This window comes from Lysobacter hankyongensis (assembly GCF_039543145.1).
GTDB classification, from domain to species: domain Bacteria; phylum Pseudomonadota; class Gammaproteobacteria; order Xanthomonadales; family Xanthomonadaceae; genus Lysobacter_I; species Lysobacter_I hankyongensis.
Genome location: NZ_BAABJE010000001.1, coordinates 227,651 through 440,142, shown reverse-complemented (window position 1 = coordinate 440,142; position 212,492 = coordinate 227,651). Strand labels below are relative to the sequence as shown.

Sequence of the window (212,492 nt, the reverse complement as noted above, 5' to 3'; positions counted from 1 at the left end):
CCAGGAACCCGTCCACGATGTGGGTCTACGTCTTCGTGCTGATTCTCTCCATCGCCATCAGCATCGCGATGCGGCCCAAGCCACAATCGACCAAGCCGCCGTCGCTCGCCGACTTCTCGGTGCCGACCGCCGAAGAAGGCCGCGAGGTCATGGTGATCTTCGGTGAGGTGTGGGTGGACGATCCCAACGTCCTCGCCTACGGCGACCTGCGCACCACGCCGATCAAGGCGAGTGGCGGGAAGTGAGCATGCCTTCCAATCGCGGCCTGCGCATTCACCTTCGGCATGTGCGCGCGATCGATCCAGCGGGCGGGCCGCTCTGTACGCCGGGCATTCGGGCGTGGTGCCGCCAGCACGCCATCGATCTGCGCGCGCTGTGCGAGGACGGCATCGCCGTCGACGACCACCCCCACCTGCACGACGATCCCTTCGTCGTCCGCGTGATGGCCATCGCGCGCGAAGAGGCGACGCTCGATGCGACGTGAGTCGATCTATCGCGGCTGGGTCGTGTGCGCCTGCGTGGTCTCGATCCTCTCCGGGGTCTGGCTGTGGGTGACGGGCGAACACCCGTTTGGTGCCTTCGGCATCGCGGCGGGCGTCTTCCACGCGCTGTGGGGCCTGGATCTGCGCGCGCTCGTGCGCGGGCGCTGGCGGCGGCGTCCGATCGTGATCCCGACACTGCGCCCGATCGTCGTCTCGCCGCCGCATCGAAGCCTCGCGCAGCGCCTGCGCGCATGGCGTTTGCGACGTGATGCGGTGACACATGGGTAAGTCGAGCAAGCCGACGATCGGCTATCGCCATTTCATGTACCTGTACATGGGCGAGTCGATCGGCCCGAACGATTACCTCGCGGGCGTGAAGGTCGGCGGCCAGACCGTGTTCGAGGGCGAACGCGCCGGCAGCGGCACCCTGGCGATCAACCTGCCGCAACTGTTCGGCGGCGACAAGAAGGAAGGCGGCCTCGTCGGCTCGCTGCAGATCCGCATGGGCGAGCCGGACCAGCTGCCGGTGCCCTACCTGCAGGAGCAGGTGCCGGGGCCGTGGCCCGCCGCGCGCGGCCTATGCACCACGCTGTACCGCGGAATGGTCGGGGCGATGAACCCCTACCTGAAGCTGTGGGCCAAGCGCTGGGGGCGCTTCGTGCAGGGCTGGTCGACCCCGGTGTGGCAGCCGCAGCTCGCGCGCATCGGTCGCGGCATGAACGCGGCGCACATCCACTACCAGTGCCTGACCGACACGGTGTGGGGCTGCGGTCTGGATCCCGCGCTGATCGATGGCGAGAGCTTCCTGCGCGCGGCCGAGCAGTTGCACGACGAGGCGTTCGGCTTGTGCCTCGGTTGGCGACGCGGGGACTCGATCGGGAATTTTCTGCAGACGGTGAACACCCACGTCGGTGGGCTGTGGGCGTTCGATCCGATGCGCGGCCAGTTCGTGTACCGGTTGTTCCGGCCCGACTACGATGTCGCGACGTTGCCGCTGCTCGACGAAACCAGCGTGCTCGCGCTGGAGAGCTGGCAGACGCCGCTGCTCGATGGTTCGGTGAACGAAGTGACGGTGATCGGCCGCGACTGCGTGACGAATCTCGAACTCGCCGCGACCTTCCAGAACATGGCGAACGTCCAGGCGCAGGGCCGCGTCGTCGCCGATCGGCGCACGCTGCCTGGCCTGTGGAATCGCACCCTGTGCGAGCGCGTCGCCGCCCGCGAGACCGCCGCTGCCAGCAGCTTGCTGCAGCGGATCAAGCTCACCGTCGACCGCCGCTGGTGGGGTGTGAAGCGCGGCGACGTGCTCGCGCTGTCGTGGCGGCGCAAGGGCGTGCAGCGCATGCCGGTGCGGGTGCTGGAGGTGGACGAGGGCACGCGCACCGATGGCGCGCTCGCGCTCACGCTGGTGCAGGACATCGACGGCATGGCGGCGACCACATATCTGCGGCCGGTGATCGGGCCGTGGTCGCCGCCGGACACGCGTCCGCAGCCGGTGCCGGCACAGCGCCTCGTCGAAGCGACGTATCGCGATCTGGCCGGTCGGCTGCGCCCCGCGGATCTGGCGCAGGTCGAGGACGATGCCGGGTTCGTGGTCGCGCTCGGATCACGCCCGAACGGGCCTGCCTACGGCTACACGCTCGTCACGCGCAGCGGCGCAGGCGACTTCGTCGAGGTCGCGGGCGGGGACTTCTCGGCCACGGCGACCCTCGCCGGCGCGCTGGGGCCAACCGATACGGTCGCGACGCTGGCGGACACGCGCGATCTGGATCTGGTCGCCGTCGGCAGCGAGGCGTTGATCGACGAGGAACTGGTGCGGATCGATGCCCTCGATCCCATCGCCGGCACGCTCACGCTCGCCCGCGGGTGCGTCGATACCGTGCCGACGCCGCACGCGGCGGGTGCGCGGGTGTGGTTCACGGACACCTATGTCGGCGCCGATCCGACCGAATACCTCGCCGGGGACACCGTTCAGGCCAAACTGCTCACGCGCACGCAACAGGGCACGCTCGATCCCGCGCTCGCACCTGTCGCGCAGGTGCGACTCGACGCGCGCCACGCCCGGCCCTATCCGCCGGGCCGGTTGCGGATCAACGGTGCCGCGTGGCCGCAGGCGGCCTTCGCGCGACTCGACCTCGCCTGGGCGCACCGCGATCGCGTGCTGCAGGGCGATCGCCTGATCGAGCATGAGGCCGGCAGCATCGGCCCGGAGCCGGGCACGACGACGACCGTGCGTGTCCTGCACGCGCTGAGCGGGGCGGTGCTGCATGAGACGACGGGCATCGTCGGGACGAGTCATACGGTCGAGGTGCTGCTGGCCAACGGCGCCACCGTCCGCGTCGAGGTCGACAGTCGCCGCGGCGTACTCGTGTCCCGCCAGCGGCACGTCCGGACTATCGCCTGCGAATGCGGCGAGAAACTTGCGAACGCCGACTTCGACACGCAGGCGGCATGGACGCTGGGCGCCGGCTGGTCCATCGCTGGCAGCGCCGCGGTCAAGGTGGCAGGCATCGCCTCCGATCTCGCGCAGCCCTTCGCGTTCGTCGATGGCGGCGTGTATCGCATCGAGCTGGTGTTGTCCCAGGTCACGGCGGGTTCGGTGCGCGTCGGCCTCGCGGGCGTCGCACCCATCGATGGCGCGACACGCAACGCGAACGGCACCTTCGTCGACACGATCACCGCGAACGCGCACACCGCGCTGCGCATCGCCGCCGACGCCGCGTTCGCCGGCCGCATCGAGCGCGTCAGTCTGCGGCGGTTGGCGTAGTGCCTGCGCGAAGTCAATACGCAGGTTGAACCCTGTACGACGGGTGTCCGGTTGTCGCAGCGCGACATCACTTCGCGCTTGGCTAGTCGCGGCGACAGCGCGTTCATGCGACCACATACCACGGAGACACCCATGAACGATAACAGACCCGCCGCCCAGGATGAAGGCGAGCGCCATCTGCGCGCGCTGATCGATGCACTCGCCGCCACGCGCGCGGACATCGAGCTTCAACTGCAGCGTCTTGAACAGGTCAGTCGCCGGGGGAGCGCGGCGACGTGCTGCGCGATGCCATCGTCGCCGTCGAAGATCGCCTGTGCCCGCAGGAGCGCCTCGCGCAGTTGGCGCGATTGGGCGATGCCTACGACCTCATCGCAGGCAAGCGCCGCTGACGCCGGAGTGTGCCCCGCGCCGCGTGTGGGGCAGCGACGCACCCACCTGTACGGCGACGATCTGCGTGCTCGTGGCGCTTGGCTTCCATCGCACACAGCGCGTTCATGGCCGCGTCGAATTGCCGACGCCCGCACCGAGAACACCCATGCCGACGATGACGCTCGCCACCCCCTACACCATGACCCTCCACATCCCGCGCACACCGCGCACCTTGAAGTTTCGAGGCAGACCGATTCAGGTCGAAGAACTCGGCGCGCGCCTGCCCTTCGCGTGCAAGCCCGACAACCTGCGCGAGATGTGCGCGACCGGCGAGCATCGCATCTACATCACCGAAACGGTCGAAATGACCATCGCGCAGTTCGACGACTTCACGAGGGATTTGACCCGGCCGCAGACGTGGCTCGCCGGCAAGGGCGGCAACGTCGCCGATGGCTGCCTCTGCGTCGAAATCCACGCGCCCGGTCGCCCTTACCTCTACGTCGATCCCTCGGGTTACGACTACGCCCGCTACGTCGCGCGCCTTGGATAACCGAAATCCCTAGAAAAGAAGCCAAGTTTGGCTTGGCTTCTTTCCCGAACAGCGCGTTCATGCAGCACCTCCACACCATCGACGCAATGACATGAGCCCCCTCGACACACTCCTGACCGACATCGCGCAGCGTCACCTGCGGATCGAAACGCTGGAATCCCGTCGTCGCGACAGTCTGGACTTCCACGAAGTCTCGGTGCTGGAACTGCGGGATGCGCTGGAAGCGGCCTACCGCGCCGGCACCGAGCATGGCCGCAAGGGCAAGAAGCGCAATGCTTCCAGCGGCTGAACACGACTCTCGTAACGCGGCAGGACGCGCTTGGCTTCCATCGCGCACAGCGCGTTCATGCCACCCCGACACGGACATCGACCCGCATGAAAACCATTCCCTCCCACAAGCCCAAGCGCGTCAAGGAATTCTTCCTCGCCTCCCTGCTGGTGCGCGTCCCCGGCCAGCGCGGCCGGCACGCATGGCGCCGCGAAGTCCTGCGCGCACGCACGCCGCATGCGCTCATGCGGCGCATCGACGGCCGCAAGCACGTCGCCTACGCCAGCAACGGCATCGACGTCATCCGCATCGAACTGATCGACACCGGCAGCACGCTGCTCGCGCCCATCGCGGAGGGCGCGCAGGTCGAGCCGCTGGTTGACCTACTCGCGCGCATCGCCGCCAACCCCACCAGCATTGTGTGGTGACCGACATGACGCCGCACGCTTTCGAGCACAACGAGGATCCCTACCGCTTCATCGTGCAGGCACGCCACGGCATCGACATCGACGCCGTGGCGGTGTCCGGCGACATCGACCGGATCGCCGACGTCCAACGCCTGCTCGACGGGCTGGCGGAGGTCTACACGATGGGCTTCGAGGACGGTGAGCGCCTCGCCACCATCACGGACTGGCCGGTGAAGGACCTCGTTGCCGAACTGCGCACCGACTTCCTGCTCGCGCTGCATCGTGGCGATGCGGACCTGCGCGAAGTGATCATCGCCGAAATCGCTCGCCGCGCCGGCACCGGCACCGATCCGCTCGTAGCCTTCGCGCCGCCGCTGGCCGAAGAGGAGGGATGAGCGCAGCGGTCGCAGTACCGAAGCTGTCCGTCGCCTGTCTTCGCCCGCAAATCGATGTGCGCGCGCTTGGCTTCACATGGGAACAGCGCGTTCATGGATGCACACCCACACACACAAGGACTTGTCCAATGAGCACTGAATTCGGCGAGCACGCCTTCAACACGCGCCGCGCCATCACGCAGGGCGAGGACGCGCTGATCAATATCCGGCAGGCGCTGGAATATGCCCTGCGTGAGATCGAACGCTGCCAAGCGCGCTATCAGGCGGCTCCGCTGCACGAGAAGCCGCGCGTCTTGAACCACGCCCTGTCCACGGTCTGCACATGGGCCACCGTCAACGCTCGGATCGGGTTGGCGGCGGACGCGCAGGCCGAACTGCACGCCATCGTCAGCCGGATGAGTCCACAGTAACGGTGATCCGATGGCGGGCGGGAAGTGAACCTGCCCGCCACCCTGCATTGCGATTGCGCAAATGGACTTGGCTTTCGGCGCGAACAGCGCGTTCATGTGTCTATGCCAACACGGACACCACGCCATGCAAGATGCACACTCATGCCCAGCGCAGATCGGGACAAAGGTCGTCCACCACAGCATCGGGAGGACTCACCAACACATCTCTAGACACATGGCATGCAAGACCACCAGTGCGTCTTTACCGACATCAAATCCCGGCAGGTGCCGGACAAGCGGACGGCCGAGGTGCGCTAACACCCCGACCGCCCTGACCACTACCGTTCACTATGGAGAACGACAATGGCTGCAAATACTCTATCAGGCCCGAACCGGGTGGAATATCGCCTGTCGCGCGTTGCGGCTACTGCCACTTATGGAGCGCGGGCATGACTGGGACCACGCGCGAGATCCCGTTTCGGGACATTCCTGCCGAGCAGCGCTTCTTGCTACTGGTCGCCTCCGGAGTCGAGACAGCGACTGCCACCCGCGAGGCAGAAGATATGGAGCATGCGGTGCGTCAGTTACTTGCGTTGGGCATTGAGACGGGTATTGATGGCAGCATTGCCTTTCTTTGCGAATTCGTATTGGAAACTGCTTCGGCGTTGAGGCGTTCAACAGCCCCAACCTGAACAGATTTCCCCGTATCGGGCTTGAGCGACTGGGTGTTCGCCACTTGACGCGGCCATCGCGAAGGCGTTCCATAGCTGGCATGACCGCATTGCGATTCAGACGCACCCGTGTCCGTCGAACGATGGCGGCGTGTGCCTTGTTTTGCATGCTGCTCCTGCAAATCGCGGTGGCCGCGTATGCCTGTCCTGTTCAGACGCCGCCATCGGAGCCCGCACCGGTGATGGCTGGATGCGAGGACATGGCGATGCCGGACCCAGAGGCACCGGCGCTGTGTATCACGCACTGCCAAGACGGGCAGATCGCGACCCCCGATGTCAGTCCTCTGCAGGTGCCGCCATCGGCGCTGCCCCCGCTGCACTTCGCCCTGACCGACGCCCTGTTGCCGCCGGTGCAAGCGCAATACTACGAAGACGTGCCAGTCTGCCGGTCGGACCCGCCGCCCGCGCAGCGCTTCTGTAGCCTGCAGATCTAGACCCCGACCACGACCCGCTCCCGCGCTGCCGATTCCGGCGGCGCGCTCGTCGTTGCGTGTTCGGAGGTTCCATGTCTCGTTTTCTTTCGCTGCGCCGCCGGTGCAGTTGTCGTCATTGGGCGATGCTTGCGCTCGCCCTGATCTGCGTCGTCGCACCCGCGTGGTCGGCGGCACCCATTGCGTTCGATGAGGCCGTGCGCCTGGCGGAGGAGCGCGCACCCACGCTTCAGGCGCGGTGGTCGCAGACCGAAGCCGCCCGGGAGGAGGCGGTACGCGCCGACGCGCTCCCCGATCCCAGGCTGACGTTGGGGCTCGCCAATGTTCCGGTCGCCGGTACCGATGCGTTCGACCTGCGCGCCGACGACATGACCATGCAGCAGGTCGGTGTCATGCAGGAATTCCCGGCGCGGGCCAAGCGTCAAGCCCGCCGGGCGGTGGCCGATCGCATGATCGAACAGACGCAGGCGCTGACCCTGACCGAACAGCTGGCCGTTCGCCAGGCCGCTGCCCAAGCCTGGATCGCACTGTGGGCCGCCCGGCGCGAGGTCGAAACACTGCAGGCGCAACGTGAACAATCGGCCCTTGCGATCCGCATCGCCAAGGCGCGGCTGGCCGGGGGGACTGGCACTGCGGTCGATGCCTTGGCAGTCCAGTCGGCGGCATTGGAACTGGACAATCGCATCGATGCGGCCGAGGCGACCGTCGAGGTGGCGCGCAGCACCTTGGCGCGCTGGCTGGGCATCGAACCCGATGCCCTGACCATCGCCGGTTCACCGCCGGACCTGACCGTATTGCCCGTCGATGAGGCCCGCTTGCTGACATCGGTGGACCGCCAGGGCCCGCTGCTGGCGTGGCGGTCGCGCGAGTCGGTGGCCGAGGCCGCGGTGGCCGCCGCCCTGGCCGAAACGCGCCCCGACTGGAGCGTGAGTGCGATGTACGGCCAGCGCGCGCGCGCGCCGGGGCGGATGCCGCGCAGCGACATGCTGACGATCGAGTTCTCCATCGGCCTGCCGCTGTGGACGCGCACTCGTCAGGATCGCGGCGTCGCGGCGCGACGCGCGGAACGGGATGCTGTCGCGGCCGAACACGAGGACGCGCGCCGCCTGCATGTCGAAGCCGTGCGCCGTGCCCTTGCCGAGTGGCATGGCCTGAAGCGTCAGGTCGCACGCAAGGAACAACAGGCGTTGCCGCTGGCGCACGACCGTTCGCAGGTCGCATTGGCGGCCTACCGCGGCGGCGGCCCCTTGCAACCGTGGCTCGATGCCCGCCGCGACGCACTCGAACTGCACATCGAACACGCCCGCCACCTGGGCGAACTCGGGCGCGTCTGGTCCGCGCTCGCCTACCTGCTCGTCGACGAGGAGACGCAGCCATGACCCGCAAGCAAATGTATGTGATTGCGATGTGCGCGGCGGTCGGCCTGCTGGCCGTCGGTCTGTTTGCAGGCCGCTGGTGGGCGCGACACGAGGCTGGGCACGGCGACGGTGTACTCGCCGAAACCGCATCGACCGCTGATGAGCGCAAAGCCCTGTACTGGTACGACCCGATGGTGCCGGACCAGCATTTCGACAAGCCGGGCAAATCGCCGTTCATGGACATGCAACTGGTCCCGAAATACGCCGATGAGACGGTTGGCGGCGGCGTGCGCATTTCGTCGGACATGCAGCAGAACGTGGGCATCCGCACCGCCGTGGTCGCCACCGGAACGCTTGCGTCCGCGACCCGCGTGCCGGGCACGGTGACCTGGGATCTGCGCGAGGAAGTGGTGGTCAGCGCTCGCGTCGAAGGCATCGTGACGCGGGTTGATGTGAAGGCGCCATTCGAGCCGGTCCGGCGCGGTCAGACGCTGGCCACCTTGCTGGCCCCTGAGTGGAGCAGCGCGCTGGCCGAAGCGCAGGCTTTGGGTGATGCGCGTTCGGCAGCCGCACGCGAGTTGCGCGGCGCGGCGCAGCAGCGATTGCGCGTGCTGGGGGTTTCCGGTCGTAGTGGTCATGGCGGTGTGGCGTTGACGGCGCCGGGCGATGGCCTGGTGAGCGAAGTGCTGGTCCGCGAAGGCCAGACGGTGATGCCGGGTACGCCGCTGTTCCGGATCAACGGCACGGCCACGTTATGGCTTGAGGCCGCGATTCCGCAGGCGGGCGTGGCCGGCATCCGGCCCGGCACGCCGGTGGAGGCGACGATCAATGCACTGCCGGGGCAGACGTTCAAGGGCGAGGTGGAGCGCCTGTTGCCGGTGGTCGATGCCGTCAGCCGCACGCAGCGGGCGCGGATCGTGCTGCGCAATCCCGATGGCGTCCTCGCGCCGGGGATGTTCGCCGACGTGGCGCTGCAAGCGGATGCCGGTGCGCCGGTGCCGCTGATCCCGAACGAGGCGCTGATCGCGACCGGCGACGACAGCCGGGTGATCGTGCAGACGGCACAGGGCGAGTTCCGCCCTGTCCGCGTGCGTACCGGCCGCAGCGGCGGTGGGCGCACCGAGATTCTCGCCGGGCTCGATGGTGGTGAGCGCGTGGTGGTTTCCGGCCAGTTCCTGATCGACTCGGAGGCTAGCTTGTCCGGTGCGCTGACGCGCATGGGCGAAGCGCCGGCACCGCCACAGGCCACGATGCCGAAGCGGGAAGACGCCATGCAGGCGTCTCCGCAGCCGCAACCCGAGCCCGAACCGATGCCCATGCGCACGCAGCCGGAGGTGCGCGCCACGACGCCGATGCCTCGCAGCGCACAGCGTGCGCCCAGCACATCGCCGGCACGCACCTGCGCGGTGGCCTACTGGTACGACCCGATGGTGCCGGACCAGCACTTCGACAAGCCGGGTAAATCGCCCTTCATGGACATGCAACTGGTCCCGAAATTCGCGCCCGGAGCGGCGACGGACTGCACCATCCGCGACGTGAAGGCGGATGGCGGGGAGGCGAGGTCATGATCGCCCGCCTCATTCACGCCTGTATCGCCAACCGCGTGCTGGTGCTCATCGCGGCCGCGCTGCTTGCCGTCGCTGGCGTGTGGTCCGTTAGTCGGACGCCGCTGGACGCACTGCCGGACCTGTCCGATACGCAGGTGATCATTCGCACCCAATGGCCTGGGCAGACGCCGCGCATCGTCGAGGATCAGGTGACGTATCCGCTCGCCACGACCATGCTGTCCGTGCCTGGCGTGAAGGCGGTGCGGGGGTTTTCGTTCTTCGGCGATTCCTTCGTCTACATCCTGTTCGACGATGATACCGATCCGTACTGGGCGCGTTCGCGGGTGCTGGAATATCTCAGTCAGGTCCGCGAACGGTTGCCGCAGGGCGTCAACCCGGCGCTGGGGCCGGACGCGACCGGGCTGGGCTGGATTTATCAGTACGCACTGGTCGATCGCACCGGACAACACGATGTCGGCGAACTGCGCGCGCTGCAGGACTGGTTCCTGCGCTACGAACTGAAGACGATCCCCGATGTCGCCGAAGTCGCCAGCGTCGGCGGCGCGGTCCGCGCGTGGCAGATCGTGCCGGACCCGCAGGCGCTTGCGGCCCGTGGCCTGACCGTGGCGCAGCTGATCGAGGCCGTCGATGCTGCCAACGGTGCCACCGGAGGCTCGGTGATCGAACAGGGCGAAGCCGAGCTGATGGTGCGCAGCGAAGGTTATCTGCGCAGCGCGGAGGATTTCGAGCGGGTACCGATCACGGCTGCCGATGGCGTGCCGGTGTTGCTGGGCGAGGTCGCGACCATCTCGCGTGGACCCAGCTTCCGTCGCGGTATCACCGAACTCGACGGCGAAGGGGAAGTGGCCGGCGGCGTGATCGTGCTGCGCACGGGCAAGGATGCGCTCAGCGCCATCGAAAACGTCAAGGCTCGATTACAAGAACTGCAGGCTAGTCTGCCCGAAGGCGTGGAAGTCGTCCCGGTCTACGACCGTTCCGAACTGATCTTGGATGCGGTACGCAACCTCACGCACAAGCTCGGCGAGGAATTTCTGGTCGTGGCGCTGGTGTGCGCGGTGTTCCTGTGGCACCTGCGCTCCGCGCTTGTCGCGGTCATTACCCTGCCGCTCGGCGTGCTGATCGCGTTCATCGTGATGCACGCACAGGGCATCACCGCCAACCTGCTGTCGCTGGGCGGCATCGCCATCGCGATCGGCGCGATGGTCGATGCGGCCATCGTCATGATCGAGAACGCGCACAAGCACCTGGAGCACTGGCGCGAGGAACACGGCGAAGAACCACAGGGCGAAGCGCGCTGGCGGTTGATGGCGGACGCGGCCAGCGAAGTCGGCCCGGCGCTGTTCGCCAGTCTGCTGGTGATCACCCTGTCGTTCGTGCCGGTGTTCGCGCTGCAGGCGCAGGAGGGGCGGTTGTTCTCGCCGCTGGCCTATACCAAGACCTATGCAATGGCGGCGGCAGCCGGTTTGTCGGTCACGCTGATTCCGGTGCTGATGGGCTACCTCATCCGGGGACGTATCCGGCCCGAACGCGACAATCCGATCAACCGCGTGCTGATTGCCATCTATCGGCCAGTCCTGGATGCGGTGCTGCGATATCCGCGTTTGACCCTGGCATCGAGTGGCGTGCTGCTGGCGTTGACCGTCATCCCTTACGTCCGCATCGGCAGCGAGTTCATGCCGCCGATGGAGGAAGGCTCGCTGCTGTACATGCCCACGGCGCTGCCGGGGCTGTCGGCGGACAAGGCGCGGCAATTGCTGCAGCTCTCCGACCGGATGATCAAGACTGTGCCCGAAGTCGCGCACGTGTTCGGCAAGGCGGGTCGCGCCGAGACCGCGACTGACCCAGCGCCGATCGAGATGTTCGAGACGACCGTGACCTTCAAGCCACGTGATCAATGGCGGCCGGGCATGACCCCTCAAAAGCTGCGCGCCGAACTGGATGCCGCAGTGAAGGTGCCCGGGCTCACGAATCTGTGGGTACCGCCGATCCGCAACCGCATCGACATGCTCGCCACCGGCATCAAGAGCCCGATCGGCATCAAGGTGACGGGGCCGCAGATCGAGGGCATCGCACGATTGAGCACCGAGGTCGAGCGTGTCGCCAAGACCGTGCCCGGTGTGAATTCGGCGCTGGCCGAACGTGTAAGCGGCGGTCGCTACGTCGACGTGCGGATTCGTCCCGAGGCCGCTGCACGCTATGGCGTGAATCAGGCCGAGCTGCAGAGGTTGATCGCGACCGTGGTCGGTGGCGATCCCATCGGTGAGACGATCGAAGGTCGCGAACGCTATCCCATCGTCCTGCGCTATCCGCGCGGCGCGCGCGACTCGCTCTCGGCACTGATGCAGTTGCCGGTCGTCGCGCAGGGCGGGGCGCAATTGACCCTGGGACAAGTGGCCGAGATCTCGCTCAGCCCAGGGCCACCGATGCTCAGAAGCGACAACGGCCGTCTGGTCGGTGTCGTCTACGTCGATGTGGCCGGTCGCGATCTGGGCTCGGTCGTCGAAGATCTGCAGCGCGCAGTGGCCGCACAGGTGACATTGCCGCCGGGTTACGGGATCGCCTGGTCGGGGCAGTACGAATATCTGCAGCGCGCGTTGGCCCGGCTGCAGTGGGTCATCCCGGCGGCGCTGGCGATCATCTTCCTGGTGATCTGGCTGGTATTCCGCCGCTTTGGCGAGGTCGCCATCATCCTGCTGAGCCTGCCACTGGCGCTGGTCGGCGGGCTGTGGCTGATCTGGACCCTGGGTCATGCGGTGTCGATCGCGACGATGATCGGCTTCATCGCGCTCGGTGGCGTCGCCGCCGAGTTCGGCGTGATCATGCTGCTGTACCTGCGACATGCCTGGGAACGCCGGCTGGCGGCGGGCGAGCCCGCCAGCCTCGACACGCTGGAGGCCGCGATCCGGGAAGGTGCGGTGCAGCGCGTGCGCCCCAAGGCGATGACCGTCGCCGTGATCCTCGCCGGTCTGTTCCCGCTATTCATCGGTTCCGGCGCCGGCTCGGAAGTCATGCAGCGTATCGCCGCGCCGATGCTCGGCGGCATGGTCACCGCGCCGTTGCTGTCCATGCTGGTAATTCCCGCAGCGTATCGCCTGCTGCGCGGGCGAGCCTTATCCCGCATTGCGTCCGCCGCATCGTCGACGGGCACCGCGACGTGAGCGGCGCGTTGGTCCACTCACCTCAACACAACCCCACACCACACAGGAGACTCCTCATGAAACGCACTTCCCACATCGCGGCCTTGGCGATCCTGATCGGGACACTGAGCGTGTCCGGCACGCTGTCGGCAAAGGAACGGCTCGGCCATGTCGCCGAAGCGTCCGGCGAGTCCTTGCAACTATGCTTCGATCCACAGACCGCACTACCAGCGGCTGGCGAAGCAGTGCGCATTGTCCGCCGCATGCACTCGGGCAGCCAAAAATCCGGCCTGCCGTTTCGCAAGCGCACCGTCGGTGTGGCGCGAATTGGCGACGATCGATCCGGCCCTTGCGTTGCGGCCACGCTGATCAAAGGAAAAGCACGTCGCCAGGACGACGTTCGCAAGTGAAATCGCCGTCTGCCGATGGCGGCAGCGCGGAAGGCGCTGTCGTCATTCCCGTTGTCTCTACTTCAACTCACCCAAGGAAACCCACATGAAACCGACGTTCATTCCCTGCGCTCTTGCCACGCTGCTGCTGGCGGCCTGTTCGCAAACACCTGGCAGCGAGGACGCTGTCGCCAAGGACGCGACCGCCGCCAGCGACATGGCGATGCCTGCTGCCGAACACGCGGCGATGGCGGCAGCGTCCAAAGCGGCTACGGAGGCGATGGCGCAGACCGCCAAAACCGCGTCCGCGTCCGGCACCGTCGAATCCGTCGACGCGGGCGCGGGCAAGATCACGCTCGCGCATGGCCCGGTCGATGCGCTGGGCTGGCCCGCGATGACGATGGGCTTCAAGGCAACGCCCGAGCAGATCGCGTCCGTGCAGCCCGGTCAGTCCGTGCGATTCGAGTTCACGGCAGAAGGAATGACAGCGACGATCACGCGCATCGAACCCAGTCCATAAAAACAACTCGTCACCTACCCCCACGACCATGTGTGAGGCGTGGCGTTGGGGTAGACAATTTCGATATCGCCTGCGCCTGCATGCGTGACGTCAGGCGAGAAGATCAGAAATCCGCACTGTGACCTCGAGCCGGAACGCACTATGTTGGACAACGAAAGCGATTGCTCCCGCAGTGGTTCGTCTCAGGCCTGTGGTTCGCGATACGCCAACAGCCGCAGGGCATTCGCAACCACCAGCAGTGTCGAGCCTTCATGGAATAGCACGGCGACGCCCATCTTCAGTCCGAAAATCGTTGCAGGTATCAGAATCACGACCATGCCCAGACTTGCCCAGAGGTTTTGACGAATGATGCGGCGGGTCTGACGACTCAATCCGATCACGAATGGCAGTTTCGACAGATCGTCGCCCATCAGCGCCACGTCGGCGGTTTCCAGGGCCACGTCGGAGCCCGCCGCGCCCATCGCGATGCCGACCGACGCCATCGCCAAGGCCGGTGCGTCGTTGACGCCATCGCCGATCATCGCGACATCGCCGGCCGCCTGCAATTCCCGGATGGTCGTCACTTTGTCCTCGGGCATAAGATTGCCAAGTGCGCGGTCGATGCCGACACTCTTCGCCACGGCATCAGCGACTTGTTGGTTGTCGCCGGAGAGCATGATCATCTGGCGTATGCCTAACGCCCGCAGTTGCACGATCACGCTCGTCGCGGCGGCGCGCGGTGTGTCCATCAACCCGATCGCACCGAGATAGCGGTCACCGTGTTTGACGGCGAAGGTGGTGCGTCCTTCGGATTCGAGGCTGAGCATGCGCGCGTCGAGATCCGGCGGTAGCCCTGCGGTATCGATCTCGGTGAAGAGCGCTCGTTTGCCGATATGCACAACCTGACCGTCGACCTCCGCGCGCAATCCTTTGCCTGTCAGACTTTGCAGATTGATCGCGACCGGCAAAGCAGTACCACCAAGACGTTCGCTGCCATCGCGGACGACCGCGGCCGCCAACGGGTGATCGCTCAGACGTTCAACCGCGACCGCGACGCCAAGCAGTGTCTCCTCATTGATATTTTCAGCGGCCAGCACATCGGTCACACGCGGCTGGCCTTCGGTCAGGGTGCCGGTTTTATCGAACGCCAGCGCATGCAGCACACCGAGCCGTTCCAGTGGTGCGCCACCTTTGATCAGAACTCCCGCTCGTGCAGCCCTGGCGACGCCGCTGAGTACCGCGCTGGGCGTCGAAATCGCCAGCGCGCAGGGGCTTGCGGCGACCAACACAGCCATCGCCCGATAGAACGACGCGCTGAAGGGTTCATCAATCACCACCCAGGCGAACAGCAGTAAGAACGCCAGAACCAGCACCGCCGGGACGAAATAACGCTGGAAGCGATCGGTGAACAGTTGTGTGGGCGATTTCTGATTCTCGGCCGATTTCACCATCTCTACGACACGCGACAGCGTGCTCTGATCGGCACGCCGGCTGACCTCGATCTCGACGACATGCGCGCGATTGAGCGTGCCGGCGAACACGCGATGCTCGGCACCCACCGTGTCAGGGTTCGCGCGCGCGGCAACGATGTCCGCAACAGGTCGCTTATCGACCGGCACGCTCTCGCCAGTGATCGCGGATTGATCGATGCTGGTGTCGCCGATGACGACAAAACCGTCTGCAGCGATTCGCTCGTCCGGTTTGACCACCACGATGTCACCTACCTGCAGCGATTCGACCTGGGTTTCGACCAGTTCCTGGCCGCGCCGCACCAATGCGGTCTCCGGTCGCAACTGCGCCAACGCCTCGATCGCACGACGGGCACGGCCCATCGCGTAATTTTCGAGCGCATGTCCCAGACTGAACAGGAACAGCAGCAAGCCGGCCTCCCCCCAGTGGCCCAAGGCGATCGCGCCCGCAGCGGCGACGAGCATCAGCGTGTCGATCTGCAAGCGTCGATTGCGGAGGTTTTCGATCGCTTCCCGCACGGTGAACCATGCGCCCGCCAGGCAGGCTGCGGCATACAACCCGCGCGCGATGAGCGCATCTTCGCCCATCGAGCGGCTGACGATCCAACCGGCGAGCAATAGCGCGCCGCTGAGCAGCGAAAACCACAACTCCAGGTTGCCAGTGCCGTGTGCGTGTTTGTCGTGCCCGTGCTCCCCGTGAGGGTCATCCTGGTGTGATGTATGCGTATGTGCTGACATGGTCGTTTCCTCGTGATCGAGTGTCTGTCGTGGGGGGACAATGCCCCTTCGAGATAGGGTCAAGGCAGCAAACGAAAGCAGCAGCGGGTCATGACGGCGCCATCTGCGGCATGTGCGCGTCCGGCTTCGCATCGCCGGGTTTGTGCAGCCAGCGATACAGCGCCGGCAGCACCAGCAGCGTCAACAGCGTCGAGGACACGATGCCGCCGATCACCACCGTCGCCAGCGGTCGCTGCACTTCGGAGCCAGCGCCGACGTTGAGCGCCATCGGCACGAAGCCGAGCGACGCCACCAGCGCCGTCATGAGCACCGGGCGCAGGCGGCCGAGCGCACCGTCGACAATCGCTTCATCAAGCGGATCGCCCTGTTCGCGGAGCTTCTTGATGAAGGCGATCATCACCAAGCCGTTGAGCACGGCCACGCCCGACAGTGCGATGAAGCCGACGCCGGCTGAAATCGACAGGGGAATGCCGCGCAGCGCCAGCGCGATCACGCCGCCGGTCAGCGCGAGCGGCACGCCGCTGAACACGATCGCCGCATCCTTGGCCGAACCGAAGGCCATGAACAGCAGGCCGAAAATCACGATCAGGGTCACTGGCACCACGATCGAGAGGCGCTTGCTGGCCGACACGAGCTGTTCGAACGTGCCGCCGTAGTCGATCCAGTACCCCTCGGGTACTTTGACTTCTGCATCGATCTTCGACTGCAATTCGGCTACGAACCCACCGAGATCGCGATCGCGCACGTTTGCGGTGACCACGATCCGGCGCTTGCCGTTCTCGCGGTTGATCTGGTTCGGACCCAACTGCGTTTCGACGCTCGCCACTTCGCGCAACGGCACGGTGCGCGGCGTGCCGGCCGCCCAGTTGCTGGTGCGGCTGGACTCGTCGGCCTGAGTACCTTCACCCAGGGCAATCGGCAGATCCGCAAGTGCGGCGGGATCCTCGCGCAGCGATTCGGGCAGACGCACGACGAGATCGAACCGGCGGTCGCCCTCGAACAGTTGGCCCGATTCCTCGCCGCCGATGGCCGTGGCGATCGTTTCCTGCACCTGCGACGGGTTCAGGCCATAACTGGCCAAGGCAGCCCGGTTGGGCACCACTGTCAGCAGCGGCAGGCCGGTCACCTGCTCGGTCTTGACGTCGGCGGCACCGGGCACAGCCGACATCACGCGCTGTACCTGGACGGCCGTGCGCACGAGCTGGTCGAGATCATCGCCGTAGATCTTGACCGCCACGTCCGCGCGCACGCCCGAGATCAACTCGTTGGTGCGCATCTGGATGGGCTGTGTGACCTCGTAGTTGTTGCCGGGCAAGGTGGCCAATACCTTCCCGATGTCCTTGAGCAGAACCGCCTTCGGCTTGTCGGGGTCCGGCCAGTCGTCGCGATCCTTGAGCATCACGAACGTATCGGCGATCGAAGGGGGCATCGGATCGCTGGCCACCTCGGCGGTGCCGATCTTGGCGAAGACGCGCTTGACCTCGGGCAGTTGCGCCAGACTCGTTTCGAGCGCCTCTTGCATCTGCACCGACTGGGTCAGGCTGGTGCCGGGGATGCGCAAGGCCTGGACCGTGACGTCGCCCTCGTCGAGGTTGGGAATGAACTCGCTGCCCAGGCGCGTGGCAAGCAGTCCGGACGCGACCACCAGCGCCAGCGCGCCCAGCATCACCGGCATCCGGTGGCGCAGCGTCCACGCCAGCATCGGCGCGTAGCGACGCTTGGTCCATGCCATGAGCTTGTTCTCGTGCTCATCGACCTTGCCGCCGAGGAACATCGCGATCGCGGCGGGCACGAAGGTCAGCGAGAGCAACATCGCGCCGGTCAGTGCGAGCACCACCGTGATCGCCATCGGATGGAACATTTTTCCTTCGATGCCGGACAGCGCAAAGATCGGCAGATAAACCGCTGTGATGATGCCCAGGCCGAACAGGCTGGGGCGGATCACTTCGGCGGTGGCCGAGGCGGTTTCGTCGAATCGTTCTTCCTCGGTCATGACGCGGCCAAGCCGATGCTGCAGCTCGCCGAACCGGCGCAGGCAGTTCTCGATGATGATCACCGCGCCGTCGACGATCAGGCCGAAATCGAGCGCGCCCAGGCTCATGAGGTTGCCCGACACGCCGCCACGCACCATGCCCGTGAGCGTGAACAGCATCGCCAGCGGAATGACCGCCGCGGTGATGAGCGCTGCACGGAAATTGCCGAGCAGCACGAACAGCACCACGATCACCAGCAGTGCGCCTTCGATCAGGTTCTTGCTGACCGTGGCGATGGTGCGGTCGACCAACTCGGTGCGGTCGTAGACCGGAATGGCTTTGACGCCTTTGGGCAGCGACGCATTGGCGGCCTGCAGCTTGGCCGAGGCGGCCTGGCTGACCTCGCGGCTGTTGGCCCCCACCAGCATGACCACGGTACCGACCACGACTTCATGACCGTTCTGCGTGGCTGCACCTGTGCGCAGCTCCTTGCCTTCGCCCACCGTGGCCACGTCGCGCACGCGGATCGCCAAGCCTTCCCGGCGGTCGAGCACGATATCGCGGATCGCATCGAGATCGCTGACCTGACCAGGCACGCGCACCAGGAATTGCTGGCCATTGCGCTCGATGTAGCCCGCGCCGACGTTCTGGTTGTTGGCGGCGATGGCTGCGACGATGTCATGTAGCGTGAAGTTCAGGGCGATGAGCTTGGCCGGGTCCGGTGTGATGTGGATTTGCCGCTCGTAACCGCCGATGGTGTTGACCTCGGTGACGCCCGGCGTGTTACGCAACTGTGGACGGATGACCCAGTCCTGCAGGGTGCGCAGGTCCGTGGGTGAGTAGCTGCTGCCATCGGGTTTGCGCGCCTTGGGGTCCGCTTCCACCGTGTACATGAAGATCTCGCCCATGCCGGTCGCGATCGGGCCCATCGTGGGTTCCAGCCCGGCCGGCAGTTGCGCCTTCGCTTGCTGCAGGCGCTCGGAGACCTGCTGGCGAGCGAAGAAGATGTCGGTGCCGTCCTTGAAGACGACCGTCACCTGCGACAGCCCATAGCGCGAAAGCGATCGCGTGTAGTCGAGACTCGGCAGGCCCGCCAGTGCGGTCTCGATGGGGAAGGTGACGCGCTGTTCGGCCTCCAGCGGCGAATAGCCGGGCGTTTCGGTATTGATCTGCACCTGGACGTTGGTGATGTCTGGTGTCGCGTCGATCGGCAGGCGGGTGAAGCTCCACACACCCAAGCCGATCAGGCCGAGGGTGAAAACGAGCATCAGCCACCGATGCGCGATCGCGAATCGGATGATTTTCTCAAGCATGTCGGCGGCCTCAGTGGTCGTGCTCGGCGGTCGACTTCTCGATATCCGCCTTGATGAGGAAACTCTGCGCGGTGACCACCTCTTCGCCGGCCTTGAGCCCGGAAAGGATCTCCACTTGCCCAGGATCGCGTTTGCCCAGCTTCACCGGGCGCTGGGTGTAGGTCTCTCCCGTGCGCACGAAGACCACGTCCATGTTCTCCATCGTCTGCAGCGCTGTTTGCGGCACCATCAACGCCACCCGTTGCTGGGCCACGGTCACGCGCGCGCGTACCGCCGAGCCGGGGCGCCACATGCCGTCGGTGTTGCGGACACGTGCGCGTGCGATGGTGCTCTGGCTGGCTGTTGCGGTCGAGGGCAGAATGCGTTCGAGCACCGTCTCGGTCGTGACCTGGTCGCCCATGCGCGTGATCAACACTGGGCTGCCCGCGGTGATGTGCTGGGCATCGGCGCCGAACACGTGCAGGTCCACCCACAGTTCGGACAGGTCGCCGATTTCGTAGAGCGCCATGCCTTCGGCGGCAACGCCGCCCACTGACGCATTGCGCTGGAGCACGACACCGGAAATCGGTGCCGTCACCGTATAAGTGGTCAGGCTCAGGTTGCTTTCGATGCTGGCCAGTGCTTGGCCAGCGCGCACCTGATCGCCGATGTTGGCGCGCAGCGAGCGGATCGGACCTGGAAAGCGTGCCATCACCTGCGCGACCCGCCCGTCGATGGGGGTCAGCAGACCTTGTACCTCGTGTTCGTCGGCGATCGTGCCCGGCGCGACCTTCGCGACCTTGATCCCGGACTTGGCCGCGACGGAGGCGGAAAGTTTCGTGCTTGGCGGGCCTTCGGCATGCTCGCCTTCTTCGCCCTCTGCGTGCGCGTCTCCGCCTTCGGCATGTCCATCTTCTTCGGCGTGCTCGCCTTCCTCGGCATGCTTGCTTTCCTCAGTGTGCTCGTCTTCCCCGGCGTGCTCGCCGGACTCGGCATGTGCATCGGCGGTCTTCTTGTCGCCGCAGCCGGACAACGCAAGGGCAAGCAGCAGGGCGGTCCAAAACGGGATGCGATTCATGGGGTGTCCTTCAATACAGGGGTCGTCGATGGCGCGGCGAGCAGTGGTTGGCCAGTCAGGCGTTGGATTTCGATCAGGGCGCGCTGGGCGTCGAGCGCGGTTTCAAGCTGCTGTTTGCGTGCGTTGGTGCGCTCGGATTGCAATTGCGCCCATTCGAGATAGCTGATCGCACCGGAGCGGTACGCGCGTTCGGCGGCGGCTTCGGCTTGTCCCAGTTTCGGCAAGACGTCGCTCCGCAACCGCTGCACTTCGATCTGCGCCACGCGATAGCGGCCGTGCGCTTCGGCCAGCGTCGAATACAGCGCCAGTCCCTTGGCCTCGCGCTCGATCTCCAGCGACGCCAGTTCGGCTTCGGCGATGCGGATCTCGGGCTGCGCGCGCGAACGGCTTCCCAGCGGCATCGACACACTCCCGATGAGGCCGAAGTCGTCAGTCGACTGTAGCCGGCGCACGCCGACTTGCCAGTCCAGATCTGCGGTGCTGCTGCTGCGCGCAAGTTGTAGCCGCGCTTCCCGGATGCGCTGCTCATCGGCAAACTGGGCGAGCTCCGGCGTGTTTCCGATCAGCTCGGACAGGGCTGAGAAATCGCCGATGGCGGGAAGTTGCAACGGATCGCGTGCGACCACATCGAAGTCCGGTTCACGTTGACCCCACAGTGCAGCCAGGTGGTGTCGCGCGGCGATCAGCCGCTGTTCGGCGCGGGCGCGATCCAACTCCGCGCGCGCCAGTGCCGCCTGCGCGGTCAACACCACCGATTCCGGTGACGCGCCGGCCTGCAAGCGGTGGCGCGCGCCAGCGACCGTGCGCTGGCGCTGGGCGATGTCCAGTTGCGCGATCTCGCGCTGCTGCTGCGCCGCCACCGCAGCGAGATACCGCCGCGCGACTTCGGCCAGCAGATCGAGACGCCGGGTTTCGCGCTCGACGGCCAAGGCGTCGATCCGGCTCTGCGCCAACACACGTCGGGCGTCTAGCTTGCCGCCGCGTTCAAGCACCGACGCCAGTGTCAAACTGAGTTCGGCGCCCTGCAGGCCGCTGGCCTCGCCGGAGCCAAAGGCATTTTCGACGGTAGCGCCCGCGACCAGTGCGGGACGCAATGCGGCGCGGTCGCGTTCGGCGGCCAGCACATCGCCGCGAGCACCGAACAGGCGCAATTGAGGGTGGGAATCGGCGACGCGCGCAAACGCATCGTCCAAGGTCAAGGTTGGACGGGGAACAACAGGATCTGCAGCGGTCGCGGGCCAAGCCACGACGAACGCCACGATGCACGCGGCGAACGCCGCGAGTCGCATACGCATGGGAAACACTCCGATGGAAAGGTTGGACGAGCAGCCGGAGTACGGCTGGCGGGTCTCAAGCCTGAATCGGAGGTCGGAAGGGGGTTGCCGCGTGCGCGTCGGCAGTGATGGCGTTGGTAGGCGCCCAAAGCACCCTGGCAACGGGTTTGAAAGCCGGAAGCTGTAACTGTCCGGATAGCGGAAGCTGCGGCTGCGCACAGCAGTGCGCGTGATGCATCAGTTGGTGCGAAGCGCCGGCGTCGCCGTCGCCGTCTGTTTCGGTCGAATCCGTTTGCCACTGGGTGGCATGCAGATCAGCGTGAGTACCCGATGCGCTCGAATGGCCGATCGCCTCGTGCAACGCACCTCGGCCAGCAATCACAGGTTGCACGATCAGGCACAGCATGAGTAGCGCCAGAAAAGACTGGCGGCACAGGGTGCTTATCCGGCGGGCTTGACGACTTTTCACGGCCGCAGAGTGTAGCTCAATCGCGAAAGGTTAGACAATTACAGGAAACGTCAAAAACCTGCATATTTCATTGGCTTGGCTGCCAAAAGACGACTATCTTTCACTCTGCTAAGCCTTTTCCGCATGGGCATCGCGCAAAATTCCAAAGGCTTCCTTGATCACGTACAAGCCGATCAACGTGCCGATGGCAAAATCCGGGTACGGCGAGTGCAGCCAGAACACCAGCACCCCGGCCAGGATGACGCCGAGGTTGGCCACCACATCGGCACGGGTGAACAGCCACGTCGCCCGCAGATGCACTTCACCGGACTTCAAAGGCGCGAGCATGCGCAGGACGGTGACATTGACCGCCAACGACAACAAGGAGATGCCGATCATCCATCCGCTGAGCGGTTCAGCACCGAACATGACGCGGCGGCCGACTTCGACGAGCACACCGACGCCCAGCATCAGCAGCACACCGCCACTGAGCAACGCAGCGTTGGCCTTGAACCGGGTCGTACGACCGATCGCGACCAGACCAATCGCATAGGCAGTCGCGTCGGAAAGCATATCCAGTGCATCGGCTAGCAGACCTGTGGACTGGGCGATCCAACCAGCGAAACCACCGATCACCGCCATGACCGCATTAAGGACCAGTGCAATCCAAAGAACACGACGTTCACGCGCGTTCTTGGCTTCGTGGTGGCAGCCGCATTCGCTCATCGTGAAGTCCTCATGATTTTGCAGGGGCACGCGCGGACCGGGCATTTAAGATGAAACCTGCCACCGCGACCGTTGCGATCGCCAACTGTGCCAGCAATGATTGCCACGACGGATAGACGCCGAGCCAGTCGATGCGTGGCGCAGCAATCAACGCCTGCGACACCCAGCCGGCTTCCTGCAGCGCGGCCACGCCTTTACCGACCAGGACGACCGCAAGCAAGGCGATCAGGACCGAGCTGATCGTGAAGAACTTGCCGATCGGCAAACGCTTGCTGAGACGCAGCATCCAATACGCCACGCCGACCAACACTGCGGTGCCAGTCAACAGACCGGCAACGATAGCGCCGGAGGTCTGCTCGCTCCACATCGCGATGTAGAACAGGATCGTCTCGAACACCTCGCGGTAAACGGCGACGAACGCCAAGGTGAACAGGAAGATCGCTGAGCGCCGCGTCAGGGCCGCCGACATCTTGGCGTGCAGATATTGCTGCCAGCGGCCAGCGAAACTCTTGCCGTGCATCCAGATGCCCACGCTGAGCAGTACGACCGCGGCGAACAGCGCCGAAACGCCTTCGGTCACTTCACGATTGGCGCCGCTGATATCGACAAAGTACGTGGCCACAGCCCAGGTGATGGCTCCTGCCAGTAGCGCCCCGATCCAGCCAGCATGAACGTAAGGCAGCACATCACGGCGTTCGGCTTTGCGCAGAAAAGCGATCATGCCGATGACGATCAGTAGTGCTTCCAGCCCTTCGCGCAGCAGGATGGTGAAGCTGCCGAGAAACGCCGTGGTCGTGTCCGTATGCCGATCCTGCAGCACCGCCTCGGCGCGATCGAACAGCGCCCGGATTCGCGTCGCCTGAACGGTCGCTTCCGCAGGCATCGCACCGTGTCCAAGCTTTGCGCGAAACTGGGCCATCGCGGCTTCGAGTTCGCGCATCAGCGCCGCGTCGCGCGTGGCCAATGTCGGTTCGATCGGCTCCACGCCGTCGAGGTAGGCGGACAGAGCCAAGGCCTTGGCGCGCGTCGTGTCCCCGGTGCGGTAGGCGCGCTCGCTCTGGGCCAGCCGTTGCCGGGCCAGCGCCAGTGGTCCGGTGGCAGCACCAGCCGCCGCCTCATTCACGGCTTGCGGGTGCGCACGCAGATACGCCACGACTTCGGCCGCCTGCACCGGCTCCAACGTCTTGGCGAGTTCAGCCTCGCTGGCGCGGGTGAGCGCTTCAAGGTCGGGGAACTTCGAGTGCAGTTCGAGACGCTCGTGCCACAGCGTTTCGCCGCGCGTTTGAGCCTGCGGTGAATACGCCATGCCGCCGACGTAAAACGCCAAGTCCCAGCGATCAGCGTCAGATAGGCTGGAAAACGCCGCCATCCCCGTACCGGGGACGCCCTGCGAAATTACCTCGTACAGCGCGAACGGCGTGCGTTGCGCTGCGCGGGTGGCATCGCTGAAGGCGATCGGCGGCGGATCCAGCGCGGCCGCAGTCGGGCCGTCACCGCGACCGGCCGAACCGTGACAGGCTGCACATTGCTGGGCGTAGAGCGCCGCAGCCCGGCTCGGCACCGGCGGTGAAGTCGGCACCGCCCCGATGGAGTAGCTGGCCAGCAGGTCATCGGCCAGCCCACGGGCGAGCGTCGCCACGTGCAGGGGCTCGGCCTTGGTGGTCACCGCCACCACCAGTTGGTCGGCTTGGGCCAGCAGGGCCGGCTTTTTTGATGACTTTGGCAGGCTCGCCAGTTGCGTGCGGACGGCCCCGGCGAACTCCTGCATCTCGGCGTACTCGCCCGGCGACACGATATGACCGCCTTGAACGGCGCCGGCGTAGTCCACGGCGATGTAGTCGAGCATCTGCCAGGTCTGGCGCGGGTTCGCTCCAGGCTGTTCGGCACGAACCGGCAGCAACGTGGCCCCCAGCATCAGAAGGGCCAGGAGGCTGGACTGGATCAGGACAATCGGTTGGGGCATGGTTCGACCATGGTTGGGCACCGCCAGGGTGGCAGCGGAAACGTGCCCAGCGTAAAGTCTGTAGTCACTACAGGGTCAAGCGGAATGCGAATGAAAATCAGTGACGCCGCCGCCGCCAGTGGCTGTCATCTGGAGACCATTCGCTACTACGAGCGTGTGGGCCTGATGCCATCACCGATGCGAACCGGGAGCGGTTACCGCGCCTACGCGCCGGCCGATGTCGAACGGCTGCGCTTCATCAGCCGGGGGCGCGAGTTGGGGTTCAGTCTGGAGGAGATTCGCAGTCTGCTGCGCTTGAACGACGATCCGCAGTTGTCGTGTGGCGATGTTGATGTGCTGGCTCGTGCGCACTTGACCGACATCCATCAACGCATAGATGCGCTCAGTCGCATGGCGGAGGAACTGGAACGAGTCACCGCCCAGTGCTCCGGCGGCGAGCGTGTCAAGTGCACCATTCTGGAAGCGCTACGTCGCGCCGATGGCGCTTCTACCGAGAACAAAGGATCGAAGACATGACGATGGTTGTGCGCTGAAGGATAACGCAACCTGAGTGGTGCGCTCACGGTGCTCAAGTACTCGCGCAGGAAGTCCGCAACGTAGGTCTTGCCGACCGACCATCCCTGTTCGACGTGGTCGCGGTTGAACCGATCCGCGATCGTGCGGCAACTGGCGTCGGGCGATTCCATCGCAATCCGGAACAGTCTTTCACGTACTACGATGGGCTTGGCCCGGTAATGACGCATGCCGTTGGCGCTTGTTGATGCGGGTTGCATTTCACATTTTGTATGCCTGCGAATTCCGGATCGCTGCGGAAGCGGTCGTTGATGGCGGATGCGAGCAATCAACATTGCGACAAGCGCGAGCAGCAGTGCAAGAATCATCCGATTCAACCGTCATGGCCCGGCGGTCGACGCCGTTTGGGTCGCGCAGACTACGCTACGCTGCGATACAGCATTGCGATTGCACTGGGACACTGCCTGCTGGTTTGACGAGCAGGCAGGACCACCGTGACATCCCTCCAAACTTTCGACCCGGCGCGCATGACGCCGGCACAGCGGCGCACGGAGGCCGCCGCACTGCTGGCCCAGGGCCTGCACCGCCTGCGCGGCGGCGACGCGCACACGGCCGCAGACGGCGCGCCCTCTCCGGTTGGTCTTGGCTTTGGCGGCCACCCACGCGTACATGCCAACCCCGCTCACCGGAGTCCACAGGCATGACGCAACAATCCCCTCCGGCGGCTGCGCCCGCATCGATGGCCGCGCGCATCGCGCACCTGGCCGATTGGTCGTGGCCGGATATCAAGAAGGAATGGCAGCGCCTCTTCGGCGGCGAACCGCCCATCGCCAATCGCCGCTTCGTCGAGAAGCGTATCGCCTATCGCTGGCAGGAGATCGAGTTCGCCAAGGCCGACCGTGGTTTGCTCGAACGCAACCAGCAGCGCATTGACGAACTGGTCGCGACCGGTACGTTGAAGCGCCAGAAGGCCGGCGCGATGCCGATCGCGGGCACGGAGCTGATTCGCGTCTATGCCGGCGTCGAACATCGGGTCCGGGTCCTGCCCGATGATGAATTCGAGTACGCAGGCAAGCGCTATCCCAGCCTGTCGATGATCGCTCGCGAGATCACCGGCACACGATGGTCCGGACCCGCGTTTTTCGGCCTGCGCAAGGCGGGTGGCCGATGAGTGTCGTTCTGCCGAAACGCATGCGGTGCGCGGTTTACACCCGCAAGTCCACAGACGAGGGGCTTGATGCGGAATACACTTCGATCGACGCCCAGCGCGATGCCGGCGCGGCGTTCATCGCCAGTCGGCGGATGGAAGGCTGGATCCCGGTCGCAGGTGATTACGATGACGGCGGCTTCTCCGGCGGCACGCTGCTACGTCCAGCACTGCAGCGCCTCATGGACGACATCCGCGCAGGCCAGATCGACATCGTCGTGGTCTACAAGATCGACCGCCTGACGCGATCGCTGTTCGACTTCGCCGAGCTGATCAAGGTCTTCGAGGAATACGGCACGACCTTCGTGTCGGTCACGCAGCAGATCAACACCACGGACGCGATGGGGCGGATGATGCTGAACATCCTCCTCGCGTTCGCGCAGTTCGAGCGCGAGTTGACCGCCGAGCGCATCCGCGACAAGTTCGCCGCCAGCAAGAAGAAGGGCCTGTGGATGCACGGCATCTGTCCACTGGGGTACGACGTCGTGGATCGTCGGCTGGTGGTGAACACAGTGGAGGCCGAACAGGTGCGAACCATCTTCCGCCGCTTCGTCGAGTTGGGCTCGATCCTGAAGGTCGTGCAGGAGGCGAGGGCGCGAGGTTGGTGCAACAAGACGTGGACGACGAAGGCGGGCACCGTGCGGCCCGGTAAGCTCCACGACAAAAGCTCCATCCACGGCATGCTGCATTGCCGCACTTATCTGGGCGAACTCAAGCATCGCGGCGAGTATGTCGAGAGCACCCATGCCGCGATCATCGACAAAGCCCTGTGGGATGAGGCACATGCGCTGCTGCAGATCAACGGTCGGGTCCGCTCCTCCGCCTCACGCGGCAAGGTGGATTTCCTGCTGAAGGGCCTGTTGACCGGCCCCGACGGCCGCGCCCTGTCGCCGTGGCACACGACCAAGGCCAACGGGCGCACCTACCGCTACTACTTGAGCACGCGCGACATCCACGAAGGGCGGGGCACATCGGGCCTGCCGCGCCTGCCAGCGGCCGAACTGGAGGTTGCGGTGGTCGGGCAACTGCGCCAACTGCTGCGCGCGCCGGAGATGATCGAAGCGATGATCCCGCAGGCGCTCGCCCTCGACCCCACGCTGGATGAAGCGCAGGTCACGGTCGCGATGACGCAGGTCGACCGGGTGTGGGAGCAACTGTTCCCCACCGAACAGCAGCGGCTGGTCCGGCTGTTGGTGGAGCGGGTCATCGTGACGCCGACGAACCTGGAACTCCGCTTGCGCCCCGGTGGCGTCGGCAGCCTCGCCGCCGACGCCCGGCAGGTCGCCGAGGCCGTCGCATGAGCCGTCCGACCCTGGCGGTGGCAGGGCAGGCCAGCGAGGTGGTCGCCAGCGACGGGAGCGTCGTGCTGAACGTCCCGATCACCCTGCGGCAGCGGAGCGGTCGACGGATGGTCGCCGTCGGCGGTCTCCGGTGCGAATCCGGCGAACGGACTCGAACCGGCGCCACGCCGCTACAATTGGCGCTGGCCCGAGGCCACCGCTGGCTGCGGATGATCGAGGCGGGCGAGGTCTCGTCGCTTCGTGAGATCGCGCAGCGCGACGGGGCCGATCACAGCTACGTCGCCAAACACCTTAACTTGACTCTGCTGGCGCCGGACATTGTGACCGCGATCCTGGAGGACACCCTGCCGGACGGGGTCCGCCTCAGCGCGTTGCTGATCAACCCGCCGGTGCTGTGGGAGGACCAGCGAGCGGCGCTCGGCACGACGCCTGCGCCGCCTCGGATGAGGAAGGGCGGCCGGAAGTAGGGCAGGGGCAACAGGCGGCTTTCGCTGGATAACAGCCGCGCCGGCGTACGCTACGCTGCGATCCCGCATGAGAGCGAGTTTGGATGCCGGTTGCTCAGGCACGACCAATTTTTGTCCGGCAACGCCCCAATTGCCGTCGAGAACCCCGAAGCGATTCGGGGTTTTTTGTTGCCCGTCGTCCGCACATTCGTATCGGCGTAGTGTCCACGAACCGCCCGTCGGCACGGCCCGCCGATCGCATGCAGTCGATGCACAATCGATCGTGAGTGGCTACAGGGGGCGACGACGGTGTGCTATTCGGCCAAGGTCTGGCAGGCCTATCAGGACTACGTCCGTCGCTTCGGTGCGGTCATCGGCATCCGCGAGTTCGCGCAGCTGTATGCGGACCGGCAGAAGGGCGCGAAGGTAAAGACCACGAAAGCGATGGACGACGCCTTTCTGCGCGCCGGCACGTCCGAGACGCGCGGGATCGCGCAGGCCATCGAAGCCTGGAACGCAGAACAGATCGCCGAACTCGAACGATTGCTGTTCCGCCAACGCAGACGCCTAGTCGACGCCGAACGCACGCTGCGCACGAAGTCCACGAAGAAGGCGCTCGACGATCAGCGCATCGCCTCGAACAGGATCGAGTGGGCCAAGGGCAAACTCGCCGACCTGCATCGCACCGTACCCGTAGAACGGGACAGCCGCATCTTCCCCGGCATGTATGCGCCGGTGATGGTGATCGAGCAGGGCCGGCGGGTGATCAAGCCGATGCGCTACCAGTGCCGCCCCGCCGGCAAACCCGCGGTCTACGACACGAAGTATCCCGGCACCTACAACGCCCGGCGCGACAACCTCGAAGGTTTCTGGAAGGGACAGTTCGGCCACACCCACGGCGTCATCGTCTGCGATGCCTTCTACGAGAACGTGAGCCGGCACAAGGTCGAGGGCTGCGCGCTCGCCGACGGCGAGGCCGAAGAAAACATGGTGCTGGAGTTCAAACCGCAACCGCAGCAGGACATGTTGATTGCATGCCTCTACTCGCACTGGCAGGGCGATGGCGAGGAGTTGTGGTCATTCGCTGCGATCACTGACGAACCGCCGCCGGAAGTTGCCGCGGCTGGGCACGATCGCTGCATCATTCCGATCAGGGAGGAGCATTTGGATACGTGGCTCAACCCGGACCCGAACAACCTCGCAGATCTCTATGCGATTCTGGATGATCGGCAGCGGCCATATTACGAGCATCGGATGGCGGCGTGACAGATGGTTGGGATGGCTGCTATCGACCAAAGTGGTCATCGGAAAATGAATCTGCCCCCGTTCTTGTGGGAACTGCTGGGTCATTACACGAGCGTGCAGTCCTTGTGGTTTGCGGGCAATGTCTGCCCGACGGGCGCCTTGGGGCGCGAGCCAACGCGAGGGTCGCCATGTCCTCGTTAGAACAGTCGTCCACGACGTCTCCTGCCCACGGCGCGAAGTCGGGAATCCCGAGGCATTACACCCTTGGCCCTCTGGACGGACCATCTGGCGTCGGAGTGTCCTGTGTCGGCGGTGGCTGCTGTTGCGCCAGTTGCTGGTTCACGGCGTCGAGCTTCTGCTGCGACTGTTCCAGTGGACGTTCGACAGCCTGCGCCACGTCGGTCACGGATCGGCGCGCCGCCGGGTCGGAAGGGTCTTGTCCCTGCACGACGAACAGCAGCGTCCCGCCTGAAACCCCTGAACCGTCCTGCTGTGGCTTGCCGGCGGTGTTGAGGACGATATGGTCGGCCGAGGTGATGCCTGCGATTTTTGCGTCGGCATGCGTGCTCATCGCCAACCGTTCGCTGGTCGCATCGAACGTGCGACCGGCGGAGGCGTCGATGCGGGCGACGCCGGCTTCGATCTGTTTGTAGAGGCGGTGATCGGCGTGATCCGAGTCGCGCGGGTCGGGAAGTCGGGCAGATAACGCCGGTGTCGAAACCGCAACCGACTCGACGCGATCATTGAGCGATGGCGCGTTCTGTTTGTCGTCCTGCCGCGCATCCGGCTCCTGAGCGCCATCGTCGCGGCGACCGGAGCTGGTCATGCGCATGCTGGCCGCGACCGCTTGGACGCCTCCGTCCTGCGAAAGGCCATGCAGGTTCGCTTCGCGTTGCGCCTGCGTGCGGGCGTCGCGGTCCTGTTCCGATGGGCTTTCGATCGCGTGCGGTGCGATGTCCACGCGCGTCCGCGCGCGCTCGATCTCCTCGGGCGTGGTCACCGCCGCGATCGCATAGGTCTTGCCGTCCGACTCCAGGCGCAGGCTGGCAAGCTCGTATCGACCATCGGCCTGTGGGCGCGCCTGCAATGCCACTGTGGCAGGGTCCAACCCATTCGCATCCAGTGTCGCGCGCACGGCGACTGCCGCAGCGGCGATCTGCTCGGCGCTCGCATCGACGCCCGCATTGCGATACGCACCCGCGACCGTATCGCGCAAGCGCGCATCGGCGTCCATCGGCGGCACGGCCGGAATCTCGCGCGGAGGCGGCAAGCGCGCCTGCAGCACCTCGCGGGTCGCCTCGAGTTCGTCGTGCAGTCGGCCACTTGCGGTGCTGTCGTAGACCATGCCGTCGCTGACCCAGCGGCCGTTGGCCTGGCGTTCGTAGAGATCCCCTTCGGAGGAAACCAGCCTGTCGATGTTCGTGCGCGCGCTGCGCACGGCCTCCGGCATCTCGCCGTAGGCCTGCCAGCCGTTGCGGATATACGTGTCCTCGTAGCGCGCGGCGATCGACGCCGGACTGTTCGCCGCGTTTTCGACCACGATGGCGGCGGCCTGCCGATCGAGCCGTGCCGCACGCTCGTCATCGGCGGTCTCGGTGTGGTGCGGGGTCATGCCACGCTCCACGAACGGGCCGTAGACCTCGCGCTGCCACGTGCCGGTCTCCGGATCGCGCTCCCAGTTCGTTGGTCGGCTGCTCGGTGGGTCGCCCGCTTCCGCCGGCAACGAGAAGGGATTGCGCTGTGCCGGTGGTCCGCCGAGGACCAGTTCCACCGACACGCTGGTCGCCTGATAGTTGAGCTGGTTTTCGGTCGCGGGCGAGGCGCGCAGATCGCCACGCCGCGCATTGTCGATACTGTCGTTGGTGCTGTCGATCGGCGCCTGGCGTCGCCAGCCCAGCGCGGCATTTTCCGGGTCGTAGGTCCAAGTGTTGCCGCCGAGTTCCTGATTGTAGATCCGACGGTTGTCGGTCCACTCGGCGAACTTGTCGCCCGCGAACACACCTGCGACACCGCCGATGGCGCCGGTGATCAACAAGCCTGGCCCGGTTTCCACGCCGAGCGCTGCACCGCCGGCCATGCCGATGCCGGCACCGGCCCAGCCACCGACGCTGCGCGCGCCGAAGTGGATCAACTCCGACTCGGCAGCCGTGCGATTGCCTTCACCAGCCAATCGATGCGCAGTGCGGACGCTGTCGGCACCGTCATAGACTTCCAGCGCGAGACCGGCGATGCCGAGGGCGCGCCCAGCTTGAACGTGTGCAGGGCGAACGCGATGGGGCGCGTCGATCTCCGGGGATAGCAGGTCATATCGGAATGTATTCAGGCGCGGGCTTTCGCCGGGTCGGAATTCGGCCTGCGCCTCGTAGCCGTCGCGAAAGGCTCTGTAGTCGCTGTTGCCGATGTACCTATGCTCGTAGGCTTCATCAAGCAAGTCCGCGCTCATCGAGCGATGGACTTCGGGGTGATTTCGCATGATCTGGGGGGAGTCGAAGTACTTGTCGTCCGACCAGATGCGGGTGATGCGACCGGCCTCTCGTTCTCTGGTAGCGACTTCCAGCATGGAGACTTCACCAGCGCTTTTTGGCGAAAGCGTGCCTGCTCGGAGGCGTTGTTCCGTATCTGGCGCAGACACGATCGGAATGTTTCTGTCGGCGATATACTGGCCAAGCTCAGCCCTCAGCGGGCCGTCCTCGATTTCGTCCAATACGGTTCTTGTGATGGCGAATTCACGTTGCTGCCCATCCGCAACCTTGATGTATTCATCCAGTAGTTCAGGGCCGCCCGCACGGTAGGCATAGATGAGGCTGTTGGTGTCGGCGAGGAGGTATCCGTTACTCATGGGCTTTCCTCTCGCATTTCACGCAACTGTGTTTGCAGATGGTGGCGGACTTTACTAACTAAATTTCCGTTATCCGCATACGTCAATTCAGGAATCCATTTATCGACAAGACGACGAACTCTCCATGAGAGATCGCTATCGATTTCGTTGTTCTCCCGCTCTTGTCTGAGATACTCGACATAGTCCTCTGGCAATTCTTGTTTGAAGTATTCGACGAAGGCCATCACTTCGTCATCGCGCCATTGACGCCATTGCGCACGTTGAGACTGGGCCTGCGCAACAGATTTCATGATGGTCTCGAATATGACTTCGTTGCTGGCTGTGCGCGTCCCTGGTCCGGTGAGCGCGCGAATGATTCTTTCCTTGACACTGCCTTCCGGCAGCGCGTCGATCTTGGCCTGCAGCTCCGGACTGATGGGTTCTTGCGTCGTCATGGTTCTTTTCTCCGGCGTGGGGTCGCCTGCACTTCAGGCATAGACGAGATTGAGCGTGTCTGCGAGAAAGAATTTCGATTGAATTCTGGCGGTGGTAATGAAGTCATGTCTGTCATCGTTCGATCGTTTGAAGATTTGTAGGCGAATGAAACGCATGGGTTGAGTATGGCGAAAAGAAGTCAGGGTCGCGTCTTCTCGCTTGGTTCGCCTTGCAGTGGCGAAACGAAGCCTCGTCCCATGCCGGTCTCGCTGTGGATCAAATGGATGGAGCTGCTCTCCATCGTGTTCTCTCATTAATTTCTGCGGCACGATCCGATATTGCAATAGTCATGGATCCCCGATGTCGGGCCGTCCCTTCGACAAGGTGATAGGGACCGGTGGTTGGCCATCGACCTTGAACGCGATTCCATCTTCCGAAAGCACCAGCGGTGTGCAGTTGCTGGTCTGGTATCGGATGTCAGCGCCACCCCGGCGCGCAGTGAAAGTACATAGCCACCTCAGATCCGGGCGAAACATCCAGTAGACGCGGTCTTTGCGGACCCAGCGCCCGGCCTTTCGTTCGAGTTTTTCACCCTTACCGTCTTGGCCAAGATACAGCGCGGCCTGACGTTCTACGGCATGGCGCGTTGTAAATGACAGAGTAGTGCCCGTGATTGATGCCAAGAGGCGATTGGAGTCGCGTCTTCCTTTTGGTGACAAGTGCCGGACATCTCCCTGTTCGAGAATGCCCATGTGCTTGGCCTCGAGATGATCACGAAGCACGACGAGACTGTCCGTGATCGACAAGTCAAAGCACGTCTCTTCTGCATTGAACGCAAGACATAGTCGCCCATCGGGTTGAGCGCGCCATCGGCCGGCGCTCAGTTTGATCTCACCGACGTAATCGCTCCCGATTTTGTATTCGTCCAGCAGCTGCAGCGAGCCATTGGGCATCATGTATAAGGCACCGCCGCTCGGCTTGTGTCCGCCGGTCGGTGTCAAGAGCAGCGTATTGCCTACCAGCATCGGTAGCGCCTTGGTGCCCACGAAGCGCTGCGGGGAGCGACCCGTGGCACGGACTTCCAGGCCCAACGGATCGTCTTCCTGGATTTCGGCAACGAGAACACGACCGTCCGCGCCCAGAAACGTGACGCGGGTATCCGATACGGTGACGGTAGCGCACTCACCGGGATCCGGAATGCCACGGAAGATCCTTGTGATGCAGAACTGTTCGTTCGACTGTTTGAACCAACGAATGGGAACGGGCTGCGTATCGCGGGTCGTATCAAAGGCCCAACCCTTTCCATCTGCACGCAGGTAGGTATCCGACAGTAAGGTGCCTGTAGGCCTGTCGGGAAATACCAGCGTATTCCCCGCCAAACGAAACACGGGCGAGCTGGCCCAGGAGTAGGTTTCGGCGGACGCCACCCCCGACCAGCCGAATATCACGAGGCCGCTCAGCACAAGCGCACGACCTAACCATCCCTTACGCATCATGACTCCTCAGCTTGGGTGCCCGATAGTTGCAAATTCATTTTATGAGGCAAATCGCTCAGATCTTGACTGGCCGGCGATGTGCGAACACAGCGAGGTGGTGGACCAGCAGATGCGGCACTTTCGCTTTGCTGAAGGCAGCAATCGCAAATCATGCCGCCCGTCGTTCCGGTCCGGGTGTTGGCCCCTTGCGGGGTGTCGGCGTCATTGTCCTGTGGCGCATCGGCGAGTCCCTCGTCTTGCGCAACAGTGTACCCAGCGAGGGGACGGGAAGCCTTGAAGGTGGTTTCCATGGTCGTAGCCGATGCTTGGGCATCCGTACACCATCAAAAAGTCCATATAGAACAATGGCTTGACGGGAAGAAAAATAAAAAGTCCGTTTTCTTCCCGATTTTCTGTCTGCTTTCTTCCAGTCCGATGCATAACTTGTGCGTCGCCCGCTGCAACTGGAGCAAGCCGGTGACTGGCTCAAGCAGGTCAAGGTCCGTTTCGACGCCGCGTTGGAGCAGACCTGCGGCGATCGCATCCGCACCGCGCGCAGCGATGGCGGCAAGGACTTCGGCGTCGTCCACGTCGCCGACGGCGAGGTGCGTCTGACCGTGGACGTGTTCAAGCGCGTGACCTGGGACCAGGCGCAACTGGCGACGATCGCCAAGCGCATCGACGCCGCAGGAGAGTCCGTCGAGGAATGCATCGACATCGCGTACAGCATCTCCGAATCGCGCTTCCAGAACTGGCCGTCGACGCTGCGCACGCAGTTCGAGGCCGCGCGCACCGTCAAGCCCGGCAAGCCGACGTACCGGCTGACCCCGAGCGAGGAGGTATGACGTGACGCTACCCACCATCGGCGCCGACCAGCGCATGTCCGAACGCGGTGGCGAGAAGGGTGCGCTCAGCGGCAAATCCGGCATCGGCAAGACCTCGCAAATGTGGACTCTCGATGCGGGCCCGACCCTGTTCCTCAATCTGGAGGCGGGCGACCTCGCGGTCGAGGACTGGGCCGGCGACAGCCTGCGCCCGAGGACCTGGAGCGAGTGCCGCGACCTGGCCGTGTACATCGGCGGCCCGAACCCGGCGCTGCGCGACGACCAGGCCTACAGCCAGGCGCATTACGACGCCGCCTGCGCACGCTACGGCGATCCGGCGCAGTTGGCGAAGTACCACACGTTAGTCGAGCGGGTCTCATCTCATCCGGTCCATCGGCCTCATTGAAGAGGAACCGAGAGGTGACGCCTCTCTTCGTCCGTAGCCACACTATTCTTCGTTATCCGGGCGATCGATTCTCAACAAGCCACCGGAATCGGACGTATGCGGTTTCGACAACGCAGGCGTCTGGCGGATGCCGAATGCGCGCTGTGCATGCCGTAGACCAGGAGTGCGCTCGACGACCGGCGCCTCGCCATCGATGCGACCCGGGATGAGGGGATGATGATGCCGAGCCAGGGGGAACGGGCTGAGGTCGGGCTCGATCTTGAATTGTCTTCGTTGTGTGCTAGGATTCGGAAAGGACTCATCCAAAAACTCAGAAGCAAAGGAAAATGCTTGAAAACAGCGGAATAATGAGATTTTGCGATTGGCGTCGAGATTTGTTCAGACATCGTCTTCCGTGAGAAGAGATCGCCTCCGAACGGTCTGGACGCAATGGCCGGGCGGCTGCGTTCTCAGAAACAGCGAAGCCTGTCCTGCCTGGATAGAAGCGCAGGCGAAGGCGATCGAATCGCCGGTATCCATGTACGAACAATGTCCCGTGTCTGCGTAGGTCTCCGTTGTATTTTCTTGCGCCTCGGGCGATTCTGAGATGGGTTCTCGCGTGTGATGGGCCAATGCGACATGTGCGACATGCGTTGCATTTGCCCAGTGGTAACCGATGTGACGGCAATGTGAATCACAGGAATTTCATCCATACACTGTAAGGAGAGCAAGATGCCGAAATTCGAGTCGAACAGCGAAGTGGCCCAGATCCTGACGGAAATTTCGCAAAGCGTAACGCCGGAAGAGATTTCCCAGGCGAAGGAAGCCAGTCAGCGCGTCGGCGATGCCTATGCGTCCTGCAATCGCGGTCTCGTGGTCTATCACGAAGACTCCTGCACGAAAGACGAGTACTGACGCCAGCCAGGGACAGGGAATGTTCTATCTTCAAGGCGAAACGGAATGTGTCCGTACCTTGGCGGTGCTCGCTTCGCGCGAAGGGCGCGTGGCGAGCACCGCATCCGAGTTGCATGATGCCTACATCGACTTCGTCGTGGGTATCGGCGGAGAAGAGTTGCGACCCTCCGTTCGCGGCGAGAAGTTCTGTTTCGACGGTTCCCGGGTCGAAAGACTGATCGCCAAGCATCAGCGGGAGGCAGCGCCCAACGACTTGCCGGTCACGTTCAGGCAAACGCCGGTCTCCGCCGGCGAAGAGGTGCTGGCCAAGATCAGGGTGGCGATGGATCGACTGGCTCAGGTCGATCCCGGGCTGTATCGCATCTTCGATCTCGTCATCCATACGGTCTTTTACCATCGCTCGCAGAATTCGGGCGGTGGTTCCATTTCGTCCGCGCCGGGAGTGATCTGGTGCGCGGCCAAGCGGACCTGGTCGAAGATCGACCTCGAAGAATTCCTCGTTCACGAACTCACGCATAACCTCCTGTTCTTGGACGAACGGCGTTACGAGCATTACCGCGATCCCGAAGCGCTGATGGCGCCAGAGAATTTCCCGGTGTCCGCCGTCCTCGGCATTCCCCGACCGCTCGACCGCGCTTTCCACAGCCTCGTGGTCGCGACCGAAGTACTGTGCTTCCGCCTGCGCAATGGCGTATCGGATACGCCCGTGGTGCATCCGACGACGCCGGTCCTGCTCGAATCCTGTTTCCGTACCGCACGCAGTATTCGCGAGGTGATCGAACGGGTGGATATCGTCAAGCCGCGATTCCTCGATGTGATGGATCTCGCCGAGGTTCGTTTGCGCGATCTGCGCGCGGCGCAGGGCGCGGAAAGACGGCGCACGGAGACGGCGGCCGCGCCAGCGCCGGGCGAAGCGCTTCCGGTTTAGGCGACGGCGATGCCCCGGCTGATTTTTCGCAGGGCGGTTCCCGCCGATGTGCCGGCCATGTCGGCGCTGCGTTTGTCGGTCAAGGAAAATAAACTCAGCGATCCACTGAAAGTCACTCCGCAGATGTATCTCGACTTTCTCGAGCGCGACGGCTGCGGCTGGGTGTGCGAAGACGGGATCGGTCTGGCGGGCTTCGCCTATGCCAACCGATTGGATGCTTCGGTCTGGGCGCTCTTCGTCGATCCGCGCTGCGAGGGGCTTGGAATCGGCACTCGTTTGCTTGCGTCGGTGACCGACTGGCTATTCGAACTGGGCAACGATCGCATCACCCTGACCACGTCGGCGGAAACGCGGGCCGATGCGTTCTACCGTGCCCGTGGCTGGCATCGTGAAGGGCCGGATGTCTCGGGTGATGTCACGTTCACCCTCGTACGCAGGTCTTGACTTCCGCAACGACATTGCGGCATCGATCGGCAAGACGGCCACCGCGGCGATCGGTCGATGGCGGCCATGATGCGATGTGCGCCGCATCGATGCGGTTCAGGCGCATGGTCGTGTCGTCGGCAAACCGCTTTCTGTTAAAATTTTCCTCGGCGGCAATGCGCGGTTGTGCACGTGCGCTGCCGGCGTCGCGGCGGCCCCGGAATCGCCGTTTGCGGGCATGCCGCCTTGGTGGATGGTGCGACTGCCGCGAGAGTGGACTCGTTTCCAATCCGCTGCGGTCGGACCTCGCCTGGAGTCGCGTCCGGCCCTGTCGCCATGCAGGGCTGACGATGATCGACATGCCGCGGCATCGGGGGCGCTGTTCGCGCATCGATCGCGGAAGCGATCCATGCGTCGAAAGCGGGTTCGGCTTCGGTCCGAACTCGTCATCACCGGACACGCCCATGAGGGGTTGGTCCTGTGTCGTCATGAATCCAGGGTGCGGCCGATTTTCGGTATCGGGCCACTCTGGCGCTTGATTCCAGTAAACACGGCATGGTTTCCGGATGGCGACTATGGTGTAGTCAAGATCGATGGAGCGATGTTCGTATGGTGTCAATTCGTGAGCTGTTGTCTTCCGCAGAAAAGCAGGGCGCCCGGTTCTGGTTGAGTGAAGGCGTTCTTTATTACAAGTCGCCTGCGGACGGCCGCGTGCCGGCAGAACTCGATGCCATACGAAGCCGGAAGAACGAGGTCGTGGCCTTCCTGTCCGCACTCGGCGCCCCCGAAACGCCGCCGCCCTTGGCCTCGATCCCGCGACCCGCAACGCTGCCCTTGTCGTTCGCGCAAGAGCGCATGTGGTTCCTGTCGCAGCTGCAGGGATTCAAATCCGCCTACACGATGGCCGTGGCCTGGCGGCTGCAAGGCGCGCTCGACCGGTCCGCGCTCGAACTCGCGCTGCAGCGCCTTGTCCAGCGTCACGAGAGCCTGCGGACCCGGTTCGCGACGATCGATGGTCAGCCTTGTCAATGCATCGATGACGCGCCGGATTTCGCGCTGCGCGTGCGCGACATCGGCGCTACGACGTCCGGCGCGTTCGGCGGCGCGGATCCGGAATTGCGGCTTCGGCGCGGGTTCGCGGACGCGATCGCCGAGCCGTTCGACATCGAGTCCGATCTGCTGTTCCGTGCGACCTTGTTCGTGGAGCATGCGCAGTCCCACGTCCTGCTGCTGACCCTGCACCACATCATCGGCGATGGGTGGTCCCTGGGCATCCTCGCCGGCGAACTCGGGGCGCTCTATGCCTGTGCGCTCGACCCCGCGGTGCCGCCGCCGGCACCGCCTGTATTGCAGTACGCCGATCACACGCTGCAGCAGCGCGAGCGGCTGCAGGGCGAAACGCTCGAAAAGCAGCTCAGCTACTGGAAAACCCATCTGGCGAATCCACCCGAACCGCTCGAATTGCCGACCTTGCGTCAGCGGCCGGCGACTCCGGATTTCGTCGGCGCCGTGCACAGGTTCTCCTTCGATCGGCCGATGGCCGATGCGATCAGGGAGTTCTGCCGGCGCGAGAAAGTCACGCTGTTCATGTTCATGCTCACGGCGTTCAAATGCGTCCTGTCGCGCTGGAGCGGGCAAACGGATCTCTGCGTCGGCACGCCGATCGCCAGCCGCACCGATCCGGCGCTGGAATCGGTCGTCGGATTCTTCGTGAGTACGGTCGCCCTGCGCACCGATCTGTCGGCCTGCGATTCCTTCCGCGCTGCGCTGCGCAGCGTGAAAAGCAATTCGATCGAGGCCTTCCGCAATCAGGACGTGCCTTTCGATCTGATCGTGAAGACCCTGCAGCCGGGGCGCGATCTGTACAAAACCCCGTATTTCCAGACGATGTTCACGATGGAGATCGGCGCGGATGCCTCGCCGGAAATGCCGGGGCTGCATGCGACCAGCGTGTCGGTGGAAACCGGCACCGCCGCGTTCGATCTGAGTCTGGCCATCAGGCAGCTCGAGTCCGGCCTAGAGGGCGTGATCGAGTACGCCACCGCATTGTTCGATGACGCCGACATCGGCCGTTTCGCCGGGCATCTGCGGACATTCGTCGCCGAGGCCATCGCGACGCCGGAGGCGCCGATCGCGGCCCTGCCGATCCTGGCCGAAGGGGAGGGCGAGGCGCTGCTCGGAAGACCGCTGCCGGTCGTCGCACCGGCCCCCGCCTGCAACGTGCTGTCGATGTTCGACGCGCAGGTGCGCGTGCGGCCGGATGCGGTCGCGGTGGTGTGCGAGTCGGAAACGTTGACCTACCGCGAACTGGACCAGCGCGCCAATCGCCTTGCCCACCACCTGCGGGAATTCGGCGTCGGGCCCGAATCGATCGTCGGCATTTTCCTGGAGCGTTCGACCAGCGTCGTGATCGCCACGCTCGCCGTTCTCAAGGCCGGCGCCGCGTATCTGCCGCTCGATCCGATGTATCCGGCCGAGCGGCTCGAATACATCCTGGGCGATGCCAAGGCGCAGGTGTTGATCACCCAGACGTCGCTGATCGGAGCGTTGCCGCCGGTGGCGTGCCCGATCCTGACGATCGATGATGTGGTGCAGCGCCTCGCGGATCGACCGGATACTGCACCGATCGTTCCGTTCTCGATCGACCAGCTGGCGTACGTCATCTACACCTCCGGATCGACCGGGCGCCCGAAAGGCACGCTGATCACCCACCGCAATCTGGTGCGCCTCTTCACCGCGACCGAATCCTGCTTCCGTTTCGACGAACACGATGTCTGGACGCTGTTCCATTCCCACGCGTTCGATTTCTCGGTGTGGGAAATCTTCGGGCCGCTGGTCTACGGCGGCCGGATCGTCGTCGTTCCCTATCTGGTCACCCGTTCGCCCGAGCGGTTCCACGATCTGCTCGAAGAACAGGGCGTGACCGTGCTCAACCAGACGCCATCGGCGTTCCGCATGCTCATGCGCGCGGCGGAACAGAAACCAGCGTCTTCGCGTCTGCATCGACTCAAGCACGTGATTTTCGGCGGCGAGGCGCTCGACCCGCGGAGCATCGCGGCCTGGTACGCGATGTACCCGGACGATGCACCGCGCCTGGTCAACATGTACGGCATCACCGAGACCACCGTGCACGTGACCTTCCGCGCGTTGACGCGCGAAGACACCCTGCGTGCGGGCAGCTGCATCGGCCTGCCGATGGACGATCTGCGCATCTATGTGCTCGACGAATATCGCAGGCCATGCCCCATGGGCGTGTACGGAGAACTGTATGTCGCCGGCCCCGGACTCGCGCGCGGTTATCTCAATCGCCCGGAATTGACCGCGGAACGCTTCGTGCGCAATCCGTTCGCCGCCGACGGCAACGAGCGGATGTACAAGACCGGCGATGTCGGCCGCTGGGTCGCGCCGGATGAGATCGAATATCTCGGACGCAATGATTCGCAGGTCAAACTGCGCGGTTTCCGCATCGAATTGGGCGAGATCGACGCGAGTTTGCTCAAAGTGCCGGGTGTGAGCGAAGCGGTGACCCGCGTGGTGACGCTGGACGCGGACGACCAGCGACTCGTCGCCTGGGTCGTCGGCAAGGCAGGGTTCGATCTCGATGGCCGCGCCGTCGCCGCGCAGTTGCGCGAGCTGCTGCCGGCGTACATGGTGCCGTCCGCGATCGTGACGCTCGAGCGCATGCCGCTGACGGTCAACGGGAAGATCGATCTGCGCGCGCTGCCGTTGCCCAGGCATCAGGAGCCGGCGGGGACGGTCGAAGCCGTCGCCCCGCGTACCGCGACCGAACGGGCGCTGGCCGCGATCTGGAGCGAAGTGCTGGACGTTCCGGTGAGCGTGCGCGACAACTTCTTCGCCATCGGCGGCGATTCCATCCGCGCGGTTCAAGTGGTGCGGGCCGCGCGGGCGCAGAACCTGGACTGCTCCGTCGAACTCCTGTTCCAGGCGCAGACCGTCGAAGACATGGCCAAGGCGATGCTCGACGCCGCACCGGCGTTGCGCGCGCCGCCCGTGGAATCGCTGCCGGGCACGACGCTCGCGGCGCAGGATCTGCGTGCGGGCATCGTCGATGTCTATCCGGCGACCGACATGCAGAGGATCATGATCGAGGCGAACACGGCCGGCGCCGCGGCGGGCCTCGCCTATTACCATGTGCAGCAATCGTTCCGCTTCGTCGACGACCAACCGTCTCCCGAAGCGATGCGTTGCGCGGTCGCGGCGATGGTCGCGGCACAGCCGGTCCTGCGAACGATGTTCGTTCGCGACGCCGAAGGCCGATTGTTCCAGGCGATCCGCTCCGACGCCGCGGTTCCGTTCTTCGTCCACGATCTGTCCCCGCTGGACGATGCCGGACGCGAAGAGGCGGTGCGAGGATTGATCCTCGCCGATCGTGCGTCATCCTTCGATGCGTTCGGCGCGCGCGCGGAGCTGCTGCGTTTCCACTGGATTCGGTTGGCCGCGGATCGTTTCGAACTGCTGATGTCGATCCACCACGCGATCGACGACGGCTGGGGCAACGGATATTTTCTGCAATCCCTCTTCGATCTTTACCGCCGGATCAAGACGGGCGAGGTGGTGCGGATCGTGCCCGCCGCGAACGTGTTCAAGGAGCATGTCGCGATTCTGCACGACGCCTCCCGCTCGGAGCGCGACGGACGATTCTGGAGCACCCTTGACCTGCCGGTCTCGCGTTGGCCGCGCGATCCGGGCGCATGCCCTGCGCCACAGCCGCGCTGCGCTTCGCGTCGGCTTTCCGCGGAGCGCATGCACGCGCTCCGCGTACGCGCCCGCAATGCCGGCGTCTCGCTCAAGGCGCTGTTCCTGCGCCATTACGCGAGGGCGATCGGAACGGTCCTCTCGCTCGACGCGCCGACGATCGGCGTCGTCGCCAACGGCCGCACCGATCGATTGTCGGATCCGCTCAATTCGCTCGGACTGTTCTGGAACCTCGTTCCGTTCGCGACGCCGGCAACGGCCGGGAGCGACGACGAAGACCTGCGTGCCGTGCAGCGTCGCCTCATCGAGATCGAGCCGCATGCGAATCATCCGCTCGGCGAGATCGAAAGCTCGCACCGGACGGCGTCGCTGTTCGACGCGACGTTCAATTTCGTCAACTTCCACAACCTCGTGCGATTCGACGAGGATGGACGCCTTTCGCTGCTGCGGGAAACGAGCCTCGATCGTTTCCACTACCCGATGAATCTGTTCGTTTCGGCCGGAGCGGACGAGCAGGGAGGCACGCTCCATGTCGAGTACGAAGGCAGGATCCTCGACAGTGCCTGGATGGAGGCCTGGCTCGATGCTTACGTGGAGCGATTGACGAAGTGATGCGGTCGGCGACGGCCGCGATGCGTTATCATCTTGATCTCGCGGCCACGATGCGGTCGCGATGTTTTTCTGTTCCCGGTTGATCGTTCCCGATCGACTGTTCTCGGTGGATCTTCATTCGATTCGGGCGGCGATCGCGATGGCGAGCTTGTTTGGTGGTTTGTTCCGGAATTTCGATTTTCTCCGGCTATGGACGGCGCAGGGACTGTCTGTCCTCGGTTCGAAGCTTTCGGAACTGGCGATCCCCTTGATCGCGGTCACGATGCTCGATGCCACGCCGGTGCAGATGGGCTTGCTGCTGGCGGCCGAAAACCTGCCGTTCCTGCTGATCGGCTTGCCGGCGGGCGTGTGGGTCGATCGCATGCGCAAGCGGCCGATCATGGTCTCCGCCGATGCGGTGCGCGCCGTGTGCCTGATCGCGATTCCGATCTGCGCGTATTTCGAAGTGCTGTCGCTGCCCGTGCTGTTCGCGGTGGCTTTCGGCGTCGGCTTCATGAACGTATGGTTCGATCTGGCCTACGGATCGTACGTGCCGGCGTTGGTGCCGCGCGACCGCCTGATCGAAGCGAACAGCAAGCTTTCGATCAGCCTGTCGGCCGCAGAGACTTGCGGTCCCGCGGTGGGAGGCGGATTGATCCAGCTGTTCGGCGCGCCTGCGGCGATCCTGTTCAATGCGCTGACGTTCGTGTTTTCCGGGCTGCTGCTGGGCGGCATCAAGCGCAAGGAAGATGCGCCGCCGCCGCCAGAACCCGGCGAAAGCCTGCGCAAGACCATCGGCCAGGGCCTTCGCTTCATCTGGAACGATCTGCTGATGCGCGCGCTCACCGCGCGACTCGCCGGTTGGCATTTCGTCGTCGCCGCGATGGAAGCCCTGCTGATCATCTATCTCACCAGGACGCTGGAGATCACGCCGAGCGTGATCGGCATCCTGTTCTCGGTCGCCGGTATCGGCGTGCTGATCGGAGCCGCACTTGGCGAACGCATTCCGCAGCGGGTCGGAACCGGCAATACCGTCAGCCTGTCCCATCTGGTGCTGGCGCTCGTCGCGCTGCTGATTCCGCTCGCGCAAGGGCCGAAATGGGTCCAGCTCGCGATGGTCGGCTTTGCGATGTTCACCTGGGGCTTCTGCGCGGTGACGTACCAGATCACCAACGTGTCGCTGCGACAGGCGTTGGCGCCGGAAGGCATGCTCGCCCGGATCAATGCGGCGACTCGGTTCGCCAGTCTCGGCATCCGTCCGGTCAGCGCGATCATCGGCGGCTACCTCGGTGCCTATCTCGGCCTGCGCAACGCCATCTGGATCATCCTGTCGATAGGACTCGTGCTCGCGATTCGAGGGTTGATGTCCAGGCGCGTGCGCGAACTCGTCGATCTTCCCGAACAGCGCACCGCACAAGTCGATGCGCCGGTCGCGGAAACGGCGAGCTGATCGTCGCGCGACGACTCCCGTGCCTTGGCCGTGCCGAGGCTCCATTCGCAGGGTCGATGCGAGCGCCGAAGGGCGCTGAACGAAATCTCGAAACAAGGGCCAGTGGGACATGACCCGGGAACGGTGCGTTGTTACCGCGCGCCGCGTCGTGAAGTGCGGACAGGCGGAAGGCGCGCGACGTGCAGATCGTGTCCGTGCGGACTTCGATCAAGCGGGGGCGGTCGTCGCCAATTCGATCCGATCCTTCTTCGCGTTGCGCGCATAGCGCCAACGCTGTCTGATCGCGCGCAGGGTCCGGGATTCCCATTCGGGCGATTCGCCTGCGCGGACGTAGACCAGATCTTCCCATCGCCGCGCATCGTCGTTGACGGTGTCGGCGACGATCCGGCTGCACAGCGTGGAAAGCGCCAGTCCGAGCCCGGAATATCCGTGGGCGTAAACGATTCTGCGGTCGGATCCCAATCGGCCGATGACCGGAATATCGTCCGGCGTCAGCGCGATCGGACCGAACCAGGCGTGGTCGGTCGCGAACGCCGCCAGTTCCGGGAAGGAATGCGCGAGGTCGGCGCGAATGCGATGCAGCGCCGCATCGAGATCCGCGGACGCGGCCAGGCCCTGCGCGAAACGCATGCGTCCACCCACGAACAGCCGGTCGTGCACGCGGCGCGCGTAGATGCCGATGTTGCGCATGTCGGACACGCACTGATGTCCACGCCAACCGATCGAATCGAACACCGCATCGGGGATCGGGGCCGTCACCATCGCGAAGGATTTCTGCACCAGCGGCTGCGGCAGTCCGGGTCCGGGTACGCCATCGATCGTGTACTCGGGCGCACCGGCGAATGCATTGGTCGCCAGCACCAGCCAACGCGCGACGATTTCGCCTTGTGGCGCGCGCGCGCGGATACGGCCACCGCTTTCTTCGATCGACAGCACCCGGGTGTTTTCGTGGACCGCGACACCCGCATCAACCAGCGCGCGCTTGAGGCCTTCGACCAGCCGCGCGGGATTCATGGTCGCGACGCCATGTTGTTCCAGTCCGCCGATGAAGTCGCGGCCGGCCACGATCGCGCGGATGGCGTCGCGATCGTGCAATTCGCAGCGCATGCCGTAATGACCGTAGGCGCGTTCGATCTCGCGAAGGCGATCAAGATGCGCGGGGGCGATCGCCACGGAAAGGAAACTGGTGTCGCGCAGTTCGCAGTCGATGCCCGCATCCGCGGCGATCGCGGCGATTTCGTCGCGGGCCCTGCGCGCATGCTCGTAACTGGCGCGCACTCTGGCCTCGCCGAAACGCGGGACGAGCGCATGATGCGGCCTCGGCAGCAGCATGCCCGCGCTTCTCGCCGATGCGCCAGCGCCGATGGGACCGTCGGCTTCGAGCACCACCACGCGAGGCGGCGAGGGCAGGCGGCTGAGCCGATACGCCGTGAGCAGCCCGGTCAAACCGCCGCCGACGATCGCGACATCCGCATCCACGGACGCGTCGAGACAGTGCAGCGGCTGTCGTTCGCCCGTGGCGAGCGCTTGCCAGTAACTGGCCGTCGGATTGGTCGGCGGATGCGGAGACATGCGGGCTCGATTCCGGTTCTCGCGTGTGCGATGCGATCTCAGGCCGCGCGCGGAGGCAGCGCGTCCGGAATCGCGGCGAAACGCTCGCGTCCCAGATCGCCGATCGCGCGACCTTCGGGGAAGAGGGTCGTGGCGTCGCGCCAGGCCTGCTGCTGCAGGATGTCGGCGCAGCCGAGGTCCGCGAGCAGCGCTTCGGCAAAGTCGGGCATGATCGGTGCGACGAGCACGGCGAGCGCCTTCGCGGCGGTCAGCTGCAGCACGATGCCGGTGCGAAGATCGGCCTCGCGTTGCGGCAGACCGTGCCAGTGCGCATCGGCGTCCAGGGCCTGACTCGCGATCCGGACCAGTTCGCACAACGCGCGGGTGACCGCGCGAGGCGAGAAGGTCGGCGCTTCGTAGGCCACGGCGACTTCATTGGCGAGGCGTCCGAGTCTCGCCTGCAGTTCGACCTGACGGACGTTCCACAGGCCCGGCTTCGGCGCGCGTCCCGCGTGATCGCGGGCAACCGCTTCGGCCACGCGCTGCAGCCACGAGTGCCAATGGCCTTGCAGTTCGGCGCGTACGAACGCGACCAGCTCGGCGTAGGTGAAATTGGTCTGACTGCATTCCGGGCCGCTGTAAGCCAGATAGAACCTGGCGACATCGCGCGGCACGCTGGCAAGCAGTTCCTGGCCCCAGATGGCGTGATTGCGGCTGGTGGAGAATTTCAGTCCATCGAGGCGGTAGAACTCGTTGGTGACGAAGGTGCGTGGAGGCAGGATCCCGGCGTCGTAGGCGTGGAACAGCGCCGGGAACAGCACCGCGTGGAAATAGCCGTTGTCGAAGCCGAAGAACTGGACGATCGACACGTCCGGGTTCTTCCAGACGGACGCCCAGTCCCTGCCGTGGTTCTGCATCAGTTCCTGGGTGGCGGCGAGATAACCGCCAGCCATTTCGAACCACACGTAGATGCGGTGATCCTCGTATCCGGGGACCGGCACCGGCACGCCCCAGTCGGAGCGGTGGCTGATCGCGATTTCCGGCAGACCGTCGGCGAGCATCTTTTCGCAGAGGCTGGTCAGATGCGGGCCCATGTCGACGTTCGACCAATAGCGCTTGAGGAAATCCGCGTGCGGCGCCAAGGGAAAGTACAGGCGCGGGTAGCGGCGGATTTCGGCGGCGTTTCCGCATCGATTGCAGCGGACATCGCGCAGGTCGGCGCAATCGTTGGGGCGACCGCAGACTTCGCAGGCGTTGCCGCCCGATCCTGCGTCGCAGTGCGGACATCCGCCGGAGACGTAGGCCTCGAACACGAAGGTGTCGCAGCAGGTGCAGAAGGGCGCCGGGGTATCGCGGACCACGATGTGGCCCTGTTCGAACAGACGCTCGAACATGTCCTGCACCAGCGCGTCGTGGTGTTTGGACTGGCGGGGCTGTCCGATGTGATCGGGATGGATTCCCGCGGCCTCCCAGGTCGCGGCCATCGCGCGACCGAACCGGTCGGCGGTCTCGACCGAGGTCGAGCCGATCCGTTCCGCCTTCAGCGCGACATAGCTCTGGTTGTCGTCGATGCCGGTCAGATAGTGGGTCTCGACGCCGCGCAGGCGCAGATAACGCGTGTGGATGTCCGCGGCGAGATAGGGGCCGGAGAGATGTCCGACGTGCAGATCGCCGTTGGGCGTCGGCGGCGTTGCGGTGACCAGCACGTAGCCGCGAGTGGACGCGGTGTCGCCGGCGTCGGTCTCCGACGTTCCGGCCGTCATCGCGACATCGGTCGCGGCTTCGCTCCACCAGAACTTCAGGACGCGCAGCATCTCGGTGGCCGAGGTGTTGACGATGTGGTGGCCACGCAGCGGCGGCACATGCACGCTGTCATCGGCGCGCAGTGCATGTGTGACGCCATCGACGACGATTCGGCCTTCGCCCGAGACGACGACGAACAGTTCGTGGTCGTCGTGACGATGGCGATGGCTGGTCTCGCCGGGTGCGATCAGGCCCCAGGCCATGTGCACGTCCCGACCGGGGGAGGCCTCGCCGGGAAAGACGATCTGACTCGATGCGCCGTTGGACGGTACGAGACGTTCGGCATCGAAACGCTGCAGAAGCATGAGGGAGCCTGTTCGCGGATGGGGAAGAGGGATATGGACGCCCGGGTGCTTCAGGCGTCCGCGGCGCAGGCCAGATCCAGCGCGCGTCGCGCGATGGCCGGAGCGAGGCGGAAACCGAAGCCCGAGCAGGCGCCGGCGACGCTGGCGCGCTGCATTCCGGGCAATGGCGCGATCACCGGCAGCCGGCTCTGGGTGTACGCGTCGCAGAACACGCGTCCGTTGGTGCACATGTCGACCAGCTTGCTGGAGTACTTCGCAAGGATGCCGCGCGCGCGTTCGCGGTCGTCGGGCGCGATCGTCAGCGCGTCGATCGTCGGGATGCAGTCCCAGTGCGTGGACGGGAAGCTGAAGATCCAGTGCCCGCGATGCACGACCGGCAAAAGATAGGAATCGTCGTCGAGAAAGAACAGGATCGGCGACTCGAGGGTCGGCGTCATCTCGATATGCATCGCCACGATCTTCTTGATCCGGACATCGTGCGCGCGCATCGCTTCCATTCCCGGCCCATCAAGCATCCAGGGGCCGGTGGCGATCACCAGTCGACGGCTGCGGAACTCGCGCCCGTCCGCGGCCGAAAGCAGATGATCCTCGTCTTCGGAACGGATCGACTCGACCTTCGTGCCTTCGACGACGCGAATCCGCTCGTTCTGGCGCAGGCGGCGAACGATGGCGTTGCACACGCCGCCGGGATCGCCGTATCCGCCACGACAGCCGGTGATCGCGATGCGATCGTCCCCGATCTCCAGGTCGGTGTAGGTATCGGTGAGCCGGCGCAGTTCGTCCGCGTCCGCGCGGTGCGCGCCGGGTTTGGTGAACCGGGACAGCATCAACGCGCTGTTCTCTGCGCGGGTGATGCCGTACAGCGGCAGATCGAAGAAAGGCGCCTCGGGAATGTCGCGCTTCAGCCGGGTATACAGCTCCAGGCTTTCGCTGGCGAGGATCTTCTGTTCCGGCGACCAGCCGAAGGGATGATCGAGGCCGCCGGAATAATGGCTGACGCCGCCGCCGACGAGCGATCGATCGATGAGCAGCACCCGCCAGTCGGGGTGGCGTTGATGCGCCTGATACGCGACCTGCGCGCCGACGATGCCGGCGCCGACGATCGCGATGTCGAACGCCTGGTTCAAGGCTGCCACCAGATCGAGAAGACCATCATCGGCGTCGCGCCCGTGTTGTGCAGGGAATGCGACTCGAAGGGGGCGAAATGCACGACCTGTCCGGCCGCGAGCGCGACCACACGCCCGTCGTAATCCAGTTCGCCCGCGCCTTCGGCGACCATCCAGATCTCGGCGACCGCATGTCGGTCGACCGGCGTGCGCGCGCCGGGTTCGACGCTGAAGCGCGATCCGGAAAAGCCGGGGCGCTCGGCCAATGCCGCGAGCATGAATTCGTTGACGACGCTGCCGTGGCCCATGGCTTCGGCGGGATGGAATCGCAGGTAGGGCGGGTCCTGCGGGACGCCATCGGTGTGCGAACTCATGCGTGTTCGATCTCGGCGATCCTTGCCGCGGTATGCGCATGCCAATCGAACACGCTGCTCATGTGATCGATATCGTAGACGGTCCTGCCGGCGATGCTGTTGGCGATCTTGCCGCCGCGCCAGGCCATCACGCTGAGGTTGGGCTCGGCGATGCCGTGGGTATGACGCGCGGCGTTCTGGACGTAGAACTGCAGATGATCCGGACCGTCCCATTCCAGCGAAAAGTCCGGGCGCACGGCGAACATGCCGGCGCCGCGATCGATGCGCGACGCGAGCGGCGAGAGACAGGCGGGCAGCGAATATTCCCAGCCGGTGCACAGTATCACCGCATCGACTTCCAGCTTCTGCAGGCCCTGGCCGTGCAGGTTGGACATGGTCTGCGTCGTAAGCACGTAGGATTCGCGATCCGCGCCTCGCTCCATCCCGGTCAGGGTCGTGCCCGGCAGAAGGTTGCACGGGCGCTTGCGGCCGTGCAGGAATTCAAGTTCGTACATCCTGCGATAAAGCGAAAGCAGCAGCGCGGGTGAAATGCCGTTGCCCGCGAGATACTGTTCCTCCAGCAGGCGCGAACGTTCCTGCGCCGGCAGCGTGTAGAAGTGCTCGCAGTACGCCGGCGTGAAGAATTCGTTGGTGAACGCCGATTCGTCGAGCGGGAGGTAGTTAGAACGGCGCGAGATCCAATGCAGCTCGTGCGGCATGGCGTCGGCATCGAGCATCAGCTGGCTGATGATTTCGGCGCTGGTCTGTCCCCCGCCGATCACCGCGATGCGCTTGCCGCGCGGATCGAATCGCATGTGCAGGTAATTCGAGGCATGGAACACGTTCGGGCCGAGGAACACTTCCGCACAGGCCGGAATGAACGGGGTCAGGCCGGTGCCGAGCACGACTCTGCGCGTCCGATATTCGCCGCGGCTGGTTTCGATCTTCAGCGTCTCGCCGTCGAGCGAAATCGCTTCGACCTTGGTGTCGAAGCGGATGCTGGGCAGGGATTCGCTCACCCAGCGGAAGTACTGGTTGAATTCGCGCCTGGACGCGCGCGGGAAGTCCGCGTAGATGAATCGATACAGGCGCTTGGTCTTCGCCAGGAAGGCGATGAAGGAGAACGGGCTGGTCGGATCGGCCAAGGTGACCAGATCCTTCATGTGAGACACTTGCAGCGTCGAATCGTCGAACAGCAGGCCATCGTGCCAGCGGAAGTCCGGTTTCGAATCGGCGAAGACCTGACGGAGTTCCTGCAGAGGATGCAGCAGTGCGGCGACGCTGAGGTTGAAGGGGCCGATGCCGACGCCAAATACGTCCAACGTAGACGTGTCCTTGTCATTCATTCAAAGAATCTCATTTGAATTTTGGTTCCGATCCATCGCGAAATCGCAGCGCGGGTTCGGTTTGCGTCATTGCAGTCGGCCTTGGCGGCGCCTCGGCAGGTGGGCGATTATCCGTCCTTTGGGTCGAAAGTCAAGGCGCTGCATCGAGGAGTCGCGGTGCGATATTGCATGTACATTCGCGGCTGATTCGTGCGCGTTGTCATCATGACGAAACAATGATGCTCGCCGACATCTTCGTCGATCCTGAGCGAGTTTGATTTATAAAACGCGACGGGTCACAATGCCTCGGAGTCATCGCCGACCGTTGATGCTGAAAGGGTCCGTGAGCCGTTTCCGCGCCGAAGGATGGCGTTTCTGGTGAGCAACGAAATTGTTCAAGGACGATCCATGGGCGTAATCAGCTCCGTATCCGATTTTCTTGACGCCCATGGCTTCGACGAATCCCCGGCGCTCCTCGCGCCCGATACGGCACCCTGCTCATACGCATCCCTGGTTCGCGCAGTCGATCGCGTCGGCGCGGTGCTCGCCGACCTCGGATACGGCCGTGGCGATCGGATCGCATTCGCGCTCGATTCCTCCGCGGATACCGCGATCGTTCTGCTCGGCATCGCCGCCCATGCGACCGCCGCACCCCTGAATCCGCTGTATCGCAGCGCGGAATTCGAATTCTATCTGTCCGATCTCGACGTCGCGGCGATCGTTCTGCCGGAAGGCGAGGGCGATGAGGCGCGCATCGCCGCGGCCGCGCTGGGGGTCGAGGTGATCGATCTCGTGCGCGATCCGCGCGGCGCGATCGGGGGATTCAGTCTTCGCGCGTCGACCCCCGCGCTCGATTCCGGCGCCAGACGCGTTCCCGTTCCCGAGCGTGCGCGACCGGAAGACATCGCGCTCGTCCTGCATACCTCCGGCACGACCGCGAAACCGAAGATCGTGCCCCTGACGCATGCCGCGATCTGCATCACCAGCGCGAACATCGCGCGGACGCTGCATCTGGCCCCCGGCGATCGTTGCCTCAACGTAATGCCGCTTTTCCATGTGCACGGCATTCTCAACGTGCTCTGGTCGTCGTTGTTGTCGGGCGCGGCGATCTGCTGTCTCCCGGCCTTCGATCCGCATCGGTTCTGGCGTTGGTACGACGCGATCCGGCCCAGTTGGTATTCGGCGGTTCCGACCATCCACCAGACGGTGCTGATGCACCGTTCCGGGTCGGCGCTCGCCGCATCGCGCGGCAATCAATCGCTCCGCTTCGTGCGTTCCTCCTCGGCGCCCTTGGCGCCCGCGGTCTTCGAAGAACTGGAGAGCGTCTTCGGCGTGCCGGTGATCGAGTCGTACGGCATGAGCGAGGTCGATCAGATCGCGAGCAATCCGCTCCCGCCCGCACGACGCAAGCCGGGTTCGGTCGGCCTGCCCGGTGGGCCTGAAGTCGCGGTGATGGACGATCGCGGCGAGCGACTGCCCGCAGGTCATGTCGGCGAAGTCTGCGTTCGCGGCGCGAATGTGCTGACGCGCTACGAAGCGAGCGATGAGGTGAACGCCGACAGCTTCCGCGATGGCTTCTTCCGTACCGGCGATCTGGGGTACTTCGATGCGGACGGCTATCTGTACCTGGTCGGCAGGCTCAAGGAAATCATCAATCGCGGCGGCGAGAAGATCGCGCCGCGAGAAATCGACGATGTCGCGTTGACGCATCCGGCGGTGGCCGAGGCGGCGGCGTTCGCGTTGCCGCATCCGCAACTGGGCGAGGAGCCGGCGCTCGCGGTCGTCCTGCGCACGGGCGCCGACGCCTCGCCGCTGGATATCCGCGTGCACATTTCGCACAGATTGGCCGAGTTCAAGATTCCACGTGTCGTGTTTTTCCTCGATCGGCTTCCGAAAGGACCGACCGGAAAACTCAAGCGCAACGAACTCGGACGGCAGTGTTCGGTGTCCTTGCCGGCGACGGCCGCCACGAAGTCTTCCGGGCCCGATGCCGGCGCGAGCGGCTCCGGCGCGCCGAATTCCGTGCATGCGCTCGAACAGGCCCTGATCCCGCTGTGGGAAGAGGTGCTGGGCGTGAAGCCGATCGCGGTCGACGACGATTTTCTCGCGATCGGCGGCACTTCCCTGCTCGCGACGCAGTTGTTCGCGAAGATCGAACGCCACTTCGGGCGGCATCTGCCGATCGAGGCCGTGCTCGGATCGTCGACCATCGCCGAGCTCGCGGCAGCGCTCGATGCCGATGGCTGGAACGCGCCGGTCGTCGCCTTGACGCAGGCTCGCGAATCGTTCGCCGACGCCTGACCGCGTCGGCCACACCACTCGTTCGCGCCGTGCGCAGCCCCGTGCGCGCGGCCGGTCTTACGGAAACAGAGGGATATGAGCGTTTTTTCCAATCGTGGTGCATCCGATGTGCGTGCCGAAACGGTGGCCGTGGTGTCCATGTCCGGGCGATATCCCGGCGCGGAACAAACGGCGGATGGCCTGTGGGATCTGCTGAAAGCGGGCCAGAGCCGGGTCGGCCGCGTACCGCGCGATCGCTGGGATGTGGAGGCCGCGCTCGGACCGGATACGGTGGACGCCTGTCGTCACGGTTCGTTCCTCGCCGATGTCGCGGGATTCGATCCCGACTTTTTCGGCATGAGCCGGGAAGCGGCCGCGCTGCTCGATCCGCAGGTGCGCCTGTTTCTCGAGGTCGCCTGGGAAGCGCTCGAAATCGCGGGTTACGCGGGGGATCGGCAGGTCGGGCGCCGCGCGGGCGTCTGGGTCGGTTACGGACACGATCACTATCGCGATCTGGCGGCCTCCGCTGGGCAGCGCATTCCCGGCTTCCCGGCTTCGATCGGTCTCGCTGGAAAATTCTCCGGCTTCGCCGACTGGCGGGGGCCGAGCGTGGTGGTCAATGCGCTGTGCGCATCGTCGCTGGTGGCCCTGCATCAGGCGGTCGCGAGCCTGCGCGCGCGCGAGTGCGACATGGCGCTGGTCGGCGGCGTCAGCGCCGCGCTCAGCCCGGACTACTACCGCGAGATGAACGCGCTCGGCGTGCTCTCTCCGACCGGCGAGTCCAAGCCCTTCGATGCCGGCGCCAACGGTTTCGTGCCGGGCGAGGGCGTCGGTGCGGTCGTCCTCAAGCGCTTCGACGATGCGCGCCGCGATGGCGACGACGTGATCGCGGTGATTCGCGGAACCGCCGTGAACCACGGCGGGCAGTCCAGCAGGCTGTTCGCGATGAATCTCGATTCGCAAGTGGCGCTGCTGGGCGATCTGTTCGAACGCAGCGGCATCCCGGCCGATTCGATCGGTTATGTCGAAGCGCATGCGGTCGGAACGCGACTCGGCGATGCGGTCGAGGCGGCCGCGCTGTCCAGGGTGTTCGCATCCGCCGCCCGTCCGCCGGGCTATTGCGTCGTCGGGTCGCTGAAATCGGTGCTCGGCCACATGGAGGCCGCCTCCGGGATCGCCGCGCTGCAGAAGGCCCTGCTCAGTCTGCAGCGTCGCGAATTGTTGCCGACGACCGGTGTCGCCAGACCCAATTCGGCGCTGAAACCCGGCGTGTCGCCGCTGCGCCTGCTCGACGCGGCGGTCGAATGGCCGGCGGGCGAATGCGCGCGGAGGGCCTGCGTCATGTCGATGAGCATGCATGGCGTCAATGCCGCCGTCGTGCTCGAAGAAGCGCCAGCGCCGCCGCCGAAAATGCTCGATTCGCGCGAAAGTCCCGTGCATGCGCTGTTGCTGTCGGCGGCCGGGCCGGAGGCGCTCGCGGCGCTCGCCGTGCGCTACCGCGAAGCCCTGGCCGCGAACCGGTCATCGCTCGGCGATGTGTGCTTCACCGCGGCCGTCGGTCGCGCCGAATTGCCCTATCGCGCGTTCGCGGCCGGAGATTCGGTGGAGGCGGTTCGCGAAGCGCTGTGGAACCTGGCGGTTAGCGGCGCGGTTCCGGCCAGTCAGGCGAAATTCGCGCTGCACTACCGCGCGATCGCCGAAGCGGATGTGCCCGGGCAGGCGAAGATCGCGCGCGAACAGACGCCGGCATTGAAGCGCGAACTCGCCGCGCGCGGCATGGATCGCGAACTGCAGGGCCTGGAAGCGCTCGAAACCGGTGCGGACGATCCGCTGTCGTTGCGGCTGGCGATCGTCGCGCGCGACGTCGCGCGCGCGACGTTCTGGCGCGCCCTGGGCGTGGTGCCCGAGTGCGTGTCCGGTCGCGGCGTCGGCGCGATCAGCGCCGCCTGCGTCGCGGGGCGGCTGCCGCTGGATCGGGTCGCCGCCGCGATCGAGGCGATCGTCGGCGGCCGTGCGATCGATCTGCCCATCGATCTGCAGGTTCCAGGCGAAGCGTCGACGGCACCGGCGTCCTCCGGCGATGGCGAGGGACGTCGCCCCACGCTGTTGTCCGCGGTCACGGGTCAAGCGGTCGCGCACCTGGGCGACCGCGACTGGACCGGAATGCACGAGGCCGGCGCCGAGCGGAGCGATGGCGCGCGCGCCGGCGATGCCGCGCTGCTCGAACGGCTCGCGGCGCAAGGCGTGACGATCATGCTGAACGCGACTGCACGCGGCGTGTTGCCCGCGAAGACCGCACTCAGCGGGCTTTCTCTGATCGAAGAGGGCAACGATGCCATGGGGCGGCGCGCGCTCGGCGCGCTGTGGTCGATGGGCGTCGCGGTGCGTTGGCGCGAAGTCTATCGCGGCGGACGCCACGGACGCGTGCGGTTGCCGACGTATCCGTTCCAGCGCGCACGCCATTGGTTCAGGACCGATGGCGCGGCCGCCGAATCGATATCGGCGCCTGCTCGGACGCAGACGATCCCGAAGGTCGCTGCGGCGAATGCGGCGCCGGAACCGCCCCGACCCGCATCTGCGGCGGCCGTCGTGCACGAAAGCGCAGCGGTCGCGGCCACGCCGCGCGAACGCATCGCCATGCTGCTGGGCGATTGCATCGGCGAAGTCCGCCGCGAATGCGCCGGACTGGCCCACGATCGCAATCTGCTCGAAGCGGGGCTCGATTCCGCCGACCTGACCGCGACGACCCAGCTCGTCTCGCAAAAACTCGGGGTCGAGTTGTCGACGATCTTCCTGTTCGAGCATTCGTCGATCCATCGGGCAACGACGTTCCTGCTGGAGGCCTTCCCGACGCAGTGCGCGTCGTCGACCCACGTCGCGGTCGCCCAGGTCGTGTCTGCGGCGCCCGAATCGGCGGTCCCCGCGCCCGCCCATTCCTCCGGAGACGCCATGCACGCGATGTTGATGCGCATGGAAGCGCGCATCCGCGCATTGGAAGAGGGTAGCGCCGTGAATTAGTCGCGAGACGCTCGCGCACGGATCTCCGGTTTCCGGTCTTTTCGTTCCCCCCCTTCCGTCAGCCCTGCCGTCGCCCATGTCGCCGCGGCCGCCAAGCGATCTCTGGAGTTCCACCTAGATGCAGCGAAACATCGACGATTCCCAGCGCAATGCCCACCGGGACGCAGCGGCGACGCCCGCGGCCGGTGAGGGTGGCGCGGTGCGCATGGATCCCGCCTGCCGCAACCAGGAGCGCTTCTGGTGGATCGAGATGGTGGGTCGCAACGTGCCGGTCTACAACTGTCCGATGGGTTTGCGGATCCGTGGCGAACTCGACGCCGAGACGTTGCGCGTCGCGGCGGATCTGCTGGCCGACAGACACCCCATGCTGCGCGCATCGGTGGACATGATCGACGGCGTCCTGCAGCAGGCGGTGATGCCGCCGGGTGCGCTGCGCCAGACGCTGCGCCTGGTCGATCTGTCGGAATACCCGGCGGATCGCCGCGAGAGCGCGCTGGGCGATCTGATTCGCCACGATCTCGCCAGTTTCTTCGATTTGTCGCGGGCGCCGCTGTGGCGCCTGACCTTGTTCCGGCTCGGGCCGGCGGAACATCATCTCCATCTCAATATCCACCACGTCATCCACGATGCCTGGAGCATCGGCGTGCTGTTCCGCGATCTCTCGCAGATCTACGTCGCCCTCGATCGCGGCGAAATCCCCGATCTGCCGGTCCTGTCCGCGGGGAGCGCGCAGCCCGAGCCCTTGTCCGCGCCCCAGCGCGAAGCTTCGGAAGCCTATTGGATCGAAAAAATGCGCGGTCGCCTGCCGACGCTGGAATTGCCGCAGGACCGTGCGCGCGGCCGCGAGGCGACGTTCGCCGGCGGCAACTGGCAATGGCGGATCGCGCCGCCGTTGCTCGAATCGTTCAAGCGCGGCGCCACCGAACGCGGAGCGACCCTGTACATGGGGATCCTCGCTGCGTATTCGGTCTTTCTGCACAAACTCTCCGGCCAGACCGATCTGATCGTCGGCACCATGTTCTCGGGACGGCGGACGCCGGCCGAGTGGCCGCAGATCGGTTGTTTCTCGAATACGGTCGCGCTGCGGCTGGCGGTCGATCCGGACGCCGATCACGAAGCGCTGCTGGCGCACGTGCGCGGTGAAGTGCTGGCCGCGCACGTGCACCAGTACTACCCGCTCCAGGATTTGGTCAAGGCGGTCTCGCCGGAACGCGAAGTCGGCCGCAGCGTGCTGTTCTCGACCCTGCTCATCTTCCAGAACACGATGGGCGACTTCGAGCGTCTGTTCCCCGGGCTCGAAGTCACCGCCGATTACGAAGAGCAGTATCGCTCCGCGGCGGAGTGCGATCTGTTCCTGCAGGTTCGCGAGCGCGACGGCGGTCTGCAGCTGAATCTGGAATACAACGCCGAATTGTTCGAGCGCGAGACCGTGGCCCGTTTCGCCGATGTGTTCGACGCGGTGGTCGAAGCGATGGCGCGGGACTGGCGTTCGCCGGTCCGCGCGGGCGATGCCTTGCCCGCAACGCAGAAGACCTTGCTGCTGGAGACCTGGAACGACACCGCGGTCGCGCTTCCGCTGGAGCGCAACATCGTGCAGCGTTTCGCCGCACAGGTGGCGCAGCGCCCCGATGCCGTGGCCCTGGCGTTCGAAGGCCGCGAATGGCGGTATGCCGAGCTGGATGCGCATGCGCGCGCGATCGCTTCCGCGATCGTCGCCGCGGGTTTCGGGCCGGGCGATATCGTCGGCGTCCATCACCGGCGCAACCCCGGCCTGGTCGCGTCGCTGCTCGGCGCGATGATGGCCGGTTGCGCTTATCTGCCGCTGGATCCGAAACATCCGGAGTCCCGCGTCGGGCTGATGATCGGCGAGGCGCGCTGCCGCCTGATCGTCGCCGAGCGCGCCTGCGAGTCCAGGATCCGCGACATCGCGCCCGAGGCGCGCCTGCTGCTCTCCGATGCCCTCGGGAACAGCGGGCCGGCGGTCGCGCTTCCAGACCCGGCGACGTTCGCGCCGGAGAGTCTCGCCTATGTGATCTTCACCTCCGGTTCGACCGGCGTTCCCAAAGGCGCCGCGATCGAGCATCGCAGCCTCGCGAACCTGCTGTCGTGGGCGGAAGGCCTGCTCGGCCACGATCGCCTGGCGCAGGTGATGGCGACCAGCTCGGTCTGCTTCGACTCCTCGGTGTTCGAGATTTTCACGCCGCTGTCGATCGGCGGGACGGTGTCGCTGATGGAGAGCGCCCTGCACATCGCGAGCGTTCGCGCATCGGATGTGCTGCTGTCCTGCGCGCCGAGCGTCGCGTCGGGCCTGTTGCAGTCGGGCAGCATCCCCGACACGGTTCGGACGGTGGTGCTGGCCGGCGAACCGGTGGCGGAGTCGCTGGTGCGCAAGCTGTATGCGCTCCCGGGCGTCGATGCGGTCTTCAATTTCTACGGGCTCAGCGAGTGCGCGGTCTATTCGACCTGGGCCCTGCTCGACCCGGACGGCCCGCTGCCTCCGCCCATCGGCGTACCGATCGCCAACACGACGATCTACGTGCTCGATGCCGACCGCAAACCGGTGCCGATCGGCGCGATGGGCGAGATCTACATCGGTGGCGTCGGCATCGGTCGCGAATATCTCAATCGTCCCGATCTGACCGCGGAGCGCTTCATTCCTTCGCCGTTCCGCGCCGACGACAGGCTCTGCAGAACCGGCGATCTCGGACGGTACGGCGCCGACGGCAGACTGATCTGCCTCGGCCGCATCGATCACCAGGTGAAGATCCGCGGCTATCGCATCGAATTGGGCGATGTCGAGGAGGCCATCTGCCGGCATCCCGATGTCCGGTCCTCGATCGTGGTGGCGATCGACGTCCCCGGTACCGGTCGTTGTCTCGTCGGCTACTACGTCGCCGGGACCGATGCGCCGACCGTCGATGCTCTGCGCAAGCATCTGTACGGCATGCTTCCGGACTACATGGTGCCGTCGTATCTCGTACCGCTGGCTGCGATTCCGCTGAACAGCAGCGGCAAGGTCGACCGCGGCGCGCTGCCGCCGCCGGTCGTCGAGTCCTCGACGCCGGGCGCCGGAATCGCGGCCCCGCCGACCGTGGCCGATGCCGCGCGCCTGCCGACGCCGGTCGTGTCGCCGCCGGCCGTGCCGCCGTCGCCCACGGACGACCTCCGATCCAGAGTCGAACGAACCCTGCACCGGATCTGGGCGCAGGCGCTGCAGCGCGAACAGGTCGATGCCGACGCGAAACTCTTCGAGATCGGCGGCCATTCCCTGCTGCTGCCGCTGCTTCGCCGCGAGATCAAGACGCATCTGGACGTCGATCTGCCGCTGACCCAGTTCTTCGTCAGTCCGACGATCCGCGACATGGCCGATGTGCTGACCACGGCGCTGGCCGACAGGCCGGCGTCGTCGGAAGCGGTCGCCGGCGAGGCACCGCGGAATGAGACGCCGGATTCGGGGATCGCGATCATCGGATTCGCCTGCCGTGTCCCCGGCGCGTCGACGCCGGAAGCGCTCTGGCGGAATCTTTGCGAAGGCATCGGTGCGATTTCCGAAGTGCCCGCCACGCGCTGGAACTGGCGCGCCGGCGAAGGCGCGGAGAACGACGGCCGGGGTTGGCCGCATGCGCGCTGGGGCGGTTGGATCGATGGCGTCCACGAATTCGAGCCCGAGTTCTTCCGGCTCTCGGCGCGCGAAGCGCGCTGGATGGATCCGCAGCAGCGCCTGCTGCTGGAAACGGCGTGGGAAGCCTGCGAACGCGCCGGTTATCGTGCGAACGAATTCGGCGACGGCCGGGTCGGCCTCTATGTCGGCGCGTCCGCGCAGGACTACATGCGCACGCTCGAACACGCGGGCGTTCTCGGCGACACCTATGCCGGTTCGGGCAATGCCCTGTCCCTGCTGTCGAATCGCCTGTCCTATCTGTTCGGATATTCCGGTCCCAGCGTCACCATCGACACCGCCTGTTCGTCGTCGCTGGTGGCTTTGCATCTGGCCCGCCAGGCGCTGCTGAACGGCGAGATCGACGCGGCCCTGGTCGCCGGCACCAGCCTGATGCTGGAGCCGGAGAACATGACCATCTGGGGCGAGAGCGGCATGCTGTCCGCGGACGGGCGCTGCCTGCCATTCGATGCGGGCGCCAACGGATTCGTGGCCGGCGAAGGCGTGATCGCGATGACGATCAAGCCGCTGGAGGCCGCGCGACGCGACGGCGACCAGATCTGGGCCATCCTGCGCGGCAGCGCGGTCAATCACGACGGCAGCGCGAAAGTCGGCCTGACCGCACCGAATCCGAAAGCGCAGCGCGATGTGGTGCGCGCGTCGTTGCGCAGCGCCGGCGTCCATGCCGGCGACATTTCGCTGGTCGAAGCGCACGGAACCGGAACGGTGCTGGGCGATCCGGTCGAAGTGCAGGGGCTGACCGAGGCGTTCGCGGTCGATACCGATCGTCGCGGCTTCTGCGCGCTGACGTCGATGAAGGGGGCCATCGGCCATCTCGGGCCGGCCGCGGGCCTGGCCTCGGTGCTGAAGGTCGCGCTGGCGTTGCACCATCGCCGGATACCGGCGAATTCCCATCTGGAGCGCCCGAACCCCGAGCTGAGGATCGAGGATTCGCCTTTCCATCTCAATCCGCAGGCGCGTCCCTGGCCGAGCGATGTCGCCCGTCCGCTCGCCGGCGTGAGTTCGTTCGGATTCGGCGGCGTCAATGCGCATGTCGTGATCGAGGCGGCGGATGCCCCGACCGACCCCGCGCGGGACGACGGGTCCGACGGTCCGCAGTTGTTCACGCTGTCGGCGCGTACGCCGTCGGCGCTGCGCGCGTACGTCGATGCCTTTTGCGCACTGTTGGCGCAGGGCACGCCGGCGTCGATGGCGGACGTGTGCTTCACCGTCAATCGCGGGCGACAGTCCTGGCCGCGGCGTCTGGCGGTCGTGGCCGATCGCAAGGAAACGCTGCTGTGCCTGCTGGGCGATTGGCTCGCGGGCGCGCGCGCCTCCGGCGTCGATGCCGCCGTGTTCTGCGAGGACGCGCCGGGCGATCGCTCGCTCGTCGATATGCTGGATTCCTCCGCGCGCGATGGCGTGGGAGCCCTGTGCGGCGGTGCGGTCGCCGATCGCATCTTCGGCTCGCGCCGTGTCGATACCGCGTCGAGCGAGACGGTCGCCGCCATCGCATCGCGCCGCGAATGCCTGCGCGCGCTCGCTTCGCTGTACGTTCAGGGCGTCGAAATCCACTGGTCGAAGTGGTATGCCTCGGCGAACCGCCGCCGGGTGCTGCTGCCGACCTATCCCTTCGAGCGTCGCGATTGTTCCGTTCCTCGCGTGGCCGCGAGCGGACGGCCTCCGGCGCCGGCGCGCGCGCAGGTCGCCGCGGCGAGCGTGCCCGCATCGCCGGACGCCTGGATGCGGCGCATCGATTGGGCCGAATGCGAGCGCATGCCGGATTCCGCCGTGAGGATGCGCCGTCCTGCGGTCTGGCTGGTGTTCGCCGATGACGATCGATCCGTGCGGGGTCTGGCCGATGCGGCGCGCACCGAAGGGACGCGCTTCGTGCTGGTGACCCGCGGCGCCGCCTGGGCGCGGGTCGCTTCCGATCATTTCCGCCTGGATCCCTGCGCGGCCCGCGATTACGACCAGTTGTTCGAAACCCTCGAACGCGAGGGGATCCGGCCGACCGATGTCGTGCAGGCGTGGCATGGCCGACCCTCGGCGATGGCCGAGGATGCGTCCGGACTCGATTCGACGCTCGACGCCGAAGACGATGGCGGCGCACGTCCTCTGCTGCTGCTCTGCCAGGGCATCCTGCGCCACTGGCCGCAGCACGATCTCAATCTGCGCCTGGTCACGCGCGGCGCGATGTATTCGCAGGCGCGCCTCGGTGACGTCGCGCCTGCACAGGCGATCGCCTGGGGACTGGCGCGCACGATCGCGCGCGAGTGCCACCGCCTGCGCATGCAGGCGATCGATCTGGATCGCTTCCGCACCGACGATGCGGCGATCACGGCGCTGGCGCGCGAATTGCGCGCGCCGGTGCGGGAGAGCGAGATCGCCCTGCACGGCGGTCGTCGTCTCGTACCCTCGATCCGCCCCGTCGATGGGGCGGAGATCGCAGCCGTCCCGCCGTTGCGCGAGGGCGGGGTGTATCTGATCGCCGGGGGCGTCGGCGGCATCGGGCGCGTGCTCGCCCGCTTCCTGGGCCAACGATACCGCGCGCGCGTGGTGCTGGTGTCGCGTCGCGCCAGCGACGGCTTCGATCCGGGATCCGAAGACGGCGAGGCCATCCGTCGTGTCGGCGGCACGATCGATTGCATCGATGCGGACATCGCCGATCTCCGGCAATGCCGCGATGCGGTCGAACGGATCGTGGCTCGGCACGGCGCGCTTCACGGCGTGTTCCATCTCGCCGGTGTGCTCGATCGCACGCGCGTCGCCGACTACGACTGGGGCGCGTTCGAGAACGTCCTGCGGGCGAAGACCCGCGGCGCGTCGAATCTGGATCTCGCGACGCGGCATCTGCGGCTCGACTGCATGGTGTTGTTCTCGTCGCTGGCGGGTCTCGCCGGCAATGTCTTCCAGGCCGGCTATTCCGCGGCGAATCGGTTCCTCGATGCATTCGCGTTCTGGCGTACGCGGCAGGGACGTCCGACGATGAGCATCGACTGGGGCGGTTGGTCGGGGGTCGGCATGGGCCTGACCCTGGCCGGCGGCGCGGCTGCGGGGACGGATGCGGCGGATTCGATGATCGCGCCGGACCGGGGCATGGCCCTGCTCGAACGAGCGATGCGCAGCGATCTGGTCCAGATCGCGATCGCGGCGCCGGAGCAGCTCGACGCGCTGTTGCCGGTCGCGCCGCTTCCGGGCGCGGCCGCGAGCGCGAGCGCGAGCGGTCACGATGCGGCGCTGTCGTTCCTGCGACGCACGCTGGCCGATGTGCTGGAAGTCCAGGAAGCCTCGCTCGACGGGCAGACGCCGTTCCTCGACCTCGGCGTCGATTCGATCAATTCCGCCTGGCTGGTCGCGGCGATCGATGCCGCCACCGGCACCCGCCAACGGCGGACGCTGTTCTTCGAATATCCGACGCTCGACAAGCTGGCGACTGCGCTTTCGGGGCTGACGTTCCGGTCCCCGCAAGACGCCGCGCCGCACGCTTCGTCCGGGGAACGGCCGGCGCAACCGCGCATCGCGGCCGACGCCACGATCGCCGCGCCTCTCCGTCCTGCCGTTCGTGCGGCCGCATCCGCGCCGGGCACCGCGAGCGTCGGCGAGGTCAGGACTCGCGATGTCGATGCGGACGGAGATGCGATCGCCATCGTCGGCGTCGCCGGGCGATTCCCGCGCGCCCCGAATCTGGAGGCGCTGTGGTCGTTGCTGCGCGACGGCCGCGATGTCATCGGTCCCGCGCCCTTGCAGCGCTGGTCGGACGCCGCGACCAGGGACCGCCTGTCCGCGATGCGCGGCGGCTTCTTCGAGGACATCGACGGTTTCGACGCGAAGTCGTTCAACATTTCGCCTGTCGAAGCCGAGTCCATGGACCCGCAACAGCGGATGCTGCTGGAAGAAGTCTGGTGCGCGCTGGAAAACGCCGCCATCGCTCCGGGCGATCTGGTCGGCAGCGACACCGGCGTGTTCGTCGGCGCGAGCGCGTCGCCGGTCGCCGATCGCGATGCCGAACCGGCATTGGGTCCGCATACGCTGGTGGGCTCGAGCGTGGCGATCCTCGCGAATCGCCTGTCGTACTTCCTCGATCTGAACGGCCCGAGCGTCACCGTCGACACCCTGTGCTCCTCCTCGCTCGCGGCCGTGCACATGGCGGTGCAAAGCCTGCTGCGCGGCGAGTGCGGATTGGCGATCGTCGGCGGCGTTCGCGTCGGCATGCCCGCGCGGTACTACGAAGCGGCCTGGCGAATCGGCGCGCTGTCGACCACCGGCGTGTGCCGCGCATTCGGTCGAGACGCCGACGGCATGGTGCCGGGCGAAGGTCTGGGCGTCGTCGTGCTGAAGCCCCTGTCGCGGGCCCGCGCCGACGGCGATCACATCCACGCGGTGATTCGCGGCAGCGCGATGAACCACGGTGGACGCAGCAGCGGCCTGGCCGCGCCCAACCCGCAGGCGCAGTCGCGCGTGGTGCGTGCCGCGCTCGATCGCGCCGGCATCGATGCCGGCACGATCAGCCTGATCGAAGCGCACGGCACCGGCACCGAACTCGGTGACCCGATCGAATTCGATGGCCTGTGCAAGGCGTTCCAACAGGACGCGCCTTCGCGCCAGTCCTGTGCGATCGGATCGATCAAGACCAACCTGGGCCATCTCGAACCGGCCGCCGGCATCGCCGGTCTGCTCAAGCTCGTGCTGGCGTTGAAGCATCGGCAGATTCCGCCCACCCTCAACGCCGAACAGACGAATCCGAACATCGATTTCGGCGCGTCGCCGTTCCGTCTCAATCGCGAACTGACGCCCTGGGACAGCCCGGCGGGCGTGCCCCGACGCGCGGGCGTGAGCGCCTTCGGCATCGGGGGCGTGAATGTCCATGTCGTGATCGAAGAGCATGCGGAAGGCGGCGACGCGCGGGATACCGCCGACATCGATGCCGACATCGACGCCGGTCGCGGCGCAGGGCCCGGCACGCACGGCGCCGCGTCCGCGGATCGCCGCGACCGATTGATCGTGCTCTCCGCGCGCTCCGAGGACGGGTTGTCCGTGCTGGCGCGCGAACTGCGCGACACGCTCGTCGCCGAGCGGCGCTTCGGGATTGACGATATCGCCCATACCCTGGCGCGCGGACGCGTGCACTGGCCGCATCGTCGGGCCTTCGTGTGTGCCGATCGCGGCCAGCTGGTCGATGTTCTCGCCAGGATCGGTTCCGGCGAATCGGTGCGCGGCGTCGCGCGCGGTCACGCGCCGCGCAATCGTGTGCCGAAAATCGCCTTCCTGTTCCCCGGCCAGTCCTCGGAACTGTACCGGGCCGGCGACGATCTGTTCCGGTCCGAGCCGGTGTTCCGCGAGTGCATGCATCGCTGCGATGCTCACCTCCGTCTGCGTTTCGGCATTTCGGTGGTGGATGCCCTGTATTCGGACGCTGCCGATCGTCCGGCGCTGACCGAAGCGCGTCATGCGCAGCCGGCCCTGTTCGCATTGGCGTATTCGACCGCGAAATGGTGGCAGTCGCTCGGCATCGCGCCCACGGCGGTGCTCGGGCACAGCCTCGGCGAATTCGTCGCAGCGACGATCGCCGGCGCCCTGACGCTCGACGATGCGCTCGATCTCGTCGCGAGCCGTGCGGTCGCGATGCAGACGCTGAGCCCGCAAGGCGGCATGATCGCCGTCGGTGCGGAGGCACGGGCCCTGCGTGAGGCGCTCGATGCCCTCGACGACGGATTCGCCGACGCGCTGGAAATCGCGGTCTACAACGCGCCGTCGAACACCGTGCTGTCGGGGCCGCTCGATGCCCTGCAGGCGGCCACCCGCCGCTTCGAGGACCTCGGCTGGAGCGTCCATCCGCTTTCCGTCACCCACGCCTTCCATTCGCGCGCGATGGTGCCGGCGCTGGACCGTCTCCCGGCGGTGGATGCGGGCGTGCCACGGATCGCCTACGCCTCGAGTCTCCACGGCGCGATGCTCGATCCGGAGGCGACGCTCGACCGCGATTACTGGCGAGCGCACATGCGCGAACCGGTTCGTTATTTCGAAGCGCTGCGCGCGTTGATCGCGGAAGGCTACGACTGCTTCTTCGAGTTCGGCGCCGCCGACGTGCTGAGCAGGCTCGGGCCGCAGATCGCCGACGATCCGGCGATCGCGTGGTGCCCCGCGCTCAAGCGCGGTCGAGCCGCACGCGATCTGCTGCTGGACGCCGCCGCGGCGATGTTCGTCCGTGGTGCCGATCGCATCGTGCGCGATGCGGTGCCCGGCGACGCGGGTTGCCGCATTCCCCTGCCGGGCTCGCCTTTCGAGCGCCGCCAATTCTCACGGCCCATCACGATACCGGCGTCGCCGGTCATCGGGGAGCACTCTACGACCATGCACATCGATCCCTCCGCAGCCTCCCACCATGCCGCTCCCGCGCGTCGCGAGCGTTCGCGCGTCGAGCGACTGACCGACGCGCTGATCCTGATTTTCGCGGAAGCCCTGCACGCCGCGCCCGATGAACTCGATGCCAACCTGGCGCTGCTCGAGTTGGGGGCGGATTCTCTCGCGCTGGGCAACGTCACCCGCGTGCTGCGCCAGCGTTACGGCGTGCGCATCGCGACGCGCCAGCTGTTCATGGAAATGACCAGCATCGCCGACGTCGCGCGGGTGCTCGATCGCGAACTTCCGCCGGACTTCGCTCTGGACGATGGTGCCGAGCCTCTCCGCGAAGCCCCGATCCACGCCGGCGTTCCGGCGATGGCCGCTCCGATGTCGGCGCACGCGCAGACCGTGATCGCCCAGACCGTCATCGCTCATGACGCGCCCGCATCGGTTGCACCCGCGGCGCGGGCGCCGGGCGTGCCCGGCGCCGCCGCGGCGATGACATCGATCGAGGAAGCGGCTTCGCGGCCCTATATCCCGTTCCAGCCGTTCAAACCCTCCAGCGCCGATCAGCCGGCCGCCCAGGTCGCGGATACCGAGTATCTGCGGGGATTCGTCGACGCCTTCACGGCGAAGACGCGCCGATCGAAAGAATACGCGGCGCAGTATCGCCCGGTCCTGGCCGACAGCCGCGCCACCACCGGTTTCCGCCTTGCGGTGAAGGAAATGCTGTATCCGGTCGTCGGTCAGCGCTCGCGCGGCGCGCGGGTCTGGGATCTCGACGGCAACGAATACGTCGACATCACCATGGGTTACGGCGTGCATCTGTTCGGCCACGGCGCTCCGTTCCTGCAGGAAGCGATCGCGCGGCAGCTCGAACACGGCGTGCAGGTCGGTCCGCAGTCCGAACACGCGGGCCAGGCGGCCGCGTTGTTGTGCGAGATCACCGGCAACGAACGGGTCGCCTTCTGCAATTCGGGTACCGAAGCGAACATGCTCGCGATCCGCCTGGCGCGCAACGCCACCGGACGGCCGAAAATCGCGATCTTCGAAGGTTGTTATCACGGGTTCTACGACGCCACGCTGATCGTGGCCGGGCGTCGCGCCGACGGCGGCCTGAGCGCGTCGCCCATGGCGCCGGGGCTGCCGCGCGCGGTCGCCGACGATGTCATCGTCCTGCCCTATGGCGCCGACGAGGCGCTGGACATCGTCCGCGCCCACGCGCACGAACTCGCCGGCATCCTGGTCGAGCCTGTGCAAAGCCGCCGTCCTTCGGTGCAACCGGTCGACTTCCTGCACAAGCTGCGCGCCCTGACCAGCGAGGCGGGCATCGCGCTGATCTTCGACGAAGTCATCACCGGTTTCCGCGTGCATCCGGGCGGCGCGCAGGCGGCGTTCGGCATCCGCGCCGACATGGCGGTATACGGCAAGGTGGTCGGCGGCGGCATGCCCATCGGCGCGGTCGGCGGCAAAGCCTGGCTGCTCGATGGCGTGGATGGCGGCACCTGGCGCTACGGCGACGCGACCTATCCGGAAGCCGATCAGACCTTCTTCGCGACCACGTTCGGCAAGCATCCGCTGGTGATGGCGACGACCCTCGCCGCACTGCGCGAAATCAAGCGGTGCGGGCCGGAGCTGCACGCGCAGCTGACCCGCACGACCGACGCCTTCGTCGCGAAAGCGAATGCGCTGTTCGAACGCCATGGCGTCAATATCCGCGCGCAGAACTTCTCGTCGCAGTTCCGCTTCATTTCGCCGGGCAACATCGATATTTTCTATTACCACCTTTCGATGCACGGCGTGTTCGTCTGGGAAGGACGCAACTTCTTCCTGTCCACGGCGCATACCCAGGAGGATATCGATACGATTCTCGCCGCGGTGGAGCGCAGTCTTTCGGAACTGGTCCCCCATGGCCTGTTGCCGGTCGTCCGCACCGCTGCCGCCGCCATTCCGGGGCCCGTCGGCGCGACGCCCGCGGCCCCCGTCGTCGCGAGGAAAGCGCTGGAAACGCGCGAGTTCCCGCTGTCCGACGCCCAGCGCGAAATCCTGGTTTCGACCCGGCTCGGCGGCACGCACTCGGCGTCCTACAACGAACCGCTGGCGATCGTGCTCAAGGGCGCCCTCGATCCGATGGCGCTGCGCGATGCGTTCCAGACCCTGGTCGATCGCCACGACGTGCTCCGCTCGTCCGTCGACGCCGATCTGCGGACGCAACGCAGCGGCGATCTCCTGGTCGATGTGCCGTTCGTCGACCTCGCCGCATGTCCGCGCGAGATGTTGGCGGCGACCCTGTCCGGACAGCTGCATGCCGCGGCCGCGCAGCCGTTCGATTTCTCGAGCGGGCCGATGATCCGCGCGCAGCTCTGGCGCTGCGCCGCCACCCATCACGTCCTGCTGCTGACCGTGCATCACTCCGCGGCCGATGCCACCAGCTTCAACGTGCTGCTGGGCGAGCTGTGCGCGTTGTACGCGCGTTCGGCGGGCATGTCGCGGCCGGCGCTCGCGCCGGCGATGCAGTACGAATCGATGGTCGAGACCTGGGCTTCGCCGGTGCGCCTTCGCGACCGCGAGGACGCGGCCGGATATTGGATGGCCCAGTACGCCGATGCGGTGCCGGTGGTGCGATTGCCGCGCGATCGCAACCCCGGCTCCGCCGCCTCCGATCGCGGTGCCCGGCAACGGATCGCCATGAGCGGCCATCTTGCGCGCGCGGTGACGCGCAGGGCGAACGAGATGGGCGCCACCCCGTTCGTCGTGCTGTTCGCGGCGTTCAACGCCTGGTTGCATCGCTTGACCGATCAGGACGATCTGGTGGTCGGCGTTCCGGCGTCGCTGCATCCGGGAGAAGCGACCGGTCTGGTGGGGCACTGCATCAATCTGGTGCCGGTGCGCATGCGCGCCGCCGCCGGGCTTTCCCTGCGCGATCTCGTCGAGAGCGCGAGGGAACGCATCCTCGACGCCTACGACCACGCGGAATATCCGTTCGCGGATCTGGTCCGTCGTCTCGATCTGGGGAAGGAGGCGCGCCGGTCGCCCCTGGTCCAGGTCCAATTCAACATGGACCCTGCCGCCGAGGCGCCCGCGTTCGCGGATCTGAAGATGGATCTGGTGAGCCTGAACGAACCGATGACCCCGCTGGACCTGAGCGACCTCGGCGCGGGCGAGATCGAATTCGATTCGGGAATCGCCAAGTTCGATCTGTCGATCAATCTGCAATTGGGCGACGACCATCTGCGCGCGGTGCTCGAATACCGCACCGACCAGTTCGACGACGCCACGATCGCCGCGTGGTCCGAATCGCTGCAGATCATGCTCGAAGACATGATCGACATGCCGGAGGCGCCGATCTCCTCGCACCGCCTCGTCGGTCCGCAGCAGCGGCGGCGCCTCAGGGGGCCGCAGCCTGTGGCGCTCGCCGATCCCGCGCAGCCCGCGCTGCTCCACGCCAGGCTGCGTGCACAGGCCGAGCGCACGCCCCGCGCCATCGCGATCACCGACGGCGCCGGCAGCATCGCCTACGCGGACCTGGCGCAGCGCGCATTCCGCATCGCGCATCGACTCCGTGCATCCGGCGTGGGCGAGGGCGAGGTCGTCGGCGTCTGCGCCAGCTCCGACATCGATCGCGTGGCGGTCGCGTGGGCCGCGCTGGAGATCGGTGCCGCCTACGCATGGCTGGCGCCCGAAGCCATCGGCGAATCCGCCAAGGCGCTGCGCGTCCTCGTCGTCCGCGACGACGTGTCCGCTTCCACCGCCATCGATGCCGGTGCGCTCGACGTCATCGATCTGGATCGCGAGGCGGATTCCATCGCCGCGCTGCCGGCGACCTCGCCGGCGGCGATGCCGGACGACCCGGAGCGCGCGGCGGTGTCGCTGCCGGGCGGCGGCACGGGTCGCGTGCGACTCTCGCATCGCAGCCTCTGCGGCGCCGTCGATGCGGTTCGCGACGATGTCGATCTCGACGGTTCCGATACCTGCGCGGTCCTGTGCGCTCCCGCTTCCGATCCGATGTCCGAACGCCACTGGATGTTCTGGAACGCGCTCACGCGCGGCGCGCACCTGATCGCACCGCCGGCTTCGGTCCTGTCTTCGGCCTCGGCGGCGTATGCCTGGCTGTGCTCGCAGGAGATCTCCGCAGTCTGTTTCTCGCCGGCGATGTTCTCGCAGGTGGCGACCATCGTGCTGGCCTCGCGCCGATCCGCGCTGCGTCTGGCGATCGTGCTCGGCGCCTGCGAATCGTCGGCGGCGAAGGCGTGGATCTCGCGCTTCGGCGAGAACGATCCCAAGGTCGTCGCGCTCCATGGTCCGGTCGAAGCCGGATGGACGTCGCTGCGTCGCGTGCTGCAGGCGCGCGACGCCGAGAACGACGGCGCTTGCCTGATCGGCGCGCCGCTGGCGGATACCGAAGCCTTCGTCCTCGATGCCGGCGGGCGTCTGTTGCCGACCGGCGTCGTCGGTGAGCTGCATCTCGCCAGTCTTCGTCCGTTCGCCGAACACGGCGTTGGCCCCGTGCACCCGTTCGCGCCCGGCGTGATCCTGTCGCCCACTGGATTGCGCGCACGCCGCCGCGCCGACGGTCGCCTCGAATCGGTCGACGCCATGGCCGCGCACGCGATGGCCGCGGACGCGGCGACGGCGGACGCGGGAATCGCCGGCGATGCCGCTGCCGATGCCGTCGCGTCCGCGGCTGCGTCCGGCGCGGAGAAGGGCGCTGCGCCCACGACCGAAACCGAACGTCTGGTCGCCGCGGTCTGGTCGCAGATCCTGTTGACCGAGGTCGTCTCGGTGGACGACGACTTCTTCGCGCTGGGCGGCGATTCGCTGCTCGCGATCCGCGTGGTTTCGCTGTTGTCGAAACAGCATGGCGTGAACGCCAACGTGCACGATCTGTTCGACACCTCGACCCTCGGCGAATTCGCGATGCTGATCGATGCCGCCGACGGTCGCCTGCGACCGATGGCCGCAGGCGTCGAAGTGCTCTGAATCCGGGTCGAGTGAACCGAACCGCAATCCAACCCTGCGATCGCGATGCCTGGTGCCGACGCCGCCGCCCTGCGGCGCGGTCGGTCCATCGCCGCGACGCCTGATCGAATCCGCATGTCTTCATTCTCAGACTGGTTTCCGTACACCACGAAATCCGACGACGGTCGGCGGTTGTTCTGCATCCCGTATGCCGGCGCGGGCGCATCGGTGTTCCGGCCCTGGACCCAGCGCAGGATCGGCGACTATCGCGCGCATCCCGTGCAACTGCCGGGCCGCGAGCGTCGCGCCGCCGAAGCGGCCGTGGACGATCTGCCGCGGCTGGTCGAAGCGCTGTCGCAGGCGATCGATCCGTTGCTGGATGCGCCGTTCGCGCTGTTCGGCCACAGCAACGGTGCGCTGATCGCATTCGAACTCGCGCGCGCGCTGCGACGTGCGGGACGGCCGACGCCGGTGCATCTGTTCGCCTCCGGCCGGGTGGCGCCGCAGGTCGATATCGGCCGCCACCAGCGGCACACGCTTCCGGACGATGCGTTCACCGAACTCCTGCGTCGCTTCAACGGGACGCCGCAGGAGATCCTGCGCGATCCGGACATGATGGATTTCCTGCGGCCGATGCTGCGGGCCGATTTCGCGCTCAACGACCGCTATCGCTATCTCGAGGAGACGCCGCTGTCCTGCCCGATCACGGTCTACGGCGGAATCGACGACGATCTGGTCGAGGCGGTCGGTCTCGCCGCATGGGGCGCACAGACGACCGCGGCCTTCGAATTGCACATGCTGCCGGGCGGCCACTTCTTCCTCAACGAAGAGCGGGAGCGGCTGATGGCCCATCTCGACAAGCGGCTGGCCTCGCCAGGCCCGGTATTCGCATGACCCGTTCCGCGACCCCGATGGCTGCCCAACCGCCCTCCGCCGATCCGCGGGCGGACGACGCGATTCCGCACCGTGCGATCTCCGGATCGCGGTGCACGGACGCCATCGACCGTTCGCTCTCCCAGCACAACCAGGACCTTCGTTCCGATCATGGATGACTCCAGTCGAGATCTTCACATCGCCGCGCCCGCGTTCGCGGGCGCGGGCACCGAGCCGGCCGTGCTGGTCGTCGGCGATTATCGATACGAGGACACTTTCGTCTCCAAGGCATGGGAACGAATCTGTTTCGCCTATCGGCAGCAGCCGGAAGAAACGCGTTATGGCGAGGTGCCCGCGCCGTCGCGGAAGATGACCCCGCATCCGCGCGAATTGTCGCCGCTGCGCCGGATTGCGCGCGACGCCGCGCCCAATCTCTATCCGGTGCCGTTCTCCGATCTGGGCGATTGCTCGCGTCCGGACGTGGCCGAGCGTCTCTATCAGTATCTGTCGCATTTCGACGTGTGGGCGGTGATCGCCTGCGGTACCGCGAGCAGCACCCAGGGCCTGCTGCGCACCCTGCAGCCATCCTCGCTGCCCGTCTTCGTCACCGTGGACAGCACCGCGGAGATGCCGGTGACGAACGGGGAGCGGCCGTCCTCGTACCGCAACGCCCTGCGGTTGATGCCCAACAACGATCTGCAGGCGCAGGCGATCCTGTCCAAATTGACGAGCCTGGTGGAGCAGGGCGCCGATGTCGACGTGCAGGTGCTGTGCCACGGCGAAAACGAAGAGGCCGAGTACGTGCGCGATCTGCGCAAGGCGCTGGAATCCCACGCCAGCAAGGGGCCGGGCAGACCGCAGTTGAGGTTCTGCTCCGAGGTCGACCAATTGCGCCCGATCGAAGAGAACGGGATTCTGGTCTGCGTGGGATACTTCGAAGCGGTCAGGCTGATCGCCCGGGTCCAGCATCGCTGGCGCCACATCATCCTCTCCGACGGTTGTTACGAAGAACGCGTGCGGGCGTATATCGTCGGCATCGAGGACGGCGCCGATTTCCACTGGACCAGGCCGGCCTTCGACCATAGCGAGTACGCGCACGACGCCTACCTCGCGATCAACAAGATCTGGCGCAGGATCCGCGCCGACAGGCACGCAGGCGTCTCCGAACGCTCCCTGATTCCCTTCGAACGTCGCGTTCGCAGCGTGCTCCAGCGCGATCGTCCGACGCACTACCGCTTCCGCGGCACCGACAATCAACACGGCGGCTACCTGATCGAGAAAGTCCGCTCGGCGCAGCGCCTGGCGATTCGCATCTACGACGCGCGGCTGCAGCGCAGCAAGCACGAACAGCACGAACAACCCGTCCATGAACTCTGAATTGCAGTCCATCTCCCGGCAGCAGCGCGCCAACGCGGCTTCCTTCTTCAATTCGGCGGGCGTCGGATTGCCGTCGGAAGAGTCGCGGCTCGCGAGCCAGCAACCCGCCGGCGACTGGGACGCGGTGCTGACCGAAGTGCGCAGTCACTTCAGTCACCTGCTCGGCATGCCGGAGGAACACGTCACGCTGTTCCACAACACGACGGCCGGCATCCAGCGCGTTTTCCTGCGCATCAGCCAGATGCTGCGCTCGCGCAATGCGGTGCTGCTGACGACGGATCTGGAGTACCCCGGTACGGTCGCGATGGTCGACGAGTGCTGGCAGGGTCCGATGATCATGGCCGAAGTGGCGCATCTGCTCTGGGAGGGACGCAGCGCGGAGATGGCCGATGCCCTGAAGGCGGCCTTCCTGCGCACGCGGCCGGCGGTGATCTACATCAGCCACGTCTCGCGCGCGTTCGGGCACCCGATCGACATCGAGTTCCTGCGTTTCGCGAAGGAGATCAATCCGGGCGTGCTGATCGTCGCCGACGGCGCCCAGGCGATCGGCAATATCCCGGTGGGGCGCGACATGCTGGGGCTGGTCGATTTCTACGTGACCAGCGGACACAAATGGCTGTGCGGAAAACCGACCCTGGGCCTGGTCTGCGCCGATCCGCGCTGGCACATCCCCGATCAGGCGCAGGCGTACTCGAGGCTGAGCGGTTCGGGCGGCACCGGGAATCTGGAAACCCTCTGCGCGACCGCGGTCGCGCTGCGCGACTTCCACGATGTGGAATCGGGTGCGCCCTGGCGCTCCAACCGGATTCACGCGCACAACGCCGCATTGGCCACGCTGTTCTGCGACCTGCTCGAAGAAGCGGCACTGCCGCTGACGCCGCTGCGATGCCTGCCCGGAAACCGCACGGCATGGCCGGCCAACGGGATCGTCGCGGTGCAGGGCGACATCGCCAGATTCTCGCCTGTGATCGACACGAGCGGCGACCTGCGGCGATTGGGACAAACGGCCAGCGAAGGCCGGGTGCTCGCGGCGCATGTGCGGCGCGAGCCCTGGGTCGTTTCGCGCAGCCCCGGACGCCGCGCGCCGCGCGCACTGGCGGTGTACCGGCAGGATCACGTCGCGCTGCGGACGATCTGCCTGCGCGACGACGCGCTTTCGGTCCCGATCCCCGACGGCGGCCTGCTCCGCTTCTGTTTCCATTATTTCCATGCATCGAAAGACGTGATCGGACTCGTCCGGCTGCTGAAGTCGGTGGCGTAGGCCGCATGCGCCCGGGCGCAGCCGCCGGGCATCGATGCACAACCTTTTCCGAAGAGACGACGAAACACATGAAGCATCCCAATTCGGTCATCCTGTCGCTGGCGATCGCGGCGCTCCTGCCGGCGGCCGACGCCGGTGCCGCGACCAGACTTCTGCGATTCCCGGATGTCTGCGGCGACAACATCGTGTTCACCTATGCCGGCGATTTGTGGACCGCATCCACCTCGGGCGGCAGGGCGCAACGGCTCACCGCCGCCGCGGGTCTGGAGCAGAGCGCGAAGTATTCGCCCGACTGCAGCAGGATCGCATTCACCGGCCAGTACGGCGGCGGCGATCAGGTCTATGTGGTCGACGCGCAGGGCGGCGAGCCCAGACAGTTGACCTTCTATCCCAGCACCGGGCCCCTGCCGCAGCGCTGGGGATTCGATCATCACGTCAACGACTGGACGCCGGATGGCAAGGCGGTGCTGTATCGCTCGTGGCAGCAGTCGTCGGCCTTGCAGAAGCCGCATCTGTACACGGTGCCGGTGTCGGGCGGACTGCCGACACGGCTTCCGATGGACCAGGCCGGCTCGGGACGATTCTCTCCGGATGGAACGAAGCTGGTCTACAGCCCGAAGTATCACGACTTCCGCACCTGGAACCGATACTCGGCCGGCTGGGCGCAGGATCTGTACCTCTACGACATCGCCTCGAAAACCGCACGCAACATCACCGGGCATGCGTTCAGCGATCGCGATCCGATCTGGAACAGGAACGGCATCTATTTCCTGTCCGATCGCGACAACTACATGAACCTGTACCGCTACGATATCGCGGACGGAACGACGACGCAGCTGACCCGCCGCAAAGGCGCCGATGCGCGCTGGGCCAGCGGCGACATCGAAGGTCGCATCGTGTACGAGGTCGACGGCGAGATCCATCTCTACGATACCGCACGAGGGACCGAGCGCCGCGTCGCGATCGACGTGCCGGCCGAGCTGGTGCGCGCGCGCGCCGAAGAGCGCAGCGTCGCCGATCGCATCGAAAGCTCGGCGATCTCCGGCGATGGCAGGCGCGTGCTGTACGTCGCGCGTGGCGAGATCTTCAGCGTTTCCGCGACCGATGGATTCGCGCGCAATCTGACCCATACCCCGGGCGTCCATGAGCGCGAGGCCTCCTGGTCCAAGGACGGCCGCCACGTGGTGTATGTCTCCGACCAGGGCGGCGAGGAAGCCGTGTGGATCAGCGATGCCGCCGGCGGCAACCGCAGGCAGATCACGACCGCCAACCACGGACGCCTCTACGCGCCGAAATTGTCGCCCGACGGCAAGCGCATCGCATTCGCCGACAGCGGCCTGCGCCTGCAGATCGTCGACGTGGCCAGCGGCCGCGTCCAGACCGTGGCCCGGGACGCGACATTCCCGCGCCAGGACTACGCCTGGTCGCCCGGTGGCCGTTACCTCGCGTACGCGACGCTCAGCGAAGACGGCCAGCGACCGCAGTTGCGCGTGCACGATACGGTCGATCAACGCAGTCGAACCCTCGTTTCGGAATTCGTGGACGGCTTTCTGCCGGCGTTCTCCCCCGACGGCGAATACCTGTATTTCGTCGGGAATCGCGAGTGGGTTCCGCAGTTGTCGTCGATCGAGTGGAATTACGCCACCGATCGCACTTCCGGCATTTTCGGCATCGCGTTGCGCGCGAACGCCGCGAATCCGGTCGGCCCGCGGGATGTCGCCGCCGAACCCGCAGAATCCGGCGACACCCAGACCGCGAAGCATGCGTCCGATTCGATCGATTTCGCCGGCATCGCCGACCGCGTGTTCCGGGTGCCGGTCGAGAACGCCAACATCGATCGCCTGTTCGTCAACGAGCGAGGGCTGGTCTACGTGGTTTCCGGTTCGAAGTACTACGGCCGCGACCCTTCGCATCCGAATCGACTGATGGCGTATGCCTTGTCGGAAGGCAAGGAGACCATGCTCCGCGAGGGCGTCGACAACGTCAGCGTCTCCGCCGATGGCAAGTGGCTGCACGGCGGTTCCGGCAGCGACTACAAGCGGATCGATCTGATGTCGGGCGGCGAGCCGCTGGCGGTTTCGACCGCCGGATTGCAGGCGCTGGTCGATCCCAGGGCCGAGTACGTCGAAGTCTTCAACGAATCCTGGCGACGCATGCGCGATCACTTCTACGCCGCGAACATGCACGGTTACGATTGGAACGCGCTGCGCAGGAAGTACGAAGCGCTGCTGCCGCACGTCGGAGATCGCAGCGATCTGAATTATCTGCTCGGGCAGATGGCGGCCGAACTGTCCGCTTCGCACACCTACGCCAGCGGCGGCGATCTGGGCATTCCGGATGCGCCGAACGTGGCCCTGCTCGGCGCGGAATTCGAGCTCGACGCCGCCAGGGGTGCGTATCGGATCGCCAGGATCCTGCGCGGCCGCAACGACGAGGAAAAATACCGTTCGCCGCTGACCGAGGTCGGCGTGAACGTGCGCGAGGGCGACTATCTGCTGGCGATCAACGGCCGGAAGCTCACCGCCGACGACAATCCCTACAGGCTGCTGCGCGCGCCGGCCGGCCAGCCGGTCGAGCTGACCGTCAATCGCACGGCGAGCGACGTCGGCGCGCGGAAAGTGCTGGTGCGGCCGATCGCGTCCGAGCAGGCGCTGTATTACCACCAGATGGTCGAAAGCAAACGCGCGATCGTCGACCAGGCCAGCGGTGGCAGGATCGGGTATCTCCATCTGCCCGACATGGAAGATGGCGGCATCCGCGAATTCATCAAATGGTTCTATCCGCAGATGCGCAAGCAGGGGCTGATCGTCGATGTCCGCGACAACATGGGCGGAAACGTTTCGCCGATGGTCCTGGAGCGATTGATGCGCAAGCCGCTGGCGGTGCAGTACGAGCGCGGATCGACCCACGTCGGCACTTATCCCGCACAGTCGTTCGTCGGCCACACCGCTGCCCTGATCAATGGCACCACGGCGTCCGACGGCGATCAGTTCGCCTATGCCTACAAGGTGTCCGGGCTCGGGCCGATGATCGGAACCAAGACCTGGGGCGGCGTCGTCGGCTTCAACGACTGGGGGCCGGTGATCGACGGCGGCGACGTGAAAGTGCCGCAATTCGCGCCCGGCGACCTCGCCGGCGCCTACGTGGTCGAAGGCGAGGGCGTCTCGCCGGACATCGTGCTCGAAGCGGACGTCGGCGACTTGATCTCGGGTCGCGATACCCAGTTGCTGCGCGCGATCGCGGAGTTGGAGACGACGCTGGCGCGCGAGCCGGTGCGGCTTCCGCCGATGCCCGCCGACCCGATCAAGGCACCCGAGGAGATGCGCGCCGTGCCTGCCGAACCGCGATAGACACGGCCAGCGCAGGCGACGACGCATCGGCCCGTCGAAGGTTTCCAACGCGCGACATCCCACCACCCTCTGCATCCCACGCGCCGGCCAGTCGAATCGCGCCGGCGCCGAAGATGACAGCCCTCTGGTACGCCAGTCCCGAGTAGCGAGGTTCCGATCCATGCTCTTCACACTTCAGGCCATCGCCAGCAGCCAGACGCGGCCGCTTCCGATCGACACCCTGTCCACCGATCCCGCACGGGCATCCACGGTCGAATTCATGGCCGATGGCGGCTATCAGCATTACGTCGCCTCCGATGCGGATATCCGGCAGATGATGCGACAGGCGATCGATGCGTCGCTCGCCAGGTCGAGCATCCGTCCCGATCGGATCCAGGCCATTCTCCTGAGCACCGAGAGTTTCTGGGACAGCGGTCTGGGCGAGACCTCGCATCGCGCGATTCCGCCCAGCGAACGCCTGCGCGAAATGCTCTGCGAAGAGATCGCGCACGCCGGTCTGGTCAATGCCATGCCGTTCGGCAACTGGATGTCGGCCTGTTCGAATTTCGGCTCGACCCTCGCGCTGGGTTCGGCGCTGCTCGAATCGGGACGTTATCGCCGGGTCATGGCCGTATTCGCCGATCGCACCCCGGCGACCGAATCGCGATTCGTCCGCGACGGCAGCGCGCTCTACAGCGACGTGGCGGCGGCCTGCATTCTGGCCCCGGACGCATTCGGCTACCGCATCAGGCATATCGTCAGTCATTCCGGCCTGGCGATGCTGCGGCTGCCGGAGGGCATGAACGCGCGCGAAAGGAATCAGCACTTCCGCACGCAGATGTCCGAGTTCAAGCTGAAGATCACGGTCAGCACCGGGCGCGAGATCGCCGACTATCCCTTGCTTGTCACCGACAATCTGCATCCGATGTTCACGGACCTGATGTGCCGGCAGCTGGGAATCGATCCGGGCGTTCTCGTGACCCCGACGCGCGGCACCCTGGGGCATGCCTATGCGGCCGACTGCCTGCTGGCTCTGGGCGAGTTGGAAACCTCCGGTCGTCTCAAGCCTGGCGAAGTGGTCGGCGTGCTCAATTTCGGCACATCGACCTTCAGCTTCCTGGAGCTCGAACTCGTCTCGTCCTGATCCCGGTGATTGCGGCGTGCGCGCGATGACGATCGCGGCACAACGATATCGTTCGGGGATCTCGGTCCGGTGGTCTCGGTCCTGAGGTATCCCCACGAATTTTCCATGAGACGCAGTAATTTCTCAGTTCCGACGGCATTCGTGAGCCGGCTTTGGTCTTGATCTACCGGGGCCCCTGGTCGCGACGGGTTTCGCGGATCAGGCCCGACGGGCGCGCGGCAGGACGCCGCGCGTTTTTCGACAGGACATGGACGTCCTGTCGAAAAACCCCGCGAAACCCGTGGACCCGGCGCAACGCGCCGGGCGCGACCGACGGGGGCGAAGACACCCGCTTGCGCGCCATCGGCGCGCGGGTGGCTGAGCGCCCATGCGCTGCGCGCATGGGCCGGCAATGCTTTCTTTGGGTTACCTTTTCTTGACTCGCGCTGCGCGCTCGCCCTTCGGGCCGGCTTCGCCGTTCGCGCCGCTGCGCGGCGCAGTGGCACAAGCAAAGAAAAGTGACTCGCTCACGGCAGCGAGCGAAACCAAGGCCATGCGGCAGATCGTTCCGTTAGCCTGCGTAGCGAGTTGGATTCGAATCGATCACAAACAGGTCCCTCGCCTGCGGCTCGGGATGACAGTCGTATCCAGAATGATCGTAACCCGATGATCTACTGAGCGAAAAAGTGGGGATACTTCAGTCTCGGTCCCGGGATCGCGGGCGGGACGCTGCGCATGGGCTCGCAACGTCCCGCCCGCGCCGTCACATCCGCGATGCCCAATGCGGCGGATAGAACTCTTCCACCACGGCATCCGCCGAGGTGCCGATCTCGTCGAGCACCATGTCCGCCAGCGCCATGTCGAGCACGCCCAGCCCGAACGGACTGAAGATGGTCGGCGCCTGCCGCTTGCGGTACGACCCGGGATCCTCGATGGCGTCGACCAGGCCGACGATGAAGTCGGTGTTTCCGACCCGATCGAAAGCCAGATGTACCGACGTCCTCGCCCTGCAGACATGATCGACATCGTCGGCGACGTTGTTGCAGGCGAGGATGATCTCGGGCGCGAGATCGCGCAGCGACAGATGCAGGATCACGGCATCGTCGGAGACGCCTTCGAGGCTTTCGATGTGCGGCGTTTTCGCGGTCGTGGCGAGGATGCCCAGGGTCGACGCGGACAAGGCATCGATCGCGCGCTCGGCGAAGATCACTTCGATCCCGGGCCACAGGCGTCGGCAGGTATCGGCGAAACGGTCGAATCGCGACCGGTCGATGTCGTGCGCATGGATGCGGCCGATCGACGGAAACTCTTCGCGGAGGAAGCGCACGGTCTCCAGACCGATCAAGCCGAGGCCGACCAATCCGACCCCGCTCACGCCCTTGTCGCGGTGCAGGTGGGATGCCGCCAGCGCCGCGCTGGCCGCGGTCCGCTTGGCGCTGATGATCGATCCTTCCATGACCGCCTTGACTCGGCCGGTCACGCGGTCGTTGATCGCGATGATCGCGGAAGCGCGGTCGAGTCCGCGGGCGTCGTTCGACGGAATCGACGAAATCCATTTGATTCCCGCGACTTCGCGATCTCCGCCGAGATAGGCGGGCAGCGCGATGATGCGATCCGGCGAGGACTCCTCGAAGGTCACGAACGTCGAATGCGGCAGGCAGCTCTTTCCGCGCGCGAACGCGAGGTAAGCGTCGCGGATGCGATCGATGATCGCGCGCTGTTTTCCGTCGAGGGCGCGATCGATCGATTCTCCGGTAATGAGGCTGATGCGATTGTCATGCATAGTGCAGATCCGGCTTGGTTTCGGTGGTGGAGCGGAGTGTCGGACTGCCGAGGTTCCTTTCGACCCAGACGTCGCAGTAGATCGAATCGAGGTAACGGTCGCCGCGATCGGGCAGCAGGAGCACGACGTCGGCGCCTGCGGGGATCTCGCCGGAGATTTTTTCCAGCGCGGACACGATCGCGCCGGACGATCCGCCGGCGAGCAGCGCCTCGCGTTCGAGCAGGTTGTGGCAGCCGATGACGCATTCCATGTCGGTGACGCGGACGACCTGCGAGACCAGCGAAGGATCCAGCAGCTTGGGCACGAGCGCCGCGCCGTGGCCCGGGATCAGGCGTTTGCGCGGCTGGTCGCCGAAGATCACGCTGCCGACCGCATCGACCGCGACGACTTTCGTCGCAGCGCCGATCTCGCGCAGGTACTCGGCACAGCCGCGCAGCGATCCGGTGGTTCCCGTGGCGCACAGCAGGTAATCCGGGGCTTTGCCCAGCTGTTCGACGATTTCGCGCATCGTCGCCCGGTGCGCGGCCGGATTGTCGAGGTTCGCGTACTGGTTCGGCCAGAAGCTGTCGGGAATCGAATCGCACAGTTCGCGGACGCGCTTGAGCCGCGCCGGCAGGAATTCGTTGCTGGCCGGATCGGGCGCGGTGACGATATCCAGTTCCGCACGATACGCGCGGAGGATATTCGCGTTCTGCGGGGTGATCTTCGGATCGACCACGCAGATGAACCTCAGTCCGTGGTAAAGGCAGACCTGGGCCAGACCGATGCCGAAATTCCCGGAGCTGGACTCGACGACCGTCGTCTGCGGTCCGATCTGGCCGCATGCGATGCTCGCTTCGATGATCTGCAGCGAAGTCCGATCCTTGATGCTGCCGCTGGGGTTGAAGGATTCGAGCTTGCCGTGGATCCGGAACGCCTCTCCCGGCCTGAGTCTGTCGAATGTGACCAGGGGCGTGTCGCCGATGGTGTGAAGTACTCCTGAAAGCATAGTCTCCTTTGGGATCAGCGATCGATCCCGGTGCCGATTTCGCGTTCGGCGGTGAGTGTGGTTTCGGATGCGTGGCGAGCCCATGCGTTGCCGGGGCTCGGCGGGGTTCGGGTCAGGCGCGGAAAGGTCAGATTTCGAATCGGTAGACGAGCTTGATCAGGAGTTGTTCGCTGTCGCGCAGCGAGAACGCGTCGAGGAATTCCTCGCCGGCGCCGCGGACGCCGCCCAGGGATTCGTTCGCGAAGGAACCGCCACGGACGTAGGCGATGTAGAGATGCGAAAGCGGAGCCAGTTCGTAGCGATAGCGGATCTGGAAGCCCAGCGTGCGCAGCGCGAAGTCCGCCACTGGTCCGGCGATCGGCACGAGCGTCGCGTCGGCGCGCGCGCGCAGGCCGCGCCGGGCATCCGCATCCAGACCGAGCGCTTCCAGACGTACCCGCAGTTCCTGCCGCGAACCGATCATCCAGACGCTGCTCAGATTGAGCTGGACCAGGTCGGAGGCATAGGTCGCCAGACGATCCCCGTCGAGCCACAGCAGCCAGTCCGGGTTGCGCTGCACCAGCAGGCCCGCGGATACGTTGAGGTGATCGCTGAAATGGTATTTGGGCTCGACGTAGAGTTCGACGCCTCCGCTGTCGACGCCGTCCGGCCCTTCGGCGAAGTAGCGCGCGTACCAGAACCAGTCCACGGACCGGTTTTCCTGTTTGGGACTGAATCGCTCGTAGTAAACGGAGAGTTTCGGCGGAAGCCTGACCGAACCGTTGCCGCGGGTGATCAGATCGTCGATGTACGAACCGGAGCCACTGAGGCTCAGGTAATCCTGGCCGCCGTTGAGCAGATTGCCGGCGCGATTCACCTTCGCCTGGGTGACGAGCGCATTGCCGCGATCGTCCCTCAGATGGGCCATTTCCAGCTCCCAGTCGATCGCGGCATAACCGGCCGTGCGCGGCGCGGTGAAGCGACGCGATACCGAGTAACGCGCCTCGTTGAGATTGTTCCGCGCGAGGTAGCCGAAATCGTTCAGCGACAAGTCGGCACCGAGGTGGAGCAGGTAAAGCTGTTGTCGCCAATCGTTGCCGTTGTCCACGTTCACGCGCAGCTGCGCGCCGCTGTCGTGCATGCGGGCGCCGTCGGCTTCGATCCGCGAGCCGACCACGGCGCTGCGAATCGACCAGCCTTGGGCCAGGGTCCACCGGTGATCGAGCGCGTACACGTCGGCGCGACGGTCGATCCCGGAATTGTCGACCCGGGTCCAGAGCATGCCCAGGCCCTGGGCGGCGAAATCGCGGGTCGCGCGCAGCGCGTAGAAAGCGCGCCCCGCGGCGCCATCCTCGTCGGCCGCGAAGATGCCGTAGTTCAGGCGACCGATGTTTCCGTTGAATTTGACCGCAGCGCCCACGTCGGTCGAGCCGCCGCCATCGGCGGTGAGACTGCCGATCCGGCGGGTATGGATCAGCCGATTGCTCGAGTCCAACGACCCGAACGATACGTCGAAAGGGCGCTGGTTCTCGGTGAAGAACGGGCGCTTTTCGTCGTAGAAGGTTTCGATCGCGCCGAAATTCACGGTCAGGCGGTCGCTTTCGACCTGGCCGAAGTCGGGATTGATCGTGGCCCCGAGCTGGAAGCGACCGCTCGGCTTCCAGTACAGATCCAGACCGGTGCTGACGTCGGAACTGCCGTCGACATTGTCGTAGAGACCGACCGCGTACGGCGTCAGCGCGAGCAGCGACTGGCTGTAGGCGGGGACTTCGACCTTGTTGAAGCCGGAAATGAAACGCGGGCCCAGGAATTCGATCGCCGGCCAGGCCATGCGTTCGCCGGTCGCGCCGACCACGCGGTCCAGCATGATGCCGAGTCTGCGCTTGCCGTTTTCGCCCTCGCGCATCGGCGCGATATGCCAGGGAATCAGCAGCTCGGCCGACCAGTCGGATTCGGTTTCGCTGGTGGCGTGCAGCCAGTGGCCGTCCCAGTCGCCGGAGATCTCGTTCTCGTTGGCGATGGTGGCGTCGCCGATGCCGTCCGAAAGCGATACGCGCAGGTGATAGCCGATCCGGCCGTCGCCGTCGAAATCGAGGTAGACATTGACGCGATCGTGCGGCGCGAACTCGTCGCGTTGCGTGCGTTGGCGGGTTCGTGCGATCGAGGCCGGCTGCGTGCAGCGAAACGCGACCGCCAGCCCTTTCGGCGTGGCCATCAACCAGGCTTCGGTCGGATACGGCGCGGGCGCCAGCGACATCGGCTGATTGAGGCGGAAATCGGTGATGCGTTCCGCATCGCGCCATTCCGTGGGATCGATTTTTCCGTCTATTTCGATGGACTTCGCCGGTGTCGCCGCCATCAACAGGAACAGCAGCAATGCCGCACGCTTCCATGGAAACATATCCAAACTCCGTTTATTTCCCTATGGACGTACTTTATCACACGGCATTATCGTGTCGTGGTCGTTACCGTGCGGTCGATCCACCATGCCTTGACGTCGCTATTGCATTGTGCGAGTCGCCGGTCGAATCGTGATTCGCGCGAACAGCTCCGGTGCGCGCTGTCGACAGGCTTGACGCGCGTCGATTGCGTTGATCCGGATCCGGCCGATCCTGCGACCCCCGCGTCGATATCGACCGCGTCCGTCAAGGCGCTGCTGCAGCCATCCATCCCGGGCTCGCGTCGAGACCGCGAATCGGCTGCGGACGCATGCGGCGCATCGGAGCATCGGAGCATCGGAGCATCGGAGCATCGGAGCATCGTGGCGATCGCCGCGCATCGCCCTGCTAGACTATCGGCATCACCGGCGGCGTGGTCCGGCGACGTGGTCCGACGACGTGGTCCGACGACGATCAGCCCATGCGCTCGGATGTCGCTGCGATCGAGCTCTGATCGCCGGCGAAGCGCGTCCGATGCGATCGCATCCTGGTGATTTCGGCAGCGGCAGGAGAAACCAAACGAATGGGAATCGAGCAAGTGAGCAGTGATTTCGTGTCGGAATTCGAGCGATGCGTCCGGGAATATTCCGATTCGGTCGCGGTGGTGGATGACGATCGCCGCCGCACGTATCGCGAACTCAACGCCGCCGCCAATCGTTTGGCGAGGCGCCTGTCCGCCGAGGGCGTCCGTACCGACGCCATCGTGCCGATCCACGCAGAGCGCAGCCTCGAATTCCTGATCGGCATTCTCGCGGTGTTCAAGGCAGGAGGCGCGTATCTGCCGATCGATCCGAACTGGCCTGTCGGGCGCGTGTCCGAGGTGCTGTCCGAATCCGGAAGCGGCACCGCGCTGGTATCGGGCGCGGCCTCGGCCACGCTGCGCGAAGCGGCGGCGCTCGCTTCAAATCCGAACCTGCGCATCGTCGATCTGGAAGAGGATGTCTCCGCCCATGTCGACGACGATCTTCCGATCGCCATCCGGCCCGGCGATCTCGCCTACGTCATCTTCACCTCCGGCTCGACCGGTCGGCCCAAGGGGGCGATGGTCGAGCATCGGGGAATGTTCAATCATCTGCAGTGCAAGCTGGACGAACTGCGGATGGACGATCGCGATCGATTGGTCCAGAACGCGCCGCAATGTTTCGATATTTCCGTATGGCAATTCCTCTGCCCGCTGCTCGTCGGTGGCGAGGTGCATATCGTGCGCGACGCGATCGCGCACGATCCCGTCGCGCTGTTCGGCTACGCTTCCGCCCACGGCATCACCCTGCTGGAAGCGGTGCCGTCGCTGATCAAGTCGGCGCTCGCGATGTTCGACGGCGGCGAGTCGCCGCGGGAAGGCGCCCTGGACCGGCTTCGCGTGCTCATGCTCACCGGCGAAGCGCTCGAACCGAGCGTGTGCCGCGGTTGGCTGGCGCGGTTTCCAGCCGTGCCGATCGTGAATGCCTACGGGCCGACCGAGTGTTCCGACGATGTCACCCATTTCTGGATGCGCACGCCTCCCGACGAAAGCGACATCCGTGTTCCGATCGGACATTCGATCGCCAACATCCGCCTGTACGTGGTCGAAGAGGGCGTGTCGCCGCTGCGCCTGTGCGAACCGGGCGAACCGGGCGAACTGTGCGTCGCCGGCATCGCGGTCGGACGCGGCTATGTCAACAACCCCGAGGCGACCCGCAAGGCGTTCATGGACGATCCGTTCGCCGAAAGCGCGCCTCCGGATCGGCTGTACCGCACCGGCGATCTGGTCCGCCAGCGCGAGGATGGCGCGTTCGATTATCTCGGGCGCATCGACCGGCAGGTCAAGATTCGCGGACGCCGGATCGAACTGGAAGAGATCGAACAGGTCCTGCTGCGCTCCGGAATGGTCCGCGACTGCGCCGTGGTCGCGCGCAGTCTGCGCCCGGGGGCCGGCGCGACCGGCGAAATGCTGGTCGCCTACGTGGTTGCCAGGGCCGAATTCGATCCCGCGGCGTTGGAGCGTACGCTGTGCGAGCGGTTGCCGGCGTACATGGTGCCCGCGCACATCGTTCGCCTGCAATCGATGCCGCTGACCCCGAACGGCAAGATCGACGTGTCCGATCTGATGTCGCGCGAGCTCGCCACCGGGACCGACGATGTCGAGATCGGGTACGCGACCGAATGCCAGGCGTGGCTGGCCGGGATCTGGTCATCGGTACTCCAGGCCGAGCGCATTCCGCCGCAAGCCGATTTCTTCGATCTGGGCGGAAGTTCCCTCGACGGCATCAAGTTGCTTTATGCGATCAGGAAAGCGTCGGGCATCGCGCTGACTTACGACAGCATCGAAGCGCACCCGACGCTGGCAGGGATGGCCGAGGTGCTCGCGCCAATGCGCGAAGCGGCGTCCGCGCCGGCGACGCCGTCCTGACGCCTTGCGGCGGCAGGACATCGGCCGCTCATCCTCCGGAATCCACGCCGTTCAACACCCCTTCGCTCATCGGGTCGATGCCCGATCCGGACGCATCGCCCCTGACAGGACGTGGCGACTTCAATGGTGGGCGTGTCCACCATCGGCGACCGTGCCGCTCGCATCCAACGGGCGCGCATCGAACGCCACGTCGAGGCTGCCCGCCGTCTCGAACACGAGCGTTGCGTCGACCGTTCCGCGCGCCACGAACCCGTCCCGCGGGGTGATGAACATCAAGTGGTAGTCGCCGGGTTTGAGGACCACGGTTTCGCCCGCCGGCAACGGCAGGCCGTCCTTCAACGGGCGCATGCGGGCCATGCCGTTTTCGTGTCGGACCTCGTGGATTTCCACGCGGTCCGCGGCGTCGCTACGGATGGCGACCAGCCTGTCGTCGGCATCGCCGGTATTGCGGATGGTCAGGAATCCCGCCGCGACCGGTGCGCCCGGCGGGATCGCGCGCGACCAGGGCACCGAAGATCTCCAGCGCACCTGCCTTCTGGCGGTGCGCCACTTGTTCGCAGCCCGCCAGCGCCAAAGCCAGCAGCAGAGCGGTGCAGATCCGGATCGTCGATGTCATGGCTGTGTCCTGTCCCTGGCGAAAAATGGGGTCAGGTTCAACTTCCAATTTCCGATCCTGGCTGCATGCCGCTCCAAGCAGGTCCCCACTCCCGAACCAAAGAAAGAGTTCAATCTATCCCGCAACGTCCCACGGTCTCCCCTACAAGCCAGCCCATCCCGGGCAGTACTGGGGGCAACTGAAGTCCGACTTTCGCGCACTGATTCCCACAATCAATGACTTGGGCGGCTCATATGGTTGAGGCTACCCCGGCCGCATAAGATTCTGTTGAGTTATGAGCCACAGTAGGCTTCTGGCTGAATAATTGATGCCGCGGCCGGCTCGATCACGCTGTGCGGAACTGATGGTGAAACCCAGAAGCCGCGCGTCGATGCGCGCGGCTTCTGGTGTCGTCCGGCATCAGGAAAGCGTGGATTTCAATGCGCTCATCTCGTTGTGGCAGGCGGCGATCCTGGGCAGGTGCGACTGCAGTATCGCGAGGATTCCCGGGTCTTCGATTTCCTCGATGGCGTCCTCGAGATTTTCCAGCAGCTTGTCTTCCATCTCTTCGAGTTGACCCACGTAGACCTTGTCGTCGTCGGGGGACACCAGGGCGAGGAGATCGGCATAGGCGCGGCGCATGGCGCCGGACAGGGTGCCGTTCGGGTCGGCGGTCGCGTCGTCGATCTGCAGCGCCTGGCGCAGCGAGACGGCCACGTCGCGCTTGTGCTGTCCCATGTCGGTGAGGATGCGCCGCACATTGGGATCCTCCACCTTTTCCAGTGCGCGCGAATAGAACGTCGCACTGTCCGTTGCGATCTGGATCAGTTCCTTCACTCGGGCTTCGTCTTTCATGATCATCTCCTGCGGGGGTTGAAGAGGCGATATCGGCGGCGGAAACGGCTGCAGGGCGATCGTGAGCGATCGTCTGCGCGCGCCGTCGTTCAAGAAGACAACCAAGAATCGTGCCACACGGTTGCACGGTCGTGTATCGATGCATCGCGTTGTGCGCGGTTGCGCAACGCCCGAATCGCTTCATGTCCATCGTGCGCGATGCACGCAGAAAACGTCCATCGATCGTCGATTCGCGGTTCACGCGAACATGTTCGAGAGCGAAGGAAATGGTTGCGATACGCATGCCATGGGTGAAGCAGGAATGCGCCGCGCGTCGGGCGGAATCCGCTGCGTCTTCGGCGTTCTCACCTGGACGGATGAATCAATGCGCACCGACTGGAATCGTGTTGCATGTCCCCCATCGTCGACGTCGGAAATGTGCGTCGGCGGTGTTGGCATGCGTCTTGCGCCGTAATTCGGAGCATTCCGCAACGCGGTGCGGGAATCGCGCGCGAACGCGTGCGGCCCGGCCCATACCGAGGAGCATTCCGATGAACGAAAACCAGAACGCGCAGGGGCAGGGCGAACAGAAGCAGCCGCCGCAGACCCAATCGCGTCAGCCCGGCGAACAGACGCAGATGCATCCGCAGCCGAAGTCGATCCGCGAAGGATATCGGGGCACCGGGAAGCTCGAAGGGCGCGTCGCGATCGTGACCGGCGGCGACAGCGGCATCGGTCGCGCGGTCGCGCTGCATTTCGCTCGTGAAGGTGCCGATGTGGTCGTCGCCTTCCTCGACGAAACCCGCGACGCCGAGCAGACGCGCCGTCTGATCGAAGAAGAGGGCGTGCAATGTCTGTTGTTCGCCGGCGACCTCGGCGATCATGGTACGGCGGAGGCGCTGGTCGAGAAGACGCTTTCCCGGTTCGGCAGGATCGACATTCTCGTCAACAACGCCGGCGAACAACACCCGGTGGACGCGCCCGAGGATCTCGATGCCGCGACCATCGAGAAAACGTTCCGGACCAACGTCTTCTCCTATCTGTTCGTCACCATGATCGCGCTGCCGCACATGTCCGAGGGCGCGTCGATCATCAATACGACTTCCGTGACCGCCGCCCGCGGCCACAAGAAGCTGCTCGACTATTCCGCGACCAAGGGCGCCGTCCAGACCCTCACGCTGTCGCTGGCGCAGGCCGTCGCGGAGCGCGGCATCCGGGTCAACGCGGTCGCGCCGGGACCGATCTGGACGCCGCTGATCCCGGCGAGCTTCGATGCGGACGAGGTTGCCGAATTCGGGACGAAGACGCTGATGAAGCGCGCCGGCCAGCCCTCCGAAGTCGCGCCGGCCTACGTGTTCCTGGCGTCGGAGGACGGTTCGTACATCACCGGGCAGACCATCCACGTCAATGGTGGCGGTCACATCAGCACCTGACCGCGCCGCCGCGGGGCGAACGGGAGCGCTTCCACTCGCGGTGGGCGACGGATTTCATTTGGCGCGGTGCGCGGCTCGGGTTCGCGTCGCCGTGGTTTTCCGAAAGGTCGCTGCGCCGCCCCATGGCGTGGGGCGACGCAGCGCACCGTCGGCGTACTGCCTCGCCTGGCGCTTTACTTGGCCCTGCCGCGCGTGAACAGGTTGACGATCGCGAGCAGGATGATCGCGCCGAGCAGGGAAACCAGGAAGCTCGAGACGCTCAGGCCTTCATTGATGGTGGCGGTCCCGAACAGCGGTGCGATGAACCAGCCCGCGAGGAAAGCGCCCACGATGCCGACGACGATGTTGAGCAGGATGCCCTGCTGCGCATCCCGTTTCATGATGATGCTGGCCAGCCAGCCGACGATGCCGCCGATGATGAGCCAAACGATGATGCCCATGGAAGTTCTCCGTAAATAAGTGGACGGCAGTGCGGATCGCATCGCCGGTGTTTCGTGATGTGGAAAGCCGCGCATCGTGCGATGCGCGGCGCGTGAGTCGATCGAGGACCTTCGCCGTGCGACGGCCGCGATTCCGGGGCGTCAGGGCGTATTGCGCGTCTTGTCCGCCTGGAGGTCCGCTGCATCTTCCGCGCGCTGCGCCGCGGTCTTGGCCTTGTCGTAATCGGCGTCGGCGGCATTCTTGCACGCATCCTGACGATCCGACGGCAGCGATTCGCATTTTTCCTTCGCGATTTCGCGAGCCGCTTCCGCCTTCTCCATGCGCACCTCGTAGCTGGCGTCGCCTGCGGCTTCCTGTGCGTCCGCAACCGCCTCATGGCGATCGGACGCGCCATCGGCCTCGGCGATATCGTGCGCATTCTCTGCCGCCGATTCGTTCGCCGCACGCGCGGCATCCGCGATTTCTTCTTGGCCTTCGGCCTTCGCGGCGGCCACGTCTTCAGCGGTCTCTTCCGGTTTTTCCTGGCGATCGCAGGCGCTGAGGAGAAGCGCGCCCGCGATGAGCAATGCCTTGCCGGCACGCGTGCATGAATTTTTCATGTCGTTTCCGATGAAGTCGAGCAATATCGCTCAACGGATGACATCCAAGAATCGTGCCATGCCCGGAAACGAGGCCAGCCATCGGCGCGACGGCCGTGGATCGTGGGATTCGCATCGCGCGCATCGCTGCCGCGTGCAGCCCGCACGATACATGCCCTTGATTCTCATCGTACGCGACGGGATCTTCCCTTGAGTGAAGAAAATCGAATTCGCGTTGCGCACGATCTCGTGCGACGCGACATGGAAAACGCATGATTCGAAGCGGATCGCGGCGATCGCGAAGCGTCGACGCAGGACATCGCGACTCAACAACCCGGTTCCCGTTCATCGCCGAGCAACGCCAGTTCGAGCGCGGGACCGATCGGCCATGCGTGTGAGGAGACGGCCGTTCAACCCGTGTCGCCGTGCTTCGCGCCGGCACGACGGTTGCGCAGATACACGATTTCGCCGGCGATGGCGGTCGCGAGGATGCAGGCGTTGGTGAAGACGAACACCCGATCGCCGACGAGCAGGCTGTATGACAGAAAGCCGACGCTCGATGCGATCTGTCCGACGAACAGCCGCCGCGAGACGCCCTGCGTGGCGCCTGAGCGATACTGCGATCGCACCTGCGCGATCAGCGTGAGCAACAGGATGGCCGATGCCGCCCAGCCGAGCGTTAGTTTCAGGATGTCGGTCACGTCTGCGATTCCAGTGTCGATCGGAAAATATGCAGCAACATGCATGCCTGCCCAAGCAGAACTGCTGACGCGGGCTTCGCGAGGATCGCTCCCGTCACCGCAGCATCAAGCCGGCGCATTGCCGCTCGCGTGTTTCCGCAGGGAGGCATCGAACAGGGTGGGCAGGACATGAAACGCCTGGCAGTGATCGCAGTGGAAGCTGCGTCGCCTGCGCTTGCCGAGCTGCGCGATGCGCGCGAGGGCCCGGTGGCAGAGCGGACAAGTCCGCTGTTCATGCACTTGCCAGTGCCTTTTCAACACGTTCTGCCGTTTCCACGCGAGGAAGTCGAAGCCGTAGATCCGGGTCTCGTCGATCATCCGCGCGAGCAGCGGATCGGGCAGGGCGCCGAGGCGACTGAGCGGATGGATCCGCACGCGGAAGAGCACCTCGTTCTTGATGATGTTGCCCACGCCGGCGAAGATCGCCTGATCGAGCAGCGCGTCGCAGACCAGGGTGTGAGGTGTGGTCCTCAACTTGCCGTGTGCGGCCTCCGCATCCCATGCGGGCGACAGGATGTCCGCGGATCCGTCGTAATGCGCATCGAGGTTGCCTTCGACCCACTTCGCGGACACCGAGTGAAAATCGAGCCGCGTACCGTCATCGAATTGCAGCGACACCGCAGGCGCCCCTGTCGATGGCGTCGTCGCATCGCCAATGCGGCAGGATCCGAGCAACAGCAGGTGCAAGCGCAGACTGAAGCCGTCGAACTCGAGCAGCAGGTGCTTGCCCCAGCTGCGCACCGCCAGGAGGCGCCGATGCCGCAGGCGCGTCAGATCCAGCGCGACGCGCCCACCGGCCTCGCGAACGACCGCGCCGGTGAAGCGGGCCAGCGTCTCCCGGAGAATCAGGATCGAGGGTCCTTCCGGCATCGTCCAGCCCGCCCGGTCATGCGCCGCGGCGTCGTCTGTGGGTCATCAACCGACGATGGATTTGATCGCGGCCTTGACCCCGATCTTTCCCTTCTCGCCGGCGACGACCATCGCTGCCGTGTTCGACCGCTTCCATTCCTCGTACTGTTCGTCGAACGACGACAGTTCCTCGGCGCTGAACAACTTGCGCGCCATCTTGAAGAGCGTGGTTTCCTCTTCGCGCGCGTGATGGTCGATCAACTCGCCGAACACCTTGACGCGTCCCGCGAACTCGGGGGTCTGGACGTCGGCGGCATGCACTTCGGGAATCACGACCTGTTCGACCGCATGGTGCTCGAGCACGGCTTCGGCATGCGTCTTCAGACCCTCGCGGTCGGCGCGTTCCGCGAACGCGGGATAGAACACGATCTCCTCCCACTTCGCATGCGGCATCAGGTTGCTCTCGATCGCTTCGAGCAGCTTCGCGCGTCCCTTTTCGGCGCGGTCGGTGGTGTCGTTGATCTCCGCGAACAGGCCGCGCAGCGCATCGTGTTCTTTCTTCAGGGTCTTCAGGATGTCTCTTCGCATGTTTCGTCTCCGGTCGTTGTCGTTGTCGTTGTCGGTATGGCATCGCCACGTGAGTCGCGGTCGGACGTCGGGCGCCGATATGGCGTCCGTTGCCGCTGCGCGCGATGCATGAATCGTTCCTCGTGGATGAAGAGCGCGTGGCCCGAGATACATCACGCAAGATACGTGCCCGTCCGGAAACACTGGAAAACGTGGAGTTCCGCGTGACATCGCCGTCTTTCGGCATGCGCTTTGCATGCATCGTCACGCGACCTGCATGCCGCAGAAAGCCGAGGCGGGCGACAACGACACCTGCGACAACGACGACCACGAGCCCCAATCGGCGCATGTCGAACAGGGCGAACGCGGGGCGGGCCGCAGCGTGAAAGACGCCGCACAACCGCCGGGCCATCGTCGACAGACCGGAAAGGCGTCAGCGTGATGCGGAACACCTCCGGCGGAAAAGGCCGGAAGACCGCGTGCGGATCGCGACGCGCCCGGTCCGGATGGTCTGGCTCACATCCAGCGCAGGCGTCTGGCCACGAACAACGCGACCAGCGTCGAGCCGATCATCAGCGCGATGGTGAACCAGAAGCCCGCTTCTGATGCGAAGAACGCCGTTTCGAAATTCATGCCCAGCACGCCGGCCGCGACCGCCATCACGCCGATGAGGACGGTCAGGAAGGTGAGGGTGCGCATGGTCTCGTTGGTGTCGAGCGCGGTCCGGCTGCTGAACAACTCGAAGCAGCCGATGACCAGGTCGCGGCTGTTCTCGACGACGTCCATGGCGCGTTCGTACTTGTCGTCGAGCGCGGCCAAGTGCCGCCGCGCTTCGTCGCCGTCGGCGGGCCGGAAATCCGGCCTCGACAGCGCGGTGAACAGGGTGCGGTGCGCTGCCGATCGGAGCGGAGGCGGCGTGACCGGATCGCACGTCGCCATCGGCGACCCCACGTTAGCTCTCGCCCGGCTGAACGCCATGCAGAATGCCCGACCACGCCGGGCACTTTTGTTGGACACTGCGCCGCCCCCTCACGCACGGATGACCGCATGTCGCGCCGCATCTTGTTTTCCGGACTGTTGATCATCGGATGTTCCCTGTCCGCCGCCGCGTTCGCCCAGAGCGCTCCGCCCGCCGGCGCCCCGCCTGCCGAAGACCTCGGCGAAGTCGCGCAGCCGGACGGGTTGCGGGACATCGATGCCATCCTGGTGGCCGGTCGTCAGCCCGGACCGGGGCTGTGGAAGGTGCGCAGCGGCGAACGCACGATGTGGATTCTCGGGACCCAGAGTCCGCTGCCCAAGCGGATGGAATGGGACTCGGCGAACGTGCAGCGCCGGGTCGGCGAAGCGCAGGAACTGCTGATGCCGCCGACGGTGAAGCTCGATGCCGATGTCGGCTTTTTCCGTGGCCTCACCCTGCTGCCATCGGTGCTGCGGGCACGCAAGAATCCCGACGGCAAGACGCTCGGCGACCTGCTGCCGGCCGATGAGTACGCGCGCTGGACCATGCTCAAGCAGCGCTATATCGGCGGCGATCGCGATATCGAGGAGTGGCGGCCGCTGTTCGCCGCGGTGGCGCTCTACGAAAAAGCGATCGCGCGCCGCGGCATGGCCGAGCAGACGCCGATCGCCGACACCGTGCGCAAGGCGGCGAAGCGCAGCAAGGTGAAGATCACCGAGCCGGCGCTGAAGATCAAGATCACCGACGTGAAGGCGACCCTGCGCGATTTCTCGCGCGAAACGCTGAACGATCAGGAATGCTTCCGTCGTACGCTCGACCGCATCGAAACCGATCTGGACACCATGGTCCTGCGCGCCAATGCCTGGGCCGAAGGCGATATCGAAGCCCTGCGCAATCTGCCGTACCGGAACCAGTTCATCGCCTGCACCGAAGCGTTCACCGACACCGCGATCGCCCGCAAGCAGGGCATGCAGGATCTCCAGGCGCGGATCGAGAACGAATGGATGGCGGTCGCGGAGCGCGCGCTGCGCGAGAACGACACGACCTTCGCGGTGCTGCCGATGAGCCAACTGCTGCAGCCCAATGGCCTGCTGCAGCGGCTGGTGGCGAAGGGTTACATGGTCGAGGAGCCGTAAGCGGTCGTCGAAAATCGCGCATCGTGCGCGGTTTTCGAGTCGCAGTAATCCATGGCGGCGCCTGCAGCCTGTTGTTCGACAGGCTGACGAAACCCTTCAGCCGCCCTCGTACGGTCCGGTGCCCGGCAGCGCCCAGCGCAATCCGTGGGTGATCGTGCGCGGCAGGACGGTGAGGTGATCCTCGTCGGGAAGCACCTCGCTGTCGACGCGCAGTGCCGGGTAGCCGCGGCTTTCGAGCACGCGTTCGAAGCGATGCATGTCGCCCACCATGTCGGTACCGAGGTAACGCGGACCGTTGCCGGTGGTTTCGTAGGCGCCGATCGAAAGCAGCACGTCAGCGGACAGATCGCGATGCGCTGCGGCGTACTCCGCTTCCAGATCGAAGATCGTGCGCCGGTCGAACCACAGCGACGGACTGCCGAGGATGTAGTGGCGGAACATCGCCGGTTTCGTCAGCAGCACATAGGTGCCGAACAGGCCGCCGAGCGAGTGGCCGATGTAGATCTTGCGCTGCATGTCGACGCGATATTCGCGGGCGATCAGCGGAAACACGTCGCGTTCGATGTAGTCGCGGTACGCCGCGGCCTGGCCATAGGTGCTGGCGCGGTCGTAGTCGCCGGCGGCGACATCGCCGCGCGCGAACGGATCGGTCGGCGTGTAGTCGCGGCGCTTGCTCGGCATCGATTGTTCGCCGATGCCGTACGACAGCCCGACGAGCACGAAATCCTCGACGTTGCGCCCCTTGGCGCCGATGCGTCGCCGCAGGCTGCGGATCAGCGGAAAACCATAGTCGGCGTCGGTGGTGAAGACGACGGGATAGGGTCTGTCGTTCTCGAAATACGAGGGCGGCAGATCGACCCAGACTTCGTATTTGCGCCCGGTCGCGGCGTTGGGCAGCGGATGCACGCGGGTATTGGGCAGCGTGTAGCCGATCGCGACATCGTTCGCTGCCGCAGGCGCTGCCTGCGGGCGAGCCGTCGTCGCATGCGTGGCGACGATCCGGGCGGATGGCTCCGCATATCGCCCGGCGACGAAACCGGCGCCGCAGAGCGCGAGCCCGACGAGCGCAGCCGCTCCCGGGCCGATGCGCGCTTTCGTGATCAACCCGTGGCGCGCGCGGCCGGGGCGTCGGCCTGCGGCTGCGGCATCAGCTCCGGCCAGCGCGCGAGCACCGCGGCGCGGATGCCGTCCGCGTCGAGCCCCGCTTCGGCGAGCAGATCCTCGCGGCTGGCATGGTGCTGGAAGGCGTCCGGCAGGCCGAGATGCAGGATCGACAACCGCACGTCGGTCTCGGCGAGCAGTTCGGCCACGCCGGAACCGGCGCCGCCGGCGACGACGTTGTCTTCGAGGGTGACGAAGCCGTCGTGGGTCTTCGCCAGTTCGAGGATCAGCGCGCGGTCCAGCGGCTTCACGAAGCGCATGTTGACCACGGTGAGATCGAGCGCGTCGCCGACCTTCTCCGCCGCCGGCACGATCGCGCCGAACGCCAGCAGCGCGACGCGCGCGCCGCGGCGACGCACCTCGGCCTTGCCGATGGGCAGCGTGTCGAGCGTGGGCTGCAGTGCGGTTCCCGGGCCGGTGCCCCGCGGATAACGCACCGCCGCCGGGCCTTGGTAACGGTGGCCGGTGGTGAGCATCTGCCGGCATTCGTTCTCGTCGGCCGGCGCCATCACCACCATGTTCGGCACGCAGCGCAGATAGCTCAGATCGAGATTGCCGGCATGGGTGGCGCCGTCCGGCCCGACCACGCCGCCGCGGTCGATGGCGAACAGCACGTCGAGGTTCTGGATCGCGACGTCGTGGACCAGTTGATCGTAGCCGCGCTGCAGGAATGTGGAGTAGATCGCGACCACGGGCTTCGCGCCTTCGCAGGCCATGCCCGCGGCCAGCGTCACCGCGTGCTGCTCGGCGATGGCCACGTCGAAATAGCGATCCGGATATTCCCTGCTGAAGCGCACGAGGCCGGAGCCTTCGCGCATCGCGGGGGTGATGCCGAGCAGTTTCTCGTCCGCGGCGGCCATGTCGCAGAGCCAGTCGCTGAAGACATCGGTGTAGGTCGGTTTCTTCGCGCCCGGTTTCGCGACGAGCCCCTTCTCGGGGTCGAACGGCGAGACCGCGTGATAGCCGATCTGGTCGCCCTCGGCGAGGTCGTAGCCCTTGCCCTTGGTGGTCATCACGTGCAGCAGCTGCGGGCCCTTCATCGTCTTCAGGGTCTTCAGCGCCGCGATCAGCGACTTGATGTCGTGGCCGTCGATCGGGCCGGTGTAGTGCAGGCCCATTTCCTCGAACAGCGTCGAGGGCACGAACATGCCTTTCCAGTGTTCTTCCCAGCGGCGCACGAAACGCGCCGACTTGCTGGTGCGTTTGTCGCCCAGCAGTTTCTTGCCGCTTTCGCGCAGCGCGTTGAGCGTGCGGCTGCCGGTCATCCGGCCGAGCATCTTGGTCAGCCCGCCGACGTTCTCGCTGATCGACATCTGGTTGTCGTTGAGGATCACCAGGAGATTCGGTTCTTCGTCCATGCCGCCGGCGTGGTTCAGGGCCTCGTAGGCCATGCCCGCGGTCATCGCACCGTCGCCGATCACCGCGACCATGCGGCGGTCGCTGCCCGCGCGCGCGGCGGCGATGGCCATGCCCAGCGCGGCGGAGATCGAGGTGGACGAGTGGCCGACGCCGAAGGTGTCGTATTCGCTTTCCTCGCGCTTCGGGAACGGCGCGACGCCGTCCTTCTGCTTCACCGTGTGGATGGTGTCGCGGCGGCCGGTGAGGATCTTGTGCGGATAGGTCTGGTGGCCGACGTCCCAGACGATGCGGTCGTCGGGGGTGTCGTAGAGATAGTGCAGCGCCACGGTGAGCTCGATCACGCCGAGGCCGGCGCCGAAGTGGCCGCCGCTCTTGCCGACCGATTCGATCAGATAGGCGCGAAGTTCGTCGCAGACGGCCCCGAGTTCGTCCTCGGGGAACTGGCGCAGATCGGCAGGGATGGCGATGCGCGAAAGGCGCGGGTAGCGCGCGGAGTCGATCACGATGGCGTCGGCGGGTTCGGAGGACAACGCGCTATTGTCCTCCCTCGCGACACATAGCGGCAACAAACCTCGTGCGGGTCGCGTTCAGCCCCCGGCGCGATGCCTCCTCAGCGACCGCGCAGGCGGTCGAAGAGACCGCCGGACCGGGTGTCGCCGCCGGTGGGCGCGCCTTCGCCCGGCTGTTCGGCGAAGCCGGTGGCGAGGTTGGCGTTGATGAAGTCGACCACGTCCGCCGCCGGCACATTGCTGGCCGCGGCGATCTCGGCCACGGTCTGCGGGCCCTTCATCATCGCGGTGGCGATGCGGAAGTGGCGGGGGAATTCGCGCTCGGTTTCAGGCCATTTGCCGAGGATGAAGCGGCCCTCGGGGTTGTAGCCCGGCAGCAGCTTGCCTTCGCCCGCCAGCAGCCCGCCGAACCACTGCAGGCGGTTCAGCGGCAGCGGCGCGCCCAGCGTCGCGATGGCGCTCTGCCAGGCGCGGTCGTCCAACTGCTCGAAATCGCGGAGGCCGACGGTGGCGACGAAATACTCGGCCAGCGGCTTCAGCGTGGCCGGGCCGTAGTACTGGCGCTGGGAGAAATCGATGAGCAGCTCGGGCGCCTTGCCGCTCTGGTAGCGGGCGCGGCCGGTCAAGGCGCCGGGGCGCAGCCAATGCGCGAAGGCGGTGCTGCGGGTGTTCGGCACCGGGGGCTCGATCTCGGCGTCGGCTGCGGCGGCTGCAACCGGTGCCGCTGCGACCGGTGCGGGCGCTTCGGGCGCCGCTGCCGGAGGGGCCGGTACCGGAGCAGGAGCGGGCGGTGCAGGTGCAGGTGCCGGAGCGGGCGGTGCCGGGGCCGGTGCCGGGGGCGCCGGAGAGGCGGCGACAGGCGCGGGCGGTGCGGGTGCGGGAGGCGGTGCGGGTTGGGCCGCGGGTGCGGGTACCGCGGCGACCGGTGCGGGCGGGGCGGGGGCCGGCGCGGGTTCCGGTTCCGGTGCGGCCGGCACGCCGCCGATTTCACCCAGCACCAGCGCCAGCGCATGACCATCGAACGGTCGGGGCAGACGGAAATCGGCCTGGGTCCGCGGTGCCGAGGTCAGGCCGATCACGCGTTTGCCGGCGGCGTGCAGACGCAGCCAGCTCATCGGACCGTACATGCTGTCCATGTCGACGATGACGAAATCGGCATCGGCCTCCGCCACCATCGACCAGCCGCGGACGCGGATGCTCGCGTCGCTGAAGGCGTCCTTCAGCGCGAGCTCGGTGGGTTGATCCATCCCGGTCAGGCCCAGTGTCAACGACATTGATGTCAACCCGCTTTGCGTGAACACCGAAGTGTCGCCAAGTGGGTTTTTCCCGTCAACGCGCGCGCTGCGGCGGTTTCTTACCTTCTGCGTCAGTTTGGGGTTCGCGGGCACGAAGAGTGCGACCGGTGCCGCGGATTGTGCGGAAGTCCTTCACATCGGCCGTCGACCGTCGCGGCCGGGTCCGCGCGCTTCGCGAGCATTACTCGCGGCACGGCGGCATGCCCGGCCATGGGAGGCCTGGCCGGAGCATGGTGGAGATGGGATATCGCGCCAGGGATGGCGGCGATCAACTGATGATGAGGGTGCCGCGTGGGTGAGTCCGCGCGCTTCGCGAGCATCGCTCGCGGCGCGGAGGAACGCCCGGCCATGGAAGGCCGGGCCGGAGCATGGCGGAGATGCGATATCGCGCCAGGGATGGCGGCGATCAACTGATGATGAGGGTGCCGCGTGGATTCTTCGGCAGATGCGTCTTCAGGAACGCCATCTGGTCGGCCAGGATGTTCCTGTTCGACATGATCAGGTGCTCGATCCAGCTCGGCCGGTAGGGCACGGCCAGCAGCGGCATGGACGCCTGCTGCGGCGTGCGCCCGCCCTTGCGCGAATTGCAGTGGAAGCATGCGGACACCACGTTCTCCCACACGTCGCGACCGCCGCGCGACAGCGGCATGACGTGGTCGCGGGTGAGCAGCTGGCGGCTGAAATGCTTGCCGCAGTACAGGCACAGATGCTGGTCGCGCGCGAACAGCGCGGGATTGCTCAGCGCCGGCGTCGGGTCGAGCGCATGCGCGCGGGCGTGGCCGCGGGCGGCGACGATGGGATGCAATTCGAGGACGCTGCGTTCGCCGGTGAGGCGACTGATGCCGCCGTGGATGCTGAGGCAGGGCTCGCCGAGGGTCCAGGCCACCGCGCCGCGGGCGTAGAGACAGGCGGCGTCCTGCCAGCTGATCCAGTCGAGGACGCGGCCATGGGCATCGAGCGAGAGCAGGCGGACGGCATCGAGTCGTGCGGCGACCGCGCCGGTGACGTGCGCGAAAGCGGTGTGTCGGGGGGCGTCGGTGTCGACGACATCGCGCCGGGCGTCATCGGCCGCCCGGTGGGGGATCTGCCCAGGCTGCGGAGCCCCGGGGATCAGGCGCAACGTTGGTGTGTCGGCCTCCATATGGACGCCGAGCATATACCCATTTCGTTGCGATTGTGTCGCTGCACCGCGGCACGATCCGTCGCGGCTGCTGCGGTGGTCGCCATCGCCGGCCGCGGGGCCGGCGATGGCCTGCGGGTCACTCGCCGAAGGCGTCCGCGTTCAGGGTCATCAGCGGCGCGGCGCCGCTGGCGATCGCGGCGGCGTGGGTGCGCGTGCGCGGCAGGATGCGGGCGAAGAAGAACCGTGCGGTCTCGCGCTTGGCGTTTTTGAACGCCTGCGGATGCGCGGAGGCTTCGGCGGCGGCGACGCTGCGCGCCCACCAGTAGGCGAGGGCGGCATAACCCGAATAGAACAGGTAGTCCCAGGCCGCGGCGCCGATCTCGTCGGCGTCGGCCATCGCGTTCTGGCCGATGCGCATCGTCAGTTGCTGCCATTCCTGCGCCACTTCGCGCAGCGGGCCGATGAATTCGGCGACCGCGGCGTTGTCGGCCTCGGCCTTGCAGAAGTCCTCGATCATGCCGAGGAACACGCGCAGGCCGGCGCCCTTGAGCTGCATCACCTTGCGACCCATCAGGTCGAGCGCCTGGATGCCGGTGGTGCCTTCGTAGATCGTGGTGATGCGGGCATCGCGCGCCAACTGCTCCATGCCCCATTCCTGGATGTAGCCGTGGCCGCCGAAGCATTGCTGCGCGTGATACGTGCACTCGATCGACCATTCGGTGAGGCAGGCCTTCACGATCGGGGTCAGGAAGCCGAGCAGCGCGTCGGCGCGCTCGCGATCCGCCGCATCCTCCGCGTGCATGAGCTCGTCGACCAGCGAGGCGCCGTGATAGCCGAGCAGGCGGCCGCCTTCGATCAGCGCCTTCTGGGTCAGCAGCATGCGCCGCACGTCCGGATGCACGATGATGGGATCGGCCGCTTTTTCCGGGAATTTCGCGCCGGAGAGCGAACGCATCTGGAGGCGGTCGCGGCTGTAGCGCAGCGCGTTCTGGTAGGCGCGATCCGACAGGCCGAGGCCCTGCAGGCCGACCGCGAGGCGTGCGGTGTTCATCATGGTGAACATCGCCATCAGGCCCTTGTGCGGCTCGCCGATCAGCCAGCCTTCGGCGTCGTCGAAATTCATCACGCAGGTGGCCGAGGCGTGGATGCCCATCTTGTGTTCCAGCGCGCCGCAGCGCACCGCGTTGGCGTCGCCGAGGTTGCCGTCGCGGTCCACCTTGATCTTGGGCACGATGAACAGCGAGATGCCCTTGCTGCCGGCCGGCGCGTCCGGCAGGCGGGCCAGCACGAGGTGGACGATGTTGTCGGTGAAATCGTGATCGCCGGCGGTGATGAAGATCTTGGTGCCGGTGATCGCGTAGGCCCCGTTCGCTGCGGGTACGGCGCGGGTCTTGAGCAGGCCGAGATCGCTGCCGCAGTGCGGCTCGGTGAGGCACATGGTGCCGGTCCAGCGGCCTTCGACGATGGGCTTGAGGAACACCTCTTTCTGCCAGTCCTCGCCGTGATGCATCAGCGCTTCGGTCGCGCCATGCGAGAGCAGGGGGAAGTTGCCCCAGGCCAGGTTGGCGGCGTCGATCATTTCCTTCACCGGCACGCCGACCGCATGCGGCATGCCCTGTCCGCCGAAGTCCGCGGGCGAGGTGAGTCCGGCCCAGCCGTTTTCGGCGAACTGCAGATAAGCCTCGCGGAAGCCCGGCGGCGTGGTCACCTTGCCGGTGTCCTTGTCGAGGCTGCAGCCGTGCTGGTCGCCGATGTGGTTGAGCGGCGCGATCACGGTTTCGGTGAAGCGCGCGCCTTCCTCGAGGATGGCGTCGACCAGTTCGCGGTTGATCTCGCCGAAACCGAGGCGGGCGAAGGTCTGTTCGCTGTCGAGCACGTCGAACAGCGCGAATCGGATATCGGCGAGCGGGGCTTTGTAGGCGTTCATGGGCGATCGGTCGTGAGGAAAAGGAAGAAAGGAAGTCGCGCGGTGCGCATCGAGCGCGCGGTCGAGCGGTCGATCAGCGCATCACGCCGGGCAGGCCGGGGACCGGGCTGAGCGCGCTGTTGCGCCGGATCTCGAAGTCGCGCGCCTTGCGATCCTGCGGCGAGGCGACGAGCGTGCCTTCGAGGCCGTAATCGAGGCTGCGACGATCGGCGAGCGCGTCCGCGATGGTCAGCCGCGCGGCGGCGCTGGGGACGAGTTTGACCACGGCGGTATCGGCGGCTTCGGGGCCGATGGTCAGGCCGGGCTCGGCGCGCAGCGTGCCGGCGGATTCCTTGCCGGCGCGCAGGTCGAGCGCGATGCGCTCGAAGCGCATCGGCACGCTGCTGAAGTTCTGCAGGCGCAGCTCGACGGTCCACTGCCCGTCGGCGCCGACGGTGAGCTGCTGGATGCTCGCGGTGGGTTCGGACACCCGCTTCACCGGGCCGGTGGAACAGGCGGCGACCGCCAGCACGCACATGGCGAGGGCCATCGCCCTGATCGCCGTCGATCGGAACTGCCAACGCTGCATCGCGCGCTCCACGAAATCTGCCGGGCCGCAATACTAGCGCGAGCCGCCGCGGACCGTACGCCCCGGTAGGTCGGGGCGGCGGGACGGGTCATCGGGCGTTCCGGCACCCGGCCGGCGCGGGTCAGCGCAGCGGCGCGCTGACGATCAGCGGTGCGAGGTCGTAGCCCATGGCGGTCGCCTGCGCCTTCAGCGCATCGAACTGCGATTGGCGCATGTCCGGGGTGCGCGACAGGATCCAGAGATATTCGCGGCCGGGTTCGCCGACCATCGCCCACTGGTAGTCCGGGTCGATCGCGATCACCCAGTAGTCGGCCCAGGTCAGCGGTAGCCAGGACAACCAGTCGGGCGCGAAACGCACTTCCAGCCGGCCGGGGTGCTCCGGATCGCGGCGCGCGATGCCGTCGACCTCGTCGATTTCGTCGTCCCCGGTGCGGCAGCGATTGCGGACACCGATCATGCCGTCTTCGCGCAGCATGTACTGAGCGGTGATCGTGTCCTTGCACTTGCGCTGGAAGAACATCGGCAGGCGCGCGATCTCGTGCCATTCCCCGGCATAGCGGGTGATGTCGAGCGCCTCGACCGAGGTCACTTCGGCCGCGGCGGCCGGCCGCATGGGTGCGATGGACACACAGAGCATGGACAGGAGCAGGGCGAACCGGCGCATGCGACCCCCCGTATGCCGCCCGCGGATCCGGGCGGCCCGATCATAGCCGGGAAACCGCGGGCCCGTCGGCCTGCATGCCGGGCGCGGCCGGTTCAGCGCCCCGCCACCGGAATCCGGTCCGGGCTGCGTTCCGGCCAGCCACCGGCGGTGGCGCGATAGACCGCCACCGCGCTGACCACGCTGCGGGTGCGGGCCTCGGCCAGTGCGTCCTCGGCCTGCAGCCGCGTGCGCTCCGCGTCGAGCACGTCGAGCAGGCCGGCGGCGCCGGCGTCGTAGCGCAGCCGGGCGAGGCGGGCGGCTTCGGCGCTGTCGCCGGCGGCGGCGGCCAGGTGGATGTCCTCCTGTCGGGAGCGGGCGTGGCGGACCAGCGCGTTTTCGGCGTCTTCCAGCGCGCGCAGGACGGTCTGCTCGTAGCCCGCCAGCGCGCCGCGGGCGTCGGCGTCGGCCGCGGCGATCCGCGCGCGGACCCGACCGACATCCAGGAACGACCAGTCGATGCCCAGCGCGACCAGGCGGGTGCCGCTGCCGCTGTCGCCCAGCGCGTCGGCGTCGAACGACTGCACGCCGAGCAGGCCGGACAACGTGAGTCGCGGGAACAGCTCGGCGCTGGCGACCCCGATCCGCGCGGTCGCCGCATGCAGTCGCTGCTCGGCCGCGGCGATGTCCGGCCGTCGGCGCAGCACCTCGGCGGGTGTGTCCGCCGCGAGCGTCGCCGGCAGCGGCGGCAGTGCCTGCGGCGTCGACAGCGTGGCGACCAGTGCGTCCGGCGTGCGCCCGGTCAGCACCGCGATGCGGTGCGTCGCCGTCGCCACCGACGCCTGCAGCGCCGGCACCCGCGCCAGCGTCGCTTCGAGCTGCGCGCGGGCGCGGGCGGTGTCGAATTCGGTGCCGCTGCCGGCGGAGAGCCGCGCTTCGACCAGTCGCAGCGTTTCCCGCTGCAGCCCGGCGTTGGCTTCGGCCACGCGCAGTCGCTCCTGCTGGCCGCGCAGCTCGGCGTAGGTGCCGATGACGTCGGCGACCACCGCGACCTGCATCGCCGCGAGATCGGCGCGGGTGGCCTCGGTTTCGGCGCGCTGCGCTTCCACGCCGCGACGCACGCGACCGAACAGATCGAGTTCCCAGGCGAGACGCGCGCCGCCTTCATACGTTTCGTAATCGCGCGGCCCGCCTGCGGCCCGATCGACGCTCTGGCGGCCATCGCTCGCGGTGGCGTCGGCGGTGATCGTCGGCAGCCGGTCGAACTTCGCACCGCGCGACAGCGCGTCGGCGCGGTCGAGGCGGGCGAGCGCGATGCGCAGATCGTGATTCGCGCGCAGCGCATCGTCGACCAGCGCGTCGAGTTGCGGATCGCCGAAACCGCGCCAGAACGCGGCGCCGTCTGTCGCGGCGGGCGCGGCTTCGGCGGCGTACAACGCCGACGCCGCGAAGCGATCGGGTGCGGGCGCATCGGGGCGGACGAAGTCCGGTCCCGCGGCGCAGGCGCTCAGCGCGAGGGTGAGCGCCGCGGTTTTCAACAGCACGACCGCGGTCGCGGGTGACGGATGAGGCATGGGAGTTCTCCGGAATGGGGCGTTCGCGCTTCCGTGCGCGGTCGTCCGTCGTGGCTTACCAGGGCAGCGACTGGTCCTGGTGGAAATAGCCGCCGTTCGGGCCGGCGTCGTCGATCAGCGCCAGGCGCACGCTGGTGCGCGCGCCGGCGGGCGCGTCGATCTCGCCTTCGCCGCCGTTCATGTCGGTCTTCACGTAGCCGGGGTGGATGGTGTTGATCTTGATGCGGCTGTCGCGCAGCTCGTAGGCCAGCTGCACGGTCCACGCGTTCACCGCGCTCTTCGACACGTTGTAGGCCGGTACCTTGAAGTCGTAGATCGGCGAGGCGGGATCGCTGTGCAGCGCCATCGAGCCGAGCAGGCTGGAGACGTTGACGATGCGGCCGGCGTCGGACTTGTGCAGCAGCGGGAGGAACGCCTGGGTCGTGGCGATCAGGCCGAAGACGTTGGTGTCGAAGGTCTTGCGCCAGACGTCGATGCCCTGCTCGGACACCTTGCGGCCGAATTCATCGACGAGGATGCCGGCGTTGTTGACGAGGATGTCGAGCCGGCCGTGCCGCTGTTCGACCTCGCGCACCGCGGCGGCGATGCTGTCGGCGTCGGTGACATCGAGGGCGATGGCCTCCACCGGCAGGCCCTGCGTCTGCAGGGTCAGCGCGGCCGCGACCGCTTTCTGCCGGTCGCGGCCGGCGAGCAGGGTGTGGACGCCGGCTTCGGCGAGCTGGCGGACGGTTTCGAGGCCGATGCCGCGGGTGGCGCCGGTGACGAGAGCGATCTTGGATGTGGCGTTCATGGCGAAAACTCCTGGGATGTGAGTGTGCGAAAGGATTCGGAAGGGATCAGGCGTGCAGCGGTGCGGCGGTTTCGGCAGGCGCATGCGACACGAGCGGACGGCGCGACAGCTTGCGCAGCGCGACGTAGAACACGGGGGTGAGGAACAGGCCGAACAGGGTCACGCCGAGCATGCCGGCGAACACGGTGATGCCGGTGACCGAGCGCACTTCGGCGCCCGCGCCCTGCGACAGCACCAGCGGCACGGTGCCGGCGATGAACGCGACCGAGGTCATCACGATCGGACGCAGGCGCAAACGGCAGGCTTCCAGCGCGGATTCGACGATGCCCTTGCCGTGCAGTTCGAGTTCGCGCGCGAATTCGACGATCAGGATCGCGTTCTTGCACGCCAGCCCCATCAGCACCACCAGACCGACCTGCACGAACACGTTGTTGTCGCCGCCGGTGAGCTTCACGCCGATCAGCGCGGACAGCAGGGTCATCGGCACGATCAGGATCACCGCCAGCGGCAGGGTCCAGCTTTCGTACAGCGCGGCCAGCACCAGGAACGCGAGCAGGATCGCCAGCGGGAACACGATCAGCGCGGCCTGGCCCTGGGTCGCTTCCTGGTAGCTCAGATCGGTCCATTCGAAGGTCATGCCGTTGGGCAGCACCTGCGCCGCGATCTCGTCGATCTTCGCCATCGCCTGCGCCGACGACAGCATCGCCGGATCGGCTTCGCCGAGCAGATCGGCCGCGGGATAACCGTTGTAGCGCAGCACCGGGTCGGGGCCGTAGCTTTGTTTGATGGTGACCATCGAACCGATCGGCACCATTTCGCCGCGGTCGTTGCGGGTGCGCAGGTTGGCGATGTCCTCGACGCTGTCGCGGAACCGGCCGTCGGCCTGCGCGATCACCTGCCAGGTACGGCCGAACTGGTTGAAGTCGTTGACGTAGGCCGAACCGAGATAGGTCTGCAGGGTGTCGAACAGTTCGGTCAGCGGCACGCCCTGGGCCTTCGCCTTCACCCGGTCCACTTCGGCGTCGTACTGCGGCATGTTGGCCTGGTAGGTGGTGATCGGGAAGCCCATGCCCGGGGTCTGCGACACCGCGCCCTGGAACGCGCCGACCGCGTTCTGCAGCGCGCCGTAGCCGAGGTTGCCGCGGTCCTCGATGAACATCGAATAGCCCGAACCGTTGCCGAGGCCGAGGATCGGCGGCGGCATCAGCGCGAAGGTGAAACCTTCCTGGATGCCGGCGATCTTCTGGTTGATGGCATCGTTGATTTCCTTGGCGCTGCGCGTGCGCTGATCGAAGGGCTTCAGCGGGAAGAACACCAGGCCGGTATTCGGCGTGTTGCTGAACTGCAGCGCGTTGAGGCCCGGGAACGCGCCGGAACTGTCGACGCCTTCCTCGGCCAGGCCGATCTCGACGACTTTGCTCAGCACGCGGTCGGTGCGTTCGATCGACGAACCTTCCGGCAGTTTCACGCCCGCCATCAGGTACATCTTGTCCTGCACCGGAATGAAGCCGCGCGGTACCCACTGGAACACCAGTCCGGTCGCCACCAGCAGCACCGCATACACCGCGAACACCGCGCCGCGCCGGCCCAGCGTGCGCGACACCGCGCCCTGATAGCGGTCGGAGCTGGCCTTGAAGAAGCGGTTGAACGGACGGAACACCCAACCGAACAGGCGATCGATCAGGCGCGACGGCGCATCCTTCGCCGCGTCGTGAGGTTTCAGCAGCAGCGCCGCCAACGCCGGCGACAGGGTCAGCGAATTGATCGCCGAGATCACCGTGGAGATCGCGATGGTGACCGCGAACTGCTTGTAGAACTGGCCGGTGACGCCGGTGAGGAAGGCCATCGGCACGAACACCGCGCACAGCACCAGCGCGATCGCGATGATCGGGCCGGAGACTTCCTTCATCGCCTGATGCGCCGCCGCCAGCGGCGCCAGCCCCTGCTCGATATAGCGTTCGACGTTCTCCACCACCACGATCGCGTCGTCGACCACGATGCCGATCGCCAGCACCAGACCGAACAGGGTCAGCGTGTTGATCGAGAAACCGAGCAGGTAGAGCGCGGCGAACGTGCCCACCACCGACACCGGCACCGCGATCAGCGGAATGATCGACGCGCGCCAGGTCTGCAGGAACAGGATCACCACCAGCACCACCAGCAGGGTCGCTTCCAGCAGCGTGCTGATCACCGCCTTGATCGAGTCGCGCACGAAGATGGTGGTGTCGTACGGCGCGGCGTATTCGACGCCGGGCGGGAAGCGCTTCGACAGCTCGTCCATCTTCGCCATCACCTGGTCGCGGATCTCCAGCGCGTTGGCGCCCGGCGCCTGGAAGATGCCGATGCCGACCGCGTTGCGGCCTTCCATCTCCGCGCGCAGGGTGTAGTCGCTGGCGCCGAGTTCCAGCCGGGCGACGTCGGCCAGGCGCACGATCTCGCCGCCGGTGCCGCTCTTGATGACGATGTCGCCGAATTCCTCGGCCGTGCGCAGGCGGCCCTGGGCGTTGATCGGGATCAGGAAATCGCTGCCGCCGGGAATGGGCTCGGCGCCGACCTGGCCGGCCGAGACCTGCACGTTCTGCTCGCGGATCGCGCGCACCACGTCGCCGGCCGTCAGGCCGCGCGACGCGATCTTGTCCGGATCCATCCAGATGCGCATCGCGTAATCGCCGCCGCCGAAGATCTGGGCGTCGCCGACGCCGGGCAATCGGGCCAGTTCGTCCTTGACGTTGAGCACCGCATGGTTGCGCAGGTACAGCGTGTCGTACTTGCCGTTCTTCGAGGTGAGGAACACCACCATGAGGAAGGTCGGCGACTGTTTCTGCACGGTCACGCCCTGTCGGCGCACGTCTTCGGGCAGGCGCGCCTGCGCCTGGCTCACGCGGTTCTGCACGCGCACCGCGGCCTCGTCGGCATCGGTGCCGGGACGGAAGGTCACCGTCAGCTGCAGCACGCCATCGGAACCCGCCACCGACTTGGTGTACATCAGGTTCTCGACGCCGTTGATCGCCGCCTCCAGCGGCTGCGCCACGGTTTCGGCGATGACCTTGGGGTTGGCGCCCGGGTAGACGGTGCGCACCACCACGGAGGGCGGCACCACTTCGGGATATTCGCTGATCGGCAGCAGCGGAATCGCGATCAGGCCAGCGGCGAAGATCACGATCGACAGCACCGCGGCGAAGATCGGGCGATCGATGAAGAATCGGGAAAAGTCCATGGGAAATCCTGTGTTGCGGCAAGACCGCAGCGGTCCGGCCCCGGAGAGGGCCAGTGGAAGGGCGAATGCAGTGAAGCCGATGCGATGCGCGGAACGGACGGTGACGCCGTCCCTTCGCCGCCGGGGGAGTCGGACGAAGGGACGGCGGCCGTTTCAACAACCCATCGGGGGGAGGGGCGGGGTGGAACTCATTGCGTCCGGGCTGCGGTCGGTTCCGCGGCGGGTGCCGCGTTCTTCGCGACGGCGACCGCGGGTTTCGTCGCGGTGCCGGTCATCGCGACCATCTGCGGCTTCACCGGCATGCCGGGGAAGAACACTTTCTGGACGCCGTTGACGATCACCTTGTCCTGCGCCGTCAGCCCGGACTGGACCACGCGCAGCGCCTGCCCCGGACCCGAGCCCGGGATCTCGATCGTGCGGCCCAGCACCACGTCACGACGCACCGCGGTATTGCCCGGACCGAGCACGTAGACGTACTTGCGATCCTGGTCGGTGAGCACCGCCTTGTCGTCGATCAGCAGCGCCTTGAACTCGGCGCTGCCTTCCAGCTGCACGCGCGCGAACAGGCCCGGGGTGAACACGCGATCCGGGTTCGGCAGCACCGCTCGGGCGCGGATCGTGCCGGTCGCGGGATCGACCTGGTTGTCGATGAAATCGACGGTACCTGCGTGCGGATAGCCGGTTTCGTCGGCCAGGCCCACGCGCACCGGATTGCGGGTGGCGTCGCGCTGACCCGTGCGCGCGAGGCCGGCGTAACGCAGGAACGCCTGTTCGTCGCTTTCGAAGTAGACGTGGACCGGATCGAGCGACACCACGGTGGTGAGCATGGTGGCGTCGGCCTGGGCGAGATTGCCGACGGTGGCCAGCGCGCGACCGGCGCGGCCGTCGATCGGCGAGCGCACTTCGGTGAACTGCAGGTCGAGGCGCGCAGCGGCGACCGCGGCCTCGGCCGCGCGCACCACCGCGTCGCTCTGCGCGGTCGCGGCCTTGCGGGTGTCGAACTCCTCGCGCGAGATCGCCTTGGCGTCGATCAGCGTCTGCGCGCGCACGTCCTGCGAACGCGCGAGTCGCGCTTCGCTGCGCGCGCGTTCGAGCTGCGCCTCGGCCTGCGCCAGCGCCGCGCGATACGGCCGCTGATCGATCAGGAACAGCAACTGGCCCTTGCGCACTTCGTCGCCTTCCCGGTACGCCACGCGCTCGACGTAACCGCTGACGCGCGGCCGCAGTTGCACGGTTTCCACCGCGGAGACGCGGCCGGTGAAATCGTCCCACTGCTTGACGTTCCGGCTGATGACCTGGGCGACGCTGACATCCGGTGGCGGCGGCATGTCCGCGCCGGGCGAGGCCTGTGAACCGCTGCAGGCGGAGACCACCGCTGCGACCAGCAGCGATACGGTGAGGGGAAGCAGGGGAAGACCGCCGTGCATGCGGCGTTGGGAGCGGGCGGACATCATGGCGTCGGATCCTTGCTGGGGGAGGAGGTGCCTGGGGAGGTGCTTGAGGAGACGTTCGGAGAGGAGAGGCGGCGGAGCAGCGCACGGGCGTCGGCCAGCGCGCGATGGGCGGAAGGCGGTGACGTGCAGGTCGGTGCCTGCGCGCGGAAATCGACCACCGCACGGGTGGCTTCGGTGCAGCGCTCGCACAGCGCGAGCGACAGCGCCTTGCTGCCGATGGCGCGGGCGGTGAGCGGAGACGCTTCGTCGTCGAGCGGGTCCTCGACGCACAGCAGTTGCAGGCGCAGCGACAGCGTCCTCGCTTCGTTGTGCAGGACCTCCGCGAGCATGCGCAACGCCGCGGCGGCGACCGAGCGATGCCCGTAACCGGCCCATGGCGCGCGGCTGCCGGGACCGCCCAGCATCACGTAGGCGCCGCCGCGGTCGCAGCGTTTCAGCAGCGGCAACAGATGGCGCGCAGCGGCGGCATGCGCGATCAGGGTCCGGTCGAGCGCCTCGTGCAGAGTCTCCGCCGGTTGATCCAGCACGCGGCCGCGCAGCGAAGGCGGCTCGATCGCGGCGACCACCGCGCCCAGCGGACGATCGAGCGCCGCGACCGCCGACGCCAGTCTCGCGGCGTGGGCGTCGTCGCGGCTGTCGCCGGCGATCAGGGTGAGGGCGGCCTCGGGGTGCAGACGCCGCAGCCCCGCCAGCGCCTCCTTGTCGGTGCCGGTCGCGATGATCGGCCGACCGATCGCCGCCGCGGCAGCGACCACGCCGCGCCCCGGCTCGCGATCCGCGCCGAGGACCAGTACGGGTGTCAGGAACTGTTGGGTGATTGTCCCGCTCACGGGATTTTCACTCCCTCATTCGGGAGAATCGACCGGCGCGGGTGGTGCGCCGACCAGGCGCCCGCTGCCGCCAGCGCCAGCGTGGCGACGGGCAGGCCGACCACGAACGCCAACACCCACGCCATCATCAGCGCCTCGCTGCGGCCCTGGTGCGCGGCCTGGCCGAACAGCAAAATGCCAAGGCAGACCAAGGCGATCACGCCAAGGGCGAGGGCGGGGACAAGGATCAGGCGAAGGCGGGGAGAGCGGGACATGGCGGCGGGCTGCGTTCCAGATGCCGCGCAAGATAGTCCTGCGAATGCGACTTGATTAGCCGCTCATTCGGGGAATAATTATCCCGTAAACGGGCCAATCGGTCCGTGTCCCCTGGAGTACCCCATGGCGCGCGATCTCAACGACACCCTCATCTTCGTCCGGGTGGTCGAACACGGCAGCTTCATTTCCGCTGCGCGGACCCTCGGTCTGCCCAAGACCACCGTCAGCCGGAAGGTCCAGGATCTCGAAACCCGGCTCGGCGCGCAGCTGCTGCACCGGACCACGCGCAAGCTCGGCTTGACCGAAGCCGGCAACATCTACTTCGAGATGTGCCAGCGCATCGCCCGCGAACTCGACGAAGCCGAGAGCGCGGTCGGCCAGTTGCAGGGCGGCCCGCGCGGCTGGCTGCGCTTCACCGCGCCGTATTCCATCGGCACCACCTGGATCGCGCCGCTGCTGGGCGAATTCCACGCGCGCTATCCCGAGGTGCGCATCGACATGGTGCTGAACAACGAACCGCTCGATTTCATCGATCAGTCCATCGATGTCGCCCTCCGCGTCGGCCATCTGCCGGATTCCAACCTCGTCGCGCGGCGACTCGCGGTGTTCCGCACCCAGGTCTACGCGAGCCCCGCCTACATCGCGCGCTATGGCGAACCGCTGCATCCCGACGACCTCCAGCACCATCGCACCCTGGCGATGTCGAAGCATCGCCGCAACGGGGCGTGGTTCTGGCCGCTGTCCGACGGCGACAGGCTCCATGACGTGCGCGTCGAACCCGTGCTGGTCGCGAACGATCCCGCGGCGCTCAAGGGCGCGCTGATCTGCGGCGAAGGCCTGATGATGAGCGGCGACGTGATGATGAAACCCTACGCCGAGCAGAACCTCGTGCGCCGCGTGCTGCCCGGCTGGACCGGGCCCGAGTACGAATTCAACGCGGTGTTTCCGCGCGGCCAGCAGTCGCCCAAGGTCCGCGCCTTCGTCGACTTCCTGGTCGAACGGCTCAATTTCGATGTCGACTACATGCACGAACTCTGCGATGGCGCCGGCGCGCGCTGCCCGGATGCGGTGGCCGCCGCGGCGATCGCGCAGGTGATGCACGGACGCGCGCGTGCGGACGAGGAGACGGTCGAAGGCGACGCGCACGATGCGGTGGCGCTGGTCTGATCGCCCGGGAAATCCTCGCGAAATCCCTACGAAAACACGCCCAAAGAAAAAGGCCGCGATGCGATCGCGGCCTTTCGATTTCTTCAACGCTGTGGTGGCCGGGGAGGGAATCGAACCCCCGACACGGGGATTTTCAATCCCCTGCTCTACCAACTGAGCTACCCGGCCATCGGGCGAGCGCGCAATGATACGGGGCCGGCGGCGACAGGGCAAGCCGGCCGGGCGCTGAATGTGCCGGTGCGGGGAACTTGCGTCTGCCGGGCGGTGGCGCATGATCCCGGGCATGGTCCCCCTGCCGCCGCATCGGCGGCCGACCCTCACACGACAGACGCCCGCACGGAGGTTCCCCATGCGCACACCGTTCCGATTCTTCGCCGTCCTCGCCGCGTCCGCGCTCCTCGCCTCCGGCTGTGCCGCCAACGGCGCCCAGCGCGACGCCGACCGTCTCGCCCTCTATCGCAGCCATGCCGGCGAGCCGGTCGACAGCATCCAGTATCTCGGGCGCTACAACGGCTGGACGCCCTTGGATGATGGCGCGTTCGCGCTGTGGACCCGCCCCAACGAAGCGTGGCTGATCGAAGTGCACGCGCCCTGCAACGACATCGAGTACGCCGACACGATCGGCTTCCGCGATCTCGGCGGCCGCATCAGCGCGCGTTTCGACCAGGTCTACATCGGCAGCCACAGCATGATTCCGATCTCCTGCACGATCAGGGAGATCCGGCCGCTGGACGTGAAGGCGATCCGTGCCGACGAGAAGAAGCTGCGCGAGGTGCGGCAGCAGGACGCGACGGCCCAGGCTCAGCCTTCGGGCGCACCGCCTTCAGGGACATAACCGGCGGGCGCTTCGGCACCGCCGCCGAACAGGAATTTCTCCATCTCGCCCTGCAGGAACTTCCGGTGTTCGGGGTTCATGGGCGAAAGACGGTTTTCGTTGATCAACATGGTCTGGTGCGCCAGCCACTTCGCCCATGCGGATTTGCCGATGCGGGCGAAGACGCGCTGGCCGGCTTCGCCGGGCCAGGGCGCGAAGTCCAGGCCTTCGGTCTCGCGCTGTTCGTATTCGCAGAAAACGGTGCGGGCCATCGTGCGGTGTCCGTCAGGAGTGTGAAGTGATCAGGGTGCGTACCGGCGCGGGAATGCCGAGCGCATCGAATTCGCGGCGCGCAACCCAGCGCAGCGCGTCATTGTCGCGGATGTGCTGCCGCAGCGCGACGCCGCGCCAGGCCAGCGGATGCATCAGCAGCCGGTAGTGGGTGAAACCGTGGTGGATCTCGTCCAGCGCGGCGCCGTCGTCGTAATCGCCGTCGACATGCTGTTCGAACCACGCGCGCGCGGTTTCGTGATCGGCGGCTTCCGGCAGCGACCACAGCGAGGCCCAGATGCCGCTCGGCGGACGTCGTTGCAGCAGGACGCGGCCTTCGGCATCGCGCACCATCAACACCACGGCCCAGCGTTCCGGCATCGGCTTCCCGGGTTTCGGCGTGGGCAATTCCGCGGTGCGACCGTCGCGCAGCGCGATGCAGTCGCGCTGCAGCGGACACAGCACGCACGCCGGATCGTGACGGGTGCAGAGGGTCGCACCGAAATCCATCTGCGCCTGGGTGTAATCGGCCAGGCGCGTGGTCGGCAGCAGCGACTGCGCGATCGCCCACAGCGTCTTTTCGTTCGCCGGCGTGCCCGGCCAGCCTTCGATGCCGAACACGCGGCTCAGCACGCGCTTGACGTTGCCATCGAGGATCGGCTGCGGATCGCCCCAGGCCTGCGACAGGATCGCGCCGGCGGTGCTGCGGCCGATGCCCGGCAGCGCCATCAACGCATCGAGGTCGCGCGGCAGCTCGCCATCGTGCTGGTCCACGCAGCGCTTCGCCGCGGCGTGCAGATTGCGGGCCCGGGCGTAATAGCCCAGCCCCGACCACAGCGCCATCACCTCGTCCTCGGGCGCCGCCGCCAATGCGCGCAGATCGGGCAGGGCGGCGACGAAGCGCTCGAAGTACGGGATCACCACCCGCACCTGCGTCTGCTGCAGCATGATTTCCGACAACCACACGCGATACGGCGTGCGCGGATGCTGCCACGGCAGGTCGTGACGACCGGACACGTCGAACCACGACAGCAGCGTCGATGCGTATCGCGTGCGGTCGATCACGGTGTCTCTTCCTTCATTTCGGCAATGCCTTCATCGTCCAGCACGATCCGCACGCCTTCCAGCGTCGCGCCTGAGATCTCCAGCTTCGGCGAGCGCAGGGTGCCGTCGAGCGGCGGCAGCGGCGCGCCGCCCGCCTGATCGATCCAGCCGAGCACGTCGTAAAGCCGGAATCGGCCGTCGAATGCGGTGGCGTCGCGTCGCAGCGATAGGCCGGCGATGTCCGACAGATCGGGTTGGCCGGTGTAGCGCAACGCGAACGGCAGCGGCGAGGTCGAATTCGAGACCGGCGCCGGCAGTGCGGGCCACGAGGACGGCCACACCGGCAATGCGCCGTCGAGTCGGATCGCCAGCCGTCGCCCCAGCGCGAGCGCGCCGTGGGCGTCGAACGCGGGAATGGGGTCCTCGCCGCGCAGCGCCACGCCGACCGGCGCCAGCACCCAGGTCGCCGTATCGAACCGCAGCGGACCGTGCAGGCCGAGCGAGAACGGCAGCGTCGTATCGCCGGAGACGTATCGCGCCGAGACGCCGAACTTCGCCGGGGTCATCGCGATCCCGCCGTCGCCGAGATGCAGCGGGCCGGACAGCGTCAGCGTCGCCGGAATGCGCCAGTCGCCGCGTGCGAGCGTCAGCGGGCCGACCACGGCGACGCCCGCGTCGTTCGCGGGTCTCGTCATCGCCACCGCCAGGTCGAAGACGATCGATGTCGGCGCATCGAGATAGCGGCCACGGATGCGCGCGTGCGCCGGTCGCCCCGGGTGCAGCGCGGGCAGATCGACGGCGACGCCTTCGACCCGCCAGTCGCCGTTGTCGATGCGGCCGTCGGCAACCCGCAGGCCATCGGTGAGCGTCGGAATCTTCGGCGGTTCGCCCGGCGGCCGCTGCGCCAGCCAGGCCTGCAGTGCGGGTACATCGAGCACGGGGGCGTCGAGTTCCAGGCGTTCGACGGTCGGATCTTCGCCGCCGCTGCGAACGCTGGACCACGGCAGCGAGATCAGCAGGCGATCGGCGCGCAGCATCGCGGTCTTCGCGCCGGGTGCGCGCACGACCAGATTGCGCACCACCAGTTGCGGCCGGTCGCGCAGTCGCGCGGTCGCGCCGGCGTCGGCGGTGATCTCCAGCGACAGCGCCTTGCCGGTGCGGTCGAGAATCAGCGGCACCAGTTGTTCCGGCTGCAGCAGCCAGCCGCCGAACAGCGCCAGCGCCAGCAGCGCCGTGGTCGCGATCAGGAAAAAGCGGCGCCAGCGTCTGCGGCGCGGCGGTGCGGCGGCGTCGCCGTCGATGGTCACGCCCTGCGTACCTGCCCGCGGCTCATGCGCCGAGCGCTTCCGGCAGCAGGGCGTCGACGAAGGCTTCCGCGTCGAACACGCGCAGGTCCTCCGGACGCTCGCCGATGCCGGCAAAGCGGATCGGAATACCGAATTCGCGGGCCAGCGCGAACACCACGCCGCCCTTCGCGGTGCCGTCGAGCTTGGTCACCACCAGGCCGGTCACGCCGGATGCGGCGTGGAACTGGCGCAGCTGCGACAGCGCGTTCTGGCCGGTGGTGCCGTCGATCACCATCAGCACTTCCTGCGGCGCGCTTTCGTCGATCTTGCCGAGCACGCGCTTGATCTTGCCCAGTTCGGCCATCAGGCCCTGCTGGGTGTGCAGGCGACCGGCGGTGTCGGCGATCAGCACTTCGGTGCCGCGCGCCTTCGCCGCCTGCAGCGCGTCGAACGCCACCGAGGCGGCGTCGGCGTTCTGGCCCTGCGCGACCACCGCGACCCCGTTGCGTTCGCCCCAGGCCTGCAACTGCGCGACCGCGGCGGCGCGGAAGGTGTCGCCCGCGGCGAGCATCAGCGTGCGGCCCTCGGCCTTGAAGCGATGCGCGAGCTTGCCGATGGTGGTGGTCTTGCCGACGCCGTTGACGCCGACGGTGAGGATCACGAAAGGTTTCGCCTCTGCATCGATGACCAGCGGTTTCGCCACCGGCGCGAGCATCGCGATCAGGTCGGCACGCAGTGCGGCGAGCAGGGCGTTGGCATCGACGAATTCGCGCGCCTTCATCCGCTTGCGCAGCGATTCGACCAGCTGCGTGGTCGCGCCGACGCCGACATCGGCGGTGAGCAGGGCGGTCTCGATCTCGTCGAGCAGGTCGTCGTCGAGCTTGGGGTTGCGCGAGAACAGGCCGCCGAAGCTGCGGGCGAAGGCGCTGTTCCGCAGTCGCTCGCGCCAGCCCGGTTTGCCAGGCGCGGCGGCGGGCGCGGCTTCATGGTCCTGCACCTGCTCCGGCATGGGTTCGGGCGCGGAGAAGACCGGTTGCGGTTCGATCGACTGCGTCCCGGTATTCGCGGCAGCGACGGCATCGATCCCGGAGGCATCCGCATCGACGCCGGGCGTCGCGGGCGCCGTATCGGCGGGGGTGCCGGTCTGGGTGGCGGCATCCCCTGCCGTGGCGGGTGATTTCTTGCGGCGGAAGAAGGGGATCATCGCGTGGGGAGGAAAGGGCGATCCGAATCGCGGAGAATGGCCGGCATGTTAACACCCGCCCTCCCGCACTCCCGATGAATCGCGGCCCCGCGAAACCCGCCGCGAGACCGCCCGCATCCCGGCCGCCCGGGGCGATCCGCATCATCGGCGGCGACTGGCGCGGCACGAAGCTGTCGGTGCCCGATCGCGATGGCCTGCGTCCCACCGCGGACCGGGTGCGCGAAACCCTGTTCAACTGGCTGCAGCCGATGCTGCCCGGCGCGCGCGTGGTCGATCTGTTCGCGGGGACCGGCGCGCTGGGGCTGGAAGCGGTGTCGCGCGGCGCGCGCGAAGCGGTGCTGGTCGAGCGCGATCCGGCCCTGGCCGAGGAGCTGCGCCGGATCGCGTCGAAGTTGCCGGGCGGGGACAGGGTGCAGGTGGTGCGCGCCGACGCGCTGGCCTGGCTGCAGAGCGCGCCGGGCGGTTTCGATCTGGTCTTCGTCGATCCGCCGTTCGCCGGTGATCTCTGGCGGACGGCGTTGGCGGCGCTGGAGGCCCGCTGCGCCGACGACGCCTGGCTCTACGTCGAATCCGCGCACGACAGCGAAGCGGTGCCCGGCGCCGCGTGGCGACTGCACCGCGAGGGCCGCACCCGCGAGGTGCGCTACGCGCTCTATCGTCGTCAGCGCCCGTCGGCCACCTGATGCGGGTCTCGCCGATCCAGTCCGGCCGTCTCGCCGGCCTGCCTTGGTCGACCCGGTTCCCGATGGGCGGCTGTTACACTTGGGTCGTCTCCGAGAACGGTGATCCTTCGACGCCATGACCACGGCCATGTCCCCACACGCCGCCCGGATTGCGGTCTATCCGGGCACCTTCGATCCGATCACCAACGGTCATCTCGATCTGGTGGAGCGCGCCGCGCCGCTGTTCGAGCGGCTCGTGGTCGGCGTGGCCGAGAGCCCCGGCAAGCGGCCGGCGCTGCCGCTGGCGCTGCGGGTCGACCTGGCCCGCGACTCGCTGTCGCGCTATCCCAACGTCGAAGTCCGCGGATTCGATTCGCTGCTCGCGCATTTCGTCCACGATGTCGGCGCCGGCGTGCTGCTGCGCGGCCTGCGCGCGGTCTCCGACTTCGAATACGAGTTCCAGCTGGCCAGCATGAACCGGCATCTGATTCCGGATGTGGAAACGCTGTTCCTGACGCCGGCCGAGCAATACGGTTTCATTTCCTCGTCGCTGGTACGCGAGGTGTCCCGTCTCGGCGGCGACGTCTCCGGTTTCGTGCCGCCGGCGGTGAATCTCGCGTTGCAGGCCGAATGGCGGCGCAGCCGCTGACGCATCCGCGGCTGCCGCTCCACCTGCCGCTCCATCCGTTCCTTTCGCATCCAACCCGTTCGTATCCACATCAGGGATTTCCGACCATGAATACCATCGTCCGTCTGCTGCTCGTCGCCGTCTTCGCCGTGTCCCTTCCGGCCTGCAGCAAGAAAGAAGACGAAACCAAGCAGGTCCAGCAGGCCCCGCTGGTCGCGCCGACCAACGAAGATCCCGCCGCGTGGCGGGCCTACGTGTCCGAAGTCGTCAACCGCAACATGGACGGTGTGACCAACCAGCCCTTCGTCTATCTGTTGCCGGCCGAGAGCGCCGAAGACTTCCAGGGCCTGTACGACCGCCAGCTCGAAAAGGTGAAGTCGGACATCTCCCGCGGCATCCTGCCGGGCAACATGCTGGCCTACGCCGCCGCCTCGCTGTCGTCGGCGAAATGCGCCGACATGGTCGTCGCCGCGTTCGCCGATGCGAAGCCGGACAAGCTCAAGGGCGTGAAGCTGCTCTTCATCGGCAAGGCCGAGGACAGCGAGCGCGTCAAGGCCGCGGTGACCCCGTCGGGCGTGAACTACGTCTTCGTCGAGACGAAGTGATCCGCACCGCGAGACCGCTCTATTCGCGTCATCCGTCGTCGCGGCGCCAGCGCCGCGACGACGCTGCGGGTTCCGCATGTCGCTGATCATCAACGCGCTCTGCATCAATTGCGACGTCTGCGAGCCGGCCTGTCCGAACCGCGCGATCTCGCAGGGCGAAACCATCTACGTGATCGATCCGGCGCGCTGCACCGAATGCGTCGGCCATTACGACGAACCGCAGTGCGTGGTGGTCTGCCCGGTCGAATGCATCGACCCGGATCCCGCGTTCCCGGAATCGCACGACGCCCTGCTGGCGAAGCTGGCACGGCTGCAGGAGCAAGACGCATGACGATCCGACATCGCTTCGCACTGATTTTCATCGCCGTGTTGGCCAGCGCCACGACGGCACTTGGCGCGGACGCACCGCGGCCGGCGCATCCGCCCGGCGCCGCCGTCGCCAGCGCGCATGCGCTCGCCAGCGAGGCCGGGCTGGAGATCCTGCGCCAGGGCGGCAACGCCTTCGACGCCGCGGTCGCGGTGTCGTCGGTGCTTTCGGTGGTCGAACCGATTTCCTCCGGCATCGGCGGCGGCGGTTTTTTCCTGCTGCACGATGCGAAGAGCGGCAGGGACATCTTCATCGACGCGCGCGAGACCGCGCCGGCCGCGGCCACGCCCGCGGCCTATCTCGACGAGAAGGGCGAGTTCAACCGCGACCGCGCCACCAACGGCCCGTGGTCCGCGGGCATTCCCGGCCTGCCGGCCGGGCTGGTGCACATGGCCACGCAGTACGGGCGGTTGCCGCTGAAGACCTCGCTGGCGCCGGCGATCCGCATCGCTCGCGAAGGGTTTCCGGTCTACGCGCGACTGGCGAAGGGCTACGAGAGCCGTCGCGACGTGATGGAGCGCTACACGGGCACCCGCGGCGTGTTCCTCGCCGATGGCGATGCCCCGGAAGAAGGCGAACGGCTGGTGCAGCCGGATCTGGCGCGGACGCTGGAACTGCTGGCGGACAAGGGTTTCGACGGTTTCTACCGCGGCCCGGTCGCGAAGAAACTGCTGGCCGGCGTGCGCGCCGAGGGCGGGCAGTGGACCGCCGACGAACTGGCCGGTTATCGCATCCGCGAGCGCGAACCGATCCGTTTCGAATACGACGGCTGGCAGGTGATCACCGCGCCACCGCCGTCCTCCGGCGGCGTGGCGCTGGCACAGATGCTGCAGATGCTGGAACCCTGGGATCTGGCGAAGCTGCCGCAGGCCGAGCGCGTGCATCTGACCGTCGAAGCGATGCGTCGCGCGTTCCGCGATCGCACCTTCTATCTCGGCGATCCCGACTTCGTGAAGGTGCCGGTGCGCGCGCTGACCAGCGCCGACTATGCCGCCGGCCAGCGTTCCACCATCCATCCGCGCAAGGCCACGCCCAGCGATCTGCTGTCGGGCGAAGCGACGCCGCTGGAAGACGACGAGACCACGCATTTCTCGATCATCGATACCGAGGGCAACCTGGTCGCCGGCACCCAGACCGTGAACCTGCTGTTCGGTTCCGGCCTGATTCCGCCCGGCACCGGCGTGCTGCTCAACAACGAGATGGACGATTTCGCGCTGAAGCCGGGCACCCCGAACGCGTTCGGGGTGATGGGCTACGACGCCAATGCGCCGAAACCGGGCAAGCGCATGCTCAGCTCGATGACGCCGACCTTCATGATCTCGCCGGATCGCGTCGCGGTGCTGGGCACGCCCGGCGGCAGCCGCATCATCACCATGGTCCTGCTGGGGGCGCTGGGCTATGCCGATGGCCTCGATGCGCAGGCGGTCGCGGCGCTGCCGCGCTATCACCACCAGTGGATGCCCGACGCCATCGGCACCGAGCGCGACGCGCTGCCGGACGACGTGATCGCCGCGTTGCGCGCGATGGGCCACACCGTGATCACGCCGAAGGACGCCGCCGACGGCCGTCGTTCCAGCGACAGTTGGGGCAATTTGCAGACGGTGGAATGGAACCGTCGCGACAACACCCTCCACGGCGGCAGCGACCCCCGCAATCCGGTGGGCAAGGCGCTGATCGAGCCTGCCGCCGGGACGCCGTCGCCGTCGCCGTGAACGCCGCGGCCGTCCGGCTGCCGCTGTGCGTGGGCGAGGTTCGCCTGCGCGCGCTGCGCGACGACGACCTCGCGCGCTTCCTCGCCTATCGCAGCGACCCGCAGGTCGCGCGCTACCAGGGCTGGTGGCCGATGGACGAGGCGCGGGCGCGGGCCTTTCTCCACGAACACGCCGCGAAGGGCGATCCCGACGCCGCGGGCGTGTGGTTCCAGCTCGCGATCGCCGATGTGACGACCGACGCCCTGCTGGGCGATCTGGGCGTGTGGCGGTCGCCCGACCGCACCGAAGCGGAACTGGGCATCAGCGTCACGCCGGCATCGCAGGGACGCGGTATCGGCCGCAACGCCATGCGCGCCGCGCTGGCCATGCTGTTCGCCGATCCCGCGGTGGCTCGCGTCCATGCCAACGCCGATGCGCGCAACCTGCCGTGCAGGCGCATGCTGGTGGCGGCGGGCTTCCGGGAAACCGGCACGGCCCGGGTGTTCGTGAAGGAAGAAGCCTGCATCGAACACCGGTACCTCGCAGAGCGCGGCCATTCCGCGCAGACATCACGGGAAGAAGACGCATGAAACTCTGGTCCATCCTCGGCAATTCGCAGAAGCTCGACGGCGGCGCGATGTTCGGCAACGCGCCGCGCGCTGTCTGGGAGAAGTGGTCGCCGCCCGACGCCCACAATCGCATCGCGCTGGCCTGCCGCGCGCTGCTCGCGAGTCCGCTCAACGGCAAGACCGTGCTGTTCGAGACCGGCATCGGCGCGTTCTTCGAGCCGAAGCTGCGCGAGCGCTACGGCGTGGTCGAAGATCGGCACGTGCTGCTCGATTCGCTGGCCGCCGCCGGTTTCGCCCACGAGGACGTCGATGTCGTGGTGCTGTCGCATCTGCATTTCGATCATGCCGGCGGCCTGCTCGCGCCGTGGCGCGAAGGCCATCCGCCCGAACTGCTGTTTCCGAACGCGACCTTCGTGGTCAGCGCGGCTTGCTGGGATCGCGCGCGCGACCCGCATCCGCGCGATCGCGCCAGCTTCATCCCGGAATTGCCGGCGCTGCTCGAAGCCAGCGGCCGGCTGGAGATCGTCGACGGCGCGCACAGCGCGGTGCTCGGCGACAGCGTGCGTTTCGAGTTCAGTGATGGCCACACGCCGGGGCTGATGCTGGCGGAAATCGTCGGACCCGAACGCGTCGGCGGCGAGGCGCACGGCGGCGTGGTGTTCTGCGCCGACCTGATTCCGGGCCGGCCGTGGGTGCACGTGCCGATCACCATGGGCTACGACCGCAACGCCGAACTGCTGATCGACGAGAAGCGCGAATTCCTCGAAGACAAGCTCGCGCGCAACGTGCATCTGTTCTTCACTCACGACCCCGGCTGCGCGCTCGCGCAGGTGGTGCGCGACGACAAGGGCCGTTTCGGCACCGCCCACGAAACCCCGGCGCTGCTGGCGCGGACGCTGGCGGCGTGAGCGCGGAGGCCGCGGCCTCTTCCGCGGCCCTGTCGGCAGCCGAACGCTGGTTCGGCGACGCCTTCGCGCGGCTGCATCCCCGATTGCAGGCGCTGCACCGCGAAGGCGGGCGGCTGAGCGGCCCGGTCGCGTTCGAGACCGGTCGCGGCCTCGGCGGCCTGCTCGGGCGGTTCGTGCTGCGCCGGCTGGGCATCGATCCCGCGAAGCGCACGCATATGCTCATCGTCGACATCAGCCATGTCGCCGACGGCCTGCGCTGGTCGCGTCGCTTCGACGACGGGCCGGAGGTGGTGTCGCTGTTCCGGCCGGTGGGCCATTGGCCCGACGGTCACTGGTGCGAATCCTCCGGCGCGCTCGCGCTGGAGCTCGGCGTCGATCCCGTCGACGGCGGCTGGCGCTGGCGGCAGCGCGCATGTCGATGGCGGGGCATGACCGTGCCGGCATGGCTGGCACCGCATGTCGATGCCGGCAAGCGCGTCGACGGCGACGCGTATCGTTTCGATGTCGCCGTCCGCCTGCCGCTGATCGGGCGGGTCCTGGCTTGGGACGGCGCGCTGCGCATGGCATCCTGAGCGCCGCTTCCCACGTCCGCGGATCCCCATGCCCAGAATCGCCCTGCTGTTCGCGTCGCTGCACGTGCTGATGATGCTGTTGCTCGCGGCGCGCGTGGTGTTCCACCGGCGTTCGCACAAGATCGGCATCGGCGATGGCGGAGACAAACATCTGCTGCGCAAGATGCGCGCGCACGGCAATTTCGTCGAATACGTCCCGGTGGCGCTGTTGATGCTGGCGCTGCTGGAACTCGCCGGTCTCGGCGCGATCTGGCTGTGGACGTTCGGCGCGACCCTGCTGCTCGCGCGCGGACTGCATGCCTTCGGCTTGTCGCAGCGCTCGGGCGTGTCCTTCGGCCGGTTCTGGGGCACGGTCCTGACCTGGCTGGTGCTGGCCGGCATGGCCGGCGCCGGCGTTCTCCTCGTCGCGACGACCTGACACCCCGATCGTCGGTGATCGCCCGCTGACGGACGCTGCGCCAGAACGTCAGGCCGGCGTGCCGAAGATCCGGTCGCCGGCGTCGCCCAGGCCGGGCAGGATGTAGCCGTGGTCGTTGAGGCGTTCGTCGATGGCCGCGGTCCACACCTCGGTGTCGGGATGTCTCGCTTCCAGCGCGCGCAGGCCTTCCGGCGCGGAGACCAGAAAGATCGCCTTCACCCGGGTCACGCCCGCGGCCTTCAGCGCGTCGATCGCGGCGATGGCGCTGCCGGCGGTGGCCAGCATCGGGTCGATCAACAGCGCGGTGCGGCCGGCGATGTCTTCGACGAAACGCTGGTAATACGCGTGCGGCTGCAGGGTCCGTTCGTCGCGGCGCAGGCCGATGACGCTCACCGGCGCCGATGGCAGCAGCACCTGCACGCCGGGCAGGAAGCCGAGGCCCGCGCGCAGGATCGGCACCAGCGTGATCCGCGACTGATCGCAGCGGCCGACCGTCAGCGGCCCGGCCCAGGTCTCGATGCCGGTGTCGTCCAGCGGCAGATCGGCGGTGGCTTCGTAGGCGAGCAGGGTGGCGATCTCGCCGACCACCTGCCGGAACAGTGCCGGTGCGGTCGACGCCTCGCGCAGCAGACCGAGTTTGTGACGGACCAGCGGGTGATGGACTTCGACGATCTTCATGGGCGTGCGTGACGACGGGTGATGCCGTCAGTACAGGGCATCGCGCGCCCGCGCGCAAGCCGGTCTGCGCTACAGTGCGTCACCGTCATCGCAGGGGAGGGACCGCCGCATGAACGACACCGCATCGCCCGCCGTCATCGGCGTGGATCTGTCGAAATGGCAAGGGGCCGTGGATTTCGCGAAGATCAAGGCTGCCGGCAACACCTACGTCTTCGTCAAGGTCAGCCAGGGCGCCACCGGCGTCGATCCGGATTACGCGCGCAACATCGCCGGCGCGCGCGCCGCGGGGCTGTACGCCGGCAGCTATCACTTCTACGCCACCGATCACGACGCGCAGTCGCAGTTCGACAATCTGTCGGGGCATCTCGATCTGAAGCCGGGCGATCTGCCGCCGGTGGTCGACATCGAAGTGCTGGCGCAGAACAGCCTGCCCGGCATGGATCAGCAGTTGCAGCAGTTCCTGTCGCTGATCGAAGGCCGTTACGCGGTCAAGCCGATCCTGTATTCCGGCCAGAATTTCGCCAGCCAATATCTGAAGGGGTTTTCCGCGTATCCGCTGTGGCTGGCCGAGTACACCTCGGCACCGGCGCCGCGGATGCCACCCGACTGGAGCGCGTGGACGTTCTGGCAGTACTCGCAGAGCGGCAGTGTCGCCGGCGTGAGCGGTGCGGTGGATCTGGATCGCTTCAACGGCGGTCTGGACGACCTCAGGAAGCTGCTGGTGGTTTGAAATTCCGAGTGCGTATCTGCGTTGATTGCAGGGAAAACAGCGTCATCCTCGCGCAAGCGAGGATCCATGTGTGAGCGCGACTGTCGCTTGGGTCCTCGCTTGCGCGAGGATGACAGCGTTTCCGCTTCTTGAATGTCGAAAAGTGCGGAACGTCGGGATATCCGCTCCGGGAATCGCAAAAAAAGCCGGGCAAGCCCGGCTTTTTTGCATGCTACCGTCGAGGCGCCTCAGGCCGCCGCGGCCTGCGCCACGCGCGGGCCTTCCAGCAGCGCGCGCTTGACCATGCCGATCAGCAGATCGAGTTCGTCCGACCGGATGTTGAAGCCCGGGGTGAAACGCAGCGAATTCTCGCCGCCGTGGATCACGCCGATGCCGTGTTCGCGCAGCCATTCCTCGGTGGAACCGGTGCCGTAGCCCTTGAATTCGGGCGAGAGTTCGCAGGAGAACAGCAGACCGGTGCCCTGGACCTTGGTGATCAGGCCCGACAGCTCGGCCTTCAGCGCTTCGAGCTTCGAGACCGCTTCGCGACCCTTGTCGCGGATGTTCGCGCGCAGCGCGGGCGTGAGCTGGCCCAGCACCGCGCAGGCCACGTCCAGCGCGCGCGGGTTGGTGGTCATGGTGTTGCCGTAGGTGCCCTTGCGATACAGGCCCGCGGCGCGCTCGTTCACGGCCAGCACCGACAGCGGGTACTGCGCGGCGTTGAGCGCCTTCGAATAGGTTTCCATGTCCGGCGCTTCGATGCCTTCGAAGCCGGGATAGTCGACGATCGACAGCACGCCGTGGGCGCGCAGGCCGGCCTGGATCGAATCGACCAGCAGCAGCGTGCCGTGGGCCTTGGTCAGGCGACGGGCGGCGTCGTAGAACGCGCGCGGCACGGCGCGACCGGGGTCGCCTTCGCCCATCACCGGCTCCAGGAACATCGCTTCGATGTGCCAGCCTTCGCGCTCGGCGTCGGCGAACGCCTGTTCCAGCTGTTCGATGCTGTAGGGGTCGATGGTGATGGCCTGGGCGGCGTGGTGCTGATAGCTGCCGAGGTGCGCGGCATAGGTCTTGCGCGAGGAATCCGAGTACAGCGCGGGCAGCTCGGTGCGGCCGTGGAAGCTGCCCTTCACCGAGATGCGTTTGATCTTGCGGCCGGCGTGCGGCGCGTCCGGGTCGGTCATCAGTTTGGTGTTGACGTCGGCGATGCGTCCGGCCAGCGAGACCGATTCCGAGCCCGAGTTCAGGCACAGGAATTTCGAATACGGGCAGCCGCCGATGCTGTGGCCGACCTCGGCGCGCATCGCGCGGTCGAAGCGCAACTGCGAGAGGTTCGGGGTCATGATGTTGGCCATCGCCTGCGGCTTGGCCATGGCGTCGATGACCGCCTGCGGGGCGTGGCCGAAACCGAGCATGCCGTAGCCGCCGGAGTCGTGCAGGACCGCGCCCTTGAGGGTGACGATCCACGGACCGCGGGCGGCGAGGGCCACGTACGGGTTCACGGTGTCGTTGGAATAGAAATTGACGAAGCCGGCCTGCACGGCGAGGGTCTGCGCGGTTTCGTCCAGGTCCAGCAGCTCGGCGAATTCTTCGCGGATCGCCGCGTATTCGGCGCCGGCGGCCTGGATGGCCTCGACCAGATCGGGATGAGTGGCCGCGAACTTGAGGATCGTGGCGTCGTCCAGACCCTGGGTCCGGCGGGCGCCGGCGTGGGCGCGGAGGGGGGCGAGGGTGTCGAGCAAAGCCATGGCAGGCCTCCGGCAGGAAACGTCGAAAGGCCTATTATCGCGATTCACCTGTCGTTTGACAGTTGTGATCTGTGCGAATTTCATGGATATTTCGTCGATTCGACGAATCCGGACGCCGCAGTGAAGCTCACCGAGACCGACCAGCAGTTGCTCTCACTGTTGCGCGAGAACGCCCGCGCCTCGACCGCGCTGATCGCGCGCCGGCTGGGCCTGTCGCGGACCACGGTGCAGAGCCGGATCGAGCGGCTGGAACGGGAAGGGGTGATCAGCGGCTACACCGTCCGCGTTCACGACGACTACGAACGCGGGCATGTCCGCGCCCACATCATGGTCGCGGTGCATCCCAAGCAGATGACCTCGGTGGTCGCCGCGCTGCGGGCGATGCCGGAACTGCGTTCCCTGCATTCGATCAGCGGCTCTCACGATCTGATCGCGATCGGCGCGGTGCCGGCGGTCAGCGACATGGACGTGCTGACCGACCGCATCGGTGCGATCGACGGCGTGGAGCGCACCACCTCCTCGATCGTGCTGTCGACCAAGTTCGAACGCTGACGCCGGCCATGGCCCACGACGCGCTGCCGGTCATCGACATCGCCCCGCTGCGCGATCCCGGGGATGGCGAGGGCCGTCGGCGCGTGGCCGAGCGGATCGGCGAAGCCTGCCGCGGGCACGGGTTCTTCTACATCGCGGGCCACGGCATCGATCCGGCGCTGCAGGCGGCGCTGCGGGACGCCAGTCGTACATTCTTCGCGCAGCCCGACGAAGCGAAGATGCGGATCGCGATGTCGCGGGGCGGGCGCGCCTGGCGCGGCTATTTCCCGGTCGGGGCCGAACTCACCAGCGGCCGGCCCGATCTGAAGGAAGGGCTGTATCTGGGCACCGAACTGCCCCCGGACGACCCGCGGGTAAGGGCCGGCTGGCCGCTGCACGGGGCCAATCTGTGGCCGGAACATCCCGCCGGGCTGCGCCGCACGGTGCTGGATTACATGACCGCCGCCTGTGCCGCGGCGCAGGCCGTGCTGGAGGGGATCGCCCTGAGCCTGGGGCTGGAGGCGGACTGGTTCCGCCGGCATTACACCGCCGACCCGACCGTGCTGTTCCGGATCTTCCGCTATCCGCCGCAACCGGGCGGCGAGGACGGCTGGGGCGTGGGCGAGCACACCGACTACGGCCTGCTGACCCTGCTGCTGCAGGACGACGTGCCGGGCCTGCAGGTGCGCACGCAGGGCGGCTGGATCGAGGCGCCGCCGCTGCCCGACACCCTGGTCTGCAACCTCGGCGACATGCTCGACCGCCTGACCGGCGGCCAATACCGGTCCACCCCGCATCGGGTGCGGAACGCCGGCGGGCGCGAGCGGTTCTCCTTTCCGCTGTTCTTCGACCCGGATTTCACCGCGCGGGTCACGCCGTTGCCGCAGCACGCGCGGATCGATCCCGCCCGGGTCGCGGCGGATCGCGCGGACCGCTGGGACGGCAGCAGCGTGCTGGCGCCGTTCGACGGCAGCTACGGCGACTACCTGCTGGGCAAGGTGGGCAAGGTCTTCCCGCAGTTGCTGGGGCAGGTGCTCTGAGCGGTGCGATGCCCGGCGGCGGCTACAATGCGCGCCCCACCGGTTCTCCGCGATGAAGAAATCAGACTTCCATTTCGAGCTGCCGACCGCGCTGATCGCGCAGACCCCGCTGCCCGAGCGCTCCGCCAGCCGCCTGCTGGTGGTGCCGCCGGCGCCCGTGGCGCTGGACGACCGCGCGATGCGCGATCTGCCGTCGCTGCTGCAGCCCGGCGACCTGCTGATCTTCAACGACACCCGGGTGATTCCGGCGCGCTTGTTCGGCCAGAAGGCCACCGGCGGCCGGGTCGAGATCCTGATCGAGCGCCTGCTGCCGGGCAATGAAGCGCGGGCCCAGGTCGGCGCCAGCAAATCGCCGAAGGCCGGCAGCCGGATCGCCCTCGATGCCGGCGGCGAAGCCGAGGTGCTCGGCCGCGAGGGCGAGTTCTATCACCTGCGTTTCCATCTCGACGACAACCTCGAAAGTTGGCTGTTGCACGCCGGTCGCTTGCCGTTGCCGCCGTACATCCAACGCGAACCCGGCGCCGACGATGCCGAGCGCTACCAGACCGTGTTCGCGAAGGAAGTCGGCGCGGTCGCGGCGCCGACCGCCGGGCTGCATTTCGACGAAGCGCTGCTCGACGCGCTGCGCGCCCGCGGCGTCGAGTTCGGCCACATCACCCTGCACGTCGGCGCAGGCACCTTCCAGCCGATGCGCGCCGAGGACGTGCGCGAACACCGCATGCACAGCGAATGGCTGAACGTCGGCGCCGAACTGATCGCGCAGGTGCGGCGCACGCGCGAGCGCGGCGGGCGTGTGATCGCGGTCGGCACCACGGTGGTGCGCGCGCTCGAAAGCGCGATGCGCCGGCTCGACGACGGCAGCAGCGAGCTGCAGCCATTCTCGGGCGAAACCCGGATCTTCATTTTCCCGGGCTACCGCATCCGCAGCGTCGACGCGATGGTCACCAACTTCCATCTGCCGGAAAGCACCCTGTTGATGCTGGTGTCGGCCTTCGCCGGCAGGGATCGGGTGTTCGAGGCCTACGCGCACGCGGTGCGCGAACGCTACCGTTTCTTCAGCTACGGCGATGCGATGCTGCTGTGGCCGCAGGTCGACGCGCATGCGTCTTGATTTCGCGGCGCTCGGCGCGGCCGAGGCCTATCGCTGGATGACCGCGACGGTGACGCCGCGACCGATCGCGTGGGTGTCCACGCGTTCCGCCGATGGCGTCGATAACCTCGCGCCCTTCAGCTTCTTCCAGGTCGTCTGCGACGCTCCGCCGACGCTGATGCTGAGCATCGGCGCGCGCGCCGACGGCGGCGAGAAGGACACCCTGCGCAATCTGCGCGAACGCGGCGAACTGGTGATCCAGCTGGTGTCGATGGCGCAGGCCGATGCGATGAACGCCACCGCCGCGGGTTTCCCGCATGGCGTGAGCGAGTTCGAACGCTGCGGCGTGGCGGCGATGCCCTCCGAACGGGTGGCGCCGCCACGGGTCGCCGGCGCAGCGGTCGCGTTCGAATGCGCGCTCGCGTCGATCCAGCCGTATCCGGAAGAACGTCCCAGCCACCATCTGGTGTTCGCCGAAGCGCTGCTCGCGCATATCGATGATGCGGCGCTGGGCGATGCGCGGCACATCGATCCGGCGAAACTCGATCTGATCGGGCGTCTCGGCGGCAGTGCCTATGCGACCACCCGCGATGTCTTCCATCTCAAGCGCCCGGGCTGAGTCTCCGGTGCGCTTCGTCCACAGGAGTTCCGCATGTCGCGGATGAGTTTCGAACTGCTCGGCAGCGATGGCGTGCCGCGTCGCGGCCGCCTCACGTTCCCGCGCGGCACCGTGGAAACGCCGGCGTTCATGCCGGTTGGCACCTACGGCTCGGTGAAGGGCATCTTTCCGGAACAGATCCGCGCGCTCGGCGCCGAGATCATCCTCGGCAATACCTTTCATCTTTATCTGCGCCCGGGCCTGGACGTGATCGCCGACAACGGCGGCCTGCATGGCTTCGCGCGCTGGAATGGCCCGATCCTCACCGATTCCGGCGGCTTCCAGGTGTTCTCGCTCGCGCACAAACGCAAGATCACCGAAGCCGGCGTCACCTTCGCCGCGCCCACCGACGGCCGCAAGGTCTTCCTCGGCCCGGAGGAAAGCATGCGCATCCAGAAGGTGCTGGACTCGGACATCGTCATGATCTTCGACGAGTGCACGCCATATCCCGCGACCGAGGACGTCGCGCGCAGGTCGATGGAACTGTCGCTGCGCTGGGCCGAGCGTTCGCGCAAGGCACACGAAGGCAACGATGCGGCGCTGTTCGGGATCGTGCAGGGCGGGGTGCATCACGGCCTGCGTACGCGCTCGGCCGAGGGCCTGAAGCAGATCGGCTTCGACGGTTATGCGGTCGGCGGTCTGGCCGTGGGCGAGCCCGAGCACGAGCGCAACCTGATGCTGGAACACACCTGCCCGCAACTGCCGGCCGATCGGCCGCGCTATCTGATGGGCGTGGGCCGGCCGGAGGACATCGTCGAAGCGGTGGCCCGCGGCATCGACATGTTCGATTGCGTGATGCCGACCCGCAACGCGCGCAACGGGCACTACTTCACGGGGTTCGGCACCGTGCGCATCCGCAACAGCAAATACGAGCGCGACCTGCGCCCGATCGAGGAGGGCTGCGGCTGCTATGCCTGCAGCAACGGCTTCACCCGGTCCTACCTCCGCCACCTCGACCGCTGCAACGAAATGCTCGCTCCGATGCTGGGCACCCTGCACAACCTCTGGTACTACCAGAAACTGATGGCCGATATCCGCGCGGCCATCGAAGCCGGCCGGTTCGCCGACTTCCGGGCCGGGTTCCACGCCGCGCGGGCGGGCGCAAGCGCTTCATCCGCCTGAACTTTTCGCTGATTTGGCGGTCAGGATCGAGGGTCGGGCGGCGTCCTCGTGCCGTCCTGGTGGCGCCGGGGCCGGGTTGAAAGCCAGCCGGCCGGCCCGCATGGCATAATCCCCCGCTATTTTGCGATACGGACCCGCGATGAACCTGCTCGATCTGCTGATTTCCCCCGCGTACGCCCAAGCCGCTCCGGCCGCAGCGCCCAATCCGTGGCAGTTCCCGATCATGATGGTCGTGCTGTTCGCGGTGATGTACTTCATCATGATCCGCCCGCAGATGAAGCGCGCCAAGGAACACCGCGCCATGCTGGACAAGTTGTCCAAGGGCGACGAGGTGATCACCAGCGGCGGCATCGCCGGCGTGGTCCGCGACATCGGCGACAACTTCGTGACCGTCGAAGTTTCCGACAACGTGCAATTGCGGGTGCAGCGTGGCGCCATCGGCCACGTGCTGCCCAAGGGCACGCTGAAATCCCTGTGATGATCCGGCTCGATGATCACACTGTCGATGATCATGCCGTCGGCGACCATGCTGTCGACCGTCGCGTCGCCGGCGATCCGGCTTCGATGATCTGATTTCCCGTCCACCTCGATGCGGACGGTCCCAGGACCGGACGCGGTGCTCGTCATGCTCGAATATTCCCGCTGGAAATATCTCACCATCCTGATCGTCGTTCTGATCAGTGCGTTCTATGCGCTGCCGAACGTCTTTCCGCAGGATCCCTCCGTGCAGATCTCTGCCAACCGCGGCGCGAAGGTCGACGACGCGCTGAAGCAGCAGGTCACGCAGGCACTGACCAAGGCCGGTCTGAAGTCGAAGACGATCGAGGTCCAGGGCGAGAATCTGCTGGTCCGCACCGCCGACGACGACACCCAGAACAAGGTCGCCGACGCCCTTCGCGATACGCTCGGCAACCGTTACACGGTGGCGATGAACCGGGCATCGACGGTCCCCGCCTGGTTCGCGAAGGTCGGCGCCAAGCCGATGGCCCTCGGTCTCGACCTGCAGGGCGGCGTGCACTTCCTGATGGAAGTGGACAAGAAGGCGGCCGTCGACAAGCGCTTCGAAGCCTATCTCTCCGACATCCGCGGCACCCTGCGCGAAGAAGGCATTCCCTACGAATCGGTCGAACGCGACGGCGACAAGGCGCTGGAGATCATTCTGGCCAAGACGAGCGACCTCGCCGAAGCGCAGACCCTGGTGCAGAAGGGGCTGGCCGCGGCGGCGGCGGATACCGGTGCGGCGACCGCGGGACGTGCGTTTTCCTTCGAAAGCTCGGGCAACACCATCCGCGTCGCCGTGTCCGATGAAATGATCCGGCAGATGACGCTCAACGCGATCGAGCAGAACCTGGGCACGCTGCGCAACCGCATCAACTCGCTGGGCGTGGCCGAGCCGGTGATCCAGCGCCAGGGCGCCGACCGCGTGCTCGTGCAGCTGCCCGGCGTACAGGACACCGCCGCCGCCAAACGCATCCTCGGCGCCACCGCGACCCTCGAATACCGCGGCGTGTACGAAGGCAATCCCATCGACGCCCGCGAGACCGGCAACGTGCCGCCCGGCGCGCGCCTGTACGAAAGCCGCAGGCTCGGCCCGGACGGCAAGCCGGTCCCGGTGCTGTTGAACAAGCGCATCATCGTGTCCGGCGCCGACATGGTCGACGCGCGCAGTACCGTCGACAACGACGGCCTGCCTGCGGTATCGGTCACGCTGAACACCGCCGGTGGCCAGCGCATGCTGCAGTTCACCACCGAGAACGTCGGCAAGCCGATGGCAGTGGTGTTCATCGAGCGCATTCCGCAGGTGCGCATCGTCGACGGCAAGGAAGTGCGCACCTCGCTGCTGCGCGAGGAAGTGATTTCGGTCGCGACCATCCAGGGCGTCTTCAGCAAGCAGTTCCAGACCACCGGTCTGGAGCGCAAGGAAGCCGACGAACTGTCCAAGCTGCTCAAGGCCGGTGCGCTGGCCGCGCCGATGGACTTCGTCGAAGAACGCACGGTCGGCCCGAGCCTCGGCAAGGAGAACGTGGAGCGCGGCCTGAAGGCCGTGGCCTTCTCCTTCCTGTTCGCACTCGCGTTCTTCCTGATTTATTACCGCATGTTCGGCGTCGTCACCTGCGTGGCGCTGCTGCTCAATCTGCTGATGGTGTTCGCGCTGATGTCGCTGTTCGGTGCGACCATGAGCCTGCCTGGCCTCGCCGGCATCGCGCTGACGGTCGGCATGTCGGTGGACGCCAACGTGCTGATCAACGAACGCATACGCGAGGAGTTGCGGGCGGGATTGCCTCCGCAGGCGGCGATCGCCGCCGGCTACGACCGCGCCTCCGGCACGATCCTGGACGCCAACATCACCGCCTTCCTCGCCGGTCTGGCCATGTTCGCCTTCGGTACCGGCCCGCTGAAGGGCTTCGGCGTCACCACCATGCTCGGTATCGCGACGTCGGCCTACACCGCAGTGTCGGTGTCGCGCGGCATCGCCACGCTGATCTACGGCCGTCGCCGCAAGCTGCAGTCCATCGCGATCTGAGGGAGCCCCATCCATGAAGCCTTTCAACGTGTTCCCTTACGACAGCAACATCGACTTCATGCGCCTGCGCATGATTTCGCTGATCGTGGCCGCCGTCATCATGTTCGTCGCCATCGGCGCGATGGTCACCCGCGGGTTCAATTTCGCCCTCGACTTCACCGGCGGCGTCGGCATCGAACTGGTCTACGAGAAGCCGGTCGATGTCGACGGCGTGCGCGAGCGTCTCGAAGCCGCCGGTTTCGAGAGCGCGCAGGTCCAGACCTTCGGCGGCGGCAACGAAGTGCTGGTCCGCCTGCAGGCGGGCGCCGCCTCGAAGAACGGGGCCGGCAAGTCCGATGACCCGACCGCAAGCATCGCCGAGGAGGTCCGCAAGGCGGCCTCCGAACCCGGCAACCCTGCGCGCAAGCTCAAGAGCGCGGACATCAGCCCGCAGGTCGGCCGCGAGCTCGCCGAAAACGGTCTCTACGCGCTGCTGTTCGTGGTCCTGGGGTTCCTGATCTACATTTCGTTCCGCTTCGAATGGAAGTTCGCGGTGGCGGCGATCATCACCACCCTGCACGACGTGGTGGTGGTGGCGGGTTGGTTCGCGCTGAGCGGCCACGAGTTCGATCTCACCGTACTCGCAGGCATCCTGTCGGTGATGGGATATTCGATCAACGACACCATCGTGGTGTTCGACCGCGTCCGCGAGAATTTCCGCGGCATGCGCGCCTCGCCCCAGGAAGTGTTGAACCGCTCGGTCAATCAGACGCTGTCGCGTACGGTGATCACCTCGTTCGTGGCCTTCCTCACCGTGCTGGCGCTGTATCTGTACGGCGGCGGTTCGCTGAAGGGCATGGCCGAATCGCAGATCATCGGCATCCTGATCGGTACGCTGTCCTCGATCTTCGTCGCCTGCCCGCTGTTGCTGTGGCTCGGTGCGACGAAACAGGACCTCATGCCGAAGGCGCGCGACGAAGCCGAACTGGCCCGTCGCCCCTGAGTGCCCGAGGGTCGTTCCCGAAAAAGGCCGCGCATCGCGCGGCCTTTTTCACAACCCAAATACCAAGGCCGCACATCGCCTGGCTTTTTCACAACCCAAATACCAAGGCCGCGCATCGCGCGGCCTTTTTCTTTCGGTCAAGCGGCCTTCAGGCCGCTGCCGCGTTCCCGGGTCGGATCAGCGGCCTGAAGGCCGCTCTACCAGGATACGTTGCGTGTCGGGGACTGCGCCCGGACCGACTCAGTCGAACGCCTTGGCGTAGCCGGTGTTGACGATGGTCTGCTGCAGCGGTTCGATCATGCGCACGTTGGCGGCCACGATCTGCCGGCCGCCGGTGGCGATGTGCATCGGAGCGAGCGCCGCGCCGCGGTAATCGGAGACCCGGCCGCCGGCTTCGCGCACCATCAGCACGCCTGCGGCGATGTCCCATGCCATGACGCCGGCCTCGAAATAACCGTCGACGCGACCCGCGGCGACGTACGCGAGATCCAGCGCGGCCGAGCCGCCGCGACGGATGTCTTCGGCATGCACCAGCAGCGATTTGATGCAGTCCAGCTGCGCGTCGGCGCGCTTGCGCTCGCGCGGCGCGAAACCGGTCGCGAGCATCGCGCCCGTCAATTCGCGGCGTTCGGACACGCGGATGCGGCGGCCGTTGAGTTGGGCGCCGCTGCCGCGGCTGGCGGTGAACAACTCGTTGCGCAGCGGATCGAAGATCACCGCGTGCAGCGGCTCGGGACCTTCGCACAGCGCGATGGAGACGCACCAGTGCGGCAGGCCGCGGAGGTAATTGCTGGTGCCGTCGAGGGGATCGATCACCCAGGTGTAGCGACTGGGGCCGCGGTTGCCCTTCTGCTGTCCGCCTTCCTCGCCGAGGATCGTGTAGTCCGGCTGTGCGCGGCGCAGTTCCTTGACGATTTCCACTTCGGCCAGACGGTCGACTTCGCTGGCGAAGTCCATCCGGTCCTTCTCGACCACGTCGATCGCATCCAGTCGGGCCATGTGCCGCAGGAGGATGTTGCCGCCGGCGCGAGCCGCCTTGACCATGACATTGACAGCGGGCTGTTGCATCGAGAACGACTCCGGGCGCGACCTCGCGGTCGCGGAAAAGAAGGGCAGGGGAAAAGAGCGATCCGGCTCGGGGCCGGCGTGGGAGTTTAACATTGGCGCCATGTCTTCCGCCTCCACGCCCCCGTCCTCCGCCGTCGACCGCCTGCGCATCGTGCTGGTCGGCACCCAGCATCCCGGCAACATCGGCTCGGCCGCCCGCGCGATGAAGACCATGGGGCTCTCGCGGCTGGTGCTGGTCGCGCCGGAGCGCTTCCCCCATCCGGACGCCATCGCGCTGGCCGCAGGCGCCGTCGACGTGCTCGAGGCTGCCGTGCGGGTCGACACGCTGGCCGAAGCCGTGGCCGATTGCCGGCTGGTGCTGGGCTGCACCGCGCGCAGCCGTCGAATCGCCCTGGAAGAGCTGCATCCGCGGGTGGCGGCGCTGCGCGGCATCGAGGCGGCCGAAGCCGGCGGCGAAGTGGCGCTGGTGTTCGGCCGCGAGCGGACCGGGCTGGAGAACGAGGAACTGCAGTTGTGCCACGCGGCCGTGCATATCCCGGCCAATCCCGAATACAGTTCGCTGAATCTGGCCGCAGCCGTCCAGGTCTTGGCATACGAATTGCGTGTTGGGCTGCTGAAGGATGCGGCGACGCCTGCGGAAGCGCCCCCCGGGGGGCTCCGGCAACGCGAGGTTCGCAGCGAACCTCCGGCGACCCACACCGAACTCGAAGGTTTCTTCTCGCAATTGGCGGATACCCTGGATGCGATCGATTTCCACAAGGGCCGGACTCCGGCAGCGGCGATGCGCAAGTTCCGGCGCCTGTTCCTGCGCGCCGACCTCGATGCCCGCGATGTCCGGCTTTTGCGGGGGTTGCTGGCCGATGCCAAGCGCATGGCGGACATCGCCGAGGGCCGGATTTCGCCGCCGCCGAGGGTTTGACCGGCGCATGCCGTTCGAGGGCTCCGCGGATGTTGCCGGCCTGCGCCCGGCGTCCGTGAAGGGCTGATCGTGTCCCGCCCGAATGCTTCCCTGATCGCGCTCCTGGCGATTCTCTGCGGTCTGGCTGCGCTGGTCGGACGCGTGCCGACCGCGGCAGCCGCTGACGGTCAGCGTCACATTCTTGTCCTGGGGCGCATCAGCGACGACCCGAAGATCCACTACGAACAGCTCAAGCCGCTGCTCGATTACGTGGTGCCGCGGATGGCCGACGTGGGGATCCGCGAAGGCCGGGTGCTGATGGCCCGCGACGCCCAGCAGATGGCCAGCTACCTCCGCCGCGGCCAGGTCGACTGGGTCACCGAGACCGCCGGTACCGCCATGCTGCTGCAGCAGCGCGGCGGCGCTCAGCCGATGCTGCTGACCGAGCGCGACGGGGTCAGCAGCTACCGCACGGTGTTCTTCGTGCGTCGCGACAGCGGGCTCAAGGCGCTCGAAGATCTGCGCGGACGCAGCGTCGCCTTCCAGAACAACGCCTCGACCAGCGCCTATTTCGTGCCGGCGATCGAACTGCTGCGCCGGCGGATGTCGCTCAGCCTGCTGCTGTCGCCGATGGACAAACCATCGGGCGGCACCGTGGGCTACGTGTTCGCGCGCTCCGAACTGAACATCGGCGCCTGGGTCCACAAGCGTCTGGTGGATGCCGGCACGATGAGCGCGCTGGACTGGAATAATCCCGCCCGGCTGCCGGTGTCCTATCGCAAGGACCTGGAGATCATCCACACCACCGAACCGGTGCCGCGCGCGTTGGAGATGGTGCGCGGCGATCTCGATCCGAAGGTCCAGGCGCGGCTGCGCGAAGTGCTGATGCAGGCCGCCGGAGATCCGCAGGCGGCCGAAGCCTTGCGGTATTTCTTCCGGACCACCCGCTTCATGCCGATCGACGCCGACACCCGCGGAGTGCTGGATCGCCTCCGCAGCGGCGTGGCCGAAGTGAGGGCGGACGTCGAATGAAATTCTTCGAGGGCCTGCAGGCCAAGTTCATGGTGCTGATCGGGCTGACCCTGGTGGTCATGCTCGGCGTCATCGCCATGATCTGGCAGCGACAGACCGCCACCCAGGCCGAAGTGCTGAAGCTCAGTCAGGATGCGACCCGGGTGCTGGTCTACGACCGCCTGCGTCAGCGCGGCGAATCGCAGGTCTCGCAGGCGGCGGACCTGCTGGTGAATCCGGTCTACTACTTCGACCTCGACGCCATCGGCGCCACCACCCGCAGCATCCTGCGCCAGCCGGACGTGAGTTACGTGCTGGTCTACGATGCCAAGGGCAGCATCCTCCACGACGGGTCCGGCGACATTCCGACCTTCGGCCAGCGCATGGCCGATCCGCTGGCGCAGCGCATCGTCTCCGCCGACGGCCCGCGCGTGCTGAGCACCGACGAGGTCATCGATGTCTCGAACCCGATCCTGATCGGCGACCAGCGGCTCGGCGGCGTGCGCGTCGGGTATTCGCTGGGCAAGATCCGCACCGAAGAAGCGCACGTCAATCACGAGATCGCCGAACGCCTGCGCGAACTGGGCAACCGTCATCTCGCATGGATCGGTCTGCTGCTGCTGATGCTGGTGTCGCTGGCGGTGCTGGTGGCGATGCTGCTGCAGCGCGCGCTGGTGCGCCCGATCCGTCAGTTGTCGCAGGCCGCGCGCGAGATCGAGGCCGGCAATTTCTCGACCGAGCTGCCCGTGAACGGCCGCAGGGACGAAGTCGGTACGCTGGTCCGCGCCTTCGCGCGCATGGCCGACAGCATCGAGCGCCACGATCGCGACATGCGCCGAATGGCCTACACCGATTCCCTGACCGGGCTCGCGAATCGGCTGGCGTTCCGCGAAACGCTCGATCATCGTCTGATGCAGTTGCGCGGCGCGGGCCGCCAGCTCGCGCTGCTGTTCGCCGACATCGACGATTTCAAGCGGGTGAACGACACCCTCGGCCACGACGTCGGCGACGAAGTGCTGATCCAGTTCGCCAACCGCATCCGCGAGGCGGTGCAGCGCGCCGGCGGCGACGCCAGCGAACTCGCGCGCTTCGGCGGCGACGAATTCGTGATCCTGCTGTACGCCGAGGGCGATCATGTCGATGTGCGCGCCAGCGCCGCGCATCTGGCCGAAACCCTGGTCGCCGAGCTGAGCCGGCCGATCGTGGTCCAGGACCGTCAGGTCTTCCTCGGCACCTCCATCGGCGTGACCCTGTTCCCGGAAGACGCGTCCGGCGCGACCATGTTGATGAAGAACGGCGACATCGCGATGTATCAGGCGAAGGTCGCGGGCAAGAATTGCTACCGTTTCTACAGCCGGGCGATGGATCAGGCGGTCAGCCGCCGCGTGCGCATCGAACAGGATCTGCGTGGCGCCTGGGAGCGCGGCGAACTCACGCTCGCCTACCAGCCGATCTACCGCGTGTCCGACAAGACCCTGCTCGGCGCCGAAGCGCTGCTGCGCTGGCAGCATCCGGTGCACGGCCAGGTCGCGCCGTCGGTGTTCATCGATGTCGCCGAGCAGAGCGGGCTGATCGAGACGATCGGTCCGGCCGTGATCCGGGCCGCCTGCAAGGATGCCATGCGCTGGCGTCACGACGGCGCCGACGAGCTGTTCGTGTCGGTCAACATCTCCGCGCGCCAGTTGCGCAGCGGCGATTTCCGCGAGCAGGTGATGGCGGCGCTGGCCGACAGCGGCCTGCCGCCGCACTTGATGCATGTCGAATTGACCGAGACCGCGGTGCTCGGCGACGAGGAGCAGGCGCGCCGGATCCTGTCGAGCCTGCGCGAAGTCGGCATCAAGGTCTGGCTGGACGATTTCGGCACCGGATTCTCCGGTCTCAGCCATCTGCGCCGGGTGCCGGTGGATGGCGTGAAGATCGACCGCAGTTTCATCGCCGACGTGCTGCGCGATCCGGACGATCTGGCGCTCACCACCGCGATCATCGCGATGGCGCATTCGCTGGGCATGACCGTCGTCGCCGAGGGCGTGGAGAAGGAAGGGCAGTGCGATCTGTTGCGCACGCGCGGCTGCGATCTCGCCCAGGGCTATTGGCTGGGCCATCCGATGAACATGCGCGATTTCACTGCGCTGGTCGGCTGAAGCCGACCGCGCGACGTGGCCTCATCCCAGGCTCGCGATCCAGGCCCACAGCATCGCGACCAGATTGCCCGACACCGCGCCGAAGACATAGATCGCGATGATGCCGGCGGCCCAGGCGATCAGCATCAACACGCCGTCGCGTTCCAGCAGCGCCAGCGCGTACACCAGCAGCAGCCCTGCGAACAGATAGTTCGTGAACGGGATCGGCAGCGCCAGCAGGATGCCCAGCAACACCAGCTGCAGCCCGGTGAAGACGGTGGCGGCAGGGTGATCGGTGATCGCGGTCAGCCGCGGGCGGATCAGTTTCTCCAGCCAGCGCAGCCAGCGGTCGGCATTGCGGTCGAAACGGATCAGGGTGCTGCGCTGCGGCCCGCGGCGCGCGACGAAATCCGGCAGCCAGGGCTTGCGCAGCAGGATCAGCAGATGCAGGCCGACCAGCACCACCAGCGGCCCGCTGAGCGCGCCGGCCACGCCGGGAATCGGAATCAGCGCCGGCAGCGTCGCGATGAACAGCAGCACGCCGAAGGTGCTGCGCCCCAGATCGCCCACCAGCTCGCGCAGTTGCAGACGTTCGTCCGGATCGCCGTCGCACAGCGCGTCGATCACCGCGCGCATGCCCTGCGGTTCGATGCGGCCCTCCGATGGCGGCTCGTCGACGTTCCGCTCCGCCGGATCTCGCGGCGAGGGGTCGGTCTCAGGCGTCATCGTCCGCATCCGTGCGTTCCACTCTGCTCATCAGGAGTTTGTCGATCCGCGGCCCGTCAAGATCGACCACTTCGATCCGCCAGCCCGCCCATTCGAAGACTTCGCCGGTATTGGGAATGCGCCCGTAGTAGGCGATCACCATGCCGGCGGCGGTGTGGTAATCGTGGTCGTCGACATTCGGCAGACGCTGGCCGATGATCTCGCGCAGTTCGTCCACCGGCAGCGAGCCGTCCACCAGCAGCGAGCCGTCGGCCCGCTCCAGCACCAGCGCTTCCGCATCCGGGGTCTCGCCCGACTGCAGGCGGCCGACGACCGCGCCCATCAGGTCGTTCACCGTGACCATGCCGGTGATTTCGCCGTATTCGTCCACCACCAGCGCCAGCGACTGCTGCTCTTCGCGGAAGATCTCCAGCAATTTCAGCGCATGCGTGGACTCGGAGACGAACAGCGCCGGACGCAGGGTCTTGAACAGGTCGGGCGCGCGTTCTTCCAGACGATCGAGCAGCGATTTGACTTCCAGCAGGCCGAGCACGTCGGCATCGCTGCCGCGGTACACCGGATAGCGCGAATACGGCGTCTCGCGCATCTCGGACAGGTTCTCTTGGAACGAAGCGTTGGCGTCCAGCCAGACGATGCGCGTGCGCGGGGTCATGATGCTCTCGACCGTGCGGTCGCCCAGGCGCATCACCCGCTGCATCATGTTGCGTTCGTCGTCGTCGATCAGGCCCTGCTCGTGGCTTTCGCTCACCAGCAGCTGGATTTCCTCTTCGGTGATCGCGTTGCGGGCGTCGTCGCGGATGCCGAGCATCCGCAGCACGCCGCGATTGATCGCGCCCAGCGCGGCGACCGCGGGTTTCGCCGCGCGGGACAGCAGGTCCAGCGGGATCGCGACCCGGCTGGCGATGCCTTCCGCATTGGTCAGCGCCAGCCGCTTGGGCACCAGTTCGCCGAAGATCACCGAACCGGCCGTGATCAGGGTGACCGCGGTCCCGATGCCGACCGCGCGGGCGTATTCGTGGAGAGCCGGGACCATGTCGCCGAACCACGCGGCGATCGCCAGTCCGATGGCTTCGCCGCCGAAGACGCCGTTGAGCACGCCGATCAGGGTGATCCCGATCTGGACCGTCGACAGCAGGCTGTCCGGGTGTTCCGCCAGGGCCAGCGCCTTGCGCGCCCCCCGGCTGTGCTCGCCCATCTGCTTCAGTCGCATCTTGCGCGAGGTCATCAGCGCCATTTCCGACAGCGCGAAGAACCCGTTCAGCAGGATCAGGGCGACGACGACCGCCAACTCAAGCACGGCGGTGGTCTCCCTGGCAGCGTCGGCGGCGGCAAGCAGGGGGCGCCGGCATCGGGCGGGGCATCGGGGGGACGGTCACGGGGAAGGACATGGGGGGGAGTCCGGATCATAACAGGCGGCCATGACCGCTCCCCGGCGGGGCGGGCGAATTCCGTTCAGGTTGGAGGCGAGGCTGTCCGTGACAACGGCATGTCATTGAAATGACGATTCCAGTCGACTTGTCATGTTCAAGTCACAATTCGGACTTACGCTGTTCACATCATTGTCATCGAGGCGTTCGCCCATGTTCTCCCTGCAAACCATCTTCGGCTCCGGCCAGCAGTTCTACAGCCTGCTCGACGAAGCCGCCGCGGCCGCCCACGAGAGCGCCAAGGCCCTCCATTCGATGATGAAGGCGCCCGACCGCCAGCCGGCCTTGGACGCCTTCAAGCTGGCCCGCACCCGCGAACGGGCGGCCTCGGACAAGATCGGCAAGGCCCTGGTCGACAGCTTCATCACCCCGATAGAACGCGAGGACATCGAGGCCCTGGGCTCGGCGCTGTACAAGATTCCGAAGCAGATCGAGAAGTTCGCCGATCGCTATTCGCTGGCGATCCAGCATCTGGACGGCATCGATTTCGCGCCGCGCGCGGCGATGCTGGAACAGGCCGCCGGCGTCGTGGTCGAGATGGTCCACGAACTGAAGCACCTGAACATCGATCGGATGACCGTGCTCAACGACAAACTCCGTGCGCTGGAGAACGAAGCCGACCGGCTGATGCTCGAACTCTATCGCGATATCTATTCCGGCAAGCTCGATGGCCAGCAGATGTTCCTGCTCAAGGAGTTCTTCGAGATCCTGGAGAAGGCGATCGACCGCTGCCGCGAAGCCGGGGTCGTCGCCTATCAGATCGTGTTGAAGAACAGCTGACGGAGTCGACATGCTCACTCTCGTCCTGGTCGTGATTCTGGCCGCGCTGATCTTCGAGTTCATCAACGGCTTCCACGACACCGCAAACTCGATCGCCACGGTGGTCGCCACCAAGGTGCTCAGCCCCGGCAAGGCGGTCATGCTGGCCGCCGGCATGAACCTGATCGGCGCGTTCTGGGGCACCGCGGTCGCCAAGACCATCGCGTCGGGCCTGATCGACACCGAAGTGGTGATGGTGACTTCGCAGGTGATCCTGTGCGCGCTGGCCGGCGGCATCACCTGGAATCTGATCACCTGGTATTGGGGACTGCCGTCCTCGTCCTCGCACGCCCTCATCGGCGGGCTGTGCGGCGCGGCGCTGTCCGCGGCCCACAACGACTGGGCCGCGTTGATCTGGTCGAAGATCGGCGACGGCGGCTGGACCAGCAACAAGGGCCTGCTGTGGAAAGTGGTGGTGCCGATGATCAGTTCGCCGATCGCGGGCTTCACGCTCGGCGTGTTGATCCTCGGACTGTTGTACGCGTTGATCTGGGGTCTGGGCCGGATCGGCGGCAAGCTGGGACGCCTCGCGCGTCCGCGCTGGGTCAATGCGATCTTCGGCAAGGCGCAGCTCGCGTCGGCGGCCTACATGGGGTTCGCGCACGGCAGCAACGATGCGCAGAAGACCATGGGCATCATCGCGCTGACGATCTTCGGTGCGCAGGCCGCGGGCACGCTGGACAATCTGCCTGCCTGGGCCGCGTTCCTGCATCCGGACGGCGGCGAGCAGGACATCGACAAGTGGATCGTGTTCACCTGCGCGATCGTCATGGCCGCCGGTACCGCCGCGGGCGGTTGGAAGATCATCAAGACGCTCGGTCACAAGATGGTGAAGCTGCAGCCGATCGACGGCTTCGCCGCGGAAACCGCGTCGGCCACGATCCTCGTCACCGCGGCGCATTTCGGCATGCCGGTCTCGACCACGCACAGCATCTCCACCGCGATCATGGGCGTGGGCTTCGGCAAGAATCCGCGCGCGCTGAAGATCACCGTGATCGAGCGGATCATCTGGGCCTGGATCCTGACCATCCCGGCCGCCGGCGGCATCGCCTACCTGCTGTTCAGGCTGATGGAGGCGTTCGGCTGGACCTGATGCGGGCCGCGATCGCGCAACGAAAAAGCCCCGGCATGCCGGGGCTTTTTCTTGTTTCGAGGTAGAGCGGGCTTCAGCCCGCTCATCGCGTTGATCGAGATGCGCAGCGGGCTGAAGCCCGCTCTACCGCGCGCGCCATCTGGACAGTGTTCGACGTTACAGCAGATCGCCGCCGGCGGAGAGCGCCCGCTCCAACTGGTCGCCCATGCCGCCGATCTCCAGGATCAGACGATCGACTTCCGACGGGTTGAGACTGTCGTACGGGCGGTTTTCGCACAATTGCAGGTACGGGACGCGGTCGAGTTCGCCGATGGCGAGATAGCCGACGCGGCTTTCCCAGTTGAAGGCCAGCGCGCGGCGGCAGTCGATGCCGGTGGTCGGTGCGATCACCGTGCTGACGCGCAGATAGGTCCGGCCGTCGTCGTCTTCCAGTTCCGAGAGGAAGATCGCCTGATGGCGACGGCCCTGATCGAGCGAGAGTTCGACGCAGAGCACGTAGGGCTCCTGCATCGTGATCCGGAAGTCGCCGGAAGCGAGGTGGCTGCGGATCTGTTCGAAATTCTGCATGGTGCCGGACTCGGGGGAATTGCGTTGCATTATGCTACCGATCCATGACCGACCTGTCTGCCGCCGATCGCATCCTCGCCGCGATCCGCGCGATTCCGCGCGGCGAAACCGCGGCCTACGGGGTCGTCGCGCAGCGCGCGGGCCTGCCCGGGCGGGCCCGCATGGTCGCGCGCCTGCTGTCGCAGAACGACGATCCGGCGCTGCCGTGGCATCGCGTGTTGCGTTCCGATGGCCAGAGCGCGTTTCCGCAGGGGTCGACCCAGCGCGAGGAACAGTTGAAACGTTTGCGCCGAGAGGGCGTGAAGATCGACGAACGCGGCCGAGTGCGGGCGAAACGTCGTACGAAATCGGTGGACGAAGAGGTCTGGGGCGGCGCCTGATCGCCCGCGTTCTGCATCGTCAGGACGGATCGCGTTCGCGTCGCCGCATCCAGCAGGCGATGCTCAGCCGCTCGCGCATCGACGGCAGCACTTCGTGTTCGAGTTCGCTCATGAAACAGATGCTGCCTCCGGCCGGCGACACATCCCCCGCGCCATCGTGCAGATGCAATCGCAGCGCCCCGCCGTCGTCGTCGTGCCAATCGTCGTCGTTGAGATAGCTGACCCAGGAGACTACGCGCGCATCGCTGTCGCGGAAACGGTCGCGATGCCGCGCATAGCCGCCGCCGGGCGGGTAGGCGGCGTAGTGCGCCTCGCATTCCGACAGGCCGAGGTACAGCGTGCGATTGAGCGCGATGCGGACTTCGTCCATTCGCGCGAGGAATGCCCGTGCCGGTGCCCCGCAGCGCGGATCGTCCAGCCACAGGGTCGCGTCGCCGCGGATGTCGTCGCGCAGCGCGCGTCCGTCGCTGCGGCCCACCGCCGCTCGCGACAGTGCGCCTGCGGCCTGCAGCCGTTTCAGGTCGCCGCGCAGCTCGCAGCGCAGCGATGGATCGGGCCAGCCCAGAATGCGACAGGCGCCGCATCCGCTCAGCGCGTCGGCGAGCGCGTCGGGGGCGCGCGAAAAATCGTCGGCGGACAGGACGGGCAGTGCGATCATCCCGGTATCATAGTCGTTGCGTCCTGGACGCGATTCTTCCCCCCGAGGATCAAGGATGCTCTCCCGATTGCCCCCCGTCACCAAGGCATTGCTGCTGGCGAACGTGCTGGTGTACGTGCTGCAGCTGCTTCTGCCGAACGACTATCTCGCGCCGCTCAAGCTCTGGCCGATCGCGCTGGACGACGATCCGTTCTCGCCGACGGCCTCGTTCATGCCGTGGCAGTTGGTGACCTATGCCTTCATGCATGGCGATCCGCTGCACATCGCGATGAACCTCATCTGCCTGCTGATGTTCGGAGCGGAACTCGAATCGTTCTGGGGCAGCCGCCGCTTTCTCGTTTTCTACACTGTCTGCGTGGTCGGCGCCGGCCTGTGTCAGGTGGCCGTGGCCACGCTGATGCTGGCCCAGAACGGCTGGCTGTACACCTCGCTGGGCGCTTCGGGCGGCGTTTTCGGCCTGCTCGCCGGCTATGCGATGGAATTCCCGAACCACCGCGTCGGCCTGCTGTTCCTGCCGGTGATGATCAAGGCGCGGACGCTGGTCGCGATTTTCGCGGTGGCGCAGTTGCTGCTGGCCTTCAGCGGGCTGGACACCGGCGAGGCGCATTTCGCGCATCTCGGCGGGATGTTGTTCGGCTGGTTGATGATCCGGCGCTGGCGCCGCCCGCGGCCACCGGACGCGCCCACGCCGAAGCCCGGGCCGAAGAAGCGTCCCTCGCATCTGCGTGTCGTGAAATGAGCGCCCGGACGCGTTTCGCGACCTCTGGGGCGGGCGACAGCCCCCGAACCGATGCGGGCGCTGTGGTATGTTCCCGCCGGTGTGCTGCGAACCGAGGACAGCGCGTGGCGAGTCGAGCATGAAGTGGGACCCCTTCACCGTCATCGAGCAGGTGCTGATCCTGCTGGTCATCACCAGCCAGATCTGGATCTCGATCAAGGTGATCATGAATTCGGAGGGCGCCGAGCAGTACGTGCGGATCATGTCGTTCTGCACGGGATTCCTGGCCTTCCTCATCACTCGGGCGCTGGGCGTGACCTTCGCCGACCTGATGCTGGTGACCCATTCCCAGGACAGCCCGCTGGGCATGATCCTGATCGGCGCGATCTTCCCGTTCCTGGTCGGCATCCTGATCTCCGAGGGCACGATCATCGCGCTCAAGCTCGGCATGCCGGTGCCGATCCGCATGGTCCTGCTGATCGCGGCGTTCACCCTGTCGCAGGCCGCCTACACCAACTATGTCGCGCTGGCCTCGAAGATCACCACGCTGGACAAGGCGTTCATCCCGAATCTGTCGTACTCGATCGCGGTCGGCCTCTGGCTGACGTTCCGCTATCGCGACAAGCACACGCCGAGCGGGGCCAAGTAGCGCCCGTTTGCCACGACGGCGCAAAAGCAGAACGGCGGCCTGAGGCCGCCGTTCGCATATCCATGCCGCAGTCGCGCCGCGGTTCACCACCAGCCCCACCACGGCCACGGCGACGGCCGTGCGATCACTTCCACGCGCTCGCGCACCGGCCACAGGTAGACCACGTCGGCATCCACGCGCGGGAATCGGTAGTCGTACTCACCGACCTTGCGGTTCTCGTAACCGCCGATGCGACCGGTGATCGTGAGTTCGCGCTTGTCGGTGAACAGGGCCGGATCGTAGAAGCCTGCGCGGCAGGCGATGAAGCGGCCGCGGGTGTCGTCGCCGGCCCAGTACGGCCGCCCCGAGGCGTCGAGACGGGTGGAGAGCACTTCGAAGCAGGTGCGGTCTGCCAGCGGTTCGGTGCGGACGATGCGGCCGCCCCAGCGCACCACGCTGCCGGTGCTGTCCTGCTCGATCGCCTGATGCGGGGAAATGGCGGCGAACTCGCCGCGCAGCGGAACGGCCTGGGTGACGCAGCCGGCGAGGGCGGCAGCCAATGCGGCGACGATGAGGGTGCGTGTGTGCATGCGGGTCTCCAGGGGATTCAGGGGCGGTGCCTGCGCAGGTCGCGGATGAGTCCATCCGCGTCGGTGACACCGCCATGGTCGCGAGCGTACCGCCAATCGGCGAAACGCGCGCTGAGCTTGCGCAATTCTTGCGCATCCGGGCGCGCCACAGCCACCCGCGCCGACCAGATGCCGGCCGGCTCGTGCGGTTCGCGGCCCAGCCCGAGCCGCCGATAGCGACGCTCCAGCCGTCGCCAGGCGCGCAGCACCGGATCTTTCTCGCGCTCCTGGCGGGTGGTGAGCCAGAGCATGCCGGCCAGCGCGAGGACGGTCGCGATCACGAACAGCTGGATCAGCCGCGCCGAATCCAGGTCGGGCACGCCGAAGGCTTCCAGCAGCTTGCGCTGACGGGCGGCGTTGTAGCCGAGCACGAAGTCGTTCCAGCCCCGACGCAGCCAGTCGCCGACATCGAACACCGGGGCGAGGCCGGAAAAGCCGCCCAGCGCGCCTGGACGCCGATCGTCGATGGTGTCGTAGATGCGCTCGGGCGCCACCGCGGCGGTGGGGTCCACGCGAACCCAGCCGCGACCCTCCAGCCAGACCTCGGCCCAGGCGTGGGCATCGGAACGGCGCACCAGCCAGTAGCCGCCGACCGGATTGCGATAGCCGCCGACGTAGCCGGTCACCACCCGCGCGGGAATGCCGGAGGCCCGCATCAGCACCACGAACGCGCTGCTGAAGTGTTCGCAGAAGCCGGCCTGCTGGTCGAAGAGGAATTCGTCGACGCTGTGCCGGCCCAGCAGCGGCGTATCGAGGGTGTAGGCGAAATCGGTGCGCACCCAGTCCAGCGCGCGCTTGACGATGGCGGTGTCGTTCGTGCGGTTCGATGGCCCCGCTTCCTGGCGCCAGCGCTGCGCCAATGACAGCGTGCGCGGGTTGTAGCCCGGCGGCAGGCGCAGGGCGAGCTTGCGCAGCGACGGATGCAGATCGCGTTCGAGGCGGGTCTGCGGCGCGGAGGTCATCCTCCAGCGGGTGACCGCGGTCAGCGGTTGCCGGCTGCGCAGGCTGAAATCCTTGTGGAGGCGCGCGCCCGGCGGTGCGGCGAGCGGCAATTCCAGCGCTACCAGCTGATTGCGGTCGGTGGGTTCGATCTCGAGTTCGTAGGCGTAGCGTTTCGGCCCGGGCACGGCTTCGCCGTCGCCGATGCCCCACGACCACTCCACCGCGGTCCAGCTGCGGCCGTCGAAATCCCACAGCACGGGGCCGCGCCAGTACATCTGCGACTGCGGCGGCGCCTCGCCGAAGAAGGTCGCGCGCAGTGCCGGGCTGTCGTCGGCGACCAGGTCGATCCAGTCGCCCGGCGACATCCGGTCCGACAACCCGGGCCGGGTGAGCGCACGCTCGGGCACGCCCCACAGCGGCGACGAAAACCGCGGGAACAGCCAGAACACGCCCATCGCCAGCGGCAGGCCGATCGCGATCATCCTCGCGACCGCGACGAACCGCCGCCACGGCCGCCCACCCGGCGCGACATCGCCGACCTCGACTTCCGACAGCTTCAGCAGCGTCGCCAGCACCGCCAGCGCGGCGAGCAGGCCGAGCACCAGCGTGCGCGGCCCCTGGTCCAGCAGGAAGGTCGCGAACGGCGCGAACAGCGCGAATCCCAGCAGGCTGCGGGCATCGCGCAGGGTGCGCATCTCCACGGGCTTGAGCGCGAGCATGGTCGCCAGCAGCGCACAGCCGGTGTCGCGGCCGAAGCGGAAGCCGTAGAGGGTCATCACCGTGCCCAGCAGTGCGAGGATCAGCACCAGCCGCAGCCAGCCGGGGGCGCGGCCTTCGCGGGCGAGCAGCGGAATGGCGATGGCGACCGCAGCGATGCCCAGCGCCAGGGTGCCGGGCACCTGCAGCAGCAACGGCAGCAGGCAGGTCGCCGCCGCGGCCAGGGACCAGCGGCGCGCGACCGGTTCCAGCGGCAGGGCGTCTTCAGCCATGGCCGCGCGCCTCCGGCATCAGCGCCAGCGCCTTCAGGCAGGCGTGGCGGTGGGCCGCACCCTGCGCCGGCCCCAGCGCCGGTTGTCCGGGCAGGATCAGGCGGTAACGGCGGCCGTCGCGTTCGGCCTCGTCGACCCAGCGCGCCAGCCGGCGGATGCGGGCCTCGTAGGGCAGGGCGGCGAGCGCGCGCCAGTCCAGATCGATGTCCGCGCCCAGCGGTTGCTCGTATTCGCGCACCAGCAATTCGTCGCGACGCGCGGAGGGTTTCCACGCGATGGCGCGGCGCGAATCGCCGCGGCGGTAGCTGCGCAGGTGATGCACGTCGTCGCCCGCGGGATGCATGCGCGCGATCGCGCGATCGCCGCCGCCTTCGGGCAGCGGCGGCCCTTGCGTTTCCGGCGCTGGATAGACCAGCAGCGGCCGCTCGGGCCAGACATAGCTCCACGCCACCACCAGGCCGAGCGGTCGCGTGGTTGAGATGCGCAGACGTTCCGGTTCCAGCCAGCCGCGGCGCTCGGTGGGCAGTTCGATCGTCGCTTCGCCCGAGCCCTGCTGCAGCGAAAAGAAGGTGGCGTGTCCGCCACAGGCGATGCGCAGGCCGCGGCGCTCACGGCCGGGGTCGGCGCGAACGTGGATGCGCAATTGCAGCGGCCTGCCCGCGCCGACCGGATCGGCGCCGATCGACACGACCCGCAGCCCCGACAACTGCAGATGCGCCGCGAACAGCCCGGTGTGCGCGGCGCCGGCCAGCAGCAGCGCCAGCATCAGCGCCGGATTGTTGTTGTAGTTCAGCGCGCCCAGCAGCATCGCCGCGATCAGCGCGGCGAAGAACAGACCGAAGCCGGTCGGCAGCACGTAGATGCGCCGACGGTCGAACTGCACCGGCAGCGGTTCCGGCGCGCGCGGCCGGACCCATCGCGCGACGCGACGTTCGATCCTGCCGCCCAGCGCGCCTCCGGCGTCGCTCATCGTGCGCGTCAGTCCACGGGAACCGCGTGGAGGATCGACTTCGCCAGCGTCGCGCCGTCGCCGCTGTCGGCATCGGGCACCAGGCGATGCGCCGCGACCGAAATGAACAGCGTCTGCACGTCTTCGGGCAGCGCATGCGCGCGACCGAGCAGCAGCGCATGCGCGCGCGCCGCGCGCAGCAGCGCCAGCCCCGCGCGCGGCGACAGGCCCACGCGCACGCCCGGATGGTGGCGGCTGCGCGCGAGCAGGGTCTGCACATAGGCCACCAGCGCGTCGCTGGCGTGCACTTCGCTCACGGCCTTGCGCAGTGCGCGCACGTCGTCGGCGCTCAGCACCGCTTCGCTGCGCGCGATCAGGTCCCGGCGATCGCTGCCGGCGAGCAGCGCGCGTTCGGCATCCTCGGGCGGATAGCCCAGGTGCAGGCGCAGCAGGAAGCGGTCGAGCTGCGAGTCGGGCAGGGGATAGGTGCCGGACAGATCCACCGGGTTCTGGGTGGCGATGACGAAGAACGGGTCCGGCAGCGGATGGGTGACCCCGTCGACGGTGACCTGGTGTTCGGCCATCGCTTCCAGCAGCGCGCTCTGGGTGCGCGGCGGCGCGCGGTTGATCTCGTCCGCCAGCAGCACCTGCGCGAAGACCGGGCCGGGATGGAACTGGAAACTGCGGGCCTGGGCGTCGAAGACCGAGACGCCGACGATGTCCGAGGGCAGCAGGTCGGAGGTGAACTGCACGCGCTGGAAGCCGAGGCCCAGGGTCGCCGCCAGCGCATGCGCCAGCGTGGTCTTGCCCAGCCCCGGCAGATCTTCGATCAGCACGTGTCCGTCCGAAAGCAGTCCGACGAAGGCCAGGCGCACCTCGTGCGGCTTGCCCAGCACCAACTGGTTGACCTGCGCCTGGGCGCGTTTGAGGGCGTCGTGCAGTCGGTCGTTTAGCATGTGCGGGACTCGCGGTGGGGCGTCAAGGGATTCTCCGGAGCGGTCAGGGTTCGAACGGGCATGCACCCGGCAGGGATGCATCCGACAGGCATGCATCCGAAAGGCATGGATCGAATGATCATCACGGCAGTGTAGCGAGAGTACGGATTGAAACAGCAGGCGGATTCGGCGAAGCGGACCTTCATCGCGCTCTGGGCGGCGGCGACACTGTGCAAATGCGTCCTCGCATGGCAGGTGCCGCTGTTCGTGGACGAAGCGTTCTACTGGCAGGAAGGTCGCCATCCGGCCTGGGCGTATTCGGATCTGCCCGGGCTCACCGCATGGCTCACGCGGTTGGGCGTCGAACTCGGCGGCCACGATCTGTTCGGACTGCGCTGGCCGTTCCTGGCGATCGCCGCGCTGCTGCCGTGGTGGATCGTCGCCATCGCGCGACGCGAGGCCGGTGCGGCGCAGGCCTGGACGGCAGGTTCGCTGACGGTGCTGTTGCCGCTGTTGGGCACGCTGGGCGTCCTCGCGCTGCCGGACGTGCCGCTGGCCCTGGCCACGGTGCTGTGCCTCGATGCCGGCACCCGGCTGCTGCGTGGCGTGGGATGGGGCGCGGCCGCGCTGCTCGCCGCGGGGCTGGCGATCGGCGGGCTGACGCATTACCGCTTCATCGCGGTGATCGGCGTCGGGGTCGTCGCATTGCTGATGCTGCCCGAAGGGCGGCGCGCGCTGCGCGATGCGCGGGTCTGGGGGGCGATCCTGATCGGCGCGCTCGCCTGGCTGCCGCTGCTGTCGTGGAATCTCGACAATGCCGACGCCGGCCTGCGCTTCCAGCTCGTCGACCGCCATCCATGGGCGTTTCATCCCGATGGCATCGCGTTCGTTGCGGTGCAGGCCGCGTTCGTCACCCCGTTGCTGCTGTGGGCGCTGGTGCGCGCGGGATTCGCGCAGCGTGCGCCGATGTCATCGCCGGGACGGCGCTATCTCGCATCGGCGGGACTGCTGGTGCTGTCGGGTTTTTTCCTGCTCGGATTTTTCGCCGACAGCGAGCGCGTGAGTTTCCACTGGCCGCTGCCGGCCTATCTCGCGCTGTTGCCGCTGGCGCCGCTGGCGATCGAACGCTGGCCCGCCTTCATGCGTCGCGCGATGTGGGCGCTGGCGGCGCTGGGCCTGTTCGTCGGACTGGGGTATTACGCCGCGGTATCGTCGCCCGCGTTGCGCGCGCGCATGGCCGACAGCAAATGGTATCCGTCGAATTTCGCGGGCTGGGACATGCTGGCGCGCGAAGTCGCGAAGATGCGCGCGACGATGCCCGTCGGGACGACGCTGTTGGCCGACAACTTCAAGATCGGCGCGGAGCTGGGGTTCGCGCTGGACGACCCGCGCATCGCGGTGCTCGATCATCCGCTCAACGCGCATCACGGCCGCGCGCCGCAATTGCGCCTGTGGGGGCTGCACAGCGACGGCCGCTCCGGCGCCGCGGCGCCGCAACTGCTGGTCGTCGGTGCGGGCGATGTCGACTACAAACATCAGCTCCAGCGCTGGCACGATCTCTGCGCGATGGTCGGGCCGCTGCCGCCGCCGAAGGTGCTCGACATTGATCGCGGTCGTCAGCGGTTCCTGCTGTTCGCGCTGACCGGCCCGCGCGTCGATGGCCCCTGCGTCGCGCCGGCGATGGCCTGGATCGATGCGCCGGAGACGGGCGCGGTCGTGCCGCGCCGTTTCGTGCTGCAGGGGTGGGCGTTCAAGGACGGCGCAGGCCTGTCGAAGGTCGACGTGATGATCGATGGCGAGGTCGCGACCGCGGCGGACTACGGCCTGCCGCGTCCCGAGGTGGTCGGTTTCTGGCGCAAATGGCGCGACGGCGGTTCCACCGACCCGCAGCAGCCGCGCGTCGGTTTCCGTGCACAGGTCGATCTGGGCGCCCGCGCGCCCGGAAAGTATCGAATCGGTCTGCGCCTGCACGGCCGCGATGGCAGCGTCGAGGATTGGCCGGCGCGAACGGTCGAATTGCGTTGACGCGGCCTGCGGACCGACTCAGGGCACCGCGAACCCGGCTTCCCGCAGCAACCGTGCCGTGGCGATCATCGGCAGACCGATCAGCGCGGTCGGGTCGCGATTCTCGATCGCCTCGAACAGCGCGATGCCGAGGCCCTCGGACTTGAAGCTGCCGGCGCAGTCGAGCGGCCGTTCGCGCTCGACGTAGCGCGCGATTTCGTCCTCGCCCAGCGCGCGGAAGCGAACGGTGGTGATGTCGAGCGCCTCGAATCGCCGGCCGTCCGGGCCCGCGAGACACAGCGCCGTCAGGAATCGAACCTCGCGGGCGGCCATCGACCGGAGTTGCTCGACGGCGTTCTCGACGGTCCCGGGTTTGCCCAGCGGCCGGCCGTCGAGTTCCGCGACCTGATCCGAGCCGATGACCCACGCCGCCGGGGCCGTCGCGGCGACCGCTTCGGCCTTGGCCCTGGCCAGGCGCACCGCGAGCGCCTGCGGCGCCTCGTCCGGCCGGGCGGATTCGTCGACCTCCGGTCGGGCGGTGGCGAAAGGCAGGCCGAGCCGTTCGAGCAGGTCCCGGCGATAGATCGAGGTCGAGGCGAGGATCAGCTCGGGCATCGTGGTCTCAGGGCGGGGCGGCGCGAGCGCGCTCGACCAGCCGCAGCTGCTGGTCGATCCGGTCCCGCGCCCGATCGATGGAGGCCCGCATCTCTTCGAGTTTCTCCACCGGCGCGGTGTCGCCATGCTGCTGCAGCCACAGCCGCTGGCGCAGCATTTCCTGGAGCGCGGTGCGGACGGTCTCGTCCTCGTCGCCGGTGATCGCCTCGATTTCGGTCTTCGCGGTGCGCAGGCGGGATTCCAGCGCATCCGCAGCGTCAAGCAGGCGGGTGAAGGCGCGCTGGCGTGGCAGGTCCCGGCGCGAGAACCACCAGGCGCCGGCCAGCGCGAGAACGACGATGACCGCGAAGACGACGGTCGCCATGGGAAAAGAGAAGACGGTCACACGACTGGCCCGGACGCGGGTGGACAGTCTGACGCGGCCCGTGCCGGGGGGCAAATCGTTGGCCCCGCAAGGGTTTGGGTTTGACAGCATCGGACTCGGCCCCTACCATTCCGCGTCTTATGTCCGCTGAAGTGCCCGAAGTTCTGGACGCTTGGCGTATGGTGGCAGCCCGGCGCAGTTTCGATGGCCGTCTGCCGCTGGCCGCGATGGCCCGCCTCCGCGATCTGCTGGCCGATACCGAGGGAGAAGCGCGCTTCTCCCTGGAGTTCGGTCACGACGCGTTGCAGGTGCCGTTCGTGGAGTTGCGCATCGATGCCGATCTGCCGCTGGTCTGCCAGCGCAGTCTGCAACGGTTCCTGCAGCCGGTGTCGTTGACCCAGCGTCTCGCCCTCGTGCGCGGCGAAGCGGGCAGCGACGAGGACGTCGAAGCCGCTCTGCCGCCGGATTACGAGGCGCTGTGGGTGGATGACGACGGCATGCTCAGGCCCGCAGCGCTGGTCGAGGACGAGTTGATCCTTGCCGTGCCGCTGGTTCCTGCGATGCCGGGCAGCGAATCGGTCGAGCGGGACTGGCCGGTGCCGGAGGACGAAGAAACGCGCGCCAATCCGTTCGCGGCCTTGGCGGCGCTGAAGAAACCCTGAGGCGCGCGCATCCCGGCGCGGACCTCTCAGATCCATCACTTTCAATCACCGAAATCCACGTTTCGAGCTGGAGCAATCCCATGGCTGTGCAGAAATCCCGAGTCACTCCGTCCCGTCGCGGCCAGCGCCGTTCGCACGATGCCCTGACCGCCAAGCAGCTGGCGACCGACCCGACCTCGGGCGAAGTTCATCTGCGGCATCACGTCACCAAGGACGGCTACTACCGCGGCCGTCAGGTGATCGCTCCGAAGACCAAGATCGTCGATCAGGAGTGACCCGCGCGGCGCCTCCGGCGCCCGCGAGCGCAACAGTGCCGGCAGCGCCGGCACGCCACAGGGATGCGGCCGAAAGGCCGCGTCCTTATTTCTGGCCCCGTTCCGGCATTCCGGGCATGGGCCGCACCGCGATCCGGCCAGCGACGTCGGCCTCGCGTCGGGACCGGTTCGAGGCCGTCATGGCCGCAGGATCCGCGTCGCGGCACGGTCCACGTCCGCGTCGCACCGGATCCGGTCACCGCAAGAAGGGGGATGGGCGGGCATGAGCAAACAGGTTTTCTCGCGCGTCGCAGGCACCGGCAGTTATCTGCCGGCGAAGGTCGTCACCAACGATGATCTGTCGAAGATCGTCGATACCAGCGACGAATGGATCACCTCCCGCAGCGGCATCCGCCAGCGCCATGTCGCGGCCGATGACGAGACCAGCGGCGATCTCGGCTATCACGCCGCGGTGCGCGCGCTCGAAGCCGCCGGCGTCGCCGCCGAAGAGCTCGATCTGATCGTGGTCGGCACTACCACGCCCGACCTGATCTTCCCGTCCACCGCCTGCCTCATCCAGCATCGCCTTGGCGCCAACGGCTGCCCTGCGTTCGATGTCAACGCTGCCTGTTCGGGCTTCATTTACGCGCTGACCGTCGCCGACAAGTTCATCCGTTCCGGCGCCGCGAAGACCGCGCTGGTGATCGGTACGGAAACGCTCACCCGGATGATCGACTGGAGCGACCGCACGACCTGCGTCCTGTTCGGCGACGGCGCCGGCGCGATCGTGCTGAAGGCCGACGACGAGACCGGCATCATCAGCACCCATCTGCACGCCGATGGCGGCAAGAAGGAACTGCTGTGGAATCCGGTCGGCGTTTCGGTCGGTTTCAAGCCGGAGGAGAAGAACGCCGGCGTGCGCATCCGGATGACCGGCAACGAAGTGTTCAAGCATGCGGTGAAGGCGCTCGATTCCGTGGTCGAGGAAACCCTCGAAGCCAACGGCCTCGATCGCCACGATATCGATTGGCTGATTCCGCACCAGGCCAATCTGCGCATCATCGACGCCACCGCCCAGCGTCTGGACATGCCGATGGAGCGCGTGATCGTCACCGTCGACCGTCACGGCAACACGTCTTCGGCCTCGGTGCCGCTGGCGCTGGACGAAGCGGTGCGTTCGGGCAGGGTTCAGCGCGGTCAGCTGGTGCTCTTGGAGGCCTTCGGCGGCGGTTTCACCTGGGGTGCGGCGCTGCTTCGCTACTGATCCCAGCCGTTTCGCGCGCAGCAGCCGTCGCGACCCCGGTCGCGGCGGTTTCGCGTATCTGAGACACCTTTCTCGTCTTCGCACATACGCCTTCGTACAGACAGAAGCGCGGTTTCGCCCGTATGATCGCCGACCTGTCGCCACCGTCTTTCCCAGTGGGTTCCGCCACCGCCACGGCGTTTCCCGCGTCCAACCCCACGACGCCCATGACCACCGACTCCAACCCGTACCGACCGCTGCAGGGCGATATCGCGCTCGTGACCGGCGCCAGCCGTGGCATCGGCGCCGCGATCGCCGACACGCTCGCCGCCCAGGGCGCGACCGTGATCGGTACGGCCACCTCCGATGCCGGTGCCGAGGCCATCGGCGCGCGACTGGCGCCGCTCGGCGGCCACGGACGCAGGCTCGACGTGGTCGATGCCGCCGCGATCGACGCACTCATCGACGACATCGCGAAGCAGTACGGAACGATCTCGATCCTCGTCAACAACGCCGGCATCACTCGCGACAACCTGCTGATGCGGATGAAGGACGAGGAATGGCAGTCGATTCTCGACACCAACCTCACCAGCGTCTTCCGCACCAGCAAGGCGGTGATGCGCGGCATGATGAAGGCGCGCAAGGGCCGCATTGTCAACATCGCATCGGTCATCGGCGTGACCGGCAACGCCGGTCAGACCAACTATGCCGCCGCCAAGGCCGGCATCATCGCCTTCAGCAAATCGCTCGCGAAGGAAATCGGTTCGCGCGGCATCACCGTCAATGTCGTCGCGCCCGGTTTCATCGATACCGACATGACCCGTGCGATGCCCGACGCCGCGAAGGAAGGCCTGCTCGGCCAGATCGCCCTGGGCCGTCTCGGCGAAGCCCAAAACATCGCCGACGCCGTGGCCTTCCTCGCCGGCCCCGGCGGCGCCTACATCACCGGCGAAACCCTGCACGTCAACGGCGGCATGTACATGCCCTGATCCGGGTCCGCATGGTTGCGGAAACAGACGTTTTCAGTAAGTCATTGAATCGAAAAGACCTGCGTGGCCCTACTTCGGCCTCGGCTTTCCCTTAAACTATCCACCGCATCAAATTCCTTCCGGAGCAAAACACCCATGAGCAACATCGAAGAACGCGTCAAGAAAATCGTGGTCGAACAGCTTGGCGTCAAGGAAGAGGAAGTCACCAACAGCGCATCGTTCGTCGACGACCTCGGCGCCGACTCGCTCGATACCGTCGAGCTGGTGATGGCGCTCGAAGAAGAATTCGAATGCGAGATCCCGGACGAAGAAGCCGAGAAAATCACTTCGGTGCAACAGGCCATCGATTACATCAAGTCGCACGTCAAGTAATCGACGCGGGGCTCGATCCACGCCCGGACGCGCCGTCCGGGCGAACGCCGGGGCCGCATCGCGGCCCTCTGCGTTTTGGTCATCGTCGTTACATCCGCGCGGCGTGCGGCATCGATACGCCTCCGCGGGCAAGAGTCGGGAGTTGAATCATGTCGAAGCGTCGTGTCGTCGTCACCGGCCTGGGAACCGTGTCTCCCCTGGGCAACGATCTCGCCAGTACCTGGGACGGTATCGTCAATGGCCGCAGCGGTATCGGCCCGATCACGCATTTCGATACCACGGGTTTCTCCACCCGCATCGGCGGGATGGTCAAGGATTTCGACCCGTTGCAATGGATCACGCCCAAAGACGCCAAGAAGATGGATCCGTTCATCCACTACGGCGTGGCCGCCAGCTTCATGGCGATGCGCGACGCCGGGCTGGAGGTGACCGACGCCAACGCCGAGCGCATCGGTACGATCATCGGCTCGGGCATCGGCGGGCTGCACGGAATCGAAGAGCAGACCATCAAATTCCATGAGAACGGCCCGCGCAAGATTTCGCCGTTCTACGTGCCCAGCACCATCATCAACATGCTGCCGGGCCAGATCACCCTGCTGACCGGCATCAAGGGCCCGAGTTTTTCCGCGGTCTCCGCCTGCGCCAGTTCCAATCATTCGATCGGCATGGCGATGCGCCTGATCCAGCATGGCGACGTCGACGTGATGATCGCCGGCGGCGCCGAGCGCGGCTCCACGCCGACCGCGGTCGGCGGCTTCTGCGCGATGAAGGCGATGAGCACGCGCAACGACGATCCCACCCGCGCTTCGCGTCCGTGGGACAAGGATCGCGACGGCTTCGTGCTCGGCGACGGCGCCGGCATCCTCGTGATCGAGGAATACGAACACGCCAAGGCGCGCGGCGCCCGCATCTACTGCGAACTGCTCGGCTCCGGCGCCAGCTCCGACGCCTTCCACATGACCGCGCCGAGCGAAAACGGCGAAGGCCCGGCGCGCAGCATGATCGCCGCACTGAAGGACGCGGGCCTGAATCCGGAACAGATCGGCTACCTCAACGCGCACGGCACCTCGACGCCGTCCGGCGATCTGGCCGAGACGCTCGCGATCAAGCGTGCCTTCGGCGATCACGCCCACAAGATGATGGTCAGCTCCACCAAATCGATGACCGGCCATCTGCTCGGTGCCGCAGGCGGCGTGGAAGCCGTGTTCACGATCCTGGCGCTGCACACCGGCGTGATTCCGCCGACCATCAATCTCGACGAACCCGGCGAGGGCTGCGATCTAGACTACGTGCCCAACGTCGCGCGCGAGAAACGGATCGATTACGCGGCCTCGAACGGTTTCGGTTTCGGCGGCACCAATGGCACGCTGGTCTTCGGCAGGCTGTGATCGGCGGGTCCCGATGGCGTGCGCGCTGACCGATACGCCCTGATCGCGAATCCGTCCGCATGATCGTCACCCGTGCGCTTCCGGCGGACAGCGATCCGCTGCGCCTGCACCGCGTGTCGCCGGCGCGCTATCCGTTGTTGCTCCAGTCCACGTCGTCGTCGCTGCATGCGGGCCATGCGCTGGGGCGTTGGGATCTGCTGCTCGTCGCCGACGGCGAGTCCCTGCGTCTCGATCGCGACGGCGTCGTCCGCGATGCGTGCGGCCTGGAGGTCGAAGGCGATTTTCTCGATCTGCTCGACGAACGCTGGCAGGCGCTGCGCCTGCCGCGCGAAGAACCGCGCTGGCCGTTCCGCGGCGGCTGGGCGCTGTTCCTGGCCTACGAACTCGCGGCGCAGGTGGAACCGGTGCTGCGTCTGCCGCAGGCCGAAGGCGGGTTGCCGGTGGCGCTGGCGCTGCGCTGCCCGGCGGCGGTATTGCGCGATCACGCCACCGGCGAATGCTTCGCGGTGGCCGAGGCCGGCGCCGAGCGCTTGCTCGATGCGATCGTGGCCGACCTCGATGCCGCGTGCGCATTGCCAGCGACGCGATGGCGTGCGCCAGGCACCCTGTCCGACGATGCGCCGGAGGCCTTCGTCGACGGCGTGCGCCGCATTCTCGATTACCTCGCCGCGGGCGATGTGTTCCAGGTGAATCTCTCCCGTGCGTGGCGCGCGCGCTGCGCGGTTTACGACCCTCCGGCGCTGTACGCCCGTCTGCGCGAAGTCAGTCCGGCGCCGTTCGCGGGGCTGTTCGCGGGCGACAGCGACGGCCGGCCCTGGGCGGTGGCGAGCTCGTCGCCGGAGCGGCTGGTGTCGGTGTGCGGCGATGTGGTCGAGACCCGGCCGATCGCGGGCACCCGGCCGCGCTTCGAGGGCGACGACGATGCGGCGCGCATCCGCGAACTGGTGGGACATCCGAAGGAACGCGCCGAACACGTGATGCTGATCGATCTGGAGCGCAACGACCTCGGCCGCGTCTGCGCGCCGGGCAGCGTCGAGGTCGACGAGCTGATGTCGGTGGAAAGCTATTCGCACGTGCATCACATCGTCAGCAACGTGCGCGGCCGGCTGCGCGAGGATGCGACGCCCGGTGCGACGATCCGCGCGGTGTTTCCGGGCGGCACCATCACCGGCTGCCCGAAGGTACGCTGCATGCAGATCATCGCGGAGCTGGAAGCGACCGGTCGCGGCGCCTACACCGGTGCGTTCGGCTGGCTCAACCGCGACGGCGATCTCGACCTGAACATCCTGATCCGCAGCGCGGAGATCGAAGCCGATGCGGCCGGCGGCGCGACGCTGCGCTTCCGCACCGGCGCCGGCATCGTCGCCGACTCCGATCCGCAGCGCGAGCTCGACGAAACCCGCGCCAAGGCCCGCGGCCTGCTCAAGGCGCTGGGAGCCGTGCCGTGAGCGCGCGGCTGTTCGTCGGCGACGCGCGCGTCGAGGACGCCGCGACCGACGCGGCGCTGGTCGAAGGCCGCGGCTTCGCCTACGGCGACGGCGTGTTCGAAACCATGCGCGCCATCGGCGGCTCGATTCCGTGGTGGCCCGGTCATCGCGCACGACTGGCGCTCGGCGCCGCGCGTCTGCGCATTCCGCTGCCCGCGTCCGAACGCATGGAGACCGAACTGCACGATTGGCTGTCGCTGCACCGCGACGGCGTGATCAAACTCATCGTCGCCCGCGGCGGCGGCGGGCGCGGTTACAGGCCCGCGTTCGACGCGCCGCCGGTGTGGGCGCTGCTTGCGTCCGCGGCGCCGTTGCCGCGGCGTCCGGGCGGGCTGGTGCTGCGCTGGTGCGAGACGCGCCTTGCGCACCAGCCGCTGCTTGCCGGGATCAAGCACGGCAACCGGCTCGAACAGATCTTGGCGCGCGCGGAATGGAGCGATCCGGGCATCGACGAGGGGCTGATGCGCGACACCGACGACCATGTCGTCGCCGCCACCGCGGCCAATCTTTTCGTGCGCACCGAGGGCCGCTGGTGGACGCCGCCGGTGGATCGCTGCGGCATCGCCGGGGTCTGCCGCAGCTGGACGCTGCGCGCCTTCGCCGCGGGCGAGCGCAGGCTGACGGTGGCAGCGGTCGAATCCGCCGAAGCCCTGGTCCTGTGCAACGCCGTGCGCGGTATCCTGCCCGTGGCCCGGCTCGGCGACCGCACCTGGGCGCCGCATCCGGCCGTGGCCGATGCGCGCCGTCGTCTCGCCGCCGCGCACCCGGCTTTCGCCATCGATCCGAACGAGGACCTTCCGTGAGTTCTGCCCGCAAGAAATCGTCGCGTCTCGGCACGCTCGCGTTGCTGTTCCTCATTCTGCTCGTGGTCGTCGCGGGCGCGTTGGGCGTGGTCGCCTACCGGCACTATGCCGGTTTCGCCGATGCGCCCATCGATGGCATCGAAGCCGGCGACACCCTGGTGGTGGAGCCCGGCGATTCGTTGCCGAAGGTGTTGCGCAGGCTCGATGCCATGGGCATCGCCAGCCGCGGTTTCGAATGGCGCGCGCTGGCGAAGCAGATGGGTGCGGCCGGCAGGATCCAGGTCGGCGAATACGCGCTGGAACCCGGCATGACCCCGCGCGATCTGCTCGTTGCGATGCGCGACGGCAAGGTGGTGAGCTATCGCTTCACGATCGTCGAAGGCTGGAACATCCGCGACCTGCGCGCGGCGCTGGCGAAGGCCTCGCCGCTGAAGCAGGAAGGCGCGCAGCTCGATGACGCGGCGCTGATGCGCGCCCTTGGCCTCGGTGCGCAGCATCCGGAAGGCCGCTTCCTGCCCGAGACCTATCTCTACACCCGCAACGACAGCGATCTCGATGTGCTCAAGCGTGCCGCCGCCGCGATGGAAAAGGCGCTGGCCGAGGCCTGGAGCGGCCGCGATCAGGGGTTGCCGCTGGACACGCCCTACCAGCTGCTGACGCTGGCCTCGATCGTGGAGAAGGAAACCGGCATCGCCGAGGAACGCCCGCAGATCGCCGGCGTGTTCGTGCGCCGTTTGAAGGTGCCGATGCGGCTGGAAACCGATCCGACCGTGATCTACGGCATGGGCAGCGCGTACAGCGGCAACATCCGCCGTCGCGATCTCGATACCGATACGCCGTACAACACCTACACCCGCGACGGTCTGCCGCCGACGCCGATCGCCATGCCCGGCCGCGATGCGCTGCAGGCCACCGCGCATCCGGCCCCCGGCGACGCGCTGTTCTTCGTCGCCGTCGGCGACGGCAGCGGTCGTCACGTGTTCACCCGGACGTACGCCGAGCACCAGAGCGCGGTCGCCGAGTATCTCAAGCGTTACCGTGCGCAGCGCACGCCGCAGGCGACGACGCAATGACCGGATTGCCGAGACATCCGCGCTTCGTGTCGCTGGAGGGCGGCGAGGGCGCCGGCAAGACCACCGTGCTCAATGCGCTGCGCGAGGCGCTGCTGCAGGACGGGCGCGAAGTGGTGTCGACGCGCGAACCCGGCGGCACGCCGCTGGCCGAACAGATCCGCGAACTGCTGCTCAACGTGCCCGTCGGCGGCCCCGGCCAGGAGCGCCCCGCGCACGAGAAGCCTGCGGCCGAAACCGAGCTGCTGCTGATGTTCGCCGCGCGCGCGCAGCACGTGCGCGAGACCATCCTGCCGGCGCTGGAGCGCGGGGCCTGGGTGATCAGCGACCGCTTCACCGATTCCAGCTATGCGTATCAGGGCGGCGGGCGCGGGCTCGACATCGCATTCATCGCCGAACTCGAACGTCGCGTGGTCGGCCTGCAGCCCGGGCTGACCCTGCTGCTCGATCTCGGCGTCGCCCAGGGCCGCGAGCGCACCCGCGGCCGCGATCTGGCGTTCGGCAACGGCCCCGATCGCATCGAGCGCGAGCGCGACGATTTCTTCGAGAACGTGCGTCGCGCCTTCCTCGCCCGCGCGCGCGCCGAACCCGAGCGCGTGCGCGTGGTCGACGCCTCGCAGCCGGCGCGGGAGGTCGCCGCCGATGCGGTCGCCATCCTGCGCATGTTCATCGCCCGCGCCGCGGCGGAGACGGCGTGAGCGCACTCGACCTGCCCGCGATGTCGCCCTGGCAGCAGCGCATGTACGCGCAGGCCACCGCCGCGCTCGACAGCGGGCGTCTCGGCCACGGCCTCCTGCTCTGCGGCCCGTCGCAATTGGGCAAGCGCGCGCTGGCGGAGCGGCTGGCCCGGCGCATGCTCTGCACCGATCGCGATGCCGCCGGCGAAGCCTGCGGCCGCTGCCGCAGTTGCCAGCTGTTCGCCAACCGCCACCAGCGCGATCCGCTGGAAGTGCGGCCGGACGGCAGACCCTCGCATCCGTTCGGCCATGCCAGCCATCCGGATCTGCTGTTCGTCGGCTACGAGGTCAACGACAAGACCGGCAAGCCGCGCGCGGAGATCGTGATCGAACAGATCCGGCGGTTGTCGGAGAAACTCGCGCTCACGCCGCAGTACGGCGGCGCGCAGATCGCGGTGCTCGATCCCGCCGACGCCATCAACCACGCCGCCTGCAACGCGCTGCTGAAGACCCTGGAAGAGCCGCAGGCCGGCCGCTATCTGTGGCTGATCAGCGCCAACCCCGCGCGGCTGCCGGCCACCATCCGCAGCCGCTGCCAGCGGCTCGAATTCCGCCTGCCGCCTGCCGACGAGTCGCGGGCCTGGCTGCGCGCGCAGGGCCATGCCGATGCGGCCGCGCACGAGGCCCTGGAGGCCGCCCGCGGCCATCCCGGCTTGGCCGATGCCTGGCTGCGCGACGGTGGCCTCGCGCTGCGCCGCGAGATCGCCGCCGACCTGCAGGCGCTGCGTCGCGGCGAGCGCTCGGCGCTGGAGACCGCGAAGCGCTGGGCCGATGCCGCCGATCTCGACCAGCGTCTCCGTCATGCCGCCGATCTGGCCCTGGCCGAGGCCGGCCGCTTGACCGATCCGCTCGGAATCCGCACCCTCGGCACTTGGTTCGATGCGGCCAACCGCACCCGCGACCTGTTGCGGACCACGGTCCGCGCGGACCTCGCGCTGGTCGAACTGTTGTCGCAATGGAGCGGACCCGTGAACAAGGCTGGGAACATGGCTTCAGGAGCCAGACGATGAACGTGAAAGCGGCCGGCGGCGCCCGGCAAGGCATCCTCTCCCTCGCGGTGAAGGACAAGCACGCCTTGTTCCAGGCCTACATGCCGTATCTCAAGCAGGGCGGGGTGTTCGTGCCCACCGCCAAGCGCTATTTCATCGGCGACGAAGTGTTCCTGCTGATGACCCTGCCCGAATCGCCCGAGCGCCTGCCGGTGGCCGGCAAGGTCGCCTGGGTCACGCCCGCGGGCGCGCAGGGCAACCGCGTCGCCGGCATCGGCGTGCAGTTCGCCGATACGCCCGAAGGCGAAGCGGTGAAGAACAAGATCGAAGCGATCCTCGCCGGCATCCTGACCTCGGACAAGGCGACGCATACGATGTAAGACCGCGCGCCGCCCCGGGGAGGGCGCGGCGCGACGGATGGATCCCACGAAGCCAGGGGGGATGGCCATGAGCAAGCTCACGACGCTGTATTGGCATCTCGCGGTCAGCGGGATCGTCGCGTTCGGCGGTTGCGTCGCGGCGATCATCGCGGCGCGCACCGGCCTCTACAGCGACATCCTGCTGCTGGTGTTCTGCGCCGGTTCGGTGGGCGCGGTCATCAACAACTACTACCGCCTCGCCAAACTCTCCGAAGTGGACAAGGTGGCGCTGGAAGCGCTCGATGGCGCGGTGTTCACCATGCAGATCTACGTCTCGGTGCTGATCTCGGGCGTGCTCGCGCTGGTCATGTACGGTCTGTTCCTCAGCGGTCTGCTGCAGGGCGACCTGTTCCCGAAATTCAAGAACACCGCGCAGGACTTCGAGAGCATCTTCCAGCTGCTGCGAAGCGTCATTCCCAATCAGAACATCGATAGCGCCAAGGCCATCGTCTGGGCGTTCATCGCCGGATTCTCGGAGCGTCTGGTGCCCAACGTGCTCGATCGCCTGATCAACCAGGCCGAGGCGCTGCGCGATCCGAACGTCGTGCAGATCGCGCAGGTTGCTCAGGTCGCCACGCCGGCGCCGCCGCCCGACAAGGTCGATTGACCGCGCGGGCGCACCGCGCCCATGACTTCTGTCCGCGCCCGCGCATGACTTCCGCCCCATGGGATCGGTCGTCGCGCGGCGTAGCGTGATCGCATCGATCACGTGGATGGAGACGGGCATGGCGAGGCTGCAGCGGCGCGGTTGGGTGATGGTCGGCATCGTCGCCGCAACGATCTCCGCGGCCGCGATGTCGCCGCTGCATGCGGCCGAGCCGTTGCCGCGCCGTGCGGCGCTGGGCGTGCAGCTCGCGAACGTGCCGGAAAACGATGGTGTGCTGGTGCAGGCGGTGTTGCCCGGGACCACCGCGCAGGCGCTGGGCGTGCAGGTGGGCGACCGTTTGCTGGCGTTGAACGACGCGCCGGTGAAGACCGTGACCGAAGTGTTGGCCTGGCTGGCGAACAGCCGCAGCGGCGCGACCGTGGCGCTCAAGCTGCGCCGCGATGGACAGGAGATCGTGCTGCGCGGCACCGCCGGCGAGCGCATGCGCGACCCGGGCAACGCGGCCTATCGCGTCGAATACGGCGAGGTCGCGATCGACGGCGCGCGGCTGCGCACCCTCACGTCGGTGCCGACCACGCCCGCGCCGGGCGGTCGTCATCCGGTGCTGTTCTACGTGCAGGGTGTCGCATTGGGCACGGTGGACACGGTTCTCGCCGACGGCAATCCCTATTCGCGTTTCCTGCAGCCCTTCGCGCAGGCCGGTTACATCACCTATCGCGTGGAAAAGCCGGGCGTGGGCGACAGCGAAGGCGGGCCGGGCACGGCGGTGGATTTCGAACGCGAGCTCGACGGCTATCGCGCCGGCCTGAAGGCGCTGCTCGCGCGCGACGATGTCGACCCGCGGCGTGTGTTCGTGTTCGGGCACAGCATGGGCGGCGTGTGGGGCCCGATCCTGGCCGACGAATTCCGGCTGCGCGGTCTTGCGGTGTACGGCACCGCGTATCGCGGCTGGTACGACTACGAACTGGAGAACGCGCGCCGGCAATACGCGCTGGCCGGCATGCAGGGCGCGATGCTGGACGCCGCGATGGCGCAGAAGACGCGGATCTCGCAGTTGTTCCTGCAGCAGCGGCGCACGCCGGAGCGGATCGCTGCGGAACACCCCGAGCTGCGGCCGGCGATGGCGGAGATGTTCCAGGGCGGCGTGTACTTGGGCCGCGCGCTGCCGTTCTGGCATCAGTTGAACGCCATCGACATGCCGGCGATGTGGGGCAGGGCGGACACCGCGGTGCTCGCGATGCACGGCGCGGGCGACTACGTCTCCAGCGCCGAGGATCATCGTGCGATCGCCGAACGGGTGAACGCGCTGCGTCCCGGGACCGCAAAGCATGTCGAAGTGCCGAACGCCGATCACGGCATGATGGGTTTCGCCAGCGAGCGCGCCGCGTACGCCGGCTTCGGCCAGCCGGGCGCGATCTACAGCGAAACGGTGGCGGTGGCGCTGGACGATTGGCTGGCGCCGCTGTCGGGCCTGCGCGCGTTCCCACCGCAGAACGCCAGCCTGCGCCTGCTGCCCGACGGCGCGGGGCAGGGACGCACGATGGACGTGGGCCAGGGCGATGCCGACGGCGACGGCGATCTGGATCTGTTCCTCGCCAAGGAATTCGCGCCGAACGTGCTGCTGCGCAACGACGACGGTCGTTATCGGCTGGTCGAAGGCGCGCTGCCGGCGGCAGCGGAAGATTCGGAGGATGCGGTGCTCGCCGATTTCGATGGTGACGGCGACCTCGATGCGGTGTTTCCCAGCGAAGACACCGCGAACAACGAATACCTGCTCAACGACGGCAAGGGCGCGTTCGCCGCCAGTCCGCATCCGCTGCCGACTGCCACGCAGTCGAACGCGGGCGTGGCCGGGGACATCGACGGCGACGGCGATGTCGATCTGATCCTCTCGCGCAACGCCGCGCGCGAACTGGTGCTGCGCAACGATGGCCGCGGTCGCTTCGAGGACGTCAGCGCGACGTGGATGCCCGACGTGATCGACGTGACCCAGGATCTGGCCCTGGTCGATATCGACGGCGATCGCGATCTGGATCTCATCGCCGGCAACGAACCCGCGAACGGCGGCCGCAATCGCGTCTACGTCAACCGCGGGCGCGCGTTCGTCGACGAGACCGATGCGCGCCTGCCGGCGCCGTCCGCGCCCGAGGAAACCCGCAAGATCGCGATGGGCGACATCGACGGCGACGGTGATGCCGACCTGCTGTTCGCGAACGTGGATTTCCGGATGCCCGCGGCCGCGCGCAGCCGCCTGCTGATCAACGACGGCGGCCGATTCCGCGACGAGACCGCCGCGCGCCTGCCCGAGCGCGCGCAATCGACGCTCGATGCGCTGTTCGAGGACCTCGACGGCGATCGCGATGTCGATCTTCTGCTCGGTACGATCGGCGCCGGTTCGCAACGGCTGCAGAACGATGGTCGCGGCCGGTTTTCTGCGGTCGACGACGCATTCGGCGAAGCGGACCCGCAGCGCGTCGGCATCGCCATCGCCCTGCTGCGCACGCCACAGGGGCTGCGCCTGTACGAATCCGGTTTCGACCGCGGCGATCGTGTGCTGGAGGCCGGCGGCTGAGTCATCGCATTCCCGGTGCCGGTGGCGCGCGTCGCGGCGGCGAAATGCCGCTCCGACCGCGCCACCGGCCCCAGGGGTCATTCGCAAGAGTCGTTGCCGAAGCGCATTGCAACATGTGCCGATTGGAGCAGAAGCCGACATGAAGCCGTATTCGCCGAGCTGCGAGCGCAACCGCGATCCGATCCTCGCCGTGCTGCGCGCGCATTTCGCCGATGTCCGGCGCGTGCTGGAGATCGGCAGCGGCACCGGCCAGCACGCGGTGCATTTCGCGGCGGCGATGCCGTGGCTGATCTGGCAGTGCACCGATGCCGACGCCCATCTCGACGGTATCCGCATGTGGCTGGACGAAGCAGGGCTGGCCAACACGCCGGCGCCGTTTTCGCTGCAGGCCGCGACCGCGCCTGCGCCCGGATTCTCGCCGCCGCCGATGGCGCGTTACGACGCGGTGTTCAGCGCGAACACCCTGCACATCATGGGCTGGACGGAAGTGCAGGCGCTGTTCGCGGCCTTGCCGACGGTGCTGGCCGACGAGGCGACGGTCGTCGTCTACGGCCCGTTCAATCGTGGCGGTGCGTACACCAGCGACAGCAACCGCGACTTCGATGGATCATTGAAGGCACGCGATCCCCGTTCCGGCATCCGCGATTTCGAAGCCGTGAACGCGCTGGCCGCCGCTGCCGGCCTGCGCCTGATCGCCGATGTGGCGATGCCCGCGAACAACGCCATGCTGGTGTGGCGAAGGGCTCGATCGAATTCCGGATGAAGCCCGCGACGGCGCCGTGATCGCAAAAAAACAGGCCCCGGTGTCCGGGGCCTGCGATGCGGTGCCGCGATGTCGCTCGATGTGGGCAGGCGGACGCCCGCGACCGTTACCAGAACCGGTATTCGACCAGCAGGGTATAGGCGCGCCCGCGCGGATCGGCGATGCGCGGTTCCCAGGCGGCGCCCGCGGCGAAGTCGTTCATGTGCGCGGTGAACGGCGGATCCTTGTCGAGCAGATTCTTGATGCCGAAGGCCAGCTTCAGATCCTTGATCCCGGTCCAGGTCACGCTGTAGTTGTAGGTGGTGTAGCTGTCCACGCGCGGTTCCCAGCCGGCGGGAATGAAGCTGCCGTTGGCCACGCTCGCCGGCGGTTCGTCGTAATACCCGTCGCGATGGATCTGGCTGAGGCTGTGCGACCAGTCGCCGCGGGTGTAGCCGAGATTGAGCGTGTGCTTCCAGGAGATCGGCAGGTTGAAGTAACGCACGTAGCGATCGACCAGATTGGTCGAATACGGCAGGGATTCCAGCGCCTTCGTGCGGAACTCGTGGATGTAGCTGCCGTTGAGGTTGATGTTCCAGCGGCCACCGGCCAGCTCGCCGCTGAGGTTGGCGTCGAGTTCCACGCCGCGCATCAGGCTGCCGCCGGAGTTGATGTAGCGGCGATCGATCGCGACCACTTCGCCCGAGGCATCGCGGATCCAGTTGTCCTGGAACAGGTCGTAATAGCGGATGAGCACGTCGCGCGGCGCCGAGCGGATCGTGTTCTCGCGCTCGATTTCCCACGCGTCCAGCGCGATGTTGAAGCGATCGTTCGGCGAGTACACCAGACCCAGACTTTTCTGGGTCGACTCTTCCGGCGTGAGGTCGGGCTTGCCGCCGAAGATCTCGACCGGGCGGATGGTTTCGCAGCCGGGCACGTTCGCCCGTGCGACGCCGTCGGGGCAGGTGCGCGGGTCGGCCAGATCCTGGCCGGTGTACTGCACTTCGCTGACGCCGTTGAAGAGCTGGTTGAAGCTCGGCACCTTGAAGCCGGTGCTGTAGGCGCCGCGGAACAGCAGCGAATCGAACGGCCGGTAGCGGAACGAGACCTTCGGGTTGGTGGTGCCGCCGAAGCCGCTGTAGTGGTCGTAGCGGCCGGCGAGGTTGAGGTCGAAGTTGCTGAAGATCGGCAGCTGGAATTCGACGTAGGCGGCGCGGATGTCGCGGCGGACGTTGCCCAGCGCGTTGGCGTCGTCGAACGGCGCGTTGAACACGGCGCGCCGGTTGGTGCGCTGGTCGCCGTCGAAATGGAATTCCTCGCGACGCAGGTCGATGCCGGCGGCCATCGCGATGTCGCCGCCCGGCAGTTTGAAGAAGCCCAGGTCGCCCGAGATCGATGCGTCCACCGAGGTCAGGACCGATTCGCCGCCGTACAGCTTCACGCCGCGGGCCGAGGCCGCCGCGAGTGCGGCCATGGCTTCCGGAGACTGGCTCTGTCCCGGTGCGAGGAACGGGTTGATCAGGCCGCTGCCGAGGATCTGTTTCAGCGCGTCGGTGTAATGGAAGCCGCTGCCGAGGATGGATTCGGATTCGCTGCTGGCGCGGGTCAGGCCGACGTCGTAGCTCCAGTCGTTCAACGGGCCGCCGTCGATCATGCCGCCGATGCCGGCGACGAATCGGTAGGCATCGGTGGTGGTTTCGATCTGGCGCGGACCGCAGGGCAGACAGCGCCAGCGATACGCGATCGGCGCGCCGTAGTTGAGCTGTCCGGCGCCGAAATAGCCGGAGAGCGCGTTGTAGACGGCGTCGTAGGTGGACTGGGTCAGCGGATTCAGCGGATACCAGGTCGTGGGGCCCAGCGCGGTGGCGGCGGTGGAGGTGCTGGACGAGATCTGGTTGGGTTCGAAGGTCTTGGCGACCTCGACCCGCGATGCGGTCAGTTCGACGTAGGCTTCGTGCGCGCTGCCGATGCGGAACGTGGCACGGCCGATGAAGTCCACGCTGTCCTGCGGCTGCTGGATGACGGCGGCCGCAGGATAATCCCAGGCACAGGCATAGCGCGATGCCGGCGAATTCCACAGGCGGTAGCCGTAGGGGCCCATGTTCGGACCGGCCGCTTCGCAGCCTGCCGCGCCCGGCAGGTTGAAGATGTTGACGGCGGTCAGGCGGGTGGCGCCGCCGGCCGGGTCCAGCACGCCGTTGCGCAGCAGGCTGCTGGCGCCGACGCCGGTGCTGCCGAGGCTGAAGACGGTGGCGAACGGCGTGCCGCGGGTATCCGGCGACAGGCCGCGCTCGGGCTGGAAAGTGTTGGAGAAATCGCGATCGCTGCCGCGCAGGATGGTGTTGCGCTTGACGCTGAGCGTGCCGAACGCGTTCCAGCCGTCGCTGTCGAGGTCGCCGTGGCCGAACAGCAGGCTGGTGCGGTAGGCGTCGCCGCCGCCCGCTTCGGTGACATCGACGAATGCCGATGCCTGGGCGCCGCGGAAATCGCGCTTGGTGATGAAGTTGATGACGCCGCCGATGGCGTCGGTGCCGTAGATCGCGGAAGCGCCGTCGCGCAGCACTTCGACGCGCTCGATGGCGGCGAACGGGATCGAGTTCAGATCGACCGCGCGGCCTTTCAGACCATGGGTCGCGACGCGCCGGCCGTTGAGCAGCACCAGGGTGGCGTCCGCGCCCTGGCCGCGCAGATTGGCGCCGGACACGCCGTTGTTGCCGCGCTGTTCCTCGTTGACGATGCCGGCGTTGCTGGCCAGATTGTCCGAGCCGTTGCCGGAGATGTTCAGCGTCATCAGCAGTTGTTCCGCCGACGTGATGCCGAGCTGGTCGATCTTCTCGCGGGTGATGGCGGTGATCGGCAGCGATTCCTCGGCTTCTGAGCGCTTGATGCGCGTCCCGGTGACCGCGATGCGGTCCAGGGTGTCGACCCCGTCCGCGGTCTGGTTGGCGGTGGCGGTGTCCTGTGCGACGGCGGGCAGCGCCATGACGGCGAACAGGGCGGCACAAAGACGGTTGGCGCGGAGCGTCGCGCTTGCGGGCATGCTGGTCTCTCCCCCGAGAGTCTGGATGTGAACGTGCGATCCCTGCCGGCGGATGCCATCCGGTCCGGTGCATCGCCCGGGCCGTGCATGATCGCTGTCACGTAATCTAGCAGGTTGTTGAAACAAGATCGTCATCATCGCTGTCCGGGCCGCAGGCCCGTGCGCGGCACGAATCCGCCCGTGACGAATCAATCGTTTACATGCCGGGCTGGCGGTATCGCCGCGCCGGCGCGATTCTGCTTGCAGGCAGGATGCCGGCCCGCGCGTCGTGGGCCGGGCAGGAGGGGAGATGCGTGCGGGATCGACCTCGGACGCGTCGATCGCAGGCACCGGCGCGGCGCATGGCGCGCCGGCCGGTCCGATCATTCGCGGCGGCTCAGGCGTCCGCCGGTTCCCGGTACGCATCCACCGGGATGCAGGCGCACATGACGTTCTTGTCGCCGTAGACGTTGTCGACGCGCGCCACCGGCGGCCAGTACTTCTGCAGCTTCAGCGACGGCAGCGGGAACGCGGCCAGCTCGCGCGGGTAGGCGTGGGTCCACTCGCTGCCGGCGACGGCGGTCGCGGTGTGCGGCGCATGCTTCAGCGGATTGTCCTCGCGGTCGAGGCGGCCGTCCTCGATCGCGCGGATCTCGTCGCGGATCTGGATCATCGCGTCGATGAAGCGGTCGAGTTCGTGCTGCGATTCGCTTTCGGTCGGTTCCACCATCAGCGTGCCGGCGACCGGGAAGCTCAGCGTCGGCGCATGGAAGCCGAAGTCGATCAGGCGCTTGGCCACGTCTTCGGCGCTGATGCCGGTGCTGTCCTTCAGCGGACGCAGGTCGAGGATGCATTCGTGCGCGACCAGACCGTTGCGGCCGGTGTACAGCGTGTCGTAGTGCGGCGCCAGACGCTTCGCGATGTAGTTGGCGTTGAGCAGCGCGACCTGGGTTGCGCGACGCAGGCCGGCGCTGCCCATCATCGTGATGTACATCCAGCTGATCGGCAGGATCGAGGCCGAGCCGAACGAGGCCGCGGACACCATGCCCACGCCACCTTCGCCGCCGAGGGTTTTCGGCAGGAACGGCGCGAGGTGCGCCTTCACCGCGCAGGGGCCGACGCCCGGGCCGCCGCCGCCGTGCGGGATGCAGAAGGTCTTGTGCAGGTTGAGATGCGAGACGTCCGAGCCCCACTTGCCGGGCTTGGCCACGCCGACCAGCGCGTTCATGTTCGCGCCGTCGGTGTAGACCTGGCCGCCGTGCTGGTGGATGGTCTCGCAGATCGCGACCACGTCTTCCTCGAACACGCCGTGCGTGGAAGGGTAGGTGATCATCAGCGCCGCGAGGCGGTCGCTGTATTTCTCGGCGTTGCGGCGGATGTCGTCGAGATCGACGTTGCCGTTGCCGTCGCACTTGGTGACCACGACGGTCATGCCGCACATCTGCGCCGAGGCCGGATTGGTGCCGTGCGCGGATTCCGGAATCAGGCAGATGTCGCGATGGCCTTCGCCGCGCGAGCGGTGGTAGGCGCGGATCGCGAGCAGGCCGGCGTATTCGCCCTGCGCGCCGGAGTTCGGCTGCAGGCTCACCGCATCGTAGCCGGTGCATTCGGCCAGCATCGCTTCCAGCTGGTCGATCAGCTGCGCGTAACCCGCGGCCTGATCGGCGGGAGCCAGCGGATGCAGGTTGGCGAACTCGGGCCAAGTCACCGGGATCATCTCGGCGGTGGCGTTGAGCTTCATCGTGCAGCTGCCCAGCGGGATCATGGTGCGATCCATCGCCAGATCCTTGTCGGACAGCGCGCGCATGTAGCGCAACAGTTCGTGTTCGCTGTGGTGGGTGTTGAACACCGGATGGGTCAGGAACGCGCTGCTGCGCAGCAGCGCTTCCGGCAGCGCGTCGCGGGTGTCGAGGTCGAGGCCGTCGATATCGCTGGCGTCGGCGCCGAACAGCGCGGCGAGCGCGGCCACGTCGTCGCGCGTGGTGGTTTCGTCGAGACTGATGCCGAGGCTGCGCGCGTCGATCCGGCGCAGGTTGATGCCCTCGGCGCGCGCGCGCGCATGCACGACTTCGGCATCGACGCCGGTGATGTGCAGGGTGTCGAAGAAATCGGTGCCGATGTGCACGCCTTCCTTGCGCAGCGCCGCGGCGAGGATGGTCGCGAGGCGATGCGTGCGGTGGGCGATGCGGGTCAGGCCTTCGGCGCCATGATACACGGCGTACATGCTCGCCATCACCGCGAGCAGCACCTGCGCGGTGCAGATGTTCGAGGTGGCCTTCTCGCGGCGGATGTGCTGCTCGCGGGTCTGCAGGGTGAGCCGGTAGGCCGGCTTGCCTTCGGCATCGACGGACACGCCGATCAGGCGCCCCGGCATGCTGCGCTTGTAGGCGTCGCGGCAGGCCATGAACGCGGCGTGCGGACCGCCGAAACCGAACGGCACGCCGAAACGCTGCGAGTTGCCGACGACGATGTCGGCGCCCCATTCGCCCGGGGCCGCGATCAGCGTCAGCGCGAGCAGATCGGTCGCGACCGCGACCAGACCGTTGCGCGCGTGGACGGCATCGGCGAGCGCGCGGTAGTCGCGGATGCGGCCGAAGGTGTCCGGGTACTGCAGCAGCACGCCGAAGCAGTCGGTGGCGGCCGCGTCGGCATCGTCGCCGAAGACCAGTTCGATACCCATCGGTTCGGCGCGCGTGCGCAGTACTTCGACGGTCTGCGGGTGCACGCCGCGGGACACGAAGAACACGTTCGACTTCGATTTCGCCGAGCGCTTGGCCAGGGTCATGGCTTCCGCCGCGGCGGTGCTCTCGTCCAGCAGCGATGCGTTGGCGATCTCCATGCCGGTCAGATCGGCGCACATGGTCTGGAAGTTGATCAGCGCTTCCATCCGGCCCTGCGAGATCTCGGCTTGGTACGGCGTGTAGGCGGTGTACCACGCCGGATTTTCGAGGATGTTGCGGAGGATGACGTTCGGCGTGTGGGTGCCGTAATAGCCCTGGCCGATGAAACTGCGGAAGACCTGGTTGCGACCGGCGATCGCGCGAATTTCGGCCAGCGCCTCGACTTCGCTGACGGCGTCGGGCAGCGCCAGCGGCGCGGTCGATTTGATGCTCGCGGGCACGATGGCCTCGGTCAGCGCCTCCAGCGAATCGTGTCCGACCGCGCGCAGCATGTGCGCGATCTCGACGTCGTTGGGGCCGATGTGGCGTTCGAGGAACGCGGCGTGGTGTTCGAGATCGCGTAGGGTCGCGCGGGAAACCGGAATCGAGGACATGGGCAGGCGTCGTCTGGCGCGGTCGAAGCCGCGGGGAGGGGGCGTTCGGGCCCGCCGTCCTCACGGCCAGCGGGCGCTCGCGGGCTCGCGGCAATGCCGCTCAAGCCCCGCTCGCCCGTCTGTCCTTTTGCCTGAGAGTTTGAACGACGGGGCAGGAATCCCCCGTGTTTTGCCCCTTCGGCGCCGGCGCTGCCGTCGCCGGCGGCCGATCTCTCCAGAGTGCTGAATACATGGCGGTACCGGGCCTGAGCGATTCCGGGCGAATTGCGCCTTCGGCAGCGGCCCGATCCTTCCGGCCCGCTTCTCCCACCGTGTCGGCGGAGTATACCGGCCGGGGCTCCGCCGCGTCAGCAGGACGGAAGGCCGGGGAGGGCGCGGCCTGCGCCGCGTTACCATGCCCCGATGAGTGCATCGCGCGGCCCGAAAAAACGACCCGGACCCTCCTCCGGGCCCCGGAAGACGCCTCCCGCGGCTTCGGCCGCGCGTGCCGCGCCCGCAACCGGTGCGTCCGCCGACGATCCGTCCGGGCAAGAAGACTACGCCAATCGTTTCGTGTGGTTCCCGAGCGCGCTCGCGCTGCTGCGACGCGAGCCGGCGCTGTCGATCACGCTGGGCTATCTGCTGCTTTCGTTGATCGGCCTGTGGTCGAGTTATTGCTTCTACCGGGTGTTCCGCATCCCGATCCTCGAATACATGCAGCCGGGCGACTTCCTGGTCGCGGGCGTGCGTCAGCCGATGAATCTGCTCTGGCTGTTGGTGATGATCCTGATCGCGGTGCCGGCCTACTGGCCGACCTATTACCGCCTGCGCCATCCGGAGCGCGCCGAGCGTTTCCGCCGGCACGGGTTCGGCCGCCTGATCTTCAGCCGTTACGTCGATCCCTTCCGTCCCCGCCGCTGGTACGACCTGTCTCCCGAGGCCACGATCCTGTTGGCCCTGCTGTTCGGTGGCGGTTCGTTGATCATGGCGTACTCGGGCGATCGTGCGAAAGCATTGCTGGACGGCGGCGGGCAGGCGGTTCGGGTGACGCTGTCCGATGCCGGTGCGCCCCTGCGGGGCGGCGCCCGATTGCTCGGCACCACCAGCGGTTATGTTTACCTCTACTGGCCCGACAACGGCCGCACCGAAGTCCTGGTGCAGGAGAACGTGAGTCGGATCGAAGTGCTGCCGCGGCGCGGGCCGCAGGGCGGGTCGTCGGCGATGACATCGGCAACGGCGCCATGACCGCAACGCCCACCCGCAGGCGGCTCGCCCTGATCCTCGGCGGCCTGGCGATGATCGGGCCGTTCTCGATCGACACCATGTTCCCCGCGTTTCCGCAGATCGGCGCGCAGTTCGGCGCCGACAAGGTCGCGCTGCAGCAGACGATCAGCGCCTACCTGCTCGCGTATGCGCTGATGAGTCTGGTCCATGGCCCGCTGTCGGACGCCATCGGCCGCCGCCGGGTGATTCTCGGCGGCCTGTGCGTGTTCGCGCTGGCATCGGTCGGCTGCGCGCTGGCGACCAGTCTGCCGATGCTGCTGACGTTTCGCGCGCTGCAGGGCATGTCCGCGGGCGTGGGCCTGATCGTCGGCCGCGCGGTGATCCGCGACGTGTTCCAGGGGCAGTACGCGCAGAAACTGATGAGCCAGGTGTCGATGATCTTCGGCATCGCTCCGGCGCTGGCGCCGATCCTCGGCGGCTGGATCCTCGGCTGGGAGCGCTGGCCCGCGATCTTCTGGTTCCTGGTGCTGTTCGCGCTGGCGCTGCTGGCGATGACCTGGTTCGGATTGCCGGAAACGCATCCGCCCGAGGCGCGCTTCCGTCCGCGGCCGAAGGAACTGCTGCGCAACCACGCCTACATTTTCCTCAACCGCCGCTTCCAGCGCTTCGCGGCCGCGGGCGCGTTCAACTTCGCGGCGCTGTTCCTCTACATCGCGTCGGCGCCGGCGTTCGTGCTCGATCACCTCGGCCTCAAGGAAGATCAGTTCGGCTGGTTCTTCGTGCCGACGATCGCCGGCATGGTGTTCGGTTCGTTCCTGTCCGGGCGCGCCGCGGGCCGGGTCAGCGGCACCCGTCTGGCCGGGATGGGATTCGCGCTCTGCGGTGCCGCCGCGGCGCTGAACATCGGCTACAACCTGTTGGTCCCGTCGCCGTCGATGCCCTGGGCGGTCGTGCCGATGGCGATCAACGCGCTCGGCATCTCGCTGGTGTTTCCGATCCTCACGCTCGCGATCCTCGACATGTATCCGCGCCAGCGCGGCGCGGCGTCGTCGCTGCAGGCCTTCACCAGCCTGATCCTGCAATCGACGGTGGCCGGCGTGTTCTCGCCCATGCTCAGTCATGCGCCACTGCATCTGGCGCTCGGCGCAGCGGCCTTCACCCTGATCGGTTTCCTGTTCTGGTGGTGGGAGATCACGCGCACGCGGCTGCCGCCGGAAGGCGAGCCGGTGGCTGCCGAGCCGCCGGCGCTGTGATGCGTGCGACTGCGCGCCGTGCCATTGATCTCGGTGCCATCGATCGCCGAGCTGTCGATCGGCGTGGTGTCGATCGGCGTGGTGGCGTGGATCAGTTCCGCTTCCAGAGCCAGCGCAGCGGCAGGCCCACGATCACCAGCACCGCGCCCCACGCGAGCGCGTTGGCGCCGGTGCCGATCAGTGCGTAGAGGCTGTAGAGCAGCGCGAGCGCCGCGACGATGCGGCCGCGCCTGCCGAGCTTCAGCCACGCCGCGCTGCTGAGGACATAGGGCAGCAGGGTCGCGGCGGTGGAGAGCAGGATCGAGAACGTGAACACCTTGACCAGCGAATCGGTGTAGTTCGCGATCACCAGAAAACTCGCGAGTGCGGTGCTCGCCAGCACGCCGACGCGCGGCGTGCCGTTGCCGTCCAGTGTCGCGAACGCCGCCGGGAACAGCCCGTCGTGCGCCGCGGCCATCGGCAGTTGTGCCGACAGCAGCACCCAGCCGTTGAGTGCGCCGAAGCACGAGATCGCGGCGACGATGGCGATGCCGGTGGCCGCGGCCGGGCCCCACAGCGTGCCGGCGGCGTCGGCCATCGGCGCGGTCGAGATTTTTGCCGCGTCCGCCGGCAGCAATCCCAGCACCGCGGTGCAGGCGAGGATGGTTGCGACGCCCGCGAGCAGGGTGCCGATCAATGTCGCGCGCGGAATCGTGCGCTCGGCGTCGTGGATCGCGCCCGAGGGAATGGTCGCCGCTTCCAGGCCGAGAAACGCCCACAGGGTCAGCGCGACGGTGGCGTGGATCGCTGCGGCCATCGACATCGGCGCATCGCTCGCGATCGAGTCGCCGGCAGGCCGCAGATGCTGCGGTTCGATCAGCCAGATCGCGATGCCGCCGAACAACAGCAGCGGCACCAGTTTCAGCACGGTGGTGACGATCTGCAGCCGCCCGGCTTCGCGCACGCCGGCGAGGTTGATTGCCGCGCACAGCCACAGCGCGCCCAGCGCGAGCGCCGCACCGCGCAGCGGCGTCGCCACCAGCGGCGGGAACAGACTGCCGAGACTGCCGGCGAAGGCCACCGCGATCGCGGCGTTCGCGCACCAGATCGAGATCCAGTAGCTCCAGGCGATGATGAAACCGGTGGTGTCGCCGAACGCTTCGCGCGCATAGGCGTAGGGTCCGCCGGCATGCGCGCCGCGTGCGGCCAGGCGCGAGAAGGTCAACGCCAACAGCAGTGCGCCGCCGAGGGTGATGGCCCAGCCGTACAGGCTGATCGCACCATAGGGCGCGAGCGACGCGGGCAGCAGGAAGACGCCGCTGCCGATCATGTTGCCCGCGACCAGCGCGATCGCGGACCACAGGCCCAACGGGCGCGGGGCGATGCTCACCCCGCGATGCGCTCGACGCGGGACACGCAGGCGGTGTCCCGCGATGCGCTCACTTCCTGTGCTGCGACGCGTTCGGTGCGATGCCGCGCATGCGCGCGGCCGGCGCCGACGCGGCCGGGCGGCTCGCGGCCGTGCTTCTGGCCCGGATCAGCGGCTTGGAACCGTTCGCCCCCGCCGCCTGCGGTTCGAGCCAGGTCTTGGTGGTCGCGAAATCGACGTCGAAGCGCGAGTAGTAGTCGCGGTTCGACGCGGTCGCCAGCGAGCCGGAGTTCGAGCACGAGGCGCTGCCGCCGTAGAGGCCACCGCGCAGCACGTAGCCGCGCGGGCCCAGCGTGAACAGGCCCGAACCGCTGCTGCCGCCCTCGGTGGTCCCGCTGGTCCAGCCGACCGTCGTCTCGGTGCCGTCGATCGAGATCGCCTGGCCGAGTGAAGCCATCTTCGCGTCGCCCGACGGGTGATGCAGCGCCAGCACGGCGGTGCCGCCAGTCAGGGGCGTGGCATTCCAGCCGGCGAAATACGCGAACGACGGCGCGGCGCTGTTGAGGCGCAGCAGCATGCCGTCGGTGTTGTTGGTCGAATACAGGTAGGTGGCGCCACCGCTGAGCTGGGTCTGCGGCGTCGACGTCAGGCCGCCGCAGGTGGTCGCTTCGTAGTTCCAGAAGGTGTTCAGCGTGTTCGCCACCGTCTGCATCTGGCTCGTCACCGGCGGCACGCTGGTGTTGCTGCTGAAGCAGTGATTCGCGGAATGGAAATAGGGAATCTGGGTCTGCGGCACGGTGTCCGCCAGCAGCGTGCCGCTGCAGATGAAGGTGCTGCTGCCGACCACGAAGCGCATGTGCGCGACCGCGTTCTTGGCGTTGACGAAGGGCTGGCCCAGCGCGTTGACGCGGCAGATGGTGTCGACGTTGCAGCTGCCGGACTCGCCGATCTTCTCGATCAGCTGGAACGAATTGCGGCTGTCGACGATGAGATGCGACAGTACCGGCGCATCCAGACGCACCGCGAACGCCGGCACGCCCTTCGGCCGGAAGATCTCGATGATCTGGGTTTCGCCATCGGTGTTGGGGCTCCAGAACAGGCCCTGCGGGCCGGGCAGGCGCTTCATCTCGGCACCGGTCATCGTCGCCACCACTTCGTCGGGACGCGCCGAGCCGCCGAACCGCAGTTCGGCGCGATCGTGCAGGCCGCTGACATCCAGGCCGACGCGCAGCGCCATCGCGTCCATCGAACGGATCTCGACCTTCGCCACGAAACCGCCGGCGACCGGCTGCCACTGCAGCGCCGGCAGACCCGACTGCGCGCTCTCGTGCGCGGCGTCGCGGCCGATGCCGATCTGCGTGGGCTTCAGCCCGCCGCCGCGGTTCTTGCGCTGCAGGTCGAGCAGGCGGGAGACGGCCATCTCGCCGTACTGCATCCGCGCCACGTTCGCGGCCGGAACGCCCGGGGCGCGCCAGTGCATGGCCGGCGCGGGAGCGGTCTTGCTGTATTCGCCGTCGGCCTGCGCGACGGGAGCGGCCGCCTGGGCCGGAAGTGCGGCTGCGAGGGCGAACGCGAGGGCGGTCAGCGCGATGGGGCGTCGGATGGTCTGCATGGGCTTGGCTTCTGGTCGGTCGGTGAAGGCGGGATGGCCGGATGGCCAGCTCAGGAAACGGGAGGGAACGCCGCGTCGCGATAGACCCGGCGCAGCAGTTCGTGGAAATGATGCACCGCATTCTCGCGCAGCGGGTTAAGACGACCCGCGGTGTACGAGCCGGAGGCGAGGCCGCGCTGCACGTCTTCGCAGATGCCGATGTCCTCGTCCTGCACCACATCGCTGAAGGCCAGGTCGGCGTCGCGGCGGGCGCGACCGGCGTCGGAGTCGTCCGGTGCGTAATAGAAGTCGAATTCCACCCGACAGCGATCGACGCCCTTCGGGATGATCCGGTTGGTCTGCAGCCGGCCGGGCAGGATGTTCAGCATCGTGTTCGGCCACAGCCAGTAATACAGCGCGTCGCCGCTGCCGTAGAGGCCCTCGCCGCTTTCCAGCGGGCTGAACTGGAACGAATACCACTCGGCGGTCTCGGTCACGTAGCTGCGGTAATCCAGCAGCCGGTTCAGTTCGGGATGCACGTGCGGGACGTGGTAACCCTCGAGATAGTTGTCGACGTAGACCTTCCAGTTGCAGGCGATGTCGTAGCCGACGCGGTGATGATGGCCGTAAGTGTCCAGTGCCCGGTCTTCGCCGATGCGCGCATCGATGCCGGCGACGAAGGCCTCGAACGGCGGCGCCATCGCTGCGTCCACCGCCGCGAACACCATGCCCTGCCACACCCGCACCGCCAGCTGCGGCAGACGGATGTCGCCGACGTCGAAATCGGCCGCGCCAGCCATTTCGGTGGCCGTCCGCAACTGGCCGTCGAGGGTGTAGGTCCACCCGTGGTAACGACAGCGCAGCGATTTCGCGCCCAGTCCGTCGCACTGCGCCAGCGGCCCGGCGCGATGGCGGCAGACGTTGTGCATCACCCGCACCACGCCGTCGGCGCCGCGCACCGCGATCACCGGCAGCCCGCCCAGATCGGCGATGGCGTGATCGCCCGGCGCGCGCAACTGGCAGACATGCGCCACCAGTTGCCAGCCGCGATCGAAGATCCACCGCCGGTCCACCGCGACCATCGCCGGGTCGGTGTAGCACTGCGCATGCAGGGCGAGCGCGTGCGCCAGCGGCTGGGCGGCGAGGTCGGCGGAGCGGGCAGGCACGGTCATCCTGCGAGTATCGCGCAGGCGGCGGGGCGCTGCCAGCCGTGGCGGCCGGATTGCCCGGCCGCCGGCTTGCCCCCGTCGCCGCGTCAGCTGGCGTCTGAGCCGACCGTGCCTCGTAGTCCTGCCTGCGCCAAGACGAACAGCGCCGCGACCTCCGGCGCGCTCAGCATCCGCCCAAGCGCGCGCTGCACGGTCAGCCCGAACACGTCGCCGACCGCGAGGTCGAACAACTCGTCGGCGTCGATCCGGGTGATGCCGTGGTCCTCGCGCATGCGATCGCCCAGCTTGCGCTGGCTACCGGCAAGCACTTCCAGATCGACATCGTCCAGACCCAGATCCGCGTTCAGGGATTGTCCCGGACGCAGTCGTTTGGCCACAGCACCCGAAACGCCCGCGATATGCAGCAAGGTCTCGCGCAGGGCTTCGGTCAGACGTTTCTCATCGTCCATGGCGCATTCCTCCGGCGCGACCATCAGCGTTTCAACAACGTTTCGACCGGAACCCCGAAGAAGCGCGCGAATTCGCGGGCGATCCGATAACGTACGGTGTGCCTGGTCTCCGCGCGCTTGATCGTCGCGATCGAGATCCGGACATTGCGGACAACGAACAGATTGGCCAGTTCCTCCTGACTGAGCATCCGCGACTCGCGGAGCCCACGCAGCGCGTCGGCGTCGAGAAGCACGCTGCCCTTCCTCTTGGGGGTTCCGTCGTCCGGCGGCGAGGCCGACGAGGGCAGAAGCGAAGGAGCGGGCAACCCATGGCCCGGTATCGCCCCCTCCAACGCCGGCCAGGCCAGGGGGGCGGATGCGCCGGCGTCGGCCGGTGAGAGGGGGGCGGAAGCGGCGCGGCTGCCGTCGAAAACGCCATAGACGACGGACGAGCTGGACGGGGTGGTATCGGTCATGACAGAACTCCCTGATCTCGATGGAGAAGGCCACTTGGGTGGCCGCCGGCCCCGCAGCGGGCTGCTGCGGGGCGGGTGGGAGGCTGTGGGGAATCGATGCGTGGCGGGTTTACGGTGTGCTTACGGTTGGTAAGCAATTGATTCGAAAGGGCTGCGATTCTTTCGCAAAGCACGCGAACAGTATCAGGGAGGCTATTAGGGAGGATCGTTGCCAACCAACGGATCGCAATCCACCCGCTTGTTGGTCACGGTGTCCCAGATCCCGATATTGAGCTTGTAGCGTTTGCCTGCGATCTGTTCCATGCCGAACCGGACACGCGCACGGTCGGTGTCGGCAGGGAATACTGAAAACCGGGTGAGCGGATTCCACTTGCCGTTCGAAGAATGCTCCACGGAGAGAATAGGCGCCTCCGAGGACAGATCGTAGATATGGAAACGGGGAGACGTGGTGCCGATCTTGTCGTCATAACAGATCAGTGGGAGGTAGAGCGATTGTGGGTTGAGTGTATGGAATGCGATTTCGAAAGGAAGAAAATCGTATTTTGTTTCTTCAGGAAGCTTCGTCTCGTCGACATCGACGATGAGGACCGTAGTCGCATTGTCGATGATTTTTGGAGGGCTCGAAAGCGAGAATTGGATGAGCGATTTTTCGGATGCAGAGACGCTCTTGTATTTCGCGTCCACCAGACTGAAAGTCACGAGTGCCATGATGCTGTCCCCCTGTGGGTCTGCGACGATATACCGATCGCCGTCGGCGGACCATCCATGATGGAAGGCATTGACACCTTAGCCGCGGCAGTCGTCCGAGCGGGTATCTGCAAAGGCTGCTTTTGGGATCACCTGCGCGCGCCAGATGGTTGCGACGAGCGCCGGGTGCTGCCTGCAGAGCCGGCGAGTCAAAAAAATCCCGACACTTATTGGGCATGCTCGCCTGCGGCTCCGATTCGGATTCAGGGATTTTCATCTTCGTTCGGCGGGTCGTTGCCGACGAGCGGATCGCAGTTGACCTCTTTGTTGCTGAAATCGCGATCCCTGGCGTATAGGTTCAATTTGAATTTTGCCCCTTCGCCGACTGCGGGCAGATTCAGTCGAAGGCGAACGAAGCGGGTATGCGCAGGAACGGCATCGGTGATCTTGTTCAGGTTTTTCCAGTCGGCGGATTCGTGCAGCCTGTGGTCCACATGACGAATCCACTCCGGCTCGTTGGAGTCGACGCGATGAATGTGAAATCTTGGCCGATTGTCGGACATGGACTGCGGTGAACGAATGGCGATGATGAGGGTCTGCTCTTGATTGTTGGTATGGAACCATACCTCGCGGTGTTGCCACCTGTAGCGCGAGATGTGAGTGCCGGGAGGATGCCAGACTACGATGCTGGTGCTCACGTGGTCTACTTTATTTTTCTCGAGTTCGGAAGTGAATCTTGTGCGGAAAGTTCTCTCGGAGTTGGTGTCGGTGTACGCGATTTCGTCGAATGAGAATTCATTGATTTCACGGGAAGACATGGCGAGGATCTCCGGCAGTGATGCGGTTGTGCGGATCTTTCGATATCATCGTTGCAAGATGGTGCCTCTGGTTCGATTTTCGAGATCCATGAATTCAGGATGCGCGTAGCCGGAATCAATCAACGCCAGAACCAAGGTCTCGACATCCTGTCTGCGTTCCAGCAAAAGATGCGCGTTCACCCAAGGGGCGAGCACATCGGGATCTTTGCTGTCCTTCGCGATCTTGGCCATGATCGCTCTCGTCCGTTCCCAGTCCCGCCTGGCTTCTTCGCTTCTTCCCCTTTCCTGCAACCAGGTTCCGCGAGACACGAGCGCGTTGCCAAGTGCTGTCCTGGTGTGCTGGTCTTCTGAGTCTTCCGCCATCAGCGCGTTGAGCGATGCTATCGCATCGGACATGGATCTCTCGCTGTCTGGATTTGCCAGATATCTTCCAGTCTTGAACAGGATGGTCGCGCTGAGTCGCCGCCATTTGTCTGCTTCTTTCCCTGCCAAGCCTTTCTCGGCGAGAGAGGTCGCGATGCGAAGTCGAGACGTCGCGGCATCGATATCGCGGCGGAGATATGCGAGGTCTGCTGCTTTGCTCAGTGCGTTCGCGAGATTGCGCTTCCAGCGTGGATCTTTCGGTTGTAATTTCGTAATCGTCTTCAGTCGGTCTGCAGCTTCAAGAAACTGTCTTTCTCCCGCATTGATGTCGCCAAGGTTCGTCGATACTCCTGCGTTGAAGTGCAGCAGACTGGACAACTGCTGTTCCCAGTCGATGGCATCCGGATGATTTTCGATTATTGCCGTGAGTTCTGCGATCAGTTGTGTGTATTCCGTTGATGCTTGCTTGATTTGACCGGCTTCTGCTTTGCAGCGGCTGATCATTGATCCGGCGACTATGGAGTTGTATTTCCACCATTCGTTACCGGGTTTCCTTCTTTTCGCAAGCGCCATTAGTTCGGTGGCGGGAATGAGTTTTTTCATTGCGGACGCGCAATCGCCGCGTCGTTGATCGAGATATCCGAGGTTCGCGATCGCATAGGCGTTCTCCTGCCACCAGTCGGGGTTGTCGGCATCAAGTGAACGCAAGCGTTCGCTGTATCTGAGGTATCTTGTCCACTCCGATACCGAATTCTCTAGCTTCCCCGATTCGTAAGCTTGGTTTCCGAGCCAGAAAGCCGTTTGGCCTGCTTCGGCGGTTGCCTGGGGCGATTCCGGTTCCATTTGAATGGCGCGGCGTGCCATCGCATCGGCGCGTAGAAACAATGCGTTTGCTTCATCGTATTTTTCTTCGATCGAAAGAACTTCTCCTCTCGTGCGTAGCGCGCGGGAGTAATTGATCAGTTCGTCGGGCCCCATTTTATCGATGGGTTGCTCTTCCAGAAACTCGAGCACATGCGTGCTAATGCTGCTCATCGCGGTGGTGCTGGCCGTCGGGCGCAACTGATCGGAAAGTTCGACGAGCATGTAGCCGATTAGGCTGAGAGCCTTGAGACGGTTTTGCTCGGCAACGATGTTCGCGCTTATGGCCGTGATCGCCAGGGCGCTGGAGACGATGGTGAGCATTGCCAGCGCGCCGATGGCGATTCGTGCGATCATGCGTCTTCGATTGCGCATTCGTTCCGAAGCGCGCAACAGGGAAATTTCGTCTTCGCCGATCTCGTCCGGGAATCGGCGCTGTGCCTCTCGCGCTTCGATCAACGGCCCCCCCGGATTCAACAAGTGATCGTCACGCCGACCTTCCTCAACCCATCGCTTCGCCGCCCGCTGCAGCCTTGCCTTCGCCATCAACAGCCGCCGGTTTTCCTGTGTCCACTCGACCGCGCGCGGCCATTGCCGAAGCAGGGCTTCATGGACAACGCCGACATGCGGTTTGCCGTCGTGTAGCGCGCTTACGAACAGGCGGCCGGCGACGAATGCATCGATCAATGCGCGGGCAGTGTCCGGAAGCGCATCGAGCCGCGTACGTCTGGCGGTGACGGCGTCGCTGTCGGAGTGGATCACGATGAGTTTGGCGAGCACTGCATCCAGTGCGGCCTGTGCGTCGGCGGGCAGGGCTGCGAAGACTTCTTCGGCGCGGTGGGCGATGGCGCCTTCGAGGCCCCCGATTTCGCGATAGGCCTCCCAAGTGAGGGTCCCGTTCTCGGTGCGGCGTTCGTAGAGCAGCTGCAGCGTGTGTTGGAGTAGAGGCAATGCGTCAGACTGGCCGTTCGCGGCGTCTCGCAAGGCGTCGTCGAGCAGTTGACTCTGGGCGTCCACATCGAATTCGAGACTGGACTGACGGGCCGGTCCACGGATGATTTCGGCGATTTCCCCGTGCTTCGGGGGGAGCAGGTCGAGATGCCCGCCGCCGGCCTTGTGTTCATTGAGCAGTGGCAGGGCCTGTGCCAGATCGGGGGCGTAGTCGCTGCGTACGATCATCGCCACCAACGTTCGCGGGGCATCGCAGAGAGCGCACAGTGTGCGCTCGAAGGCGCTTCTCGCCTGCGGATCGTGCAGTCTCGTGACCAGCACCTCGGCGTGATCGATCACGAGCAGAAGGTGCGCGTGCGGCTGCGCGCCGAGCCCGCGCTCGGGGAAGCGACGAAAGGCTTCCGCAATGGTTGCCGCGATGGTTTCGGGCGTGTCGGTCAGCTGGTTTTTCAGTGATTCGACCGTTTGCGGCGCAAAGACGGGCCGTGCCTCCAGAGTCCACAGGGACAACGCATCGGCGAGCGGGAGCATGATATCTCCGCCGTGCGAGGCAGCGAGGTCACAGATCGCGACATCGAGTGCGCGAAGACCGCCGAAGCCGCCTTCCGCAGCCAACAATGGCAGCGCACCTGCGCGCAGCAACGAAGTCTTGCCGCAGCCGCTGGGACCGGCGATCAAAACGAAACGGCGGCCATTGTCGATCTGCCCGCGCATGGCGTCCAGTAATTCTGCGGTCGCTTGGGTGCGGCCGGTGAAGACAGGCGCGTGTTCGGCGTCGAAAGCGGCGAGGCCGACGAAGGGGCTGCCGTGGATCCATTTCTCGGAGGTTTTGTACAGGCGCCGATATCCGATCGGGAATTCGACTGGTGGCTTCAGTCGATAGCCGCGCCCCGGCAGAGTTTCGATGTAGCGCGATGACTGGGTTTCCTCCAAGGTTTTTCGCAGCACGGACAGCGTTTTGCTGACTGCATTTTCACCGTCGATCGGATTCTTGCCATGGCGATCGGTTTTCCAGACTGCCAATTGCAGTTGCGAAGAGGTCATGGCTTCGCCGGACTTTTCGGCGAGCGCCACCAGCACTTCCATCGCTCGCGGCTCCAGCGGGATGTCCTGCCCGTTACGGACGACGACTCGGCGATCCGGGTGCACCTGAAGATCGCCTACGATGAAGCGCGAGCGCGCCGCCAGGGCTTTGACTCGATCCTTGCGATTGGGCATGAGCCACCTATCGGGCGAAGTCGGAAGAACGATGCGCCTGTGCTCGCCAGCGGGCGTGGGCCGGCGATGGAAGTGGTAAAGGTGGTCGTGGATGTGGGCGGATTGTCGGGGCGCGAGTTGCTACGCCCCATGGGTGCATCGGATCAACTCGTTCCATGTCCGCCCCTGGCAGTAGGCGCTCCTGCGCCCAACTCGAGTGTTTGATCGTCGCGGGTTTCGGTGCTGTGAAGCGTTTGCATGGAAAACCGCCTTTACGGTTCTGTTGTCGCTCCATCGCCGGCGCTTGTCAATAAAGACTGATGGCATCCTCGGTCGACGCTGCGACGCTGGCCATGGCGGAATGATTGACAGCATCAATCTTTTCCCTGGTTGAATTCAACAAGGTCAATGGTTCTGGTCTTCGGTGGTTCGGCCTGGAACGCCGCATCGTCATTTGTCGCCGGTGGAAATTGGGCGTCGTTCGATGCCGATCGTGATGCGCGTGGTCCCGGTGCGATCTGCATTTGCGGGCATCACGACTGCGGTCGGGTGCCGGGGTATGCGGCACGGAGTGCGGGCATTTGTCGAAAAACACGAAGGCCCACCGATGAGGTGGGCCTTCGTGTGCGGCGGTCGATGGCCTGGCGATCGCCGGTGCGAACGGGACGGTGCCCGTCGATGTTCGTACCTGCGGATTCGGGAGATCGCGACCGCCGGACATCACTGGGCGTTGACGGTCGGATCCCAGTAGACGTAGCCGAGCAGGTTCTGCGTTTCGCCGTCGCTGCCGGTCTGGTACACGGCCACCCAGATCCAGAAGTTCTGGGCGGTGCCGTGCTGGGAGACCTTGACGTCGCACGAGACGAAGGACTGCGGGACGTTCTTCGCCGGGGCGCCGGTCGGTGCCTGGCCCTGCGCTGCGCCGGTCAGCGTCACCACGTTGACGTCGGACGGGTTCAGCACCGGGCCGCCGCCGGTCAGCTTGTAGACGAACACGGAGTAATCCGAGTTGTCCGACGTGCTGGACGCGTAGAAGGAGATGTTGTCCCCGGGCTGGGCGTTGAGGGTGATGTTGCCGTAGTCGTTGTTCGGCCAGGACCAGCCGCGCGGGTCGTCGGAGACCATCCAGATGTTGCCGTGCCCGATCGGCGTGGGATTGTTCTGGTCCTTGCTGAGGGTGAGGCCGTTGACGATCGCGCCGACGTTCATCACGGTCATGACGTTGTAGTTGATGCCAGCCATGTTCTGCTCCTTGAAATTTGGTTGGGAAACGCGGGGTCGTGTTGTCCCGCAGGAATATCGTGATCGGTCGCGCTGGCGGAGACGGGACCTTCGCGGATCGCGCGCGGTGCCACTTCGATGCGCCTCAGTGGTTGGATGCCGGATCTTCGGTGCGCAGGATCCGCGTCACCTGCACGTCGAAGCAGCGCGCGAATTCGCGGGCGATGCGGAAGCGCACCGCGCGACCGGCTTCGGCGCGTTTGATCGTGGTGAGCGAGAGCTGGATGTTGCGTCGCCAGCAGTCGTCGGCGAGATCCTGCTGGCTCATCAGCTTGTCCTGGCGCAGCCGGCGGAGCAGGGCGCTGTCGAGCAACACGTGACCGCGATGCAGACGTTCGGCAGCGGAGAGCGGTGAGGCCGATCCGCCTGCGCTGTCGGTGCGCTCACGGGGGAGGGCGGCCGGCAGCGGCTCGCCATCGAAGCCGTGAGGCAGCGTGACGTCGTTACCGAGGTGGATATGAGCGTGCTGGGCGTGTGCGATGTCCATGGACGTTTCCCTGGTCTGGAAGGCGGGATGCCACCGCGATCGATGGCGGCCGGGATGCCGCGGCTTCGATGCGACGGAAGCGAGGCGACGGAGCACAGCCTGCGCAGGCGGGCGTCTTCGCGCCTTCCTGGAACCTTCCGGATTCAAGTCGTTGATTGGCATGCCCAGGCGGAATGCGGGTCCTGCCGGAGGTGGCGGGACCGACGCGGCGCAGCCCAACCTTCCGGGAACCTTCCGATCCGCAAGTGATTGATCGGCAAGTGATTGATCGGCAAGCCTTCAAGCGTCCGGCACGTTGCCGGACGCGCGCCATGCGTCACGGACCGATCGGCACGATCCGGTAGGGGTAGGGCCTGCCGTCCGATGGCTGATAGAGATAGACCTTCACCGCATTGCCGTCCGGGAACGCGGCCGGGTACTGCACATCGCAGAGAAAACAGTAGTCGAGGCCGCCCGCGCTCCGGCTGGCGAACGCGAGCGGGGTGTACTTCGCCTCGAACAGCGGCTGCATCGCGGTTTCGAAGGCGTCCTTCGCCTGGGGCGTGAGCGTGAAATCGAAGTGCGACCAATCGCCGGCGACAACGGGGTTCGGCATGACGTGCTCCTTGCTTGGGTTGCAGCGGCAGGGGGCCGGAAACGCCGGCCGTGCGGCCGCGGGAGCGCCGCTGCTCTGCCGGGGGCGGACGAGCGACCGTCGCGACCGGGGGCCGTGGCCTACCGCGGCGATCTGTCGAGCGCCGGAGCGCGCGTCTTGATCGGGTCGTTGCTGGCCTGCGGGTCGCAGAAGATCGTGCGGTCGATGTTGTCGCCGACGATGCTGACGAAGACGCCGAAATCGATCAGCTGGTTCGGAAGCAGGCTGATCGGGAACACGGCCGATTGTCCATCGGGGCCCGCCTCGAATTTTCCGATCGGCGAGTGATCCCGGGAGACGCCGGTGGATGCGTAATCGATGATCGCCGCTTTCGCGGCGGTGCGGTTGATCAGCGCGATCCTGATGTAGGTGTTCGGAGCGTTGATGGTGATGATGCTCTCGGAATAGAACCACATGAGAACGCCATCCGCTTCGAAGATCGTGAGGAAGATGGTTTCGTTCTGCGGCATGTTCCGCTGGTTTCCATGTGCGATGCGTGTCATGGGAAGCGCTCCTTCATTGCGATGGGGGATTGCGGTATCGGCATTCGTCGGGACGATGGCGCCGTCGCGAGCGCCGGTCGCGACGCGGCTTCGGTTTCGCGATGCGAGTATTCCCGAAGCCATGGCCGGATCGAGTGTCTTTGCGGGTTCTCCGTGGCGCTCATCTGGCGCGCGATGACTGCTGCGGGGCATCGCCGGCGCCGGCGATGTCGACGAAGTCCGGAGCGCGGTATCCGATCCGCGACAGCCAGGCGCGCTGCGTCTCGACCCGTTCGCGCTCGCCGAGAAGAAGGTGGGCGCCGACCAAGGCCGCGATGACATGCGGATCCTTCGAGGTTTTCGCGGTGCTGCCGAGCAGCGCGGTCGCGCGCGTCCAATCCTCGCGGGCTTCGAGCGTCGATCCGTGCCGGGAGTGATACGCGCCGCGGGAAATCAGGGCTTTCGCGAGCAGGAACGTTTCGTGGATGCCGCCATTGGACGCATCGGCGATGCGCTGCAGATCCGAGATCGCCGCGTCGTGCATCGCATCGGCGATCGCGGCGTCGGGTTGGGATCTTGCCATCAGCAGCCGGGAAGCGGCGTCCAGGCGTCGCAGCGCCGTCGACGCATCGCCCGAGGCCTGCATGTCGCGGATCATGCGCTCGGCGAACGATGCATGCGCGGCCCGGCTGCGGGCATCGCCGCGGCCATCGGCGATTTCGCCCGCTTCGATGTGCGCGAGGATCAGGTCGCGCGCCCAGACCTTGTTGTCGGGTTCGTTGCGGGTCAATTCCGACAGTTTGGCGATGCTTTCTTCGATCCGCGCGCGCGCTTCGTCCGGATCTCCTCGGGACGACGCGAGTTGACCGGCGCTGAGCAGGGATGTCGCGAGCCGGCGTTTCCAGACCAGCGCATCCGGCTTTTTCCCGACCAGTCTGCGGAGCATGGCGATCTGCTCGGCATATCCGGACGCGGCTTCCGACAGGCGTCCTTCGGAGACGTCGCCGCTGCTGATCCAGGAGAGCGTATCGACCAGATCGTATCGCAGCGCATCGTCGTCGGGCCGTGTCGACAGCACCGCGGCCTTGAGCCTGGCCGAACGCCTGAAGTACGCGAGCGCTTCGCCGATCTGTCCCTGATCGCGGGCCACGGCGCCGAGGTTGTTGAGGGCATACGACAGTTCGATCTGCCACTCCGGACGTTCGGGCTGCAGACGGATCAACTGTTCGCTGGTCCGCAGATACGTGCTCCAGTGTCTGCGCGCCTCGTCCAGACTGCCTTGCCGATAGTGGTGGTAGCCCAGCCAATACGCCGCGACGCCCAGCTCGGCGATGGCGTCCGTGGATTCCGGTGCGCGTTCGACCGCGGCGCGCGCGGCCGCGCTGGCGCGCTCGAAGGCGGACTTCGCTTCATCGAGCTTCGCTTTTTCCGTCATCACTTCGCCCGCCGTGCGCAGGGCACGAGATCGATTGATGAGGTCCTCGGTGCGGGTCTGCGCCTCGGGCCGACGCTCCAGCTGTGCGAGCGCCTTGGCGCTGATGCTGTCGAGCAGTCCGAGGTTGCCGAGCGGACGCAGTTTGTCGGCCAGATCCACCAGCATGAAATCCGCCAGTTGCAGGGCTTCTTCGCGACGACGCTCCGCTTCGTCGCGGGCCTGGGTCGCGAGCAGGGCGAGGGCTGCGGAGATCACCGCGAAAATCGCCAGACCCGCGATCGCGGTGGCGCGCAGCCGACGCTTCCGGCGGTCGAGTTTCGCCGAGGCCTGCAGGAAGGCGTGTTCCTCGTCGCTCAGATCGTCCGGCAGTTGTCTTGCGGCTTCCAGTGCGTCCTGCAGGGGACGACCCGGATTCAGCAACTGGTCCGCGCTGCGGCCTTCTTCGATCCAGCGCGCAGCGGCGCGACGCATGCGCGCCTTCGCCTGCAGCAGGCGGCGATTGTCCTGGATCCAGTCGCGCGCGCGCGGCCATTGCCGCAGCAGCGCTTCGTGCACGACCCGGACGCCGGCCAGACCGTCGCTCAATTCGGCGACGAACAGGCGGGCGCGGACGAAGGCTTCGGCGAGCGCGCGCGCGTTGTCGTCCAGGGCGGACCAGGCGACGCGGTGTGCGCTGATGCTGTCGTTGTCCTGCTGCATCACGATCGACTGCGAGAAGAGGCTGTCGAGGCCGCGCCGTGCGGCCTCGGGCAGGGCGGCGAAGACTTCTTCGGCGCGATGCGCGAGCGCGCCTTCGAGGCCGCCGATCGCGCGATAGGCATCGAAGCGCAGTTCGCCGTCGTCGCTTCGGCGCTCGTAGAGCGCCTGGAGCGTGTGCTGCAGCAGCGGCAGCGCATCGGCGTGCGCGTTCGCGGCATCGCGAAGCACGTCGTCGAGATGCTCCGCGGTCTGCGCATCTTCCTCGAAGGTCAGACCCGCCAGCGCGGCGGGCGTGCGGATGATCTGGGCGATCTCGCCGGGCCGAGGCGTCAGCACGTCGAAATGGCCCTCGCCGAGTTTCCGGTCCGCGATCTCCGGATAGGCTTCGACGAGTGCGAGATAGAAGTCGCCGCGCACGATCATCGCCACCATCACCCGCGGCGATTCGCAGAGAAAGTGAAGCGCGCGCGAAAACGCGGCGTCCCGCTGCGGGTCGTGCCGTTCCGGGTCGCGGGCCCGGTTCGCCACCAGCGCCTCGGCGTGATCGATCGTCAGCAGCAGGTGCGCATAGCGTTGATCCGCGAATTCGCGCGAAGGATGACGGCGGAACGCGTCCTCGATGGTGGCGACGATCGATTCCGGCGACTGTCGGATCGCTGCGGCGAGATCGCTGGCCGGTCCTGGCGAGAACACCGGTCGTCCGCCGAGCGTCCACTGTGCCAGCGACGCGGCGAGATGAAGCAACGCGTCGCCGGTGTCGATGCCGGCCAGATCGCAGCGTGCGACCGACAGTGCGCGCAGGCCGTCGAAACCGCCGTCCTGGCGCAGCAGCGGCAGCGCGCCGGCATTCAGCAGCGAGGTCTTGCCGCAGCCGCTGGCGCCGACGATGAGCAGGAACCGCCGCTGATTGTCGATCTGCTGGCGCATCGCGGCGAGCAGTTCCGCGGTGACCCGGCTGCGGCCGAAAAAGACGCCGGCATGTTCGTCGTCGAACGCGCTGAGGCCGACATAGGGATTGGCGCCGTTCCAGGCCGAGGTCTGCAGCGCGACGCGGCGGTAATCGTCGGGATAGGAGACCTTGGCGATCAGCCGATAGCCGCGCTTGCGGATGGTTTCGATGTAGCGCGGCGATTTCAGATCGTCGCCGAAGACCTTGCGCAGATACGCGATGGCCTTGTGCACCGGATTGTCGCCGTAGAAAGTGCCGCGCCAGACTTCGATCAGCAGTTGTTCCGAGCTGACCACTTCACCGGCATGCTCGGCCAGTGCGACCAGCACCTCCATCATCCTCGGTTCGAGCTCGGTGTCCGTGCCGTCGACGGACACGATCAGGCGATCGGGCTGAACCAGCATGGCACCGACGCGGAAGCGCGAGTGCGTTGCGAGGGCTCTGCTCCGATCCGTCTGCGGGGGCATGGGGGTTCCGTCCGGTGGAAGAGCGCCGACGGTGTGTCTCGGCGGTCGCATCATAGCCATCGCGGCCTGCGCTTTGCAGCGATATCCGCCTCAAAACCGGAGGCCGGCTTGCGCCGGCCTCCGATGCGGTGGGTTCGCCGCGACGTCGACCGCGACCGGGTTCAGCGCTGCGCCGTCGATACAGGCGCCTGCCAGCCGCAGCTCTGGCCTTCGTTCTGCTCCTTCAGCCAGGCCTGCAGCGGAGCGAAGTATTCGAGCACCGCGGAGGCGTCCATCTTCTCGCCGCCGGTGAGCTCCTTCATCGTCTTCTGCCAGGGCTGGCTCGATCCCTTGCTCAGCATGGCCCAGTACTTCTGCCCGGCTTCCTTGTTGTTGTAGAAGCTGCATTCGTACAGCGGGCCCTTGTGGCCGGAGGCGTCGCACAGCGACTTGTAAAACTGGAACTGCAGGATGTGCGAGAGGAAATAGCGGGTGTACGGGGTGTTGCCGGGTACGTGGTACTTCGCGCCGGCATCGAAGAACTCCTCGCCGCGCGGAGCGACTGGGGCGACACCCTGGTACTTGGCCTTCAGTTCCCACCAGGCCTTGTTGTATTCGCCCGGCTGGATCGAGCCGTCGAACACGCCCCAACGCCAGCGATCGATCATCAGCCCGAACGGCATGAACGAGACCTTGGCCAAGGCCATGCGCATCTGCGCGTTGATCAGCGCCTCTTTGCTCTGGTCCTGCGCGTTCACCAGACCGATCGACTGCAGGTAGTTCGGGGTCATGCCGAGCACGATGGTGTCGCCGATGGCTTCGTGGAAGCCGTCGTGCGCGCCGGTCTGGAACAGCGGCGGCTGCTTGTTGTAGGCGAGGTAGTAATAGACGTGGCCGAGCTCGTGGTAGATCGTGGTGAACTCTTCCTCGTTCGGTTTGATGCACATCTTGGTGCGCACGTCGCCGGCCATGTTCATGTCCCAGGCGCTGGCGTGGCAGACCACGTCGCGGTCCCGCGGCTGGATGAACTGGGTCTTCTGCCAGTAGCTCGCCGGCAGTTTGGGCATGCCCAGCGACACGTAGAATTCTTCGGCGCGCTGGGTCATTTCCTCCGCGGTCTTGAGCTGCGCCTCGCGGTCGGCCTCGACCAGCGCGGCGCTGTCCGCACGCGGGCCGGCCTTGGTCACGGCCTGCGCGTAGTGGAAGTCGTAGCGTTTCTGCAGCGCGGAATTGATGTCGAGGCTGCCTGCGCCCTTGTAGGGTTCCAGCACGTCCCAGAGATTGCCCCAGTCCTGCTGCCACATGTTGCCCATCAGATGCGCGGGCAGCATGCCGCCGGCGACGGCGCCCTTGCCGGGACCGTACTTCGTTTCCAGTTTGGTGCGGGTGTAGCAGTGCAACTGCTCGTAGAGCGGTTTGACCTGGCCCCACAGGCGATCGGTTTCGGCGGCGATTTCCGCCGGCGTCATGTCGTAGCCGGAGCGCCACATTTCGCCGGCGTCGGCGAAGCCCATTTCCTTCGCGCCTTCGTTCACCAGTTCGACGAAACGCACGTAGTCCTTGCGCATCGGCTGCGAAATCGTGTGCCAGCCCTGCCAGGCGTCGAGCTGCGCCTGATAGTCGCGGCTGCTGGCGAGGACGCCGCTGAGTTCGCCGAGGTCGCGGCAGACCTTCGCTTCGCCGGTGCCGGTGCAATATTTGCCGGCGCCGTAGTCGCCTTCCATCTTGGTGGCGATGCGGGTGAGTTCACCGAGCTTCGCGGGATCGTTCGGCGGCGGCATCGAGGTGGAGAGTTTGAGCAGCAGGATCGCGCGCGCGCTTTCGGGCGACATCGTCTGGCCTTCGAACGGCTTCGCGGCCTTGATCCAGCCGTTCAGCCGGGTGAGGAAGCGTTCGTTGGCCTTCGCGGCGACGGTCTGGCTGTCGTCGTTGATATAGGTGGAAGAGATCCACTGCGCCGCGGTCAGTTCGGGATAGATCTCCTTGAATTCCCGGTTGACGCGCGCGACGAGCGCGTCGGCGTTCGCATCGGCCTTGGCGTCGGACCCGCTGCCCGCGGCCGCATCGTCCTTCGGCGCGTCTTTCTGGCAGGCGGTGAGAGCGAGCAGGCCGGCGCCGATGGCGAGGGCCAGAAGGGTGTTGCGATGGTTCACGTCGGATCTCCGGTGGCCGGACGGTTCAGCCCCGGAGGCTAGTGCGCCGGCTCCGGCGGCGCAAGGCCGGAGGCGGGTTTTTCATCCGTCCCTGCAGGCGTACAGGCTGTCGATCACTGAATTGCCGAAGCATCCCAGCTGTCGGGAACAGCATCCGCTTCCCACGCCACGAAATCCGGATCGGACAGCAGGGTGTCGCGGTAGGCGGTGGCGATCGCCGACACCGGCACGGCATAGGTGCGCAGCCGGGTCGCGACCGGCGTGAAGAAGGCGTCGGCGATGCTGCGTCGGCCGAACAGCCAGGGCCCCAGATGCCCGTGGCGTTCGCGCAGGCCTCGCCAGAGTTCGTCGATGCGCGCCAGCGCGCGGCGGGTGTCGTCCGGCCAGTCGGGCTGCGCATCGAGACGACGATGGAGGTTCATCGACAGATCGCGACGCACCGCGGCGAAGCCGGCATGCATCTCGCATGTGGCCGAGCGCGCCTGCGCGCGGAGGGCGGAATCCTCAGGCCACAGCACGCCCGGCGCGACCTGTTCCGCGGCCCATTCGGCGATCGCCAGACTGTCCCAGATGGTCGTGCCGTCCGCGTCCAGCGCGGGCACGGTGCCGTTCGGCGACACCGCCTTGACCTCGGCGATCTCCTGCCGGCCGTAGCCGGGCTGATCGAGCCGCAGCACGCGCTCTTCGAACGGGATGCCGCCCCAGCGCAGCACCAGCCACGGACGCAGCGACCACGAGGAGTAGTTCTTGTAGCCGATGAAAAGCACGTTGCTCATGGCGTCCTCTGCGGCAGGGGGCGGTGGTGCGTCCGGTCGGCTGCGTGTTCGCGCTCAGCCCGCGTGCAGCGGCAACGGCAACAGGCCTTCCAGGTGCGGCAACTCATGCAGGAATTCGGCCGCGTCGTCCGCGTCCCGTTCGAACCAGGCCTTCGCCGAGCCCTGGCGGAAGGTGTAGCCCCAGGCATCCATGTCGGCGAAGGCGCGCTCGATGCCGAAACCGGGCAGTTCGCGGGCCAGCAGCAGTTGCAGGTAGCAGGTCGCGTCTTCCTCGAACTGCGAATCGCTGGCGTCGGTGTGCACGCGGAAGCGCAGCGCCGGGGGAATCACGATCAGATGGCAGGTTTCGTGCAGCAGCGAGTGCAGCGGCGTATCGCGGCGGACATACACCGTGTGACCGATCACGCCGGCCTCGCGTTCGCCCCAGAAGCTGCCGGGAATCGGCGCATCGTCCGCGACCAGGGCCAGCCGCAGGCCGAAGCGCGCGAGCAGCGTTTCGGCATCGGCGAACGCGATGTCGTCGAGAGTGAGGACGTCCGGGTCGACTGGAGCGGCGAGCGCCGCGATCGTCTGGTTGGGCATGGCCTGTCGCGGCGGAAAGCCGCGCCTGCGATGAACGGATCAGGGCGACGCGGCGCGGTCGTCGGGCAGCGCCACGGAGATGTCGAGCACGTCGTGATCGCCGTCCTTCGCCATTTCGACCTTGACCGCGTCCACGTCGACGCTGACGTATTTGCGGATCACTTCCAGCAGTTCGCGCTGCAGCAGCGGCAGGTAATCCGGCGCGCCGCGATGGGTGCGCTCCTGCGCGACGATGATGCGCAGGCGCTCCTTGGCGATGGAGGCGGTGTTCTTCTTGGGCTTGAGGAAATCGAAGAGGGACATGGCCTCAGCCTCCGAACAGCTTGCTGAAGAAACCCTTCTTCTCGAACTGGGTGAAGCGCATCGGCCGGTCCTCGCCGAGCAGTCGGGCGACCGCGTCGTCGTAGGCCTGGCCGGCGTTGGACTCCATGTCCAGGATCACCGGTTCGCCCTTGTTCGAGGCGTTGAGCACGTCCGGGGATTCCGGGATCACGCCGACGGTCTTCAGGCCGAGCACTTCCTCGACGTCCTTGATGCTCAGCATCTCGCCGGTTTCGACGCGGGCGGGGCTGTAGCGGGTGAGCAGGAGGTGTTCCTTCACGCGCTCGCCGTTCTCGGCGCGCTTCGTCTTCGAGGCGAGCAGGCCGAGGATGCGGTCGGAGTCGCGCACGCTGGAGACTTCCGGATTCACCACCACCACAGCCTGGTCGGCGTAGTACATGGCGAGGAACGCGCCCTTCTCGATGCCGGCGGGCGAATCGCAGAGAATGATGTCGAAGCCGTCGTCCGCGAGTTCCTTCAGCACCTTCTCGACGCCTTCCTTCGTCAGCGCGTCCTTGTCGCGGGTCTGCGACGCGGCCAGCACGTGCAGGTTCTCGAAGCGTTTGTCCTTGATCAGCGCCTGCTTCAGCGAAGCCTCGCCGTGGATGACGTTGACGAAGTCGTACACGACCCGGCGTTCGCAGCCCATGATCAGGTCCAGGTTGCGCAGACCGACGTCGAAGTCGATGACCGCGACCTTCTTGCCGCGGCGCGCGAACCCGCAGGCGAGGCTGGCGCTGCTGGTGGTCTTGCCGACGCCGCCCTTGCCCGATGTGACTACGATGATTTCAGCCAAAGTCGTTCTCCCGTTTCTGGCGATACGTTCTGATGGCCGCGGCTCACGCGAGCGCGGCGATGTGGATTTGCCCGTTGTCCAGCCAGATCTGCACGGCCTTGCCGCGCAGTTCCGCCGGAATGTCCTCCATGACTTTGTAGTGTCCAGCGATCGCGACGAGTTCGGCATGGAACTCGCGGCAGAAAATGCGCGCCTTGTCGTTGTCGCGGGCGCCGGCGAGGGCGCGTCCGCGCAGGGCGCCGTAGATGTGGATGCTGCCGTCGGCGATGACTTCCGCGCCGGCGCCGACGGCGCTCAGGATGGTGAGATCGCGCTGTTCGGCGTAGATCTGCTGGCCGGAACGGATGGGCGCGGTCTGGATCATGCCGGGCTCGCCGGAGGCGGCCGGGGCTTTCGCGGCGGTCGGCGCGGCCGCTTTCGCGGGCGCCGTGTCCGCGACCGCCTTCGGTGCCGGCGCGTTCGCGGCGGCATCGGGCGATTCGTACTGGGCGCGGAATTTGGCCAGCAGCGGCAGGCCGAGTTCGACCGCGAGCCGCTCATTGTCGCTGCTGCCGTAGGCCAGCGCCACCGGGATCACGCCCGCGGCGCGCAGGGCGTCCAGCAGGGCCAGGGCGCTGGCGGCGTCCGGGGTGCCGGGCAGGGCGCCGAAATCGACGATCACCGCGGCGCGTTCGAACAGTTTCGGCGCGCGCGCCACGCGATCGCGCATTTCAGCGCCCAGCCGCTCGACGTCGAGCGTGCGGATGCGCAGATTGGCGATGCCGACCTGACCGATCTTCAGGTCGCCCGCCAGTTCGTAATTCATCGCGCTGGCGCCCGCGCTCATGCGCCGGTGCCCGTGGCGCGCTGCGGCGTCCGTGCGGTGCGCGGCACGATCAGCCAGGGCTCCGCCGGCAAGGCCTCGCCGTAGGTGTCGCGCACCCACGGATAGCTGCAGAGATCCTTCATGAGCATGGCTGCGCGCAGCCCGGTTTCCGGCATCAACTGCTGGCCGACTTCGCGGAAGCCGAAACTGCCGTGAAAGAGCAGGGCAGGGTCGGGCAGGGTGGGGTCGGCGGCCGCATCGAGGAACACCTCGCAGGCGAGCTGCGGATAGCGCAGTTCGGCATAACTCTGGGCGTCGGCGTAGAAGGCGCGACCGACACCGCCCCCGCGGCGCCGGCTGGCGACCACGATGCGGTCGATGTAGAAGAAATGGGGATAGCGTTCGCGGAACCAGCGGTAGTTGCTGGAATCGTGCGCGGCATCGCTGCCGACGCCGATCATGAAGCCGGCGAGCGTGCCGTCGCGCTCGGCGACGCGGAAATACTCCGCAGTCTCGAAGAAATGACGCAGGCGCGCCTGGTCGAAGGGCAGGATCGTGGGGCCGGCGGCATTGTTCAGGGCAAGAACGGAATCCAGCTCGTGCTCACGCACGTCGCGGAAAACAATCGACATTCCTCGTGACTCCGGCTGTGGCGTGCGCGGGCGGGGGTCCGGCAGCGCTGGGCGCGCAATTATCGCATGCCGACCGTTCCCGGGCGAAATCCGCCGACCCGCGGCCCGTGCGCGGTCCGGCACGGTTTCGTGCGATGCATGACTTCCGGTGGGGTCCAGGCGGCGGGAGACCGCCTACACTCCCCGGATGTTCACGCGTCTCGACCATGGCCGGTTGCTGCGTTACTCGGGGTTGTTCACCTGGGCCGTGGTCGTGCTGCCGATCCTCTATTCCGGCATGCGGGCCTGGCAGGGCTGGCTGGCCTACGCCGCTTTCGGGTTCACGTACGCGTGGCTGGCGCGCGGCCTCGGGGTGCGCCGCCGGCATCCGGTGGATTATCTGTTCCTGGTGATGATGACCCTGTGCGCGATCGGGGTCAGCTACCACACCGAAACCGGTCTCGGCAGCATCCTGCTGATGGTGGCGGCCTGCATTCTGCCATGGATGCTCTCGCTGTCGATGAGCATCGTCTGGCTGATCCTCAGCCAGATGGTGATGCTGCCGGTCTTCGTGCATTTGATGGGATTTCCCCTGTTCGAAGGGGTGATGCAGTCGCTGCTGTACGTCGGATTCGCCGGCTTCGTGTACGTGACCAGCCTCATAGGCCGCCAGCAGGCGATGGCCCGCGAAGAGCAGCGCCGCCTGAATTCCGAGCTGCGCGCCACCCGCGCGCTGCTGGCCGAAAGCGTGCGGGTGAACGAGCGCACCCGCATTTCCCGCGAACTGCACGATCTGCTCGGTCACCACTTGACCGCGCTGAGCCTGAATCTGGAAGTCGCGAACCATCTGGCCGAGGGCAAGGTCCAGGAGCACGTTTCCCAGGCCCACACCCTCGCCAAACTGCTGCTGAGCGATGTGCGCGAGGCGGTCAGTCTGATCCGCGACAGCGACGACATCGACATGGCGGCGACCCTGTTGCCGCTGGCCGACAACGTGCCGGGATTGCATATCGATATGCGATTGCCGCAGCCGTTCCTGCTCGACGATCCCGAGCGCGCGCATGTTTTGCTGCGCTGCACACAGGAAATCGTGACCAATGTCGTGCGCCATGCGCAGGCGACGACCTTGGTGCTGGAATACCAATGGCGGGACGAAGGCGTGCAGCTTCAGGCCCGGGACGATGGGCGCGGCGCGGAAATTCCGGTCGCGGGCAACGGTCTGCGCGGCATGCGCGAACGCCTGGCGGCCTATGGCGGCAGCGTCGAGATCGAGACCCGGCCGGGCCAGGGCTTTTCCCTGTCCCTGTATCTGCCGGTGGTCCGCGGGATCGAACGACAGGGCCTGTCGCCGGCGTTGCGGGCGGGCTCCGGTGCGGTCGCGGTCGGCGGAGTGGCTGCATGACGTCCAACGGTCGGCGGCCGGCGCCGCGCATGTGCCTCCGGGCCGCCTTCGTTCGCGTATCCGCATACATGTTCACAACGGGGCGCTCCGTCGCCCTCCACGCGCGACCGGTCCGGACGGCCGGTGCGCCCACCGCATCATGACGAAGACACAGGAGGCGACATGATTCGCGTATGTCTGGTCGACGATCAGACCCTGGTACGCCAGGGCATCCGCTCCCTGCTGGCGCTGGCCGAGGGCATCGAAGTCGTGGCCGAAGCCGCCGATGGCCGCCAGGCGGTCGAGCTCATTCCGCAAATCCGGCCCGATGTGGTGCTGATGGACATGCGGATGCCGGCGATGTCGGGGCTGGAGGCGCTGCAGGCCCTGGCCCGGATCGACCAGTTGCCGCCGACCATCATCCTGACCACCTTCGACGACGATCAGCTGGTGCTGGCCGGGATGAAGGCCGGCGCCAAGGGTTATCTGCTGAAGGATGTGTCGCTGGAGCAACTGGTCGGAGCGATCCAGGCCGTGGCCGACGGCGGTTCGCTGGTCCAGCCGGCCGTGACCCAGCGCCTGCTTTCGGGCCTGGAGCACATGCGCAACGATTTCGTCAGCCTCGATCGCCCGGACCCGCTGACCGACCGCGAGACCGAAATCCTGCGGCTGATGGCCTCCGGCTTCTCGAACAAGGAAATCGCCAATTCGCTGGGCGTGGCCGAGGGCACGATCAAGAACCACGTCTCCAACATCCTGTCCAAGCTCGGCGTGCGCGACCGCACCCGCGCGGTGCTGAAGGCCTTCGAGCTGCAGCTGATCTGATCGACAGGATGCCCTGCCCGGCGCAGCGCGCCGGGCGTTCGCGTCGCCACATCCACCGGTGTGCGACAGGTGGCATCCGGATCCGGCCCGGGCGCGTCCGACCGTACCCTGCCGTGTCGAAACCGTGCCGAAGCATTCGGAGCGGGCGGTCCTGCCTCGTCTCCGGCATCGGCATCCGATTGTTTTCCATCCGCCCGTTTCCGGCCCTCGCCGCGCACCGGCCTTCCCTGTTACGATTCGGGTCTTGCCTGCCACCAGCCGGCATTGGTCCCGGAGAGCCCCTGAATGACCCGTCTGCTCGAGATCCTGATTTCCCTGGCGATCGTCGCCGCGCTGTTCCTTATCGTCGGCCTCGTGCTGCCGTCCAGTCGTTATCTGGTCGAGCGGGTCGAAACGAACCGCAAGCTGACCATCGTCTATGAGACCCTGAACAACTTCAGCCGTTTCAAGGATTGGAACGCGATCCCGCTGCGCGACCCCAAGATGAAGACCCGGATCTCCGGCCCCGAAGCGGGCGTCGGCGCCGAGTTCCACTACGACTCCGAGAAGTCCGAAGTCGGCAGCGGCACCTGGAAGATCGTCGAGAGCGTGCCGAACGAACTGGTCGCGATCCAGATCGACAACGACCGCCAGGGCCACGACAAGCGCACCGAGTTCAAGCTGAAGCCGACCGGCAAGAACAACCGCAACGTCGAAATCGCCCAGACCTACAAGGTCGACTACGGCTGGAACCTGATCGGTCGCTACGCCGGTCTCTACGTCCGCAGCCATGTCGGCGACGACATGAAGTTCGGTCTCGCCAAGCTCAGCAACATGCTGGCCTCGATCCCGAACATCGATCACACCGTGTATGGCGACAAGCTGACCGGCCTGTCGATCGCCGATATTCCCGCCGAACATCTGCTGTACGTGCCGTCCGGCAGCGTGAAGTTCGACGACGTCGAGATCGAGAAGTCGATGCGCGCCAATCTGGAATGGATCAACCGCACCATCGCCGCCAACGGCCTGGTCGCCACCGGTCCCATGCGCATCGTCACCAACGAGCAGGGTCGCGACACCTACAGCTTCGATGTCGTCCTGCCGGTACGCAAGGCCGACACCGCCGAGGCCGCCGCCACCGCGACCACCGAACTGGCCGGCCTCTCGCTGCAGGGCCCGGTGAAGTACAAGCTGGTGCCCGCGCATCGCGCCGTCAGCGCCAAGTTCATCGGCTACATCCGCGAGCTGGAGAACGTGCGCAACGCCCTGCGTGCCTGGACGGCGCCGCGCGGTTACGAAATCACCGAGCGCCCGTACGAGGTTTACGACAGCGGCATCGAAGGCGCGTTCAAGGAAGACGGCAAGTTCACCGCCTACTGGGCGATCAAGTAAGGCGACCGGGCCATCCGCCCGGTCATCCGTCCGATGCCGGATCGCACCACCGAAGCGCCGCTCGATGCGGCGCTTCGCTTTTTGGGCGACACGCATCGAGACGCGACATCCGGAGTCGACGCATGATGACGTCCCACATGAGCCATCGAACGATCCAGCGCACGTTCGCCGCGACCGGTGCGGTGCTGGCCGCGGCCGGCGTCGCCCTGTCCGCCTACGCCGCGCACGCGGCCGAAGGTGCCGCACGCGCGAGCCTGCAGTCGGCCGCGCTGTTCGCGCTGGTGCACGGCATCGCGCTCGCCGCGCTCTCTAGGCAGACGCCGCGCCGGATCGGCATCGTCGCGCTGGCGGCACTGCTGCTGGGCACGCTGCTGTTCTCGGGGTCGCTGGTCGGCGCGCAAGTCTGGTCGCTGCCGACGCGGCTCGCGCCGGTGGGCGGCATGCTGATGATCGGCGGTTGGCTGCTGTACGCTCTGGACGCCTTCCGTCGCTGAGGTTCCGCAGATGCCGCGATACGCCCGTGGATTCGATACCGAGGCCGCATACGCGCATCTCGCGAAGCGCGATCGCAGGCTCGGTACGTGGATGAAACGGATCGGCCCGCTCGATCCCGATCCGCGCTGGCGCAAGCCCTTCGATCCGGTCGACGCGCTGGCGCGCGCGATCCTCTACCAGCAGCTCAGCGGCAAGGCCGCGGCGACGATCGTGGGCCGGGTGGAAGCCGCGATCGGCAGCGATCGTTTCCATTGCGACACGCTCGCCCGCTGCGACGACGCCGCCATCCGCGCCTGCGGCGTGTCCGGCAACAAACTGCTGGCCCTGCGGGATCTTGCCCTGCGCGAATCGCGCGGCGAGATTCCCGATCTGCGGCGCATGTCGACGATGGACGACGACGCCATCGTCGCCGCGCTGGTGCCGGTGCGCGGGATCGGCCGCTGGACCGTGGAGATGATGCTGATGTTCCGCCTCGGCCGCCCCGACGTGCTGCCGATCGACGACCTCGGCATCCGCAAGGGCGCGCAGCGCGTGGACAAGGCGGACGAGATGCCGACGCCGAAGGCGCTGGCCGAACGCGGCGAACGCTGGGGGCCGTATCGCAGCTACGCCAGCGTCTATCTGTGGCGGATCGCGGACTTCGCGGTGCAGGCGAAGACGCCGACCAAACGTTCCCAGGACTGAGTTCCGCGGTCGCGCTCAGCGCGGCAGATAGGTGTCCCACAACCGGTTGCGGAAGCGTCGCTGCGGATCGATCGTCGCCTTCAGCGTCGCGAACGCGTCGGCTTCCGGATACGCGCGCAGGAATTGCGCGGGCGTCGCGTGCAAGCGGTAGGGCAGGTAGTAGCGGCCGCCGTTCGCCAGCGCGGCGTCGATCAACTGCCGGGTCCACACCGCCGACGCGTTGTCCGCCCACCGCGCGGCGCGCTGCTTGTAATACAGCACGAACGAAAACACCTCGCGCTTGGCCCAGCCGAGCAGCGTGCCGGGTTCCGCGGGCGAATGCCGGATCGAGACGTTGAGCGCGTTGACGTCGTGGGCGATCAAGATCCTGCGCAGCTCGGCCGCGAATGCGGCGAAGCGTTCGATCGGAATGAAGTACTCCTGCAGCAGATAGGTCGATAGGCTGCGCGTCCGCGGTTCCAGCGCATCGGCATCGAGGCTGGCCTCGCGATTGCGCCAGACCACCGGCCGTTCCTCCAGCTGGCGCCGGGTGAGCTTGCGATCGCGCACCGCGTCGCCGAACGGCAGTTCCGACGCCGCCCAGATCAGGTTCTGGTCGCGGCTGTAGTCGAGATCTTCAGGAATCAGCCGTTCGTCGCGCGTCAGCGGCGCGTCGGTGGCGCGCCAGGTGATCGCCAGCGGGCGGTCGAAATGCGGTGGCGCCAGGTCGGCGTTGTGCAGCACCGCCTCGCCGTCTGCGGTATGCGCTTGTACGCGTTCGCGGAACCATGCGGGATAGTCTTCGAGCGCGACGAATTCGGCTTCGCGCGCGATCCGCTGGTTGCGGTCGAGCTGCAGTTCCAGTTCGGTGATGACGCCCAGGCCGCCGTAACCGCCGATCGCGGCATGGAACAGCGCCGGTTCGGTGGCGCGGTCGAGCGCATGCACGCGACCGTCGGCGGCGACCATGCGCAGGCCGAGGATGCTGTTGGCCATCGGGCCCTTGCCGACGTAACGGCCGTGGCAGTTCACCGAGGCCGAGCCGCCGATGGTGAAGTTGCTGAAGCTCTGCATGATCGCGACCGACAGGTCGTGCGGGTCGATCAGCCGCTGCAGATCGCGCCAGCGCATGCCGGCCTGCACCCGCACGCGCCTGCGCTCGATGTCCAGGTGCAGCAGCCGGTTCATGCCGCGCATGTCCAGATGCAGCGAGCCGGGCGACGCCGTCTGCCCGCCCATGCTGTAGCGGCCGCCGCCGATGGAGATCGGCGAGCGGTCGCGCGCGAGCGCCGCGGACACCGCTTCGGTCGATGTCGGTCGCAGGATCCCGTCGACCTCGATGCGGTCCAGTCGGCTCACGTCTTCGACGGTGTGTTCCGGATCGCGGTCGCAGCCGGCGAGCCCCGCGACCATCGGTGTCGCGAACAGTGCGCCGCTCAGGCGGCGGCGGTCGCGATCGCAGGTCATGCCGGATTGGATTCCATCGCCGGACGCCGCACGAGCAGGCGACGTTTCCAGCCCAGGGCGGGGCGTTCGACCACGAACCACGACAACGCCGCGCAGCCGAAGGCGAGCGCGCTGGCGGCGAGCGTGTTCGTCAGCACCGTGGTCGCGCCGAGCAGCATCGCCACCTGCTGCATCGGCCAGCCGTAGAGATACAGACCGTAGGACAGGTCGGTGCGCTCGATCCGCGGCAACCGCGGCAGGAATGCGAGACAGAAGGTGCCGAGGACGACCAGCGCGAAATACACCGGGACGAACCACACGCTGCCGCGGCTCAACGCGGCCAGACCCAGCAGCGGCAGCAGCGGCCACCACGACAGCCGCACGCGTGCGCGCCAGGTCCACAGCAGCGTGCCGGTGATGAAGAATGCGGTCACCCAGAGCAGATAGGCGAGATGTTCCTGCAGCGGCGCGCGCAGCCACGCGAACGCGGCGGCGCCGGCGATCGCCAGCGCCCACGCCGGCAGATAACGCCATGGGCGCAGCATGCCCAGCGCGCTGGCCGCGAGCAGCAGCAGATACAGCCGGCCTTCGATCGGCAGTGTCCACAACGAGCCGTTCGCCGCGGTGCGCGGCAGCGTCTCGAACACGCCGGGCAGCCAGAATTCCGCGCGCCACAGCGTCGCGTTCGCCCACAGATAGCGCCATGTCGTGCCATCGCGCCAGTAGTCGGCGGCGGTGGTCAGCAGCGGGCCGAGTACGCAGACGGTCAGGATCACGCAGACGATCAGCGCGGGGTAGATGCGCAGCGCGCGCGCGAGCAGGAATGCGCGCCAGCCGTTGCGTTCGCAGCTGGCCGCGACCAGGAAGCCGCTGATCGCGAAGAACACGTCCACCGCGAACGCGCCGGCCGATTTCGACAGCGTCAGCCGCGCGAAGTGATCGTTGCCGGCGGTGCCGGTGATCGCCCAGGCATGGCTCCAGATCACCAGCCAGGCCGCGGCCAGGCGGATCAGATTGAAATGATTCCGCCCCGTGCTCCAGAGGTCGGCCAGCGTGGGCGATGCGCGCATCCGCTCAGCGGTCGTGTTGGCCGTCATGCATCCAGTACCAGTGCCACGGTTCGTAAATGATCCCGTGCGGATTGTCGCGCGGATAACTCATGCGGAAACCGTGCGCGCCGGCGTTCGCCCGCAGCCAGGCGAAGGCGTCGGTGGCTTCGAACGACTCCTCCGCCGGCGGTTCGCCGGGCGTGCCGATGTCGAGCGCGCGGCCGTCGTGGTGTTCGCTGAAGCCGGGCGCCGCGTTGACGGTGAGGATCTCGGCGACGGTCAGTCCGCGCGCGCGTTTGCGTTCGAAAATGCCCAACTGGTAATCGTGGCTGCGATAGCCGGAGATCGCTTCGAGCATGACGCCGTCGCGCTGCGCGGCGGCGCGCAGTCGGTCCCATGCGCGGGCGGCCCCGGGATGCAGCCACAGCGGGCGACGATAGCGATCGAAGCCCGCGTGCGCCAGCCATCGCGGTTCCGCGACCAGCGTCAGGGCGGTGCGTGCGGCGTAATCGTCGGCATCCAGCCCGAGCGCGTCCAGCCGTTCGCGCAACGCGTGCAGGGGCAGTGCGGCGGGGGCGCGCGCGCCGGCATGCGGCAGCGGCGCTTCCACCGCATCGAGAGCGGTATCCAGCCCGGATTCGCGGGTCCAGTGCGGATCCAGACCGAACCAGCCTTCGGGTAGCGATGCCGCCAGATAGCGTCCGTCGCGCTTGCGCCGCAGCACCCAGCGCGCGCGCGCCAGACTGCGCGCATCGCGATTGCTGCGCGCGTCCAGCAGCCAGGCCGGCCAGGCTTCGAGCGTGGCGGTGTTCAGCAGGATGCGGGGCAGGGGACGCATCCGCACAGATTAGCGTCGGCCCCCGTCTCCCGTCACGGCTTTCAGCGCATCCAGCAGCGCCTGCGGTTTCTCCAGACTCAGCAGCAATCGGCGTCCGCCGCGTTCGGGCAGCATCAGCACTTTCGAACGACCGGTGATCAGCACGAACGCCTGCGAGCGGTCGCGCAGCCGGAAATGTCCGGCGTGGAAACCGGGCATCGACGTGCCGAAGGTCTTGAACCGCGGGCGCAGGGCGGTGGCTTCGGCGAGATCGACGATGCGTGCGGCGGCGAGATCCAGCTCGGCCACGCGCACGGTCCTGCCGTGCATGCTGCCGGCGATCTGCAGGCGGTCGTCTTCCAGTGCCACCCGCCGTCGCCGGACCAGCAGGCTCATCAGCAGCACCGCGAGCGTCATCGGGATCGCCATCAACCACAGTCGCGGTTCTTCGCGGGCGCCGAACGCGATGCCGACCAGACCGGCGATCAGACCCAGCGCCGGCATCAGGATCAGCCAGCGCAGGTCGGGCGGCGGCACCGCGAATTCGCGGCGCATGTCAGCGCGCCTTGCCGGTGCCCTGCGCCGCGATCCACGCGGCGACATCGGCGATCAGTTCCGGGGCGACATGCCCGGCCGTCGCGTAATCCTGCAGCGTGCCTTCGCCAGGAATCGCGAGGTGATTCAGGGTCTCGTAGAGCTTGAACGTGGTCTGCGGATCGCCGCCGAAGGCGCTGCGCCAGCGCTGCCAGTCGGCGTCGACCACCTGCAGATCGCGCCCACCCTGCAGGAACAGCAGCGGCTGCTTCGTCGCGCGCGCTTCGGCGATCGGATCGACCGCTTCGATGCTGCGCCAGTAACCCGTGGGCAGGCCCAGCGGCGCATCGGCGCCGGAGACCTCTTCGCCGCGGCGCACCGACGCGATGCGCGCCGTGAGCCTGGCGATCTCCGCGCTCTCGGCATCGTCGGTCTTGCCGTCGTTGAGCACCGCCATCCGCCGGTTCTGTTCGAGCAGGATGTCGAGCAGCGGCCGCGACGGCGCCGCCAGCAGGATCAGCCCGGCGATCCGCGGATCGCGCGTACCGATCCGGGGCGCCAGCATCCCGCCGAGGCTGTGACCGAGCACGAACACGCGTTCGGGATCGATGCGTGCCTGCGTGCGCAGCAGCGCGACGGCAGCGAGCGCGTCGTTGGTGGTTTCCCGATCGATGGTGCCGCCATCGGCGAACTCCTGCGGTCGCGCGCGCGTGCGCTTCTCGTAGCGGAGGACGGCGATGCCGCGTTCGGCCAGACCGCGGGCGAGATCGAGGAAGGGTTTGTTCGGGCCGATGGTCTGGTCGCGATCCTGCGGGCCGGAGCCGTGCACCAGCACCACCGCGGCGACCGCGGCGTCGCCCCTGGGCAACGCGAGGGTCGCCGGCAAGCCATTGCTGTCGTCGCCGATCCGCAGTTCGGTTTCGACGTAGTTCGCATCCTCCGGCACCGGGGTTGCGGGTGGCCGCGCCGCGGCCTGTGCCGGACGGATCGCGAAACCGGAGACCTTGTGCGCGGCATCGAAGGCGATGAGGGCCTTCAGTTCGCCGCGCTCGTAGCGCAGCGGAACGGTGATCAGCGCACCGTCGTCGCGAACGTCGGCGACGGGCTCGCCGCGCGCCTGCAGCGCACCGACCTGCGCCTGCATCGCGGCCCAGCCCTGCGCCAGTTGCTCCGCGCTCACCGCCGCGGCCATCGTCGCGTCGAAACGGGCATGGATGGCGGCGAATTCGCCGGCGTCCATGCGGTCGAGCAGGCCCAGCGCTTCGCGGGTGGCGTCGAAGGCCTGTTCCGCCGCCGGCGTCGGCGCCTGCGCGCGGACCGCGAACGCCGCGCCGAGGCCGATCGACAGCATCAGCGCGGACAGCAGCGCAGCGCGCAGGGCGATGCGGTTGCCGACGGCGGGCAGGCCGCGTCGGCGTTCGATCATGCGGATCACGTGGATCATGCGTCTTCTCCTGACGTGGGGGGCGACGAGGACACGGCTTCGTCGGGCGCCTTCAGCCGACCAGCCTTGCGCAGCGCGTCGCGCAGCACGTACTCGATCTGGGCGTTGAGGCTGCGCAGTTCGTCGTCGGCCCAGCGCTGCGCGGCCGCGAGGATCTCGGCATTGATGCGCAGTGGGTAGGCCTTCTTCTCGCTCACGATGCGATCCGCCGGTCAGTACAGCGAGCCGGCGTTGACGATCGGCTGGGTCGAACGCTCGCCGCAGAGCACGACCAGCAGGTTGCTGACCATCTGCGCCTTGCGCTCCTCGTCCAGATGCACCACGCCGTTCTTCTGCAGTTCGGCCAGCGCCATTTCGACCATGCCGACCGCGCCGTGCACGATCCGCGTGCGCGCGGCGATGATCGCGTTGGCCTGCTGGCGCTGCAGCATCGCCTGGGCGATTTCGGGCGCGTAGGCGAGGTGGCTGATGCGCGAATCCAGCACCCGCACGCCGGCGTCGGCCAGACGCTCCTGCAATTCCTCCATCAGGTGTTTCGACACTTCGGCGGCGTGGCTGCGCAGCGCCAGCTGGCCTTCTTCGTGCTGGTCGTAGGGATAGCTGGTGGCCATCGTGCGCACCGCCGATTCCGACTGGATGTGCACGAAGCTCTCGTAGTCGTCGACGTTGTACACGGCCTCGGCGCTGTCCACGACCTGCCACACGATGACCGCCGCGATCTCGATCGGGCTGCCGTCGAGTTCGTTGACCTTGAGCTTGCTGCTTTCGAAATTGCGCACGCGCAGCGACACTTTTTTCTTGCCGTAGAAGGGGTTGTTCCAGCGCAGGCCGTTGTCCTTCACGGTGCCGACGTACTTGCCGAACAGGTCGAGCACCGCGGCCTGGTTCGGTTCGACCTTGTACAGGCCCAGCATCAGGAAGATCGCGCCGAGCACGAGGGCGATGCCGGCGATCCAGCCGAGCGTGCCGTCCTCGGCGCTGGAGGCGATCAGCCACGCGCCGACGCCGACGGCCGCGATCAGCAGGAGCAGCACCGGAATGCCGGGGAGCGAACGGGAGGGGTTCTCTTTCATGGCGACGACTCGCAGGTGGCGGTGAATGAGGATGTGATATCAAAAAGATATCATTCATCGCAAGCGATTCCGGACGGACGGTCGCGCGCCGCAGGCGGAATTTCCACAAGTCTTTGATTTAAAATGGCCTCTTTCCCCGCGAGCCGCCCCCATGACTGCCGTTCCCGCCATCGAATTCGGTACGCCTCTGTCGCCTTCCGCCGTCCGGGTGTTGCTGCTGGGCTCCGGGGAACTCGGCAAGGAGGTGGCGATCGAACTGCAGCGCTTCGGCTGCGAGGTCATCGCTGCGGACCGGTATGCCGACGCGCCGGCGATGCAGGTGGCGCACCGCAGCCACGTGCTGAACATGCTCGACGCGCAGGCGCTGCGCGATCTGATCGCCGAAGAGCGGCCGACCCTGATCGTGCCGGAGATCGAGGCGATCCATACCGAAACCCTGGTGCAGCTGGAGCGTGAATTCGCCGGCCGCGGCACCCACACCCGGATCGTGCCGACCGCGCGCGCGGCGCGCCTGACCATGGACCGCGAAGGCATCCGCCGGCTGGCCGCGGAGACGCTGGGATTGCCGACGTCGCCCTATCGCTTCGTCGATACGCTCGACGATTACCGCGCCGCGGTGGCGGAGATCGGCATCCCCTGCGTGGTGAAGCCGGTGATGTCGTCCTCGGGCAAGGGCCAGAGCCTGGTGCGCGAAGCCGCGGATGTCGATCGCGCGTGGGACTACGCGCAGACCGGCGGACGCGCGGGCGCGGGGCGGGTCATCGTCGAAGGCTTCATCGATTTCGATTACGAGATCACGCTGCTGACCGTGCGCCATGCCGGCGGCACCGATTTCTGCGATCCCATCGGCCATCTGCAGCGCGACGGCGATTACCGCGAAAGCTGGCAGCCGCAGCCGATGTCGCCGCGCGCGCTCGAACGCGCGCAGGAAATCGCGAAAGCGATCACCGACGATCTCGGCGGCTGGGGGCTGTTCGGCGTCGAGTTGTTCGTGAAGGGCGACGAGGTGTGGTTCTCGGAAGTCTCGCCGCGTCCGCACGACACCGGGCTGGTGACGTTGATCTCGCAGGATCTGAGCGAATTCGCGCTGCATGCGCGCGCGATCCTGGGCCTGCCGATTCCGAAGATCGGCCAGAACGGCCCGTCGGCGTCGTGCGCGGTGCTCGCGCACGGCCACGGCGTGCCGGCGTTCGCGGGCGTCGCCGACGCGCTGCGCGCACCGGACACCGCGCTGCGGCTGTTCGGCAAGCCGATCGTCGATGGGCATCGCCGGGTGGCGGTGACGCTGGCGCTCGGCGCGGACATCGACGACGCCCGCGCGAAGGCGCGCGATGCCGCCGCGGCGCTGACGATCGAGTTGCGGTAGGTCTCGCTCTTCGCAGGAGCGACGCGAGTCGCGACGGGCTGCGGAAGATCGTGCCCTGGGTCGGTCGCGACTTCCGTCGCTCCTGCGAAAAGCGGGCGCTCTACCGCGAGAGGCGGAGCTGCTACGCTCCGCCGGTCACGTACAGGACCTTCCGCGATGAACGACACCAACGGCTACGCCGTCTTTTTCTTTCCGCAGGCGCTCGAAGCCCTGGGCGAACCGATCCGCCCGTTCCTGCAGGAGGGTCCCGCGGGTCCGCATGTGGCCTGTACGACGATCGATACCGGCGGCGCCTTCATCGAAATGACGATCGACGGCCGCAC

178 protein-coding genes, 1 tRNA gene, 1 pseudogene and 1 riboswitch (1 of these 181 cut by a window edge) are annotated in these 212,492 nt (G+C 66.8%); of the genes and pseudogenes, 93 read left to right on the top strand and 87 right to left on the bottom strand.

What is annotated here, in order from left to right:
* From ABD974_RS01950 to ABD974_RS01875, 16 genes are all read left to right on the top strand, one after another.
* Positions 1-245, top strand: a 245-nt coding sequence (locus ABD974_RS01950) for a hypothetical protein (protein WP_345301582.1), incomplete at its 5' end; no start/stop codon positions are given.
* 2 nt (positions 246-247) lie between these two features.
* On the top strand, positions 248-484 hold the full coding sequence (locus tag ABD974_RS01945) for a hypothetical protein (RefSeq protein WP_345301581.1): 237 nt from the start codon (positions 248-250) through the stop codon (positions 482-484).
* Between the two features lie 34 nt (positions 485-518).
* Entirely contained in the window at positions 519-770 is a 252-nt protein-coding gene (locus tag ABD974_RS01940; protein ID WP_345301580.1) for a hypothetical protein, read from the top strand.
* Complete coding sequence (locus ABD974_RS01935; RefSeq protein WP_345301579.1) at positions 763-3,249, top strand: hypothetical protein; 2,487 nt, start codon at positions 763-765, stop codon at positions 3,247-3,249. Before ABD974_RS01940 ends, ABD974_RS01935 begins: the two co-directional genes overlap by 8 nt.
* A 535-nt stretch (positions 3,250-3,784) precedes the next feature.
* Positions 3,785-4,168, top strand: coding sequence for a hypothetical protein (locus ABD974_RS01930; RefSeq protein ID WP_345301578.1), 384 nt, complete (start codon positions 3,785-3,787; stop codon positions 4,166-4,168).
* Positions 4,169-4,259: 91 nt separating this feature from the next.
* Positions 4,260-4,457, top strand: coding sequence for a DUF6900 domain-containing protein (locus ABD974_RS01925; RefSeq protein WP_345301577.1), 198 nt, complete (start codon positions 4,260-4,262; stop codon positions 4,455-4,457).
* Between the two features lie 86 nt (positions 4,458-4,543).
* Positions 4,544-4,864 carry a hypothetical protein gene (locus tag ABD974_RS01920; RefSeq protein WP_345301576.1) on the top strand — a complete coding sequence of 107 codons (321 nt, stop codon included), beginning with the start codon at positions 4,544-4,546 and terminating at the stop codon, positions 4,862-4,864.
* 5 nt (positions 4,865-4,869) lie between these two features.
* Entirely contained in the window at positions 4,870-5,238 is a 369-nt protein-coding gene (locus ABD974_RS01915) for a hypothetical protein (RefSeq protein WP_345301575.1), read from the top strand.
* A 128-nt stretch (positions 5,239-5,366) separates the two neighbouring features.
* Complete coding sequence (locus tag ABD974_RS01910) at positions 5,367-5,648, top strand: hypothetical protein (protein WP_345301574.1); 282 nt, start codon at positions 5,367-5,369, stop codon at positions 5,646-5,648.
* A 428-nt stretch (positions 5,649-6,076) separates the two neighbouring features.
* On the top strand, positions 6,077-6,319 hold the full coding sequence (locus tag ABD974_RS01905; protein ID WP_345301573.1) for a hypothetical protein: 243 nt from the start codon (positions 6,077-6,079) through the stop codon (positions 6,317-6,319).
* A 146-nt stretch (positions 6,320-6,465) separates the two neighbouring features.
* Positions 6,466-6,792 carry a hypothetical protein gene (locus tag ABD974_RS01900; protein WP_345301572.1) on the top strand — a complete coding sequence of 109 codons (327 nt, stop codon included), beginning with the start codon at positions 6,466-6,468 and terminating at the stop codon, positions 6,790-6,792.
* A 71-nt stretch (positions 6,793-6,863) separates the two neighbouring features.
* Entirely contained in the window at positions 6,864-8,168 is a 1,305-nt protein-coding gene (locus ABD974_RS01895; RefSeq protein WP_345301571.1) for a TolC family protein, read from the top strand.
* A gap of 26 nt (positions 8,169-8,194) precedes the next feature.
* Positions 8,195-9,715 carry an efflux RND transporter periplasmic adaptor subunit gene (locus ABD974_RS01890; RefSeq protein WP_345301570.1) on the top strand — a complete coding sequence of 507 codons (1,521 nt, stop codon included), beginning with the start codon at positions 8,195-8,197 and terminating at the stop codon, positions 9,713-9,715.
* Positions 9,712-12,873 (top strand): efflux RND transporter permease subunit, encoded by a 3,162-nt coding sequence (locus ABD974_RS01885; RefSeq protein WP_345301569.1) that lies wholly within the window; start codon positions 9,712-9,714, stop codon positions 12,871-12,873. The genes ABD974_RS01890 and ABD974_RS01885 overlap by 4 nt, the downstream gene beginning before the upstream one ends.
* A gap of 56 nt (positions 12,874-12,929) precedes the next feature.
* Positions 12,930-13,262, top strand: coding sequence for a hypothetical protein (locus ABD974_RS01880; RefSeq protein WP_345301568.1), 333 nt, complete (start codon positions 12,930-12,932; stop codon positions 13,260-13,262).
* 85 nt (positions 13,263-13,347) lie between these two features.
* Positions 13,348-13,761 carry a copper-binding protein gene (locus tag ABD974_RS01875; RefSeq protein WP_345301567.1) on the top strand — a complete coding sequence of 138 codons (414 nt, stop codon included), beginning with the start codon at positions 13,348-13,350 and terminating at the stop codon, positions 13,759-13,761.
* 182 nt (positions 13,762-13,943) lie between these two features.
* Here the strand turns inward: ABD974_RS01875 and ABD974_RS01870 are convergent, their stop codons facing one another.
* The 7 genes from ABD974_RS01870 to ABD974_RS01840 form a co-directional block, all read right to left on the bottom strand.
* Positions 13,944-15,947 (bottom strand): heavy metal translocating P-type ATPase, encoded by a 2,004-nt coding sequence (locus ABD974_RS01870; protein ID WP_345301566.1) that lies wholly within the window; start codon positions 15,945-15,947, stop codon positions 13,944-13,946.
* Between the two features lie 88 nt (positions 15,948-16,035).
* Positions 16,036-19,233, bottom strand: a complete 3,198-nt coding sequence (locus ABD974_RS01865; protein WP_345301565.1) for an efflux RND transporter permease subunit — start codon at positions 19,231-19,233, stop codon at positions 16,036-16,038.
* A 10-nt stretch (positions 19,234-19,243) separates the two neighbouring features.
* Entirely contained in the window at positions 19,244-20,290 is a 1,047-nt protein-coding gene (locus ABD974_RS01860) for an efflux RND transporter periplasmic adaptor subunit (RefSeq protein WP_345301564.1), read from the bottom strand.
* Positions 20,287-21,585 carry a TolC family protein gene (locus ABD974_RS01855; protein WP_345301563.1) on the bottom strand — a complete coding sequence of 433 codons (1,299 nt, stop codon included), beginning with the start codon at positions 21,583-21,585 and terminating at the stop codon, positions 20,287-20,289. The genes ABD974_RS01860 and ABD974_RS01855 overlap by 4 nt, the downstream gene beginning before the upstream one ends.
* A 55-nt stretch (positions 21,586-21,640) precedes the next feature.
* Positions 21,641-21,970 carry a hypothetical protein gene (locus ABD974_RS01850; RefSeq protein WP_345301562.1) on the bottom strand — a complete coding sequence of 110 codons (330 nt, stop codon included), beginning with the start codon at positions 21,968-21,970 and terminating at the stop codon, positions 21,641-21,643.
* 171 nt (positions 21,971-22,141) lie between these two features.
* Complete coding sequence (locus ABD974_RS01845; RefSeq protein WP_345301561.1) at positions 22,142-22,738, bottom strand: cation diffusion facilitator family transporter; 597 nt, start codon at positions 22,736-22,738, stop codon at positions 22,142-22,144.
* A gap of 10 nt (positions 22,739-22,748) precedes the next feature.
* Entirely contained in the window at positions 22,749-24,701 is a 1,953-nt protein-coding gene (locus tag ABD974_RS01840) for an FTR1 family protein (RefSeq protein WP_345301560.1), read from the bottom strand.
* Between the two features lie 90 nt (positions 24,702-24,791).
* On the opposite strand from ABD974_RS01840, the gene ABD974_RS01835 reads away from it, so the two are divergent.
* From ABD974_RS01835 to ABD974_RS01815, 5 genes are all read left to right on the top strand, one after another.
* Positions 24,792-25,217, top strand: coding sequence for a MerR family transcriptional regulator (locus ABD974_RS01835; protein ID WP_345301559.1), 426 nt, complete (start codon positions 24,792-24,794; stop codon positions 25,215-25,217).
* Between the two features lie 736 nt (positions 25,218-25,953).
* The gene (locus ABD974_RS01830) at positions 25,954-26,385 is read left to right on the top strand and encodes a DUF2924 domain-containing protein (protein WP_345301558.1); all 432 of its coding nucleotides are present in this window, start codon (positions 25,954-25,956) and stop codon (positions 26,383-26,385) included.
* Positions 26,382-27,722: a recombinase family protein gene (locus ABD974_RS01825; protein WP_345301557.1), complete on the top strand. Its 1,341-nt coding sequence runs from the start codon at positions 26,382-26,384 to the stop codon at positions 27,720-27,722. The genes ABD974_RS01830 and ABD974_RS01825 overlap by 4 nt, the downstream gene beginning before the upstream one ends.
* On the top strand, positions 27,719-28,189 hold the full coding sequence (locus tag ABD974_RS01820) for a LacI family transcriptional regulator (protein ID WP_345301556.1): 471 nt from the start codon (positions 27,719-27,721) through the stop codon (positions 28,187-28,189). Before ABD974_RS01825 ends, ABD974_RS01820 begins: the two co-directional genes overlap by 4 nt.
* Before the next feature lie 288 nt (positions 28,190-28,477).
* Positions 28,478-29,434: an SOS response-associated peptidase family protein gene (locus tag ABD974_RS01815; protein WP_345301555.1), complete on the top strand. Its 957-nt coding sequence runs from the start codon at positions 28,478-28,480 to the stop codon at positions 29,432-29,434.
* Between the two features lie 235 nt (positions 29,435-29,669).
* Here ABD974_RS01815 and ABD974_RS01810 read toward each other — a convergent pair whose 3' ends face one another.
* From ABD974_RS01810 to ABD974_RS01800, 3 genes are all read right to left on the bottom strand, one after another.
* Complete coding sequence (locus tag ABD974_RS01810; protein WP_345301554.1) at positions 29,670-32,252, bottom strand: XVIPCD domain-containing protein; 2,583 nt, start codon at positions 32,250-32,252, stop codon at positions 29,670-29,672.
* Positions 32,249-32,686: a hypothetical protein gene (locus ABD974_RS01805; RefSeq protein ID WP_345301553.1), complete on the bottom strand. Its 438-nt coding sequence runs from the start codon at positions 32,684-32,686 to the stop codon at positions 32,249-32,251. Before ABD974_RS01805 ends, ABD974_RS01810 begins: the two co-directional genes overlap by 4 nt.
* Before the next feature lie 327 nt (positions 32,687-33,013).
* Positions 33,014-34,159, bottom strand: coding sequence for a hypothetical protein (locus ABD974_RS01800; RefSeq protein WP_345301552.1), 1,146 nt, complete (start codon positions 34,157-34,159; stop codon positions 33,014-33,016).
* Positions 34,160-34,587: 428 nt separating this feature from the next.
* Here ABD974_RS01800 and ABD974_RS01795 point away from each other — a divergent pair, with 428 nt between their 5' ends.
* The 7 genes from ABD974_RS01795 (at position 34,588) to ABD974_RS01765 (ending at position 44,373) form a co-directional block, all read left to right on the top strand.
* Entirely contained in the window at positions 34,588-34,986 is a 399-nt protein-coding gene (locus tag ABD974_RS01795; RefSeq protein ID WP_345301551.1) for a hypothetical protein, read from the top strand.
* 1 nt (position 34,987) lies between these two features.
* Positions 34,988-35,371: an AAA family ATPase gene (locus ABD974_RS01790; RefSeq protein ID WP_345301550.1), complete on the top strand. Its 384-nt coding sequence runs from the start codon at positions 34,988-34,990 to the stop codon at positions 35,369-35,371.
* 711 nt (positions 35,372-36,082) lie between these two features.
* Positions 36,083-36,265, top strand: coding sequence for a hypothetical protein (locus ABD974_RS01785; RefSeq protein ID WP_345301549.1), 183 nt, complete (start codon positions 36,083-36,085; stop codon positions 36,263-36,265).
* Positions 36,266-36,284: 19 nt separating this feature from the next.
* On the top strand, positions 36,285-37,193 hold the full coding sequence (locus ABD974_RS01780; RefSeq protein WP_345301548.1) for an aKG-HExxH-type peptide beta-hydroxylase: 909 nt from the start codon (positions 36,285-36,287) through the stop codon (positions 37,191-37,193).
* 9 nt (positions 37,194-37,202) lie between these two features.
* Entirely contained in the window at positions 37,203-37,637 is a 435-nt protein-coding gene (locus ABD974_RS01775; RefSeq protein WP_345301547.1) for a GNAT family N-acetyltransferase, read from the top strand.
* Between the two features lie 534 nt (positions 37,638-38,171).
* The gene (locus ABD974_RS01770; protein ID WP_345301546.1) at positions 38,172-42,944 is read left to right on the top strand and encodes a non-ribosomal peptide synthetase; all 4,773 of its coding nucleotides are present in this window, start codon (positions 38,172-38,174) and stop codon (positions 42,942-42,944) included.
* Positions 42,945-43,005: 61 nt separating this feature from the next.
* Positions 43,006-44,373 (top strand): MFS transporter, encoded by a 1,368-nt coding sequence (locus ABD974_RS01765; protein WP_345301545.1) that lies wholly within the window; start codon positions 43,006-43,008, stop codon positions 44,371-44,373.
* Between the two features lie 207 nt (positions 44,374-44,580).
* Here ABD974_RS01765 and ABD974_RS01760 read toward each other — a convergent pair whose 3' ends face one another.
* Genes ABD974_RS01760 through ABD974_RS01740 form a run of 5 tightly spaced genes read right to left on the bottom strand, consistent with a single transcriptional unit; the run spans position 44,581 to position 50,813 of the window.
* A complete protein-coding gene (locus tag ABD974_RS01760) occupies positions 44,581-45,945 on the bottom strand; it encodes an NAD(P)/FAD-dependent oxidoreductase (protein ID WP_345301544.1) in 1,365 nt (454 codons plus the stop codon).
* Between the two features lie 38 nt (positions 45,946-45,983).
* Complete coding sequence (locus tag ABD974_RS01755) at positions 45,984-48,032, bottom strand: class I tRNA ligase family protein (protein ID WP_345301543.1); 2,049 nt, start codon at positions 48,030-48,032, stop codon at positions 45,984-45,986.
* A gap of 50 nt (positions 48,033-48,082) precedes the next feature.
* Entirely contained in the window at positions 48,083-49,159 is a 1,077-nt protein-coding gene (locus tag ABD974_RS01750; RefSeq protein WP_345301542.1) for an NAD(P)/FAD-dependent oxidoreductase, read from the bottom strand.
* Positions 49,156-49,512 (bottom strand): cupin domain-containing protein, encoded by a 357-nt coding sequence (locus tag ABD974_RS01745; RefSeq protein WP_345301541.1) that lies wholly within the window; start codon positions 49,510-49,512, stop codon positions 49,156-49,158. The genes ABD974_RS01750 and ABD974_RS01745 overlap by 4 nt, the downstream gene beginning before the upstream one ends.
* Positions 49,509-50,813: a lysine N(6)-hydroxylase/L-ornithine N(5)-oxygenase family protein gene (locus ABD974_RS01740; RefSeq protein ID WP_345301540.1), complete on the bottom strand. Its 1,305-nt coding sequence runs from the start codon at positions 50,811-50,813 to the stop codon at positions 49,509-49,511. The genes ABD974_RS01745 and ABD974_RS01740 overlap by 4 nt, the downstream gene beginning before the upstream one ends.
* A gap of 411 nt (positions 50,814-51,224) precedes the next feature.
* Between ABD974_RS01740 and ABD974_RS01735 the strand changes: the two genes are divergently transcribed.
* From ABD974_RS01735 to ABD974_RS01700, 8 genes are all read left to right on the top strand, one after another.
* Positions 51,225-53,117, top strand: coding sequence for a non-ribosomal peptide synthetase (locus tag ABD974_RS01735; RefSeq protein WP_345301539.1), 1,893 nt, complete (start codon positions 51,225-51,227; stop codon positions 53,115-53,117).
* A gap of 75 nt (positions 53,118-53,192) precedes the next feature.
* Complete coding sequence (locus ABD974_RS01730; protein ID WP_345301538.1) at positions 53,193-56,114, top strand: beta-ketoacyl synthase N-terminal-like domain-containing protein; 2,922 nt, start codon at positions 53,193-53,195, stop codon at positions 56,112-56,114.
* Positions 56,115-56,232: 118 nt separating this feature from the next.
* Positions 56,233-71,097, top strand: a complete 14,865-nt coding sequence (locus ABD974_RS01725) for a non-ribosomal peptide synthetase/type I polyketide synthase (RefSeq protein WP_345301537.1) — start codon at positions 56,233-56,235, stop codon at positions 71,095-71,097.
* 114 nt (positions 71,098-71,211) lie between these two features.
* Positions 71,212-71,970 (top strand): thioesterase II family protein, encoded by a 759-nt coding sequence (locus tag ABD974_RS01720; protein WP_345301536.1) that lies wholly within the window; start codon positions 71,212-71,214, stop codon positions 71,968-71,970.
* A gap of 150 nt (positions 71,971-72,120) precedes the next feature.
* Positions 72,121-73,326, top strand: coding sequence for a hypothetical protein (locus ABD974_RS01715; RefSeq protein WP_345301535.1), 1,206 nt, complete (start codon positions 72,121-72,123; stop codon positions 73,324-73,326).
* The gene (locus tag ABD974_RS01710; protein ID WP_345301534.1) at positions 73,316-74,587 is read left to right on the top strand and encodes an aminotransferase class V-fold PLP-dependent enzyme; all 1,272 of its coding nucleotides are present in this window, start codon (positions 73,316-73,318) and stop codon (positions 74,585-74,587) included. Before ABD974_RS01715 ends, ABD974_RS01710 begins: the two co-directional genes overlap by 11 nt.
* Positions 74,588-74,655: 68 nt before the next feature.
* Complete coding sequence (locus ABD974_RS01705; RefSeq protein ID WP_345301533.1) at positions 74,656-77,937, top strand: S41 family peptidase; 3,282 nt, start codon at positions 74,656-74,658, stop codon at positions 77,935-77,937.
* Between the two features lie 160 nt (positions 77,938-78,097).
* Positions 78,098-79,060: a hypothetical protein gene (locus tag ABD974_RS01700; RefSeq protein ID WP_345301532.1), complete on the top strand. Its 963-nt coding sequence runs from the start codon at positions 78,098-78,100 to the stop codon at positions 79,058-79,060.
* A 742-nt stretch (positions 79,061-79,802) separates the two neighbouring features.
* Here ABD974_RS01700 and sbnB read toward each other — a convergent pair.
* The 3 genes from sbnB to ABD974_RS01685 form a co-directional block, all read right to left on the bottom strand.
* Positions 79,803-80,822 (bottom strand): 2,3-diaminopropionate biosynthesis protein SbnB, encoded by a 1,020-nt coding sequence (gene sbnB / locus ABD974_RS01695; protein WP_345301531.1) that lies wholly within the window; start codon positions 80,820-80,822, stop codon positions 79,803-79,805.
* Positions 80,815-81,810, bottom strand: a complete 996-nt coding sequence (gene sbnA, locus ABD974_RS01690) for a 2,3-diaminopropionate biosynthesis protein SbnA (protein ID WP_345301530.1) — start codon at positions 81,808-81,810, stop codon at positions 80,815-80,817. Before sbnA ends, sbnB begins: the two co-directional genes overlap by 8 nt.
* A 127-nt stretch (positions 81,811-81,937) precedes the next feature.
* The gene (locus ABD974_RS01685) at positions 81,938-84,190 is read right to left on the bottom strand and encodes a DUF5916 domain-containing protein (protein WP_345301529.1); all 2,253 of its coding nucleotides are present in this window, start codon (positions 84,188-84,190) and stop codon (positions 81,938-81,940) included.
* Positions 84,191-84,765: 575 nt separating this feature from the next.
* Here ABD974_RS01685 and ABD974_RS01680 point away from each other — a divergent pair.
* Positions 84,766-86,616, top strand: coding sequence for a non-ribosomal peptide synthetase (locus ABD974_RS01680; protein WP_345301528.1), 1,851 nt, complete (start codon positions 84,766-84,768; stop codon positions 86,614-86,616).
* 120 nt (positions 86,617-86,736) lie between these two features.
* Here the strand turns inward: ABD974_RS01680 and ABD974_RS01675 are convergent, their stop codons facing one another.
* The 3 genes from ABD974_RS01675 to ABD974_RS01665 all read right to left on the bottom strand — a co-directional run bounded on the left by ABD974_RS01675 (position 86,737) and on the right by ABD974_RS01665 (position 88,159).
* A complete protein-coding gene (locus ABD974_RS01675; protein ID WP_345301942.1) occupies positions 86,737-87,069 on the bottom strand; it encodes a copper chaperone PCu(A)C in 333 nt (110 codons plus the stop codon).
* Positions 87,023-87,232: a hypothetical protein gene (locus ABD974_RS01670; RefSeq protein WP_345301971.1), complete on the bottom strand. Its 210-nt coding sequence runs from the start codon at positions 87,230-87,232 to the stop codon at positions 87,023-87,025. Before ABD974_RS01670 ends, ABD974_RS01675 begins: the two co-directional genes overlap by 47 nt.
* Positions 87,233-87,631: 399 nt before the next feature.
* Positions 87,632-88,159 carry a PA2169 family four-helix-bundle protein gene (locus tag ABD974_RS01665; RefSeq protein WP_345301527.1) on the bottom strand — a complete coding sequence of 176 codons (528 nt, stop codon included), beginning with the start codon at positions 88,157-88,159 and terminating at the stop codon, positions 87,632-87,634.
* A 437-nt stretch (positions 88,160-88,596) separates the two neighbouring features.
* On the opposite strand from ABD974_RS01665, the gene ABD974_RS01660 reads away from it, so the two are divergent.
* Positions 88,597-89,478, top strand: coding sequence for a glucose 1-dehydrogenase (locus tag ABD974_RS01660; protein ID WP_345301526.1), 882 nt, complete (start codon positions 88,597-88,599; stop codon positions 89,476-89,478).
* Between the two features lie 173 nt (positions 89,479-89,651).
* Here ABD974_RS01660 and ABD974_RS01655 read toward each other — a convergent pair whose 3' ends face one another.
* The 5 genes from ABD974_RS01655 to ABD974_RS01635 all read right to left on the bottom strand — a co-directional run bounded on the left by ABD974_RS01655 (position 89,652) and on the right by ABD974_RS01635 (position 92,674).
* Positions 89,652-89,918, bottom strand: coding sequence for a GlsB/YeaQ/YmgE family stress response membrane protein (locus tag ABD974_RS01655; RefSeq protein ID WP_345301525.1), 267 nt, complete (start codon positions 89,916-89,918; stop codon positions 89,652-89,654).
* 141 nt (positions 89,919-90,059) lie between these two features.
* A complete protein-coding gene (locus ABD974_RS01650; protein WP_345301524.1) occupies positions 90,060-90,542 on the bottom strand; it encodes a hypothetical protein in 483 nt (160 codons plus the stop codon).
* Between the two features lie 365 nt (positions 90,543-90,907).
* Positions 90,908-91,198: a hypothetical protein gene (locus tag ABD974_RS01645; protein WP_425562610.1), complete on the bottom strand. Its 291-nt coding sequence runs from the start codon at positions 91,196-91,198 to the stop codon at positions 90,908-90,910.
* Positions 91,199-91,303: 105 nt separating this feature from the next.
* Positions 91,304-92,107, bottom strand: coding sequence for a DNA-formamidopyrimidine glycosylase family protein (locus ABD974_RS01640; RefSeq protein ID WP_345301523.1), 804 nt, complete (start codon positions 92,105-92,107; stop codon positions 91,304-91,306).
* A 45-nt stretch (positions 92,108-92,152) separates the two neighbouring features.
* Positions 92,153-92,674, bottom strand: coding sequence for a hemerythrin domain-containing protein (locus tag ABD974_RS01635; RefSeq protein ID WP_345301522.1), 522 nt, complete (start codon positions 92,672-92,674; stop codon positions 92,153-92,155).
* A gap of 256 nt (positions 92,675-92,930) precedes the next feature.
* Here ABD974_RS01635 and ABD974_RS01630 point away from each other — a divergent pair, with 256 nt between their 5' ends.
* Complete coding sequence (locus ABD974_RS01630) at positions 92,931-93,095, top strand: hypothetical protein (protein WP_345301521.1); 165 nt, start codon at positions 92,931-92,933, stop codon at positions 93,093-93,095.
* A 74-nt stretch (positions 93,096-93,169) separates the two neighbouring features.
* Here the strand turns inward: ABD974_RS01630 and ABD974_RS01625 are convergent, their stop codons facing one another.
* Positions 93,170-93,592 carry a CorA family divalent cation transporter gene (locus ABD974_RS01625; protein ID WP_345301520.1) on the bottom strand — a complete coding sequence of 141 codons (423 nt, stop codon included), beginning with the start codon at positions 93,590-93,592 and terminating at the stop codon, positions 93,170-93,172.
* 108 nt (positions 93,593-93,700) lie between these two features.
* Between ABD974_RS01625 and ABD974_RS01620 the strand changes: the two genes are divergently transcribed.
* Positions 93,701-94,747, top strand: a complete 1,047-nt coding sequence (locus ABD974_RS01620; RefSeq protein ID WP_345301519.1) for a TraB/GumN family protein — start codon at positions 93,701-93,703, stop codon at positions 94,745-94,747.
* 96 nt (positions 94,748-94,843) lie between these two features.
* Here the strand turns inward: ABD974_RS01620 and ABD974_RS01615 are convergent, their stop codons facing one another.
* From ABD974_RS01615 to ABD974_RS01555, 13 genes are all read right to left on the bottom strand, one after another.
* Complete coding sequence (locus ABD974_RS01615) at positions 94,844-95,851, bottom strand: alpha/beta hydrolase (RefSeq protein WP_345301518.1); 1,008 nt, start codon at positions 95,849-95,851, stop codon at positions 94,844-94,846.
* Positions 95,848-97,770: a 1-deoxy-D-xylulose-5-phosphate synthase gene (gene dxs / locus ABD974_RS01610; protein ID WP_345301940.1), complete on the bottom strand. Its 1,923-nt coding sequence runs from the start codon at positions 97,768-97,770 to the stop codon at positions 95,848-95,850. The genes ABD974_RS01615 and dxs overlap by 4 nt, the downstream gene beginning before the upstream one ends.
* Positions 97,771-97,877: 107 nt before the next feature.
* Positions 97,878-99,050, bottom strand: a complete 1,173-nt coding sequence (locus ABD974_RS01605; RefSeq protein ID WP_345301517.1) for a hypothetical protein — start codon at positions 99,048-99,050, stop codon at positions 97,878-97,880.
* Between the two features lie 427 nt (positions 99,051-99,477).
* Positions 99,478-100,227, bottom strand: coding sequence for an HNH endonuclease (locus ABD974_RS01600; protein WP_425562609.1), 750 nt, complete (start codon positions 100,225-100,227; stop codon positions 99,478-99,480).
* Positions 100,228-100,330: 103 nt separating this feature from the next.
* Complete coding sequence (locus tag ABD974_RS01595) at positions 100,331-102,121, bottom strand: acyl-CoA dehydrogenase C-terminal domain-containing protein (RefSeq protein ID WP_345301516.1); 1,791 nt, start codon at positions 102,119-102,121, stop codon at positions 100,331-100,333.
* A gap of 73 nt (positions 102,122-102,194) precedes the next feature.
* Positions 102,195-102,650, bottom strand: coding sequence for an LEA/WHy family protein (locus ABD974_RS01590; protein ID WP_345301515.1), 456 nt, complete (start codon positions 102,648-102,650; stop codon positions 102,195-102,197).
* A gap of 160 nt (positions 102,651-102,810) precedes the next feature.
* Positions 102,811-103,353, bottom strand: a complete 543-nt coding sequence (locus tag ABD974_RS01585; RefSeq protein WP_345301514.1) for a lipocalin family protein — start codon at positions 103,351-103,353, stop codon at positions 102,811-102,813.
* A gap of 92 nt (positions 103,354-103,445) precedes the next feature.
* Positions 103,446-104,903, bottom strand: coding sequence for an efflux transporter outer membrane subunit (locus tag ABD974_RS01580; protein WP_345301513.1), 1,458 nt, complete (start codon positions 104,901-104,903; stop codon positions 103,446-103,448).
* Between the two features lie 55 nt (positions 104,904-104,958).
* Positions 104,959-105,693 carry an SDR family oxidoreductase gene (locus ABD974_RS01575; protein ID WP_345301512.1) on the bottom strand — a complete coding sequence of 245 codons (735 nt, stop codon included), beginning with the start codon at positions 105,691-105,693 and terminating at the stop codon, positions 104,959-104,961.
* Positions 105,694-105,739: 46 nt separating this feature from the next.
* On the bottom strand, positions 105,740-108,910 hold the full coding sequence (locus tag ABD974_RS01570; RefSeq protein WP_345301511.1) for an efflux RND transporter permease subunit: 3,171 nt from the start codon (positions 108,908-108,910) through the stop codon (positions 105,740-105,742).
* A 188-nt stretch (positions 108,911-109,098) separates the two neighbouring features.
* On the bottom strand, positions 109,099-110,337 hold the full coding sequence (locus ABD974_RS01565) for an efflux RND transporter periplasmic adaptor subunit (protein ID WP_345301938.1): 1,239 nt from the start codon (positions 110,335-110,337) through the stop codon (positions 109,099-109,101).
* 23 nt (positions 110,338-110,360) lie between these two features.
* Positions 110,361-111,194: an SDR family oxidoreductase gene (locus ABD974_RS01560; protein WP_345301510.1), complete on the bottom strand. Its 834-nt coding sequence runs from the start codon at positions 111,192-111,194 to the stop codon at positions 110,361-110,363.
* Positions 111,191-111,448, bottom strand: coding sequence for a hypothetical protein (locus ABD974_RS01555; protein WP_345301509.1), 258 nt, complete (start codon positions 111,446-111,448; stop codon positions 111,191-111,193). Before ABD974_RS01555 ends, ABD974_RS01560 begins: the two co-directional genes overlap by 4 nt.
* A gap of 124 nt (positions 111,449-111,572) precedes the next feature.
* On the opposite strand from ABD974_RS01555, the gene ABD974_RS01550 reads away from it, so the two are divergent.
* On the top strand, positions 111,573-112,616 hold the full coding sequence (locus ABD974_RS01550; protein ID WP_345301508.1) for a LysR family transcriptional regulator: 1,044 nt from the start codon (positions 111,573-111,575) through the stop codon (positions 112,614-112,616).
* A gap of 92 nt (positions 112,617-112,708) precedes the next feature.
* On the opposite strand, the gene ABD974_RS01545 is transcribed toward ABD974_RS01550, so the two are convergent.
* Positions 112,709-112,784, bottom strand: a tRNA-Phe gene (locus tag ABD974_RS01545).
* 181 nt (positions 112,785-112,965) lie between these two features.
* Here ABD974_RS01545 and ABD974_RS01540 point away from each other — a divergent pair.
* Positions 112,966-113,451 carry a DUF6491 family protein gene (locus tag ABD974_RS01540; RefSeq protein WP_345301507.1) on the top strand — a complete coding sequence of 162 codons (486 nt, stop codon included), beginning with the start codon at positions 112,966-112,968 and terminating at the stop codon, positions 113,449-113,451.
* Here the strand turns inward: ABD974_RS01540 and ABD974_RS01535 are convergent.
* The 4 genes from ABD974_RS01535 to ftsY are packed head-to-tail and all read right to left on the bottom strand — an operon-like array spanning position 113,418 to position 117,234.
* Positions 113,418-113,702: an oxidative damage protection protein gene (locus ABD974_RS01535; protein ID WP_345301506.1), complete on the bottom strand. Its 285-nt coding sequence runs from the start codon at positions 113,700-113,702 to the stop codon at positions 113,418-113,420. The genes ABD974_RS01540 and ABD974_RS01535 overlap by 34 nt on opposite strands.
* Before the next feature lie 13 nt (positions 113,703-113,715).
* Positions 113,716-114,765 (bottom strand): A/G-specific adenine glycosylase, encoded by a 1,050-nt coding sequence (mutY, locus tag ABD974_RS01530; RefSeq protein WP_345301505.1) that lies wholly within the window; start codon positions 114,763-114,765, stop codon positions 113,716-113,718.
* Positions 114,762-116,051 (bottom strand): AsmA family protein, encoded by a 1,290-nt coding sequence (locus ABD974_RS01525; protein ID WP_345301504.1) that lies wholly within the window; start codon positions 116,049-116,051, stop codon positions 114,762-114,764. The genes mutY and ABD974_RS01525 overlap by 4 nt, the downstream gene beginning before the upstream one ends.
* 22 nt (positions 116,052-116,073) lie before the next feature.
* Positions 116,074-117,234 (bottom strand): signal recognition particle-docking protein FtsY, encoded by a 1,161-nt coding sequence (gene ftsY, locus ABD974_RS01520; RefSeq protein WP_345301503.1) that lies wholly within the window; start codon positions 117,232-117,234, stop codon positions 116,074-116,076.
* Positions 117,235-117,308: 74 nt separating this feature from the next.
* Between ftsY and rsmD the strand changes: the two genes are divergently transcribed.
* From rsmD to ABD974_RS01475, 9 genes are all read left to right on the top strand, one after another.
* Positions 117,309-117,917 carry a 16S rRNA (guanine(966)-N(2))-methyltransferase RsmD gene (gene rsmD / locus ABD974_RS01515; protein WP_345301502.1) on the top strand — a complete coding sequence of 203 codons (609 nt, stop codon included), beginning with the start codon at positions 117,309-117,311 and terminating at the stop codon, positions 117,915-117,917.
* A gap of 127 nt (positions 117,918-118,044) precedes the next feature.
* Positions 118,045-118,545 (top strand): pantetheine-phosphate adenylyltransferase, encoded by a 501-nt coding sequence (coaD, locus tag ABD974_RS01510; protein ID WP_345301501.1) that lies wholly within the window; start codon positions 118,045-118,047, stop codon positions 118,543-118,545.
* A gap of 86 nt (positions 118,546-118,631) precedes the next feature.
* Entirely contained in the window at positions 118,632-119,129 is a 498-nt protein-coding gene (locus ABD974_RS01505; RefSeq protein WP_345301500.1) for a hypothetical protein, read from the top strand.
* Positions 119,130-119,205: 76 nt separating this feature from the next.
* The gene (locus ABD974_RS01500) at positions 119,206-119,460 is read left to right on the top strand and encodes a YfhL family 4Fe-4S dicluster ferredoxin (protein WP_345301499.1); all 255 of its coding nucleotides are present in this window, start codon (positions 119,206-119,208) and stop codon (positions 119,458-119,460) included.
* Entirely contained in the window at positions 119,457-121,208 is a 1,752-nt protein-coding gene (gene ggt / locus ABD974_RS01495; RefSeq protein ID WP_345301498.1) for a gamma-glutamyltransferase, read from the top strand. The genes ABD974_RS01500 and ggt overlap by 4 nt, the downstream gene beginning before the upstream one ends.
* A complete protein-coding gene (locus ABD974_RS01490; RefSeq protein ID WP_345301497.1) occupies positions 121,205-121,777 on the top strand; it encodes a GNAT family N-acetyltransferase in 573 nt (190 codons plus the stop codon). The genes ggt and ABD974_RS01490 overlap by 4 nt, the downstream gene beginning before the upstream one ends.
* The gene (locus ABD974_RS01485; RefSeq protein ID WP_345301496.1) at positions 121,774-122,664 is read left to right on the top strand and encodes an MBL fold metallo-hydrolase; all 891 of its coding nucleotides are present in this window, start codon (positions 121,774-121,776) and stop codon (positions 122,662-122,664) included. The genes ABD974_RS01490 and ABD974_RS01485 overlap by 4 nt, the downstream gene beginning before the upstream one ends.
* Entirely contained in the window at positions 122,661-123,236 is a 576-nt protein-coding gene (locus ABD974_RS01480; protein WP_345301495.1) for a DUF4166 domain-containing protein, read from the top strand. The genes ABD974_RS01485 and ABD974_RS01480 overlap by 4 nt, the downstream gene beginning before the upstream one ends.
* A 28-nt stretch (positions 123,237-123,264) precedes the next feature.
* Entirely contained in the window at positions 123,265-123,654 is a 390-nt protein-coding gene (locus ABD974_RS01475; protein ID WP_345301494.1) for an MAPEG family protein, read from the top strand.
* A 48-nt stretch (positions 123,655-123,702) separates the two neighbouring features.
* On the opposite strand, the gene upp is transcribed toward ABD974_RS01475, so the two are convergent.
* Complete coding sequence (gene upp, locus ABD974_RS01470) at positions 123,703-124,332, bottom strand: uracil phosphoribosyltransferase (RefSeq protein WP_345301493.1); 630 nt, start codon at positions 124,330-124,332, stop codon at positions 123,703-123,705.
* 109 nt (positions 124,333-124,441) lie between these two features.
* Between upp and ABD974_RS01465 the strand changes: the two genes are divergently transcribed.
* Complete coding sequence (locus ABD974_RS01465) at positions 124,442-125,062, top strand: glycoside hydrolase family 25 protein (RefSeq protein WP_345301492.1); 621 nt, start codon at positions 124,442-124,444, stop codon at positions 125,060-125,062.
* A 227-nt stretch (positions 125,063-125,289) separates the two neighbouring features.
* On the opposite strand, the gene ABD974_RS01460 is transcribed toward ABD974_RS01465, so the two are convergent.
* On the bottom strand, positions 125,290-126,789 hold the full coding sequence (locus tag ABD974_RS01460; RefSeq protein ID WP_345301491.1) for an aminotransferase class III-fold pyridoxal phosphate-dependent enzyme: 1,500 nt from the start codon (positions 126,787-126,789) through the stop codon (positions 125,290-125,292).
* 120 nt (positions 126,790-126,909) lie between these two features.
* Here ABD974_RS01460 and ABD974_RS01455 point away from each other — a divergent pair, with 120 nt between their 5' ends.
* From ABD974_RS01455 to secF, 8 genes are all read left to right on the top strand, one after another.
* Positions 126,910-127,341, top strand: coding sequence for an Lrp/AsnC family transcriptional regulator (locus ABD974_RS01455; RefSeq protein WP_345301490.1), 432 nt, complete (start codon positions 126,910-126,912; stop codon positions 127,339-127,341).
* Positions 127,342-127,349: 8 nt separating this feature from the next.
* Positions 127,350-128,360, top strand: a complete 1,011-nt coding sequence (locus ABD974_RS01450) for an isopenicillin N synthase family dioxygenase (RefSeq protein WP_345301489.1) — start codon at positions 127,350-127,352, stop codon at positions 128,358-128,360.
* 52 nt (positions 128,361-128,412) lie between these two features.
* Positions 128,413-129,471 (top strand): tRNA preQ1(34) S-adenosylmethionine ribosyltransferase-isomerase QueA, encoded by a 1,059-nt coding sequence (queA, locus tag ABD974_RS01445; protein WP_345301488.1) that lies wholly within the window; start codon positions 128,413-128,415, stop codon positions 129,469-129,471.
* Complete coding sequence (locus ABD974_RS01440; RefSeq protein WP_345301487.1) at positions 129,461-130,069, top strand: flavin reductase family protein; 609 nt, start codon at positions 129,461-129,463, stop codon at positions 130,067-130,069. Before queA ends, ABD974_RS01440 begins: the two co-directional genes overlap by 11 nt.
* A gap of 33 nt (positions 130,070-130,102) precedes the next feature.
* Positions 130,103-131,230, top strand: a complete 1,128-nt coding sequence (tgt, locus tag ABD974_RS01435; RefSeq protein ID WP_345301486.1) for a tRNA guanosine(34) transglycosylase Tgt — start codon at positions 130,103-130,105, stop codon at positions 131,228-131,230.
* A gap of 139 nt (positions 131,231-131,369) precedes the next feature.
* Positions 131,370-131,708, top strand: coding sequence for a preprotein translocase subunit YajC (gene yajC, locus ABD974_RS01430; RefSeq protein WP_345301485.1), 339 nt, complete (start codon positions 131,370-131,372; stop codon positions 131,706-131,708).
* 147 nt (positions 131,709-131,855) lie between these two features.
* Positions 131,856-133,754 carry a protein translocase subunit SecD gene (gene secD, locus ABD974_RS01425; protein ID WP_345301484.1) on the top strand — a complete coding sequence of 633 codons (1,899 nt, stop codon included), beginning with the start codon at positions 131,856-131,858 and terminating at the stop codon, positions 133,752-133,754.
* A gap of 13 nt (positions 133,755-133,767) precedes the next feature.
* Positions 133,768-134,736: a protein translocase subunit SecF gene (gene secF / locus ABD974_RS01420; protein ID WP_345301483.1), complete on the top strand. Its 969-nt coding sequence runs from the start codon at positions 133,768-133,770 to the stop codon at positions 134,734-134,736.
* Between the two features lie 240 nt (positions 134,737-134,976).
* Here secF and ABD974_RS01415 read toward each other — a convergent pair whose 3' ends face one another.
* The gene (locus ABD974_RS01415) at positions 134,977-135,804 is read right to left on the bottom strand and encodes an inositol monophosphatase family protein (RefSeq protein ID WP_345301482.1); all 828 of its coding nucleotides are present in this window, start codon (positions 135,802-135,804) and stop codon (positions 134,977-134,979) included.
* A gap of 100 nt (positions 135,805-135,904) precedes the next feature.
* Here ABD974_RS01415 and ABD974_RS01410 point away from each other — a divergent pair, with 100 nt between their 5' ends.
* The 3 genes from ABD974_RS01410 to ABD974_RS01400 all read left to right on the top strand — a co-directional run bounded on the left by ABD974_RS01410 (position 135,905) and on the right by ABD974_RS01400 (position 139,854).
* Positions 135,905-136,723 carry an RNA methyltransferase gene (locus ABD974_RS01410; protein ID WP_345301937.1) on the top strand — a complete coding sequence of 273 codons (819 nt, stop codon included), beginning with the start codon at positions 135,905-135,907 and terminating at the stop codon, positions 136,721-136,723.
* Positions 136,724-136,792: 69 nt separating this feature from the next.
* Positions 136,793-137,734, top strand: coding sequence for a phosphate/phosphite/phosphonate ABC transporter substrate-binding protein (locus ABD974_RS01405; protein ID WP_425562608.1), 942 nt, complete (start codon positions 136,793-136,795; stop codon positions 137,732-137,734).
* Positions 137,731-139,854, top strand: coding sequence for a putative bifunctional diguanylate cyclase/phosphodiesterase (locus ABD974_RS01400; RefSeq protein WP_345301481.1), 2,124 nt, complete (start codon positions 137,731-137,733; stop codon positions 139,852-139,854). Before ABD974_RS01405 ends, ABD974_RS01400 begins: the two co-directional genes overlap by 4 nt.
* Before the next feature lie 21 nt (positions 139,855-139,875).
* On the opposite strand, the gene ABD974_RS01395 is transcribed toward ABD974_RS01400, so the two are convergent.
* Together ABD974_RS01395 and ABD974_RS01390 are read right to left on the bottom strand one after the other, a co-directional pair.
* Entirely contained in the window at positions 139,876-140,559 is a 684-nt protein-coding gene (locus ABD974_RS01395) for an exopolysaccharide biosynthesis protein (protein ID WP_345301480.1), read from the bottom strand.
* Complete coding sequence (locus ABD974_RS01390) at positions 140,549-141,856, bottom strand: hemolysin family protein (RefSeq protein ID WP_345301479.1); 1,308 nt, start codon at positions 141,854-141,856, stop codon at positions 140,549-140,551. The genes ABD974_RS01395 and ABD974_RS01390 overlap by 11 nt, the downstream gene beginning before the upstream one ends.
* A 283-nt stretch (positions 141,857-142,139) precedes the next feature.
* Here ABD974_RS01390 and ABD974_RS01385 point away from each other — a divergent pair, with 283 nt between their 5' ends.
* The gene (locus tag ABD974_RS01385) at positions 142,140-142,766 is read left to right on the top strand and encodes a DUF47 domain-containing protein (protein WP_345301478.1); all 627 of its coding nucleotides are present in this window, start codon (positions 142,140-142,142) and stop codon (positions 142,764-142,766) included.
* 10 nt (positions 142,767-142,776) lie between these two features.
* The gene (locus ABD974_RS01380) at positions 142,777-143,898 is read left to right on the top strand and encodes an inorganic phosphate transporter (protein ID WP_345301477.1); all 1,122 of its coding nucleotides are present in this window, start codon (positions 142,777-142,779) and stop codon (positions 143,896-143,898) included.
* 156 nt (positions 143,899-144,054) lie between these two features.
* Here ABD974_RS01380 and ABD974_RS01375 read toward each other — a convergent pair whose 3' ends face one another.
* A complete protein-coding gene (locus ABD974_RS01375) occupies positions 144,055-144,495 on the bottom strand; it encodes a hypothetical protein (RefSeq protein ID WP_345301476.1) in 441 nt (146 codons plus the stop codon).
* Positions 144,496-144,509: 14 nt separating this feature from the next.
* Here ABD974_RS01375 and ABD974_RS01370 point away from each other — a divergent pair, with 14 nt between their 5' ends.
* Complete coding sequence (locus ABD974_RS01370; protein ID WP_345301475.1) at positions 144,510-144,845, top strand: MGMT family protein; 336 nt, start codon at positions 144,510-144,512, stop codon at positions 144,843-144,845.
* 19 nt (positions 144,846-144,864) lie between these two features.
* Here ABD974_RS01370 and ABD974_RS01365 read toward each other — a convergent pair whose 3' ends face one another.
* Entirely contained in the window at positions 144,865-145,503 is a 639-nt protein-coding gene (locus ABD974_RS01365) for a 2OG-Fe(II) oxygenase (protein WP_345301474.1), read from the bottom strand.
* Between the two features lie 55 nt (positions 145,504-145,558).
* Between ABD974_RS01365 and ABD974_RS01360 the strand changes: the two genes are divergently transcribed.
* Both ABD974_RS01360 and ABD974_RS01355 read left to right on the top strand, forming a co-directional pair.
* Positions 145,559-146,242, top strand: a complete 684-nt coding sequence (locus tag ABD974_RS01360; protein WP_345301473.1) for a rhomboid family intramembrane serine protease — start codon at positions 145,559-145,561, stop codon at positions 146,240-146,242.
* A gap of 118 nt (positions 146,243-146,360) precedes the next feature.
* On the top strand, positions 146,361-146,870 hold the full coding sequence (locus ABD974_RS01355; protein WP_345301472.1) for a hypothetical protein: 510 nt from the start codon (positions 146,361-146,363) through the stop codon (positions 146,868-146,870).
* An 83-nt stretch (positions 146,871-146,953) separates the two neighbouring features.
* Here ABD974_RS01355 and ABD974_RS01350 read toward each other — a convergent pair whose 3' ends face one another.
* Genes ABD974_RS01350 through ABD974_RS01335 form a run of 4 tightly spaced genes read right to left on the bottom strand, consistent with a single transcriptional unit; the run spans position 146,954 to position 151,314 of the window.
* Positions 146,954-147,439, bottom strand: a complete 486-nt coding sequence (locus ABD974_RS01350; RefSeq protein WP_345301471.1) for a Slp family lipoprotein — start codon at positions 147,437-147,439, stop codon at positions 146,954-146,956.
* A 17-nt stretch (positions 147,440-147,456) separates the two neighbouring features.
* The gene (locus ABD974_RS01345) at positions 147,457-149,409 is read right to left on the bottom strand and encodes a transglutaminase TgpA family protein (protein WP_345301470.1); all 1,953 of its coding nucleotides are present in this window, start codon (positions 149,407-149,409) and stop codon (positions 147,457-147,459) included.
* The gene (locus tag ABD974_RS01340; RefSeq protein WP_345301469.1) at positions 149,402-150,379 is read right to left on the bottom strand and encodes a DUF58 domain-containing protein; all 978 of its coding nucleotides are present in this window, start codon (positions 150,377-150,379) and stop codon (positions 149,402-149,404) included. Before ABD974_RS01340 ends, ABD974_RS01345 begins: the two co-directional genes overlap by 8 nt.
* Before the next feature lie 8 nt (positions 150,380-150,387).
* The gene (locus ABD974_RS01335) at positions 150,388-151,314 is read right to left on the bottom strand and encodes an AAA family ATPase (protein ID WP_345301468.1); all 927 of its coding nucleotides are present in this window, start codon (positions 151,312-151,314) and stop codon (positions 150,388-150,390) included.
* Between the two features lie 147 nt (positions 151,315-151,461).
* Here ABD974_RS01335 and ABD974_RS01330 point away from each other — a divergent pair, with 147 nt between their 5' ends.
* On the top strand, positions 151,462-153,318 hold the full coding sequence (locus ABD974_RS01330; RefSeq protein ID WP_345301467.1) for an ArnT family glycosyltransferase: 1,857 nt from the start codon (positions 151,462-151,464) through the stop codon (positions 153,316-153,318).
* A gap of 18 nt (positions 153,319-153,336) precedes the next feature.
* Here the strand turns inward: ABD974_RS01330 and ABD974_RS01325 are convergent, their stop codons facing one another.
* Both ABD974_RS01325 and ABD974_RS01320 read right to left on the bottom strand, forming a co-directional pair.
* Entirely contained in the window at positions 153,337-153,912 is a 576-nt protein-coding gene (locus tag ABD974_RS01325; protein WP_345301466.1) for a Maf family protein, read from the bottom strand.
* Positions 153,913-153,919: 7 nt separating this feature from the next.
* On the bottom strand, positions 153,920-154,276 hold the full coding sequence (locus ABD974_RS01320) for a hypothetical protein (RefSeq protein WP_345301465.1): 357 nt from the start codon (positions 154,274-154,276) through the stop codon (positions 153,920-153,922).
* A gap of 140 nt (positions 154,277-154,416) precedes the next feature.
* On the opposite strand from ABD974_RS01320, the gene ABD974_RS01315 reads away from it, so the two are divergent.
* The 15 genes from ABD974_RS01315 to ABD974_RS01245 all read left to right on the top strand — a co-directional run bounded on the left by ABD974_RS01315 (position 154,417) and on the right by ABD974_RS01245 (position 168,631).
* On the top strand, positions 154,417-154,938 hold the full coding sequence (locus ABD974_RS01315) for a YceD family protein (protein WP_345301464.1): 522 nt from the start codon (positions 154,417-154,419) through the stop codon (positions 154,936-154,938).
* An 80-nt stretch (positions 154,939-155,018) separates the two neighbouring features.
* Complete coding sequence (gene rpmF / locus ABD974_RS01310) at positions 155,019-155,213, top strand: 50S ribosomal protein L32 (RefSeq protein WP_345301463.1); 195 nt, start codon at positions 155,019-155,021, stop codon at positions 155,211-155,213.
* Positions 155,214-155,475: 262 nt separating this feature from the next.
* A complete protein-coding gene (locus tag ABD974_RS01305) occupies positions 155,476-156,456 on the top strand; it encodes a beta-ketoacyl-ACP synthase III (protein WP_345301462.1) in 981 nt (326 codons plus the stop codon).
* 206 nt (positions 156,457-156,662) lie between these two features.
* On the top strand, positions 156,663-157,424 hold the full coding sequence (gene fabG, locus ABD974_RS01300) for a 3-oxoacyl-ACP reductase FabG (RefSeq protein ID WP_345301461.1): 762 nt from the start codon (positions 156,663-156,665) through the stop codon (positions 157,422-157,424).
* 135 nt (positions 157,425-157,559) lie between these two features.
* Entirely contained in the window at positions 157,560-157,796 is a 237-nt protein-coding gene (gene acpP / locus ABD974_RS01295) for an acyl carrier protein (RefSeq protein WP_345301460.1), read from the top strand.
* Between the two features lie 149 nt (positions 157,797-157,945).
* Positions 157,946-159,184, top strand: a complete 1,239-nt coding sequence (fabF, locus tag ABD974_RS01290) for a beta-ketoacyl-ACP synthase II (protein WP_345301459.1) — start codon at positions 157,946-157,948, stop codon at positions 159,182-159,184.
* A gap of 59 nt (positions 159,185-159,243) precedes the next feature.
* The gene (locus tag ABD974_RS01285; RefSeq protein WP_345301458.1) at positions 159,244-160,632 is read left to right on the top strand and encodes an aminodeoxychorismate synthase component I; all 1,389 of its coding nucleotides are present in this window, start codon (positions 159,244-159,246) and stop codon (positions 160,630-160,632) included.
* On the top strand, positions 160,629-161,474 hold the full coding sequence (gene pabC, locus ABD974_RS01280) for an aminodeoxychorismate lyase (RefSeq protein WP_345301457.1): 846 nt from the start codon (positions 160,629-160,631) through the stop codon (positions 161,472-161,474). Before ABD974_RS01285 ends, pabC begins: the two co-directional genes overlap by 4 nt.
* On the top strand, positions 161,471-162,547 hold the full coding sequence (gene mltG / locus ABD974_RS01275) for an endolytic transglycosylase MltG (protein ID WP_425562607.1): 1,077 nt from the start codon (positions 161,471-161,473) through the stop codon (positions 162,545-162,547). The genes pabC and mltG overlap by 4 nt, the downstream gene beginning before the upstream one ends.
* On the top strand, positions 162,544-163,242 hold the full coding sequence (gene tmk / locus ABD974_RS01270) for a dTMP kinase (RefSeq protein ID WP_345301456.1): 699 nt from the start codon (positions 162,544-162,546) through the stop codon (positions 163,240-163,242). The genes mltG and tmk overlap by 4 nt, the downstream gene beginning before the upstream one ends.
* 20 nt (positions 163,243-163,262) lie before the next feature.
* Complete coding sequence (locus tag ABD974_RS01265) at positions 163,263-164,291, top strand: DNA polymerase III subunit delta' (RefSeq protein ID WP_345301934.1); 1,029 nt, start codon at positions 163,263-163,265, stop codon at positions 164,289-164,291.
* Positions 164,288-164,650 (top strand): PilZ domain-containing protein, encoded by a 363-nt coding sequence (locus tag ABD974_RS01260; protein ID WP_345301455.1) that lies wholly within the window; start codon positions 164,288-164,290, stop codon positions 164,648-164,650. The genes ABD974_RS01265 and ABD974_RS01260 overlap by 4 nt, the downstream gene beginning before the upstream one ends.
* A 67-nt stretch (positions 164,651-164,717) precedes the next feature.
* Positions 164,718-165,296 (top strand): hypothetical protein, encoded by a 579-nt coding sequence (locus ABD974_RS01255; protein ID WP_345301454.1) that lies wholly within the window; start codon positions 164,718-164,720, stop codon positions 165,294-165,296.
* Between the two features lie 118 nt (positions 165,297-165,414).
* The gene (locus tag ABD974_RS01250) at positions 165,415-167,868 is read left to right on the top strand and encodes an alpha/beta fold hydrolase (RefSeq protein ID WP_345301453.1); all 2,454 of its coding nucleotides are present in this window, start codon (positions 165,415-165,417) and stop codon (positions 167,866-167,868) included.
* A 139-nt stretch (positions 167,869-168,007) separates the two neighbouring features.
* Positions 168,008-168,631 carry a DUF938 domain-containing protein gene (locus ABD974_RS01245; RefSeq protein WP_345301452.1) on the top strand — a complete coding sequence of 208 codons (624 nt, stop codon included), beginning with the start codon at positions 168,008-168,010 and terminating at the stop codon, positions 168,629-168,631.
* A gap of 106 nt (positions 168,632-168,737) precedes the next feature.
* On the opposite strand, the gene ABD974_RS01240 is transcribed toward ABD974_RS01245, so the two are convergent.
* Together ABD974_RS01240 and gcvP are read right to left on the bottom strand one after the other, a co-directional pair.
* On the bottom strand, positions 168,738-171,650 hold the full coding sequence (locus tag ABD974_RS01240; RefSeq protein ID WP_345301451.1) for a TonB-dependent receptor domain-containing protein: 2,913 nt from the start codon (positions 171,648-171,650) through the stop codon (positions 168,738-168,740).
* Positions 171,651-172,026: 376 nt separating this feature from the next.
* On the bottom strand, positions 172,027-174,903 hold the full coding sequence (gene gcvP / locus ABD974_RS01235) for an aminomethyl-transferring glycine dehydrogenase (protein WP_345301450.1): 2,877 nt from the start codon (positions 174,901-174,903) through the stop codon (positions 172,027-172,029).
* A 109-nt stretch (positions 174,904-175,012) separates the two neighbouring features.
* Positions 175,013-175,131, bottom strand: a riboswitch (glycine riboswitch).
* A 324-nt stretch (positions 175,132-175,455) separates the two neighbouring features.
* Between gcvP and ABD974_RS01230 the strand changes: the two genes are divergently transcribed.
* A complete protein-coding gene (locus tag ABD974_RS01230) occupies positions 175,456-176,127 on the top strand; it encodes a hypothetical protein (RefSeq protein WP_345301449.1) in 672 nt (223 codons plus the stop codon).
* Entirely contained in the window at positions 176,124-177,359 is a 1,236-nt protein-coding gene (locus ABD974_RS01225; protein WP_345301448.1) for a multidrug effflux MFS transporter, read from the top strand. Before ABD974_RS01230 ends, ABD974_RS01225 begins: the two co-directional genes overlap by 4 nt.
* 91 nt (positions 177,360-177,450) lie before the next feature.
* On the opposite strand, the gene ABD974_RS01220 is transcribed toward ABD974_RS01225, so the two are convergent.
* The 20 genes from ABD974_RS01220 to ABD974_RS01125 all read right to left on the bottom strand — a co-directional run bounded on the left by ABD974_RS01220 (position 177,451) and on the right by ABD974_RS01125 (position 199,726).
* Positions 177,451-178,728 (bottom strand): amino acid permease, encoded by a 1,278-nt coding sequence (locus ABD974_RS01220; protein ID WP_345301447.1) that lies wholly within the window; start codon positions 178,726-178,728, stop codon positions 177,451-177,453.
* A 49-nt stretch (positions 178,729-178,777) separates the two neighbouring features.
* Positions 178,778-180,319 carry a trypsin-like serine peptidase gene (locus ABD974_RS01215; RefSeq protein WP_345301446.1) on the bottom strand — a complete coding sequence of 514 codons (1,542 nt, stop codon included), beginning with the start codon at positions 180,317-180,319 and terminating at the stop codon, positions 178,778-178,780.
* Positions 180,320-180,369: 50 nt separating this feature from the next.
* Positions 180,370-181,470: an aromatic ring-hydroxylating oxygenase subunit alpha gene (locus ABD974_RS01210; RefSeq protein WP_345301445.1), complete on the bottom strand. Its 1,101-nt coding sequence runs from the start codon at positions 181,468-181,470 to the stop codon at positions 180,370-180,372.
* Between the two features lie 83 nt (positions 181,471-181,553).
* The gene (locus ABD974_RS01205; RefSeq protein ID WP_345301444.1) at positions 181,554-181,940 is read right to left on the bottom strand and encodes a hypothetical protein; all 387 of its coding nucleotides are present in this window, start codon (positions 181,938-181,940) and stop codon (positions 181,554-181,556) included.
* Positions 181,940-182,371 (bottom strand): helix-turn-helix transcriptional regulator, encoded by a 432-nt coding sequence (locus tag ABD974_RS01200; RefSeq protein WP_345301443.1) that lies wholly within the window; start codon positions 182,369-182,371, stop codon positions 181,940-181,942. Before ABD974_RS01200 ends, ABD974_RS01205 begins: the two co-directional genes overlap by 1 nt.
* Positions 182,372-182,566: 195 nt before the next feature.
* On the bottom strand, positions 182,567-183,079 hold the full coding sequence (locus tag ABD974_RS01195; protein ID WP_345301442.1) for a hypothetical protein: 513 nt from the start codon (positions 183,077-183,079) through the stop codon (positions 182,567-182,569).
* A 242-nt stretch (positions 183,080-183,321) separates the two neighbouring features.
* Positions 183,322-183,876, bottom strand: coding sequence for a hypothetical protein (locus ABD974_RS01190; protein WP_345301441.1), 555 nt, complete (start codon positions 183,874-183,876; stop codon positions 183,322-183,324).
* 45 nt (positions 183,877-183,921) lie between these two features.
* Entirely contained in the window at positions 183,922-187,269 is a 3,348-nt protein-coding gene (locus ABD974_RS01185; protein ID WP_345301440.1) for an nSTAND1 domain-containing NTPase, read from the bottom strand.
* Between the two features lie 699 nt (positions 187,270-187,968).
* Complete coding sequence (locus ABD974_RS01180; protein WP_345301439.1) at positions 187,969-188,490, bottom strand: AidA/PixA family protein; 522 nt, start codon at positions 188,488-188,490, stop codon at positions 187,969-187,971.
* A gap of 124 nt (positions 188,491-188,614) precedes the next feature.
* Positions 188,615-189,016, bottom strand: a complete 402-nt coding sequence (locus ABD974_RS01175) for a hypothetical protein (RefSeq protein ID WP_345301438.1) — start codon at positions 189,014-189,016, stop codon at positions 188,615-188,617.
* 316 nt (positions 189,017-189,332) lie between these two features.
* Positions 189,333-189,611, bottom strand: a complete 279-nt coding sequence (locus tag ABD974_RS01170; protein WP_345301437.1) for a hypothetical protein — start codon at positions 189,609-189,611, stop codon at positions 189,333-189,335.
* Between the two features lie 119 nt (positions 189,612-189,730).
* Positions 189,731-190,345, bottom strand: a complete 615-nt coding sequence (locus ABD974_RS01165) for a hypothetical protein (protein ID WP_345301436.1) — start codon at positions 190,343-190,345, stop codon at positions 189,731-189,733.
* Positions 190,314-193,619 carry an nSTAND1 domain-containing NTPase gene (locus ABD974_RS01160; RefSeq protein ID WP_425562606.1) on the bottom strand — a complete coding sequence of 1,102 codons (3,306 nt, stop codon included), beginning with the start codon at positions 193,617-193,619 and terminating at the stop codon, positions 190,314-190,316. The genes ABD974_RS01165 and ABD974_RS01160 overlap by 32 nt, the downstream gene beginning before the upstream one ends.
* Positions 193,620-193,843: 224 nt before the next feature.
* Entirely contained in the window at positions 193,844-195,814 is a 1,971-nt protein-coding gene (locus tag ABD974_RS01155) for a M2 family metallopeptidase (RefSeq protein WP_345301434.1), read from the bottom strand.
* A gap of 113 nt (positions 195,815-195,927) precedes the next feature.
* Positions 195,928-196,590, bottom strand: coding sequence for a glutathione S-transferase family protein (locus ABD974_RS01150; RefSeq protein WP_345301433.1), 663 nt, complete (start codon positions 196,588-196,590; stop codon positions 195,928-195,930).
* A gap of 54 nt (positions 196,591-196,644) precedes the next feature.
* Positions 196,645-197,172, bottom strand: coding sequence for a hypothetical protein (locus tag ABD974_RS01145; RefSeq protein ID WP_345301432.1), 528 nt, complete (start codon positions 197,170-197,172; stop codon positions 196,645-196,647).
* 39 nt (positions 197,173-197,211) lie between these two features.
* Positions 197,212-197,475, bottom strand: coding sequence for a cell division topological specificity factor MinE (minE, locus tag ABD974_RS01140; protein WP_345301431.1), 264 nt, complete (start codon positions 197,473-197,475; stop codon positions 197,212-197,214).
* Positions 197,476-197,479: 4 nt separating this feature from the next.
* Positions 197,480-198,289, bottom strand: coding sequence for a septum site-determining protein MinD (gene minD / locus ABD974_RS01135; protein ID WP_345301430.1), 810 nt, complete (start codon positions 198,287-198,289; stop codon positions 197,480-197,482).
* Positions 198,290-198,332: 43 nt separating this feature from the next.
* A complete protein-coding gene (minC, locus tag ABD974_RS01130; protein ID WP_345301429.1) occupies positions 198,333-199,115 on the bottom strand; it encodes a septum site-determining protein MinC in 783 nt (260 codons plus the stop codon).
* Entirely contained in the window at positions 199,112-199,726 is a 615-nt protein-coding gene (locus tag ABD974_RS01125) for a GNAT family N-acetyltransferase (protein WP_345301428.1), read from the bottom strand. Before ABD974_RS01125 ends, minC begins: the two co-directional genes overlap by 4 nt.
* A gap of 187 nt (positions 199,727-199,913) precedes the next feature.
* On the opposite strand from ABD974_RS01125, the gene ABD974_RS01120 reads away from it, so the two are divergent.
* The 5 genes from ABD974_RS01120 (at position 199,914) to ABD974_RS01100 (ending at position 204,461) form a co-directional block, all read left to right on the top strand.
* The gene (locus tag ABD974_RS01120; protein ID WP_345301427.1) at positions 199,914-201,107 is read left to right on the top strand and encodes a histidine kinase; all 1,194 of its coding nucleotides are present in this window, start codon (positions 199,914-199,916) and stop codon (positions 201,105-201,107) included.
* A gap of 162 nt (positions 201,108-201,269) precedes the next feature.
* Positions 201,270-201,911 (top strand): response regulator, encoded by a 642-nt coding sequence (locus ABD974_RS01115; RefSeq protein ID WP_345301426.1) that lies wholly within the window; start codon positions 201,270-201,272, stop codon positions 201,909-201,911.
* A gap of 285 nt (positions 201,912-202,196) precedes the next feature.
* Positions 202,197-203,282, top strand: a complete 1,086-nt coding sequence (locus ABD974_RS01110; protein WP_345301425.1) for a polyketide cyclase — start codon at positions 202,197-202,199, stop codon at positions 203,280-203,282.
* Between the two features lie 137 nt (positions 203,283-203,419).
* On the top strand, positions 203,420-203,776 hold the full coding sequence (locus tag ABD974_RS01105; protein ID WP_345301424.1) for a DUF423 domain-containing protein: 357 nt from the start codon (positions 203,420-203,422) through the stop codon (positions 203,774-203,776).
* A gap of 10 nt (positions 203,777-203,786) precedes the next feature.
* Positions 203,787-204,461, top strand: coding sequence for a DNA-3-methyladenine glycosylase family protein (locus tag ABD974_RS01100; RefSeq protein WP_345301423.1), 675 nt, complete (start codon positions 203,787-203,789; stop codon positions 204,459-204,461).
* Between the two features lie 15 nt (positions 204,462-204,476).
* Here ABD974_RS01100 and ABD974_RS01095 read toward each other — a convergent pair whose 3' ends face one another.
* The 7 genes and pseudogenes from ABD974_RS01095 to ABD974_RS01065 form a co-directional block, all read right to left on the bottom strand.
* The gene (locus ABD974_RS01095; protein WP_345301422.1) at positions 204,477-205,907 is read right to left on the bottom strand and encodes an FAD-binding oxidoreductase; all 1,431 of its coding nucleotides are present in this window, start codon (positions 205,905-205,907) and stop codon (positions 204,477-204,479) included.
* Positions 205,904-206,956, bottom strand: coding sequence for an acyltransferase family protein (locus tag ABD974_RS01090; RefSeq protein ID WP_345301421.1), 1,053 nt, complete (start codon positions 206,954-206,956; stop codon positions 205,904-205,906). Before ABD974_RS01090 ends, ABD974_RS01095 begins: the two co-directional genes overlap by 4 nt.
* Before the next feature lie 4 nt (positions 206,957-206,960).
* A complete protein-coding gene (locus ABD974_RS01085; RefSeq protein ID WP_345301420.1) occupies positions 206,961-207,773 on the bottom strand; it encodes a M15 family metallopeptidase in 813 nt (270 codons plus the stop codon).
* Between the two features lie 9 nt (positions 207,774-207,782).
* On the bottom strand, positions 207,783-208,307 hold the full coding sequence (locus ABD974_RS01080) for a PH domain-containing protein (RefSeq protein ID WP_345301419.1): 525 nt from the start codon (positions 208,305-208,307) through the stop codon (positions 207,783-207,785).
* Position 208,308: 1 nt separating this feature from the next.
* Positions 208,309-209,730, bottom strand: a complete 1,422-nt coding sequence (locus tag ABD974_RS01075; RefSeq protein ID WP_345301418.1) for an alpha/beta hydrolase — start codon at positions 209,728-209,730, stop codon at positions 208,309-208,311.
* Entirely contained in the window at positions 209,727-209,927 is a 201-nt protein-coding gene (locus tag ABD974_RS01070; RefSeq protein ID WP_345301417.1) for a type II toxin-antitoxin system antitoxin, read from the bottom strand. The genes ABD974_RS01075 and ABD974_RS01070 overlap by 4 nt, the downstream gene beginning before the upstream one ends.
* 15 nt (positions 209,928-209,942) lie before the next feature.
* A pseudogene (locus ABD974_RS01065) lies at positions 209,943-210,644 on the bottom strand (SPFH domain-containing protein); the annotation flags it as partial.
* Between the two features lie 310 nt (positions 210,645-210,954).
* Between ABD974_RS01065 and purT the strand changes: the two are divergent.
* Positions 210,955-212,169, top strand: coding sequence for a formate-dependent phosphoribosylglycinamide formyltransferase (gene purT, locus ABD974_RS01060; RefSeq protein ID WP_345301415.1), 1,215 nt, complete (start codon positions 210,955-210,957; stop codon positions 212,167-212,169).
* Between the two features lie 156 nt (positions 212,170-212,325).
* Positions 212,326-212,492: the 5' end (the start) of a hypothetical protein gene (locus ABD974_RS01055; protein ID WP_345301414.1), read on the top strand. 217 nt of this gene lie beyond the right edge of the window; only the first 167 of its 384 coding nucleotides appear in the window; it begins with the start codon at positions 212,326-212,328; its stop codon lies off the right edge, out of view.

Excerpts from the sequence above, each read along its gene's own strand:
- ABD974_RS01800 (WP_345301552.1), bottom strand. The coding sequence starts at position 34,159 with ATGCGTAAGGGATGGTTAGGTCGTGCGCTTGTGCTGAGCGGCCTCGTG.
- ABD974_RS01245 (WP_345301452.1), top strand. The coding sequence starts at position 168,008 with ATGAAGCCGTATTCGCCGAGCTGCGAGCGCAACCGCGATCCGATCCTC.
- fabF (WP_345301459.1), top strand. The coding sequence starts at position 157,946 with ATGTCGAAGCGTCGTGTCGTCGTCACCGGCCTGGGAACCGTGTCTCCC.
- ABD974_RS01355 (WP_345301472.1), top strand. The coding sequence starts at position 146,361 with ATGAAGTGGGACCCCTTCACCGTCATCGAGCAGGTGCTGATCCTGCTG.
- ABD974_RS01555 (WP_345301509.1), bottom strand. The coding sequence starts at position 111,448 with ATGTCCCGCTCTCCCCGCCTTCGCCTGATCCTTGTCCCCGCCCTCGCC.
- ABD974_RS01360 (WP_345301473.1), top strand. The coding sequence starts at position 145,559 with ATGCTCTCCCGATTGCCCCCCGTCACCAAGGCATTGCTGCTGGCGAAC.
- ABD974_RS01745 (WP_345301541.1), bottom strand. The coding sequence starts at position 49,512 with ATGAGTTCGCACACCGATGGCGTCCCGCAGGACCCGCCCTACCTGCGA.
- ABD974_RS01265 (WP_345301934.1), top strand. The coding sequence starts at position 163,263 with ATGTCGCCCTGGCAGCAGCGCATGTACGCGCAGGCCACCGCCGCGCTC.
- ABD974_RS01880 (WP_345301568.1), top strand. The coding sequence starts at position 12,930 with ATGAAACGCACTTCCCACATCGCGGCCTTGGCGATCCTGATCGGGACA.
- rpmF (WP_345301463.1), top strand. The coding sequence starts at position 155,019 with ATGGCTGTGCAGAAATCCCGAGTCACTCCGTCCCGTCGCGGCCAGCGC.
- ABD974_RS01900 (WP_345301572.1), top strand. The coding sequence starts at position 6,466 with ATGCTGCTCCTGCAAATCGCGGTGGCCGCGTATGCCTGTCCTGTTCAG.
- ABD974_RS01765 (WP_345301545.1), top strand. The coding sequence starts at position 43,006 with ATGTTTTTCTGTTCCCGGTTGATCGTTCCCGATCGACTGTTCTCGGTG.
- ABD974_RS01105 (WP_345301424.1), top strand. The coding sequence starts at position 203,420 with ATGAGCCATCGAACGATCCAGCGCACGTTCGCCGCGACCGGTGCGGTG.
- ABD974_RS01820 (WP_345301556.1), top strand. The coding sequence starts at position 27,719 with ATGAGCCGTCCGACCCTGGCGGTGGCAGGGCAGGCCAGCGAGGTGGTC.
- ABD974_RS01895 (WP_345301571.1), top strand. The coding sequence starts at position 6,864 with ATGTCTCGTTTTCTTTCGCTGCGCCGCCGGTGCAGTTGTCGTCATTGG.
- ABD974_RS01875 (WP_345301567.1), top strand. The coding sequence starts at position 13,348 with ATGAAACCGACGTTCATTCCCTGCGCTCTTGCCACGCTGCTGCTGGCG.
- ABD974_RS01830 (WP_345301558.1), top strand. The coding sequence starts at position 25,954 with ATGGCCGCGCGCATCGCGCACCTGGCCGATTGGTCGTGGCCGGATATC.
- ABD974_RS01255 (WP_345301454.1), top strand. The coding sequence starts at position 164,718 with ATGAGCAAGCTCACGACGCTGTATTGGCATCTCGCGGTCAGCGGGATC.
- ABD974_RS01440 (WP_345301487.1), top strand. The coding sequence starts at position 129,461 with ATGCGTCTTGATTTCGCGGCGCTCGGCGCGGCCGAGGCCTATCGCTGG.
- secD (WP_345301484.1), top strand. The coding sequence starts at position 131,856 with ATGCTCGAATATTCCCGCTGGAAATATCTCACCATCCTGATCGTCGTT.
- ABD974_RS01660 (WP_345301526.1), top strand. The coding sequence starts at position 88,597 with ATGAACGAAAACCAGAACGCGCAGGGGCAGGGCGAACAGAAGCAGCCG.
- ABD974_RS01485 (WP_345301496.1), top strand. The coding sequence starts at position 121,774 with ATGAAACTCTGGTCCATCCTCGGCAATTCGCAGAAGCTCGACGGCGGC.
- ABD974_RS01565 (WP_345301938.1), bottom strand. The coding sequence starts at position 110,337 with ATGCACGGCGGTCTTCCCCTGCTTCCCCTCACCGTATCGCTGCTGGTC.
- ABD974_RS01785 (WP_345301549.1), top strand. The coding sequence starts at position 36,083 with ATGCCGAAATTCGAGTCGAACAGCGAAGTGGCCCAGATCCTGACGGAA.
- ABD974_RS01210 (WP_345301445.1), bottom strand. The coding sequence starts at position 181,470 with ATGACCGTGCCTGCCCGCTCCGCCGACCTCGCCGCCCAGCCGCTGGCG.
- ABD974_RS01450 (WP_345301489.1), top strand. The coding sequence starts at position 127,350 with ATGGCCCACGACGCGCTGCCGGTCATCGACATCGCCCCGCTGCGCGAT.
- ABD974_RS01835 (WP_345301559.1), top strand. The coding sequence starts at position 24,792 with ATGAAAATCAGTGACGCCGCCGCCGCCAGTGGCTGTCATCTGGAGACC.
- ABD974_RS01170 (WP_345301437.1), bottom strand. The coding sequence starts at position 189,611 with ATGCCGAACCCCGTTGTCGCCGGCGATTGGTCGCACTTCGATTTCACG.
- ABD974_RS01325 (WP_345301466.1), bottom strand. The coding sequence starts at position 153,912 with ATGCCCGAGCTGATCCTCGCCTCGACCTCGATCTATCGCCGGGACCTG.
- ABD974_RS01590 (WP_345301515.1), bottom strand. The coding sequence starts at position 102,650 with ATGGCCCTCGCCATGTGCGTGCTGGCGGTCGCCGCCTGTTCCACCGGC.
- sbnA (WP_345301530.1), bottom strand. The coding sequence starts at position 81,810 with ATGCTTTCAGGAGTACTTCACACCATCGGCGACACGCCCCTGGTCACA.
- ABD974_RS01190 (WP_345301441.1), bottom strand. The coding sequence starts at position 183,876 with ATGTCTTCCCGTGAAATCAATGAATTCTCATTCGACGAAATCGCGTAC.
- ABD974_RS01860 (WP_345301564.1), bottom strand. The coding sequence starts at position 20,290 with ATGAATCGCATCCCGTTTTGGACCGCCCTGCTGCTTGCCCTTGCGTTG.
- ABD974_RS01195 (WP_345301442.1), bottom strand. The coding sequence starts at position 183,079 with ATGGCACTCGTGACTTTCAGTCTGGTGGACGCGAAATACAAGAGCGTC.
- ABD974_RS01120 (WP_345301427.1), top strand. The coding sequence starts at position 199,914 with ATGTTCACGCGTCTCGACCATGGCCGGTTGCTGCGTTACTCGGGGTTG.
- ABD974_RS01870 (WP_345301566.1), bottom strand. The coding sequence starts at position 15,947 with ATGTCAGCACATACGCATACATCACACCAGGATGACCCTCACGGGGAG.
- fabG (WP_345301461.1), top strand. The coding sequence starts at position 156,663 with ATGACCACCGACTCCAACCCGTACCGACCGCTGCAGGGCGATATCGCG.
- ABD974_RS01925 (WP_345301577.1), top strand. The coding sequence starts at position 4,260 with ATGAGCCCCCTCGACACACTCCTGACCGACATCGCGCAGCGTCACCTG.
- ABD974_RS01890 (WP_345301570.1), top strand. The coding sequence starts at position 8,195 with ATGTGCGCGGCGGTCGGCCTGCTGGCCGTCGGTCTGTTTGCAGGCCGC.
- acpP (WP_345301460.1), top strand. The coding sequence starts at position 157,560 with ATGAGCAACATCGAAGAACGCGTCAAGAAAATCGTGGTCGAACAGCTT.
- ABD974_RS01670 (WP_345301971.1), bottom strand. The coding sequence starts at position 87,232 with ATGACATCGACGATCCGGATCTGCACCGCTCTGCTGCTGGCTTTGGCG.
- ABD974_RS01110 (WP_345301425.1), top strand. The coding sequence starts at position 202,197 with ATGACCCGTCTGCTCGAGATCCTGATTTCCCTGGCGATCGTCGCCGCG.
- ABD974_RS01850 (WP_345301562.1), bottom strand. The coding sequence starts at position 21,970 with ATGCTGTGCCTGATCGTGCAACCTGTGATTGCTGGCCGAGGTGCGTTG.
- ABD974_RS01535 (WP_345301506.1), bottom strand. The coding sequence starts at position 113,702 with ATGGCCCGCACCGTTTTCTGCGAATACGAACAGCGCGAGACCGAAGGC.
- ABD974_RS01595 (WP_345301516.1), bottom strand. The coding sequence starts at position 102,121 with ATGAACGCCTACAAAGCCCCGCTCGCCGATATCCGATTCGCGCTGTTC.
- ABD974_RS01720 (WP_345301536.1), top strand. The coding sequence starts at position 71,212 with ATGTCTTCATTCTCAGACTGGTTTCCGTACACCACGAAATCCGACGAC.
- ABD974_RS01705 (WP_345301533.1), top strand. The coding sequence starts at position 74,656 with ATGAAGCATCCCAATTCGGTCATCCTGTCGCTGGCGATCGCGGCGCTC.
- ABD974_RS01370 (WP_345301475.1), top strand. The coding sequence starts at position 144,510 with ATGACCGACCTGTCTGCCGCCGATCGCATCCTCGCCGCGATCCGCGCG.
- ABD974_RS01575 (WP_345301512.1), bottom strand. The coding sequence starts at position 105,693 with ATGAACGCCACATCCAAGATCGCTCTCGTCACCGGCGCCACCCGCGGC.
- ABD974_RS01780 (WP_345301548.1), top strand. The coding sequence starts at position 36,285 with ATGTTCTATCTTCAAGGCGAAACGGAATGTGTCCGTACCTTGGCGGTG.
- ABD974_RS01215 (WP_345301446.1), bottom strand. The coding sequence starts at position 180,319 with ATGCAGACCATCCGACGCCCCATCGCGCTGACCGCCCTCGCGTTCGCC.
- tgt (WP_345301486.1), top strand. The coding sequence starts at position 130,103 with ATGTCGCGGATGAGTTTCGAACTGCTCGGCAGCGATGGCGTGCCGCGT.
- purT (WP_345301415.1), top strand. The coding sequence starts at position 210,955 with ATGACTGCCGTTCCCGCCATCGAATTCGGTACGCCTCTGTCGCCTTCC.
- ABD974_RS01465 (WP_345301492.1), top strand. The coding sequence starts at position 124,442 with ATGAACGACACCGCATCGCCCGCCGTCATCGGCGTGGATCTGTCGAAA.
- tmk (WP_345301456.1), top strand. The coding sequence starts at position 162,544 with ATGACCGGATTGCCGAGACATCCGCGCTTCGTGTCGCTGGAGGGCGGC.
- ABD974_RS01305 (WP_345301462.1), top strand. The coding sequence starts at position 155,476 with ATGAGCAAACAGGTTTTCTCGCGCGTCGCAGGCACCGGCAGTTATCTG.
- ABD974_RS01685 (WP_345301529.1), bottom strand. The coding sequence starts at position 84,190 with ATGTTTCCATGGAAGCGTGCGGCATTGCTGCTGTTCCTGTTGATGGCG.
- gcvP (WP_345301450.1), bottom strand. The coding sequence starts at position 174,903 with ATGTCCTCGATTCCGGTTTCCCGCGCGACCCTACGCGATCTCGAACAC.
- ABD974_RS01655 (WP_345301525.1), bottom strand. The coding sequence starts at position 89,918 with ATGGGCATCATCGTTTGGCTCATCATCGGCGGCATCGTCGGCTGGCTG.
- ABD974_RS01550 (WP_345301508.1), top strand. The coding sequence starts at position 111,573 with ATGGCGCGCGATCTCAACGACACCCTCATCTTCGTCCGGGTGGTCGAA.
- ABD974_RS01080 (WP_345301419.1), bottom strand. The coding sequence starts at position 208,307 with ATGCGCCGCGAATTCGCGGTGCCGCCGCCCGACCTGCGCTGGCTGATC.
- ABD974_RS01910 (WP_345301574.1), top strand. The coding sequence starts at position 5,367 with ATGAGCACTGAATTCGGCGAGCACGCCTTCAACACGCGCCGCGCCATC.
- ABD974_RS01885 (WP_345301569.1), top strand. The coding sequence starts at position 9,712 with ATGATCGCCCGCCTCATTCACGCCTGTATCGCCAACCGCGTGCTGGTG.
- ABD974_RS01620 (WP_345301519.1), top strand. The coding sequence starts at position 93,701 with ATGTCGCGCCGCATCTTGTTTTCCGGACTGTTGATCATCGGATGTTCC.
- ABD974_RS01285 (WP_345301458.1), top strand. The coding sequence starts at position 159,244 with ATGATCGTCACCCGTGCGCTTCCGGCGGACAGCGATCCGCTGCGCCTG.
- ggt (WP_345301498.1), top strand. The coding sequence starts at position 119,457 with ATGACGATCCGACATCGCTTCGCACTGATTTTCATCGCCGTGTTGGCC.
- ABD974_RS01400 (WP_345301481.1), top strand. The coding sequence starts at position 137,731 with ATGAAATTCTTCGAGGGCCTGCAGGCCAAGTTCATGGTGCTGATCGGG.
- ABD974_RS01810 (WP_345301554.1), bottom strand. The coding sequence starts at position 32,252 with ATGAGTAACGGATACCTCCTCGCCGACACCAACAGCCTCATCTATGCC.
- ABD974_RS01570 (WP_345301511.1), bottom strand. The coding sequence starts at position 108,910 with ATGGACTTTTCCCGATTCTTCATCGATCGCCCGATCTTCGCCGCGGTG.
- ABD974_RS01345 (WP_345301470.1), bottom strand. The coding sequence starts at position 149,409 with ATGGCTGAAGACGCCCTGCCGCTGGAACCGGTCGCGCGCCGCTGGTCC.
- ABD974_RS01165 (WP_345301436.1), bottom strand. The coding sequence starts at position 190,345 with ATGCCCCGCAGCAGTCATCGCGCGCCAGATGAGCGCCACGGAGAACCC.
- coaD (WP_345301501.1), top strand. The coding sequence starts at position 118,045 with ATGTCCCCACACGCCGCCCGGATTGCGGTCTATCCGGGCACCTTCGAT.
- minE (WP_345301431.1), bottom strand. The coding sequence starts at position 197,475 with ATGTCCCTCTTCGATTTCCTCAAGCCCAAGAAGAACACCGCCTCCATC.
- ABD974_RS01095 (WP_345301422.1), bottom strand. The coding sequence starts at position 205,907 with ATGACCTGCGATCGCGACCGCCGCCGCCTGAGCGGCGCACTGTTCGCG.
- ABD974_RS01175 (WP_345301438.1), bottom strand. The coding sequence starts at position 189,016 with ATGGACATCGCACACGCCCAGCACGCTCATATCCACCTCGGTAACGAC.
- ABD974_RS01915 (WP_345301575.1), top strand. The coding sequence starts at position 4,870 with ATGACGCCGCACGCTTTCGAGCACAACGAGGATCCCTACCGCTTCATC.
- ABD974_RS01250 (WP_345301453.1), top strand. The coding sequence starts at position 165,415 with ATGGCGAGGCTGCAGCGGCGCGGTTGGGTGATGGTCGGCATCGTCGCC.
- ABD974_RS01335 (WP_345301468.1), bottom strand. The coding sequence starts at position 151,314 with ATGCTAAACGACCGACTGCACGACGCCCTCAAACGCGCCCAGGCGCAG.
- ABD974_RS01185 (WP_345301440.1), bottom strand. The coding sequence starts at position 187,269 with ATGCCCAATCGCAAGGATCGAGTCAAAGCCCTGGCGGCGCGCTCGCGC.
- ABD974_RS01770 (WP_345301546.1), top strand. The coding sequence starts at position 38,172 with ATGGTTTCCGGATGGCGACTATGGTGTAGTCAAGATCGATGGAGCGAT.
- ABD974_RS01350 (WP_345301471.1), bottom strand. The coding sequence starts at position 147,439 with ATGCACACACGCACCCTCATCGTCGCCGCATTGGCTGCCGCCCTCGCC.
- queA (WP_345301488.1), top strand. The coding sequence starts at position 128,413 with ATGAAGAAATCAGACTTCCATTTCGAGCTGCCGACCGCGCTGATCGCG.
- ABD974_RS01125 (WP_345301428.1), bottom strand. The coding sequence starts at position 199,726 with ATGTCGATTGTTTTCCGCGACGTGCGTGAGCACGAGCTGGATTCCGTT.
- ABD974_RS01840 (WP_345301560.1), bottom strand. The coding sequence starts at position 24,701 with ATGCCCCAACCGATTGTCCTGATCCAGTCCAGCCTCCTGGCCCTTCTG.
- ABD974_RS01100 (WP_345301423.1), top strand. The coding sequence starts at position 203,787 with ATGCCGCGATACGCCCGTGGATTCGATACCGAGGCCGCATACGCGCAT.
- sbnB (WP_345301531.1), bottom strand. The coding sequence starts at position 80,822 with ATGCATGACAATCGCATCAGCCTCATTACCGGAGAATCGATCGATCGC.
- ABD974_RS01320 (WP_345301465.1), bottom strand. The coding sequence starts at position 154,276 with ATGGCGACCGTCGTCTTCGCGGTCATCGTCGTTCTCGCGCTGGCCGGC.
- ABD974_RS01715 (WP_345301535.1), top strand. The coding sequence starts at position 72,121 with ATGGATGACTCCAGTCGAGATCTTCACATCGCCGCGCCCGCGTTCGCG.
- ABD974_RS01725 (WP_345301537.1), top strand. The coding sequence starts at position 56,233 with ATGCAGCGAAACATCGACGATTCCCAGCGCAATGCCCACCGGGACGCA.
- ABD974_RS01905 (WP_345301573.1), top strand. The coding sequence starts at position 6,077 with ATGACTGGGACCACGCGCGAGATCCCGTTTCGGGACATTCCTGCCGAG.
- ABD974_RS01340 (WP_345301469.1), bottom strand. The coding sequence starts at position 150,379 with ATGAGCGACGCCGGAGGCGCGCTGGGCGGCAGGATCGAACGTCGCGTC.
- ABD974_RS01385 (WP_345301478.1), top strand. The coding sequence starts at position 142,140 with ATGTTCTCCCTGCAAACCATCTTCGGCTCCGGCCAGCAGTTCTACAGC.
- ABD974_RS01160 (WP_425562606.1), bottom strand. The coding sequence starts at position 193,619 with ATGCTGGTTCAGCCCGATCGCCTGATCGTGTCCGTCGACGGCACGGAC.
- ABD974_RS01085 (WP_345301420.1), bottom strand. The coding sequence starts at position 207,773 with ATGCGTCCCCTGCCCCGCATCCTGCTGAACACCGCCACGCTCGAAGCC.
- ABD974_RS01115 (WP_345301426.1), top strand. The coding sequence starts at position 201,270 with ATGATTCGCGTATGTCTGGTCGACGATCAGACCCTGGTACGCCAGGGC.
- ABD974_RS01605 (WP_345301517.1), bottom strand. The coding sequence starts at position 99,050 with ATGTCGTTGACACTGGGCCTGACCGGGATGGATCAACCCACCGAGCTC.
- ABD974_RS01460 (WP_345301491.1), bottom strand. The coding sequence starts at position 126,789 with ATGGCTTTGCTCGACACCCTCGCCCCCCTCCGCGCCCACGCCGGCGCC.
- minC (WP_345301429.1), bottom strand. The coding sequence starts at position 199,115 with ATGAGCGCGGGCGCCAGCGCGATGAATTACGAACTGGCGGGCGACCTG.
- ABD974_RS01540 (WP_345301507.1), top strand. The coding sequence starts at position 112,966 with ATGCGCACACCGTTCCGATTCTTCGCCGTCCTCGCCGCGTCCGCGCTC.
- ABD974_RS01315 (WP_345301464.1), top strand. The coding sequence starts at position 154,417 with ATGTCCGCTGAAGTGCCCGAAGTTCTGGACGCTTGGCGTATGGTGGCA.
- ABD974_RS01640 (WP_345301523.1), bottom strand. The coding sequence starts at position 92,107 with ATGCCGGAAGGACCCTCGATCCTGATTCTCCGGGAGACGCTGGCCCGC.
- ABD974_RS01225 (WP_345301448.1), top strand. The coding sequence starts at position 176,124 with ATGACCGCAACGCCCACCCGCAGGCGGCTCGCCCTGATCCTCGGCGGC.
- ABD974_RS01380 (WP_345301477.1), top strand. The coding sequence starts at position 142,777 with ATGCTCACTCTCGTCCTGGTCGTGATTCTGGCCGCGCTGATCTTCGAG.
- ABD974_RS01735 (WP_345301539.1), top strand. The coding sequence starts at position 51,225 with ATGGGCGTAATCAGCTCCGTATCCGATTTTCTTGACGCCCATGGCTTC.
- ABD974_RS01930 (WP_345301578.1), top strand. The coding sequence starts at position 3,785 with ATGCCGACGATGACGCTCGCCACCCCCTACACCATGACCCTCCACATC.
- ABD974_RS01075 (WP_345301418.1), bottom strand. The coding sequence starts at position 209,730 with ATGATCCACGTGATCCGCATGATCGAACGCCGACGCGGCCTGCCCGCC.
- ABD974_RS01935 (WP_345301579.1), top strand. The coding sequence starts at position 763 with ATGGGTAAGTCGAGCAAGCCGACGATCGGCTATCGCCATTTCATGTAC.
- ABD974_RS01090 (WP_345301421.1), bottom strand. The coding sequence starts at position 206,956 with ATGCGCGCATCGCCCACGCTGGCCGACCTCTGGAGCACGGGGCGGAAT.
- rsmD (WP_345301502.1), top strand. The coding sequence starts at position 117,309 with ATGAATCGCGGCCCCGCGAAACCCGCCGCGAGACCGCCCGCATCCCGG.
- yajC (WP_345301485.1), top strand. The coding sequence starts at position 131,370 with ATGAACCTGCTCGATCTGCTGATTTCCCCCGCGTACGCCCAAGCCGCT.
- ABD974_RS01760 (WP_345301544.1), bottom strand. The coding sequence starts at position 45,945 with ATGTCTCCGCATCCGCCGACCAATCCGACGGCCAGTTACTGGCAAGCG.
- ABD974_RS01180 (WP_345301439.1), bottom strand. The coding sequence starts at position 188,490 with ATGGCTGGCATCAACTACAACGTCATGACCGTGATGAACGTCGGCGCG.
- ABD974_RS01365 (WP_345301474.1), bottom strand. The coding sequence starts at position 145,503 with ATGATCGCACTGCCCGTCCTGTCCGCCGACGATTTTTCGCGCGCCCCC.
- ABD974_RS01600 (WP_425562609.1), bottom strand. The coding sequence starts at position 100,227 with ATGCTCGGCGTCCATATGGAGGCCGACACACCAACGTTGCGCCTGATC.
- ABD974_RS01855 (WP_345301563.1), bottom strand. The coding sequence starts at position 21,585 with ATGCGTATGCGACTCGCGGCGTTCGCCGCGTGCATCGTGGCGTTCGTC.
- ABD974_RS01635 (WP_345301522.1), bottom strand. The coding sequence starts at position 92,674 with ATGCGAAGAGACATCCTGAAGACCCTGAAGAAAGAACACGATGCGCTG.
- ABD974_RS01710 (WP_345301534.1), top strand. The coding sequence starts at position 73,316 with ATGAACTCTGAATTGCAGTCCATCTCCCGGCAGCAGCGCGCCAACGCG.
- ABD974_RS01505 (WP_345301500.1), top strand. The coding sequence starts at position 118,632 with ATGAATACCATCGTCCGTCTGCTGCTCGTCGCCGTCTTCGCCGTGTCC.
- ABD974_RS01150 (WP_345301433.1), bottom strand. The coding sequence starts at position 196,590 with ATGAGCAACGTGCTTTTCATCGGCTACAAGAACTACTCCTCGTGGTCG.
- ABD974_RS01585 (WP_345301514.1), bottom strand. The coding sequence starts at position 103,353 with ATGCGCCGGTTCGCCCTGCTCCTGTCCATGCTCTGTGTGTCCATCGCA.
- ABD974_RS01415 (WP_345301482.1), bottom strand. The coding sequence starts at position 135,804 with ATGCAACAGCCCGCTGTCAATGTCATGGTCAAGGCGGCTCGCGCCGGC.
- ABD974_RS01945 (WP_345301581.1), top strand. The coding sequence starts at position 248 with ATGCCTTCCAATCGCGGCCTGCGCATTCACCTTCGGCATGTGCGCGCG.
- ABD974_RS01730 (WP_345301538.1), top strand. The coding sequence starts at position 53,193 with ATGAGCGTTTTTTCCAATCGTGGTGCATCCGATGTGCGTGCCGAAACG.
- ABD974_RS01260 (WP_345301455.1), top strand. The coding sequence starts at position 164,288 with ATGAACGTGAAAGCGGCCGGCGGCGCCCGGCAAGGCATCCTCTCCCTC.
- ABD974_RS01625 (WP_345301520.1), bottom strand. The coding sequence starts at position 93,592 with ATGGCGACGTGCGATCCGGTCACGCCGCCTCCGCTCCGATCGGCAGCG.
- ABD974_RS01205 (WP_345301444.1), bottom strand. The coding sequence starts at position 181,940 with ATGGTCGCGCCGGAGGAATGCGCCATGGACGATGAGAAACGTCTGACC.
- ABD974_RS01825 (WP_345301557.1), top strand. The coding sequence starts at position 26,382 with ATGAGTGTCGTTCTGCCGAAACGCATGCGGTGCGCGGTTTACACCCGC.
- ABD974_RS01920 (WP_345301576.1), top strand. The coding sequence starts at position 4,544 with ATGAAAACCATTCCCTCCCACAAGCCCAAGCGCGTCAAGGAATTCTTC.
- ABD974_RS01755 (WP_345301543.1), bottom strand. The coding sequence starts at position 48,032 with ATGCTTCTGCAGCGTTTCGATGCCGAACGTCTCGTACCGTCCAACGGC.
- ABD974_RS01700 (WP_345301532.1), top strand. The coding sequence starts at position 78,098 with ATGCTCTTCACACTTCAGGCCATCGCCAGCAGCCAGACGCGGCCGCTT.
- ABD974_RS01775 (WP_345301547.1), top strand. The coding sequence starts at position 37,203 with ATGCCCCGGCTGATTTTTCGCAGGGCGGTTCCCGCCGATGTGCCGGCC.
- ABD974_RS01240 (WP_345301451.1), bottom strand. The coding sequence starts at position 171,650 with ATGCCCGCAAGCGCGACGCTCCGCGCCAACCGTCTTTGTGCCGCCCTG.
- ABD974_RS01475 (WP_345301494.1), top strand. The coding sequence starts at position 123,265 with ATGCCCAGAATCGCCCTGCTGTTCGCGTCGCTGCACGTGCTGATGATG.
- ftsY (WP_345301503.1), bottom strand. The coding sequence starts at position 117,234 with ATGATCCCCTTCTTCCGCCGCAAGAAATCACCCGCCACGGCAGGGGAT.
- ABD974_RS01805 (WP_345301553.1), bottom strand. The coding sequence starts at position 32,686 with ATGACGACGCAAGAACCCATCAGTCCGGAGCTGCAGGCCAAGATCGAC.
- ABD974_RS01845 (WP_345301561.1), bottom strand. The coding sequence starts at position 22,738 with ATGAGCGAATGCGGCTGCCACCACGAAGCCAAGAACGCGCGTGAACGT.
- ABD974_RS01145 (WP_345301432.1), bottom strand. The coding sequence starts at position 197,172 with ATGCCCAACCAGACGATCGCGGCGCTCGCCGCTCCAGTCGACCCGGAC.
- ABD974_RS01630 (WP_345301521.1), top strand. The coding sequence starts at position 92,931 with ATGCCGCAGAAAGCCGAGGCGGGCGACAACGACACCTGCGACAACGAC.
- ABD974_RS01395 (WP_345301480.1), bottom strand. The coding sequence starts at position 140,559 with ATGACGCCTGAGACCGACCCCTCGCCGCGAGATCCGGCGGAGCGGAAC.
- ABD974_RS01500 (WP_345301499.1), top strand. The coding sequence starts at position 119,206 with ATGTCGCTGATCATCAACGCGCTCTGCATCAATTGCGACGTCTGCGAG.
- ABD974_RS01410 (WP_345301937.1), top strand. The coding sequence starts at position 135,905 with ATGTCTTCCGCCTCCACGCCCCCGTCCTCCGCCGTCGACCGCCTGCGC.
- ABD974_RS01865 (WP_345301565.1), bottom strand. The coding sequence starts at position 19,233 with ATGCTTGAGAAAATCATCCGATTCGCGATCGCGCATCGGTGGCTGATG.
- secF (WP_345301483.1), top strand. The coding sequence starts at position 133,768 with ATGAAGCCTTTCAACGTGTTCCCTTACGACAGCAACATCGACTTCATG.
- ABD974_RS01375 (WP_345301476.1), bottom strand. The coding sequence starts at position 144,495 with ATGCAACGCAATTCCCCCGAGTCCGGCACCATGCAGAATTTCGAACAG.
- ABD974_RS01200 (WP_345301443.1), bottom strand. The coding sequence starts at position 182,371 with ATGACCGATACCACCCCGTCCAGCTCGTCCGTCGTCTATGGCGTTTTC.
- ABD974_RS01580 (WP_345301513.1), bottom strand. The coding sequence starts at position 104,903 with ATGCCTCATCCGTCACCCGCGACCGCGGTCGTGCTGTTGAAAACCGCG.
- upp (WP_345301493.1), bottom strand. The coding sequence starts at position 124,332 with ATGAAGATCGTCGAAGTCCATCACCCGCTGGTCCGTCACAAACTCGGT.